The organism is Microbispora rosea, assembly GCF_900156315.1.
GTDB classification, from domain to species: domain Bacteria; phylum Actinomycetota; class Actinomycetes; order Streptosporangiales; family Streptosporangiaceae; genus Microbispora; species Microbispora rosea.
This window is the reverse complement of sequence record NZ_FTNI01000003.1, coordinates 57672-284553: the sequence shown is the minus strand read 5'-3', so window position 1 is coordinate 284553 and position 226882 is coordinate 57672. Positions and strand designations below refer to the sequence as shown.

At 72.0% G+C, this 226882-nt stretch carries 200 protein-coding genes, 8 tRNA genes, 3 pseudogenes and 2 riboswitches (2 of these 213 only partly in view); of the genes and pseudogenes, 115 read left to right on the top strand and 96 right to left on the bottom strand.

All coding sequences use genetic code 11. From position 1 onward, the window contains the following. The 3 genes from BXA11_RS06510 to BXA11_RS06500 form a co-directional block, all read right to left on the bottom strand. Positions 1-569, bottom strand: partial view of an FAD-dependent oxidoreductase gene (locus BXA11_RS06510; protein WP_076433557.1) — the 5' end (the start) only. It extends 1987 nt beyond the left edge of the window; 569 of the gene's 2556 nt are visible here — the first part of the coding sequence; its start codon is at positions 567-569; its stop codon lies off the left edge, out of view. A 20-nt stretch (positions 570-589) separates the two neighbouring features. After that, positions 590-1711 carry an alpha/beta fold hydrolase gene (locus BXA11_RS06505; RefSeq protein WP_076433555.1) on the bottom strand — a complete coding sequence of 374 codons (1122 nt, stop codon included), beginning with the start codon at positions 1709-1711 and terminating at the stop codon, positions 590-592. 80 nt (positions 1712-1791) lie between these two features. Then, positions 1792-4770 carry a helix-turn-helix transcriptional regulator gene (locus BXA11_RS06500; protein WP_076433553.1) on the bottom strand — a complete coding sequence of 993 codons (2979 nt, stop codon included), beginning with the start codon at positions 4768-4770 and terminating at the stop codon, positions 1792-1794. Positions 4771-4998: 228 nt separating this feature from the next. On the opposite strand from BXA11_RS06500, the gene BXA11_RS06495 reads away from it, so the two are divergent. Further along, on the top strand, positions 4999-7515 hold the full coding sequence (locus BXA11_RS06495; protein WP_076433551.1) for a molybdopterin oxidoreductase family protein: 2517 nt from the start codon (positions 4999-5001) through the stop codon (positions 7513-7515). Between the two features lie 115 nt (positions 7516-7630). Continuing rightward, complete coding sequence (locus tag BXA11_RS06490; RefSeq protein WP_076433549.1) at positions 7631-8560, top strand: hypothetical protein; 930 nt, start codon at positions 7631-7633, stop codon at positions 8558-8560. 478 nt (positions 8561-9038) lie between these two features. Here the strand turns inward: BXA11_RS06490 and BXA11_RS06485 are convergent. Both BXA11_RS06485 and BXA11_RS06480 read right to left on the bottom strand, forming a co-directional pair. Further along, positions 9039-9113 (bottom strand) — tRNA-Val (locus BXA11_RS06485). Between the two features lie 25 nt (positions 9114-9138). Next, positions 9139-9210, bottom strand: a tRNA-Gly gene (locus BXA11_RS06480). 188 nt (positions 9211-9398) lie between these two features. On the opposite strand from BXA11_RS06480, the gene BXA11_RS06475 reads away from it, so the two are divergent. The 5 genes from BXA11_RS06475 (at position 9399) to BXA11_RS06455 (ending at position 13320) form a co-directional block, all read left to right on the top strand. Beyond that, the gene (locus BXA11_RS06475; RefSeq protein WP_076433547.1) at positions 9399-9962 is read left to right on the top strand and encodes a DJ-1/PfpI family protein; all 564 of its coding nucleotides are present in this window, start codon (positions 9399-9401) and stop codon (positions 9960-9962) included. Between the two features lie 120 nt (positions 9963-10082). Continuing rightward, positions 10083-10733, top strand: coding sequence for a class I SAM-dependent methyltransferase (locus BXA11_RS06470; RefSeq protein WP_076433545.1), 651 nt, complete (start codon positions 10083-10085; stop codon positions 10731-10733). Positions 10734-10846: 113 nt separating this feature from the next. After that, positions 10847-11122, top strand: a complete 276-nt coding sequence (locus tag BXA11_RS06465; RefSeq protein WP_030505148.1) for a hypothetical protein — start codon at positions 10847-10849, stop codon at positions 11120-11122. Positions 11123-11130: 8 nt separating this feature from the next. After that, complete coding sequence (gene glmS / locus BXA11_RS06460; RefSeq protein ID WP_030505147.1) at positions 11131-12948, top strand: glutamine--fructose-6-phosphate transaminase (isomerizing); 1818 nt, start codon at positions 11131-11133, stop codon at positions 12946-12948. A 96-nt stretch (positions 12949-13044) separates the two neighbouring features. Beyond that, entirely contained in the window at positions 13045-13320 is a 276-nt protein-coding gene (locus tag BXA11_RS06455) for a hypothetical protein (RefSeq protein ID WP_030505146.1), read from the top strand. A 125-nt stretch (positions 13321-13445) separates the two neighbouring features. On the opposite strand, the gene BXA11_RS06450 is transcribed toward BXA11_RS06455, so the two are convergent. After that, positions 13446-13688, bottom strand: coding sequence for a hypothetical protein (locus tag BXA11_RS06450; protein ID WP_143734115.1), 243 nt, complete (start codon positions 13686-13688; stop codon positions 13446-13448). A 165-nt stretch (positions 13689-13853) separates the two neighbouring features. On the opposite strand from BXA11_RS06450, the gene BXA11_RS06445 reads away from it, so the two are divergent. From BXA11_RS06445 to BXA11_RS06430, 4 genes are all read left to right on the top strand, one after another. After that, entirely contained in the window at positions 13854-14792 is a 939-nt protein-coding gene (locus BXA11_RS06445; RefSeq protein WP_076433541.1) for a Bug family tripartite tricarboxylate transporter substrate binding protein, read from the top strand. A gap of 45 nt (positions 14793-14837) precedes the next feature. Further along, positions 14838-15073: riboswitch (cobalamin riboswitch) on the top strand. A gap of 136 nt (positions 15074-15209) precedes the next feature. Further along, positions 15210-17552 carry a ribonucleoside-diphosphate reductase subunit alpha gene (locus BXA11_RS06440; protein ID WP_076433539.1) on the top strand — a complete coding sequence of 781 codons (2343 nt, stop codon included), beginning with the start codon at positions 15210-15212 and terminating at the stop codon, positions 17550-17552. Next, positions 17549-18553, top strand: coding sequence for a ribonucleotide-diphosphate reductase subunit beta (locus tag BXA11_RS06435; RefSeq protein ID WP_231513675.1), 1005 nt, complete (start codon positions 17549-17551; stop codon positions 18551-18553). Before BXA11_RS06440 ends, BXA11_RS06435 begins: the two co-directional genes overlap by 4 nt. A gap of 43 nt (positions 18554-18596) precedes the next feature. Continuing rightward, complete coding sequence (locus BXA11_RS06430) at positions 18597-19652, top strand: mechanosensitive ion channel family protein (protein ID WP_081903159.1); 1056 nt, start codon at positions 18597-18599, stop codon at positions 19650-19652. A 51-nt stretch (positions 19653-19703) separates the two neighbouring features. On the opposite strand, the gene BXA11_RS06425 is transcribed toward BXA11_RS06430, so the two are convergent. From BXA11_RS06425 to BXA11_RS06415, 3 genes are all read right to left on the bottom strand, one after another. Continuing rightward, complete coding sequence (locus BXA11_RS06425) at positions 19704-21272, bottom strand: pentapeptide repeat-containing protein (protein WP_076433819.1); 1569 nt, start codon at positions 21270-21272, stop codon at positions 19704-19706. Positions 21273-21434: 162 nt separating this feature from the next. After that, the gene (locus BXA11_RS06420) at positions 21435-23804 is read right to left on the bottom strand and encodes a WD40/YVTN/BNR-like repeat-containing protein (RefSeq protein WP_076433536.1); all 2370 of its coding nucleotides are present in this window, start codon (positions 23802-23804) and stop codon (positions 21435-21437) included. Between the two features lie 266 nt (positions 23805-24070). Continuing rightward, complete coding sequence (locus BXA11_RS06415; protein WP_030505138.1) at positions 24071-24553, bottom strand: hypothetical protein; 483 nt, start codon at positions 24551-24553, stop codon at positions 24071-24073. A gap of 133 nt (positions 24554-24686) precedes the next feature. Here BXA11_RS06415 and BXA11_RS06410 point away from each other — a divergent pair, with 133 nt between their 5' ends. Continuing rightward, a complete protein-coding gene (locus BXA11_RS06410) occupies positions 24687-25901 on the top strand; it encodes an ABC transporter substrate-binding protein (protein ID WP_076433534.1) in 1215 nt (404 codons plus the stop codon). Between the two features lie 82 nt (positions 25902-25983). On the opposite strand, the gene BXA11_RS06405 is transcribed toward BXA11_RS06410, so the two are convergent. Genes BXA11_RS06405 through BXA11_RS06390 form a run of 4 tightly spaced genes read right to left on the bottom strand, consistent with a single transcriptional unit; the run spans position 25984 to position 30768 of the window. Beyond that, entirely contained in the window at positions 25984-26754 is a 771-nt protein-coding gene (locus tag BXA11_RS06405; protein WP_051761094.1) for an ABC transporter ATP-binding protein, read from the bottom strand. A 19-nt stretch (positions 26755-26773) separates the two neighbouring features. Beyond that, the gene (locus BXA11_RS06400) at positions 26774-28507 is read right to left on the bottom strand and encodes a branched-chain amino acid ABC transporter ATP-binding protein/permease (protein WP_083744004.1); all 1734 of its coding nucleotides are present in this window, start codon (positions 28505-28507) and stop codon (positions 26774-26776) included. Then, positions 28504-29460, bottom strand: coding sequence for an ABC transporter permease subunit (locus tag BXA11_RS06395; protein ID WP_143734114.1), 957 nt, complete (start codon positions 29458-29460; stop codon positions 28504-28506). The genes BXA11_RS06400 and BXA11_RS06395 overlap by 4 nt, the downstream gene beginning before the upstream one ends. A 42-nt stretch (positions 29461-29502) precedes the next feature. Further along, entirely contained in the window at positions 29503-30768 is a 1266-nt protein-coding gene (locus BXA11_RS06390; protein ID WP_076433530.1) for a DUF5685 family protein, read from the bottom strand. A 21-nt stretch (positions 30769-30789) separates the two neighbouring features. On the opposite strand from BXA11_RS06390, the gene BXA11_RS06385 reads away from it, so the two are divergent. The 3 genes from BXA11_RS06385 (at position 30790) to BXA11_RS06370 (ending at position 38050) form a co-directional block, all read left to right on the top strand. Beyond that, positions 30790-31647 carry an enoyl-CoA hydratase/isomerase family protein gene (locus BXA11_RS06385; RefSeq protein WP_239104906.1) on the top strand — a complete coding sequence of 286 codons (858 nt, stop codon included), beginning with the start codon at positions 30790-30792 and terminating at the stop codon, positions 31645-31647. A 44-nt stretch (positions 31648-31691) separates the two neighbouring features. Beyond that, a complete protein-coding gene (locus tag BXA11_RS06380) occupies positions 31692-32282 on the top strand; it encodes an Rv1733c family protein (RefSeq protein ID WP_425293409.1) in 591 nt (196 codons plus the stop codon). Between the two features lie 557 nt (positions 32283-32839). Continuing rightward, on the top strand, positions 32840-38050 hold the full coding sequence (locus tag BXA11_RS06370) for a non-ribosomal peptide synthetase/MFS transporter (protein WP_239104905.1): 5211 nt from the start codon (positions 32840-32842) through the stop codon (positions 38048-38050). Here the strand turns inward: BXA11_RS06370 and BXA11_RS06365 are convergent. Together BXA11_RS06365 and glgC are read right to left on the bottom strand one after the other, a co-directional pair. Continuing rightward, positions 38047-38898: a phosphotransferase enzyme family protein gene (locus BXA11_RS06365; RefSeq protein WP_083744003.1), complete on the bottom strand. Its 852-nt coding sequence runs from the start codon at positions 38896-38898 to the stop codon at positions 38047-38049. The genes BXA11_RS06370 and BXA11_RS06365 overlap by 4 nt on opposite strands. Before the next feature lie 93 nt (positions 38899-38991). Beyond that, entirely contained in the window at positions 38992-40299 is a 1308-nt protein-coding gene (gene glgC, locus BXA11_RS06360; RefSeq protein ID WP_269321749.1) for a glucose-1-phosphate adenylyltransferase, read from the bottom strand. 4 nt (positions 40300-40303) lie between these two features. Here glgC and glgA point away from each other — a divergent pair, with 4 nt between their 5' ends. Next, positions 40304-41500 carry a glycogen synthase gene (gene glgA / locus BXA11_RS06355; protein ID WP_076433518.1) on the top strand — a complete coding sequence of 399 codons (1197 nt, stop codon included), beginning with the start codon at positions 40304-40306 and terminating at the stop codon, positions 41498-41500. On the opposite strand, the gene BXA11_RS06350 is transcribed toward glgA, so the two are convergent. Beyond that, a complete protein-coding gene (locus tag BXA11_RS06350; protein ID WP_076433516.1) occupies positions 41472-42527 on the bottom strand; it encodes a zinc-dependent alcohol dehydrogenase family protein in 1056 nt (351 codons plus the stop codon). The genes glgA and BXA11_RS06350 overlap by 29 nt on opposite strands. A 58-nt stretch (positions 42528-42585) precedes the next feature. Between BXA11_RS06350 and pgeF the strand changes: the two genes are divergently transcribed. Continuing rightward, complete coding sequence (gene pgeF, locus BXA11_RS06345; protein ID WP_076433514.1) at positions 42586-43275, top strand: peptidoglycan editing factor PgeF; 690 nt, start codon at positions 42586-42588, stop codon at positions 43273-43275. Between the two features lie 29 nt (positions 43276-43304). On the opposite strand, the gene BXA11_RS06340 is transcribed toward pgeF, so the two are convergent. Continuing rightward, on the bottom strand, positions 43305-43763 hold the full coding sequence (locus BXA11_RS06340) for a MarR family transcriptional regulator (RefSeq protein ID WP_204053555.1): 459 nt from the start codon (positions 43761-43763) through the stop codon (positions 43305-43307). A 51-nt stretch (positions 43764-43814) separates the two neighbouring features. Between BXA11_RS06340 and BXA11_RS45625 the strand changes: the two genes are divergently transcribed. The 5 genes from BXA11_RS45625 to BXA11_RS06315 all read left to right on the top strand — a co-directional run bounded on the left by BXA11_RS45625 (position 43815) and on the right by BXA11_RS06315 (position 47881). Beyond that, positions 43815-44207, top strand: a complete 393-nt coding sequence (locus BXA11_RS45625) for a VOC family protein (protein WP_030505123.1) — start codon at positions 43815-43817, stop codon at positions 44205-44207. A gap of 186 nt (positions 44208-44393) precedes the next feature. Beyond that, positions 44394-45116, top strand: a complete 723-nt coding sequence (locus tag BXA11_RS06330) for a hypothetical protein (protein ID WP_076433512.1) — start codon at positions 44394-44396, stop codon at positions 45114-45116. Between the two features lie 242 nt (positions 45117-45358). Further along, the gene (locus BXA11_RS06325; RefSeq protein WP_076433510.1) at positions 45359-46357 is read left to right on the top strand and encodes a YihY/virulence factor BrkB family protein; all 999 of its coding nucleotides are present in this window, start codon (positions 45359-45361) and stop codon (positions 46355-46357) included. Continuing rightward, on the top strand, positions 46354-47127 hold the full coding sequence (locus BXA11_RS06320; RefSeq protein ID WP_076433508.1) for a phosphatase PAP2 family protein: 774 nt from the start codon (positions 46354-46356) through the stop codon (positions 47125-47127). The genes BXA11_RS06325 and BXA11_RS06320 overlap by 4 nt, the downstream gene beginning before the upstream one ends. 52 nt (positions 47128-47179) lie before the next feature. Continuing rightward, a complete protein-coding gene (locus BXA11_RS06315) occupies positions 47180-47881 on the top strand; it encodes a phosphatase PAP2 family protein (RefSeq protein ID WP_083744002.1) in 702 nt (233 codons plus the stop codon). Positions 47882-48013: 132 nt separating this feature from the next. Here BXA11_RS06315 and BXA11_RS06310 read toward each other — a convergent pair whose 3' ends face one another. The 4 genes from BXA11_RS06310 to BXA11_RS06295 all read right to left on the bottom strand — a co-directional run bounded on the left by BXA11_RS06310 (position 48014) and on the right by BXA11_RS06295 (position 49991). Continuing rightward, the gene (locus BXA11_RS06310) at positions 48014-48751 is read right to left on the bottom strand and encodes a hypothetical protein (RefSeq protein ID WP_076433506.1); all 738 of its coding nucleotides are present in this window, start codon (positions 48749-48751) and stop codon (positions 48014-48016) included. Between the two features lie 325 nt (positions 48752-49076). Then, a tRNA-Cys gene (locus tag BXA11_RS06305) sits at positions 49077-49147 on the bottom strand. Positions 49148-49177: 30 nt separating this feature from the next. Beyond that, positions 49178-49249, bottom strand: a tRNA-Gly gene (locus BXA11_RS06300). 79 nt (positions 49250-49328) lie between these two features. Next, entirely contained in the window at positions 49329-49991 is a 663-nt protein-coding gene (locus BXA11_RS06295; protein ID WP_143734110.1) for an ACT domain-containing protein, read from the bottom strand. A gap of 102 nt (positions 49992-50093) precedes the next feature. Here BXA11_RS06295 and dusB point away from each other — a divergent pair, with 102 nt between their 5' ends. After that, positions 50094-51206: a tRNA dihydrouridine synthase DusB gene (gene dusB, locus BXA11_RS06290; protein WP_076433504.1), complete on the top strand. Its 1113-nt coding sequence runs from the start codon at positions 50094-50096 to the stop codon at positions 51204-51206. 248 nt (positions 51207-51454) lie between these two features. Here the strand turns inward: dusB and BXA11_RS06285 are convergent, their stop codons facing one another. Beyond that, positions 51455-52024: a CGNR zinc finger domain-containing protein gene (locus tag BXA11_RS06285; RefSeq protein ID WP_076433502.1), complete on the bottom strand. Its 570-nt coding sequence runs from the start codon at positions 52022-52024 to the stop codon at positions 51455-51457. Positions 52025-52144: 120 nt separating this feature from the next. Here BXA11_RS06285 and BXA11_RS06280 point away from each other — a divergent pair, with 120 nt between their 5' ends. The 5 genes from BXA11_RS06280 (at position 52145) to BXA11_RS06260 (ending at position 58879) form a co-directional block, all read left to right on the top strand. Continuing rightward, positions 52145-53152: a zinc-dependent alcohol dehydrogenase family protein gene (locus BXA11_RS06280; RefSeq protein WP_076433499.1), complete on the top strand. Its 1008-nt coding sequence runs from the start codon at positions 52145-52147 to the stop codon at positions 53150-53152. Between the two features lie 499 nt (positions 53153-53651). Then, the gene (gene ccmA / locus BXA11_RS06275) at positions 53652-54278 is read left to right on the top strand and encodes a heme ABC exporter ATP-binding protein CcmA (RefSeq protein ID WP_076433496.1); all 627 of its coding nucleotides are present in this window, start codon (positions 53652-53654) and stop codon (positions 54276-54278) included. After that, entirely contained in the window at positions 54275-55795 is a 1521-nt protein-coding gene (locus BXA11_RS06270; protein ID WP_239104904.1) for a DUF6297 family protein, read from the top strand. Before ccmA ends, BXA11_RS06270 begins: the two co-directional genes overlap by 4 nt. A gap of 166 nt (positions 55796-55961) precedes the next feature. Next, positions 55962-57920, top strand: a complete 1959-nt coding sequence (locus tag BXA11_RS06265; protein ID WP_076433493.1) for a TRAP transporter permease — start codon at positions 55962-55964, stop codon at positions 57918-57920. Beyond that, positions 57917-58879, top strand: a complete 963-nt coding sequence (locus tag BXA11_RS06260; protein WP_204053554.1) for a TAXI family TRAP transporter solute-binding subunit — start codon at positions 57917-57919, stop codon at positions 58877-58879. The genes BXA11_RS06265 and BXA11_RS06260 overlap by 4 nt, the downstream gene beginning before the upstream one ends. Positions 58880-58894: 15 nt before the next feature. Here the strand turns inward: BXA11_RS06260 and BXA11_RS06255 are convergent, their stop codons facing one another. Further along, entirely contained in the window at positions 58895-61396 is a 2502-nt protein-coding gene (locus BXA11_RS06255; RefSeq protein WP_076433491.1) for a DEAD/DEAH box helicase, read from the bottom strand. A gap of 138 nt (positions 61397-61534) precedes the next feature. Between BXA11_RS06255 and BXA11_RS06250 the strand changes: the two genes are divergently transcribed. After that, positions 61535-62683, top strand: coding sequence for a sensor histidine kinase (locus tag BXA11_RS06250; protein ID WP_076433489.1), 1149 nt, complete (start codon positions 61535-61537; stop codon positions 62681-62683). Between the two features lie 10 nt (positions 62684-62693). Here BXA11_RS06250 and BXA11_RS06245 read toward each other — a convergent pair whose 3' ends face one another. The 3 genes from BXA11_RS06245 to BXA11_RS06235 form a co-directional block, all read right to left on the bottom strand. Beyond that, positions 62694-63389 (bottom strand): rhomboid family intramembrane serine protease, encoded by a 696-nt coding sequence (locus BXA11_RS06245; protein ID WP_204053553.1) that lies wholly within the window; start codon positions 63387-63389, stop codon positions 62694-62696. A 255-nt stretch (positions 63390-63644) separates the two neighbouring features. After that, positions 63645-64046: a nitroreductase family deazaflavin-dependent oxidoreductase gene (locus BXA11_RS06240; RefSeq protein WP_076433487.1), complete on the bottom strand. Its 402-nt coding sequence runs from the start codon at positions 64044-64046 to the stop codon at positions 63645-63647. Positions 64047-64074: 28 nt separating this feature from the next. Then, a complete protein-coding gene (locus BXA11_RS06235) occupies positions 64075-64635 on the bottom strand; it encodes a TetR/AcrR family transcriptional regulator (RefSeq protein WP_030505107.1) in 561 nt (186 codons plus the stop codon). Positions 64636-64739: 104 nt separating this feature from the next. On the opposite strand from BXA11_RS06235, the gene BXA11_RS06230 reads away from it, so the two are divergent. Further along, positions 64740-66335 carry an MDR family MFS transporter gene (locus BXA11_RS06230; RefSeq protein WP_076433485.1) on the top strand — a complete coding sequence of 532 codons (1596 nt, stop codon included), beginning with the start codon at positions 64740-64742 and terminating at the stop codon, positions 66333-66335. Between the two features lie 68 nt (positions 66336-66403). Here the strand turns inward: BXA11_RS06230 and gndA are convergent, their stop codons facing one another. Continuing rightward, positions 66404-67825 (bottom strand): NADP-dependent phosphogluconate dehydrogenase, encoded by a 1422-nt coding sequence (gndA, locus tag BXA11_RS06225; protein ID WP_143734109.1) that lies wholly within the window; start codon positions 67823-67825, stop codon positions 66404-66406. A gap of 377 nt (positions 67826-68202) precedes the next feature. Between gndA and BXA11_RS06220 the strand changes: the two genes are divergently transcribed. Beyond that, positions 68203-69078 (top strand): hypothetical protein, encoded by an 876-nt coding sequence (locus BXA11_RS06220; protein ID WP_076433483.1) that lies wholly within the window; start codon positions 68203-68205, stop codon positions 69076-69078. An 85-nt stretch (positions 69079-69163) separates the two neighbouring features. On the opposite strand, the gene BXA11_RS06215 is transcribed toward BXA11_RS06220, so the two are convergent. The 3 genes from BXA11_RS06215 to BXA11_RS06205 form a co-directional block, all read right to left on the bottom strand. Beyond that, a complete protein-coding gene (locus tag BXA11_RS06215; RefSeq protein ID WP_083744000.1) occupies positions 69164-70207 on the bottom strand; it encodes a sulfotransferase family protein in 1044 nt (347 codons plus the stop codon). 175 nt (positions 70208-70382) lie between these two features. Beyond that, positions 70383-70877: an ATP-binding protein gene (locus tag BXA11_RS06210; protein ID WP_076433481.1), complete on the bottom strand. Its 495-nt coding sequence runs from the start codon at positions 70875-70877 to the stop codon at positions 70383-70385. Between the two features lie 242 nt (positions 70878-71119). Then, positions 71120-71770 (bottom strand): dihydrofolate reductase family protein, encoded by a 651-nt coding sequence (locus BXA11_RS06205; RefSeq protein WP_204053552.1) that lies wholly within the window; start codon positions 71768-71770, stop codon positions 71120-71122. Between the two features lie 195 nt (positions 71771-71965). Between BXA11_RS06205 and BXA11_RS06200 the strand changes: the two genes are divergently transcribed. Beyond that, positions 71966-72487, top strand: a complete 522-nt coding sequence (locus tag BXA11_RS06200; protein ID WP_076433479.1) for a GNAT family N-acetyltransferase — start codon at positions 71966-71968, stop codon at positions 72485-72487. Between the two features lie 48 nt (positions 72488-72535). On the opposite strand, the gene BXA11_RS06195 is transcribed toward BXA11_RS06200, so the two are convergent. The 3 genes from BXA11_RS06195 to BXA11_RS06185 form a co-directional block, all read right to left on the bottom strand. After that, complete coding sequence (locus BXA11_RS06195) at positions 72536-73159, bottom strand: MFS transporter (RefSeq protein ID WP_076433477.1); 624 nt, start codon at positions 73157-73159, stop codon at positions 72536-72538. Continuing rightward, positions 73156-73866 carry an MFS transporter gene (locus BXA11_RS06190; protein WP_083743999.1) on the bottom strand — a complete coding sequence of 237 codons (711 nt, stop codon included), beginning with the start codon at positions 73864-73866 and terminating at the stop codon, positions 73156-73158. Before BXA11_RS06190 ends, BXA11_RS06195 begins: the two co-directional genes overlap by 4 nt. Before the next feature lie 351 nt (positions 73867-74217). After that, positions 74218-75474, bottom strand: coding sequence for a hypothetical protein (locus tag BXA11_RS06185; protein WP_076433473.1), 1257 nt, complete (start codon positions 75472-75474; stop codon positions 74218-74220). A 203-nt stretch (positions 75475-75677) separates the two neighbouring features. On the opposite strand from BXA11_RS06185, the gene BXA11_RS06180 reads away from it, so the two are divergent. Next, entirely contained in the window at positions 75678-76853 is a 1176-nt protein-coding gene (locus BXA11_RS06180; protein WP_143734108.1) for a cytochrome P450, read from the top strand. Between the two features lie 153 nt (positions 76854-77006). Here the strand turns inward: BXA11_RS06180 and BXA11_RS06175 are convergent, their stop codons facing one another. Further along, positions 77007-78500, bottom strand: coding sequence for an LLM class flavin-dependent oxidoreductase (locus BXA11_RS06175; protein WP_076433469.1), 1494 nt, complete (start codon positions 78498-78500; stop codon positions 77007-77009). A 43-nt stretch (positions 78501-78543) separates the two neighbouring features. Here BXA11_RS06175 and BXA11_RS06170 point away from each other — a divergent pair, with 43 nt between their 5' ends. The 3 genes from BXA11_RS06170 (at position 78544) to BXA11_RS06160 (ending at position 80396) form a co-directional block, all read left to right on the top strand. Further along, a complete protein-coding gene (locus BXA11_RS06170; RefSeq protein ID WP_076433467.1) occupies positions 78544-79239 on the top strand; it encodes a nucleotidyltransferase domain-containing protein in 696 nt (231 codons plus the stop codon). 52 nt (positions 79240-79291) lie between these two features. Further along, positions 79292-80059: a nucleotidyltransferase domain-containing protein gene (locus BXA11_RS06165; RefSeq protein ID WP_076433465.1), complete on the top strand. Its 768-nt coding sequence runs from the start codon at positions 79292-79294 to the stop codon at positions 80057-80059. Between the two features lie 103 nt (positions 80060-80162). After that, complete coding sequence (locus BXA11_RS06160; RefSeq protein ID WP_076433463.1) at positions 80163-80396, top strand: hypothetical protein; 234 nt, start codon at positions 80163-80165, stop codon at positions 80394-80396. 103 nt (positions 80397-80499) lie between these two features. On the opposite strand, the gene BXA11_RS06155 is transcribed toward BXA11_RS06160, so the two are convergent. The 4 genes from BXA11_RS06155 to BXA11_RS06140 all read right to left on the bottom strand — a co-directional run bounded on the left by BXA11_RS06155 (position 80500) and on the right by BXA11_RS06140 (position 81392). Further along, a complete protein-coding gene (locus BXA11_RS06155; RefSeq protein ID WP_030505092.1) occupies positions 80500-80958 on the bottom strand; it encodes a DUF5990 family protein in 459 nt (152 codons plus the stop codon). A 174-nt stretch (positions 80959-81132) separates the two neighbouring features. Next, a tRNA-Val gene (locus BXA11_RS06150) sits at positions 81133-81207 on the bottom strand. Between the two features lie 14 nt (positions 81208-81221). Further along, positions 81222-81292 (bottom strand) — tRNA-Cys (locus BXA11_RS06145). A 28-nt stretch (positions 81293-81320) separates the two neighbouring features. Then, a tRNA-Gly gene (locus tag BXA11_RS06140) sits at positions 81321-81392 on the bottom strand. Positions 81393-81542: 150 nt separating this feature from the next. Between BXA11_RS06140 and BXA11_RS06135 the strand changes: the two genes are divergently transcribed. Beyond that, positions 81543-82349: an ArsR/SmtB family transcription factor gene (locus BXA11_RS06135; RefSeq protein ID WP_083743997.1), complete on the top strand. Its 807-nt coding sequence runs from the start codon at positions 81543-81545 to the stop codon at positions 82347-82349. A gap of 62 nt (positions 82350-82411) precedes the next feature. Further along, a complete protein-coding gene (gene hutH, locus BXA11_RS06130) occupies positions 82412-83959 on the top strand; it encodes a histidine ammonia-lyase (protein WP_076433461.1) in 1548 nt (515 codons plus the stop codon). A 92-nt stretch (positions 83960-84051) separates the two neighbouring features. On the opposite strand, the gene BXA11_RS06125 is transcribed toward hutH, so the two are convergent. Then, complete coding sequence (locus BXA11_RS06125) at positions 84052-84954, bottom strand: NAD(P)-dependent oxidoreductase (RefSeq protein WP_083743996.1); 903 nt, start codon at positions 84952-84954, stop codon at positions 84052-84054. Positions 84955-85038: 84 nt separating this feature from the next. Here BXA11_RS06125 and BXA11_RS06120 point away from each other — a divergent pair, with 84 nt between their 5' ends. The 3 genes from BXA11_RS06120 to BXA11_RS06110 are packed head-to-tail and all read left to right on the top strand — an operon-like array spanning position 85039 to position 87848. Next, positions 85039-85926 carry a LysR family transcriptional regulator gene (locus tag BXA11_RS06120; RefSeq protein WP_076433459.1) on the top strand — a complete coding sequence of 296 codons (888 nt, stop codon included), beginning with the start codon at positions 85039-85041 and terminating at the stop codon, positions 85924-85926. 50 nt (positions 85927-85976) lie between these two features. Beyond that, positions 85977-87002, top strand: a complete 1026-nt coding sequence (locus tag BXA11_RS06115) for a chorismate-binding protein (RefSeq protein ID WP_076433457.1) — start codon at positions 85977-85979, stop codon at positions 87000-87002. Positions 87003-87017: 15 nt separating this feature from the next. After that, positions 87018-87848 (top strand): aminotransferase class IV, encoded by an 831-nt coding sequence (locus BXA11_RS06110; protein ID WP_076433455.1) that lies wholly within the window; start codon positions 87018-87020, stop codon positions 87846-87848. Positions 87849-87852: 4 nt separating this feature from the next. Here BXA11_RS06110 and BXA11_RS06105 read toward each other — a convergent pair whose 3' ends face one another. After that, the gene (locus BXA11_RS06105; RefSeq protein ID WP_204053551.1) at positions 87853-89232 is read right to left on the bottom strand and encodes an LVIVD repeat-containing protein; all 1380 of its coding nucleotides are present in this window, start codon (positions 89230-89232) and stop codon (positions 87853-87855) included. Positions 89233-89456: 224 nt separating this feature from the next. Between BXA11_RS06105 and BXA11_RS06100 the strand changes: the two genes are divergently transcribed. After that, positions 89457-89924 (top strand): DUF305 domain-containing protein, encoded by a 468-nt coding sequence (locus BXA11_RS06100; RefSeq protein WP_239104902.1) that lies wholly within the window; start codon positions 89457-89459, stop codon positions 89922-89924. A gap of 5 nt (positions 89925-89929) precedes the next feature. Here BXA11_RS06100 and BXA11_RS06095 read toward each other — a convergent pair whose 3' ends face one another. Beyond that, positions 89930-90346 carry an SsgA family sporulation/cell division regulator gene (locus BXA11_RS06095; RefSeq protein WP_030505083.1) on the bottom strand — a complete coding sequence of 139 codons (417 nt, stop codon included), beginning with the start codon at positions 90344-90346 and terminating at the stop codon, positions 89930-89932. 466 nt (positions 90347-90812) lie between these two features. Between BXA11_RS06095 and BXA11_RS06090 the strand changes: the two genes are divergently transcribed. After that, positions 90813-90887, top strand: a tRNA-Val gene (locus tag BXA11_RS06090). 107 nt (positions 90888-90994) lie between these two features. Here BXA11_RS06090 and BXA11_RS41925 read toward each other — a convergent pair. Further along, complete coding sequence (locus BXA11_RS41925; protein WP_076433449.1) at positions 90995-91606, bottom strand: hypothetical protein; 612 nt, start codon at positions 91604-91606, stop codon at positions 90995-90997. 167 nt (positions 91607-91773) lie between these two features. Here BXA11_RS41925 and BXA11_RS06080 point away from each other — a divergent pair, with 167 nt between their 5' ends. Next, positions 91774-91995: a type II toxin-antitoxin system HicB family antitoxin gene (locus BXA11_RS06080; protein WP_076433812.1), complete on the top strand. Its 222-nt coding sequence runs from the start codon at positions 91774-91776 to the stop codon at positions 91993-91995. Then, on the top strand, positions 91992-92225 hold the full coding sequence (locus tag BXA11_RS06075) for a type II toxin-antitoxin system HicA family toxin (protein ID WP_076433446.1): 234 nt from the start codon (positions 91992-91994) through the stop codon (positions 92223-92225). Before BXA11_RS06080 ends, BXA11_RS06075 begins: the two co-directional genes overlap by 4 nt. Before the next feature lie 282 nt (positions 92226-92507). Here the strand turns inward: BXA11_RS06075 and BXA11_RS06070 are convergent, their stop codons facing one another. Next, the gene (locus BXA11_RS06070) at positions 92508-93848 is read right to left on the bottom strand and encodes an MFS transporter (protein ID WP_204053550.1); all 1341 of its coding nucleotides are present in this window, start codon (positions 93846-93848) and stop codon (positions 92508-92510) included. 398 nt (positions 93849-94246) lie between these two features. On the opposite strand from BXA11_RS06070, the gene BXA11_RS06065 reads away from it, so the two are divergent. The 3 genes from BXA11_RS06065 (at position 94247) to BXA11_RS06055 (ending at position 99637) form a co-directional block, all read left to right on the top strand. Then, a complete protein-coding gene (locus tag BXA11_RS06065) occupies positions 94247-95107 on the top strand; it encodes a class I SAM-dependent methyltransferase (protein WP_204053549.1) in 861 nt (286 codons plus the stop codon). Positions 95108-95353: 246 nt separating this feature from the next. Further along, entirely contained in the window at positions 95354-97735 is a 2382-nt protein-coding gene (locus BXA11_RS06060) for a CehA/McbA family metallohydrolase (RefSeq protein WP_076433441.1), read from the top strand. Positions 97736-98089: 354 nt separating this feature from the next. Beyond that, positions 98090-99637, top strand: a complete 1548-nt coding sequence (locus BXA11_RS06055) for an amino acid permease (RefSeq protein ID WP_051761084.1) — start codon at positions 98090-98092, stop codon at positions 99635-99637. On the opposite strand, the gene BXA11_RS06050 is transcribed toward BXA11_RS06055, so the two are convergent. Beyond that, a complete protein-coding gene (locus BXA11_RS06050) occupies positions 99569-100249 on the bottom strand; it encodes a TetR/AcrR family transcriptional regulator (RefSeq protein ID WP_076433439.1) in 681 nt (226 codons plus the stop codon). The two genes, BXA11_RS06055 and BXA11_RS06050, sit on opposite strands and share 69 nt — an antisense overlap. A gap of 144 nt (positions 100250-100393) precedes the next feature. Between BXA11_RS06050 and BXA11_RS06045 the strand changes: the two genes are divergently transcribed. Genes BXA11_RS06045 through atzF form a run of 4 tightly spaced genes read left to right on the top strand, consistent with a single transcriptional unit; the run spans position 100394 to position 107142 of the window. Continuing rightward, positions 100394-101209 (top strand): urea amidolyase associated protein UAAP1, encoded by an 816-nt coding sequence (locus tag BXA11_RS06045; RefSeq protein ID WP_076433437.1) that lies wholly within the window; start codon positions 100394-100396, stop codon positions 101207-101209. Positions 101210-101211: 2 nt separating this feature from the next. Beyond that, positions 101212-101847: an urea amidolyase associated protein UAAP2 gene (locus BXA11_RS06040; RefSeq protein ID WP_204053548.1), complete on the top strand. Its 636-nt coding sequence runs from the start codon at positions 101212-101214 to the stop codon at positions 101845-101847. Continuing rightward, positions 101844-105482 carry a 5-oxoprolinase/urea amidolyase family protein gene (locus BXA11_RS06035; RefSeq protein ID WP_076433433.1) on the top strand — a complete coding sequence of 1213 codons (3639 nt, stop codon included), beginning with the start codon at positions 101844-101846 and terminating at the stop codon, positions 105480-105482. Before BXA11_RS06040 ends, BXA11_RS06035 begins: the two co-directional genes overlap by 4 nt. Then, positions 105475-107142 carry an allophanate hydrolase gene (gene atzF / locus BXA11_RS06030; protein ID WP_143734107.1) on the top strand — a complete coding sequence of 556 codons (1668 nt, stop codon included), beginning with the start codon at positions 105475-105477 and terminating at the stop codon, positions 107140-107142. The genes BXA11_RS06035 and atzF overlap by 8 nt, the downstream gene beginning before the upstream one ends. A gap of 48 nt (positions 107143-107190) precedes the next feature. Here atzF and BXA11_RS06025 read toward each other — a convergent pair whose 3' ends face one another. Next, complete coding sequence (locus BXA11_RS06025) at positions 107191-107577, bottom strand: winged helix-turn-helix transcriptional regulator (RefSeq protein ID WP_076433431.1); 387 nt, start codon at positions 107575-107577, stop codon at positions 107191-107193. 106 nt (positions 107578-107683) lie between these two features. Between BXA11_RS06025 and BXA11_RS06020 the strand changes: the two genes are divergently transcribed. Then, a complete protein-coding gene (locus BXA11_RS06020; protein ID WP_076433428.1) occupies positions 107684-108319 on the top strand; it encodes an NAD(P)-dependent oxidoreductase in 636 nt (211 codons plus the stop codon). Between the two features lie 34 nt (positions 108320-108353). On the opposite strand, the gene BXA11_RS06015 is transcribed toward BXA11_RS06020, so the two are convergent. Beyond that, positions 108354-109325 (bottom strand): alpha/beta hydrolase fold domain-containing protein, encoded by a 972-nt coding sequence (locus BXA11_RS06015; RefSeq protein WP_076433426.1) that lies wholly within the window; start codon positions 109323-109325, stop codon positions 108354-108356. Between the two features lie 11 nt (positions 109326-109336). Next, positions 109337-110098 (bottom strand): meso-2,3-butanediol dehydrogenase, encoded by a 762-nt coding sequence (gene budC / locus BXA11_RS06010; protein ID WP_076433423.1) that lies wholly within the window; start codon positions 110096-110098, stop codon positions 109337-109339. Between the two features lie 116 nt (positions 110099-110214). Between budC and BXA11_RS06005 the strand changes: the two genes are divergently transcribed. Next, positions 110215-110781, top strand: a complete 567-nt coding sequence (locus BXA11_RS06005) for a TetR/AcrR family transcriptional regulator (protein WP_076433420.1) — start codon at positions 110215-110217, stop codon at positions 110779-110781. Between the two features lie 212 nt (positions 110782-110993). Continuing rightward, complete coding sequence (locus BXA11_RS06000) at positions 110994-113255, top strand: catalase (RefSeq protein WP_076433418.1); 2262 nt, start codon at positions 110994-110996, stop codon at positions 113253-113255. A 52-nt stretch (positions 113256-113307) separates the two neighbouring features. On the opposite strand, the gene BXA11_RS43025 is transcribed toward BXA11_RS06000, so the two are convergent. Then, complete coding sequence (locus BXA11_RS43025; protein ID WP_159454738.1) at positions 113308-113847, bottom strand: MmyB family transcriptional regulator; 540 nt, start codon at positions 113845-113847, stop codon at positions 113308-113310. Here BXA11_RS43025 and BXA11_RS45620 point away from each other — a divergent pair. Beyond that, positions 113791-114150, top strand: a pseudogene (locus tag BXA11_RS45620) (transposase); the annotation flags it as partial. The gene BXA11_RS43025 and the pseudogene BXA11_RS45620 overlap by 57 nt on opposite strands. Positions 114151-114187: 37 nt before the next feature. On the opposite strand, the gene BXA11_RS05990 reads toward BXA11_RS45620, so the two are convergent. The 13 genes and pseudogenes from BXA11_RS05990 to BXA11_RS05935 form a co-directional block, all read right to left on the bottom strand. Then, positions 114188-114385 carry a DUF7167 family protein gene (locus tag BXA11_RS05990; protein ID WP_076433416.1) on the bottom strand — a complete coding sequence of 66 codons (198 nt, stop codon included), beginning with the start codon at positions 114383-114385 and terminating at the stop codon, positions 114188-114190. A 3-nt stretch (positions 114386-114388) separates the two neighbouring features. Then, positions 114389-114775, bottom strand: a complete 387-nt coding sequence (locus BXA11_RS05985) for an ester cyclase (RefSeq protein ID WP_239104901.1) — start codon at positions 114773-114775, stop codon at positions 114389-114391. Then, positions 114730-114855: pseudogene (locus BXA11_RS44355) on the bottom strand (ester cyclase); the annotation flags it as partial. The pseudogene BXA11_RS44355 and the gene BXA11_RS05985, both read right to left, overlap by 46 nt. Before the next feature lie 59 nt (positions 114856-114914). Then, entirely contained in the window at positions 114915-116066 is a 1152-nt protein-coding gene (locus tag BXA11_RS05980; RefSeq protein ID WP_076433414.1) for a glutathione-independent formaldehyde dehydrogenase, read from the bottom strand. Between the two features lie 13 nt (positions 116067-116079). Then, complete coding sequence (locus BXA11_RS05975) at positions 116080-116532, bottom strand: DUF1931 family protein (protein ID WP_076433412.1); 453 nt, start codon at positions 116530-116532, stop codon at positions 116080-116082. A 38-nt stretch (positions 116533-116570) separates the two neighbouring features. Next, positions 116571-117434 carry a cyclic nucleotide-binding domain-containing protein gene (locus tag BXA11_RS05970; RefSeq protein ID WP_076433410.1) on the bottom strand — a complete coding sequence of 288 codons (864 nt, stop codon included), beginning with the start codon at positions 117432-117434 and terminating at the stop codon, positions 116571-116573. Beyond that, positions 117418-117870 (bottom strand): thioredoxin, encoded by a 453-nt coding sequence (gene trxA, locus BXA11_RS05965; RefSeq protein WP_208865550.1) that lies wholly within the window; start codon positions 117868-117870, stop codon positions 117418-117420. The genes BXA11_RS05970 and trxA overlap by 17 nt, the downstream gene beginning before the upstream one ends. A gap of 3 nt (positions 117871-117873) precedes the next feature. Beyond that, entirely contained in the window at positions 117874-120492 is a 2619-nt protein-coding gene (clpB, locus tag BXA11_RS05960; protein WP_076433408.1) for an ATP-dependent chaperone ClpB, read from the bottom strand. Then, on the bottom strand, positions 120483-120809 hold the full coding sequence (locus BXA11_RS05955) for a chaperone modulator CbpM (RefSeq protein WP_076433406.1): 327 nt from the start codon (positions 120807-120809) through the stop codon (positions 120483-120485). The genes clpB and BXA11_RS05955 overlap by 10 nt, the downstream gene beginning before the upstream one ends. Beyond that, complete coding sequence (locus BXA11_RS05950; RefSeq protein WP_076433404.1) at positions 120806-121795, bottom strand: DnaJ C-terminal domain-containing protein; 990 nt, start codon at positions 121793-121795, stop codon at positions 120806-120808. Before BXA11_RS05950 ends, BXA11_RS05955 begins: the two co-directional genes overlap by 4 nt. After that, positions 121795-122289 carry a nucleotide exchange factor GrpE gene (locus tag BXA11_RS05945; protein ID WP_076433402.1) on the bottom strand — a complete coding sequence of 165 codons (495 nt, stop codon included), beginning with the start codon at positions 122287-122289 and terminating at the stop codon, positions 121795-121797. The genes BXA11_RS05950 and BXA11_RS05945 overlap by 1 nt, the downstream gene beginning before the upstream one ends. A gap of 6 nt (positions 122290-122295) precedes the next feature. Next, positions 122296-124194, bottom strand: a complete 1899-nt coding sequence (dnaK, locus tag BXA11_RS05940; RefSeq protein ID WP_076433400.1) for a molecular chaperone DnaK — start codon at positions 124192-124194, stop codon at positions 122296-122298. Positions 124195-124216: 22 nt separating this feature from the next. Beyond that, complete coding sequence (locus BXA11_RS05935) at positions 124217-124684, bottom strand: general stress protein (RefSeq protein ID WP_076433398.1); 468 nt, start codon at positions 124682-124684, stop codon at positions 124217-124219. A gap of 712 nt (positions 124685-125396) precedes the next feature. On the opposite strand from BXA11_RS05935, the gene BXA11_RS45265 reads away from it, so the two are divergent. The 3 genes and pseudogenes from BXA11_RS45265 to BXA11_RS05910 all read left to right on the top strand — a co-directional run bounded on the left by BXA11_RS45265 (position 125397) and on the right by BXA11_RS05910 (position 127555). Next, positions 125397-125627 (top strand): dienelactone hydrolase family protein, encoded by a 231-nt coding sequence (locus tag BXA11_RS45265; RefSeq protein WP_076433394.1) that lies wholly within the window; start codon positions 125397-125399, stop codon positions 125625-125627. Between the two features lie 13 nt (positions 125628-125640). Then, positions 125641-126123, top strand: a pseudogene (locus BXA11_RS44350) (dienelactone hydrolase family protein). A gap of 127 nt (positions 126124-126250) precedes the next feature. Further along, positions 126251-127555 carry an ammonium transporter gene (locus BXA11_RS05910; RefSeq protein WP_076433388.1) on the top strand — a complete coding sequence of 435 codons (1305 nt, stop codon included), beginning with the start codon at positions 126251-126253 and terminating at the stop codon, positions 127553-127555. Between the two features lie 105 nt (positions 127556-127660). On the opposite strand, the gene BXA11_RS05905 is transcribed toward BXA11_RS05910, so the two are convergent. From BXA11_RS05905 to BXA11_RS05895, 3 genes are all read right to left on the bottom strand, one after another. Beyond that, the gene (locus BXA11_RS05905) at positions 127661-128842 is read right to left on the bottom strand and encodes a cytochrome P450 (RefSeq protein ID WP_076433808.1); all 1182 of its coding nucleotides are present in this window, start codon (positions 128840-128842) and stop codon (positions 127661-127663) included. A gap of 74 nt (positions 128843-128916) precedes the next feature. After that, a complete protein-coding gene (locus BXA11_RS05900; protein WP_076433386.1) occupies positions 128917-130005 on the bottom strand; it encodes a M20 family metallopeptidase in 1089 nt (362 codons plus the stop codon). 18 nt (positions 130006-130023) lie between these two features. Next, positions 130024-131040, bottom strand: coding sequence for a LacI family DNA-binding transcriptional regulator (locus BXA11_RS05895; protein WP_030505062.1), 1017 nt, complete (start codon positions 131038-131040; stop codon positions 130024-130026). Positions 131041-131246: 206 nt separating this feature from the next. Here BXA11_RS05895 and BXA11_RS05890 point away from each other — a divergent pair, with 206 nt between their 5' ends. The 12 genes from BXA11_RS05890 (at position 131247) to BXA11_RS05835 (ending at position 142297) form a co-directional block, all read left to right on the top strand. Further along, a complete protein-coding gene (locus BXA11_RS05890; protein ID WP_083743988.1) occupies positions 131247-132227 on the top strand; it encodes a substrate-binding domain-containing protein in 981 nt (326 codons plus the stop codon). 17 nt (positions 132228-132244) lie between these two features. Then, complete coding sequence (locus tag BXA11_RS05885; RefSeq protein ID WP_036404367.1) at positions 132245-133024, top strand: ATP-binding cassette domain-containing protein; 780 nt, start codon at positions 132245-132247, stop codon at positions 133022-133024. Next, complete coding sequence (locus BXA11_RS05880) at positions 133021-134034, top strand: ABC transporter permease (protein WP_083743987.1); 1014 nt, start codon at positions 133021-133023, stop codon at positions 134032-134034. Before BXA11_RS05885 ends, BXA11_RS05880 begins: the two co-directional genes overlap by 4 nt. A gap of 23 nt (positions 134035-134057) precedes the next feature. Beyond that, entirely contained in the window at positions 134058-135116 is a 1059-nt protein-coding gene (locus tag BXA11_RS05875) for a phosphotriesterase family protein (protein ID WP_239104900.1), read from the top strand. Between the two features lie 31 nt (positions 135117-135147). After that, a complete protein-coding gene (locus BXA11_RS05870; protein WP_076433382.1) occupies positions 135148-135897 on the top strand; it encodes a glutamine amidotransferase in 750 nt (249 codons plus the stop codon). A gap of 1 nt (position 135898) precedes the next feature. Then, positions 135899-136843, top strand: a complete 945-nt coding sequence (locus BXA11_RS05865) for a nucleoside hydrolase (RefSeq protein ID WP_076433380.1) — start codon at positions 135899-135901, stop codon at positions 136841-136843. A 34-nt stretch (positions 136844-136877) separates the two neighbouring features. Further along, on the top strand, positions 136878-137819 hold the full coding sequence (locus BXA11_RS05860; RefSeq protein WP_076433378.1) for a ribokinase: 942 nt from the start codon (positions 136878-136880) through the stop codon (positions 137817-137819). A gap of 543 nt (positions 137820-138362) precedes the next feature. After that, on the top strand, positions 138363-138818 hold the full coding sequence (locus BXA11_RS05855) for a hypothetical protein (protein ID WP_076433376.1): 456 nt from the start codon (positions 138363-138365) through the stop codon (positions 138816-138818). A gap of 234 nt (positions 138819-139052) precedes the next feature. Then, positions 139053-139466, top strand: a complete 414-nt coding sequence (locus BXA11_RS05850) for a YchJ family protein (protein ID WP_076433374.1) — start codon at positions 139053-139055, stop codon at positions 139464-139466. 338 nt (positions 139467-139804) lie between these two features. Continuing rightward, a complete protein-coding gene (locus tag BXA11_RS05845; protein ID WP_143734105.1) occupies positions 139805-140125 on the top strand; it encodes a hypothetical protein in 321 nt (106 codons plus the stop codon). Between the two features lie 186 nt (positions 140126-140311). Beyond that, complete coding sequence (locus tag BXA11_RS41915) at positions 140312-140926, top strand: hypothetical protein (RefSeq protein ID WP_143734104.1); 615 nt, start codon at positions 140312-140314, stop codon at positions 140924-140926. A 123-nt stretch (positions 140927-141049) separates the two neighbouring features. Then, positions 141050-142297, top strand: a complete 1248-nt coding sequence (locus BXA11_RS05835) for an ROK family transcriptional regulator (RefSeq protein WP_051761081.1) — start codon at positions 141050-141052, stop codon at positions 142295-142297. A 64-nt stretch (positions 142298-142361) separates the two neighbouring features. Here the strand turns inward: BXA11_RS05835 and BXA11_RS05830 are convergent, their stop codons facing one another. The 3 genes from BXA11_RS05830 to BXA11_RS05820 form a co-directional block, all read right to left on the bottom strand. Further along, positions 142362-143180, bottom strand: a complete 819-nt coding sequence (locus tag BXA11_RS05830; protein WP_076433370.1) for an SAM-dependent methyltransferase — start codon at positions 143178-143180, stop codon at positions 142362-142364. A gap of 151 nt (positions 143181-143331) precedes the next feature. After that, a complete protein-coding gene (locus BXA11_RS05825; protein ID WP_239104899.1) occupies positions 143332-144825 on the bottom strand; it encodes a sugar ABC transporter ATP-binding protein in 1494 nt (497 codons plus the stop codon). Positions 144826-144891: 66 nt separating this feature from the next. Beyond that, a complete protein-coding gene (locus tag BXA11_RS05820) occupies positions 144892-145692 on the bottom strand; it encodes a DeoR/GlpR family DNA-binding transcription regulator (protein ID WP_239104898.1) in 801 nt (266 codons plus the stop codon). Between the two features lie 331 nt (positions 145693-146023). On the opposite strand from BXA11_RS05820, the gene BXA11_RS05815 reads away from it, so the two are divergent. The 5 genes from BXA11_RS05815 to BXA11_RS05795 all read left to right on the top strand — a co-directional run bounded on the left by BXA11_RS05815 (position 146024) and on the right by BXA11_RS05795 (position 153344). After that, positions 146024-148573, top strand: coding sequence for a PA14 domain-containing protein (locus tag BXA11_RS05815; protein ID WP_204053546.1), 2550 nt, complete (start codon positions 146024-146026; stop codon positions 148571-148573). A 149-nt stretch (positions 148574-148722) separates the two neighbouring features. Then, complete coding sequence (locus tag BXA11_RS05810) at positions 148723-149793, top strand: ABC transporter substrate-binding protein (RefSeq protein ID WP_076433366.1); 1071 nt, start codon at positions 148723-148725, stop codon at positions 149791-149793. A gap of 116 nt (positions 149794-149909) precedes the next feature. Continuing rightward, positions 149910-151439 carry a sugar ABC transporter ATP-binding protein gene (locus BXA11_RS05805; protein WP_239104897.1) on the top strand — a complete coding sequence of 510 codons (1530 nt, stop codon included), beginning with the start codon at positions 149910-149912 and terminating at the stop codon, positions 151437-151439. Further along, the gene (locus BXA11_RS05800; RefSeq protein WP_030505041.1) at positions 151432-152382 is read left to right on the top strand and encodes an ABC transporter permease; all 951 of its coding nucleotides are present in this window, start codon (positions 151432-151434) and stop codon (positions 152380-152382) included. The genes BXA11_RS05805 and BXA11_RS05800 overlap by 8 nt, the downstream gene beginning before the upstream one ends. Continuing rightward, on the top strand, positions 152379-153344 hold the full coding sequence (locus BXA11_RS05795; protein WP_036404357.1) for an ABC transporter permease: 966 nt from the start codon (positions 152379-152381) through the stop codon (positions 153342-153344). The genes BXA11_RS05800 and BXA11_RS05795 overlap by 4 nt, the downstream gene beginning before the upstream one ends. 103 nt (positions 153345-153447) lie before the next feature. Here the strand turns inward: BXA11_RS05795 and BXA11_RS05790 are convergent, their stop codons facing one another. Continuing rightward, complete coding sequence (locus BXA11_RS05790) at positions 153448-153900, bottom strand: winged helix-turn-helix transcriptional regulator (RefSeq protein WP_030505039.1); 453 nt, start codon at positions 153898-153900, stop codon at positions 153448-153450. A gap of 92 nt (positions 153901-153992) precedes the next feature. Here BXA11_RS05790 and BXA11_RS05785 point away from each other — a divergent pair, with 92 nt between their 5' ends. Next, positions 153993-154586: a dihydrofolate reductase family protein gene (locus tag BXA11_RS05785; protein WP_076433362.1), complete on the top strand. Its 594-nt coding sequence runs from the start codon at positions 153993-153995 to the stop codon at positions 154584-154586. 72 nt (positions 154587-154658) lie between these two features. Further along, positions 154659-155042, top strand: a complete 384-nt coding sequence (locus BXA11_RS05780; RefSeq protein ID WP_076433360.1) for a PPOX class F420-dependent oxidoreductase — start codon at positions 154659-154661, stop codon at positions 155040-155042. 36 nt (positions 155043-155078) lie between these two features. Here the strand turns inward: BXA11_RS05780 and BXA11_RS05775 are convergent, their stop codons facing one another. Both BXA11_RS05775 and BXA11_RS05770 read right to left on the bottom strand, forming a co-directional pair. Further along, complete coding sequence (locus tag BXA11_RS05775) at positions 155079-157325, bottom strand: glycoside hydrolase family 3 C-terminal domain-containing protein (RefSeq protein ID WP_076433358.1); 2247 nt, start codon at positions 157323-157325, stop codon at positions 155079-155081. Between the two features lie 176 nt (positions 157326-157501). Further along, on the bottom strand, positions 157502-159859 hold the full coding sequence (locus tag BXA11_RS05770) for a beta-xylosidase/alpha-l-arabinosidase (RefSeq protein WP_076433356.1): 2358 nt from the start codon (positions 159857-159859) through the stop codon (positions 157502-157504). 306 nt (positions 159860-160165) lie between these two features. Between BXA11_RS05770 and BXA11_RS05765 the strand changes: the two genes are divergently transcribed. From BXA11_RS05765 to BXA11_RS05755, 3 genes are all read left to right on the top strand, one after another. Further along, positions 160166-161209: a LacI family DNA-binding transcriptional regulator gene (locus tag BXA11_RS05765; protein ID WP_076433354.1), complete on the top strand. Its 1044-nt coding sequence runs from the start codon at positions 160166-160168 to the stop codon at positions 161207-161209. 447 nt (positions 161210-161656) lie between these two features. Then, entirely contained in the window at positions 161657-164941 is a 3285-nt protein-coding gene (locus tag BXA11_RS05760; RefSeq protein WP_143734103.1) for an amidase family protein, read from the top strand. A gap of 167 nt (positions 164942-165108) precedes the next feature. Further along, a complete protein-coding gene (locus BXA11_RS05755; protein ID WP_076433350.1) occupies positions 165109-166368 on the top strand; it encodes an MFS transporter in 1260 nt (419 codons plus the stop codon). 7 nt (positions 166369-166375) lie between these two features. On the opposite strand, the gene BXA11_RS05750 is transcribed toward BXA11_RS05755, so the two are convergent. Then, positions 166376-167011 carry a class I SAM-dependent methyltransferase gene (locus BXA11_RS05750; RefSeq protein WP_076433348.1) on the bottom strand — a complete coding sequence of 212 codons (636 nt, stop codon included), beginning with the start codon at positions 167009-167011 and terminating at the stop codon, positions 166376-166378. A gap of 162 nt (positions 167012-167173) precedes the next feature. Between BXA11_RS05750 and BXA11_RS05745 the strand changes: the two genes are divergently transcribed. The 6 genes from BXA11_RS05745 to BXA11_RS05720 all read left to right on the top strand — a co-directional run bounded on the left by BXA11_RS05745 (position 167174) and on the right by BXA11_RS05720 (position 175755). Next, a complete protein-coding gene (locus BXA11_RS05745; RefSeq protein ID WP_076433346.1) occupies positions 167174-167887 on the top strand; it encodes a peroxiredoxin in 714 nt (237 codons plus the stop codon). 90 nt (positions 167888-167977) lie between these two features. Continuing rightward, entirely contained in the window at positions 167978-169330 is a 1353-nt protein-coding gene (locus BXA11_RS45260; protein WP_275409685.1) for a D-arabinono-1,4-lactone oxidase, read from the top strand. Between the two features lie 57 nt (positions 169331-169387). After that, positions 169388-171163 (top strand): glycoside hydrolase family 15 protein, encoded by a 1776-nt coding sequence (locus BXA11_RS05735; protein WP_076433340.1) that lies wholly within the window; start codon positions 169388-169390, stop codon positions 171161-171163. 125 nt (positions 171164-171288) lie between these two features. Then, a complete protein-coding gene (locus BXA11_RS05730; RefSeq protein WP_081903146.1) occupies positions 171289-171759 on the top strand; it encodes an SPW repeat protein in 471 nt (156 codons plus the stop codon). A 354-nt stretch (positions 171760-172113) separates the two neighbouring features. After that, the gene (locus tag BXA11_RS05725) at positions 172114-174753 is read left to right on the top strand and encodes an MXAN_6230/SCO0854 family RING domain-containing protein (protein ID WP_239104916.1); all 2640 of its coding nucleotides are present in this window, start codon (positions 172114-172116) and stop codon (positions 174751-174753) included. Between the two features lie 252 nt (positions 174754-175005). Continuing rightward, on the top strand, positions 175006-175755 hold the full coding sequence (locus BXA11_RS05720) for a GNAT family N-acetyltransferase (protein WP_076433803.1): 750 nt from the start codon (positions 175006-175008) through the stop codon (positions 175753-175755). A gap of 103 nt (positions 175756-175858) precedes the next feature. Here the strand turns inward: BXA11_RS05720 and BXA11_RS05715 are convergent, their stop codons facing one another. Both BXA11_RS05715 and BXA11_RS05710 read right to left on the bottom strand, forming a co-directional pair. Beyond that, positions 175859-176140, bottom strand: coding sequence for a DUF6295 family protein (locus BXA11_RS05715; protein ID WP_076433336.1), 282 nt, complete (start codon positions 176138-176140; stop codon positions 175859-175861). Positions 176141-176151: 11 nt separating this feature from the next. Then, positions 176152-176895 carry a dienelactone hydrolase family protein gene (locus BXA11_RS05710; protein WP_076433334.1) on the bottom strand — a complete coding sequence of 248 codons (744 nt, stop codon included), beginning with the start codon at positions 176893-176895 and terminating at the stop codon, positions 176152-176154. 381 nt (positions 176896-177276) lie between these two features. Continuing rightward, positions 177277-177419, top strand: a riboswitch (cyclic di-AMP (ydaO/yuaA leader). Positions 177420-177593: 174 nt separating this feature from the next. On the opposite strand from BXA11_RS05710, the gene BXA11_RS05705 reads away from it, so the two are divergent. Further along, a complete protein-coding gene (locus tag BXA11_RS05705; protein WP_076433332.1) occupies positions 177594-178367 on the top strand; it encodes a CHAP domain-containing protein in 774 nt (257 codons plus the stop codon). A 6-nt stretch (positions 178368-178373) separates the two neighbouring features. On the opposite strand, the gene BXA11_RS05700 is transcribed toward BXA11_RS05705, so the two are convergent. From BXA11_RS05700 to BXA11_RS05690, 3 genes are all read right to left on the bottom strand, one after another. Next, on the bottom strand, positions 178374-178985 hold the full coding sequence (locus tag BXA11_RS05700) for a DUF305 domain-containing protein (RefSeq protein WP_076433330.1): 612 nt from the start codon (positions 178983-178985) through the stop codon (positions 178374-178376). A gap of 202 nt (positions 178986-179187) precedes the next feature. Next, complete coding sequence (locus BXA11_RS05695; RefSeq protein WP_143734102.1) at positions 179188-179847, bottom strand: hypothetical protein; 660 nt, start codon at positions 179845-179847, stop codon at positions 179188-179190. A gap of 90 nt (positions 179848-179937) precedes the next feature. After that, positions 179938-181755 carry a M48 family metalloprotease gene (locus tag BXA11_RS05690; RefSeq protein ID WP_076433326.1) on the bottom strand — a complete coding sequence of 606 codons (1818 nt, stop codon included), beginning with the start codon at positions 181753-181755 and terminating at the stop codon, positions 179938-179940. Between the two features lie 313 nt (positions 181756-182068). Here BXA11_RS05690 and BXA11_RS05685 point away from each other — a divergent pair, with 313 nt between their 5' ends. Continuing rightward, a complete protein-coding gene (locus BXA11_RS05685) occupies positions 182069-182881 on the top strand; it encodes an ArsR/SmtB family transcription factor (RefSeq protein ID WP_239104896.1) in 813 nt (270 codons plus the stop codon). A 69-nt stretch (positions 182882-182950) separates the two neighbouring features. Here the strand turns inward: BXA11_RS05685 and BXA11_RS05680 are convergent, their stop codons facing one another. Then, positions 182951-184210: an extracellular catalytic domain type 1 short-chain-length polyhydroxyalkanoate depolymerase gene (locus BXA11_RS05680; RefSeq protein WP_076433322.1), complete on the bottom strand. Its 1260-nt coding sequence runs from the start codon at positions 184208-184210 to the stop codon at positions 182951-182953. A 297-nt stretch (positions 184211-184507) separates the two neighbouring features. On the opposite strand from BXA11_RS05680, the gene BXA11_RS05675 reads away from it, so the two are divergent. Further along, positions 184508-185308, top strand: coding sequence for an IclR family transcriptional regulator domain-containing protein (locus BXA11_RS05675; RefSeq protein ID WP_030505017.1), 801 nt, complete (start codon positions 184508-184510; stop codon positions 185306-185308). Positions 185309-185319: 11 nt separating this feature from the next. Here BXA11_RS05675 and BXA11_RS05670 read toward each other — a convergent pair whose 3' ends face one another. Continuing rightward, complete coding sequence (locus BXA11_RS05670) at positions 185320-186147, bottom strand: class I SAM-dependent methyltransferase (RefSeq protein WP_159454735.1); 828 nt, start codon at positions 186145-186147, stop codon at positions 185320-185322. A gap of 477 nt (positions 186148-186624) precedes the next feature. Continuing rightward, complete coding sequence (locus BXA11_RS05665; protein WP_076433318.1) at positions 186625-187512, bottom strand: LysR family transcriptional regulator; 888 nt, start codon at positions 187510-187512, stop codon at positions 186625-186627. 118 nt (positions 187513-187630) lie between these two features. On the opposite strand from BXA11_RS05665, the gene BXA11_RS05660 reads away from it, so the two are divergent. The 3 genes from BXA11_RS05660 to BXA11_RS05650 all read left to right on the top strand — a co-directional run bounded on the left by BXA11_RS05660 (position 187631) and on the right by BXA11_RS05650 (position 190326). Beyond that, positions 187631-188401: an SDR family oxidoreductase gene (locus BXA11_RS05660; protein WP_076433801.1), complete on the top strand. Its 771-nt coding sequence runs from the start codon at positions 187631-187633 to the stop codon at positions 188399-188401. A 217-nt stretch (positions 188402-188618) separates the two neighbouring features. After that, on the top strand, positions 188619-189848 hold the full coding sequence (locus tag BXA11_RS05655) for a serine hydrolase domain-containing protein (RefSeq protein WP_076433316.1): 1230 nt from the start codon (positions 188619-188621) through the stop codon (positions 189846-189848). A 70-nt stretch (positions 189849-189918) separates the two neighbouring features. After that, positions 189919-190326 (top strand): hypothetical protein, encoded by a 408-nt coding sequence (locus BXA11_RS05650; RefSeq protein WP_076433314.1) that lies wholly within the window; start codon positions 189919-189921, stop codon positions 190324-190326. A 1-nt stretch (position 190327) separates the two neighbouring features. Here the strand turns inward: BXA11_RS05650 and BXA11_RS05645 are convergent, their stop codons facing one another. The 5 genes from BXA11_RS05645 to BXA11_RS05625 form a co-directional block, all read right to left on the bottom strand. Next, on the bottom strand, positions 190328-191293 hold the full coding sequence (locus BXA11_RS05645; RefSeq protein WP_143734101.1) for a quinone oxidoreductase family protein: 966 nt from the start codon (positions 191291-191293) through the stop codon (positions 190328-190330). A 120-nt stretch (positions 191294-191413) separates the two neighbouring features. Beyond that, positions 191414-191773: a hypothetical protein gene (locus BXA11_RS05640; RefSeq protein WP_076433312.1), complete on the bottom strand. Its 360-nt coding sequence runs from the start codon at positions 191771-191773 to the stop codon at positions 191414-191416. Next, positions 191770-192633, bottom strand: a complete 864-nt coding sequence (locus tag BXA11_RS05635) for a DODA-type extradiol aromatic ring-opening family dioxygenase (protein ID WP_076433310.1) — start codon at positions 192631-192633, stop codon at positions 191770-191772. Before BXA11_RS05635 ends, BXA11_RS05640 begins: the two co-directional genes overlap by 4 nt. Continuing rightward, positions 192626-193471, bottom strand: coding sequence for a citryl-CoA lyase (locus tag BXA11_RS05630; protein ID WP_030505011.1), 846 nt, complete (start codon positions 193469-193471; stop codon positions 192626-192628). The genes BXA11_RS05635 and BXA11_RS05630 overlap by 8 nt, the downstream gene beginning before the upstream one ends. Then, positions 193464-194645 (bottom strand): CaiB/BaiF CoA transferase family protein, encoded by a 1182-nt coding sequence (locus BXA11_RS05625; RefSeq protein ID WP_030505010.1) that lies wholly within the window; start codon positions 194643-194645, stop codon positions 193464-193466. Before BXA11_RS05625 ends, BXA11_RS05630 begins: the two co-directional genes overlap by 8 nt. 253 nt (positions 194646-194898) lie before the next feature. Between BXA11_RS05625 and BXA11_RS05620 the strand changes: the two genes are divergently transcribed. Both BXA11_RS05620 and BXA11_RS05615 read left to right on the top strand, forming a co-directional pair. Next, on the top strand, positions 194899-196347 hold the full coding sequence (locus BXA11_RS05620) for an amidohydrolase family protein (RefSeq protein WP_030505009.1): 1449 nt from the start codon (positions 194899-194901) through the stop codon (positions 196345-196347). A gap of 242 nt (positions 196348-196589) precedes the next feature. Next, entirely contained in the window at positions 196590-197195 is a 606-nt protein-coding gene (locus tag BXA11_RS05615) for a hypothetical protein (protein WP_076433308.1), read from the top strand. A 192-nt stretch (positions 197196-197387) separates the two neighbouring features. Here the strand turns inward: BXA11_RS05615 and BXA11_RS05610 are convergent, their stop codons facing one another. Beyond that, positions 197388-197891 (bottom strand): MarR family winged helix-turn-helix transcriptional regulator, encoded by a 504-nt coding sequence (locus BXA11_RS05610; protein ID WP_030505007.1) that lies wholly within the window; start codon positions 197889-197891, stop codon positions 197388-197390. A 140-nt stretch (positions 197892-198031) separates the two neighbouring features. After that, a complete protein-coding gene (locus tag BXA11_RS05605) occupies positions 198032-198439 on the bottom strand; it encodes a four-helix bundle copper-binding protein (RefSeq protein WP_076433306.1) in 408 nt (135 codons plus the stop codon). Between the two features lie 227 nt (positions 198440-198666). Between BXA11_RS05605 and BXA11_RS05600 the strand changes: the two genes are divergently transcribed. Beyond that, complete coding sequence (locus tag BXA11_RS05600; protein WP_030505005.1) at positions 198667-198846, top strand: DUF4236 domain-containing protein; 180 nt, start codon at positions 198667-198669, stop codon at positions 198844-198846. Positions 198847-198915: 69 nt separating this feature from the next. On the opposite strand, the gene BXA11_RS05595 is transcribed toward BXA11_RS05600, so the two are convergent. Beyond that, positions 198916-199245, bottom strand: coding sequence for a DUF3140 domain-containing protein (locus tag BXA11_RS05595; protein ID WP_076433303.1), 330 nt, complete (start codon positions 199243-199245; stop codon positions 198916-198918). A gap of 1 nt (position 199246) precedes the next feature. After that, positions 199247-199480, bottom strand: coding sequence for a hypervirulence associated TUDOR domain-containing protein (locus tag BXA11_RS05590; protein WP_030505003.1), 234 nt, complete (start codon positions 199478-199480; stop codon positions 199247-199249). Between the two features lie 176 nt (positions 199481-199656). Between BXA11_RS05590 and BXA11_RS05585 the strand changes: the two genes are divergently transcribed. The 4 genes from BXA11_RS05585 (at position 199657) to BXA11_RS05570 (ending at position 202808) form a co-directional block, all read left to right on the top strand. Beyond that, entirely contained in the window at positions 199657-199881 is a 225-nt protein-coding gene (locus BXA11_RS05585; protein ID WP_083743982.1) for a type II toxin-antitoxin system HicB family antitoxin, read from the top strand. 235 nt (positions 199882-200116) lie between these two features. After that, positions 200117-200743: a hypothetical protein gene (locus tag BXA11_RS05580; RefSeq protein WP_143734100.1), complete on the top strand. Its 627-nt coding sequence runs from the start codon at positions 200117-200119 to the stop codon at positions 200741-200743. Between the two features lie 270 nt (positions 200744-201013). Continuing rightward, complete coding sequence (locus BXA11_RS05575; protein ID WP_076433295.1) at positions 201014-201673, top strand: fasciclin domain-containing protein; 660 nt, start codon at positions 201014-201016, stop codon at positions 201671-201673. A gap of 493 nt (positions 201674-202166) precedes the next feature. Further along, positions 202167-202808: a hypothetical protein gene (locus tag BXA11_RS05570; protein ID WP_076433293.1), complete on the top strand. Its 642-nt coding sequence runs from the start codon at positions 202167-202169 to the stop codon at positions 202806-202808. Positions 202809-202873: 65 nt separating this feature from the next. Here the strand turns inward: BXA11_RS05570 and BXA11_RS05565 are convergent, their stop codons facing one another. Next, a complete protein-coding gene (locus tag BXA11_RS05565; RefSeq protein ID WP_076433290.1) occupies positions 202874-203074 on the bottom strand; it encodes a hypothetical protein in 201 nt (66 codons plus the stop codon). 152 nt (positions 203075-203226) lie between these two features. Here BXA11_RS05565 and BXA11_RS05560 point away from each other — a divergent pair, with 152 nt between their 5' ends. The 7 genes from BXA11_RS05560 to BXA11_RS05530 all read left to right on the top strand — a co-directional run bounded on the left by BXA11_RS05560 (position 203227) and on the right by BXA11_RS05530 (position 211789). Continuing rightward, positions 203227-205404 carry an amylo-alpha-1,6-glucosidase gene (locus BXA11_RS05560; protein WP_076433797.1) on the top strand — a complete coding sequence of 726 codons (2178 nt, stop codon included), beginning with the start codon at positions 203227-203229 and terminating at the stop codon, positions 205402-205404. 30 nt (positions 205405-205434) lie between these two features. Further along, complete coding sequence (locus tag BXA11_RS05555; protein WP_076433288.1) at positions 205435-205878, top strand: DUF6157 family protein; 444 nt, start codon at positions 205435-205437, stop codon at positions 205876-205878. A 208-nt stretch (positions 205879-206086) separates the two neighbouring features. Beyond that, a complete protein-coding gene (locus BXA11_RS05550) occupies positions 206087-206755 on the top strand; it encodes a dienelactone hydrolase family protein (protein ID WP_076433795.1) in 669 nt (222 codons plus the stop codon). Positions 206756-206779: 24 nt separating this feature from the next. Further along, the gene (locus BXA11_RS05545; RefSeq protein ID WP_076433285.1) at positions 206780-207757 is read left to right on the top strand and encodes an aldo/keto reductase; all 978 of its coding nucleotides are present in this window, start codon (positions 206780-206782) and stop codon (positions 207755-207757) included. 122 nt (positions 207758-207879) lie between these two features. Continuing rightward, entirely contained in the window at positions 207880-208731 is an 852-nt protein-coding gene (locus tag BXA11_RS05540) for a carotenoid biosynthesis protein (RefSeq protein ID WP_083744030.1), read from the top strand. Beyond that, positions 208719-210311: a phytoene desaturase family protein gene (locus BXA11_RS05535; protein WP_076433283.1), complete on the top strand. Its 1593-nt coding sequence runs from the start codon at positions 208719-208721 to the stop codon at positions 210309-210311. Before BXA11_RS05540 ends, BXA11_RS05535 begins: the two co-directional genes overlap by 13 nt. Next, on the top strand, positions 210311-211789 hold the full coding sequence (locus tag BXA11_RS05530; protein ID WP_239104895.1) for a glycosyltransferase family 2 protein: 1479 nt from the start codon (positions 210311-210313) through the stop codon (positions 211787-211789). The genes BXA11_RS05535 and BXA11_RS05530 overlap by 1 nt, the downstream gene beginning before the upstream one ends. On the opposite strand, the gene BXA11_RS05525 is transcribed toward BXA11_RS05530, so the two are convergent. After that, on the bottom strand, positions 211740-212354 hold the full coding sequence (locus BXA11_RS05525; protein WP_239104894.1) for a glycerol-3-phosphate acyltransferase: 615 nt from the start codon (positions 212352-212354) through the stop codon (positions 211740-211742). The genes BXA11_RS05530 and BXA11_RS05525 overlap by 50 nt on opposite strands. On the opposite strand from BXA11_RS05525, the gene BXA11_RS05520 reads away from it, so the two are divergent. Then, a complete protein-coding gene (locus BXA11_RS05520; protein WP_239104893.1) occupies positions 212311-213063 on the top strand; it encodes a spheroidene monooxygenase in 753 nt (250 codons plus the stop codon). The two genes, BXA11_RS05525 and BXA11_RS05520, sit on opposite strands and share 44 nt — an antisense overlap. Positions 213064-213176: 113 nt before the next feature. On the opposite strand, the gene plsX is transcribed toward BXA11_RS05520, so the two are convergent. The 4 genes from plsX to BXA11_RS05500 are packed head-to-tail and all read right to left on the bottom strand — an operon-like array spanning position 213177 to position 217948. Further along, positions 213177-214241 carry a phosphate acyltransferase PlsX gene (gene plsX, locus BXA11_RS05515; RefSeq protein ID WP_373320541.1) on the bottom strand — a complete coding sequence of 355 codons (1065 nt, stop codon included), beginning with the start codon at positions 214239-214241 and terminating at the stop codon, positions 213177-213179. Position 214242: 1 nt separating this feature from the next. Beyond that, complete coding sequence (locus BXA11_RS05510; RefSeq protein WP_076433279.1) at positions 214243-215172, bottom strand: phytoene/squalene synthase family protein; 930 nt, start codon at positions 215170-215172, stop codon at positions 214243-214245. Then, on the bottom strand, positions 215169-216725 hold the full coding sequence (locus tag BXA11_RS05505) for a phytoene desaturase family protein (protein WP_076433277.1): 1557 nt from the start codon (positions 216723-216725) through the stop codon (positions 215169-215171). The genes BXA11_RS05510 and BXA11_RS05505 overlap by 4 nt, the downstream gene beginning before the upstream one ends. Further along, entirely contained in the window at positions 216725-217948 is a 1224-nt protein-coding gene (locus BXA11_RS05500; RefSeq protein ID WP_076433275.1) for a polyprenyl synthetase family protein, read from the bottom strand. Before BXA11_RS05500 ends, BXA11_RS05505 begins: the two co-directional genes overlap by 1 nt. A gap of 175 nt (positions 217949-218123) precedes the next feature. On the opposite strand from BXA11_RS05500, the gene BXA11_RS05495 reads away from it, so the two are divergent. From BXA11_RS05495 to BXA11_RS05480, 4 genes are all read left to right on the top strand, one after another. Further along, positions 218124-219215: a MerR family transcriptional regulator gene (locus tag BXA11_RS05495; RefSeq protein WP_239104892.1), complete on the top strand. Its 1092-nt coding sequence runs from the start codon at positions 218124-218126 to the stop codon at positions 219213-219215. Positions 219216-219325: 110 nt separating this feature from the next. Next, entirely contained in the window at positions 219326-219847 is a 522-nt protein-coding gene (locus BXA11_RS05490) for an RNA polymerase sigma factor (protein WP_076433273.1), read from the top strand. Positions 219848-219849: 2 nt separating this feature from the next. After that, positions 219850-220827 (top strand): YbgA family protein, encoded by a 978-nt coding sequence (locus BXA11_RS05485; protein ID WP_076433271.1) that lies wholly within the window; start codon positions 219850-219852, stop codon positions 220825-220827. 29 nt (positions 220828-220856) lie between these two features. After that, positions 220857-221330, top strand: coding sequence for a TspO/MBR family protein (locus tag BXA11_RS05480; RefSeq protein WP_143734099.1), 474 nt, complete (start codon positions 220857-220859; stop codon positions 221328-221330). A 56-nt stretch (positions 221331-221386) separates the two neighbouring features. Here the strand turns inward: BXA11_RS05480 and BXA11_RS05475 are convergent, their stop codons facing one another. Continuing rightward, entirely contained in the window at positions 221387-222358 is a 972-nt protein-coding gene (locus tag BXA11_RS05475; RefSeq protein ID WP_076433267.1) for an SDR family NAD(P)-dependent oxidoreductase, read from the bottom strand. A gap of 63 nt (positions 222359-222421) precedes the next feature. Here BXA11_RS05475 and BXA11_RS05470 point away from each other — a divergent pair, with 63 nt between their 5' ends. Then, positions 222422-222994, top strand: a complete 573-nt coding sequence (locus BXA11_RS05470; protein WP_076433265.1) for a TetR/AcrR family transcriptional regulator — start codon at positions 222422-222424, stop codon at positions 222992-222994. A gap of 57 nt (positions 222995-223051) precedes the next feature. Here BXA11_RS05470 and BXA11_RS05465 read toward each other — a convergent pair whose 3' ends face one another. Further along, on the bottom strand, positions 223052-223558 hold the full coding sequence (locus BXA11_RS05465; RefSeq protein WP_051761068.1) for a MarR family winged helix-turn-helix transcriptional regulator: 507 nt from the start codon (positions 223556-223558) through the stop codon (positions 223052-223054). A gap of 87 nt (positions 223559-223645) precedes the next feature. Here BXA11_RS05465 and BXA11_RS05460 point away from each other — a divergent pair, with 87 nt between their 5' ends. Together BXA11_RS05460 and thrS are read left to right on the top strand one after the other, a co-directional pair. Next, positions 223646-225946 carry a phosphoketolase family protein gene (locus tag BXA11_RS05460; protein ID WP_076433263.1) on the top strand — a complete coding sequence of 767 codons (2301 nt, stop codon included), beginning with the start codon at positions 223646-223648 and terminating at the stop codon, positions 225944-225946. Between the two features lie 165 nt (positions 225947-226111). Next, positions 226112-226882 carry the beginning of a threonine--tRNA ligase gene (gene thrS / locus BXA11_RS05455; RefSeq protein WP_030504976.1) on the top strand. It continues 1206 nt past the right edge of the window, so only the first 771 of its 1977 coding nucleotides appear in the window; the start codon lies at positions 226112-226114; the stop codon falls past the right edge of the window.

Sequence of the window (226882 nt, the reverse complement as noted above, 5' to 3'; positions counted from 1 at the left end):
GGACCGGCGATCGGCACGTCCTGGCAGGGCTGCGCCCCGGGCGACGGCGCGAAGCTGACCGCCAGCGGCGGAAGCCGCCAGTCGAGCCCCAGCTCGGCCGCCGCGTCCCGCATGGCGAGCGTCTTCAGCGTGTCGTCGAAGCCGGCATGGCTCAGCGGGTAGGGCGAGACACCGATCATGCGCTCGACCGCGTCGTAGTGCGGCTCGAGATCGGCCCTGGTCACCGGCCACGACTCGTAGCCGCCGCCGGGCAGCGCCTGCTCGTGGACGAACCAGTCCTCGTCCTTGCGCAGCATCACGTTGGCGTAGACGAGCGAGCCGCCGCCGAGCCCGCTGGCGACCACCGAGTCGCAGTCGGAGAAGCTCCAGATGTCGAACATCCCGTACAGGCCCTCGGCGGGGTCCCAGAAGGCGCGGCCGAGCTGGGCCGGGCCGCGCGGGAAGTCCCCCGGCGCGTACGCCCTGCCGCGCTCGAGCACCACCACCGACAGCCCCGCCTCGGCGAGGCGGTAGGCGGCGACCGCTCCGCCGAAACCCGAACCGACCACGACCGCGTCGACGTGTTCCATAGTTTCTCTCAGTGACGCGGTCAGCGACCGCTGTGCCGCTTCAGGAAGTCGAGGATGTGCGGGAAGACGTCCCGGTGCGCGTTCTTGCCGATCAGGGGGTCGATGTGCCCGTAGCCGGGCAGGACCCGCAGCTCGTGCCGCCCCGGCGCCTCCCTCGACAGGAGGCGGTGGCAGACGATGTTGGAGTCGGTGAAGACGTCGTTGTGGTCGCCCGTCAGGAACAGGATGGGCGTGTCGACGTCGGCCGCGTTGACGAGGTAGTCGTCCGGCAGCGCGGTGAACCTCGGGTCGCCCGGGTCGTGCTTCACCGCGCGCCCGGCGGCCACCATCTTCCGCACGTGCCGGTAGTAGTGCAGGTCGCTGGCGCCGTTGAGGTCGGCGAGCCGCTCGTGGAGGTGCGTGCTCGGCGTGAGGTTGCCGTGACGGTACATCGCGGGCCTGCCGCTGCCCCACATGAAACTCTGCATGTGGCAGGCGGCCTCCCGGCACTCGGGATGGAAGAAGGAGACGGCGCGGGCCAGCAGCCACCGCCGCGTCAGCGGGGGCGCGTCCCTGAACCGCGGGTCCAGGTAGGACAGGCCCGTGCCGTACTCCAGCAGCGCCGGGCCGAGGGTGAGCTTGAGGCGGGCCCAGGGGTGCACCCGGGGCGTCAGCGCGACGCTGTTGGCGACCACACTGGCGATCCCGCTCACGGCGCCGGAGAACAGGCTCATGTGGAAGCTCACCGACCCCAGGCAGTGGGCCACCACGTGGATCCGCCGCGCCCCCACGTGGCGGCGGATCTCGCGCAGTGCTGCCGGGTGGTCGTACTGGGCGATGTCGTCCAGCGTGTGCCTGCGGGTCTCCATGGTGTACGGAAACCTGTTGCTCATCCGGAAGTCCAGCGCCCACACGTCGCCGAACCCGTTGTCGTGCAGGAACCCGACCAGGTTCGTGTGCTCCGGCATGATGAACATGTCGCTCGACGAGGTCAGTCCGTGCACGAGCAGCACGACGTCGTCCTGCGCCCCCTGCGCCGGCGTGTCGTGGCTGCGGAACCGGGTGAGCTGTAACCCCAGCTCGTCCTCGGTGGCGAACGGATGAACCGTCACCTCGGCGTCCCGCACGCCGTCAAGCGTGAACCGGGGTATGCGGTGTTCCATCCGATCGCCTTTCTGCCGGGGCTACGATCTCAAGACCAGCCATAGCGGCGACATCGTGGAAAACCCGTACTTGCCGGCACTCACCGCGTGAGGGCGGTCGCCACGCCGACCCGGGAGGTCACCTCCAGCTTGGCGAAGATCCGCGACAGGTGCGTCTCCACCGTGCGGACGCTGAGGAAGAGCCGCTGGGCGACCTGCTGGTTGGTCAGCCCCTCGGCGACCAGCAGCGCCACCTCCAGCTCCCGGGGCGACAGCCCGAACCTGGCCGCCTCCCCGCCCGCGGCCGTGGTCGCGCCGCCGCCCACCCGTACGCCGAGGCGGCGCAGCTCACGCTCGGTACGCGCCTTGAGCGCGCGGGCGCCGCAGGAGTCGAAGACCTCGGCCGCGGCGCGCAGGTTCTCCCTGGCGCGGCTCCGGCCGCCGGGCACTCCGAGATGCGCGAGCCCGGCGGTGAGCAGGGCCCGGCCCGCGTCGAGCCGCCGTTCGCCCGCCGCCAGCAGGCGGGCCGCCTCCTCCGCGGCCTGGGCTGCGGCGGACGGGTCCTGACGCGCCAGCGCGTGGGCGCGGGCGAGCGCGGCGAAGCCGCAGTAGGCCGGCAGGCGCGGTTCCTCCAGCCGCACGGCGAGCGCCGCCCACTGCGCCGCCCGCGCGGCCGCCTCCGTGCCGGCCCCAGCGTCGACCCCAGTGCCGACCCCAGTGCCGGCCCCAGCGTCGACCCCAGTGCTCGTCTCGCGGGAGGCGTCCGCGTAGGCGAGCGTCTCGCACGCCTGGAGCAGCGTTCCCGGGTCCACCCGCGGCGAATCGAACCGGTTGCACGCGTCCAGCACCGCCTCGACGCCGTCGGCGAACCGGCCCGCGTTGACCAGGGCCTGTCCCCGCGCGTAGCGGGCCGTGGCCTCCCAGGTCTCGCCCGCACCGACGCCGCAGCGCACGGCCTCCTCGCCGGCGCGGACGGCCGCCTCGTCGTCGCCGCTCCACGACTCGGCCAGGCAGAGCTGGGTGAGCGCGAAGACGAGCTGCTGGCCGGAGTCGAGCAGCCTGGCCCCCTCGACGGACTCCTCGGCGGTGGCTCTGGCCTCCGCCAGGCGGCCCGTCGCCACCAGCGTCTTGGCCCGGCCCGCAAGCAGGTTGGTCAGGATGTAGGTCTGCCCGGTCGACCGCGCGACGGCCGCCGCCCGGTCGAAGTGCCGCAGCGCCTCACCGTAACGGCCCAGGTAGGACTCGGCCCAGCAGAGCCAGGCGATGGCGTCCAGCCACTCGGACAGGTGCTCGTCCGGCGCGTCCGCGAGCAGCTTGCCGGCGATCTCGGCGTAGCGCATCGCGTCGTCCGTACGGCGGGCCGCCAGGGCGGGCATCGGGCGCAGCGCCGCCACCGCGACCGCGAGGCCGGGCTCCCAGTCGTCGGCGTTGTCGGGCATCAGGTCGAGCACGGCCTGGGCGGCCCGGAAGTCCACCCGCATCATGCTCTCGGCGACCAGGCGCATCCGCATCGGCACCGCGGCGGCCGCCCGCGGGTTGGGCATCCGGCTGAGCTCGTCGAGCAGCAGCGCCCTGGCCTCCTGCGGGCGGTCGAGCTGGCGCTCCATCAGCGCGCAGACCCGGGCCGCGCGGCCCCTGCGGGGGTAGTCGTCCTCGGGCAGCATGCGCAGCAGCTCGCGGGCGGTGTCGCGGCCCTCGGCCAGCCTGCCGCTGATCCCCTGGGCCCAGCTCAGCTCCAGCATCAGGGCGAGCCGGTCCTCCCTGGCCGCGGCGTCGTCCGGCATGAGCCGCAGCGCCGCCTGCAGCCAGTGCGCCGAGGTGGCCGGCGCGTGCGCGGTCACCGCGCGGGCCGCGTCCACCAGCACCTCCACCGCCCGCCGGTCGCCGAATGACCCCGAATGCTCCACATGGTGGGCCTGTACGGTCGCCGGGGCGCCCAGCTCGGCCAGGTGGGCGGCGATCCTGGCGTGCGCGCCCAGACGCCAGCCCGCGGCCGCCGACTCGTAGACGGCCCGCCGCACGAGGGGGTGGCGGAAGCGGAACCGCCCGCCCGTGCTGCGGACGATGTCGCGCTCGACCAGCTCGTCCAGCGCGGCCAGCGTGGCGGCCGGCGGCACCTCGGCGGCCACGGCGGCGACGGCCGGCTCGAACTCGTCGGCGGCGACCGCGGCGGCCTGGGCCACCAGCAGCGCGCCGGGGGACAGGTCGCCCAGCTCGACCTGGAGCGCGGCGAGCACGGTCGGCGGCAGCTCGGTCACGTCCGTGCCGCCCATCCGGGCCAGCGCCTCCAGATAGAACGGGTTGCCGCCGCTGGCCTCGTACAGGGCCGTGCCGCGTCCCCGGCTCACGTCGGGGCCGAGGAACTGCCGGACCTCGGCCGCGCTGAGCGGGCCGACCGCGACCTCGTGGCCGCGCGGCCCGGCCGCCGCGGCCAGCCTGGCCACGCGCGGGGCGGCCTGGGCCGGGCGGTAGGCCACGGCCATCAGCACCGGGCCGGCGGGCGGGTGCCGCACGACGTGGTCGAGGAACTCGAGCGTGCCGTCGTCGGACCAGTGGACGTCGTCGAGCACCAGCAGCAGGCCGGCGGTCCCGGCCAGCCCGCCCACCAGGTGCCGTACGGCCCGGTAGAGCCGATATCGGGCCAGGCCGCTGCGGTCGTCGGCCAGCGCGGGCTCGTCGCCGGGCAGTGCGCCGCCGATCGGGGCGTCGTCGGCCGCGAGCCCGGGGAAGACGCCGGACAGCAGCGCGGCCTGCCCGGATCCCACGGTCCTGACGACCTCCTCCCGGCGGGCGTCGAGATGGTCGTCGAGCGCGTCCACGAGTGCGCTGTAGGGGAGCATCTGCTCGTATTCGGCGGCGCGTCCCCACAAAGGGGTGAAGCCGTCCCCTCCGGCCATCGCCGCGAGCTCGCCGAGCAGCCGCGTCTTCCCCGCACCCGGCTCGCCGGCCAGCGCGAGGAACTGGAACCCGTCGCGGCGGCTCGCGGCAAGCGCGCCCCGCAGCGCGGCCAGCGCGTCCCGCCGTCCGACGAGTGGCGCGGACGTGCCCGTGACGACCGGACCGGTCGTGCGTCCGTCCATTCGCACCCCACACGCGAACACGCGGGCCGCACCCGCCGGCCGCGCCGACAACACCCAGTAAATGCACTTTACAGATCACGGGACCCGCACAGGGGGCAGGTCCGGCATTGACACCCTATGGAAAGTATTCGAAAAGGAACCGGTCAGTTCGGGCGATTCCGGGATCAGAGCCGCATGGCACCGGGTACGGGACGCCTCGTTCACACGTCGTCACCGCGGAGGTGCCAGGTGCTGGACCGGATCGCCGATCCCAGGGGGCGGCGCACGCCGTACGGACCTCCCGACGCGGTGGAACGGCTGGCCGCGGCCCTGCCGAGCCACATGCGCGACGCGCTTCCCCCGGTCATCCGCCTCGGCAGCCCCTGGCCGGTGCGTGTGGACATCTTCTCTGAGGACGGCGTCGCAGAGCCGGACGCCGAGCGCTGGGTGCCCGCCGTGTCCGCGTCGGGTTCCAACGGCGACGCCCTCGACCTGGCGGTGCGCGGCGGCCGGGTCGTGGGCGTGCGCGGCCGGGCCGGCGACCGCGTCAACCACGGCAGGCTCGACCCCCGGGAGTGGCACGCCTGGCAACCCCACGCGGGCCGGCTGACCCGCCCTCTGGTCCGTGAAGGCGGGGTCCGTGACGGCGGGGTCCGCGGGGACGGGCGGCTGGTGGAGGCGACGTGGGACGTCGCGATGGACCGCGTCGTCGCGCGATCGCGGGAACTGCTCGCCCGCCCCGGCGGCTGGGGCCGTCTCGCCTTCCACACCGGCACGCGGCTCTTCCTCGAGGAGCACTACACCCTCGCCGTCGTCGGCAAGGCGGGGATCGGCACCCCGCACATGGACGGCGACACCCGCTGGGGCGCGGCGGCGGCCGCGGCCGCGCTCGCGGCGAGCTTCGGCACCGACGGCCAGCCCGGCTCGTACACCGACGTGGACCACTGTGACGCGCTCGCGCTGTGGGGACACGACTGCGCCGTCACCCACCCCGTGCTGTGGGACCGCATGCTCGACAGGCGGCTCGGATCCCGGCCGCCCGCCATGATCGCGGTGGGCCCGGAGGGGACGGCGGCGGCCCTGGAGGCCGACGTCCACCTCGACGTGCGTCCCGGCACCAACGTGGCCCTCCTCAACGGCCTGCTGCACGAACTGATCGCGGGCGGCTGGCACGACGGCGCCTACGTCGCCGCGCACACCGTGGGGTTCGAACGGCTGTGGCGGATCGTCGAGGCGTACCCCGCCAAGCGGGCGGCGGAGATCTGCGCGGTGCCGGTCGCGCGGATCGAGCAGGCCGCCGAGATCCTGGGCGCGGCCGAACGGCTGGTGTCGACCGTGGGCCCGGCCTTCCTCGGGTCCAACCAGGCGACCGCCGCCGCCTGCCAGGTCAACAACGTCCACCTCCTGCGCGGCATGCTCGGCCGGCCGGGGGCCGGGCTGTTCCAGCTCGGCGGACCCGGATGCGACGCGCTGGAGGCGGGCTCGGCCGCGGACCTGCCCGGACTGCGCAACTGGGCCGACCCCGGGCACGTGCGCGAGCTGGCGGACCTGTGGAACGTCGACCCCGCCGTCATCCCGCACTGGGGGCCGGCCACGCACGCGACCCAGATCCTCAGGTACGCCGAGCAGGGCTCGATCGGGCTGCTGTGGATCACGGCCTCCGACCCGGCGGCCACGATGCCCGGCCTCGACCGGATCCTCGCAAGGGATGACCTGTTCGTCGTCGTCCAGGGTTCCTACCTGACCGAGACCGCGCGGCTGGCCGACGTGGTGCTCCCGGCGGCGGTCTGGGGCGAGAAGACCGGCACCGTCACCGGCGCCGACCGCACGGTGCACCTGTGCGAGAAGGCCGTCGAGCCGCCGGGGGAGGCCAGGGCGGACCTCGACATCCTGCTCGACTACGCGCGGCGGATGGACCTGCGCGACCGGGACGGCCGGCCGCTCGTGCACTGGACGGACGCCGAGTCGGCGTTCGAGGCGTGGAAGGCGTGCACCAGGGGCCGTCCGTGCGACCACACCGGGATCAGCTACGACCGGCTGCGGGCCGGCGGCGTCCAGTGGCCCTGCACGCCGGCCGGCTCCCACGGCGTCGAACGGCTGTACGCCGGGGGGCGCTTCCCCACCGCGCCGGGGGACTGCCAGACGTTCGGGGCCGACCTCGCCACGGGGGCCGAGTACGGCGAGGAGCGATACCGCGCGGACAACCCCGGCGGACGGGCCTTTCTCCACGCCGCCGATTTCGAGCCGTCTCCCGAGGTGACCGACGACGATCACCCCCTGGTCCTCGCCGCCCGCCCGGGGCCGCGCGGCTGCCCGGCCCGGCCGGCCGGTCTCGGCGACGCCGTGCCCGAGCCGTTCCCCGCCGGGCCGTGCCTGGAGGTCCACCCCGGTGACGCCGCGGCGCTCGGCATCGAGGACGGCGACCTCGTCAGGGCCGAGTCGCCCCTCGGCGTGCTGGAGGCCGTCGCGCGCCTGTCGGGCGTACGCCGGGGAGTCGTGGTGCTGCCGCTCGACGGGCAGGACGAGGCCCTGACGCGGGCGGCGGCGGAGCTGACGCTCACCGCGTGGGACCCGGTGTCCCGCCGGCCGCTGCGCACGGCCGCGGCGGTCCGGCTCGTGAAGGCCGGGCGGCGCGGTGAGGCCGCCGTGGGGGAGGGCCTCTACTCGGCCGCCGCCACGCGCCTCGGCTGCGCCGCGACCGCGCGGCCCGAGGTGACGGCCGCAGCGGGGGGAGGGGAGGCGCCGGAGCGATACGAGGAGGTCTGACGTCCGCGATCGCCGGAGATGAGGTGGGTCGGCCTACCGGAAGGAAGCGACGACATATGGCCCTTGCAGGCACACGCACCGCTTGGGGGGACGCCGCCCGCGGATGGGATGAGCCGTGAGCGAGCATCTGGCGCGCTATCTGGAGACGCTGTCCCGCACGCAGCACGCGCTGTCGTCGGGATTCCGCGCGCTGCGGCGCGGCCATCCCCGCGAGTACGACCTGTGCGGCGTCTGCGAGCGCCTGGCCGCGCAGTGCCGCGATCACACCGAGCGGCTGGAGCCCTTCCTCCGGAGGTATCGATCCGGGGGCCTTCGCGATCCGCGTCCCGCGCAGTCGCAGGCGCCCGGGGTGAGGCCTCAGGGGCTGGAGGCGCCGGGCCTCGCGGCCTCCGGGTTCGACTCCGGCGGGTTCGACGTCCCAGGGTTCACCACCGGTTTCGACGCCGGTTTCGACACGGGTTTCGACGCCGGTTTCGACGCGGGTGGGTTCGATTCCGGTTTCGATGCCGGGCGCTTTGATACGGGTGCTTTCGACGCCGGCCGTTTCGACGCCGCGGGCTTTGATAGGGGCCGCCTCGATACGGGTGGCCTTGACGCGGGGGGTTTCGACGCGGGGGCTTTCGACGCCGCGAGTATCGACGGCGGGGGATTCGAGGCCGCGGGCCTGGAGACGGCGGACCTTCCGCGGGCGGTTCGCAGGGCCGTGGAACGGGAGAGGGAGGTTTCCGAGGGCTCGGAGGCCGGGACGGCACGGCGCCCCCGCGTGACGCCGGGCCCGGGCGGCGGGGACGGCGGCGGCCTCGCGCTGCTGCGGGACCTGCACGGGTTGTATCTCCTCGCCACCGGGTGCGACCTGTCGTGGAGCGTCGTCGCGCAGGCCGCCCGCGGGCTCAGGGACGACGACCTGCTCGGCCTCGCCCGCGACTGCGCCCCCGAAACGGCCGTCCAGTTGCTGTGGCTGCGCACCCGGATGCACCAGGCCGCGCCGCAGGTTCTCGTCGTGCCGTCTCGTAGTCAGGGAAACGGCGACAAAGGCCGTCATTAAGAGGAAATCTAGACAAGCATCGGGTGATTTCCGGTTTAATGGATTGTGCCCTCCGGGGAGTAATTGATAGAAGATTATCTCGGCGCCGGCGACCGGCAGGGAGCGGCCGTGCCCATCGTGATACCGGTGCTCTTGGCGGGGGCGTGCCGGTGGCGGTGGGAATGCCTCTCGCCGGAAAAGTGGAGTGCCGTGCCGCGATTTCTCGGCGGCGCCGGCCGCATTCGGTCGGCCGGCGCCGTCGACGATCATCCGACGCGGTGAGGACACGCGGGCGTTGGCGTTTCACCGCGATGACTCCCATTCCGGCATGCCGCCGGAGCGGAGCAGTCGTACGCGGCCCGCGCGGCGACCGGCGCGATCGATTGGGCGACCGACTCCCTGACGATCCGGGGGTGGCCCCGTGGCCGACGCCTCCGCTGCCGGATGCGATCGGGTGGGAAGACGACGAAACCCCGGCCTGGGCCGGGGTTTCTGTGGCTGGTGGACGATACTGGGATTGAACCAGTGACCTCTTCCGTGTCAGGGAAGCGCTCTCCCGCTGAGCTAATCGTCCGTGCCCGGATCTTGTCCGGACTCCGAGCGGAAGACGGGATTCGAACCCGCGACCCTCACCTTGGCAAGGTGATGCTCTACCACTGAGCCACTTCCGCAGCCATCGCCCGCGTTTTTCCCGGCGACGCGTGAACAACTCTAGCGGATCCCGGAGGGTGCCGGTGCCAACCGACTCCAATCTCCAGGCGCGCACGCGCCACCTGACCGAAGCGAGGCGAGACGTTGACCGGCCGGGGAGGCCACGCGCAGGATGAGGCGGCAACCGTACGCACGAGGGGGTTACGCCATGGCGAAGGTGCTCATCCTCACCGGTGACGCGGCCGAGGACCTGGAGGTGATGTACCCGTACCAGCGACTTCTCGAGGAGGGCTACGAGGCGCACATCGCGGCGCCGTCCGCCAAGAGGCTGCAGTTCGTGGTGCACGACTTCGTGGAGGGCTTCGACACCTACACCGAGAAGCCGGGCCACACCTGGGCGGCCGACGTCGCCTTCTCCGACGTGAACCCGGACGAGTACGTAGCGCTGGTGATCCCCGGCGGCCGCGCCCCCGAGTACATCCGCGGCGACCGGGACGTCCAGGAGATCGCCCGCCACTTCGCGGAAGCCGGCAAACCGATCGCCGCGCTCTGCCACGGGCCGCTGGTGCTCGCGGCCGCCGGGGTGCTGAAGGGCAGGGAGAGCAGCGCCTACCCCGCCTGCGCGCTCGACGTCGAGAACGGCGGCGGCACGTGGGTCGACAGCGAGGCGCACGTCGACCAGAACCTCGTGACCGGTCGGGCCTGGCCGGACCACCCGGCGTGGATGCGCGCGTTCATGAAAGTGCTGCGCGCCGCCGCCCCGGCGACCTGATCGCCCAGGCCGGCCCGCGGGGGCGGCTCTGCCCTGATCCGCCCCCGAACGCCGGCGGCCCCGCGCGCCACTCGTCCGGCGGTCCGCGCGGCGTGGGCCCAGGCACTAGAGTCATCCGCCATGACCGAATCCGCCCCCTATCTCACCGCGACGGCCGACGCGTACGACGCCGTCGCCGTCCTCTACGCCGATCTCTTCCGGGACTCGCTCGACCGTCTGCCGCTGGACCGCGCGGCGCTGGCCGCGTTCGCCGACTCCGTGCGGGCCGACGGCGCGGGCCCCCACGCCGGGCCCGTCGCCGAACTCGGCTGCGGCCCCGGCTATGTGACGGCGCACCTCCAGGGGCTCGGGCTGGACGTCTTCGGCATCGACCTGTCACCCCGGATGATCGAGCTCGCCCGTGAGGCGTACCCCGGGCTGCGCTTCGAGGTCGGGTCCATGCACGCGCTGGACCTCGCCGACGGCGAGCTGAGCGGCATCGTGTCGTGGTACTCCCTCATCCACACGCCACCGCGGGAACTGCCGCCGTACTTCGCCGAGTTCCGCCGCGTCCTGGCTCCGGGCGGTCACCTCTTGCTCGGTTTCTTCGAATCCGGGGGCGACGCGGTGACGGAGTTCGACCACAAGGTGACGCCCGCGTACCGATGGCCGATCGACGACCTCGCCGAGCTGGCGCGCGAGGCGGGCTTCACCGAGGTGGGACGGATGCTGCGCGAGCCTCTCGAAGGTGAGCGGTTCCGCCAGGGCCGTCTGCTGATGCGCGGACGGTAGGAGCCGGCGGGGGAAGTCCGGGCCGCGCCGAGGACTGTTTCGGGACTGATCCTGCCCGAAAACGGGCAGGAAACTTGATAGTCGGTATCAGCGCTGCGTTAGGGTCCTGCTCTGTGTCCACGGCACGGCATCCCTTCGAGGATCTGATCGGCCACCTCACCCGGACCACCTCACTGGGGCCGGGGGAGGCGGCCCGCGTGGTGGCCGACGTCCTGGCGTACTTCGGCGAGCCCGCGGAAGAGTACGTGCGGCGCCGCCACGGCGAACTCAAGTCGAGGGGGCTGACCAACGACCAGATCTTCCCCAGAATCTCCGCCGAGCTCGCGGGAAGACGTGTCGCGGCACCGGAGCTGACCCTGCGCCAGCTCCGGCGGATCGTTTACGGATAGGAGCGGTTATGTGCGGAATCGTCGCTTATGTCGGGCCGAAGGACGCGGCGCCCATCCTGCTCGAAGGTCTCCAGCGGCTGGAGTACCGCGGCTACGACTCGGCCGGCCTCGCCGTCGTGAACGCCAAGAGCCTCAAGACGCGCAAGGTCAAGGGCCGGGTCGCCGACCTGGCGGCGGCGGTTCCCGCGAAGTTCAAGGGCACGATCGGCATCGGGCACACCCGCTGGGCCACCCACGGCGCGCCGAGTGACGTGAACGCGCACCCGCACCTCGACCAGGAGCAGCGGATCGCCGTCGTGCACAACGGCATCATCGAGAACGCCGACGAGCTGCGCCGCCGCCTTGAGGGCGAGGGCGTGAAGTTCGAGAGCGAGACCGACAGCGAGGTGCTCTCGCAGCTCATCGGGCGGATGGTCAAGGAGACCGAGTCGCTGCGGGAGGCCGTGCTGCGGGCGCTGAAGAGCGTGGTCGGCACGTACGGCATCGCCGTCATCGACGAGCAGCGCCCCGGCGAGATCGTGGTGGCCCGCAACGGCAGCCCGATCGTGCTCGGCCTCGGCGAGAAGGAGATGTTCGCCGCCTCCGACGTCGCCGCGCTCATCCGCTACACCCGGCAGGTCGTCCACCTGGAGGACGGCGAGCTGGCGGTCATCAAGGCCGACGGGTTCAACACGTTCACCAGCGACGCCAGGGAGACGGCCAAGGAGCCGTTCACGGTCGACTGGGACGCCGGGCACTACGACAACGGCGGTTACGAGCACTACCTGCTCAAGGAGATCTCCGAGCAGCCCGACACGGTCGCCCGCACGCTGCGCGGCCGCATCGACGACCGGTTCCACATCGCCCACCTCGGCGGCCTCAACATGGACGCCCGCGAGATCCGTTCCTTCCGCCGCGTGAAGATCATCGGCTGTGGGTCCGCGTACTACTCCGGGCAGATGGGCGCGCAGCTCATCGAGGAACTGGCCCGCATCCCCGCCGACGCCGAGCCCGCCTCCGAGTTCCGCTACCGCAGCCCCGTCGTGGAGCCCGACACGCTGTACGTCGCGATCAGCCAGTCGGGTGAGACGTACGACACGCTCGTGGCGGTGCAGGAGCTCAAGCGCAAGGGCGGCCGGGTGCTCGGCATCGTCAACACCGTCGGCAGCGCCATCGCCAGGGAGACCGACGGCGGCATCTACCTGCACGCCGGTCCCGAGGTCTCGGTGGCCTCGACCAAGGCGTTCATCTCCACGGCCGTGGCGTTCGCGCTGCTCGCCCTGCACCTCGGCCGCGTACGCGACCTGTCGCCGGCCGACGGCCGCAGGATCTGCGAGGGCCTGCGCCGGCTGCCCGAGCAGATCAAGGAGATCCTCACGCTGGAGGACCGGATCAAGGAGCTGGCGAAGAAGTACGCCGACGCGCCGGGCATGATGTTCGTCGGCCGGGTGCGCGGCTACCCGGTGGCCCGCGAGGGCGCCCAGAAGCTCAAGGAGATCTCCTACGTCCACGCCGAGGCGTACCCGGCGAGCGAGCTCAAGCACGGCCCGCTCGCGCTGATCAGCCCCGAGCTGCCGACGGTCGCGATCGTCCCGGACGACGAGCTGCTGGACAAGAACCTCACCACGCTGGGCGAGATCCGGGCCAGGCACGGGCGCATCCTCATGGTCGGCCACCGCACCTCCGAGGCGGCCGACGACTGCATCGTGGTGCCCAAGAACGAGGTCGAGCTCGACCCCATCCTGCTCACGATCCCGCTGCAGCTGTTCGCCTACCACGCCGCCGTCGCCTTGGACCGCGACGTCGACCGTCCGCGCAACCTCGCCAAGAGTGTGACGGTCGAATAGCCCCTCCGCTCCCCGTACGGCCCGCGCCCGCCCGGTGCGGGCCGTACGGTCCGGGGTTCCGCGCAATGCCGCGCGGCCCGGCGCCGATGTACGGGTATGCATGTGACCTACTTCGTGATGGCGCTGCCCGTCATCGCCGTACTCGTGTTCATCCTGGTGCGGGCCGCACGCCGGAGCCGTGAGCAGTTCGGGCGCGTACGGCAGATCGCCCGGCAGCAGTTGCCCGAGTCGGCGCCGCAGCGGACCGAGCTGGAGGAGCTGGTGAACCTTCTCCAGGCGCGTCTCAATCGGACGCAGTGGGCCCAGTTGCTCCTCGGCGCGGTGGTCGGATATGCCGTCCAACTCGTGGGCGACGCCCTGCTCGGGAAGTGAGGCGAGGGGGAGGACCGGCGGAGTCCGGCGCGGCGTGACGAGCCGGTGAAGGGGTCGCCGCGGTCCTGTACGGGTGCCGAGTCTGACGGATCTGACGTGCCGGAAGCAGCGAGCTCGGGGGCGTCTCAGTCGAACCAGACGACCAGGCGCACGCCTTCGGGCCCGAACCGCTGCGCCAGCGCCCGCATCACCGCGAAGACGTGCTCCCACCCGGTGCCCGGTCCCAGCACGTCCAGCCGCGTCACCGGGTCGTACTCGAGGGTCTGTCCCGAAACCTCCCAGCGGCCCGCGGGGGCCCCGACGGGCGAGGCGCCCAGGGGCGGCATGCCGTATCGCTCGACGACCTCATCGGGCCCGCCCTCCCGCATGTCCACGTCCTCCGGCGGCAAGCGGCATGGCGCTCGTGCTCCCGCAGGCCACCGCCGCGGGACGCCCACCGATCACCGCAGTCGTAACGTCCGTTATGTGGTGACATGGTGTAGTTACTCATAGTCTGTGCGTGTAAGGGACTCTTCGGGTAGGAGGGTGCCGGAATGCGACGCCGTACGGTCCTCGCACTGGGAGTCCTGGCCCTGGCGGGCGCGTGCGGCGTCCAGGCGCCCCCGCGCCGCGGGGAGCTCTCCCTGGCCGTCCCGGGCCCGCCCGGAGGGTGCGGGGACGGCGTCGCCGCCGGGTTCAAGTCGCTCGTCGAGGGGCGCGGCTGGGCCCGGGCGGTACGGATCAGGCGGGAGGCGGGCGACGGCGGGAGGGCTCTCGCCCGCCCGGGCGGGTCGGGGACCGATCTGGTGGTCGCCGACTCCGCGCTGCTCGCCGCCTGCGCGCTGGCCCGCGACCCGCTCCTGGTGGCCAGGGCCGTGCCGCTCGCACGGCTGGCGGGGGAGTGGGAGGTGCTGGTCGCCTCGCCCGACTCGGGCTACCGCACGTTCGACCAGTTCGCCGCCGCGCTGCTGCGCGACCCCGGGGGGCCCAGGGTCGCGGGCGGCGCCGACCGCGGCCCCGAGCACCTGCTGCTCGGCATGACCGCACGGGGCCTGGGAGCCGACCCCCGCCTGCTCGACTACGTCGCGTTCGGCAGCAGGGCGCAGGCTGTCGCCGCGGTCCTCGACGGGCGGCTCGCGCTCGGGTTCGGCAGCAGGCGGGAGGTCGCCCCCCATGTGCGCGCCGGACGGCTGCGGCCGCTCGCCGTCTCCTCCGCGGAGCGGCTGCCCGGGGTGGACGCGCCGACGCTGTCGGAGTCGGGCGTACGCGTCGTGTTCGCCGACTGGACGGGGCTGATCGCCCCGCGCGGCACGCCCGAGCAGGACGCCCTGCTCGATCTGTGCCGGGCCGTCGCCGACACTCCGGGCTGGCAGAGCCTGTGCGACCGCAACGACTGGACGCCGATGTGGCTCGACGGCGACGACTTCCGCCAATGGCTCGTCGGCGAGGCGCGCCGTACGGCCCTGCTGCTCAATGATCTCGGACTCCGCTGAAAAACACAACTTGTGGGGGCGCTTGCGGGAAGGGCCACAAGATGTAGGATCCATCGCGTTGCTGGTTCACCTTGGTGAGGCAAGAGGGAACCCGGTGCGAACCCGGGACTGCCCCGCAGCGGTGAGCGGGAACGACCGCCGTCACGGCACGGCGCCTCAGGCGCCGTGTCGTAAGCACTGGGCGCGAGCGCGCCCGGGAAGCGACGGCCAGTAGGACCGGCGGGCGCGAGCCCGGCCGGATGCCCGCGAGTCCGAAGACCTGCCGGCGATGCGCGCGCATGGGCGCGCGCCCCGCGCCGGGCCCCGCGGGTGGGCTCGCCGTACCGTCACGGCACGAGTTCCCTCTCGTGCGCGTGCGCCGCGGCATGCCTCCCTCCGGTCCGGCCGGGACACGAGACGACGAGGAGAGGGCATCTGATGACGATCACCGACCCGGCCTCCGCGTCCGCGGACCCCGCGTCAGCGGAGCGCGGCGGGCCGCGGGCCTCGGCGGGGAACCCCGGACCCGGCACCCCGCCCGGCTCGGTCCCCGCCCCCGTACGGCGGGCCCCGGCCGGCCCGGACGGCGCGGGGGACACGGGGGACGCGGCGGGGGTCTGGCAGGCCATCGAGGAGGCGGCCGCCGGAGTCATCGCCGACCCGGAGAACTCGCGCCGGGCGGCCAGGCTGCTGAGCGGGCTGATCGCGGAGGAGGCGGCGGCCGAAGGGGTGCGCACGTTCTCCGAGTCGGTCGCCGCCGCCCACGCCGCCGGGCTGCTGGGCGACGCCGTCGCCGCGTTCGTGGCCGACGAGGCCGAGGCGCTCGACGCGCTGATCGATTCGGCGGCCGACGACCGGTTCGAGTACTTCGGGCTGCGCACGGTCTATGACCGCTACCTGCTGCGCCACCCGGTCACCCGGCGCGTGCTCGAACGCCCGCAGCACTTCCTGCTGCGGGTCGCCTGCGGCCTGTCGGCCACGGTGGCGGAGGCCGCCGAGCTGTACCGCCTGATGTCCGCGCTGGCCTACCTGCCCAGCTCGCCGACGCTGTTCAACTCGGGCGCGCGCCGGCCGCAGCTGTCGTCGTGCTTCCTGCTCGACTCGCCCCGCGACGAGCTGGAGAGCATTTACGAGCGGTACGGCCAGGTGGCGCGGCTGTCGAAGTATTCCGGCGGCATCGGCATCGCCTGGACGCGGGTGCGCTCGCGCGGCTCGCTGATCCGGGGCACCAACGGCCTGTCCAACGGCATCGTGCCGTGGCTGCGCACGCTCGACGCGTCGGTCGCGGCCGTGAACCAGGGCGGCAGGCGCAAGGGTGCGGCCTGCGTCTACCTGGAGACCTGGCACGCCGACATCGAGGAGTTCCTGGAGCTTCGCGACAACACGGGCGAGGAGTCGCGCCGCACACACAACCTCAACCTGGCCAACTGGGTGCCCGACGAGTTCATGCGCCGGGTCGAGGCGGACGGAACGTGGTCGCTGTTCGACCCCAAGGACGTCCCCGAGCTGACCGACCTGTGGGGCGAGGCGTTCGACGCCCGCTATCGCGAGCTGGAGGCCGCCGGGCGATACGTACGGCAGGTGCCGGCCCGTGCCCTGTACGCCCGGATGATGCGCACGCTCGCCCAGACCGGCAACGGCTGGATGACGTTCAAGGACGCCTCCAACCGCGCCTCCAACCAGACCGCGCGGCCCGGCAACGTCATCCACCTGTCCAACCTGTGCACCGAGATCCTGGAGGTCACCGGCGACGGCGAGACGGCCGTGTGCAACCTCGGCTCGGTCAACCTCGCCGCGCACCTGACCGCCGAGGGCGACGGCGTCGACTTCGGCAGGCTCCGCGCCACCGTCCGCACCGCCGTAGGGTTCCTGGACCGGACGATCGACCTCGGCTTCTACCCGACGCCCGAGGCGGAGACGGCCAACCGCAGGTGGCGGCCCGTGGGGCTCGGCGTCATGGGCCTCGCCGACGTGTTCTTCGCGCTGCGCCTGCCGTTCGACTCGCCGGAGGCGCTCGCCCTGTCCAGCCGCATCGCCGAGGAGATCGCGCTCGCGGCGTACGGCACCTCGGCCGACCTGGCCGTGGAACGCGGGCGCCACCCGGCGTACGAGGAGACGCGGGCGGCGGACGGCGTCCTGCACCTCGACCACTATCCGTGCGCCCCGGTCCACCCCGGGGAGTGGGCCGCGCTGCGGGCCAGGATCGCGGAGACCGGGCTGCGCAACTCCCTGCTGATCGCGATCGCGCCGACGGCCACGATCGCCTCGATCGCGGGCTGCTACGAGTGCGTCGAGCCGCAGGTGTCCAACGTCTTCAAGCGGGAGACGCTGTCGGGGGAGTTCCTCCAGGTCAACCGGTATCTCGTGCGGGACCTCCAGGCCCTCGGCCTGTGGACGCGGTCGATGCGCGACGCGATCAAGCTCAACGACGGCTCGATCCAGGACATCGCCGCCGTCCCGGACGAGCTCAAGACGCTCTACCGCACCGCCTGGGAGCTGCCGCAGAAGGCGCTCATCGACCTGGCCGCCGCGCGGCAGCCGTACGTGGACCAGTCGCAGTCGCTCAACCTCTTCATGGCCGCCCCCACCATCGGCAAGCTCTCCTCGATGTACGCCTACGCCTGGCGGTCGGGCCTGAAGACCACCTACTACCTGCGCTCCCGCCCGGCGACGCGGATCGCCCAGACGACCGTGCCGGCCATGGCGCCGGTCGAGGCGGTCGCCTGCTCCCTCGAAAACCGCTCCCTTGAGAACCCGGAGATCTGCGAGGCATGCCAATGAGAACGATGCTGCTCGACCCCGGTATGGACCTGACCCTGCGCCCGATGCGCTACCCGGGGTTCTACGAGAGGTATCGCGCGGCGATCAGGAACACCTGGACGGTCGAGGAGGTCGATCTCGCCTCCGACCTCGCCGACCTCGCGACCCTCGACGAGGGAGAGCGGCACCTGATCAACCGGCTCGTGGCGTTCTTCGCGACCGGCGACTCGATCGTGGCCAACAACCTGGTGCTCAACCTCTACCAGCACGTCAACGCCCCCGAAGCGCGGCTCTACCTGAGCCGTCAGCTGTTCGAGGAGGCGGTGCACGTCCAGTTCTACCTGACCCTGCTGGACACCTACCTGCCCGACCACGACGAGCGGGTCAAGGCGTTCGCCGCCGTCGAGCACATCCCGTCGATCCGCGACAAGGCCGAGTTCTGCTTCCGCTGGATCGACTCGATCAGCGCCTTGAACCGGCTGGAGACCCGGGAGGACCGGCGGGCCTTCCTGCTCAACCTCGTCTGCTTCGCCGCCTGCATCGAGGGACTGTTCTTCTACGGCGCCTTCGCCTACGTCTACTGGTTCCGCTCGCGGGGCCTGCTCGGCGGCCTCGCGACCGGCACCAACTGGGTGTTCCGCGACGAGTCGATGCACATGGAGTTCGCCTTCGAGGTGGTGGACACCGTGCGCCGCGAGGAGCCGGACCTGTTCGACGACGAGCTGGCGGCCCAGGTGACGCGGATGATGGAGGAGGCGGTCGCCGCCGAGCTCGCCTTCGCCCGCGACCTGTGCGGCGACGGGCACGGCGTCATGAGCGCCGGCAACATGCGGCGCTACCTGGAGTACGTCGCCGACCGCAGGCTCACCCGGCTCGGCCTGCCCGTGCGGTACGGCACGGACAACCCCTTCCCGTTCATGGAGTTCCAGGACGTGCAGGAGCTGGCGAACTTCTTCGAGCGCCGCGTCTCGGCCTACCAGGTGGCCGTCGAGGGCGACGTCAGCTTCGACGAAACCTTCTGATCTGTCGGTTTTCGGCGCTGCCATAAAGGGCAAAGGGAACGCCATGACGACGACAGGGGGCGCCGTCACAACGGCAGCGTGGAACTGGGCGACCTTGGCGATCGCCGTGGCCGCCGCGATCGTCGCGGTGGAACTGGTCCGGCGGGTGCTGAAATCGCGCCTGATAGGGGAGCGGTGGGCGCTCGCCGGGCCGTTCGTGCGCCGGTGCACCTGGCCGGGCTTCGCCTCGGCCGTGACGGGCACCGTCAAGGCGGCCTACGACCCCGGCATGCCCGGATCGGGCTCCCACGGCTTCCAGCGGGTGCTCGCGCTGCTGCTGATCGCGTGCGTGACCTGGCTGCTGATCCAGGCGGCGTACGCGGTGACCGACGTCGTCCTCGACCGGCTCACGCGGGTCGAGGGCGAGCGCAACCGCCGCGCCCGGCGCATCCGCACCCAGATCGCGCTGGTGCGCCGGGTGTCGGCGGCGGTCGTGGTGGTGCTCGCGCTGGGGGCGATGCTGTTCACCTTCCCGCAGGTGCGGGCGCTCGGCGCGGGACTGCTCGCCTCCGCCGGGATCGCGGGCGTGGTGGGCGGCATCGCGGCCCAGTCCACGCTCGGCAACCTGCTGGCCGGGCTGCAACTCGCCTTCAGCGACGCGCTGCGGCTCGACGACGTGGTCGTGGTGGAGGACGAGTGGGGCCGCATCGAGGAGCTGACCCTCACCTACGTGGCGCTGCGCCTGTGGGACGAGCGGCGGCTCATCCTGCCCGTGTCCTACTTCACCGGCAACCCCTTCGAGAACTGGACGCGCCACGAGAGCCGCATCCTCGGCAGCGTGTACCTCCGGGTGGACTGGTCGATCCCGGTCGACGAGGTGCGCACCGAGCTCTACCGGGCGCTGCGCGAGAACCCGCTGTGGGACCAGAAGGACTGGACGCTGCAGGTCACCGACATCACCCCGGAGGGGCTGGTCGAGCTGCGCGCCCTGATGAGCGCGGCCGACTCCGCGAGCGCCTTCGACCTGCGCTGCGATATCCGCGAGCACCTGGTGAAGTTCGTCCGGGAGAAGTACCCCGAGAGCCTTCCGCGCCTGCGCGTCGACACTCCCGCGCGCTGAGCCGTCTCCTCGGCCCTCTCCTCGAACCGGGCCGTAAGAGCGGTGACGGTGTCAGGAGGCGTTGGACGGCCGCAGGAGCCTGCTCGCGCCGGCGATGAGCGCGGTGGCGAGGATCCAGCCCGCGGCGATCAGGCCGTTCGCCAGCCACTGGGTCCATCCGGCCGGCTCCCAGGCGCCTCGCTGCTCGAACACGCTCACCGGCACGAGCAGGTCGAGCGTGTAGACGAAGGCGTTGAAGTGGCGCGACTCGTCCAGCCCGATCTGGTGCGGCGGCCACTGCGTGAAGATCGCCGTGCCCGTCGCGAGGAGCAGCGCGGCCCACAGTCCGGCGAGCCAGGGCCGGTATCCGTACCCGACGAGCCCGTCGAGCAGCCGCCCCCACAGCCGCCCGGGCAGCCGTAGCGTCCGCCGCCGCGCCCGCTGCCTGGCCAGCAGCACCCGGCGCGCGTCCGGCTCGTGGCCGATGCGCCGGTAGTAGGCGGCGAGCTGCTCGTACGGCTGGGGGTAGTAGCCTCCGGGGTCGCGCCGCAGCCAGGAGAGCCGGTCGGCCAGGGTCGCGGGGCCGCGCAGCGACTCGTACGTCAGCCCGTTGAGCCGCACGTCGCCCAGGTAGCTCTCCGGACGGTCGAACAGCACGCCGAATCGGGAGTAGCCGAGGTTGACCTCGCCCTCGATCGACTCGGGCAGCAGGATGAGTTCGTCGGCCTGCATGTGGCTCAGGTGCAGCACCCGGCGAGGCGCCCGCAGCACCGCCCCGTGGAACGACAGGACCCCGCCGATCCGGGCGCCGCGCAGCCGTACGGTGCCCTGCGCGGTGAAGCCCGCGCCGAGTTCGGCCGCGGCGGCCTGCAGGTGGTCGGCGTGCAGGGCGGGGATGCCGTCCGCGGTGACGACGGCGCCCTGGAGGTAGAGCCCGCTGGAGAAGCGGGCGCCGATCAGCCGCAGGCCGCCCGTGGCCCGCATGTCGCGTAAGAAGGCGCTGCCGTCCACGACCAGCCCGCCGGCCCACAGCGCGACCGACTCCCAGGTGCGCGGCTCCTCCGATCCCTCGGGGCCGTTCCAGGAGCCCGCCTCCGACGGGTCCGCCCCCGGTTCCCGGTACGGCGCCTCACCGGGGGTGCCGACCCGTGTGCCGGAGAGCCGGAGCTGTCCGGTCACATGGGCGTTGTCCAGGCGCACCCCCGCATGGACGGTCGATCCGTCGACGTCGAGCAGCCCGTCGATCGTGGCCCGGCTGGCCCGGAAGCGGAGGATGTCGCAGCGCCGCAGTCGTACGCCCCTGGTCCTGGCGTCGTTGAACGAGACCGTTCCGGCGATGTGGCAGTCGAGCAGGTGGACCTTCGCCTCGATCGTGGCGTCGGAGAGGTTGAGATCGCCGATGATCCTGGCCCCGGCGAGCCGGACGCCCGGCACCCGGGCCGACCCGCCGGCGCCCCGGTCGAGCACCAGGGCGGAGATCACCTCCGCCCGGACCACGCGGGAACGGCCCCAGGAACCGCCGGAGGAAGGGTCCGCCTCGTGGCCCTCGCGCAGGTCGACCCAGGCGCCGGTGGGATAGGCCTCCCACAGCCGTCGCTCGGCGGAGGTGAGCCGGTGGAAAGGAGGCCGCGATCTTGCCATGGGGCCGACCATATATGTGCGCGATCTTCGGACGCGATCGAATCGGGCGCGATCGAATCGGCTGCGGCACCGGGCCGCTTCCGGAGATGACCCTGCCCGGAAACGCAGGGAGGGCGGGCCCGTTGTGGGCCCGCCCTCCTCGACCGTCAGGGGTGTGACCGGTTACTGCTGCGGAAGCGCGATCTTCCAGACGCTGCGGCCGAACGTCGCCGCGTACAGCGTCTTGCGGTCACCGGTGATCGTGATGTCGAGCACCGGCGTGTTGGGCAGGCCGGCGCCGACCCGCTTCCAGTTCTTCTTGCCGTTCTTGTCGTAGAAGACGCCGAAGTCGGTCGCCGCGTAGAGCTGGTCGCTCGGCTGGTCGTACGCGAGCATCTCGACCGGCGCGTTGGGCAGGTTGCCGCTGATGTTCTTCCAGCTGTTTCCGCCGTCGGTCGTCTCCCAGATGTTCGCCGCGTTGTCGCCCTCGCGGTAGCCCGAGTAGGCCACGTACACGTGGTCGGCGTTGGAGGGGTCGACCACGATCGAGTTGACCCACCGGACGGGCAGGCCCTTGCCGGTGAACTCGGTCCAGGTGGCGCCGAGGTCGGTCGTCTTCCAGAGCCGGCCGGTGTCGGTGCCGACGTAGATCGTGTTGCCGTCGGTCTTCGCCGGGCCGATCGCGGTGATCGTGGAGTACATGCCTCCGTACGACCCCGGGTCGTCCTGTTCCGCCGGCACCGGTCCGGTGAGGAAGTCTCCGGGCGGGCTGATCTGCGTGAAGGTCGTGCCGCGGTCGGTCGACCGGTCGAGCACGTTGCCGCCGAAGTACACGACCGACGGGTTGCTCGGGTCGAGGACGACCGGGGCGTCCGTCGTGATCCGCGAGGAGTGCCGCGTCCCGAAACGGATGTTGCGGGTGGTGCCGTTCGCGTCCTCGTGCCGCGTGCAGCTTCCGCCCTGGGAGCACTCGTAGTAGATGTTGTGGTCGCTCGGGTCGATCACGACGTAGTGGCCGTCACCGCCGCCGTAGGAGTTCCACTGCGTGAGGTCCGAAGGCGCGGCGGTGGCGGTCCAGGTGCGGTGGCTTCCGTTGTCCTGCAGGCCGGAGGCGAGCCGGGTCGGGTCGTCGCTGGCCACCGCGAGGTGGTACGACTGGTTGAACGGCTGGTACGTCCCGTGGATCCACGAGCGGGTCGCGCCATTGGTGTCGGAGCGGTAGACACCGCCATCGTTCCCGAGGTAGACGCGGCTCGGGACGTTCGGGTCCCACTGCACCATGTGCTGGTCGGAGTGCGGTCCGCTGGAGGTGGCCCACGTCGCGCCGCCGTCCTTGGACTCGCGCAGGTTCACGTCGGCGTTGAACAGGTGGTTCTCGTCCTTCGGGTCGACCCACAGCCGCCCGAACCACCACTCGTAGCCGCTCGAGCCGCCCGCGCGGCCGCTCGGCGCGAACGAGTCGCCGCCGTCGTCCGAGACGTAGAAGCCCTTGTCGGCACCGTACGTGTTGCCGGAGATCACGTAGACCCGGTTCGGGTCGCTCGGGGCGATCGCGACTCCGATGCGGCCGAGGCTCGCGTCGCTCGTCAGGCCGGTGCCCGTGGCGTCCGAGGCATGCCGGCCGGTCACGTTCTCCAGCCGCTTCCACGTCTGTCCGCCGTCGTCCGAGCGGAACAGGCCGGAGCCGACGCCGCCGTAGAGGCGGCGGCCGCTGTTGCGCTGGTGGTCCCACAACGTCGCGAAGATGCGCTTGGGGTTCGTCGGGTCGATCGCCAGGTCGACGCCGCCCGTGGTGGCGTTCGGCGTCGGCAGGACGAGCTTCCAGTCCTTGCCGCCGTTCGTCAGCCGGTAGATGCCGCGCTCACTCGCGGACCCGGACAGGTTCCCGGCGGCCGCGACGAAGACCGTCTGCGGGTCCGTGGGATCGACGACGATCTTGCCGATCGCCGCGCTCTCGGTGAGACCCCACTGCTGCCAGTGCCGGCCGCCGTCGGTCGACTTGTAGACGCCGTCGCCGAAGTAGGTCAGACCGCCGCCGGACGGGTTCGCCTCGCCGGTGCCGGCCCACAACGTGCCGTCGGGGCCCATCGTGAGCGCGCCCACCGTCTGCGTGTTGTCGTTCGGCCAGGCCGGCTCGAAGGTGTCGCCGGCGTCCGTGCTCTTCCAGACGCCGCCGCCGGAGGCCGCGACGTACAAGGTGTCGGGGTGGGCGGGGTCGACGGCCAGGTCGGTGACGCGGCCTCCGATGTTCGAGGGGCCGAGGAGGTCCCAGGTGCCGCTGCCCGGCTTGAGCGCCTTGGACCGCTGGACCGCCTGCTTGATCTGCGCGGGCGTCACGTCCTGGCCGGAGGTGAACTTCTGGGTGAGGTAGTCCGCCGGCTCGGTGGGGCCGCCGTCCTCCTCCTCACCGGGAATTTGCAGGGAGGCGCTCGTCTGGCTCCCCGCGGACAGGGCGGCCTGACCCGAGAACGCGGGCCCCTGGAATGTCAAAGCCGACACGGCGAAGGCAAGCAACCCCGCCGCGCCGATCGCGGGCAGCGCATGCCGCCTCATTGGGACCTTACGTCGCATACCAACGCCTCCTCGTACCCGTCCCCAGCGGACAGCAGGGGACAAAAGGTAAAGAGAGCGGCAGTATTTGGTCAATGCGACATCTGTCGAAGGTAGATACTTCTTGACCGTAATCGGCCGTACCGTGCGGCCGCGTCGTACGGACAGGCCGGCCCGTGCACCGCCTCCAGCAGCACGTTCTCGCCGGCGGAGCCGACTGGATCAATGCGACAAATGTAGGAAGCGGCCACGGGCCGTGGGTCCGTCCGTTACGAGAGTGTGTACTTGACCCGGACCTTTCCTTCGCACAGCTGGATCACCTGGATGGCCACCTCGTGCGGTCCGGACAGGTGGGCCTCGGCCTCCGAGCCCTCTTCCTGGTCCTTGCGCTCGATCTTGTATCCGGCCTTGGCGAGCACGTCGGCGGCCTCGTCACGAACGCCGTCGAGGTTGGTGGGGTCCGCGTCCTTCGCGACGAAGAACAGCTCGGTCTTGCCGAAGGGGCCCTTGGACATGTAGAGCTGCCCGCCGGGCGGCAACGGCAGGTCCGCGGGCGGCTTCCGCTCAGGCGTGCCGCTCAGGTCGCCGGCCTGTGAGCAGGGGATGCCGTTGCCCGCGGGCGCGGCGCTCCCCGTCGAAGCGGTGGCCGGGCTCTCCTGGGCGGCGTCGTTCGACGTTTCCCCGCAGGCGGCGAGCGACGCGACGGCGGCGACGGCGATGCTCGCCGTAGCGATCAGTCGTGCGAAGTTCATGAAACGGATTCCTCAGACGTAAGATAAGGTCCTGCGCATGATCGGGCAGGAATCCCTCGAAACGGGCGGACTCGCCCGTGGGCGGCGACGCTATCAGGTTTGCCGACGTGGCCACACGCCACGAATGGTGACGATGTGGCTCGCTTCGCTCCTCGTGCTGGTCTCGGCCTGCGCGGGCGGTGGATCACAGGGGACGTCTGCCGACGAGTTCCAGGTGGTCGTCAGCGCGCCGATGTCCACCGAGCCGTGGATCGGCGCCTTCATCGAACGCGGGGCCCGGCTCGCGGTCGACGAGCTCAACGCACACGGCGGGGTCACCACCCCGTCGGGCGCCCGCAAGGTCAGGCTGACCGTGCTCGACAACGCCGGCTCGCCGGCCAAGGCCGCCGCGAACGCCCGTAAGGCGGTCGACGACCACGCGGCCGTCCTGCTCACCGACGGGACCGGGGCGGCCTCCGTCGCGCCGATCACCGACCCCGTGCACCTGCCGGTCTTCATCTGCTTCGAAGGCGGCGACGAGCTGATCGACCCGGTCCACCGGCCGAGCCTCTTCCGGATGGCGCCGGCCAACAAGCCTATGGCGCGCAGGCTCGCCGACTACATCGCCAACAGCCACCCCAAGGTGGGCCTGATCAGCGACGACTCCACCTACGGGGAACAGGGCCGGGCCGCGCTGCTGGCGGCCTTCAAGATCGACGAGGTGAAGGTGGTGGCGGATCAGAAGGCGCCGGCCCGCTCGTCCGACCTGACCACCCAGGTGCTCGCCGCGCGGCAGGCGGGCGCCGACAGGCTAGTGGTGTGGGCGAGCGCGAGCGACGTGGTCGCCGTCATCCAGGCCGTCCACGCGCTGGGCTGGGAGGTGCCCGTCTACACCGGGCCCACCGGTGAGGACCCGCTGGTCCGCCGGCGCCTGGCCGAGCATCCGGACTGGCTCGACCAGGTCACCTTCGCCTCGTTCCGGATGACCAGCGAGGTCGGCCCGGCGCCGTTCGAGCAGTTCCGCGCCGGCTATGAGGCGAAGATGGGCGTCGATCTGGTCGGCGTCCGCCAGGACGGCAAGCAGGTCGTGCAGCCGCCGGACTGGGCGATGTTCTCCTACGACTCGGTGCGCCTGGTCGCCGCGTCGCTCAGCGAGGCCGGCGCGCCGGGCGAGCCGCTCATGGACGCTCTGAACAAGATCAGCGTCACCGGTGCCAACGGCGACTACCGCGGCTACGCGGCCGACCAGCACGAGGGGGTCAACCCCAGCGACATGTACTTCGCCCGCTTCCACGGCTTCGTCTTCGAACCCGTCGGCGACGACCCGCTCTCCGACACCCTCCCCTCCGTGAACCAGCTGCAGGACTGACGGCGTCACCCACGGGGAGTCGCGCCGGTACCTCCCGGAAAGCCCGGGCGGCTCACCGCGACCACCGGAGCAGGCCCGGTCCTCAGGAGGGGGAGGAGTGCGCCTGGCGCGTCTCCGGCACGACTCGATCCGGGGAGTCGCCGTCGCCGAAGTACATCCTGCCGATTCGCGGATCGGCCGCCACCTCCTCGGTGGACCCGCTGAGGATCACGTGACCGTCCCGCAGCACGACGAGCCGATCGGCGAGTCGCAGAGCCAGCTGCAGGTGCTGCTCGATGAGCAGAACGGCCGTGCCCCCGGCTCGAATGGCGGCGATGTCCTCGCCGAGCGCGGCGACCGAGGCCGGAGCCAGACCGGCCGACGGTTCGTCGAGGACCAGCAGCGCGGGTGCGGACATGAGGCCGCGGCCGATGACGAGCATCTGCTGCTCTCCGCCGGACATGCTGCCGGCGCGCTGCGTGCGCCGCTCGGCCAGGCGCGGAAAAGTCCGGTAGACGCCCTCTCGGCGCTCGGCGACGACGTGCGTGCGGCGGCCGTCGAGGTAGGCGCCGAGAGTGAGGTTCTCCTCCACTGTGAGACTGGGGAAGACGCGTCTGCCCTCGGACACGTGACTCAGTCCCCATCGCACGATCCGCCGGGGATCGCACCGGGTGATGTCCCGGCCGTCCAACGTCACCTCGCCCGAGCTCGGCCGGTGCAGCCCCGACACGCAACGGGCGACGGTCGTCTTGCCCGCGCCGTTGCCACCGAGCAACGCGACGATCTCGCCGCGCCCGACATGGAAGGACACATCGTGCAGCACCGGTACGGCGCCGTGGCGGGCGCACAGCCCGCGGACCTCTAGCAGGGCCACGCAGTCTCCTCTCAGCGCGTCAGCCGCGCGCGGACGACGGGTCGGTGTCACCGAGGTAGACCCGGCGTACGGCGGGGTCGGCGGCGGTCGACTCGGGGGTTCCGGTCGCCAGCACCCGGCCGCGATCCAGGACGGTGATCCTGTCTGCGACGCCGTGCACCAGCGCCAGGTCGTGTTCGACCAGCAGAATGGCCGCGCCGCCTGCCGCGAGGCGGCGCAGGACACGGGCCAGGACGACGCGTTCAGGCCCGGTCATGCCGACGGCCGGCTCGTCGAGCAGGAGCACGCGCGCCCCGGTCGCCACGGCGCGGGCCACCTGCAGGAGGCGCTGCTCGCTGGCGCCGAGATCCCCCGGGCGGTCGGACGCGCGCCCGGCGAGCTCCGTCAGTCGCAGCACCCTCCACGCCTCGCGGTCGGCGGCGGCCGCGTGGTCCCGCATCGACTCACTCGCGAAAAGGTGCCGGACGGCGGCGAACGGCACAGGTGACCCGCCGCGCACGCCGAGCAGCAGCTGACGGTAGGGACTGAGCCGCTCAAGACCGACGGTGCGCTGGAACGTCCGGGTCACCCCCCGCCTGACCATTTCGAGCTGGCCGGCCCCGGTGACGTCGGTCTCCTCCAGCAGGATCCGGCCACCCTTGGGCCGCAGGGCGCCGGCGAGGGCGCGCAGGGCCGTCGTCTTGCCGCTGCCATTGGGCCCGATGAGCGCGTGGACCTGTCCGGCCCGCACCTCCAGGTCCACCCCCGTGAGGATGTCCGTCTCCCCGATGCCGACATCCAGCCCTCGGGCGGTCAGCACCACCGCCTCCCGGGAGGCTGCGGTGCGGGGGGCGAGGTCCTCGGTGTCCTCCACCCGCTCACCCGGGCGCCGCGTGCGCTCCGGCCACCGGCCCGCGAACCGTTCGACCGGCACGCGGAGGAGCGGAACCGCGACCAGCGCCACGGCGGTGAGCACGCCGCCGGACGCCTCGGCCGGAAGACCGGCCGCGCCGGCGAGCCCGTCGGCCAGCGGCGGGATCACGGCGATCACGAGCAGGCCGAGCACCGGTCCCCACAGCCGCGCCGTACCCCCGATCAGCGCCGCCACGAACAGCTGGAGAGACAGCAGCGGCGAGACGTCGGACGGGGCGGCGACCCCGAGCAGCACGGTGATGCCCGCGCCGGACACCGCCGCGACGGCCGCGGTCGTGGCGAAGAGGGCGGCTCTGCGGCGAAGCACCGGCACCCCGAGGGACGTGGCGAGCGCGGGGGCCTCGCGCAGGGCCGCCCACTCCAGTCCGGCCGGCCCGCGGGTCAGCCGGGCCACCATGGCCAGCGTCAGCAGGCACATCGATCCCGCCACGACGACGTGGGCCAGCGGGGTGAGAGTGACGGTCACATCGAAGACCGGTGAGTGCAGGCGGGCCGGCGACGGGCGGACCAGCCCCTGGCTGCCGCCGGACACGGTGGGAAACGCATCGAGGACCGCGTACACGAGCCAGGCGAACGCCCACGTCGACAGCGCGACCGCCGCGCCGCGCAGCCGAGCCGTGAGCAGGCCGACCAGGTAGCCGGCGCACGCCGCGAGCACGGCGCCGACGAGCACGGCGCCGGCGAGCGGCAATCCCGCGCGTTCCAGATGTGCGACGCCGAAGCCGCCCACGGCCAGGAACGCGCCCTGGCACAGGACGGGTTGCCCTCCGTACGAGACGGACAGGGCGAGCCCGAGCACCGCGACCAGCAGATACAGGTGGTGTGCCAGCTCGACCATCATTCCGGGTCCTCACGCAGCGGTGATCGCAGGCCCTGCCGCCCGAGGGCGAGCACGATCAGCAGGATGGCCAGCGGCGCCACGTCGGCGAAGCGCGGGCCGAGAACGTCCGATGCGACGATCAACGACTCGATCACGCCGAGCGCCAGCCCTCCGGCCAGCGCGCCGCGCACCGATCCAAGGCCGCCCAGCAGCGCGGCCGCCATCGCCTTGAGGCCGAGGACGACGCCGTCGTCGACGCCGAGCGACCGGTCCGGCGCGATCAAAAGCCCCGCCAGACCGGCCAGCGCGCCGGCCACCACGAAGGCGACGAGCACCAGCCGCCGTACCGGAAGGCCGAGCAGCGCGGCAGCGGTGGGATCGTCACTGACCGCCGTCATCGCCGTGCCGACCGGGGTGAGCACGAGCAGCCGCTCGACCAGGATCCCCACGGCCAAGCCGATCCCGATGACACCGAGCGTGCGAACCGCCACCGTGCCTCCCCCGGGCAGTTGCAGCACCCCCGAAGGCGTCAACCGGCCGAGGCGCAACGGATCCGGCACCGCGTAGGCGTCCTGCGTGAGCACCAGCCCGAGAACCTCCCGGATCAGCAGCCCGGCGGCCAGGCCACCCGCCACCCAGCCCAGGACGTCCCCGCCGGTGGACCGGTGCCCGGCTCCCGGCAGGAAGGGCCTCACGGCGATGAAATAGACACCTGCCGACAGTGCCGCTCCGGCGGCGACGACCAGCACCGCCAGTCCGGCGGAGCGCGCCAGGCCCGGGGCCGCCGCCACCGGCGTGGTCCCGAGCACCGCCAGCACACCGACGAAGACGCCGCCGACCACGAGATCGCCGTGCGCGAAGGCGATCACCCTGGTGAGCCGGTAGACGAGGGTGAAGCCCATCGCGATCAAGCCGTAGGCCGCACCCAGAGCCAACCCGCTCAGGATCGCCTGCAGGGCCACTCCTCCACTCACCGGACACCGTCCTCCCGTCCTCGATCACATGACCCGGCGCCACTAGGAACCGCAGTCGCAGCAGCAGCCGTCCCCACAGCAGCAGCCGTCGCCCGAGCAGCAGCCGTCTTCCGAGCAGCAGTCGGAGCACGACGAGCAGCAGTCGCACCAGTCGCAACAACCCGAGCAGTCGGGGCAGTCGCAGCTGTCACAGCAGCAGCGCTCGGTCCACGGCGCGTTCCGATGCTCACTCCACGGCGGGCGGTAGAGCCCGCAGGTCAGGAAGATCGCCGCCCCGGCCAGCGCCGTCAGCGCGATCCCCGGGCGGTCGCCGGGGCCCTCGGGGGAGCCGCCCGGCGCGGCGTCGGGTGCGGCGTCGGGCGGCACCGGAGAGGTGTTCCCGGCGGGCGCGCGGTGCGCCGCGCAGGCGGCGCCGTGGGCGCGCGGCCCGAACGCCCGGTCGACGGCGCGGCGGGTCTCGCCGCACAGCAGCGCCTCGACCAGGTGCCGCTCCTCCAGGTCGAGGTCGCGTACGGCCAGGCGCAGCCCGTGCAGCGCCTCCTCGCACACGCGCCGCGCCTCGGCGGGCGAGGTGCCGGTCGCGTCCAGCGGGTTGTACGCCCCGCGGGCCCGGTCCTCGGCGAGGTCCTCGACCGCGTCGATCAGGTGCGCGATCCGGCCGAAGAAGCGGCCGGCCTCGCGCAGGCTCTCGGCGTTGCCCGGCCGGTCGGCGAGCACGGCGGTGTGGGCGAAGGCCGCGGCCACGGCGGTCTCGGTGGGCTCGGTGACATCGAGCAGCCCTCGCCCGGGGGACGCCTCCAGCAGCGCCTGGCGGGCGGAGACCTCCGTCAGGACGGCCGTGTCGAAGCCGATCGACTCCGCGCCGCGGCGGGCGGCCGAGGCCCAGGCGGCGGCCGTGGCGCGCAGGGGGACTCCGGCCACGCGCCGGGCCGCGACGCCGTCGCCGTCGGACGCGTGGTCGCGGATCTTGCCCGAGGCGAGGGCCAGCGAGACCGCGGCGGCCAGGCGGGCGCCCCGGTCGTCCGACGGCACCACCTCCGCCCGCTGGAAGCCCCGCAGCGCGCAGGGCCCGGCGGTGCGCCGGTTCGGCCCGGCCCCGGCCCCGTCCCGCGACCGGTCCTGGGCCTGGGCCCGTGCCTGGGCCTCGGTCAGGACCGACAGGATGAGGCCGTCGTAGTTGGTGGCCATGCGGGCCAGATGCCCGTGCCGGTCCCGCAACGTCAGGCACAGCCCGCACAGGTGCGCGCGCCAGGCCTCGTGGACGGACGGGCAGGAGTGGCGGGCACACGGCCGGAGGATCCCGAACACCCAGAGACTCCTTGGGGGGTCATGCGTACGGGATCGTCCCGTTGCGCGGCGATTATGCCATCAGGGGCCGGGGCCCTGTGGCCGCAGCCGGGCAGCGGTCTGCACAATCGAGGAATGGAAGTTACCGACGGGTTCGAACTGACCCTCGCCGAGCACGTCGCCACCCTCACCCTCAACCGGCCCGCCAAGCGGAACGCCGTGACCGCGGCCATGTGGCGGGCGCTGCCGGGCATCCTCGCGGACCTCGCCGCCGATCCGAAGGTGCGCGTGCTCATCCTCACCGGAGCGGGTGGAACTTTCTGTTCCGGGGCTGATATTTCGGAAATTCATGAGCTTGGCGATAACGACGATGACACCGGTATTACCGTTGTCGCAGAGCACGCACTCATGACCTTTCCCAAACCCGTGATCGCGATGATCGAGGGATACTGCGTCGGCGGCGGATGCCAGCTCGCGCTCGCCTGCGATCTGCGCGTCGCGGCGGACGGGGCCCGCTTCGGCGTCACCCCGGCCAAGCTCGGGATCGTCTACCCGCTCAGCTCCACGCGGCGGCTCGCGGAGATCGCCGGACCCGCCACCGCGAAGCTTCTGCTCTTCTCCGCGGAGCTCATCGACGCAGATCACGCCCTACGTACCGGCCTCGTCGACGAGGTCCGCCGCCCGGAGGACCTCCGCGACCGCGTGTACGGCCTGGCGGCCACGATGGCCGGCAGATCCCGGCTGACGCTGACGGCGGCCAAGCAGATCGTCGACGGCCGGGCCGGGGAGGCCGAGGTGCGCGCCTGGCAGCGGGAGGCCAGGGAGAGCGGGGAAATGGCCGAAGGTGTCCGGGCATATCGGGAGGGGCGTTCCCCTGGATTCTCTTGGCATGCAAAATAGGCATAAACGGGACTCGCAGTGGTAATGACCCTGTGAGGTGTGAGATGTCGCAGAATCTATTCGCCAGGTTCGCCCGCTGGCTGGGCCTTGACAGGAATCCGCTTCGGCGCCGGTGTGACCGGGTCGAAGCGGTGGTTCGGCTTGCCGCAGTGCTGGGAGTCGTGGCCGCGATCGTGTTCGGCGTGATGCTCGGCTTGCGCGAGTACGGCAACGGCCTGAGGACCGAGGCCCAGCAGGCGCACGCCCGGCATCAGGTCGTCGCCACGCTGACCGGCGACGTGACGACGCCCCGGTTGTCGGTGGCCGGAGCGGCGGTCGGGCATGCCCAGGCGACCTGGGTGGCCCCCGACGGCACGATGAGGGCCGGTGTCATCGAGGTCCCGCCCAGCCAGCACGCGGGCGAGACCGTGCGCATCTGGACCGACGACAAAGGCGTGATCGCGCCCCGGCCGCAGGACCGGGAGACCACGGTGGTCGCCGCGCTGACTGTCGGCACGGGCGTCCCGCTGGCCGCCGCCGCGATTCTCGCGCTGCTGGTGACCTGCACCCGCCTGCTCAACCAGCGCAGGGCCCGCCGGGTATGGGAGGCCCAGTGGACCGTGGTCGAGCCCATGTGGCGGATCAACGGCCGCTGACCGGGCTCACGACACGAGGCACGCGACCGCAGGGCCCCCTGACGCGGGATGAGCCCTTGGGGGCTCAGCGGTTGCCGTGGAGGCGCCGACGGGCCCGGTTCCACGTGTCGTCGAACTCGGCCGAGGTCAGGGTGTGGGGCTCGTATCCCTCCCACTCCTGCACGGGGGTCTCAGCGGTCAGGCCGTAGGTCGCCTCGTACCGGCCGAGCCGGACGACGGACTCACCGGATGAAAGTTTCAGTGACGATATGTGCGGCGAGCGCCGATCGTCACCCGAAACCACCCCGACCGCCATTACCAGCGTCCGGACACGGTGCCGTGGCCGTACAGTGACGGATAAACGTCTAGATCACTAAATCTGGCTGTATGTGATTCAAAGCCGACAAAAGATCGTTTCGCTGCGTGCGTGATCTGTCCGCGTGTACGCCATCGAAGGGCCGTGTCACATGTCTGTGGCTGACCTGTCAGACGCCAAGCGAGAACTGCTCCGACGCAGGTTGCGGGCCCGCTCCGCAAGCGATCCCATTCCCCGGCGCCCGGAGGGCGTCGAACCGCCGATGTCCCCGGCCCAGGAGCCGCTGTGGTTCATGGAGCAGTTCACGCCGGGCACCACCACCTACACCCTGGTGCTCGCCGTACGGCTACGTGAGCCGCTGGACGAGGACCGGCTGGCTCGCGCGCTCGCCGCGCTGCCGGACCGGCACGAGGGACTGCGCCAGCGGTTCCCCGCGACCGAGGAGGGCAGGCCCGCCGTCCACGTCGTGGACACGACGGAGGTGCCGCTGAACCGCACCACGGCGGTCACGGACGAGGAGGCGATCGCGCTCATCGGCGCCGAGACCGCCATCCCGCTGGACCTCGCCCGGGGCCCGCTGCTCAAGTGCGTCGTCGTGAGCAAGGGCGAGGACGAGCACATCGTCGCCCTGCTGGTGCACCACATCGTGGCCGACGGCCAGGCGCTGCACCTGCTCATGCGCGACCTGCTCGCGCTCTGCCGCGGCGAGGAGCCGCCCGCGCCCGCCGTACGCTTCGGCGACATCGCCGTGTGGCAGCGTGAGCGGTCCCTCGACCGCGAGCTGACCTACTGGTGCGGGGAGCTGGCCGGGCTGCCGCGCCTCGAACTCCTGACGGACCGGCCCCGCCCGGCGCTTCAGACACTCGACGGCACGACCCACGTGCGCTCCCTCGCGCCGGATCTGATGGACGGCGTCGCCGCGTTGGGCCGGGACCACGGCGCGAGCGCGTTCATGACCCTGCTGGCCGCGTACCAGGTCCTGCTCTCCCGGCTGACCGGCCAGGACGACTTCGCCGTCGGCGTGCCGGTGGCCGGGCGGAACAGACCGGAGTTCGAGGACGTCGTGGGCATGTTCGTCAACATGCTGGCGATACGGGCCCGGCTGGACGGCGAGCCCACGTTCGCCGAGCTGCTCGCCCGGACCAGGGACACGGTCCTCGCCGCGCTCGATCACGAGGAACTGCCCTTCGCCCAGCTCGTCGACGCCCTCGGCGTGCCGCGGGACACCAGCAGGCCGCCCCTGATCGACACGATCTGTTCGATGAACGAGTTCGCCCCCGGCGACGGCATCGAGGTCCTCGGGCTGGCCCCCACGTCGACCAGGCACGACGTGGAGCTGTACGCCGTGCCCACCGGCGACGGGGGCCTGCAGTGCGCGTTCACCTACCGGCCCGAGCTGTTCCGCGAGAGCACGATCGCCCGGATGGCCGGGCAGTTCGAGGACCTGCTGCGCGCGATCGTGCGCGACCCGCACGTCCCGATCAGCCGGCTGCCGCTGACGGGCGACGACGCGCTGATCGCCGGATGGAACGCGACCGGCGCGGACTACCCGGACACGGCCACCCTGCACGGCCTGATCGAGGAGCAGGTCGCCCGCACCCCCGAGGCCGTCGCGGTGACCTTCGACGGGCGGTCGTGGACCTACCGGCAGCTCGACGAGCGGGCCAACCGGATCGCGCACCGCCTCGTGGGGCTCGGCGTGGAGCCGGGCGGTCTGGTCGCGGTCTGCGCCGAACGCTCGCTCGACCTGGTGGCCGCGCTGCTCGGCGTGCTCAAGAGCGGCGCGGCGTACGTGCCGCTCGACCCCGGCTACCCCGCCGACCGGCTGGCGTTCATGCTGTCGGACTCGGGCGCGCCCGTCGTGCTGACCCAGCAGGACCTGGCCGAGCGGCTGGCCACCGGCGGCGCCGTCATCCTGCCGCTCGATCTGGACGCGGTATGGGACGGCCTGCCGGCGACCGCACCCGAGGTGAGGGGCGGGCCCGGCACGGCCGCGTACATGATCTACACCTCCGGCTCCACCGGCCGGCCGAAGGGCGTGCCCAACAGCCATCGCGGCATCGTCAACCGGCTCGACTGGATGCAGAAGCGGTTCCGGCTCACCGGCGCCGACGTGGTGCTGCAGAAGACACCGGCCGGGTTCGACGTCTCGGTGTGGGAGTTCTTCTGGCCGCTGCTCACCGGCGCGCGGCTCGTGCTGGCCGAGCCCGGAGGCCACCGCGACCCCGCGTACCTGCGTGACCTGATCAACGCCGAGCGGGTGACCGTCCTGCACTTCGTGCCGTCCATGCTCGGCGCGTTCCTCGCCGAAGAGGGCGTGGAGACCTGCACCTCCCCGCGCGTCATCGTGTGCAGCGGGGAGGAACTGCCCATCGACCTGGCCGAGCGCTGCCTGCGAATGCTCCCGGCCGAACTGCACAACCTGTACGGCCCCACCGAGGCGGCCGTCGACGTCTCCGCCTGGCAGTGCACGCCGTCCGCGCTGGCGGGCCGCGCGAGGGTGCCGATCGGCTCGCCCATCCAGAACATCACGCTGCACGTGCTCGACCGCCACGGCGAGCCCGTGCCCGTGGGGGTGCCCGGCGAGCTCTACATCGGCGGCGTGGGCGTCGCACTCGGCTACCACGCCCGCCCGGAGCTGACCGCCGAGCGGTTCGCCGGAGGCCGCTACCGCACCGGCGACGCGGCCCGCTGGCTGCCGGACGGCACGATCGAGTTCCTGGGCCGCCTCGACGGCCAGGTCAAGCTGCGCGGCCTGCGCATCGAGCTCGGCGAGATCGAGGCCGTGCTCCGCGAGAAGGCCGGTGTGCGGGACGCCGCGGTGATCGTACGCGAGGACGTGCCCGGCGACCCCCGGCTGGTCGCCTACCTCACGGGTGACGACGTGCCCGAGCCGGCCCAGGTGCGGGCGGCGATCAGGGGCACGCTGCCGGAGTACATGCTGCCGTCGATGTTCGTCGCGCTCGACGCCCTTCCGCTCACGCCGAACGGCAAGCTCGACCGCGCCGCCCTGCCCGTCCCGCAGGTGCAGGCCGACGTGCCGTACGCCGAGCCGCAGACCGAGACCGAGCGGGCCGTCGCGGCCGTCTGGGCCGACGTGCTGGGGGCCGAGCGGATCGGGGCCGACGACGACTTCTTCGATCTCGGCGGCCACTCGCTGCTCGCCGTCCAGGTCGTCGCGAAGCTCCGCAGGGCGCTCCCCGCCGGATCCGCGCAGGTGGGGCTGATGGACGTCTTCACCTACCGGACCGTGCGCGAACTGGCGGCCTACGCCGCTTCCGGCGAGGACGGCCCCCGCCCGCTGCTCCAGCGGCTCACCCCGGCATGTACGGCGAGCGTCACCTACGTGTGCGTGCCGTACGGGTCGGGCAGCGCCGTGGTCTACCAGCCGCTGGCCGACGCCCTGCCGGCCGGCCAGGCACTGTACGCGCTCGCGATCCCCGGCCACGACGTGGGCCTGGACGAGGAGCCGATGGAGTTCGCCGAGCTGGCCGCCCGCGCCACCGAGGAGATCCTCGCCATCGAGGGGCCCCTGGTGATCTACGGCCACTGCGGGGTCGGCGCCGCGCTCGCGGTCGAGCTGGCCACCAGGGTCGAGGCGGCGGGCCGTGCCGTGGACGCCGTCTACGTCGGGGCGATCTTCCCGTTCGCCCGGCCGCGCGGGCTCATGCGCGCACTGTCGAGAATCGGGGAGTTCGACCGCCTCCGAAGCAGCCAGACCGACATCAACCGTCTCAAGGCCCGTGGGGTGGACCTCGAGGAGCTCGATCCCGGCGTGGCCGACCGCATCATCCGCACGATGCGCCATGATTCCAAGGCCGCGGAGAAGTACTTCACCGGGCTGTTCGACGCGCCGGACCGGCCACGATTACGCGCTCCGATCATCTCGGTGATCGGCGAGCGCGACCCCGCCACCGACTTCTACGCGGAGCGCTACCGCGAGTGGGGCTTCCTCACCGAGGTCACGGCGCTCGTCGTGCTGGACGAGGGCGGCCACTACTTCCTGCGCTACCGCGCGGAGGAACTGGCCGCCGCCCTGCGCACCCACACCCACCTGGAGGTCTCCGACCGCTCGGGCAACCCCTCGTGGTGGGTGCACGCGGTCTCGCGCGGGTCCGCCCCGCCCGGGTCCGATAAGCAGGGCGTGCGGCCCAGCATGGGCCGCTTCCTCACGATCTCCGCCGGGCAGCAGCTCTCGATGATCGGCTCGGCCCTCACCGGGTGGGCCCTGCCCCTGACCGTCCTCATGGACTCCGGCTCGATCGGGCAGTTCTCCACGCTGGCCGTGCTCAACCTGGCCGGGCTGCTGATCTCCCCGCTGGCCGGGGCGATCGTGGACCGGGCGGACCGGCGGCGCGTGATGCTGTTCGCCGACTGCGCCTCGGCCGGGATCCAGGCCGTGCTGGCCGGGCTGCTCCTGTTCGGCGACATACGGATCTGGCAGATCTACCTGCTGATCGTCAGCCTGTCGGTGGCGGCGGCCTTCCAGCGGCTTGCCTACCAGTCGGCGGTGCCGCAACTCGTCCCCAAGCACTATCTCGGTCACGCCATCGGCGTCACCCAGATGACCAACGGCGTCGCGCAGCTCGTCGTCCCCCTCGTCGCGGCCGGGTTGCTGGCGTGGATCGGGCTCGGCGGCATCGTGGCGATCGACGTGGCGAGTTACGCGTTCGCCATCGTCACGGTGCTGCTGGTCCGCTTCCCCGACACGCTTCCCTGGCGGCCGCGCGAGCCGCTGGGCACGGAGATCGCCAAGGGCTTCACGTACACGTGGCACGACCGGGGCCTGCGCTCGACGCTGGTGTTCTTCGCCGTGCTCAACGTGTTCCTGTCCCCGCTGCTCCTGCTGGTCTCGCCGCTGGTGCTCTCCTTCGCCACGCTCAAGGACGTCAGCGTCATCTCGCTGGTGTCGGGGCTCGGCGTCCTGCTCGGCGGGCTGACCATGTCGCTGTGGGGCGGCCCGCGCCGCGGGCGGTTCCGCGGTGTGCTGGCCTTCGCCGCGGCCATCGCGGCGGGCGCCGTCGTCACCGGCCTCGCTCCGTCGCTCGCCGTGGTCGGCGTGGGGGCGTTCGCGCTCAGCTACTTCCTCACGCTGATGAACGGCATCTACGTCACGATCGTGCAGATCAAGGTGCCCGCGCGGTTCCACGGACGGGTCTTCGCGCTCAACACGCTGGTCGCCTGGTCGACGCTGCCCGTCGGCATCGGCCTGGTCGCCCCGCTCGGCACCGCGCTGTTCGACCCGATGCTGGCCCCGGGAGGGGCGCTCGCCTCCACCGTGGGCGCCCTGATCGGGGTGGGCCCCGGCCGTGGGATCGCCTTCCTCTATCTGGTGTGCGCACTGGGCATGGTCCTCGTGGCGGCCGGCGCCCTGCGGGTGAGGCGGCTGGCCCGCCTCGACACCGAGATGCCGGACGCGCTGCCCGACGACCTCGTCGGGGTCGAGGCCATCAAGCGTCGCGCCGCTAGCTAGAGGCGCCGGGTCAGCGCGTCGAGGTTGGCCTCGACCCAGTGGAGCCGGGCGAGCGTGCCGGTGGGTTCGTTCCGCCCAGCTCCGTCGAGGAAGGCCAGATAACCGCGCACCCAGCCGCCGAAGACCCAGGGCTCCGCCGGGATGTCGCCGCCGGCTTTGCGGTAGCCGTACACGGCGGCGTCGAATCGGTCGAGGTCGGCGCTCCCGTCGAGGCGGGCCGCCCAGTCGAGGGCCATGCCCGCGGCCTCCTGCTCGGCGACGTACGGACCGGCGGTGTCCCAGTCGATGATCGCCAGGCTGCCGTCGAACCGGAGCAGGGCGTTCTTCGGGTGCAGGTCGCCGTGGGACATGGTGGGGGTGCCCACGCCGGCCGGTCGCGCGGTCGCGGCCGCGAGGCCGGCCAGTCCGTACGCCGGATCCGTGGCCGGGTGGCCGGAAGGGTCCGCCCGCGGCGGTTCCTGAGGGGCGATGTCACGACCGGCCGTGTGTACGGCGGCCACCAGTTCGCCCATCGCGGCCGACAGCTCGGGGCTGAGATCGCCGAGGGCGGGCGCCTTCCCGTCGAGCCAGCGGTGCACCCGGACGCAGCCGTCCCCGACAGGGACCACGTACGCTCCTGTCGCGGGCGACGGGACCGGCTCGGGCACCGGGATGCCCGCCCGCCAGGCGGAGATCTCGATCTCCACGGCGGGCGCGGCCGACGGCGGCAGCCGCTTCACGGCGTACGCGCCGGTGATCGTGTCGAGCCGCCACACCTCGTTGTGGTAGTAGCCGGCCATCCGCAGTCCTCGCGTCACCGCAAGGCCGAGGCCGAACACGTCACACACCCCGCTGATATCGAGATCCATCCGCACATTCTCCGCGCTCGGGGAGGATGCGGGAAGGTCCTGGCCGCCCGCCCACGGCTGATGACCGGCGCAGGGCCCGCGCGCCCGCTGGGCTCAGCGCTCGACGATCTCGTTCTTCCCGATCACGACGACACCGCTGCGGGTCACCGCGAAACGCTGGCGGTCGTACTCCGGGTCGAAGCCGATCCGGGCGCCGTCGGGGATGACCACGTTCTTGTCGATGATGGCCTTGCGGACGATCGCGCCCCTGCCGATCTTGACCGAGCCCATCAGCACCGAGTCCTCGACGTGTGAATGGGAGTGCAGCACCACGCCGGGGGACAGGATCGAGCGCAGCGCGGTGCCGCCCGACACGATCACGCCGGGCGACACGAGCGAGTCCAGCGCGTGCCCCACCCGGTCGCCCTCGTTGTGCACGAACTTCGCCGGCGGCAGGGGATCGTTGCCGGTGTAGATCGGCCACCGGTCGTTGTAGAGGTTGAAGACCGGCTGCACCGAGATGAGGTCCATGTTGGCCTCGTAGTAGGCGTCGAGCGTCCCCACGTCGCGCCAGTAGCCGCGGTCGCGCTCGGTGGAGCCGGGCACCACGTTGTTCGCGAAGTCGTACACCTCGGCGCCGCCGCTCTTGACGAACATCGGGATGATGTTGCCGCCGAGGTCGTGCCTGCTGCTGGGGTCGAGGGCGTCCTCGCGCACGGCCTCGATGAGGGCCTGGGTCTTGAAGACGTAGTTGCCCATCGAGGCGAAGATCTGGTCGGGCGCGTCGGGCAGGCCCACCGCGTCCTTCGGCTTCTCGCGGAACGCGACGATCCTGCGGCCCGAGGGGTCCGCCTCGATGACCCCGAACTGGTCGGCCAGTTCGAGCGGCTGGCGGATCGCGGCGACGGTCACGTCCGCGCCCGAGTCGATGTGCTGGTCGACCATCTGGCGGGGATCCATCCGGTAGATGTGGTCCGCGCCGAAGACGATCACGTGGTCGGGCATCTCGTCGTAGATCAGGTTGAGGTTCTGGAACAGCGCGTCGGCCGATCCGGCGAACCAGTGCGGCCCGAGCCGCTGCTGCGCGGGCACGGGGGTCACGTAGTTGCCGAGCATCGACGACAGCCGCCACGTCCGGGAGATGTGCCGGTCCAGGCTGTGGTTCTTGTACTGCGTCAGCACCACGATCTGCCAGTAGTGCGCGTTCGCCAGGTTCGACAGTACGAAGTCGATGAGCCGGTAGATGCCGCCGAAGGGCACGGCGGGCTTGGCCCGGTCCGCGGTGAGCGGCATCAGCCGCTTGCCCTCTCCACCCGCAAGCACGATCGCCAGGACCTTCATAGGCAGGACCTTAACCCGCGAAATGGCTAACAAACACCAGGGACACCGGCAAACAGTGCGGATCGGGGACTCTAAGCTCACTCGTATGCGTGTCGATCTGCTGAGCCGCGAGTATCCGCCCGAGGTGTACGGCGGCGCCGGAGTCCATGTCGAGTACCTCGCGCGGGAGCTTCGCGGGCTGGCCGACGTGCGGGTCCGCTGTTTCGGCGCCCCGCGCGAGGAGCCCGGCGTGCGGGCCTACCCGGTCCCCGGGGGCCTGTCCGGCGCGAACGCCGCCCTGCAGGTGCTCGGGGTCGACGTCGAGATGGCGGCCGGCTGCGAGGGCGCCGACGTCGTGCACAGCCACACCTGGTACGCGAACTTCGCCGGTCACGTCGCGAAGATGCTGTACGGCGTGCCGCACGTGATGACCACGCACAGCCTGGAGCCGCTGCGCCCGTGGAAGGCCGAGCAGCTCGGCGGCGGCTACACGCTCTCGTCGTGGGCGGAGCGGACCGCGCTCCACGCGGCCGACGCGATCATCGCGGTGTCGGAGGGCATGCGGCGCGACGTGCTCACGGCCTACCCGGAGGTCCCCGCCGAGCGCGTGCGGGTGATCCACAACGGCATCGACACCGAGGAGTACGCGCCCTCCCGGGGCACCGAGGCCCTGGTGAAGCACGGCATCGACCCGGCCGCGCCGTACGTCGTCTTCGTGGGGCGGATCACCCGGCAGAAGGGCCTGGTGCACCTGCTCCACGCGGCCCGGTCGTTCGACCCGGCGGCGCAGCTCGTGCTGTGCGCGGGCGCGCCCGACACGCCGGAGATCGCCGAGGAGGTCACGGCGCTCGTGCGCGAGCTGTCGGCCTCCCGTAAGGGCGTGGTGTGGATCTCCGAGATGCTGCCCAGGCCCGAGGTGATCCAGATCCTCACGCACGCCACCGTGTTCGTGTGCCCCTCGGTCTACGAGCCGATGGGCATCGTGAACCTGGAGGCGATGGCGTGCGAGACCGCCGTCGTCGCGACCGCGACCGGAGGCATCCCCGAGGTCGTCGCCGACGGCGAGACGGGCCTGCTCGTACCGATCGACCAGGGCGCGGACGGCGAGCCGCACGACCCGGAGGCGTTCGCCGCGGCGCTGGCCGAGCGGGTGAACGCGGTGCTCGGCGATCCGGGCCTCGCGGCCGCGATGGGCGAGGCCGGGCGCGTGCGCGCGATCGACCACTTCTCCTGGCGGCGGATCGCCGAGCGCACCCACGAGCTCTACGCGTCGCTCACCCGACCGGGGACGAGCTCGGGATGATCATGGTGACGCCCGGGTGCGCGCCCGGTCGGGTCAGCGCGTCCGGCGCGTCGTCCAGGCCGACGGTGCGGGTGACCAGCAGATCGGGGCGGAGCACGCCCGCCGCGATCAGCTCAAGCATCGGCGGGTAGGCGTGGGCGGCCATGCCGTGGCTGCCCGCGATCTCCAGCTCGTGCGCGATGACCCGGCCCATCGGCAGGGCCGTCCGCCCGGGGAGCAGGCCCACCTGCACGTGGCGGCCCCGCCTGCGCAGGCTGCCGATCGACGCGGCGCAGGTGGCGGGGTCGCCCAGCGCGTCGAGGGAGACGTCGGCGCCGCCGCCCCCGGTGGCCGCCCTGACCCGCGCGGCCGCCTCCTCGGGTGAACCGTCCTCGCCGGCCAGGACGCACTCGGCCGCGCCGAACCGCCGGGCCAGGTCGAGCGCCGCGGGCGACACGTCCACCGCGACGACCCGCGCCCCGATGGCGGCGCCGATCATCACGGCCGACAGGCCGACCCCGCCGCAGCCGTGCACGGCGAGCCACTGGCCCGCCCGCACCCGCCCCTGCTCGACGACCGCGCGGAACGCGGTGGCGAAGCGGCAGCCCAGGCTCGCCGCCGTGGCGAACGCCATGCCGTCCGGCAGCCGCACGAGGTTCACGTCGGCGTGGTCGATCGCCACCAATTCGGCGAACGATCCCCAGTGGGTGAAGCCGGGCTGCGTCTGGCGCTCGCACACCTGCTGGTTGCCGGTCGTGCACTCGCGGCAGCTCCCGCAGGCGCAGATGAACGGCACCATCACCCGGTCGCCCGGCCGCCAGTCGCGCACCCCCGGGCCGGCCGAGTCGACCACACCCGCCAGCTCGTGCCCGGGCACGTGGGGCAGCACGGTGATGTCCGCGTCGTGGCCCATCCACCCGTGCCAGTCGCTGCGGCACGCCCCGGTCGCCTCGACCCTGATCACGACGCCGTCCGGCGGCGCCACCGGATCCGCCACCTCGCGCACCTCGGCCCGCCCGCCGAACTCCTCGTACACAACCGCGCGCATGTCACGCTCCTTTCCCAGGCCGTACGCTAATCGGGTGATTGCGATCGATCGGGTGCGGATGGCCTTCACCGACCGGCACGGCGGCGTGAGCGCCGAGCCCTACGGCAGCCGCAACCTCGGCGGGGCGGTGGGGGACGACCCGGCGGCGGTCGCCGAGAACCGGGCGAAGACGGCCGCGGAGTTCGGGCTCGACCGGGTGGTCTTCATGCGCCAGGTCCACGGGACCGACGTCGCCTACGTGGAGGAGCCGTTCGGGGAGGAACCGCCCGCGCTGGACGGGGTGTTCACCGGCCGCCCCGGGCTCGGCCTGGCGGTCCTGGTCGCCGACTGCGCGCCCGTGCTGGTGGCCGATCCGGTGGCCGGCCTGGTCGGCGGCGCGCACTCGGGGCGGCCGGGCACGGAGGCGGGCGTGGTCCCCGCCCTGGTCGAGGCGATGGCCGCGCGGGGCGCACGGCCGGAGCGGATGACGGCCGTGATCGGGCCGTCGGCCTGCGGTCTGTGCTACGAGGTGCCGGAGGACCTGTGTGAGCGCGTCGCGGCCCGCGTGCCCGAGGCCCGGTCGCGTACCCGGCACGGCACGCCCGCGCTCGACATCCGGGCCGGGATCGCGGCCCAGCTCGCCCGGGCCGGCGTCGCCGACGTCCGGCACGACGACCGCTGCACGATCGAGACGGCCGACCTCTACTCCTACCGGCGGGAGCAGCGCACCGGCCGCTTCGCCGGCTACGTCTGGCTCACCGGCGCCTGACACCGCTCCGCCTCCGGAGGGGAGGCGTCTCAGGCCCGGGCCCGCGGCTCCAGGCCGGCGTACGCCTTGCGGAGCAGCGCGTGCAGGGTCGCCCGCTCGTCCTCGTCCAGCGCGGCCAGCAGGTCGTCGCGCACCTCGCCGGCCTCGCGCAGGGCCGCCTCCAGCGTGGCCCGGCCCTCGGGGCTGACGGCGACCCGGTATCGCCGCCGGTCCTCGGAGTCGCGCTCGCGCTCCACGAGGCCGAGCGGCACGAGCGTGTCCATCACCGTCACGAGGTCGCTGGGGTCGATGCCCAGCCGGGCGCCGAGCTCGCGCTGGGACGCCGGGCCGAAGTCGCGCAGCGCGGCCAGCACGGCCATGTCCCACAGGCCGATGCCGTGCCCGCGCAGCCGGTCGCCCATGCGGCGTCGCCCGGCGACGCCGACCTTCGAGAGCAGGAACGCGGTGATCCCGAGCAGGGACGGGGGAAGTTGCGGCACGTCGCTCACGAGGAGCAGGATAGGGCACAACCAATCGTTGGTTACCACCAAGGGATTTCCATGGACGCTCTCTATCCTCGCGTGCTCGCCTCCCGGTTCGCCGAGTGCTTCCGCTTCTACGACGGCCTGCTCACCGCGGTGGCGGGCGCGCACCTCGTCAAGGGCGCGGAGACGGGGCCGTACGCCAACTGGGACCGGGACGCGGAGGCGGTGCTGGCCCTGCTCGACCGCGAGATGCTCGCGAAGGTCGCCGGCGTGGACCTCGACGGCGGACGCGACGGGACGATGCTGGTCCTGACCGTGGACGACGTCGACCGCGCGGCCGCCGTGGGGGCCGCCCACGGCGGCCGGGTCGTGGCGCCGCCGAGCGCCCGGCCCGAATGGGGGCCGACCTGCCGCACCGCCCACCTGCGCGACCCCGACGGCAACCTGCTGGAGCTCCAGTCCTACTAGACCTGTTGCCGGGCGCGACTTCTGCGTGTCCGCGCCTTGCGGGGGGCTTGCGGCGGTTGCGGAAAGCCTGCGGCAAGGGAGGTGCAGGCGAGCGGGCCTATCACTGAGGTGCACGGCCCCGGCGGCGACGGCCGGACCGGGACCGCCGACCAGCACCCTCATCCCGCAGCAGCACAGGAGACTGTCATGAAGCGCACCCTGCTCGGTCTGGCCGCCGCCGCGATCGCCGGTCTGGCCGTCACCGTCCCCGCCACGCTCATGGCCGGCCCGGCCTCCGCCGGCGGCGACTTCGGCCCCGACACCTGCCAGGAGGGCTACGTCTGGCGCGAGGCCCGCTCCGGCGACGTCGTCTGCGTGACGCCCGCGACCCGCACGCAGACCAAGGCCGACAACGCCGCCAGGGCCTCGCGCTGGACCTCCGGCCCGTTCGGCCCCCACACCTGCGTCAACGGGTACGTCTGGCGCGAGGCGTTCGCCGGCGACGACGTGTGCGTCACCCCCGCCGTACGCGGGCAGGCCAAGGCCGACAACGCCAAGGCGGCCGACCGCAGGGTCTCGGCCCGGCTGTGGATCAGCCGTTACACCGTGCCGCCCGTGGACAACGGCGACGGCACCGCGACCAGCACCTCGGTCGACGACATCCCGCGCCTCAAGCTCAACGGCGACCACTACAACGTCGGCCAGGTCAGGCTCTACATCCGCTTCAACACCGGCAGGCTCTACTGGAGCGGCACGGTGAGCGCGAGCGCGCACAGCGGCTACGCCGGCGGCAGCTTCGGCAAGAAGACCGGCGTGTTCGACTGCTCCGGAGGCGGCAAGGCGGCCAACGCCTACGCGCAGGCCCAGGACGTCGTGTCCGGCCGGTGGTCGCCCCGCCTTCCCGTACGCGTCGGCTGCGCCGTCCTCTGACGGCCGGCCCGCGACGACGGCACGGAGGACCAGCACGGAGGACCAGCACGGAGGACCGGCCCGGTCGGGCCGGTCCTCCGGCGCGTCACCGGGAAGTCTCCGCGCAGGTCAGTGGATCTTTTGACAGGCCTGGCGTTCCAAGCATCGTGATCGGGGTAGTCGGTGGGCCTGCGGGGATCGCCGGAGGCCCGCCCGCGACCCGGCCCCGGCGGTCCCCACCCCCTGACGACGTGAGGACTGACATGGGAACCGCGACCCCGGTGCCGGAGACCAGGAGCATGAGCGGCGACGAACTGTCGGCCGACGACGCCTACGCCGCCATGCGACGGTACGGCGGTTGGCACCTCATCCGTGACGCGTACGTCCGGTTCAGATACGGCGACGGCACGAGCAACGCCCGCTCCCTCGCCTTCCAGACCTGCCTCGCGATCATTCCGGGCGCGATCGCCATCGTGGGCCTGAGCTCGGTGCTGCACCAGGAACGCTTCGGCCGGCTCCTCGAGCTCACCCTGCGGCAGTTGACCCCCGGTGCGGGCTCACAGGTGATCCAGGAGACGCTCGACCAGAGCCACCACGCCTCGGGCGCGGGAGGGAAGCTGGCCCTGTGGCTCGGCCTGCTGACCGCGCTGGTGTCGCTGACCACCGCCATGGGCCAGTTCGAACGCGGGGCCAACCGCATCTACGGGATCGAGCGCGACCGCCCCTTCGCGGCCAAGTACGGCAGGGCGCTGCTGATGGCCGTCACGGCGGGCCTGTTCATGAGCGTCGGCTTCGTCATCCTGGTCGGCGGAGGCGCTGTCGGCGAGGCCGCGGCGCACGCCTACGGCTGGAGCGACACGACCCAGCGGCTGTGGGGCTGGCTGCGCTGGCCGATCGGCTTCCTGCTCGCCGTCCTGTCGATCTCGGTGCTGTTCCGCGCCTCGCCCCGGCGCAGGCAGCCGGGCCACACCTGGCTCGCCGTCGGGGCCACGGTCGCCGTGCTGCTGTGGACGCTGCTCACCTGGCTGCTCGCGCTCTACACCGCCAGCAGCCACACCTTCGGCGCGACGTACGGCCCGCTGACGGCGGTCATGGCGCTGCTGCTGTGGTCGTTCCTCAGCTCGATGGCGCTCTTCCTCGGGCTCTCCTTCTCGGCGCAGCTGGAGGCCTGCCGGGCGGGCCGCGGCGAGCCGGCCGCACCCGACCCCGGCCCCGCGCCGGCCTCGCCGCGGGAGCGGCAGCCGATCGGGAGCGGCCGATGAGCTGGTGGCGCAGGCGGCTCGACCCCGGACACGGACTGGGCCTGCGGCTCACGGTGGCGACGGCGGCACTGGCGCTGATCGTGGTGCCGTTCACGGTGCTGCTGGTCTTCGTCAAGACCTCCTTCGGCCCGCTCACCGAGATCGACCAGGGCGCGGCGTGGGACCTGCACGCCTATGCGATCGGCGATCCCGGCTTCGCCCGGATCATGGAACTGATCAGCGACGTCTTCGCACCGCTGACCTGGCGGATCGCGGTCGGCGCCGCGGTCGCCTGGCTGGTCTGGCGCCGCGCCTATCACCTCGCCCTGTGGGCGGCCACCACGATCGCGGTCGGCGGCCTGCTCGGCCTGGCCCTGAAAGTCATCGTCGCGCGGGCCCGGCCCAGCCTGCCGGACCCCGTCGCCATCGCGCCCGGCGCGTCGTTCCCCTCGGGACACACGGTCAACGCCGTGCTCGGCGCCGGGATCCTGCTGCTGCTCGTCCTGCCCCTCGTGCGGGGACGCGGGCGGGTGCTCGCCTGGACGCTCGCCGTGCTGATCCCGCTCGCGGTCGGCTTCAGCCGGATCGCGCTCGGCGTGCACTGGTTCAGCGACGTAGTGGGCGGGCTGGTGTTCGGCGTGGCCGTGGTGGCCGCCACGGCCGCCGCCTTCGAGACCTGGCGCCGCCGCGACGTGGGCCGCCGGCCCGCCCAGCCGTTACGCGAGGGCGTCGGGCCCGAGACGAAGAGGGAGATCACCCCCCAAGGAGGACGAATTGGACGCCGTTCGTAGTCGTGGCACGGCCCGGAGCGCCCCGACGTCCCCGAGGCCCACTCGACGAGCAGTGGCCGCGGAGACGGCGCGGAGGATCCTGCTCCCGCTCGCGCTCATGGCCCTGGTGACACTCGGGCTCGGCCTGTTGCTCACGAAGGTCCTGGAGCACTCGACGCTCGTCGCGCAGGACGAGGCGGTCAGCCGCGAGATCGCCCAGGAGCGCACGCCGTTCTGGAACGAGGTGACCCACTACGGCTCGATGCTGTCCGACACTCCTGTGATCATCGTGGTGACGACGATCATGGCGATTCTCTTCCGGGTCGTCTACAGGCGCTGGCGGGAGTCGGTCTTCCTGGTGGCCGCCGTCTGCGCCCAGTCGGCGATCTTCCTGCTGGCGACCGTGTTCGCGCAGCGGGCCCGCCCGCACGTGCCGCACCTCGACCCCGCGCCGCCCACGTCCAGCTATCCGTCGGGGCACACCAGTGCCGCCGTGGCCTTCTACTGCGGCACCGCGCTCGTGCTCACGCTGCACACGCACCGCCACACGATCCTCAAGGCGTTGTGGTGGCTGCTCGGCGCGGGCGCGGCCCTGGCGGTCGGCCTGGCCAGGCTCTACCGAGGCATGCACCATCTGACCGACGTGAGCTGGGGCTACGTGCTCGGGATCTTCTGCGTGGTCGTGCTCGCCCAGGCCCTGCTGCTGCGGCCGATCATGGCGACGCGACGCGGCACGCCGAAGAAGCGGGCCGCACGCGGGGCCGCGCTGACCTGACCAGGCTCACGCGATCACCCGGCTCACGGGGCCACCCCGACTCACGCGGCCCCAGAGGCTCACACGGCCCCCGGCCCATCGGCCACGCCTCATCGGCCGCCGGCTCGAAGGCGAGCCGGCGGCCGATGGTGGTCAGGCGGAAAGGCCGGTGAGACGGCAGGCGTCCGCCCAGCGCGCGGGATCGACCGCGGCGGGGGCGGGCCCGGCGGCGGTCACCGTCGCGGGCTCCGCGGCGCTCCCGGCGCCGGGTCGTGCGCCGGTTCCCGAGACGGGACGAAGCAGAGCCCAGCACTCGTCGATCGCGTCGGCCAGCAAATCGCGCAGCAGCGGATCGGGGTCGGACACGCACGCCTGAGCGATGCCCCGCACCGCGAGCTGCACCGTGTTGGGCGCGGCGTACCTGCGGAAGCCCTTGGGTGAGATCCGCACGCCGCGCCCGAAGGTGTAGGCCCAGCGGGCGGCGTCCGGCACCTGGTCCAGCGCCTGCCTGCTGCGCTCGTCGAGGTAGCCGGCGCGGCGGCCCTCCAGCTCGGCGAGCACGTGCTCGCCCGACAGGATCGAGACCGCCATCGCGAGCTGGCGCTCGTGCGCGACGACCGGCAGCGCGGCCCTGGCCGCGCACAGGGCGATCCGCGCGTCGAGGCGCGGATCGTCGCCCGTCAGGCCGATCACCGACGGGATCAGCTCGGCCAGTCGGGGCCGGGCGGCGTCGGAGGTGTGGTCGTTGACGAGGCGGGCGAGCCCGGCGAGCAGCGGGTGTGTGCACGACGGATGGTCGCTCCACCGCTCACCTGCGAGGTAGGACGCGAACTCCATGAAGCAGGCGCCCTTGCTGGGATTGCGATGCTTGCCACGAGAGAGCATGGGCATCGCTGGAGGCATCTGACCGTGCACGAGCTACTCCACGCTGAATCGCCTGTTGTGTCCCTTTCAGTGTGCGCCCGTTATCGGACGTTGAGAAGAAGGCTTACCTCGACTTGCCCAACGCATGCCGGGACGCGTCAGCGACGGCCACGCGACGGCCATGCGGCCGTCACAGGAACGCGGCGGTAATCGGGAGCAGAACGTCTGCCTGTGGTCGTCCGGGTCGCGGAGCCGAGCCGGAGGCCGGCCGAGACCGGGAACCAAGCCGTCGGCGCCTCGGCCGCCGGAAAACGGCGCACCGAGCGCGACGGCGTCCGGATTGGAAAAACAGAGGTGGAGACGGGATTTGAACCCGTGTACGCGGCTTTGCAGGCCGCTGCCTCGCCTCTCGGCCACTCCACCAGAGCGAGGCCCGCAGTTGTGACCTCTCGGAGCGGAAGACGGGATTCGAACCCGCGACCCTCACCTTGGCAAGGTGATGCTCTACCACTGAGCCACTTCCGCGTCCGCCTTGCGGCGACGTGGCTACTGTACCGGGTTTTCGGCTGCGGTGTGTACTCGGAACGACGCTGCGGTCGTGTGATCAGAACGGCCGGGCGGTCGGTCTGCGGAACACGCGGTCGGCTCCCCGCTCGATCGCGGGCAGGGTCAGGAAGATCTCCAGGATGCGCGTGAGCCGGTGCACCTCGTTGCGATGGAAGTCCGGCCCCTCCGCCCTGGCCAGCATCAGCGACAGCGCCAGCGGCGGCAGCGGCGCGACGATCACGTGCAGGCCGGACGGCAGCGTGGCGGCCGTCGGCCGGGGCGGGGTCTCCTCCGGGAACGGGATGTCCTCGGGCGCCCGCCAGCTCGCGTACACGGCCACGCGCGGGTCCTTCTCGGTCGCCGCCGCCGCCCAGTCGGCGCTGAACAGCACCGGCATGGAGTCGATCAGCGTGCCGAGCGCGCGGTCGCCCGCCGTGGTGAGGAACTTCAGTATCTCCAGCTCCGGATAGGTGCCGGGTGCCTCCCTGGTGCCCCAGATGCCCTCGATCCTGACCTCGTCCACGCCTTCCAGGGCCCGTACGAGGTCCTCGCGGGGGGCGGCATCGGGCCAGTAGACGGTGAAGTCGTCGAGGGCGCGGCCGTCGCCCCGATCGAGCACCGTCACCTGCGTGATGTCGGCGCCCGCGGACCCCAGGATCCCGGTCACCTGGCTCAGCGAGCCCGGACGATCCGGCAAGGCGATTCTCAGCCGTAGCAGCATGACGACCTCCCCCACCGTTGGTCCAGGTCAGATTAACCGGGGCAAAACCCTCACGTCCATGATCTTGTACGGCTCACCGCCCGCAGCGGGGAGAATGAACACGTGAAAGTCGGCGCGCTCGAGGTCTGGCCCCCGGTGGTGCTCGCTCCCATGGCGGGCATCACGAACATCGGTTTCCGCAGGTTGTGCCGGGAGCAGGGCGGCGGCCTGTTCGTGTCCGAGATGATCACTTCGCGCGCCCTGGTCGAGCGGGTGCCGCTGACGTTCCAGATGATCCGGTTCGGCGCGGACGAGTCCCCGCGCAGCATTCAGCTGTACGGAGTCGATCCGGCCGTCATCGGCAAGGCCGCGCGGATGATCGCCGAGGAGGACCTGGCCGACCACATCGACCTGAACTTCGGCTGTCCCGTACCCAAGGTCACCCGCAGGGGCGGCGGGTCGGCCCTGCCGTACAAGCGCAACCTGCTGCGCGCCATCCTGCGCGAGGCGGTGGCCGGCGCCGGGCCGCTGCCGGTCACGATGAAGATGCGGATGGGCATCGACGAGGACCACCTGACCTACGTCGAGGCGGGCCGCATCGCCGTGGAGGAGGGCCTGGCCGCCGTCGCCCTGCACGCCCGCACGGCCCGTCAGCACTACGGCGGCACCGCGCGCTGGGACGCGATCAAGCGGCTGAAGGACGCGGTGCCGGAGATCCCGGTGCTCGGCAACGGCGACATCTGGAGCGCCGACGACGCGCTGCGCATGGTCGCGGAGACCGGCTGCGACGGAGTGGTGATCGGGCGGGGCTGCCTGGGGCGGCCGTGGCTGTTCCGCGACCTCGACCTGGCGTTCCGGGGCTCGGCCGAGCGGGTCCGGCCCCGCCTGGGGGAGGTCGGCGCGATGATGCTGCGCCACGCGGAGCTGTTGTGCGAGGTCATCGGCAGCGAGCCGCACGGGCTCGCCGACTTCCGCAAGCACGTCGGCTGGTATCTCAAGGGCTTCGTCGTCGGAGCCGAGACCCGCCGCGCCCTCACCTCGGTCGCCCGGCTGTCGGAGATGGCCGAGCGGGTGGCCGAGCTCGACGCGGAGCAGCCGTGGCCGGAGGAGGCCGACGGCCCGCGCGGCAAGAGCGGCGAGAGGTCGAAGGTGTCGCTGCCGCACGGCTGGCTCGACGACCCCGACGACATGACGATCCCCGGCGCCGGAGCCGAGGACCCCACCTCCGGCGGCTGACCGCGTCCACGGCGCCCGCGCGTCGACGGGGGGACGGCCTCGCCGCGCTCGAACACGACACCACCTGCGCGAAGGCCGCACAAGAACTTCTGCCGCTCTCGGCGCTGTCCGGCTCGCCCGCATGTCGCGTGGCTCAGCCATGACCTGCTCACGCTGTACTTCATCGGCTCCCAGCCCGAGCATCGGCACCGCCATGACCAGCTTCGAAGAGCCGCTGTCACAGAGCTTCTCAGCGGCCTGACGCGGTCTCACATCGAGCGGCGGGCCCGTGCCCGGTACGCGGCCACGTTGGCCCGATTCCCGCACACCTCGTAGGAGTGCCACCGCTGGGTGCGACTGCGCGTGGTGTCGTAGAAGGCATGCGAGCACTCCGCGTTGGCGCAGATGCGGACACGTGAGAACTGTCCCTGCGCGACCAGTTCCGCGACGGCCCGGATGACGGCGCCCACGACCGGCGGACCCGACACCTGCAGCAGGGCGACGCGGCCGTCGCCGTCGAAGACGTGTCGGAATGCCGATGTGGCGGCCCACTGGTTCACTTCGGCCCACGCCTCCTGCGCCGCTTCGGTGCCGGGCTGGGAAACGACATCGACCAAGCTGTCCCGCAGGTCGCGCAGCCGGCCGAGGTCGCCCTGCGACAGGGCGGGCTGATCCGGTCCACGGAACGGGCGCAATATCCGTTCTGCGATCTCGGGGTCCGCGAGCGTGTCCGGGGTCAGCGGGGTGGCATGCGGACGTGAGTTCACCAGTTCCACGACCGCGTCCGCAAGAGGGGGTGCCTGCCGCCGCACCGCGTCCGTCGTCTCCTGGCTCACCATACCCCCAGCATAGATCGACATGGTCATTCGCGAAAGACCTTTACACATCCCGGACGGTCATGCTAGAACCGACATCGTCAAACCAGTAAAGACCATTACCTGAGTGAAGGGTTACCTGTTATGAGCCGGCTCGTTCTCACCGCCGTCGGCGGCGATCTCCAGGACACCGTCACCCTCGCCGAAAACCCGGACCTTCACCTCGCCCCGGGCGACGTTCTGGTCGAAGTCGACGCGGCGCCTGTCAACAACGCGGACCTGTTGTTCACCATGGGCTGGTTCTCCGCCCAACCGCGGCTGCCGCAACCCCTGGGCGCCGAGGGCGTCGGGCGCGTCATGCAGGCCGGCGAAGACGTGGACCAGACGCTGGTCGGCCGGCGCGTCATCATCCTGCCCACCTTCGTCCAGGGCACGTGGACCGACCAGGTCGTGGTTCCGGCAAGCACCGTCGTCCCACTCTCCGTCACGAACCAGGCGGATGCCTTGCAGCTCGCGATGCTGCCCGTCAATCCCGCGACGGCCTACGCGCTGCTCCACGACTACGCGACGCTGCGGCCCGGCGACTGGATCGGCCTGAACCTGGCCAACTCCGCGGTCGGCAACTACGTCATCGCCCTCGCCAAGCGGGCCGGGATCAGGACCCTGGCCGTTGTGAGGCGGGAGTCGGCAGCCGAGCAGGTCCGCGCCCTCGGCGCGGACGCCGTCGTCGTCGACGGTGCCGACCTGGGCGAGCGCATCTCCGCCGCATTGGGAGGCGAGCGGTTGCGGCTGGCGCTGGAAGGCACCACCGACCCAGCACAGACCGCCGCACTGGTGCAGTCGCTGGAGGACGGCGGCACGGTGGTCACCTTCGCGGCGGCCACCGGACAGGCGCCCTCCGTCCCCGTGGGTGACCTGATCTACCGCGGCATCGTCCTGCGTGCCTTCTTCATCCTCAACTGGATTCGCGACACCCCGCGCAAGGAACTGGAGATCGTGTACACCGAGTTGGCGGACCTGGTCGAGCAGGGCGTGCTTACGGCGCCGGTCGAGGCCACATATCCCCTGGAGGACCACCGCGCCGCCCTGGCCCACGCAGCCAAGGCCGAGCGCTCCGGCAAGATCCTTTTTGTGCCGCGCGATCGAAGCTGACCCCGCACAACCAGTCCAGGCGAACGGCTCCCGGCCGGCATGGTCACGCCGAGTACTCCGATGAGTGGTACGTGGATGATGTCTACTTCGCCTGGTCGAGGATCACCCGGGCGAGTGCGCCGGCGGCATCGGGCGCGGCCGAGGGCTCTGGCGGCTCTGGTCATTCCCGCCCGGAGGGTCGCGTGGAGGAGAAGTTCGTCGAGTTCGGCGAGGAGTTAGTAGCGCACGCCGATCTCGGCGGGGATGTCGGCGGCGACCTCGGCAAAGCGGCTGATCCAGTCCCGGCAGGCGGATCGGCGCGATCGTCGCAGCCGCGCTCGTTATCCTCCGTCTCGAGCGCGGCAGGCACACCTGACCGAAGATCACACTCCGCGGTGATCCGTTACGCGGAAGGCTCACTGATCCTCCGGAAGTTCCACGCTATGCACTCTCGCGTGGCGGCGGGCGGCCCCGGAAACGGGCAGGCCGGGAGTGCGACACCGGCGCGTAGGCTCGGGGCATGGCGAACGCGATCATCACGGCCCGGGGGGTCGGGCTGGACCTGGGCGGAGTGCCCGTGCTGCGCGACGTCGATCTCACCGCCGCTCCGGGCGAGATCGTCGCGGTCATGGGGGAGAACGGCGCCGGGAAGTCGACGCTGCTGCGCTGCCTGGCCGGTCTGCACCCCTCGCCGCGCGGTGAGATCGACGTATTCGGCGGGCCGCCGGCGGACCTGCCGGACTTCTGGCGGCGGGTCGTGCAGGCCGGCGACGAGCCCGCCTGGTATCCGGGCCTGAGCGTCCGCGAACACCTGGAGCTGATGAGGGCCGTCCAGCAGGACGCCCGCCTGACGGTCGACGAGGCGCTGGAGACCTTCGAGCTGACCACCCGGGCCGATCTCGCCCCGTTGTCGCTGTCCACCGGTCAGCGGCAGCGGCTGTCGCTGGCGATGGCGCTGCTCAGGCCCAGCCGCCTGCTCCTGCTCGACGAGCCGGAGCGCGGCCTGGACTCCGGGTTCAGGCAGCGCCTCGCGGAGATCCTGCGCGGCTACGCCGCTGAGGGGGGCACGGTCGTGATGGCCACCCACGACGCGGGGCTGGCGCGGGGCGCGGGAGCCCGTGTGATCACGCTGAGGACGGCGTCGTGATCTCCGCGAGCGCCCGGACGCACCCCGCTTTCGCCTACCTCCGCGCCCGCCGGGCGCGGCCCGCGACCTGGTCGGACCGCTACACCAGTGTCTTCGGTCTGCTCGTCGCCGCCGCGGTGCTCGGCCGCCCGGTCGCGGAGGCGCTGGCCGGGCTGGCCCATGACGCCGACCCCGCGCGGCTCGGCCCCGGTGTCGCGCTGGTCGCCGCGGCCTACGCGGGCTTCCTCGCCCTGGCGCGGGCGCTCGGGCCCGTCGTGCTGCCCGCCGCCGACGCCGCGTGGCTGGTGACGTCGCCGCTGCCCCGCAGGGCCGTGCTCGGCCGTACGGCGCTGCTCCTGCTGGCGGTGGCGGTGCTGGCCGGGGCGGCGCTCGGGCTGACCGCGCTGTCGGTGTTCGGAGCTCCCGGCCAGCTCGGTCTGCGTCTCGCGGCGGCGCTGGTGCTCGGCGTCGCGGCGGGCGTGGGCGGCATGGCGGCCGCGGTGCTCGGCCAGCAGTCCCCGGCGTCGGACGCCCGGCTGCAACTCCTGATCGCCGGGGCCCTTTCCGCGGCCGTGCTCGCGGCCGTCCTCGGCGCGGGCCCCGCCCGCCGGATCCTCGCCGCCGTCGCCGAGGCGCCCGCGTCCCTGGGCGCGGCGGTCGCGGGCGTCGCCTCCGTCGTGGCCGCCTTCCTCGTACGGCAGGCCTGGGTGGCGCTCGACCGCATTCCCGCCCGCAGGATCCTGGCCTCCTCGACCAGGACGGCGCGGGTGACCTCGGCGGCCACCACCCTGGATCCCGGGATGCTCACCTGGGTCGCGGAGGAGTCCCACTGGCGCGGCCGTGCCCTGCGGTCCCGCCCCTGGCCCCGTCTCGTGTCGCGGCTCGGCGCCGCGCCCGCGCTGGCCTGGCAGGAGTGGCTGCGGGTGGGCCGGCGGCCGGGCCGCCTGGCGGCGCTGCTCGGTGCGGCGGCCCTGCCCGCCGTCTGCGCGAACGCCACCGGAGGCGGGTCCGGGCCGGTCGCCGTGATGCTGCTGTGCGGGGCGCTGACCGCGGCCGCGATGTGCACCGGAGGGGTCCGGCGCGACGGCGGAGACCCGGCCCTCGCGCGGATGCTGGCCGTGGACGGCAGGGCCGCGACGGCCGCCCGCGCGGTGCTGCCCGCGCTGCTGGCCGCCTCCTGGTCGGCGCTCGCCCTCGCTGGCCTGCAGGCCGCCGGAACGCTGTCGGCGGGGGCCTGGTGGGCGCTCGGTCCGGCCGCCGCTCCGGCGCTCGCCGCGGGCGCGCTGCGGATGGCCCGGCGGCGGCCCGTCGACCACTCCATGCCGGTCATCGACACCCCGAGCGGAGCGGTGCCGACGGGACCGCTGATCTGGGCGTTGACCGGCGTGGACCTCGCGCTGCTCGGGTCCCTGCCCGCGCTCGCGGCGCTGGTGTCGCGGCCCGCCTCGGTGGCGCCGTACGTCGTGGCGCAGGCCGTCGCCGGCGCCGCGGTGCTCGCCGCCTACATCCTGCGGAGGAGCCGCGAGAACCGCCCATGAAGGGGGCCGGGGTCGCCCTCGGGCCCGCCGTGCCCCCAGGCGATCCCGGCGGGAGAGTAGGAGTGGGACTACGGACTGTGACCGGACTGTGATCCTGATGATGACTCCGTGAAGTCAACTTCGGCGTACCTTGCGGTCAAGGCTTGCCGCACCGCAGGGGAGGCGCGTGACCGAGACCCGGCCCCAGACGCCGGCGGAGGACCTCGTCGCCGAGTTCGACGCCGAGCGTCCCGCCCGGCGCCTGTCCGGCCGCCCGGCGGCGCTCGTCACGATCCTCGCACTGGCCCTGTCGCTCTACGCGCTCTACCAGACCTTCCGGCCGGGGGCGGTACTGCCCTACCGGATGGCGTTCCTGGCCGTGGTGCTGCCGCTGGCCTTCGTCTGCTACAAGGCGCGGCGCGGGGGCCGGGACCGGCCCCGTGGTGATCGAATCAGCGTGCTCGACTGGGCGTTGTCGGCGCTGTCCCTGGCCGTCTGCGTGTATCCGATCGTCGTGTTCGACGACCTCATCCGCCGGGCGTACGCGCCGACGCCGCTCGACGTGGCGGCGGGCGCGCTGCTCACGCTGCTGCTCCTCGAGGCGTGCCGCCGGACCGTGGGCTGGATCCTGCCCGTCGTGTGCGCGGTCTTCTTCGCCTACGCCTACTACGGCGGCTACCTGCCCGCCGACTGGGCGCTGGGCCACCGGGGCTACGACCTGGACCGGATCGTGGCGGCGTTCACGATGGGCACCGAGGGCGTGTACGGCGTGCCCCTCGACGTCGCGGCGACCTACATCATCCTGTTCACGATCTACGGCGCGGTGCTCGACCACTCGGGGGCGGGGCGGTTCTTCGTCGACGTCTCCTTCGCCGCGTTCCGCCGCTCGCGCTCCGCGCCGGGGCGGACCGTCACGCTCGCGGGGTTCCTGCTCGGCACGGTGAGCGGCTCCGGCGTGGCGACGACGGTGAGCGTGGGCAGCGTGGCCTGGCCGATCCTGCGCCGGGCCGGCTATCCGCGTGAGCAGGCCGGGGGAGTGCTGGCGGCGGCCGGCATCGGCGCGATCCTTTCGCCTCCCACGCTGGGCGCGGCGGCGTTCATCATCGCCGAATACCTGCGGGTGAGCTACCTGACCGTGCTCGTCTACGCCACGATCCCGACCGTCCTGTACTACCTGGGCGTCTTCCTCGCGATCGAGATGGACGCGCGCAGGTTCGGCACCAGGGCGGTCCCGGTGGACACGGGCGGCCCCTGGCCGTTGATCAGGCGCTTCGGCTACCACTTCAGCTCGCTGTTCGTGATCATCATCCTGATGGCCCTCGGCCAGTCGCCGTTCCGCGCGGTCGTGTACGCCACGCTGCTGGCCTTCGCGCTCTCGTTCCTCGACCGCACTCCCGGCGGCGAGAACCGGCTGACCCCGCGCCGTGCCGTACGGGCCCTGGCCGCGGGCGCCACCGGCGTGCTGCCGGTCGCGGTCACCTGCGCGGCGGCGGGCACGATCGTCGGCGTGGTCACGCTCACCGGGCTCGGGCTCAAGGCCGGCTCGCTGATCGTCGGCCTGTCCGGGGGGAACCTGGCGGCCACCGCGGTGGCCTGCGCGCTGGCCGTGCTGCTGCTCGGGCTGGCCGTGCCGGTCACGGCGTCCTTCGTCATCGCCGCCGTGATCATCGGCCCCGCGTTGCTGAACCTCGGCGTCACCCCCGCCGAGGCGTACATGTTCATCTTCTATTACGCCGTGCTGTCCGAGGTGAGCCCGCCGACGGCGCTGTCGGCCTTCGCCGCCTCGGCGATCACGGGCGGCAACGCGCACCGCACGATGTGGGCCACCTGGAAGTACACGCTTCCGGCGTTCCTCGTGCCGTTCGCCTTTGTGCTCACGCCGTCCGGCGCCGGCCTGCTGGCCCAGGGCCCGATCGGCGAGATCCTGCTCGCCGCGGCCGTGTCCGCGCTGGCCGTGGCCGTCCTCGCGGCGGCCACCGGAGGCTGGATCACCGGCCCCGCCGGTCCGGTCGAGCGAGGCCTGTGCGCGCTGGCGGCGGTCCTGCTGCTCGTCCTGTCGCCCTGGCCCGTGCTGGCCGGGCTGGGCGTCGCGGCCCTGGCGCTCGCCATCCATTTCTTCCGCAGACATAGGGAGGCGCATCCGTGAGGTTCAGGCTCGTGACGGCGCTGGCCGTCACCGCGGCGCTGCTGGCCGCCGGTTGCGGAGGCGACCGGTCGGCCGCGAACGGCGGCACGGGCGGCGGGACCCGCCTGTCGATCGCCACCGGCAACACCACCGGCGTCTACTACGTGCTGGGCGGCGGGCTCGCCGAGCTGATCGACAAGCACCTGCCGGGCCACCGGGCGACCGCGGAGGCCACCGGCGCCTCGGTGGAGAACATCCAGCGGGTGGTCAGGGGACAGTCGGACGTCGCCTTCACGCTCGCGGACACGGCGGCCGACGCGGTCGAGGGCACCGGCGCCTTCAGCGCCCCGCAGCCGATCCGCGCGCTCGCCCGGCTGTACGCCAACTACACGCACGTGATCGCACGGGCCGACGCCGGGATCACCTCCGTCGCCGGGCTGCGCGGCAAGCGCGTGTCCACGGGCTCGCCGAACTCGGGAACGGAGGTGATCGCGCAGCGGCTGCTCGCCGCCGCCGGGCTCGACCCCGACAAGGACGTGAGACGTCAGGCGCTGTCGCTGCCCGAGACCGTGCAGGGGCTCAAGGACGGCACCCTCGACGCGCTGGTGTGGTCGGGCGGGCTGCCCACCTCGGGCATCACCGACCTGATGACGAGCATGGGCGACGAGGTGACCTTCGTGCCGCTGGACGACGTGCTGCCCGCCATGCGCGCCGCCCACGGCCCCGTCTACGCGGAGGGCGTGATCCCCAAGGCGGCGTACGGCACCCCGTCCGACGTGCCGGTCATCGTCGTGCCGAACCTCCTCGTGGTGAACACGGCGATGGACGCGAAGCTCGCGGAGGACCTCACCCGGCTGATCTTCGACCACAAGGCCGACCTGGAGAAGGTGCACGTGTCGGCCAGGGACATCACCCTGGCCGACGCGCCGAAGACCGACCCCGTGCCGCTCCACGAGGGCGCCAGGAGGTTCTACGGCTGACCCGCCGCACGCGGCTCAGAGGCGGGTGAGACCGGTGACGTGCAGAACGGCGTGGCCCTCCTCGTCGGAGGCGGCCAGGTCGACCTCGGCGCCGACGCCCCAGTCGTGGTTGCCGGCCGGGTCGTCGATGATCTGACGCACCCGCCACAGCTCCTTCTCCTCCTCGATGAGCAGGAGGGCCGGGCCGCGGGCGGCCGGACCGGTGAGGATCTCGTCGTGCTCCTCGTAGTAGGCGTCGAGGCCCGCGCCCCAGTCGACGTCCGGGTAGAGCTCGAGCAGATCCTCCTCGCGGTCCAGCGCGGCGAGCTCCACCAGCCGGAACATCGCGTTGCGGACCAGCACCCGGAAGGCGCGCGCGTTGGCGGTGACCGGGCGGATCTTGGTCTCCAGCTCCTGCCCGGCCGCCAGCGCCTCGGCGGGGTTGGCCAGCTTCTCCCACTCGTCGATCAGGCTGGAGTCGACCTGACGCACCAGCTCGCCGAGCCATTCGATGAGGTCCACCAGGTCGTCGGTCTTCAGGTGCTCGGGCACCGTCTTCGACAGCGTCCGGTAGGCGTCGGCCAGGTAGCGCAGCACCGTGCCCTCCGAGCGGGCCAGCTCGTAGAACTGGATGTACTCGGTGAAGGTCATGGCCCGCTCGTACATGTCGCGCACGATCGTCTTGGGGCTGACGACGTGGTCGCCGACCCAGGGGTGGCCGCGCCGGTAGGTCTCGTACGCGCCGAAGAGCAGGTCGGCCAGCGGCATCGGGTGGGTGATCTCGGCGAGGCGCTCCATCCGCTCCTCGTACTCGATGCCGTCGGCCTTCATCTGGGCGACCGCCTCGGCCCTGGCCTTGTTGAGCTGGGCGTGCAGGATCTGGCGGGGGTCGTCCAGCGTGGACTCGATGATCGAGACCATGTCCAGCGCGTACGTCGGGGAGCCGCGGTCGAGCAGCTCGAAGGAGGCCAGCGCGAAGGTGGACAGCGCCTGGTTGAGGGCGAAGTCCTCCTGCAGGTCCACGGTGAGCCGGGCCATCCGGCCGTGCTCGTCGGGCGCGGCGAGCTTCTCCACGATGCCGCCGGCCAGCAGCGAGCGGTAGATCGCGATGGCGTGGCTGATGTGGCGGCGCTGCGCCTTGCGGTCCTCGTGGTTGTCGGTGAGCAGCCGCTTCATCGCCTGGAAGCAGTCGCCGGGCCGGTTGATGATCGACAGCAGCATGGCGTTGCTGACCTTGAAGCGGGAGGTCAGCGGCTCGGGCTCGGCCGTCTGGAGCTTCTCGAACGTGTCCTCGCTCCAGCCGACGAACCCCTCCGGGGGCTTCTTGCGCGCGTAGCCGCGGCGCCGCTTGGGGTCGTCGCCGATCTTCGCCAGCGCCCGCTCGTTCTCGATCACGTGGTCGGGCGCCTGGCAGACGACGTATCCGACCGTGTCGAAACCGGCCCGGCCGGCCCGCCCCGCGATCTGGTGGAACTCCCGCGCCCGCAGCCGCCGCACCTTGGTGCCGTCGAACTTCGACAGCGCCGTGAACAGCACGGTGCGGATCGGGACGTTCACCCCCACGCCGAGCGTGTCGGTGCCGCAGATGACCTTCAGCAGGCCCGCTTGGGCCAGCCGCTCCACGAGCCGGCGGTACTTCGGCAGCATGCCCGCGTGGTGCACGCCGATGCCGTGCCGTACGAGCCGGGACAGGGCCCGGCCGAAGCGGGTGGTGAAGCGGAAGTTGCCGATGAGGGCGGCGATGGCCTCCTTCTCGGCCTTGGTGCACATGTTGATGCTCATCAGCGCCTGGGCGCGCTCCATCGCCGCGGCCTGCGTGAAGTGCACGACGTAGACGGGAGCCTGCTGGGTGGACAGCAGCTCCTCCAGCGTCTCGTGCAACGGGGTGGTCCGGTAGGAGTAGATGAGCGGCACCGGCCGCTCGGCGTGCTTCACGACGGCGGTGTCGCGCCCCGTGCGGCGGGTGAGGTCGGTCTGGAAGCGCTCGACGTCGCCCAGCGTGGCCGACATCAGCACGAACTGCGCCTGTGGCAGCTCCAGCAGCGGCACCTGCCAGGCCCAGCCGCGGTCGGGCTCGGCGTAGAAGTGGAACTCGTCCATGATCACGGTGCCGACGTCGGCGTCCGCGCCGTCGCGCAGCGCGATCTGGGCGAGGATCTCAGCGGTGCAGCAGATGACCGGCGCGTCGGCGTTCACGGTGGCGTCGCCGGTCATCATGCCGACGTTCTCGGTGCCGAACAGGGCGCACAGGTCGAAGAACTTCTCCGACACCAGCGCCTTGATCGGCGCGGTGTAGAAGCTGATCTCGTCCCTGGCCAGCGCCGCGAAGTGCGCCCCGGCGGCGATCAGGCTCTTGCCCGAGCCCGTGGGCGTGGACACGATCACGTTGTTGCCGGAGACGACCTCGATCAGGGCCTCCTCCTGCGCGGGATAGAGCGTGAGCCCCCGATCGGCGTTCCATGATGCGAACGCGTCGAACAACGCGTCCGGGTCGGTGCCGGACTGTGGGCCGGACGGGAGACGGCGGAGGAGGCTCATGCTTTCGCTCACGCCTCTTATCCTGCCCAAGACGCATGACTGTTTCGACCGGCCCGACGTACGGCAAGGTGTGGCACAGCTACGTCAAAGGGGTGTGGCGCTGCACGAAGCCGCAGGTCAAACCCACAAACTAGCGGTGTGGGGGAGAAGTGGGCCGGGCTGGCCGCACGCCGGGAGACGGCGGCCGACGTGCTGCTCGCCGTCGCGGTGCTCGCCTTCGGGCTGCCGGCGGTGTTGTTCGGCCGCTCCTTCCCCGACCTGCCGTTCCTCGCCGTGCCCGGGTGGGCGCAGATCGCCGCCGTGTGCGCGGCGGCCGCGTCCATGCTGGTGCGGCGCAGCGCGGCCTGGCCGATGATCGCGGCCACCGTCGCCTGCGGACTGCTCTCCGGCCAGACCATGCCGCTGATGCTGGCGGCGTACTCGATGACGTCGCAGAACACGGTGCGCCGATGGCCGTGGGTGGCCGTCGTGCTCGCGGGGGTCTACGCGCTGGCCGACTGGGCGAGTCCCTACACCGACCGGCTGCCCGTCGCCGTGGTGGTGCGGGCGATCACGCTGGTCCTCCTGCCCGCGCTGGTGGGCACCTGGGTGTGGCGCTACCGCTCGATGATCCGGGAGCTGCGCGCGGGCGTGCGGGCGCGCGAGGAGCGCGCCGCCGCCCAGGAACGCCGCCGCATCGCCGGTGAGCTGCACGACACGGTGACGCATGCGGTGACCGTGATGGTCCTGAACGCCGGTCTCATCCAGGACGCCGACGAGCTGGACGAGATCCGCAAGCTGGCCAGGAACATCGAGGACAAGGGCGTGCGGGCGCTGACCGAGCTGCGCGAGCTGCTCACGGCGCTGCGGCGCAGGGACCTGCCGCCCTCGGCGGAGAGCGTCGAGGGGATACCGCGCCTGGTCGAGGAGAGCAGGGCCACCGGCCTGCGCGTCGCCCTGCACTACGACGTGCCGGAGGAGACGCTGTCGCGGCAGGCCGGCCACGCCTGCTACCGCGTCGTCCAGGAGGGCCTCAACAACGTGCGCAAACACGCGCCGGGGGCCGACGTGCAGGTGGTCTGCGAGGCCCACGGCGGCGTGCTGAACGTGTCGGTGGTCAACAGCGGCAAGAGCCGGGCCGTGCCGGTCCGGGTGCCCGCCGACGCGGGAGGCGGCTACGGACTGCCGGGCCTGCGCGAGCGCGTCGCCCAGCTGGGCGGGCGGCTCACGTACGGCCCGACCGCCGAGGGCGGGTTCGCGCTCACCGCCACCGTCCCCTTCCACCCGCCCGACCAGTGCGAGGCCTGACCCGTACGCGTCACAGGCCGAGGTCTTCGATCTCCTTGAGCAGGGCCGCCCTGGAGCCGGGCGGAGCGGGCGTGCCGGGGTCCGCGCTCCCGCCCGCGCTCCCGCCCGCGCTCCCGGTCGCGCCCTTGGCCCGCCGGTCGCGGAACAGGTAGCCGCCGAGGATACCGCCCGCGAAGCCGAAGACGTGCGCCTGCCAGCCGATGCCCTCGGCCGGCAGCAGGCCGGCGAACTGGTAGGCGAAGCACAGGCCCATGACCAGGCCGATGACGATGTCGATCAGGTGCCGGTCGAAGGCTCCGCGCACGAGCACGTACCCGAAGTAGCCGAACACCAGCCCGCTCGCGCCGGCGCCGACCGTGGCGGAGTCGGCGGTGAACCACGAGCCGAGCCCGCTGGCGACGGCGATCAGCCCGGTCACGCCGAGGAAGCGCCGCACGCCCCGGTAGGCGGCGAGGAACCCGAAGATGAACAGCGGCCCGGAGTTGCCCTCGATGTGGGCCCAGCTCCAGTGGAGGAGCGGCGCAGAGACGATCCCGGGGAGCGCGTCGAGGTCCCAGGGCCTGATGCCGTAGCTGTAGCTGAGCGAGTAGTCCGCGGCCCAGTTGACGAGCTGCACGACCCAGATCAACCCCAGGAAACCGACCATGACCCATAAGGCCTTGCGGGCCTCGGCGATCATGATCTCGGCGGTGCGGCCGTCGCTCACGGGACCTCCCTGTGCCTGAAGGCCACGCGGTCCGCCGAAGACGGCGCGGCTCTTGAGGATCACCTGGAAAGATACCGCCGACGGGCGCACGCGTCACTGAGCGCCGGCGCCAGGAGCGCGGCACCGCCCCCCGGGGTCTGCCCGGGGCGGCATCGGGGTTAAGGGGCGGCGGGCCGCCCGGACGGTCCGATGACGAGGTGAGCCGGGGGCCCGGCGGGTTCCCGGCCTCCGGTGCCCGGCTCGCCCCCCGGCCGGCTACACGCGTTCGATGACGACGATCGGGATCTCCCGGTCGGTCTTCGTCGCGTACTCGTCGTACGCGGGCCAGGTGGCGGTCATCGTCCGCCACATGTCCGGCCGTTCCCCGGGGGTCGCCGTACGGGCGTGCGCCTTGAACCTGTCCCCCTTGATCTGGAACTCCACCTCGGGCTCGGCCTCGAGGTTGCGGTACCACAGCGGGTGCTCGGCGGCCCCGCCGTGGGAGGCGACCACCAGGTAGGCGTCACCGTACGGCTGATAGATCAGCGGGGTGCTGCGCGGCAGGCCCGACTTGCGGCCCTTGGTGGTGAGGATGGCCACGGTGGTGCCCTGCCAGTCGTGGCCCTCCTCGCCGTCGGTCTCGATGTAGCGCGTGACGTGTTCCTGTCCGAAGAGCATGGTCGATCTCCTTCCCATCAGAGGGGGATCAACTACCCGTGCCGTCGGCCAATTCCAGGGCCACCTGCAGCCCCGCCGCGATCCGCTCCTCCTCGGTCGACGACTCGTCGCGGATGAAGAACCAGGCCGCGTGCATTGCGAACAGCGCCATCGAGCGCCTCAGCCTGACCGGCAGCGGGTCGTCCGGGCCGCACAGCGCCTGCATCAGCTCGCCCATGCGCTCGCGCATCAGGTCGACCTTGGCATGGCCCTGCAGCGCCGTCTTGTTGCGGTCCATGAACTGCATGACCTCGTGGTGGCGTCCGCGGGTCATGTGCGCGGAGTAGCGGCGGATGAGCTCCCCCCGGGTCTCCGGCGTGCGAGGGTGCCCGTTCGCCCACGCGATCAGCTCGTCCAGCGCCTTGACGCGGTCTTCGATGAGGCTGGCGACGATGTCCTCTTTGGTCCGGAAGTGGTAGTAGAGTGCCGCCTTGGTCACGCCGAGGGCCTCGGCTATCTCCCGGAGCGACGTCGCCTCGTACCCCTGCTCGGTGAAGAGCCTGATCGCGACCTCCTGGATGCGGCTGCGCGTATCGGTTTGAGCACCCATTCCCACGGTTCCTATTTAACTTGACGGCCGGCAAGTAAGCACAATACCGTGCCTCGGGCACTAGCCTGTCGGCTAGTAAGTAATTTTCTCTCAAGGGGGCACCCATGACTACGGAGACCGCGGCCGCGCCCGGCCGGTCCCGGGAAGTGATGATCGTCTTACCCGGTCTGATGCTGGCGATGATGCTGGCGATGCTGGACAACATGATCGTCGGTACGGCTATGCCGAGGATCGTCGGGGAGCTTCAGGGCCTGGACTACTTCACCTGGGTCACCACCGCCTACGTGCTCGGCACCACGGTCTCCACGCCGATCTGGGGCAAGCTCGGCGACCTCTACGGTCGTAAGAACGTCTTCCTGAGCTCGATCGTCATCTTCCTGGTCGGTTCCGCGCTCTGTGGCATGGCGGGCTCGTCGCTGTTCGGCGGCACCGGCGACGGCATGATCGAGCTGATCGCCTTCCGCGCGCTGCAGGGCCTCGGCGCCGGCGGGCTCATCGTCGGCGTGATGTCGATCATCGGGGACCTGGTCCCGCCCCGTGAGCGGGGTCAGTACCAGGGCATCATGGCGGCGATCATGTCGCTCGCCATGATCGCGGGGCCTCTCGTCGGCGGTTTCATCACCGACAACCTCAACTGGCGCTGGGCCTTCTACGTGAACCTCCCGCTCGGCGGCGTGGCGCTGATCTGGCTGATCCTCAAGCTGCACCTGCCCAGGCACCGCACCGAGCACCGCATCGACTGGCTCGGCGCGGCCATCCTCACCGTGGCGATCACCGCGATCGTGCTGATCACCTCGTGGGGCGGCCAGAAGCACGGATACCCGTGGGGCTCGTGGCAGATCCTGGGGCTGGCCGCCCTGGCGGTCGTCGCGATGGCTGTGTTCATCCCCGTCGAGCGGCGGGCGGCCGAGCCGATCCTGCCGCTGCACGTGTTCGCCAACCGCAACTTCACGCTGATCAACGTGCTCGGCTTCCTGCTCGGCTTCGCGATGTTCGGCGCGATCACCTTCCTGCCGATCTTCCAGCAGATCGTCCAGGGCGCCTCGGCCACCAACTCCGGTCTGCTCCTGCTGCCGATGATGGCCTCGTCCATGGTCGTGTCGCTGTTCGTCGGCAGGGCGATCACCAAGACGGGGAAGTACAAGAGCTTCCCGGTGATCGGCGGCGTGGTCATGGCCATCGCCGTGTGGCTGCTGTCGACGCAGGACGTCCACACCCCGTCCTGGAAGACCGGCGTCTACATCGCCGTCCTCGGCCTCGGCATGGGCTTCCTGATGCAGACGACCATGCTGATCGCGCAGAACAGCGTCGAGCAGAAGGACATCGGCGTCGCCAGCAGCGCCTCGACGTTCTTCCGCTCCATCGGCGGTTCGTTCGGCATCTCGCTGTTCGGCGCCATCTTCAACAGCCGCCTCGCCGACGAGATCGCCGCCAAGTTCGGCGCGCAGGGGTCCGCCCTGGCGGCCGGCGGCCCTCAGGTCGACCCGAAGATGCTCGAGCAGATGCCACCGGCGGTCAAGGCGGGGTTCCTGGAGGCGCTCGCCAACGCGATCGGCTCGGTCTTCCTGTGGGCGGTCGTGTTCGCCGCGCTGGTCCCGGTGATCGCCGCCTTCATCAAGCACGTCCCGCTGCGCAGCGGCGCTCCCGGCGCCGGCGACGGCGAGAAGGCGGAGCCGCTGGCGGCCGCCGCCTTCGAATGACCTGATCCGAAGCCGATACGGCGCACGCCCCCGCTCGGGCGTGCGCCGTATTGCGTTTACCGGGCTGGTCAGGCGGGCCGCTCGGCCCGGTCCGCCGACCAGTCGGTGTGGAAGGAGCCCTCCCGGTCGACCCTTCGGTAGGTGTGCGCGCCGAAGAAGTCACGCAGCCCCTGCAGCAGCGCCGCGGGGAGCCGGTCGCGGCGCAGCCCGTCGTAGTAGGCGAGCGCCGAGGAGAAGCCCGGCGTGGGCACCCCGATCGTCGCCGCCGTCGCCACGACCCGCCGCCACGACTCCTGGGCCTCGTCCAGGGCCTGCGCGAACGTCGGGTCCACCAGCAGCGTCGGCAGGTTCGGGTCCGCGTCGTACGCCGCGCGGATCCGGTCGAGGAAGCGCGCCCTGATGATGCAGCCGCCGCGCCAGATCGTGGCCATCGCGCCCAGGTTCAGGTTCCAGCCGTACTCCGCGCTCGCGGCGGCCATCTGGTCGAACCCCTGGGCGTACGCCACGATCTTGGAGGCGTACAGCGCCCGCCGCACGTCTTCGACGAGGCCGGAGTCGCCGGCCGTCCCCGAGGGGCCGGTGAGCGAGCGGGCGGCGGCCCGCTGCTCGGGGTGGCCCGACAGCGCCCGGGCGAACACCGCCTCGGCGATGCCGGTGACCGGGACGCCGAGGTCGAGCGCGCTCTGCACGGTCCAGCGGCCGGTGCCCTTCTGCTCGGCCTGGTCCTGCACGACGTCCACGAACGGCTTGCCCGTCGCGGGGTCGGTGTGGCCGAGCACCTCGGCGGTGATCTCGATCAGGTACGACTCCAGGTCGCCCCGGTTCCACTCGCGGAAGACGTCGGACAGCTCCTTCGGGGTCAGCCCGAGAGCCTGCCGGAGCAGGTCGTAGGACTCCGCGATGAGCTGCATGTCGGCGTACTCGATGCCGTTGTGCACCATCTTGACGAAGTGGCCGGCGCCGTCGGGACCCACGTGCACGCAGCACGGCACCCCGTCGACCTTCGCCGCGATGTCCTCGAGCAGAGGGCCGAGCGTCTCGTACGCCTCGGCGTCGCCGCCGGGCATGATGCTCGGGCCGTTGAGCGCGCCCTCCTCGCCGCCCGAGATGCCGGTGCCGACGAAGTGGATGCCCCGCTCGCGCAGCGCGGCCTCCCGCCGGCGGGTGTCCAGATAATGGGCGTTGCCGCCGTCGATGATCATGTCGCCCGGCTCCATGACGGCGGCGAGCTCCTCGATCACGGCGTCGGTGGGCGCCCCGGCCTTGACCATGATGATCGCCTTACGGGGCCGCTGGAGGGAGGCCACGAACTCCTCGATCGTGCCCGCCGGCAGGAACGCGCCCTCGTCGTGGTGCTCCTCCATGAACCGGGTCGTACGGCTTTCCGTGCGGTTGTGCACCGCGACCACGTGACCGTGGTGGGCGAAGTTCCGGGCGAGGTTGCGGCCCATGGTCGCCAGGCCCGTCACTCCGATGTCTGCCTTGTCCATGCCTACAGTCATACCGCTCCCAGGTGGGGGCGACGGGCCTCGGGTGGGCGTGTCCGGCGGCCGGTCGCGGTGAGCTGCGGATTCGGTAGCCGATCAGTAGCCGTATGCGCCGGACGGGTGGGAGTGCGACGGAGCCGGTCTGGCCGAGGTCGTGGGCGCGGGTGCCGGCTTTTCCGCAGGTGGAAGGCGCGGACAGTGGCAGGTCTGCCTTATCCTGACAAAACCCGCAAAGCAAGCGGGTTTTGTATAGACATGGTCGTCCGATGGCGAGGACACTTGGCCTCGCGCCTGGCCGCTGGTAATTCACTACAGCCAAGAAGGGCCGGTTCCCCCGAGCCGGCCTCGTCCACCGTCGTCGCTCACTACGGAGAAGAGACGTGTTCGCACCGAAGCCGGAACGGTCAGTCGTCGCGGTCCCTCCGCCCGGAGACGGGCCCGGATTCTGGGCGGGCGCGCCCAGCGCCGTGAGCCGGGACGGATGGATCTACCTGGCCTACCGGCTGCGCCGGCCGCTGGGTGACGGCCGGGGGTACGCCGTGGAGATCGCCCGCTCGGCGGACGGCGAGCGGTTCGAGAAGATCCTCACGATCACCAAGGAGGAGATGAAGACCGAGTCGCTGGAGCGCCCGACGCTCGTGGTGACGCCGGAGGGCAGGTGGCGTCTGTACCTGAGCTGCGCCACGTACGGCACCAAGCACTGGCGGGTCGAGATGATCGAGGCCGCCGCGCCGGCGGAGTTCGACCCCGCCGACGCGCAGGTGGTGCTGCCCGGCGACCTCAAGACCGGTGTCAAGGACCCCGTGATCCTCCACCACGGCGGCGTGTGGCACCTGTGGGCGTCCTGCCACCCCCTGGAGGACCCCGACGAGGCCGACCAGATGGTGACCGACTACGCCACCAGCATCGACGGCGTCGAGTGGACCTGGCAGGGGACCGCGCTCGACCGGCGGCCCGGCGAGTGGGACTCGCGCGGCGTGCGGGTGAGCGCGGTCACGTTCAGCGGCGAGACCGTCATCGCGTACTACGACGGCCGCGCGTCGGCGGAGGAGAACTACGAGGAGCGCACCGGCGTGGCCATCGGCCCCGGCCCGTCCACGCTCACCGCCACCGGAACCGCCCCCGTCGCCCAGTCGGAGCACGCCGGGGGAGGACTGCGCTACCTGTCGATCGTGCCCGTGGCGGGGGGCCACCGCCTGTACTACGAGCTCACCCGCGCCGACGGGGGTCACGAGCTGCGCACCGAGCTGCGCTGACGGCTCTGGAGAGGGTCACGGGTCCGGCGGGCGGGGTGGACACCGCCGTGCGCCTCCACGGTGGCGGAGCGGGAGCCGAGGGCGGTCACGCCCCGATGGGATCGCCTCCCGGCGGGCCGCCCATGCGCGGCGGCCGGGCGGCCCGGTCGGAGGCACTCCTCACGCGGCCGTTGCGGGCCTGCCGCTGGCCGGACGGCCGGGCTCCGACCAGGCCGCCCGACCGATCCCGGGGGCGCAGCCAGTCGCCGAAGTCGTCGCCGGAGTCGCCGCCCAGCAGGTCGCGCAGCAGCGCGATGTCGGCGGCGAAGTAGGCGAGCAACTCCTGCCGCTGCGCCCAGGTGAGCGGCCGCCGGGGCTGGCCGTCGCGCTGCAGCATCCGTTCCAGCGGCGCCGTGAGACGCTGGCCCAGCACCGGATCGCCGAGCCGGGCGAGCCGGGCCAGGATCCGGTGCCTGCGGCTGTGCCGCGGATGGGCCGTGACGTTCTCCCTGGGCACCTCGCCGACCAGCCCCTGCTCCACCCCGAGGAACGCGCAGATGCGATCGAGGGTGGCGGCGGGGCGGTCGACCATGTCCCGGTAGCGGAAGACCAGCACCTGCTCGCGGGGGAACAGCGTGAACAGGTGCGCGAGCTGCTCGCCGTACCGGCCGAGACCGACGTAGTGCCAGAACGGCGACCAGCCGTCGGCGACCCGCTGCTTCTCGGCCGCGCACGCCTCGATGACATCGCCGATCGGCTCCAGGCCGGCCGACCACAGGTGGGTCCAGTTCGAATGGGCGCGCTCCACGGGGTCGCGCAGCGAGACGATGAGTCTCGCGCCCGGGATCGCCTCCCGTATTCGCCGCTGGGCCGCGCGGTCGTAGAGGTAGAAGGGAGTGGACTCGCCGCGCAGCGCTCCGGGCGCCGCGTCCGCGAACAGCGCCTCGTAGTCGGCGCGCCGCCACACGTGCTCGCGGTAGGTCTCCGCGTCCCCCGGCCCGCCCTTCGCCGGAGGCGGGCCGTCGGTGAGGAAGAACTTCGGCTCCTTGACGGGAGACATGAACAACTGCGGATGGCGGGCCAGCGCCGCGTGCAGGGCCGTGGTGCCGGCCTTCGGCACCCCGATGACCAGGAAGTCGGGCAGGGCCATGGGAGTCCTCCTACTTTCCCGATTGATTAAGTTGGTTTTGCCCCTTCCTTGCCCGGAAAAATCACCCGACTTTGGTGTAGTACCACCGAAACGGACGCCGATGCCGTCTCCCGGCCCGTATCTGCCCCGCCTCGTACGTCCGGCAGGACCGCGGCCGGGAAGCGGCGGGGCCGGGTCAGCCGGAGGTCGCGCCGCGCGCCGCGACGGTAGGCCGCACCCACGCGGCCGGCCGGCGGTGGGTGAGCGCGGCGGCGCGCCGGTCCCCGTCGGACCAGACCTCGAACCACACCTCGTTGCGGCCCGCCTCCCGGACCAGCCCCCACCGGTCGGCCAGCAGGTCCAGCAGCGGCAGGCCGCGACCGCCCTGGCTCGACCCGTTGGGGAGCGGATGACCGGCGCACGGCGGCTCGGCCGAGCCGTCGTCCTCCACGCAGACCCGCACGCGGTCGGGCAGGCACGAGACGGTGACGGTGAAGGTGCCGCCGTCTCCCGATCGGGAGTGGACGACCGCGTTCGTCGCGATCTCGCTGGTCAGCAGCACACAGTCGTCGTGGCGGGGATGGCCGCGCCCGAGCGCGGCGGACACGAGCCTGCGCGCTCGCCCCACCTGGTCCCGCCCACCCGCGAGCCGGGCCACGCGGTTCCCCGCGCCGTCCCCCGAGATCTCCATGAGCTCCTCCCAACGCGTGGCCGTGTGGCCGCCGCAGGAGAGGACGTCCGCCCCCGCGTCCGCGATGTCACGGGAAAGTAGGAGTGTCCTTGCCCCGCTATGCCGGGAAAGTGCCCCCGCTCCCTCGTCTCACGTGCTGCGGCCGGGGAGCCGGCCGCAGCGGAACCGGGGGAGGCCTCGTACCACCGGCCTCGTACCGCACAGGGGTGGACGGCCTTTCTGAACGGGGTCGTGGGAGTGTCTCAGCGGCTGTAGTCCAGGAACAGCGTGCCGTTCTTGCCCCGTCCGACTTCGAGCAGCGTCCACGACTGGACGTCGTCGCTCTCGAACACCCGCCTGCCGTGGCCGACCACCGATGGTGCGACGACCAGCCGGAGTTCGTCGACGAGCCCGGCCCGCAGCAGTGAGCGGGCCAATTCGATGCTGCCGTGGACGCCGATGTCGCCGCCGGATCCCTGCTTCAGGGCGGTCACGTAGTCGTGTGCGGGGGTGGTGATCAGGGTGGAGTTCGCCCATTCCTGCGTGGGCACGCTGGAGGTGACGACGTGCTTGCGGGTGCCGTTGATGAAACCGGCGAACGGCTGGAAGTCCGACGTGGGCCAGTATCCGGCCCAGTAGTCGTAGGTTCCGCGTCCCAGCAGGACGTCGTCCTGGGTGGCGATGACCCGGTCGAGGTAGGCGACCAGCTGGGGGCCGTCGTCGGCGAGCCAGTCGCCGTCCTCGTAGGCGACGCCGTCGAGCGACATCAGGTGGTAGAGCACGACCTTGCGCATGGTGGTCTCCTGGTGGTCGGTCCAGTGGTCGATCGCGTACGTGGCGGAGACGGTGCCGCACCGGCCGTGCCGCCGGTCCAGTGACGGACGACGCCGTCGTCCGGTCGTCGCGGGTCCCATAGTGTCGCTTGATCGCCGGCCCCGGCGATACGAATTCGGCGGCAGCCGAATCCGAGGAGTCGCCGGCCGGGCCATGCTCTACGTCCGCACGCCCCGCGCCAACGCCCTGCTGGGCGATTGATTCGGCGCAGGCCGAATCTGTCCGGGCGAAAGTGAATTGTCCGGAAGAGCGACCTGACGGTAACTTCGCGGCTTATGGCCCCGACTCTGCGTACCGAGCGCCTGCTGCTTGAGCCGTACGTCCTCGAAGACGAGGACGACTTCGTCACCCTGTTCCGGGACGGGCAGGTCTCGCAGTGGATGGGCAATGGTCCCGCCAGCGAGGCGGAGTATCGTGCCCTGTTCGGACGGATCTTCACCAAGGTCTACGCCCAGGATCTGTTCGACGTCTGGGCCGTCCGCCGGAACGGCCGCTTCGCCGGGCACGCCGAGATCAAGCCGGCGGACGTGGCGGAAGGCCACGAGATCATCTACGCGCTCACCCCCGACCTGTGGGGATCGGGCCTGGGGAGAGAACTGGCCGAGGCGATCGTCGCCCACGGCTTCGACACCCTGGGGCTCGGGGAGGTGTACGCCACCGTGGCGGCGCCCAACGGCGCCTCGCTGGCCGTGCTGGACAGGATCGGATTCGAGCACGTCCGGGACATGGCCGAAGACGACGGAAGCATCACCCGGGTGCTGCGCCGCCGGGCCGCGGGGCCCACTCGCCAAGGGTGAGCAGGCCGGCCGTTCCCGGCGGGATGCCGGCTCTCCCGCCGGGACGGGTCACCGCACGCGAGGCCTCTCGGAGGCGGTCGCCGTGGCGACGTCGCGAGGGTAGGAGCGCCTGCCGTGGAGCAGGATGATCGCGTTCGCCATCAGGGGAGCGAGCATGATCAGAAATGCGTACTGCAGGCCCTGCGCGCCCCCGGCGCCGCCCGAGCCGAGGAGGTCGGCCAGGAATCCGAAGGTCACGGGGGCGGCCGCCTCCGCGCCCATCCGTAGGAACGTACGTATGCTTTCCGCGCGTCCCCAGAGCCGGAAGTGGACGACGTCGAGGCGCGCGGCGTCCAGCGGGGGATTGGCGGCGGCGAGGGACGCGGCGGCGACGAGGAAGAAAGGCAACGCCGTCGCCGTCGACGTCGTCAGCAGAGCCGGGACGAAGAACACGGCGGTGGTGAGGTAGGCGACCGCGGGAACGGTCATCCGTGCGCTGAGACGACCACGTCGAATCAGGTGGTCGGCGATCCGCCCACCGCTGAGGACACCCGCCAGGGCGCCGAGACCGACGAGCACGGCCGGGCCCGTGACCGCCGCCGCGGCGAGACCGTACTGCCGGTCGAGGAAGAGCACGCCGAAGCTTCGCAAGCCGGCGAAGAAGAAGTATCCGACCGCGGACGCGCTGATCAACACGACGTTCGTGCGCCGCCGCCCCGCCCCACCGGGCGCGGCCGCCCCACCGGGCGCGGCCGCCCCTGGCCGCCGCGCGCCGGCTCGGGAAGCTTACGCGCGATCACGAAAGTGAGGAGCGTCCCGAACAGCGCGAGCAGGAAGAACGCGGCACGCCATGACAGCAGGTGCGCCAGATTGCCGCCCACGAGCAGGCCGAATCCGACGCCGAGCATCTCTCCGCTGAGGATGAACCCGTAGACCCGGGCTCGTTCGCCCGGGGGGAAGAAGTCGCCGATGAGGGAGCTGAGCGTGGGTCCGGCCGTGGCCGACACGGCGCCGAGCGCCAGCCGCGACAGCAGGAGCCACTGGTAGGAATCCGCCAGGCCGCCCGCGAGCATCGCCAGCACCCACAGCACGACGCCGGCGGTCAGGAGCCTGACCCGCCGCACCCGGTCGGTCAGCACGCCCACGGGTATGACGGCCAAGGCGGCCGAGGCCGACGACACCGCGGTCAGGGAACCGAGCTCGGTGTTGCTGACGCCCAGACTCTCCTTGAGCTCCACCGCCACCGCTCCCACGGTTCCCTTGTCCGCCGCGTCGAGCGCCAGCACGCAGGCGAGGACGGCGATGATCTGGAAGCGCGCCGGGCCTCCCACGGCACCGGTCAGCCACCGCGCGGCCCAGGCGACCGCCGCACGCACCAGACCTCCGGGTTGTCCGGACATGCTGCTCCCTACCGGGTGCGGAAACGCGGGCAGTCGCAGGAAAGGAAGCAGGCCGAGCTCGGCGAGAGGACGGATCGCCTCGCCTCTCCTCGTCCACTCCCCGGCCCGCACGATGCGTCGCACCAGCGCGGGAACTCTGGTCGCAACCTTTGCCGACGCTTGTGGAGCGGCATCGCGGAACCCGGGTACGCGCGGCGGCAGGCGGCGGGCAGCCGGGTGCCGCGCGGGACGATGGGGAAACGGCGGCCGGGGGTGACCGCCGGGGCGAGGGCGGGAAAGCGACGGGGCGGCGGGACCGGTTCGTCCGGTCCCGCCGCCCCGTCGCCGTGAATGGAGCCGGGCAGGCTTCCGTCAGGAGTCGTGCGCGGACGCCCCCGTGGCGGAGCCGTTCACGACGAGCACGCGCTCGCGCTCGGGCACCTCGATGGCAGGGAAGGTGCCGGTGTCGACGATCCCGTGCTCCCGGAACGCCGCCTCGATCAGCGCGTACGCCTGGGGTTCGAGCTTCCACAGCGCCCGCCACTCCTTCGCCACGAGGAGCGGGATGCCCACCTCCTGGGCGATGTCGGCGGCCCGGGGGACGTACTTGCGTGCGATCTGCTGGTCCCAGTACTGCCGGGCCGCACGGAGCTGGGCCGCGCGCTGCGCGGTGTCGACGACGGGCGGCGCCGGCTCGGCCGGGACGTCCTCCTCCTCGTCGTCGATCAGTTCGGCGATGGTGGGGGCGGGCAGCGCCGCGGGAGCGGGCTGCTCGGGCTCGGGCGCCCAGGGGACCGGCGGGGCGAGGTCGATCAGCGCGGAGGTGTTGTAGAGCGCGCCGATCTGGGACAGCAGGGCCTCCTGCCGCTTCTCGTCCACGGCCAGGCCGGTGAACTCCACGGCCTGGTCCATCGCCTTGTCGAGCTTGGCCATCGCGACGCGCAGCTTGCGCCCGGACACCCCGGCCTCGCGCAGCGCGCGGACCCGCTTGGCGGCCAGCGCCACCCTGGTCAGCCTGCGGTGGGCGTCCACCTCGCTCGCCGTACGGTCGCTCGCCTCGGCGAGGCCGATCCGGACCAGCACGCGCTCCGGGGTGAGCCGCCAGTTGATGCGGCCCCGGCCGGTGATGCGGACCCGTTCGATGGCCATGCCGCGCTCCCACAGCCAGGCGGCCACGAGCGGGGCGGCGAGACGGAAGACGGCCTCGGCGACGCTGCGGGCGTCCATGCTCGACAGGACGGCCGACAGGGACGTCAGCACCCACACGGCCAGGCCGTCGATGCCGGCCGAGTAGTTCTCCCGCATGTTGCGGCGCGCCCGTACGGCGCTGGTGATGACGGCGACCTCGATGAAGGCGAACAGCAGGAGCCGCAGCGGCCCGTCGAACCCGAGGACGTCGCCGGAGAAGCGCCACATGCCCTGGGCGGAGACGCCCGTGGCGATGCTGGCGGCGACGATGGTGAGAACGTCCTCGGTGGGCCGGCCGGTCGCCCAGCGGCGGAAGAGGCGGATCAGGGCGCGCAGGGCGAAGAAGGCAAGGACCAGTAAGACCAGGGCGATGACACTGATGATGATCGTCTCGACCGGATTGGCCGATACGAAGGCGGTGATTTGGTCAATGGGGGGCATCAGTCACGGTCTCTCGACGTCCGATGGTTTTCCTCGAGATCATCCCAGAACCGTGTCGGCCTTTGGTGCGAAACACGCCTCTCCGTGAACACGCCGTCGCCCCGGGTCCAACGAGAGTGTGGCCGCGGCGGGACATTGACCGGCCGGGGACCGGTGCGTACGTTCCAGGCAGCGTGGAGGACAGGCATCGCCGGGAGGCGACGATGGCAGAGCAGTCCGGCACCACATGGCCCTGGCCCGATCTTCCGCCCGGCCCCTTGGGAACCCCCTCGCCCGATCTCGCCCGCAGGTGCGCGCAAGCCCCCATGGAGCCGGTCACGATGCCGAGCGGGGACCGGGCCCCGATGATCGTCAGGTATGAGGACGTCAGGACCGTGCTCACGTCCCCGGCGGGCAGCCGCAACCTGCGCGCGGCGAACCTGCCCAGGATGGTCAGCGGCACCGGCCTGGACGACGACCCGGCGGCTCTGATCAACCAGGATCCGCCCGAGCACACCCGCTATCGCCGCATCCTGCAGAGCACGTTCACTCCCCGGCACATCGAGCGCTGGCGCCCCCGCGCGGCGGCCATCGCGGCCGAGCTGCTCGACGCGGCGGGGGAGGAGTTCGACGTGGTCGCCGACTTCGCGCTGCCGCTGCCCGCCCGGGTGATCTGCGAGGTGCTCGGCGTGCCGATGGACCGCTTCGAGCAGTTCCGCGGCTGGACGGAGATGTTCCTGTCCTCCTCCGAGCTGAGCGCGGAAGCCAGGGCGGAGGGGTTCGCCGCGTTCATGGCGTACGCCCGGGACCTGATCGCGGAGCACCGGACCAGGCCGGGTGACGACCTCATCGACCTGCTCGTCGCGGCGCGCGACGGAGAGGACGCGCTGAGCGAGGACGAGCTGACCCACATGGTGTTCACGCTGATCATGGCGGGGCACGAGACGACCGCCTCGATGATCATCCGGGGCGCGTTCCGCCTGCTGTGTCACCCCCGGCAGTACGCGGAGCTGACCGCGAGCCCCGAGCTGATCGAGGCCGCCGTGGAGGAGATCCTTCGGCACGAGGGGCCGGGAGGGAACGGCCTGCTCCGGCGGGTGACGGAGGACGTCGAGCTGTCTGCCGGCACCGTGCCCGCGGGGACCGTCGTGCTGCCCAACCCGGCGGCGGCCAACCACGATCCCTCGGTCTTCGACGATCCGTGGCGCTTCGACATCCGGAGATTCGCCGGGCCCGCCCCCGACCCGCACCTGGCGTTCGGCCACGGCCCCCACTATTGCCTGGGGGCGAACCTGGCCAGGATGGAACTGCAGGAGGCGTTCCGCGCCCTGGTCACGCGGCTGCCGCGGCTGCGCCCGCGGGAGGATCCGGGAGCGTGCGGTGGACCGACGACGGCTTGATCCACCGGCCGCGCCGGCTGCTGGTCAAGGCCGGCTGAACCACACCCAACCCCGGGCCGGACCTTGCGCCGGACCCTGGCCGGGCCGGCGACACACCCGTGTCGAGCCCGGCCGGCACCGGCCAAGGACCAGAGGTTCCAGATGTCCGGGTTCTCAGATGTCGAGGTTGAGGCGGGCGATGGGCTCGACGAGCTCCTCCTCCTCGTAGCGCAGGTGCGACAGCAGCACGTCGGACAGCAGCTCCACCTGGTCGCGCACGCCGTCAAGCCGGTCCGGGTCGTCGATCATCGCGACGAGGGCGGCGTCCAGCTGCGTCAGCACCCCGGCGATGACCTCGTGCTCCTGCTCCAGGCGGGCCACGACCGGCGCCAGCGACTCCTGCGCCGCCGCCAGCATCGGGAACATGTGCTCGTCCTCGATCGTGTGGTGGGTGGTCAGCAGACGGCAGTACGACGCGCAGAACGTGCCGAGCGTCCAGTAGTTCTGCCGCATGGTGAGCTCGTTGATCATCGAGCGGAGCGCGGCGGCGTCGGAGCGTCCCGCGGCGACCTGCTCCAGGGCGTCCCTGATCTGGGTCAGCTCCCGGCGCAGGTGGTCGTGGATGAGCACGAGCCGCCGGCCGTTCGCCTGCTGGCGCGGCGGGAGCGCGGCGATGTCCCGCTTGGGCAGCCGCGGCCGGGTGGCCTCGTCGAGCACCGCCTTGGCCGGTGCCGCTTGCGCGATCCCGGCCGGGCCCTCTGCGTCCGGCAGCGGCCCCCGGGCGCGCTCCCGCGCCACGGCCTCGCGTACGGCGGGGGCGACCTCCTCGGCGAAGACCTTGAGGTCCCTGTCGTCGTCCACGGCCAGCACGAACACGCTCATGCCGTGGCCGAGCGCGAGCTCGGCGAGCTGCTCGGCCCACACGGCGGGCGGCCCGTCCAGGAACCCCTTTCCGGCGGCGCCGGAGAACCGGCCCTCGATGTTGTAGACGCGGCGGATCTCGGCGGGGTCGCGCCCGGCCCGCTCGGCCGCGGCGTTCAGGATCTCGCTCATCGCGCCCAGCTCGCCGGGCGCGGCGTACCCGGAGGAGGGCACCCACCCGTCGCCGAGCCGCCCGGTCAGTTCGAGCATGCGCCGCTTGTACGCGCCCAGCCACAGCCCGATGGGGTGCGGGGGAAACGGCCCCGGCCGCGCGCCTTCCAACCGGTAGTGCCTGCCGTCGAGCCGTACGCCCTCGTCGCCCGGCGTCCACAGCGCGCGGAGGACCGCGATGGCCTCCTCCAGCGCGTCCACGGCCTCGCCGGGGCTGTGGCGGGGGCCGCCCATGGCCGCGATGCCGTCCCAGAACGCCCCGGCGCCGAGGCCCAGCTCGACCCGGCCCCCGCTCAGGATGTCGAGGGACGCGGCGGCCCTGGCGAGCACCGCCGGCGGCCGCAGCGGCAGGTTCACCACGTCGGGGAACAGCCGCACCCGCTCGGTGCGCCCCGCGAGCGTGGACAGCAGCGTCCAGGTGTCGAGGAACGCCGGCAGGTAGGGGTGGTCCTGGATGCCGACGATGTCGAGTCCGATATCGTCGGCCAGCACGGCCTGCCGGACGATCCGGTGGTGCCCCGCCGCGTCGGGCGTGAGAAACGCCCCGAACCACAGCTCATGTCCGAAGTCGGCCATTAAATCGCTACCTTTCCGCGTCTCGGACCGGGAGCCTACCTTCGTGACAAGATCCGGCGACACGACCCTCACGGCCCCCGGCGGCACCGTCCTGTCGGTCGTGATCGGCTCGCGCGCGTACGGGCTGGACACCGAGGAGTCGGACGTCGACAGGCGAGGCGTGTTCGTGACGCCCACCCCGATGTTCTGGCGGCTCGACAAGCCGCCCGATCACGTGGAGGGGCCGCTGCCCGAGCAGTTCTCGTGGGAGGTCGAGCGGTTCTGCGTGCTCGCGCTCGAGGGCAATCCGTCCGTGCTGGAGTGCCTGTGGTCGCCGCTGGTGGAGCTCGTCACCCCGGTGGGCGAGCGGCTGCTGGCGCTGCGCCCCGCGTTCCTGTCCGCGAAGGCGGAGCGGGCGTTCGCGGGCTCGGCCGAACGGCAGTTCCGCCGTCTCGGGCCGCAGGACCCGCCCCGGCCGGGCGGCGACGGCAGGCGGTGGAAGATGGCCATGCACATGATCCGGCTGCTGCTGGGCGCCGTTCACCTGGCCGGGCACGGGGAGCCGCTCATCGAGGTGGGCGCCCACCGCGATCGGCTGCTCGCCGTACGGCGGGGGGAGACGCCCTGGCCCGAGGTGCTGGCGTGGCGTGCGCGGCTGCTCGCGGAGCTCGACGAGCGGGCCGGGCGCGCGCTGCCCGCACGGCCGGACCGGGCGGCCGTCGAGGAGTTCCTGACCGACGTGCGGAGGTGGGCTCTGTGACCGATCGAGGTGCGCGGGCCGGCTCGACGACCGTGATCGAAGGAGAGGCGCCGTGACCGCCGTCCTGCCGTCCTGGCTGCCCGAGGTGGCCGCGGGTGAGCGGCACCCGCTCGCGTTCGCCACCGTGAGCGGCGCGCATCTCTACGGGTTCCCCTCCGTGGACTCGGACGTGGACCTGCGGGGCGTGCACGTGCTGCCGGTCGAGGAGGTCGTCGGCCTGCGTGCGGGTGAGGAAACCGTGACCCGCTCGTGGATCCGCGAGGGGGTGGAGGTCGACCTCGTGACCCACGACCTCGCCAAGTTCTGCCGGCTGCTGCTGAGCCGCAACGGCTATGTGCTGGAGCAGCTCCTGTCGCCGCTGGTCGTGACCACCTCTGCGCTGCACGAGGAGATGCGCGCCCTCGCGCGGGGCTGCCTGACCCGGCACCACGCCCACCACTACCTCGGTTTCGCGCGCACCCAGCGGCGGCTGTTCGACCGTACGAGGGAGCTGAAGCCGCTGCTCTACGCGTTCCGGGTGCTGCTGACGGGCGTCCACCTCATGCGTACGGGCGAGCTCGTCGCCGACCTCACCCTGCTCCTCGCCGGCGGGCCGCCGTACCTGCCCGGCCTGGTGGAGGCCAAGCGGGCGGCCGAGCACGGCGGGCTGCCGGACGGCGCGCCCGGCGGGGAACGGCTCGCGGCCGACCTCGACGCGCTCACCGCCCGCCTGGCGGACGCCCGGGACTCCTCCGCGCTGCCGGACGCCCCGTCGGCCCACGACGCCCTGCACGACCTCGTCGTACGGACCCGGCTCGCCGGGCGTCCATCGGGGGACTGAACGGTGAAACAGGACGGGGACACGCGAACAACGCGGGGTGCCGCCCCACAGACGGGGGCTATCGCGGATAATGGGCCAACCGCCACCATCCCAGGAGAACGCTTTGACCACTCAGTTCGGCAAAGACAACCTCGACCTGGCCGCGAGCGCGGAGGCACTGGCCGACAGCGCGCCCACCGGATCTCTGCGCCACGCCGCCGCCAAGTCCGTCGCGATCACCTTCGCCACCACCCGTGACGCCGATCAGGCCCGCAACACCTTGAACGGCATCTCGCCCGCAGACGTCCGGCAGGCCGCGCTGGAGATCTTCGACGAGCTCTCCGCCCGGGCCGACTGATCGGGCCGACTGATCGGGCCGCCACCGCCGATCCCCGGCGGCGGCGCGGGGACTTCCCCGTGGGATCGGCGCACCGGCCTCGCCCCGCACCGGCCTCGCCCCGCTACGGCCCGGGCGACCAGGCGATGACGGGGGGTCTGACGGCCGCGCACAGGGGACGCCCCTGCGCGTCGGTGAGCCCGAGCCGCCCGACCAGCGTGCCGGAGCCGATCGCCGCCGCGAGCAGATCCGGTTCGAGCCGGTCGAGCATGAGCTTGGCCCGGCGGAACACCGTGAAGCCGCCGGCCACGTCGAGCGTGCCCCAGCACAGGTAGACGAATCGGCCGCCCGGCCTGCCCTGGACATACGGCCCGCGGATGTCCGCGGCACCGCCGGCGGTGGTGGACACCGTGCAGTCGAGCGTCCACTGCGCCGTCGCGGCGTCACCGGGGTGGAGATCGATGATCTCGCCGGGGCGGTCCCGCCGCTGCACGCCCACGTGGATGCCGGAGTATCCCGGGAACCCGTCGCCGGGCGGGCATGTGCGGCCGGGCAGATCGCCGGCCTCGATGCGGATGCGCATGCCGGCATCCTCACAGACGGTCCCGACAGAATCCGCCGGCCCCGCCGGACGCCGTCCGATCCGTGATCGTGCCCGGCTGTGTGAACGGAGGCCCCCGCCTTTCGGCAGGGGGTTACCGCGACGCGAAGAAGGCCGGTCCCGGGGTTCCGGGTCCGGCCTTCGGATGCTGCTTGGTGGTGGGCGATACTGGGATTGAACCAGTGACCTCTTCCGTGTCAGGGAAGCGCTCTCCCGCTGAGCTAATCGCCCTTGGACAAACCAAGAGGTGGAGACGGGATTTGAACCCGTGTACGCGGCTTTGCAGGCCGCTGCCTCGCCTCTCGGCCACTCCACCGTGACAAGCTGCACAGTGTCAAGCTCCGAGCGGAAGACGGGATTCGAACCCGCGACCCTCACCTTGGCAAGGTGATGCTCTACCACTGAGCCACTTCCGCGTTCCCCGGCTCTGTCCGGCCGGGCTCACGGGAAGACTTTATCCAATCTCCCGCCGACTCCCCAAATCAAAGGCGTTCCCCCTGCTCACGCCGCGAGTTCCGGCCGATGCTTCCATCCCCGTCGAACCGTCCCCGCGTTAGCGTCGAGGCATGTCCGTCACACATGACCGCACACACGCCGCCCTCCCCGGCGCCGCCGGGAACGCGCCAGAGCCCGGCACGGCCGAGATCGGAGGAACCGCCGAGGGTGCGCGGAACACCGAGGTCGCGGGAGACGCCGACATCGCCCCCGTCGCGGCCCTGATCGCGGACGCCGCCCGCGCCGCCATGCTCACCGCGCTGCTCGACGGCAGGGCGCTGGCGGCGGGGGAGCTGGCCGCTATCGCTGGTGTGAGCGCCCCCACCGCGAGCTCCCATCTGGCCCGGCTCCTCGACGGCGGCCTGGTGACCGTGGTCAAGCAGGGGCGGCATCGCTACTACCGCCTCGCCGGCCCCGACGTCGCCCGCACGCTGGAGGTGCTGGCGCGGATCAGCGGGCGCGTCGCCGTACGGTCCCTGCGGCAGTCGCGGCAGGCCCGGCTGCTGCGGGAGGCCCGCAGCTGCTACGACCACCTGGCCGGCCGGGTGGGGGTCGAACTGTACGACTCGCTGGTGCGCGAGGGGCGTCTGGTCGAGGCCGACGGCGGCTGCCTGCTGACCGCGAGCGGAGCGGAGGCGCTGGCGGAGCTGGGCGTGGACGTGGAGCAGGTGCGCCGCGCCCGCCGCAGGTTCGCCCCCGACTGCCTCGACTGGCTGGAGCGCCGCCCGCACCTGGGCGGGGCGCTCGGCGCCGCGGTGCTGGACCGGCTCCTGGCGCGGGAGTGGCTGGTCCGGGGCACCGTGCCCCGCGCCCTGCGGCTGACCGGCGCGGGACGGGAGGGACTGGGAAGGATCTTTGGATGTAAGGAGCTAACCTGAGATACGCTGGTTACCCGCCACGCGCGCAGGGCGCGAGCAGCACGACGTGAAAGAGTGGGACGATGCACGACAACGAGGTCGTGGGCGTCGGCCCTGGACCGCTCGCCTTCGACGACGTGGTCCGGGTCGCGAGGTACGGCGCACAGGTCCGCCTGACGGACGACGCGATCGCCGAGATGGCCGCCTCGCGGGGGCGGGTGGAGGAGCTCGCGGAGGCCGACACCCCGGCCTACGGCGTCTCCACCGGTTTCGGCGCCCTGGCCACCCGGCACATCGACCCTTCGTTGCGCGCCCAGCTCCAGCGCAGCCTCGTCCGCTCCCACGCGGCCGGCTCGGGGCCCGAGGTGGAGACCGAGGTCGTGCGGGCCATGATGCTGCTGCGCCTGCGCACGCTCGCCACCGGGCACACCGGCGTACGCCCGGCCACGGCCCGGGTGCTGGAATCCCTGCTGAACGCCCGGCTCACCCCGGTCGTCCACGAGTACGGCAGCCTCGGCTGCTCGGGCGACCTCGCCCCGCTCTCCCACGTCGCCCTGACGATCATGGGTGAGGGCGTCGTACGGGACGCCGAGGGGCGTCTGCGGCCCACCGCGGAGGCGCTCAAGGAATACGGCGTCGAGCCCGTCGAGCTGGCGGCCAAGGAGGGGCTCGCGCTGATCAACGGCACCGACGGCATGCTCGGCATGCTGGTGCTCGCGCTGCACGACCTGTCGCGGCTCCTCACGACCGCCGACATCAGCGCCGCGATGAGCGTGGAGGCGCTGCTCGGCACCGACTACGTCTTCGCGGCCGACCTGCAGGCGCTGCGGCCCCATCCCGGTCAGGCCCTGGCGGCGGCCAACATGCGGACGCTGCTCGCCGGCTCGGGCGTGATGGCCTCCCACCGCGACGGCTCCTGCACCCGGGTCCAGGACGCCTACTCCCTGCGCTGCGCCCCCCAGGTCGCCGGCGCCGCCAGGGACACCCTCGCGCACGCGTCCGCCGTCGCGGCCCGCGAGATCGCCAGTGCCATCGACAATCCCGTCGTGCTCGCCGACGGCCGGGTGGAGTCCAACGGGAACTTCCACGGCGCCCCGGTGGCGTACGTCCTGGACTTCCTGGCCATCGCGGTGGCCGACCTCGCGTCGATCGCCGAGCGGCGCACCGACCGCATGCTGGACGTGGCGCGCAGCCACGGCCTCCCGGCGTTCCTCGCCGACGACCCGGGGGTGGACTCCGGGCACATGATCGCGCAGTACACCCAGGCGGCGATCGTGTCCGAGCTCAAGCGGCTGGCGGTGCCGGCCAGCGTGGACTCGATCCCGAGCTCCGCGATGCAGGAGGACCACGTCTCGATGGGCTGGTCGGCGGGCCGCAAGCTGCGCCGCGCCGTCGACGGCCTCACCCGTGTGCTCGCGATCGAGCTGCTGACCGCCGCCAGGGCGCTCGACCTGCGCAGGCCGCACGCGCCCGCGCCCGGGACGGGCGCGGTGGTCGAGGCGCTGCGCGAGCCGGTGGCGGGGCCGGGGCCCGACCGCTTCCTCGCACCGGAGATCGAGGCGGTCGTCCGCCTCGTCGAAAGCGGCGTCGTGGTCGCCGCCGCCGAGTCCGCCGTCGGCCCCCTGGGCTGAGACTCTGGGCTGAGACCCTGGGCTTGGACCCCCCCGAGCTGGGACCCCCGGGCTGACACCTCAGAGGGCGGCGACCACCTCGACCTCGATCATCAGTCCCGGTCGGAACGGCCGTCGGCCGCCGGGGCGGAGGGCGGGTTGACCGCCCGCACCTCCTTCGCCGTGGGGGCTTCGGCCGCCCGGGACGCCGCGAACGGGACGACGGCGGTGAGGTCGTGCCCCGCCAGCCCGGCCGCGACCGCATCCGCGAGCAGGTCGCGCGCGGCGGCGGTCACCGTCTGACGGCTCCCCGGCCCCTCGGTGGCCAGCCGCAGGTCCTTGGCGGCCAGTCCGAGGGCGTACCTCGTCTCGAACGGGCCCGACTCGGCTACCGGCCGCAGGCGCTCCGCGAGCCCGGCCAGCGGCGTCGCCCCGAGGACGTCCAGGAGCGCGGCGCGGCCGACTCCGAGGCCGTCCGCGTAGGCCAGCGTCTCCGCCAGTCCCACCTGGGCGGTCACCAGCGCGCTCATCACGGCGAGCTTGGTAGCGGCGCCCGACTCCGGCCCGCCCGCCTCGTGCACCGTCCCGAAGACGCGCAGCACGTCCGACACCCGGTCGAGGTCCTCGCGGCGGCCCCCGGCGAGCACGACCAGCGTTCCATCGGCGGCCGGGCCCACGCTGCCGAGCACGGGGGCGTCGACCAGGCCCACGCCCTCGGGAAGCAGGTCCCGCAGGCTCCGCACCGCGCCGGGGCCGATCGTGGACATCTCCACCAGCACCGATCCCGGCCGCAGCCCCGGCAGCGCCGCCCGCACCACATCGGACACCGCGTCGGGATCGCTCAGCATCGTGATCACGACGTCCGCTCCGGCCGCGGCCTCCGCGGCGGAGGGGGCCGCCTCCGCCCCCGGCACGTCCCGTGGCGTACGGTTCCACACGGTCACCTGGTGACCGGCCGCGACGAGGCGGCCGGCCATCGGGATCCCCATACGCCCCAAACCAAGAAAAGCAATCATGTCTTGGACATTATTGGAGGCAAAAGCCGTTCCACCAGCGACTAGATTGCATGGCGTTCATCCCCCTCCCTCATGGATCGGAGCATGTTCGACACCGACGCGCTTGTGCTGCTCGACGTCGTGGCCCGTACGGGATCGTTCACGGCCGCCGCGATACAGCTCAACTACACCCAGTCAGCCGTGTCCCGGCGCATCGCGTCCCTGGAGGCCCAGGCGGGCGGCCCGCTGTTCGCGCGGCTGCCGCGGGGGGTGCGGCTGACGCCCGCGGGCCGGACGCTGCACCGCTACGCCCGCGAGGTGCTGGAGCGGCTCGGCCGGGCGGGGGAGGAGCTCGCCGCCATCCACCAGGGCAGCGGCGGGCGGCTGCGGGTCGGCGCGTTCGCCACGGCCAACGCCGTGCTGGTCCCCGCCGCGCTGCGCGAGCTGCGGGCCTCCCGCCCGGAGGTGGCGGTCAGCATGGTGGAGGGCCTGAGCACCGCGCTCATGGACGGCCTCGGCCGCGCGGAGATCGACATCGCGGTCGTGAGCGACTACCCCTCCGGGCTGGGGGCGGGTCCCGAGGTGGAGGTCACCCGCCTGATGGAGGACGAGCTGCTCGTCGCCCTCCCCGGCGACCACCCACTGGCCGGGAGCGAGCAGGTGGACCTGCGCGACCTGCGCGAGGAGAGCTGGATCGAGGGTGCCCCTCCCGGCACCGTGACCATGCTCGGCGCCGCCTGTGCCCGGGCCGGCTTCGCCCCCAGGGTCGACCTGCGGATCGGGGAGTGGACCGGCAAGCTCGGCTACGTGGCCGCCGGGCTCGGGGTGACGCTGGTGCCCGCCATGGCCGCGCCCGCCGTACGCGCGGACGTGGCGCTGCGGTCGCTCGGCGAGTTCGCGCCGCGCCGCACCGTGTACGCCGCCCTCCCACGCACGGCTCCGCTCCCCGCCGCCCGCGCGCTGCTCGGCCTGCTGGCCCGCCGGGCCGTCTGATTCGCGGCTCCGGGAGCCACCCGGCCGCCCGGGGACGCGAGAATGGACACGTGTACGACGCCTTCGCCCATATTGGGGGATACCTGGCCACCGGCCTGCGGGAGGTGACCACCGACCTGGCCGCCCTCGACGGCTCCGGCTGGTGGGCGGTGGTCGTGTCATACGAGGGGAAGGTCGTCTGCGCGCGGTTCGACGACGTGCGGCGCGCTCCGTTGCCCCCGCCGCGTGGCCGGTGGGGGGGACCCGGCCGGGACGCCTGGGCCACGTCCCTCGACCGGGAGGGATACGAGCGGGGCGTCCGGCGGATCAGGGACTACATCGAGCGGGGAGAGGTCTACCAGGCCAACCTCTGCCGCGTCCTGTCCGCGCCGCTGCCCTCGCCGGACGTGGACCCCCTCGCCCTCGCCGCACGGCTGGCCGAGGGCAACCCCGCGCCGTACGCGGCCGTCGTGGACGTGCCGGGGCTGACGGTCGTGTCGGCCTCGCCGGAGCTGTACCTGTCCAGGCGCGGCGCGGTGGTCGAGTCCCGGCCGATCAAGGGCACCGGCGTGACGGCGGACGATCTCCTCCACAAGGACTACGCGGAGAACCTCATGATCGTCGACCTGGTTCGCAACGACCTCGGTCGCGTGGCGGAGGTAGGCTCTGTGACCGTGCCCTCGCTGTTCGCGGTCGAGGAGCACCCCGGGCTCGTGCACCTGGTGTCCACGGTGCGGGCGCGGCTGGACGGCGACGCCGGCTGGCCGGAGCTGTTCGCCGCCACCTTCCCCCCGGGTTCGGTGACCGGGGCGCCGAAGTCGTCGGCGCTGCGGATCATCAACGAGCTCGAACCGGAGCCCCGCGGGCCGTACTGTGGGGCCGTGGGCTGGGTCGACGCCGACCGGCGCGAGGGGGCGCTGGCGGTCGGCATCCGCACCTTCTGGATCGAGCACGACGCGATCCGGTTCGGTACGGGAGCGGGCATCACCTGGGGGTCCGACCCCGGGAGGGAATGGCACGAGACCGAGCTCAAGGCCGCCCGGCTCATCGGCCTCGCCTCCGCGGGACGGGCCGGGGACGGGCCGCGACATCGGTAACGAACGGAGCAGGAGATGTCTGTACCCATCTGGGTGAACGGAGAGCTGTACGAGCCCGGCAAGGCCGTGGTCTCGGTGTACGACCACGGGCTCATGGTCGGCGACGGCGTGTTCGAGACGATCAAGGCGGTGAACGGGGAGTCCTTCGCGCTGACCCGCCACCTCGACCGGCTGGCGCTGTCGGCCAAGCGGATGGACCTGCCCGAGCCCGACGTCGCCGCGATCGCCGACGGTGTGCGCCGCTGCCTGGCGGCCGCGCCGAAGTGGCCGCTGGCCCGCATCAGGATCACCTACACCAGCGGCCCGGGCCCGCTCGGCTCCGACCGGGGGTCGGCCGGCACGAACGCCATCGTCATCGTGGGCGAGCAGGCGCCGTTCCCCGCCACGGCCGACGTCACCGTGGTGCCCTGGCCCCGCAACGAGCGCGGCGCGCTGGCCGGCGTCAAGAGCACCTCCTACGGCGACAACGCCAAGGCCCTGGCGTACGCCAAGGAGCGCGGCGGCGCCGAGGCGATCTTCGAGAACCTCGCCGACAACCTGTGCGAGGGCACCGGGAGCAACATCTTCATCGTCACCGGCGGGCGCCTGATCACCCCGACGCTCTCCTCCGGCTGCCTGGCCGGCGTCACCCGCGCGCTCACCCTCGAGTGGTGCGGCGGCGAAGAGGTGGACGTGCCGATCTCGGCGCTGTACGAGGCCGAGGAGGCCTTCCTCACCTCCACCACCCGCGACATCCAGCCGATCAGGGCCGTGGACGGGAAGGTGCTGCCGCAGGCGCCCGGACCGATCACGCTGGAGGCCATGAAGGTCTTCGCCGAGCGTTCCGCGGCCGACCTCGACCCGTGATCCTTCAGTAGGAGCGCTGGCTCTGGGCGTTGAGCTCGTCACGGCGTACGGCCTTGGCGGGATCGGTGCGGGGATCGTCCAGACGCAGCACGTCGAGGCCCTTGGTGATGTCGCTGGAGTAGATGTAGCCGTTGTAGTAGTAGGCCGACCAGGAGCCGCCGAGATGGAGCTCCGGCGCCAGCGGCCCGCGCTCGAAGTAGGCGATCTCCTGCGGGTGGGCGGAGTCGGTGAAGTCCCAGACCGAGACTCCGCCCATGTACCAGCCCTGCACCATGACGTCGCGGCCCGGGACGGGAATCAGCGCGCCGTTGTGGGCCACGCAGTTCTCCTCGGCGCTCTGCGCTCGGGGGATCTTGAAGTAGCCCTGCCGGACGAGCGTGCGCTCCGGCGTCAGCGCGTAGATCGCGTCCGCGCCCTTGGTCGCGCTGATGGAGGGCAGGCAGGTGGCGGCCATCCCGCCGCCCAGCTCGTCGCTGAAGACGACCTTGGTGCCCTCGTTGTCGAACGTGGCCGAGTGCCAGATGGAGAAGTTCTTCTCGTCGCGCACGGTCTGCAGCAGCTTCGGACGCACCGGGTCGGAGATGTCCAGCAGGACGCCGTCACCGAAGCACGCGCCCGCGGCCAGGTGCTTCTCCGGGTAGACGGTGATGTCGTGGCAGCCGCCCGTCTCCTCCTCGCCCGCCGGCCTGCCCGCGAACAGTTCGGGCTTGGCCACGACCCGTGCGCTCCCGGGATCGGCGACGGGGACCTCCACGATCGAGATGTTCTGGTGGGGCGGCGCGCAGTTCGTCGTGTCCGGCTCCGGGCCGGGGGAGGAGACGTACAGGTAGACCGTCCCCGCGTCCTTCCCCGGCACGACGGCGTGCGTGTGGGAGCCGCACTCGGTACGTACGGACTTCAGGTACCGCGGGTGGGTCTTGTCGGAGATGTCGAAGACACGGATGCCCTCCCACGCTCCCGCGGCCGCCGGGTCGCCGGCCTGGCTCGCGCAGGTGTCGTCCGTGCGGGGTTCGTCCACCGACAGGAACAGCAGGTCGCCGGAGACCGAGATGTCGTTCTGCCCGCCGGGGCACGCGACCCGGGCGACGGCCTTGGGGTGCTCGGGGTCGCCGATGTCGTGCACCGTGAAGCCCCCGTAGTTGCCCACGAACGCGTAGCGGCCCTGGAAGGCCATGTCGGTGCCCCAGTCGTCCGGGCCGTCGAACGGCGCCGCCAGGGGGACGTTGGCGACCAGCGTCATGTTGGGGCTGTGCCGGATCTCGTCCTGGCCCGGGATGCCGGTCGGAGCGGCCGCCGGGGACGGCGCGGGTTCGCCGGAGGCGCAGGCGGGGGCCAGGAGGAGGGCGGACGCCACCAGTGCGGCCTTCAGCCTCGGTCTGCTCACGTCGCCCCCATGTCCGCGGATCATCACCCACTATGGAAGTTATGTCGAGCCCGCGGCCGGTGCGGACCGGATTGGTAACGGTTGCGCTGGCAGTTGCGCCGATGCTGGCCGCCTGCTCGTCCGGAGCCGCTCCGCCGGCGCACGCCGACGCCCCGGTGGTCGTCCCCGGGGCCCCGGGGCACTCCGGCTCCGCGCCTGCCCGCTCACCGGCGGAGGCGGGGCCCGTGGCGGCGGACGTATGGTTCGCCGAGGCGATGATCCCGCATCACCGGCAGGCGCTGGAGATGGCCGGGCTGGCCGCGGCGCGGACCGGAGACCCGCTGGTGACGGCGGTGGCCGAACGCGTGCTGGACGGGCAGCGCCCGGAGATCGCCGTGATGGAGTCGTGGCTGCGGGGACTGGGCCGCACCCCGCCGCCCGCGCACGACCACGGCACGAATGACCGCGGGATGAGCGGCTACGGCATGGCGAGCGAGGAGGAGCTCACCCGGCTGCGTACGGCGCGAGGGCGCGACTTCGACACGCTGTTCCTCACGCTGATGATCCGGCACCACGAGGGCGCGGTGGGCATGGCGGCACAGGAGCTGCGCCGGGGACGGGACCGGGCCATGCGGACCATGGCCCAGGACGTCGTCTCCGGCCAGCAGATCGAGATCGCCCGGATGCGAGGGATCCAGCGGAGGCTGGGCTAGCTGTTCTAGGAGCTCCAGAGCATGTTGGTGAGCTCCTCGTCCAGGTCCATGAAGTCGGTCTCACGACCGGCGGGGACGAGCTCGTAGGTCCGATGCAGGAACTCGGTGAGGGGGGCCAGGGGCACCTCGAACAGGGCCTGGCCGAAGGGCGAGGTGAGGCTGATGTTGAGCGTCCGCTCGCCGTCCGAGCGGGCCGGCCACACCTGGACGTCGCCTTCACCCACGCGTCGCACGATGCCCACGGTCAGCAGCTCGCGGGCGAAGATCCACTCGACCGGCTCGTCATTCCCCACGTGGAAGGCCATCCGGATGGCGTACGGATCCTCGGCCGTGTAACTCAGGCCGGCGAGCAGGGGGACGGTCGTACGGTCGGGGACCACAAGCCGAAGGCCTAGCTCGGCAGAGACGGTGGTGCTGTTCATCGTCAGCCAAACCTTTTCGTCGTCGGGTCCCCTGTCAGGGGCTTTCACTGCGTCTTCACTGTGCGGTCGGGGCTCGCCGGGCGCTCGTGCTACGAGACGAACGAAGAGACCCGTAGGAAAGATTCCGCCTCCAGGCCCTTCTGTAACGCACATCACAGCTTGACATTCGGTCATCTACCAGCTCAAACATCACCAACAGGCTTGTCCTTACCTCTGCTTTGCGTGTCGGCGGGGGCCGCGTCGGCAATGCCATTGCGGGCGAATGATCTCAGGTCGTGCGTATAGGTCGAGCATGGAGCATCACGATGCTATGACACCACACCCCCACGCCGGGGATGGTCTGGCGAACCTTTCGAAGGTGTTGACGAAGGCGGGACGATCGAGCCGACCGAGCCGCGCTTTCGCCATCACCCCCTCGAGTGCGGTATGGTTTTCCCCGTCGGCGCCGCGAGGCGCGGACGATCCCGGGCGATTAGCTCAGCGGGAGAGCGCTTCGTTCACACCGAAGAGGTCACTGGTTCGATCCCAGTATCGCCCACCACGTTCGTGCAGCTAGGGAGGCCGGGCCGCGTCCAGCGGGCCGGCCTTTCGTCTTGTCTGAGTGACTACCGTTCTGGGGACCCAGCATTCCTGGATCGGGTCGCGGCGTCAGTCCATCCAGTGGAACCAGACGTCGAAGATCGAATAGTGCGGCCCGTCGCCGAGGTTCGTGTCGATCTTCAGGTGGGGCAAGGTCGGCCGGCTGAGCAGGCGAGGGCCGACGAGAGTGATGCGGTGCCGATCCAGGACCTGGGAGATCTGTTCGCAGCCTTCCTCCCATCCGGGGATCGGCATGTCGGCGACGGCATCGAGCCATGGCATGGAGTGGCATCCGTGACCGTCGGGGTGATGGGAGCGCTCGCCGGGCGACAGGATGCAGGCGATCGGGGCGAGGCGGCACAACGCCACTGACAATCCTTCAACCGTCGTATAGCCGTCTGGATCGACGCGGCGGGCGGATCCGTCTCGCCGGGTCAAGAGGACGTCCACAAATGAGGCGTAGCCGGAGCCGTAGTGTCCGAACTCCGCGTGCTCAACCACCAGTCCGCGGACTCGATTGAGATCGGCGACCACCTGGCGCAGGTAGCCCTCCACGGCCTCGGCCCCACTCGCCCAGGCGCCCTCACCGCATGCCGACTCGTCCCGGGAGGCGCGGATCTGCGAATCGCGATCGAGGAGGAGGGCCTCGACGTCCGCAGGTACGTGATCGTCCTTGCGCATGCCGACAGTCTGCCCGACGACGGGAGCCGACCCATGGGCCGGACATTCGGTATGCCCAGGCAACGGCGGTGGGTGTCTTTCGTGTCGGTGGAGAACCTGGGAGATCGCGATGGGTGGCTTGTTTCTACCGGCGGGTCCGGCGAAGCGCGCTGGCGTACGCTAGCGGCATGAGCCAGACCGTCTCCTTGACCGCGACTGTCACCCCCGACGAAGAGGGTTGGTATGTCGCGCGCTGCGTCCAGGTTGAGGTGGCCAGTCAGGGCCGGACGGTTGACGAGGCCCTGGCCAGCCTCCGCGACGCCCTGGAGCTCTACTTCGAGGACGAGCCCCTTCCCCAGACCCCGCAGCAGCCGATCGTGGCGCCGATCGAGATTCGTCGCTCGGCATGAGCCCGCGCCAGTTTCCGGTCTGCTCCGGCACTGATGTCGTGCGCGCGCTGGAGAAGTGCGGCTTTGAGGTGGTGGCCACCAGGGGCAGCCATTGCAAGCTGCGCCAGTTCGCAGAAGACGAGACTCGCACAGTGATCGTGCCATTGCACGACACCCTGGCCGTCGGCACGCTTGCCTCAATCGTGCGGCAGGCCGGCCGCACTTCCGAGCGCCTACGCGATCTGCTCTGATCATGCGGCCGCCGCCGCGTTCCGTCGGCAGTCCCTGTCACCTGTGCACGACGGACCATTGGGTGACGAACTGAGTGACAACAACCACGGACGCCCGTAGAACCGTACGGACGTCCGTGGACGGTATGCACAGGTCAAGACCGTTTTCATGGCACGTCGGCTATGCGATCGATCTGCTTCGCACCGAAGAGGTCACTGGTTCGATCCCAGTATCGCCCACACAGCCCAGAGGCCATCCACCACCACGCGGGTGGGGGTGGCCTCTTTTGATCTTCTGAGTGACTAGGCATCGAACGGGCCGGCACCGGACGCCACACCGGCGGGGACACGCTGCTGGGCGGGCTCCCGGCCGGGCGGCTCAGGCGCGGGCGGCAACTGGAGGGGAGCCGCATGCGCGAGTGCGGGCCGGGCCGGCGCGCGCCCGCGCAGCCGGGCCAGGGCGAGCCCGGCGGCCACGGTGGCCAGGACCACGACGACACCGGTGACCTGCAAAGTCACGCGGGGGCCCACGATGTCGCAGAGCAGGCCGAGAAGCGGCCCGCCGATGGCCCCCGCGCCCGCGCTGACCACGCCCTGGACGGCGATGACCCGGCCGCGCATGTGGTCGGGGCTGTCCAGCTGGACGCGGGTCGCGAGGGTGGTGTCGATGATCACAGCGCCGGCGGCGATCGGCAGCATGAGCACGCCGAAGGCGGCCAGGCCGGGCATGAAGCCGCTGACGCTCTGGCCCACGCCGGTCAGCAGCGCGGTGACGAGCAGCAGGGCCACCGTGAGGCGGGGACGTCCGGCAGCGATCACCCCGCCGATCACCGTGCCGATCGCGAAGATCGTCGACAGCAGCCCGTATCCTCCGGCGCCGGCGGCCAGCGGTCCAGAGCTCATCGCCGCCATGGTGACCTGGTAGTTGCGGCCCAGGCTGCCCAGAATCAGCGCGAGCACCAGCAGCACTACGAGCCAGGGCGTGCGAAGCACGTAGGACAGGCCGGCGCGCACCCCGCCCCGGTCCGTCTCGGAGCGCAGGAGCCGGTGCATCTCGGAGGCGCGCATGGCGAGGACGGCCACGATGACGGCGGCGAAGCTCAGGGCGTTGACGAGGAACAGGCCGGCCGTGCCGGTGAGTGGGAGAAGGGCCCCGGCCAGGCTCATGCCGAGGATACGACCGGCCGAATTGATGATCGATCCCAGCGCGAAGGTGTTCGGCAGGTCCCGTGCGGGGACCACCTCGGCGCCGAATCTGCCGAGGGCCGGGCCGCCGATGGCGTTCACGACGCCGCTCGCGAACACGAGGGCGTACACCGGTGCCACCGAGCCGGGGGCGCCCGCGGCGGCGAGCGCGAGGAGAGCGGCGAGTGCCGCCTGAGCCACCTGCGTGGCGAGCACGACCGGGCGGGCGGGGAGCCGGTCGGCCAGGGAGCCGCCCCACAGCCCCAGCAGGAGCGTGGGTACGGCCTGGAGGACCAGGCTGAGGCCCACGCTGGTCGCCGATCCGGTGGCCGAGAGGATCAGCCAGTTGACCCCCAGCACCTGCATCCAGGTGCCAGTGACCGAGACCAGGTCTGCTCCTGCCCAGAGGCGGTAGTTGTGATGGCGAAGAGAGCGCAGCGTCGCCGCGGGCAAGGGCACGTCTTTGTCCTTCTTTGGGGCAATTGTCCGGAATGGCAACATCCCGAACCGAGAGAAGGATTCCGGTCAGACCGAAATATGGCGCGGATCACACCTGGAGAAGGTTTGACCAGGCTTCCTCTGGAGGTGGCCCGCCGCCGGCTGGAGAGGGGGACAGTGGCCCCGGCGCCCCCGGCGTCCCCGACACAAGCACCCCCGGCGCCCGCGGCCCCGCGTCTGCGGAGAGGTCCTCGGACGGGACCTTGCCTCAGGAGAGGACGCAGTGGGTGCCGGTGTAGATCATCGGCATGCACTTCTTGCACGTCGGGTGAGCGTATCGATCTTGAAGGGATGCGGCGTGTTCATGCCGCCGCATCGCTGATCTACGCTCGGGTCTTAGTGCTAGCTAGGCTGAACGCGTGACTGATGCGGCGGGACGGGCCGAGCCGTCTGGGGTGTGGGCCACAGCCTTGGGCGCGGCCCGGGTGAGGGCGATGGAGACGGCACGCGAGCAGCCGCTGTTCCGGGACCCGCTGGCGCAGGCCTTCGCCATAGCCGGCGGGAGAGACCCTGGGGCGCCGCCGTCCCCGCGCGCGGACGAGGCGGCGCGGCGCCGCTGGCTCGGTGTAGCCTTCTCGATCGTCATCCGGACGAAGTTCCTCGACGACCTGCTGGAGCGGGCGGTCGCGTCCGGCGTCCGGCAGGTCGTGCTGCTCGGAGCCGGGATGGACAGCAGGGCCTTCCGGACGGACTGGCCTGAGGGGACCCGGCTGTTCGAGGTCGACACGGCCGAACCGCTGGACTTCAAGGCGTCGGTGCTGCGTCAGGAGCGGGCCGTTCCGCGCTGCGAGCGGATCACCGTCCCGGTCGACCTGCATGAGGACTGGCCCGGCGCCTTGGCCGCGGCCGGACACGATCCGGCGCAGCCGACGGTGTGGATCGCCGAGGGACTGCTGATCTATCTGCCCGAGGACGCGGTGCAGTCGCTGCTCGAACGGGTCGGCGCGCTGTCCGCCGCAGGCAGCAGGATGGGCCTGACACTGGGCTCGCGCGGTGTGCTCGAACGCTTCCGTGGGGACGCCACTCCGGGATCGGCGGCGTCTATGTGGGTCTGGGAGATGCCGGAAGACCCGGTCGGCTGGCTGGACGGCCTCGGCTGGGAGGCGGAGACCTTCACCCTGCGTGAGCGCGCCGAGGTCTACGGGCGTCCGATGCTCACCCCGTCGCAGCTTGACGAGGGCGCCGGCGGACTGGTCTCGGCGGTGCGCGCGGCGCACTGAGCACGATGAAGGCCGGCCCCCACATGTGGCGTCGGTAGAGCCTGTGGCGCATGCTGTCCGGCTCCGCGCGCTCCAGCACTTCCTGACCACGCCGAGTCAGCCGCCACCGGCGCAACTCCGTGAGACAAGGCCTCGCCCGACGTTCAGGTCCAGGCCACCCGGCGGTCATCGCCCGCATGAAGGGTGGAACGTGTCCGCCTCTCCTCCGAGGCGGGCCCCCCTACCCAACAGACGGAGAAGCACGAAATGCGCATCCGCGCGCTGTTCGCCACCGCTGCGGCGGGCACGCTCGTCCTCATAGGCGCCGCGAGCCCCGCTCTCGCAACGTCCGGCGTGGCAGACGACGCTCAGACCGAGAAGGCCTCGGTCGTCACGACACCTCAGGCCGTCACGACGCCCCCAATCAAGGCACCCCACGAGCGCGAGCTCATCGGCGCGTTGCACGAGCACAGCGGCTACTCCGACGGATGGCCCGGCTCGCGACCCGCCGACTACTTCGCGTCTGGGCGCGACAAGCACGACCTGAACTTCGTCGGATCGAGCGAGCACACCTCGAACGTGAATTCGCCGATGGTCTTCAACGAGGAGTGCCTGGACCCGAAGGTCGCACCGAGCTGCCAGAACGCCGATCAGGTCAACCCGCTCGACTCGCTACGCAAGTGGGACGCGGAGCTCGAGCAGGCGAACACTGCGACCGACCCCGCGAAAGACTTCGTCGGCTTCCGCGGGTTCGAGTGGACCTCGGACCGCATGGGCCACATCAACGTCTACTTCTCGCGCGAGAACTCGCTGCCCGAGACCGACGGCGGCACCATCGCGATGGACCGCTTCTACGACTGGCTGACCACCACCGGCAAGGACGGCCTGGCGACGTTCAACCACCCCGGCGAAAAGACGCTGTGCGGCCCGCTGCACTGCGACGTCCGCAGCGACCTCGGCTTCGGCTGGGAGGACTTCAAGTACTTCCCGAAGGCCGACGACCAGATGGTCGGCATCGAGGTCTTCAACCGCGACAGAGACTTCGACACGCCGCCCGCGCACAACGCCCCGCCCGAGGGCTGGTACGCCCACGCGCTCGACAAGGGCTGGCACGTCGGCGCGATCGGCGCGGAGGACGAAGGGCACAACCGCACGGACGACTGGGGCGGCTCGCAGTACGCCAAGACCGTCGTCCTGGCCAAGGCCAACACCGAGAAGGACATCAAGCGCGCGATGGCCGACCGCCGCTTCTACGCGGTGCTCGACAACGCGCTGCGACTGGACTTCACGGTCGACGGGCACGGCATGGGCGAGCGGATCCACACCAACGGCAAGCGCCCGCTGGCGATCGACGCGCACGTCCGCGGCTCGAGCACGCCGCTGCAGCTGGAGCTCGTCAGCAACGGCGGCCAGGTGGTCGCCGGCGCGACCGGCGACCAGCTCAACGCCTCGCTGAAGGCGGCCGACGACACCTGGTACTTCCTCAGGGTCCGCCGCGACGGGCGTTCGGTCGCGTACTCCAGCCCGATCTGGGTCAACGACGGCAAGCAGGTGGGCGCGCCGAAGGCGCCCGAGAGCGATCTGAGCACCACGGACGGCCGCTGGCTGGCGGGCGACCTGAACGTCCACAGCTGCTTCTCCAGCGACGTCTACTGCGCCGGGACCGACGACGTGAGCGAGGCCGACCCGTTCCGCCAGGGCGTCGACGTCCGCTCACGCTTCGCCGAGGCGGGCAGCCGCGGGCTCGACTACCTCGCGGTCACCGACGACGGCGACGTCCGCTCGGCGAACGCGCCGGGCTCCGGCAGCCACGGCGTGCTCGCGATCCCCGGCTACGAGGACAAGGTCAAGGGCGACGCCCACGTGCTCGGCGTGGACAAGCTGCTCGACAATGGCGACGGTTCCGCCGCCGCGATCAACAAGCTCGCGGACGACGCGCGTGCGAAGGGCGGCGTCTTCCAGATCGACCACCCCGGCTCTAAGATCACCAAGAAGTTCGCCGGCTGCGACGCCTCCACGCTCACCTGGGGCTACGGGTTCGACGTGCGGCCGGACACGATCGAAGTCTGGAATCCGAGCTCGAGCATCCGGGCCGCCGAGGACTACCTCGACTGCTGGCTGCAGCGCGGCGCGCGCGTCGCGCTGACCGGCGGCAGCGACGCCCAGACGAAGGTCGCGCAGCCTCAGGGCGCCGGCTATCCCACCACCTGGGTGCTCGCGCGCAACCGCTCGGCGGGCGCCGTGCTCGAGGCGCTGCGCGCCGGCCGCACCAGCGTGTCCTCGCTGCCGCCGGCCGTCGGCGGGCGCCCGCTCGTGATCGAGGCCAAGCGGGGCGGACACTTCGTGTCCGTCATCGGCGACGACGTCCGTCCGGGTGAGACGCTACGCGTGCGCTCGCTCGACGCGCTCACCGACGGCTCGCTGCGCGTCGTCGCCAACGGCCAGACGCTGCTCGACCAGCACCTCACGCGCGACGGGGCGATCGAGTTCACCGCCCCGGCCCAGCCGGGCTGGGTGCGCGCCGAGCTGCGCCTCGGCAACGACCTGCTCGAGCAGACCCCGCTGTGCGGACCGATCGACGTCGGCGCGAACCTGTGCCCGTACGACGCGGCGATGGTCGCGATGACCTCGCCCGTCTACGTCCGCTGATCCCTCGATCTCAGTCGCGACGAGGCCCCGGTCCGTTGGACCGGGGCCTTCGTGCTGTATGGGAGTCGTATGAAGAAGTGGGGGCACGCTCCGCTCGGGGAGGTCGTGCAGGACTCGCTCAGGCGGCGCGTGGATCTCGGACGTGATGGTCGGGAGAGCGGCACGGCCTGCGTCTTGAGGGTCCGCCGGCGGTCTCACCCGCCGGCAAGGGGATGCCCGCAGCGGGCGGGGCGGCTCGCCGCTGAGCGGTGAGGGATGCGTTACGGCGGATGAACGTGCGCGTGACGCCGGGGAAACGACGGCCCCGTACATATCTGTCAATCGACAGAAATCCCCCCAGCGCCCGGAGCCCCGATGGCCGTCACCGTTCCTTCCGCTCCCCCCACCGACGAGAGCGCCCTGCAGACGTTCGGCTACCGCCAGGAGCTGCACCGCAGCATGGGCAGGTACGCCTCCTTCGCCGCCGGATTCTCCTTCATCTCCGTGCTGACCACGGTCTTCCAGTTTTTCGCGTTCGGGTACGCCTTCGGGGGCCCCGCCTTCTTCTGGACCTGGCCCGTGGTGCTGGCCGGGCAGATCCTGGTCGCCCTCAACTTCGCCGAACTGGCCGCCCGCTATCCGATCTCCGGCTCCATCTACCAGTGGTCCACCCGGCTCAGCACGGCGACGTTCGGCTGGTTCGCCGGATGGATCATGATTCTCGGGCAGATCGTCGTGATCGCCGCCGCGGCGCTCGCCCTCCAGGTCGTGCTGCCCGCGATCTGGCCGGGATTCCAGCTCGTCGGCGGCGACCCCGCGCCCACCACCGCCACGGGAGCGGCCAACGCCGCGATCCTCGGCCTGGTCCTGCTCGCGCTCACCACGATCGTGAACGTCGTGGACAACCGCGTGCTCTCCCGGGTCAACGGCATCGGCGTCACCGCCGAGATCGTCGGCGCGGTGCTCATCGTGGTGCTGCTGCTCACCCACGCCGAGCACGGTCCCGGCATCACGCTCAGCACCGGCGGGCAGGGCGGGGCCATCGGCGCGCTGCTGGTCGGCTCGTTCACCGCCGCCTACGTCCTCATCGGGTTCGACAGCGCGGGGGAGCTGAGCGAGGAGACCCGCAACCCCCGGCGGGTCGCCCCGCGCACGATCCTGACCGCGCTCACGGCGGCCGGGCTGCTCGGGGGGCTCATCCTGTTCGCCGGTCTGCTCGCCGCTCCCAGCCTGACCGACGGGAGGCTGGCCACCGAGGGTCTGTCCTACGTGCTCACCAGCAGGCTGGGCGACTGGGTGGGCAAGCTGCTGCTGGCGGACGTGGTGCTCGCGATCACCGTGGCGACCCTCGCGATCCAGACCGCCGCCACCAGGATGCTGTTCTCCATGGCGCGCGACGGGGCGATGCCGTTGTCGGGCGTGCTGTCCAGGGTCTCGCCCCGCACCGGCATGCCGACCGGGCCCGCGCTGGTCACCGGGGTGGCCGCGGCGGCCATCCTGCTGCTCAACTTCGCCTCTCCCGAGGCGTTCCTGGCCATCGGCACCACCTGCATCGTGCTGCTCTACCTGGCGTACGCGATGGTGACGGGCCCCCTGCTGCTCCAGCGCCTGCGCGGCGGCTGGCGGGGCGGGGCGCCGGCGGGGTTCGCCGAGGACGGCAGCCCGCTGTTCAGCATGGGCCGCTGGGGCCTGCCGGTCAACGCGCTGGCCTTCTGCTACGGCCTGGCTATGGCGGTCAACCTGGCGTGGCCGAGAGCCGAGGTGTACGCCCCGATCACCGGCCACTGGTTCTTCCAGTGGTTCACCCTGCTCTTCCTGGCGGCGGTCGTGGCTCTGGGCGCGCTCTACCGGCGGCTACGCCGGCCCGTGGCCCGTCTTGCGCAGGCCGGGCAGATCCCGGTCGGGAACGCCGGCCAGGCGTAGCGCCGCGTCGGCGGTGGCGGCCGCCAGCGTCTCCAGGACGTCGGCGGCCATCTCGGCCGGAGCGTCCCTGCGGATCAGGATGACGCCCTCGATCAGCGCGAACAGCAGATCGGTGCGCAGCGCCCGCTCGTCGGGCGTCAGCGCCGCACCGGCGGAGGTGGCCGCCAGCAGCCGCGCGTAGGTGTCCTTGAGCTCGTCGCGCATACGCCGGAAGGCGGCGAACCGCTCGGTGCGCACCTCGGGCAGGAGGTAGAGCGCGCCCAGGTTGTGGGGGCCCGAGCACAGCAGCCTGGCGTCGCAGTGGCACAGCTCCCACAGCCGCTGTTCCGGCGTGCCGCCGGTCAGGGCGCGGGCGGTCTCCAGGGAGGGCCGCACCGTGCTCTCCAGCAGCTCGGCGAGGATGTCCTCCTTGCCGTCGAAGTAGTGGTAGATCGACGCCTGCCTGATCCCGGCCCGCTCGGCCATCGCCCTCGTCGAGGTCGCGGCGTAGCCGTGCGCCGTGAACAACTCCGCCGCCGCCGTCAGGATCTCCTCCCGCGGGCTCAGCTCACTTCGGGGCCGTTCGACGGCTCGCGGCCTGCCGACTCTTCTGACGGTGGAACGGGCGCTCACCGGACGATCGTCGCACACCTTCGGCGGGGCGCTGCGGCTGTGCGCTTCCGGTAACGGGCGGGAAACGTCGCGACGCGTGAGAGGAAACATGCGCCGCCTAATTTCTGTCGCACGACAGAAATACACCCCCTGAGGAGAACGCGCATGGCGACCAGCACGACGTACGGCGCGCGCGAGCACGCCCGAGCACAGGAAGGCACCACGAGCGACACCATGCCGGTGCTCCCGGCCTCGGACTGGCCCACCCCGCCCGACGGCGTCGACCCCGCCGACCTCGTGTGGGCCGAAACCGTCGCCGGGGGCGGCTACACCCACAAGGCGCTGGCCCGGGGCACCGAACTGCGCCTCACCGACCTGGCCGGCGACGCCTGCGCGCACCTGCTGCTGTACGTCGAGGGCCGCCCCTGGGAACGCCTCAACGTCGCCGACACCGTCAAGGTGTTGTGGAACGCCTACCTCGGCGAAGGCCACCTGCTGCTGTCGGACCAGGGCCGCGTGCTGGCCTCCGTGGTCGCCGACACCTCCGGCCGCCACGACACCGTGTGCGGGACATCCACCCTGCGGCGCAACACCGAGCGGTACGGCGACGGCTCCCCGCACGGCCCCGCCCCCGCCGGGCGAGAGCTCTTCACGCTGGCCGCCGCCAAGCACGGGCTCGGGCGACGGGACCTGCCCCCCTCGATCTCCTTCTTCCAGGGCGTCGAGGTCGAACCCGACGGCGGCCTGACCTTCACCGGCTCCGCCGGGCCCGGCGCGTCCGTCACCCTGCGCGCCGAGATGCCGCTGGTCGTGCTCATCGCCAACACCGCTCACCCCGTCGACCCGCGCCCCGCCTACACCTGCACCCCGCTGGAGGTCCTGGCCTGGCGCGCCCGGCCCACCGGGCCTGACGACCCCCTGTGGCAGGCGAGCCCCGAAGGCCGCCGCGCCTTCCTCAACACCGCCGAGGTGACCCGATGACCGTGTCCGACGTACCTGTGTCCGACGCGCCCGCGCCGGGCGCCACCGTGCTCGATGTGATCGTGCCCGCCCGCGCCCCCTGGTCGGCGATCATCCGCGCCGGGCAGGAGCTGACCATCACCGACCTCGGCGGCAACCAGGCGGTCGACTGCCTGCTGTACGACGCGAACGACACGGCCGTGCGCTACAGCGCCCCCGACACCATCCACGCCCAGGGCAGCATCTTCCTCACCACCGGCAGCGTGCTGCTGTCCAACGAGCACACCCCGCTGATGACCGTCGTCGGCGACACCTGCGGCCGCCACGACACCGTCGGCGGCGCGTGCTCCAAGGAGTCCAACACGCTGCGCTACGGACACCACACCTACTCCCAGCACGCCTGCGTCGAGAACTTCCTCATCGAGGGCAGCCGCCACGGGCTCGGCAAACGCGACCTGGTCAGCAACATCAACTGGTTCATGAACGTCCCGGTCGAGGCCGACGGCACGCTCGGCATCGTGGACGGCATCTCCGCTCCCGGCCTCGCGGTCACCCTGCGCGCCGAGACCGACGTGCTGGTCCTGGTCTCCAACTGCCCGCAGATCAACAACCCGTGCAACGGCTTCGACCCCACGCCCGTGCGGATGACGGTCCGATGAACACACTCCTCGTCGCCAACCGAGGCGAGATCGCCGTCCGCGTCATCGCCACAGCCCGCCGCCTCGGGCTCCGTACGGTCGCCGTCTACTCCGACGCCGACCGGGGCGCGGCCCACGTCCGCCTGGCCGACCACACCGTACGGCTCGGCCCCGCTCCCGCCCGGGAGAGCTACCTTGACGCCGGCCGGGTGCTGCGGGCCGCCCTGGACAGCGGCGCGGACGCCGTCCACCCCGGCTACGGCTTCCTGTCGGAGGACGCCGCCTTCGCGCGCGGGGTCGAAGCCGCCGGGCTGGCCTTCGTCGGTCCCACCCCCGAGCAGCTCGACCTGTTCGGGGCCAAGCACACCGCCCGCGCCGCCGCCGAGGCGGCCGGGGTGCCCCTGCTCCCCGGCACCGGCCTGCTTCCCGACCTGGACGCGGCCCTGAGCGCCGCGCGGGACATCGGCTACCCGGTCATGCTCAAGGCCACCGGCGGAGGCGGCGGCATCGGCATGCGCGCCTGCCGCGACGCCGGCGAGCTGGCCCAGGCGTGGCAGAGCGTCGAGCGCACGGCCGCCGCGAGCTTCGCCTCGGCCGGGCTGTTCCTGGAACGCCTGGTCGAGGGCGGCCGGCATGTCGAGGTCCAGGTTTTCGGCGACGGCATGGGCAACGTCGTCACGCTCGGCGACCGCGACTGCTCGCTGCAGCGACGCCACCAGAAGGTGCTGGAGGAGGCCCCCGCACCCGGCCTGCCGCCGCTGGTGCGGGCCAGGCTCGCCGACAGCGCCGCAGGCCTGTGCGCCTCCGTGGGCTACCGGTCGGCGGGCACCGTCGAGTTCATCTACGACCCGGCGCGCGCCGAGCCGTACTTCCTGGAGGTCAACACCCGCCTGCAGGTGGAGCATCCGGTCACCGAGGCGATCTACGGCGTCGACCTGGTCGAGTGGATGCTGCGCCTGGCCCAGGGCGACGCCGGTCACGTGCACGCCGCGCTGCGCAACCCGCCCGCGGCCGTGGGCCACGCCGTCGAGGCCCGGGTCTACGCCGAGGACCCGAGCCGCGACCACCGGCCCAGCGCGGGCCTGCTCACCAACGTCGCCTTCCCCGCGGGCGTGCGGGTCGACGGCTGGGTGGAGACGGGCACCCAGGTGAGCAGCGCCTACGACCCGCTGCTCGCCAAGGTCGTCGCACACGGCGCCGACCGGGAACAGGCCCTGGACCGGCTGGCCGAGGCGCTGGCCGAGACCAGGATCGACGGCGTCGAGACCAACCTCGGGCTGCTGCGCGCCGCCGCCGGCGATCCTTCCGTACGGGCGGCCACGCACGGCACCGCCACCCTGGCCGGGCTCGCCGACGGCTCCCGGCGCATCGAGGTGGTGCGGCCCGGCACCCTGACGACCGTCCAGGACTGGCCGGGACGGACCGGCTACTGGCAGGTGGGCGTGCCGCCGTCGGGACCGATGGACGACCGCTCCTTCAGGTACGGCAACGCCGCACTGGGCAACGACCCCGGCGCACCCGGCCTGGAGTGCACGTTGCGCGGCCCGGCACTGCGCTTCAGCCACGCCGCCACCGTCTGCGTCACCGGCGCGCCCGCGCCCGTGACCGTGGACGGCGCGCCCGTTCCGCAGTGGGAGCCGGTCACCGTGCCCGCCGGCGGCGTGCTGGACATCGGTGCCGCAGAAGGGCCGGGACTGCGGGTCTACCTGCTCATCGCGGGCGGATTCGACGTTCCCGCCTATCTGGGGAGCGCCGCGACGTTCACACTCGGCGGGTTCGGCGGCCACGGCGGCCGGGCCCTGCGCGCCGGTGACGTCCTGCACGGTGGTTGCCTCAAAGACGGTGGTTGCCTCAAAGACGGTGGTTGCCTCAAAGACGGTGGTTGCATCAAAGACGGGGGATGCCTCGCACACGGCGGCAGGGAGACGGGCACGGAGACAGGTACGGGGACGGGTGCCGAGACGGGGGAGCGGCCCGAGTTCGGGCACGCCTGGCGGATCGGCGTGGTCGAGGGTCCGCACGCCAACCCCGAGTTCTTCACCGACGACGACATCCGCGACTTCTACGCCGCCCAGTGGAAGGTCCACCACAACTCCGCGCGCACCGGCGTCCGCCTGATCGGCCCCAAGCCGCGCTGGGCCCGCCTCGACGGGGGAGAGGCGGGACTGCACCCCTCCAACATCCACGACACCCCCTACTCGGTGGGCGCCGTGGACTACACCGGTGACATGCCGGTCGTGCTCGGCCCCGACGGCCCCTCGCTCGGCGGGTTCGTCTGCCCGGCCACCGTCGTCACCTCGGAACGCTGGAAACTCGGCCAGCTCCGGCCGGGAGACACCGTCACCTTCGTCCCCGTACCGCCCGCGATCGGCGCCCCCGGTGACGGCGGCGTGCTGTACCGTCTCCCCGAGACCGGCGAGCGGCCCGCCGTCACCTACCGGCGCAGCGGGGACGACAACATCCTCGTCGAGTACGGGCCGATGGAGCTCGACCTGGGCCTGCGCATGCGCGTGCACGCCCTGTCCGAGGCGCTGTCCCAGGCACTCGCCGCCCGGGACCTGCTCGGCGTCGCCGACCTCACCCCCGGCATCCGGTCGCTTCAGATCCATCTCGACCCGGCCGTGCTGTCGCAGCGCGACCTGCTGGCCGAGCTGCTCCGCATCGAGGACGGCCTGCCGCCGACCGGAGAACTGGAGGTGCCCAGCCGCGTCGTCCACCTCCCGCTGTCCTGGGACGACCCCGCCACCCGGGAGGCCATCGCCCGCTACATGGCGGGAGTGCGCGACGACGCGCCCTGGTGCCCGTCGAACATCGAGTTCATCCGGCGGGTGAACGGCCTGGAGGACGTGGCCGAGGTCCATCGCATCGTCTTCGACGCCGAGTATCTCGTCCTCGGGCTCGGCGACGTCTATCTCGGCGCTCCCGTGGCCACCCCGCTCGATCCCCGGCATCGCCTGGTCACGACCAAGTACAACCCCGCCCGAACCTGGACCGCAGAGAACTCCGTCGGCATCGGCGGCGCGTACCTGTGCGTCTACGGGATGGAGGGACCGGGCGGGTACCAGTTCGTCGGCCGCACCACGCAGGTGTGGTCGAGCTGGCAGCAACGCGGCGCGTTCCAGCCCGGCTCCCCCTGGCTGCTGCGCTTCTTCGACCGGATCCGCTGGTATCCGGTGACGGCGGAAGAGCTGCTCGAACTCCGCGCCGACCTGGCGGCGGGGCGCCTCGAACCCAAGATCGAGGAGGGCGTGTTCCGGCTCGCCGACTACCGTCGCTTCCTGGCCGAGCACGCCGATTCCATCGCGGCCTTCCGCGAACGGCAGGCCGCCGCCTTCGCGGCCGAACGTGGGGCCTGGCAGGCGTCGGGCGAGTTCGACCGCGCGGAACAGCCGGCAAGCCCGGCCGAGACCGAGCTGGAACTTCCACCGGGCTGCCGCCTGGTGGAGGCGGAGTTCGCCGCGAGCGTGTGGCAGATCGGCGTCACGCCCGGCCGGCGGGTCGCCGCAGGGGAGCCGCTGATCGTGCTGGAGGCCATGAAGATGGAGTCCGCCGTCCTGGCTCCGGCGGACGGCGTGGTCGAACGCGTCCTGGTCAGGGCCGGTGAGCAGGTGGAGGCGGGCGCCCCGATGGTGGTGCTGAGGAGTGATCGTGGCTGAGACGGCACTGGAACGGGTCCGCAGGGCCTACACCCGGATCGCCGAGACCGGCCGTCCGGAGATCTGGATCGACCTGCGGCCACAGGCCGACGTGGAGGACGAGGCCGCCGCCGTGGACGCCCGGGTGGCGGGCGGCGAGCACCTCCCCCTCGCGGGGCGCCTGCTGGCGGTGAAGGGCAACATCGACGTGGCCGGGCTGCCGACCACCGCCGGCTGCCCCTCCTACGCCTACCTGCCGGACGCCGACGCCCCCGCCGTGGCCGCCCTCCGCGCGGCCGGGGCGATCGTGCTCGGCACCACCAACCTGGACCAGTTCGCCACCGGGCTCGTCGGCACCCGGAGCCCGTACGGCGCGGTGCGCGCCGCCACGGACCCGGCCCGGATCTCCGGGGGATCCAGCTCAGGCTCGGCGGTCGCCGTCGCGCTCGGCCTGGCCGACCTCGCGCTGGGCACCGACACCGCGGGCTCTGGCCGGGTCCCCGCCGCCTTCAACGGCATCGTGGGGCTCAAGCCCACCTACGGCCTGATTCCCGCGGAAGGCGTGGTCCCGGCCTGCCGGAGCCTCGACTGCGTCAGCGTCTTCGCCCGTACGCTCCCCGAGGCCCAGCGGGCCCTGGCCCTCATGACCCGCTCGTCCGCCCGGCCCGAGTCCCGTCCGGCCCGCCGTCCCGGACCGTGGCGGGTGGCCGTTCCCGGCACCGCCGACCTGGGCCCGCTGGCTGCGGGCTGGGCCGAGGCGTTCGAGGCGACGGCGGGCCGGCTGGCCTCGACGGGGGTGGAGATCGGCCCGATCGACCCCGCCCCCTTCCTGGAGGCCGCCGCGCTGCTCTACCAGGGGGCGTTCGTCGCCGAGCGTTACACCGCCGTCGGCGCTTTCGTAGAGAAGGGCGGCCCCGACCTGGATCCCGTCGTCGCCTCCATCGTCACCGCGGCGCGTGACCTGCCCGCCCACCGCCTGTTCGCCGACCGGGAACGGCTCGCGGAGCTGCGGGAACGGGCCATGAGCCTGCTCGGCGACCGCGACGCCCTGCTCCTGCCGGTCACCCCGCGCCATCCCACCCTGGCGGAGGTCGCGGCCGACCCCGTCGGCGTCAACAGCGATCTGGGCCGCTTCACCAACTTCGTCAACCTCTTCGACATGTGCGCACTGGCCGTACCCGCCGGACAGGTGGACGGACTGCCGTACGGAGTCATGCTCGTCGGCCGGGCCCACGTGGACGACGACCTGGCGGCCATCGCCCGGCTGCTCCAGCCGGCCGTACGCCTGGCGGTGGTCGGCGCGCACCTGTCGGGACAACCGCTCAACCACGAGCTCACCGCACGCGGCGCGCGCCTGCTGGCCACCACCAGGACCGCCGAGCGCTACCGGCTGCACGCCCTGACCACCGACCCGCCCAAACCCGGGCTCGTACGGGTCGCCGAGGGCGGCGCGGCCGTCGAGTGCGAGGTGTGGGAGCTTCCCGCCGAAGGGCTGGGCGACCTGCTCGCGGCCCTTCCCCGCCCGATGACGCTGGGCCAGGTCGAAATGGCCGACGGCGCGAACGTGCCGGGCTTCCTCTGCGCTCCGGAAGGGCTGCGGGACGCGGCCGACATCACATCGCACGGGGGGTGGCGCGCCTACCTCCGATCACTGGCGGTTCCTGGCCGCTCCGCTCCCTGACGCCGCCGGTGGTCATGTGCCTGACGGCGGTCACGGTGATGGCCGCCGTCAGCCGGCGCGGTCGAGGCGGGCGGCGGCGTCGTACGACTCGCGGGCGTCGAGCAGTTCGTCCCAGTGCTCCGCCGCCCAGGCGCAGGCGACCTCCAGCGGTTTGAGCAGGCTGCGGCCGAGCGGGGTCAGTTCGTACTCGACGCGCGGGGTGGCCTCGGCGTAGACGGTGCGCGTGACCAGGCCGTCCCGTTCGAGGGACCGCAGCGACTGGGTGAGGACCTTGGGCGTGACGCGGCTCAGCGGTACGCGCAGCTCGGAGAACCGGCGCGGCCCGTGTTCGAGGCACCGGATGACGAGCGGCGCCCACTTGTCGCCGAAGCGGATCGGATTGAGCGAGGACGGACACAGCTCGTCGAACATGTCGGCGGGCAGGGGTTCCCTCATGGCCTCACGATAACCGGTATCCCGGCGGTAACCAGGGGCCCGGATAGCGTCCGGGGGCATCGGCCGGGCGCACGGGCTCCGGCCATGGTGAGAGAGGTGGTTCGCCGTGAACATCGTGATCTTCGGAGCGGGTGGCCGGGCCGGGCGGCAGGCGGTGGCGGAGGCGCGCCGGCGCGGTCACCGGGTCACCGCCGTGGTGCGCGACCCCGCGGGCCACGGCGACCTGGGCGACGTGCGGGTGGTGGCGGGCGACGTCACCGACCCGGTGAGCGTCGAGCGCGCGGCCGCCGGGCACGACGCCGCCATCAGCGCGGCCGCGGACCTGTCCGCGTCGCCGCACGACTTCTTCACCGCGTCGGCCCGCGCGCTGTCCACCGGCCTGGCGAAGGCGGGCGTATCCCGCCTGGTGGTGGTCGGTCTCGCGTCGGTCATGCCGGGGGCTTCCGGTGCTCCTCTGATGGACGAGCCCGGCTACCCGAACGAGTATCGCGCCTTCTCCCTCGGCCACGCCGCGGGCCTCGACGAGCTCCGGGCCTGCGACCTCGACTGGGCGTACGTGGCGCCCGCGGGCGACTTCGACCACGACGGCACGGGCACCGGCGGCTACCTGCTCGCCGAGCACGGTGACATGGCCAGCCGGATCACGTACGCGGACTTCGCGATCGCGCTGCTCGACGAGGCCGAGGCACCCCGCCACCACCGCGCCGCCGTCAGCGTCCGGGAGGCGCCGTCGTCCCGCTGAACGGCTACGTGAAGGGTTTCAGCGACACTGACGCTCAGCCGTGCAGGTTGCGGCGGAGGAAGGCGTGCCAGGTCTGCTCGAACGAGCGGGCCAGGGCCGACGTGGCCGCGAAGCGGTCCCAGGCGTGGAACGCGCGGGCGTAGAGGTGCAGATCGACCGGCACACCGGCGGCGGTCAGCCGGCGGGCGAAGTCGATGCCCTCGTCCCGCAGCACATCGAACTGGGCGACGGCGACGAAGGTGTCCGGCAGACCGGCGAGGTCTGTGGCCCGGCCGGGCGCGGAGTACGGGTGCACGTCGCCCGTGTCCAGCCGGTCGCCCAGGACCGCGGCCCAGGCGAGCCGGATGTCCGGACGGGCGAAGACCACCTCGGAGACGGCCTCGAAGCTCGACGGCGTCTCCAGGCGGTCGTCGAGCATCGGGTAGAGCAGGGACAGCGAGCACGGCCGCACGGCCTGCCGATCGCGCGCCATGAGCGCGGTGGCCGCGGCGGGGGCTCCGCCGCCGCTGGCACCGGCGAGCCCGATCCGGTGCGGGTCGATCCGGTGCTCGGCGGCGTGTTCGGCGAGGTGGGTGTAGGCGAGGTAACCGTCCTCGGCGGCACCGGGAGCCGGGGTCTCCGGGGCGAGCCGGTAGACGACGGCGGCCACGACGCAGTCGAGGCCCAGGGTCAGAGCGGTGTGGTAGGCGTCGTCGTCGCGGGCGTCGTCGCCGAGGACCTGGGCGCCGGCGTGGAACCAGACCAGGGCCGGGAGGGGGTGTTCGGCCCCGGCGGGGCGATACAGGACCACCTCGAGCTCGGTCCGATCGGCTCGGGGGATGCGCAGCGTCTCGATCGTGACCCGCGGGTCGGCCGGGGCCGGGGCCAGCCGGGCGCGGGCCTCGCGGAGTCGCGCACGCAGGCCGGGGATGTCGGAGAGTTCGAGCAGGGTGCCGTTCGCGGCCTTGGGCATCGCGGCGAACGCGGCGGCGAGTTCCGGGTCGAGCGCGTCGACGGTTCCAGGCATGGGAGGTCCTTTCAGAACAGGGAGGGCTGGCCGCTGCCGGCGGTGATGCCGCCGTCGACGGGCAGGATGACGCCGGTGATGAAACGGGCGTCGTCCGAGGCCAGGAAGCAGACCGCGGCGGCGACGTCGGCCGGGGTGCTGAAGCCGGCGAGCGCCCGGCGCTGGTTGAAGCGTTCGATCAGGTCGGCGTGCTTCGCCGCCAGTTCTTCCGGCCCGGTCAGCGACGGGGCGACGGCGTTCACCCGGATGCCGAACTGGCCGAGGTCGAAGGCGAGCCCGCGGGTGAGGTTCACGACCGCGCCCTTGGCCGCGTTGTAGGCGGTGAGCCGGCGGTCGCCGCCGAGGCCGGAGGCCGAGGCGATCTGGACGATGCTGCCGCGGCTGTCCTTCAGGTACGGCAGCGCCGCCTGCGCGCCGAAGAAGCAACTGTCGACGTCGGTGCCCATGACGAGCCGCCAGTCCGCCGGCGTCGTCTCCGCGAACTCCCTGCCGAGGCCGACGCCGGCGTTGGAAACCAGGACGTCGATGCGGCCGAACCGGGCGGCGCCGGCGTCGATCATCGCCTGCACCTCGTCCTGGCTGGTGACGTCGGTGGCGACCGGGAGCGCACGGTGGGTGCCTAACTCGGCCGCGAGGGCCTCCAACCGGTCCTTGCGGCGTGCGGCGAGGACGACGTTGGCTCCTTCGGCGGCGAACCGCCGCGCGATGCCCTCCCCGATGCCGGAACTGGCTCCGGTGACCACGACCGTCCTGCCGGTGAAACGCTGTTCCACGGTGACCTACTTCATGTCAGTAGCTGACGCACTTTCGTCAGCGACTGACTGTACGATGCGTCAGTGACTGACGCAAATCTATGTCAGTCACTGACGCTCGTGGTAGGGTTCCGAACGTGCCACGGAACGGGGATGAAGTGCGGCTGCGCCTCCAGGAGGCCGCGCTCGAGCTGTATTTGGAGCGTGGCTACGACAAGACCACGACCGGGGACATCGCCGCCCGCGCCGGAGTCACCGAGCGGACCTTCTTCCGCCACTTCGCCGACAAGCGTGAGGTCTTCTTCGACGGCGAGGCGCAGCTACGGGACCTGCTGACCGGCGCGGTCGCGGCGGTGCCGGCCGGCACCAAACCACTGCCCACCCTGCGGGCCGCGTTCCACCAGACCGTGCCGCTGATCGAACGCAACCTCCCGATCACCCAGCGGCGGGCGCCGGTCATCGCCGCCACGCCTGCCCTGAAGGAACGGGCGCTGGCCAAGAGCGCGGCCCTCGTCGCCGCGCTCACCGACGCCCTCCGGGCCCGCGGCGTCGCCGAGCCGATCGCGGCCCTGTGCGCCCAGGTGGGCATGGACACCTACTCGATCGCCGTCCGCCGGTGGGGAGCCGACCGCACCGACGACCTGCACACCCACCTCGACCGGGCCTTCACCGATCTACGGCTCGCCGCGAACGCCCTGAAGTGACCGGCCCGGCGTGATTTCTCGCCCTTGATGGCGGCGCGGTCCCGGCGCCGCGTCGTCGGCGGACACGGGCCGTCCGGACGAGGGCGGGCCGGACGAGGGCGCTCGGGCCGGAGCGGTGGCCGATTCCCGGGCGTACCGGCGTGTTTGGCTCTCCTACCTGCGGGTAATCCGGCGCGGACGTGCCCGAACCGCTCCATGGAGGATTTCGCCGAATGGATGCCAGCAAGCCCGCCAAGGCCGTCAAGGGCGTCGTGGAGAACGCCGCGGAGAAGGTGGCCGGCGCCCTGACGCCGGACGTTCCCGGCGCGCCGGGCAGCGCCCCGGCGACCGTCGAGGAGCCGTCGACGCCGCGCGACCCGCTGCCGCCGAAGAAGGAGCAGGGCGCTCCCGCGACCGTCACGCCGACCGGAGCGGAGACCGGCGCGCCCGCCCCGTCGAAGGGCCAGCAGGGCGCCTACCTCACCACCGCGCAGGGGGCGCGGCTGCGCGACACCGACCACTCGCTGAAGGCGGGTGAGCGCGGCCCGACCCTGCTGCAGGACCACCACCTGCGCGAGAAGATCACGCACTTCGACCACGAGCGCATCCCCGAGCGCGTCGTCCACGCCCGGGGCGCGGGCGCGCACGGCGTGTTCGAGGCGTACGGCACCGCCTTGGCGGTGACCAAGGCCGGCTTCCTCAAGAAAGGGAAGAAGACCGACGTCTTCGTGCGGTTCTCCACCGTCCTCGGTTCGCGCGGCTCGGCCGACACGGTCCGCGACACCCGCGGCTTCGCGACGAAGTTCTACACCGACGAGGGCACCTTCGATCTCGTCGCGAACAACATCCCGGTGTTCTTCATCCAGGACGGCATCAAGTTCCCCGACGTGATCCACGCGGGCAAGCCGCACCCCGACAGGGAGATCCCCCAGGCGCAGAGCGCGCACGACACGTTCTGGGACTTCGTCTCCCTGCACACCGAGGCGCAGCACCACACCATGTGGAACATGTCCGACCGGGGAATCCCGCGATCCTTCCGGATGATGGAAGGCTTCGGCGTCCACACCTTCCGGCTCGTCGACGAGGCGGGGGAGACGGTGCTGGTCAAGTTCCACTGGAAGCCCAAGCTCGGCGTGCACTCCCTGACCTGGGAAGAGGCGCAGATGCTCAGCGGCATGGATCCCGACTTCCACCGTCGCGACCTCTACGACGCGATCGAGGCCGGCGCCCACCCCGAGTGGGAGCTCGGCATCCAGGTGTTCCCCGACACCCCGGACCAGACCTTCGAGGGCATCGACCTGCTCGACCCGACCAAGATCGTGCCCGAGGAGCTCGCGCCGGTGCAGCCCGTCGGACGGATGACGCTCAACCGGACGCCGACGAACTTCTTCGCCGAGGTCGAGCAGGTCGCCTTCCACGTCGGCCACCTGCCTCCGGGGATCGACGTCACCGACGACCCGCTGCTGCAGACGCGGCTGTTCTCGTACCTCGACACGCAGATCACGCGGCTGGGCGGCCCGAACTTCGCGCAGATCCCGATCAACCGTCCGCACTGCCCGGTCAACGACATGCTCCGGGACGGCTTCCACCAGCACGCCGTGCACTCCGGGGTCGCGCCGTACCGGCCGAACTCGCTGGACGGCGGCAATCCGTTCGTCGCCGGGGACGCCGAGAACGCGTTCGTCGACACTCCGGTCGAGGTCGCCAGGGGGAGGAAGGTCCGCGCCAACCCCGTGTCCTTCGACGACCACTTCAGCCAGGCCCGCCTGTTCTGGCTGAGCATGTCGCCGGTGGAGAAGGAGCACATCATCCGCGCCTACACCTTCGAGCTGGGCAAGTGCTACGAGCAGGCGATCAAGGAGCGTCAGCTCCGGTGCCTGGCGAACATCGACCCGGTCCTCTGCCGGGAGGTCGCCACCGGGCTGGGCCTGCCCGCGCCGGAGCCGGCCCTGCCGCTCGCCGACCCCGCACCGAGCCCCGCGCTCTCGCAGGTGGGCAAGGAGTGGCCGGGTGACGGCCGCGTGATCGGCATCGTCGTGGACGACGGCGCCGACCTCGACGGCGTACGCGACCTGCGCAGGGACGTGTTCGCCGCCGGCATGGTGCCGCTGCTGATCGCCCCGCACGGCGGGATGCTGGGCGACCTGCCCGTGCAGCGGACCTTCGCCACCGCCCGGTCGATCGAGTTCGACGCCCTGCTGGTGGCGGCCGCGCCGGCGCCGGCCCCCGACGCCCTGCCGGCACGCGACGCCAAGGCGGGCGCCGATGACTCCCTCACGGTCGACCCGCGGGTGACGCTCATGATCGAGGAGTGCTGGCGGCACGCCAAGGCCATCGGCGCCTGGGGCGCGGGCGCGAAGCTGCTCGCCCAGTCGGGACTCTCCGGCGCGCCGGGCGTGGTCTCCGGCGACTCGGCCACGGAGGTCTTCACCGCCGTGCAGCGGCTGATGGCCGCCCACCGGGTCTGGGAGCGGTTCCCCGCCTCGGTGGCGTGACGCTCCACATCGGGCGTGCCCAGGGCCTCCTCCCTCGGCTCAGGGGAGGGGACTACCCGGCGGCGACGAGTTCGGCGATCCGCGCCTGGTCGGCGTCGGCGGCGCGGAAGGCGACGAGCTTCTGCTCGACGTCGTCGGCGGTGAGGAGGACCACGTGCCGTAGTTCTTGTTCGCCGAGGAGCGGATGCCGCAGCCTCTTGATGCCCGAGCCCAACGGCGCGATGTCGTGCCGCGGCCACCACGCGCGTATCTCCGGGCTGGCGGCCTTGAGCCGGGCGGTCAGCTCCTCGAACCCGTGGTCGCCGGGGTGGCGGGCGGCGGCGGAACGGAAGCGCGCGAGCAGCGCGGACGCCTCCTGCTCCCACTCGACGAAGACCATGCGCGCGGCCGGGTCGGTGAACATCCACCAGAGCACGTTGCGGGCCTCGGGCGCCAGCAGGAGCCAGTCGGTCCACAGCGCACGCGCCGCCGACGAGGCGCAGAGCGCCGGCCAGCGCGTCGAGGACCTGACGCGAGGGGCGCGCGTCCCGGCCCTGCTGCCCGCCCCGACGGCGCTTCCATCTACGTCATCTCGGACAACCTGTCGGCCCACAAGAACTGGCGCATCCTGGCTTGGGCGAAGAAGAACAAGGTCGAGCTGTTTTTCACCCCGACCTACGCCTCCTGGGCCAACCCGATCGAGGCGCACTTCGGACCCTTGAGGAAGTTCACCATCGCCAACTCCGACCATGCCAACCACACGGTGCAGACCCCGGCCCTGCACGTCTACCTGCGCTGGCGCAACGCCAACGCCCGCCACCCCGACGTCCTGGCCGCCCAGCGACGAGATCGCGCCCGCATCCGCAGCGAGAAAGGCATCCGCTGGGGCGGCCGACCACTCTCAGCCGTGGCCTGACGACCACCCAACCCGTTGATCGTTTCCAGTCACAGCACTAGATCTCCCTCCAGCCGGCGCTGGAGTTCGCGCACACGAGCGCGTCGACGCGGTCAGCCAGGTACGCGTCGCGCTGGTCCGCGCTCATCGCATCCCAGTCGGCCCGTGGAACCCGGATCTCCTCGCTGGCGACGTCGTGCCTGCACTGGAAGAACAGCTCGACCGTCACCATGTCGTCCATGTCCTCTGCCGGCATCGCTCAGTCCTCCGCCCGCCGCTCACACGGCGACAGCTGCTCGTCGAAGGCGAGGCGCCCGCCGAGCTGCGTGTAAAGCTCCAGCTGGTCGAAGTACATCCGGTGACTGATGATCTTGTCGTTGCCCACCGAACAGGTACTGGTGCCCCGGACTGCGACATGGCGGCCGGTTCGTTCCAGCACCTGGCCCCCGGGCAGCAGGAAGGGCCCGGTGTGGGTGCCGGTGAGCAGCCATTCGGTCACCGCCGGATCGGTGCACAGGACGGTGTGCCAGACCGTCATGCGCATGCCGGGAAAGCCCTGAACAGATCGTCGTAGTAGGAGGCGATCTGCTCGTGCCCCTCCGCTACGCCCGCCGGGGTCACCAGGACCGCGTCCTGACTGTGACACTGGATCACCTCGTCCGGATCGTGCCTGTTGAAGGCGTCGTGCAGCCTGTGCTTGAGCAAGCGCGCGTCCGGCAGGCGCATGGCGCGTCCCCCTCACTGCCAACGGTCGGACCGCGGGGCCCGCGGCCGCCACACGAGGGTCAGCCGGTGCCGGCGGGATGTAGGACGACCTTGGTCCAGCCGGGATCACGCCGGTCGAAGTGCTCGTAGCCGCCGGGCGCGTCGTCCAGATCCAGCTCGTGTGAGACGACCCACGACGGCCGGGCCTTCCCCTCGTGGATGAGGGTGCAGAGCTGCCGGTTGTAGTTCTTGACGTTGCACTGGCCGTTGCCCATGGTCTGGCCCTTGAACCAGAACATCCCGTAGTCGAATGCGATCTCGCCCTGCTTGTAGAGGTCGTCGGGGCTGCCGGGATCCATGGCGACGAACACGCCCACGACCCCGATCGTCCCGGCGAACCTCACGGACTTGACGAGGTTGTTCAGCGTCATGTTGGGATGCTCGTGCCCCTGGGGGTCGTGCGCCTGGTAGCCCACGCACTCACAGCCCCGATCGGCGCCCCTGCCGTGCGTGAGCTCCATGACCTGGTCGACCGGCGACGTCTTGGAGTCGTCGATCGGGATCGCCCCGATCTCCTCGGCCTTGGCCAGCCGGTCCGGGTGGCGGTCCACGACCATCACCATGCCCGCGCTCTTGAACGTCGCGGAGTAGGCGGCCATAAGGCCGACCGGCCCCGCCCCGTAGATCACCACCGAGTCGCCGGCCTGCACACAGGCGAGCTGGGTCGCGTGCCAGCCGGTGGGCCAGATGTCGGCCAGCATGACGTAGTCGGTCTGCCTCTCCCGCGCGTCCTCGGGCAGGACGAGGCAGTTGTAGTCGCCGAACGGCACGCGCAGCAGCTCGGCCTGGCCGCCGTTGTACGGGCCCATGTCCGCGAAGCCGTAAGCGGCCCCGTCCACCCCCGGCTCCGGGTTGGTGGTGAGGCAGAAGGCGGTCAGCCCGCTCTCGCAGTTGGCGCAGAAGCCGCACGCGACGTTGAACGGCACGCAGACCATGTCGCCGACGCGGACGCGTACCACTCCCGGCCCCACTTCGACCACCTCGCCGAGGTTCTCGTGGCCGAGGACACGACCCGGCTCCAGGTCGGTCCGGCCTTCGTACATGTGCAGGTCCGACCCGCAGATGTTGGTCGTGGTGACACGGACCAGGACGTCGGTGGGCACCTCTATCCGCGCGTCCGGCACGTTCTCGACGCCGACCTGCCGGGGTCCCTCGTATACGACTGCCTTCATAATGTCCTCACTTCTAGAGCAGCAGCCGGAAGGCGCGGATCACGCGATCCCACTGCTCCGTCCTCGGGTTCTTCAGGCCGGGATCGAGGATGGTGAACGTGCGCGCCAGCGCCAGCGACAGCCCGCCGACGATCTCGGGCAGCCGTTCCCTCACCTCCTCGCCAATGGACAGGTCGAGCGGAGGCAACGCCGCGAGCTGCTCCAGGATGGGCTTCAGCTCGATGTCCTCGTCGAGGTCGCGGAACCGGTGGATGCTCTCCTGGAGGCCCTTGGTGATGGGCAGGTCCCAGGTCTCGACGACGTCCCGGACGTTCGCCTTCGCGTGGGCCTGGCCGATCACCAGCAGGTCGTACAGCTTCTGGTTCACGAAGTCGCTGTAGCGCCGGAGATCCTCCTTGTCGACGTCGAGGCCCGCCGCCGTCCTGAAGAACCGCTCGAACCTCGGCACCGCCATCACTTCTGCCATCGCCAGTCCCCTTCCTCCCCGCGTGGGCGGCCCAGCCCCTACCCGGCCAGCCGCCGGACCTGGGTGTTCGGCATCACCTGAATGCCGGGGTGTTGTTCGATCTCGACCGTCAGGTAGCGGGACATGTTCCTGGTCAGCTCGCCTTCGCGTACGAGCAGGCGGACAGAGGCGACGTGGCGGGCGAGGAACAGCGCGGCCTGGCCGGCCGAGCACATCGCCTCCCGCGTGCTCGGCGCCGGGAGGCCGATGGCCCTGGCCAGCTCCGCGTTGGTGGGGTTGCGCAGCACCAGCTCGCCGCGCCAGATCACGACCGGCGTCTCCGCCGGGGTGACGTCCGTCCGTCGCAGGAAGCGCTCGACCTCGGCGTCCTGTTCCAGGTCGATCCACTGGTGCGGCAGCCGGTTGCGCGCCGCGAACTCCCGCAGCCGGCGGCAGGCCGGCGAGTAGCGGGAGCCCATGATCCGGAAACCGGCCCCCAGTCCGATGAGCATCGAGCGGCGGATGAGGTAGGCGCGCAGGACGAGGTCGCCCAGGATCTCGTCGCCGGCGACAAGCCGGCGGAGCTCGTCCACGGGCACGGCGAGCACCTCGCCGTCCTCCGCCTCCACGGCGGTTATGAAGCTGGCCTGGCCGGTGAGCACGTTGAGCTCGCCCAGGAACCGGCCCGCGCCGTGGACCCTGATCACGTGATCGTCTGCTCCGTACCCCTTCACGGTCGCCACCTTGCCGCTCAGCACGACGAAGAAGGCGGCGCACGGGTCGCCCTCCGCGAACAGCACGTCGTCCCGGTGAGCCGGGCGACGCTCGCCGTGGGCGGCCAGCGTCCGCATCCGCACATCGCTCAGCCGGGGGTAGGCGCCCTGCAGATCGGGCGACTCGGTCAGCTCATCCGGCCAGCGCATCGCCGACCCACTCCCGCAGCACGGGCGCCGGCGCCGCACCGGCCCGCTGGGCCACGACCTGCCCCAGCCGCAGGACGACGAGCGTCGGCACGGCCTGCACGCCGAAGCGCCGCGACGTCTCGGGCGCCTCGTCGATGTTCACCTTCACCAGCTTGATCCGCCCGGCCAGCTCGGTGGCGACCTGCTGGAGCGCCGGGCTCACCATGCGGCAGGGCCCGCACCAGGACGCCCAGAAGTCGACGACGACCGGAATCCGCGCCGCCTCGGCGACCTCGGCGACCTCGGCGAAGTCCTCGTCCCCCGCGTCCACCACCCACGGCAGCGGCTCGCGGCACTCGCCGCAGCGCGGCGCTCCCGCCCCCGCCTTGGGCACGCGGTTGTTCCGGCCGCAGTGCGGGCACCGGACGACGCTCGACTCCACGACCTTCGGCGGCATCGATCAGCCCTCCGGGTTCTCGTACGTGACCACGATCTCGCCGCCGTACAGTTCCACCCGGATGGTCGCGCCGTCGCGGACGTCGCCGGCGACCAGCGCCCGCGCGACCCGGGTCTCCACCTCGCGGGCGATGTAACGCCGCAGCGGGCGGGCTCCGTAGATCGGGTCGAACCCGCGCTCGGCGATGTGGCGGACCGCCTCCGGGCTGATCTCGAGTGTCATCCTGCGCTCGGCGAGCCGCGCTCTGATGTCGTTGAACATCAGCGTGACGATCTGCTCGATCTCGGCCTCGGTGAGCGGCTTGAACAACACGATGTCGTCGATGCGGTTGAGGAACTCGGGGCGGAAGCGGGCGCGCAGCTCCGCCATGACCATCTCGCGCACCTCCGGGTCGATCTCGCCCGACGGCGCCGCCTTCTCGCTGAGGTAGTGCGAGCCGATGTTGGACGTCATGATGATCACGGTGTTGCGGAAGTCGACCGTGCGCCCCTGGGCGTCGGTGAGCCGCCCGTCGTCCAGCACCTGCAGCAGGGTGTTGAACACGTCCGTGTGCGCCTTCTCGATCTCGTCGAAGAGCACCACGGAGTAGGGCTTGCGCCGCACGGCCTCGGTGAGCTGGCCGCCCTCCTCGTAGCCGACATACCCGGGCGGGGCGCCGACGAGGCGGCTGACGGTGTGGCGCTCCTGGTATTCGCTCATGTCGACGCGGACGATGTTCTCCTCGGTGTCGAACAATGCCTCGGCCAGCGTCTTGGCCAGCTCGGTCTTGCCGACTCCGGTCGGCCCGAGGAAGATGAACGACCCGATCGGGCGGCGGGGGTCCTTGATCCCCGAGCGCGCCCTGATGATGGCGTCGGCGACCGCCCGCACGGCCTCGTCCTGGCCGATCACCCGCTGGTGCAGGATCTCGTCGAGCCGTAGCAGCTTCTCCCGCTCGCCCTCCTGCAGGCGGCTGATCGGGATGCCGGTCCACCGCGACACGATGCCGGCGATCTCCTCCTCGGTCACCACCTCACGCAGCAGCCGCTGCCCGCCCTGCTTGCTCTCCAGTTGCTCCTCCGCGGCACGCAGCTTCCGCTCCAGCTCCGGAAGCCTGCCGTGTCGCAGCTCGGCCGCGCGGTTCAGGTCGTACATGCGCTCGGCCTGCTCGGCCTCCCGGCGTACGCTCTCGATCTCCTCGCGCAGCTGCTGCACCTTGCGCAGGGCGTGCCGCTCGGCCTCCCACTGGGCCCGCATGGCGTCGGCCTCGGCCCGCAGGTCGGCCAGCTCCTTGCGTAGCGTCTCCAGGCGCTCCCGGCTCGCCGGGTCGTCCTCCTTGGCGAGCGCCGCCTCCTCGATCTCCAGCCGCGTCACCCGGCGGGTCAGCTCGTCCAGCTCTGCGGGCATCGAGTCGATCTCCGTACGGAGCATGGCGCACGCCTCGTCGACAAGGTCGATCGCCTTGTCGGGGAGGAAGCGGTCGGAGATGTAGCGGTGGCTCAGCACGACCGCGGCGACGATCGCGCCGTCCTGGATCTTCACGCCGTGGAAGACCTCGAGCCGCTCGCGCAGCCCGCGCAGGATGGAGATGGAGTCCTCGACCGACGGCTCCTCGACGAAGACGGGCTGGAAGCGGCGCTCCAGCGCGGCGTCCTTCTCGATGTGCTTGCGATACTCCGCCACGGTCGTCGCGCCGATCATGTGCAGCTCGCCGCGGGCCAGCATCGGCTTGAGCATGTTGCCGGCGTCCATCGCCCCCTCGGCGGCGCCCGCGCCGACCACCGTGTGCACCTCGTCGACGAACAGCAGGATGCGCCCCTCGGACGCCGTCACCTCCGTGAGCACGGCCTTCAGCCGCTCCTCGAACTCGCCGCGGTACTTCGCCCCGGCGACCAGCGCGCCCATGTCCAGGCTGAAGATCGTCTTGTTCTTCAGGCCCTCCGGCACGTCGCCGCGCGCGATGCGCTGCGCGAGGCCCTCCACGATCGCCGTCTTGCCCACGCCCGGGTCGCCGATCAGGACCGGGTTGTTCTTGCTCTTGCGGGACAGGATCTGGACGACCCGGCGAATCTCGCCGTCCCGCCCGATGACCGGGTCGAGCTTGTCCGCCCGCGCCGCGGCGACGAGGTCGCGCCCGTACTTCTCCAGCGCCTCGTACGCGACCTCCGGATTGGCGGAGGTCACCCGCTGATTCCCGCGTGCCTGCGTCAGGACCTCTAGGAAGCGCTCACGGGTCAGCCCGTGTCCCTTGAGCAGCCGGCCCGCCGCGCTGTCGACGCCCTCGTCCAGCAGCGCCATCAGCAGGTGCTCGACCGACACGTACTCGTCCTTCAGCCGGCCGGCCTCCCGCTCGGCGGCGTCGAGCAGCCGCGACAGCCGTTGGGTGACGTAGACCTGGCCGGGAGCGGCGCCGGGACCGGTGACGCGGGGCCGCCGCTCCAGCTCGTGCTCCAGTTCGAGCCGGAGTTTGTCCGGGTCGGCGCCGGCGGCGGACAGCAGGCGCGGGACGAGCCCGTCGGGCTGCCGGACCAGCGCCAGCAGCAGGTGCTCCCCGTCGACCTCGGTGTGTCCGAAGCGGATCGCCGCAGTCTGGGCGTCGTGCAGGGCCTCCTGCGACTTCTGCGTGAGGCGGTTCAGGTCCACGATCTGTCTCCGGTCCTTCTCGTACGGGTACGCAGAGCCGCTTCCAGCTCCGCGATGCGGTCCAGGAGGTCCGTCACGAGGCCGAGGGAGGCGTAGTTGACGGCGAGCCCCGCGTGCAGGCGTTGGAGGCGGCCCGTGGCGACGACCTGGGCGGGCGGGAAGCGTAGACGGCCCGAAGAGTCCCTCCAGGCGTCGATCAGCCCGAGCGCCACCAGGCGGCGCACCAGCTCGGGGTGCAGTCCCGTGGCCCGGGAGAAGGACTCCAGGTCCAGATGCCCGACGCCCACCTGGGCGAGCCGGACGAGCGGATAGGTCATGACGGACTCCTCGGGTCGAACGCCGAGATCCTGGCCAGTTGCTCGTACAGTCGGCGCTCCTCGTCGCCGAGCGTGGGCGGCACCATGATCCGGGCCTCGGCCAGCAGGTCTCCGGGCCGGCCGCGCGGGTTCGGCATGCCCTGTCCGCGCAGGCGCAGGCGGCGCCCGGACGAGGTGCCCGGCGGCACCTTGACCTTCGCCTCCCCACCCGGCGTCTCCACTGCGACGGTCGCCCCCAGCGCGGCCTCCGACGGCGTCAGCGGGAGGCGGACATGGATGTCGCGCCCCTCAACGCGGTAGCGGGGGTGGTCGGCGATCCGCGCGATCAGATAGAGGTCGCCCACCCTGGCGCCGTCGCTGCCCGCGCCGCCCTGGCCCGCGAGCCGGATCCGCTGGCCGTCGGTCACCCCGGGAGGGATGTTCACCTGGAGGGTCCGCCCGCCTCCCGGGCCGGGGATCGTGATGGTCCGCCGGCCGCCGCGGTAGGCCTCCTCGACCGTGAGCGGCAGCTCGGCCTCCTGATCGGCGCCGGGCACCGGGCCCCAGCCGCGGCCGGTCGCGCCGCGCCTGCGCCCGCCGAAGACGCCGCCGAGCAGGTCTTCGAGGTCGATGCCCTCGAAGCCCTCGCCAGTGGTGAAGTGAATCTCCTCCCCGCCCGGTCCGCGCGCCCAGCCGGGCCCCTGTCCCGCCCAGCCTGGTCTCGCGCCCGCTCCTGCTCCGGCGCGGGCGCGCGCGTACGCCGCCGGGTCCACGCCCTCAGGAACCCGGCGAAAGTCCGGCCCGAACGCGTCGTATCGCCGCCGCGTCCCGGGGTCCGACAGCACCTCGTACGCCTCCGAGACCTCTTTGAAGCGGTCCTCGGCGTCCGGGGCCTTGTTGACGTCGGGATGGTAGGTGCGGGCCAGCTTCCGGTAGGCCCGCTGGATCTCGTCCTGGTCCGCCGTTCTCGGCACGCCCAGGATCTCGTAGAAGTCGCGCTCCGCCATCACTCGTCGGCCTTCGTGGAGACGACGACGGAGGCCGGGCGCAGTTGCAGCCCATCCTCGCCGTAGCCGGGCCGTACGACCTCGACGACGGTGCCGGGGTCGGCGTCCGGGACGGCGACCGTGCTGACCGCCTCGTGCCTGGCGGGGTCGAACCGCGTGCCCACGTCGTCCCTGCGCGGGAAGCCTAGGCGCGCGAGCACGCCGACCGCCTGGTCGCGGACGGCCCGGACCCCTTCGATCACCGCGTCGGCGTCGGCATCCGCGTGTTTGAGCGCGAGTTCGAGGTTGTCGACCACCGGCAGCCACTCCGCCGCGACGCGCGTGCGCTCGTCGATCCGCTGCCGGTCCATGTCGCGCGCGACACGCTTGCGGAGGTTGTCGAGCTCGGCGACGGCGCGCAGCCACCGGTCCTCCAGCTCGGCGAGCTGCTCCGCAGCGGATTCCTCGACGGCCTGCCGGGGCTCCGGAGGTGGTGTCTCGTTCTGCTCGGTCATGTCACGTCACGGGCTGTTGGGGCTGGTGAACTCGGCGTCGATGACGTCCTCGTCCGACCCACTCGCGGCGGACTGCGCAGACTGCGCCTGTCCCTGCGTCTGGCCGGAAGCGGCGGACGCCGTCATGCCGAGGCCGTGGTAAACCTGCTGCAGCTCCGCTGTCAGGCTGCGCAGCCGGTCGACGGGCACCTCCTCCTTGATCGCCTGGCGCGCTTCCATGATCAGCTGCTCGGCCCGTGCCTTCTCGTGCACCGGGACCGCCTCGCCCAGCTCCGACAGCCGGCGCTCGACCTGGTAGGCGGCAGAGTCCAGCTCGTTACGGGCGTCGGTCGCGGCACGAAGCTGCGCGTCCTCGTTGCGGTGCCGCTCCGCGTCGGCGATCATCCGGTCGATCTCGCTCTTGTCCAGGTTGGAGCTCTCGCTGATCGTGATGCGCTGCTCGGCGCCGGTGTCCTTGTCCTTGGCGGAGACGTTCAATATGCCGTTGGCGTCGATGTCGAAGGTGACCTCGATCTGCGGCACCCCGCGCGGGGCGGGCCGGATGTTCTCCAGCCGGAACCGGCCGAGCACCCGGTTGTCCGCGGCGCGCTCGCGCTCGCCCTGCAGGATGACGATGTCCACGGCCGACTGGTTGTCCTCCGCGGTGCTGAACGTCTCCGTGCGGCGGGCCGGGATCGTGGTGTTCCGCTCGATGATCTTCGTCATCACGCCGCCGAGCGTCTCGACGCCGAGCGACAGCGGCGTGACGTCCAGCAGCACGACGTCCTTCAGTTCGCCCTTGATGATGGCCGCCTGGACGGCCGCGCCGACGGCCACGACCTCGTCCGGGTTGACCGTCATGTTCGGGTCCTTGCCCGTCAGCCGCCGCACGAGTTGCTGCACGGCCGGCATGCGGGTGGAGCCGCCGACGAGGATCACCTCGTCGAGGTCGTTCGTCGTCAGCTTCGCGTCGGCCATGGCCTGCTCCACCGGCCCCCGGCAGCGTTCGAGCAGGTCGTGAGTGATCTGCTCGAAGGTCGAGCGCATGAGCGTGGTGTTCAGGTGCTTGGGGCCGGTCGCGTCGGCCGTGATGAACGGCAGGCTGACCTGCGTCTGGGTGACCGCCGACAGCTCCACCTTGGCCTTCTCCGCGGCCTCGAACAACCGCTGGAGGGCCTGCGGATCGCGCCGCAGGTCGATGCCCTGCTCCTTGTGGAACTCGTCGGCCAGGTGGTCGACGACGCGCCGGTCGAAGTCGTCGCCGCCCAGGTGAGTGTCGCCCGAGGTGGCGCGGACCTCGATGACGCCCTCGCCGATGTCGAGGACGCTGACGTCGAACGTGCCCCCGCCCAGGTCGAACACGAGAACGGTCTCGTTGCCCTTCTTGTCCAGGCCGTATGCCAGGGCCGCCGCGGTCGGCTCGTTGATGATCCGCAGGACCTCCAGGCCGGCGATCTTGCCGGCGTCCTTGGTGGCTTGCCGCTGCGCGTCGTTGAAGTACGCGGGCACCGTGATGACGGCCTCGTTTACCTTCTCCCCCAGGAACTTCCCGGCGTCCGAGGCCAGTTTGCGCAGCACGAAGGCGGAGATCTCCTCCGGCGCGTACAGTTTGTCGCGCACCTTGAACCGCACGGCGTCGTCCGGGCCAGGCACGACGTCGAACGAGACCGCCTTGATCTCGCTCTGCACCTCGTCGAACTTGCGCCCGATGAAGCGCTTGGCCGAATAGATCGTGCCCTTCGGGTTGAGGATCGCCTGGCGTCTGGCCATCTGGCCCACCAGCACCTCGCCCTGGTCCGTGAAGGCCACCACCGAGGGAGTCGTGCGCGACCCCTCCGCGTTCGGGACGACCGTCGGATGCGCGTCCTCGGTGGTCGCGATGACCGAGTTCGTCGTGCCGAGGTCGATGCCCACCGCCTTGGCCATGTCCTCATCCCCCTCCTGGCGCTCACCTGAGCGCAGCGGCCTCACGAGCGTCGGTGAGCACGCGCCGGGCCTCGTCGGCGAACTCGGGATCCACGAGGATGTCGTAGTGGTCGGCGACGACCGCAGGCATCGAGGTGAACGCCCGGTGCTGCACCACGTGACTGATCGCACCCCAGACGAGGCCGAAGATCAGCCCGAGCACGATCGAGGAGCCGATGGCCCATCCGGCCCACGGGCTGAAGATCGCGAATATCAAGCCGATGAGAAGACCGATCCAGCCGCCGGTGCCCGCGCCGGTGACGAGCGCCCTGCCGAGGCCCCATCGCCCGAGCACCTTCTCCTCCCATCGCAGATCGCAGCCCACGATGGTGACGTGTGCGATCGGGAAGTCGTGGCGAGCCAGGACGTCCACCGCGTGCTGGGCCGCGTCGTAGCCGCTGTAGGTGGCCAGCACCACCTTGTGGGGCCCTGCTGTTCTCGGGACGCTCACGGGACCAACCCCCTCGGCTATTCCAGCTCGTGAAGACAACTCGCTCCGACGCCGCTGCATATCGGCCCGAGCGGGAGAACCGGAATCCACGCCACCTTCGACATTGGCGGTGTCAGGGCTCTATCAGCGAGAACAATCCCTGTGACGCGTGTCCCCCGTCGGCTTGTGGAACGCCTCGACGGAATTTTCGTCTCCCATACCAGGATCCCCCCTGCCGTTCCCTCGCACCACCCTTCCCGCCCCTCATCTGCCTCTCATGAGCCGTCGCAAGTCGCCCAGCGGGAGCACCAGATGAGAAGCATTTCCGTACCGGGCTCGTTGCCTGGTGTTCCCGGTGTAGTGGGAGGAGCCCTTCGGCATGGTCATGATCGACCGGTGGTGGGACCAGGTGCGCGCCCTTGTCGGGATGCAGGCGGCCCACCCAAAGGACCCATTCCTCCTTGCGCGCGCGGAACGGGAATGTGGCGAAATCTACGGCATGCGCACCTGCGCGACTCAATTGAGGCCAGGGGCGCTCGCCCGCTGCGACCAAGAAATAGAGACGAGGTTGACGGCGGTGCCGAGGGCCCGGTAGTAGCCGCCGAGTTCGCCCCGGACGTCGCCATGGCAGGTGACCACGGTGGGAGCCGTACGTGCCGATGCGCACAACGGCCCGGCGAGCGAATAGTCGTGGACCACGTCGGGCGCCAGCCCGCACAGGAAGCGCTCCGCAGTGGCAGCATGCACGACTTCCGGAAACGCCTCTCCGATTCTCGCCGACGGCGGCATCTTCCCCGGCGTGGTCGTGGCGATGGAGCTCTTCGGCGTCAGCGCCCACGTCCGCGACGTCTGCGAGCGGCTCGCCGCGGACGGATACCTCGCGCTGGCGCCGGACCTCTATCACCGCGACGCCCCCGGGATCGAACTCCCGCACGACGCGGCGGGCCGTGAGCGCGGCTTCTAGCTCCCTGCACCGGATGACGCGGGATCAGGCGGTGGACGACGTGCGGGCCGCCATGGACCACCTGCGTGCGCGGGGCTGCGCGCGCGTCGGCATGGTCGGCCTCAGCGTCGGCGGCCACGTGGCCTACCTCGCGGCCGCCCGCCTGGACCTCGCGGCGGTGGCCGTCGCCTACGGCGGCTGAATCCCGGCCGCCGGCATCCTCCTCGGCGGCCCGGAGCCGACGCTCGCGCTGACCCCCGGCATCACCGGGCGCGTGCTGGTCCTCGTGGGCGCCGAGGACCACGTCGTTCCGCCGGACCACCGCCGGATGATCGCGGACGCGCTGCGGGCCGCCGCCGTACGCCACGAGATCGTCGAATATCCCGGCGCGGGTCACGGGTTCCTCTGCGACCGCCGTGACACGTTCGACGCCGCGGCGGCCGGCGACGCCTGGCGGCGCGTACGGGAACTGCTGGCCGAAGAACTGGTCGAGAGTGGTCCGGTGAGGAGGCGGTAACGTCCCCGCAATAAGAAACATCGCAGTAACACTCCCGAATACGCCGTGAAACGGCCAGCGGTGAGTCTCATGGTGCGCCGGTGGTGGAACCGCCGGACGACCACCCTGAGGAGTGTGAGGCGATGACATGCCGGTGAAGGTAGATGGCGGCGCCACCGCCTGGCTCCTGGCCTGTACCGCGCTCGTCCTGCTGATGACGCCGGGCCTGGCCTTCTTCTACGGCGGGATGGTCAGGGCCAAGAGCGTGCTCAACATGATCATGATGAGCTTCGTCTCGATCGCCCTGGTCACCCTGGTCTGGCTGGCCATCGGCTACAGCCTGGTGTTCGGCCCCGACATCGGGGGGCTGATCGGCGGCCTGACCCACGTGGGGCTGCACGACATCACCGTCGGGTCGGTCACCGGGCAGGTGCCGACGCTGCTGTTCGCGACGTTCCAGCTCACCTTCGCCGTCATCACGGCGGCCCTGATCAGCGGCGCCATCGCCGACCGGGCCCGCTTCTCGGCCTGGATGGTCTTCGTCCCGGTGTGGGCGCTCGTGGTCTACGCGCCCATCGCTCACTGGGTGTGGGGCACGGGCGGCTGGATCCACGCCATGGGCACGCTCGACTACGCGGGCGGCCTCGTCGTGGAGATCACCTCGGGGGCCTCCGGGCTCGCCATGGCCCTGGTGCTCGGGCCGCGGATCGGGTTCAAGGCGGAGGCCATGCGACCGCACAACCTGCCGCTGGTGCTGCTCGGCGCCGGGCTGCTGTGGTTCGGCTGGTTCGGATTCAACGCCGGTTCCGCGATGGCCGCGGACGGCACCGCCGCCGCCGTCTTCCTCAACACCCTGGCCGCTGGGTGCACCGGCCTGCTGGGCTGGCTGCTGGTGGAGCAGCGCCGCGACGGCCACCCCACCACGTTCGGGGTCGCCTCCGGCGTCGTGGCCGGGCTGGTGGCGATCACGCCGTCGTGCGGCTCGGTCGACGTGCTGGGCGCCCTGGTGATCGGCCTGGCCGCGGGCATGATCTGCTCGCAGGCGGTCGGCTGGAAGTTCCGGCACGGCTACGACGACTCCCTCGACGTGGTCGGCGTGCATCTGGTCGGGGGCGTCGTCGGCACCCTGCTCATCGGGCTGCTGGCCACCCGTTCGCTCACCGGCGCCGACGGCCCCCAGGGCCTGCTCTACGGTGGCGGGCTGGCCCAGCTGGGCAAGCAGGCGCTGGCGGTCCCGGTGGTCGCGCTGTACGCCTTCGCGGTCACCTACGGGATCGGCAAGCTGATCCACCGGCTGATGGGCTTCCGGGTGAGCGAGGAGGACGAGGTGTCCGGCGTCGATCTGGCGCTGCACGCGGAGACCGCCTACGACCACGGCGTGCTGGACCACGCCGTGCGGCTGCGCACCCACCGCCCCATGCCGGCGCAGCCGGATCCGCGTCCCACGACCTGATCGCCAAGGTCCGTGATCGCGACTGGTGCCGGCGAGAGCCGGCCCTCGGCGTCGCACGCCGGAGGGCCGGCCGCTCGGCGGTGAGCGGAACGCCCGCCAGGACGCCTACCAGGTGACCGGCATCGTGGTCAGGCCGTGTACGACGGTCATGGAGCGGAACAGCGGCTCGCCCGCCGGCCGCAGGCCGGGGAACCTGCTCAGCAGGGCGGGGAACGCGATTCGCATCTCCATGCGGGCCAGGGGAGCCCCTAGGCAGTGGTGAATGCCGTGCCCGAACGCGACGTGGCCGACGGCATCCCGGCGGATGTCCAGGTCGTCCGGGTTCGAGAAGAGTCCCGGATCGCGGTTGGCGGCGGGAAGTGAGCAGATGACGGTCTCACCGGGGCCGATGGTCCGATCGCCCAGCCGGACCTCGGTCGTGGTGAGCTTGACCGTGCCGGAATGCACGATGCTCAGCCACCGCAGCAGCTCCTCGACGGCGGCGTCCACGCGGTCCGGCTCGTCGCGCAGCAGCGCGAGCTGGCCGGGGTGCCGCAGCAGGGCGAGCGTGCCCAAAGACAGCATGTTGGCCGTGGTCTCGTGCCCGGCGAGCAGCAGCAGGCTGCCGATGCCGGAGAGCTCGGTGTCGCTCAGCTCGTCGCCGTGCTCGCGTACGAGCATCCCGAGCAGGTCCTCACCGGGATCCTTCCGGAACGTCTTGATCAGGCCGGCGATGTACGCCCGGGACTCCGCTGCCGCCGCCGCGCGTTCGTCCGGCGACAGGGACACGTCGAGGATCCGCTTGGACGTGTCCTGGAAGCCGGCCCGGTCGGCGTACGGCACGCCCAGCAGCTCGCAGATCACCAGCGAGGGAACCGGGAGGGCGAAGTCCGTCACCAGATCGGCGGGCGGCCCGCCACGCTCCATGGCGTCCAGATGGTCGTCGACGATCTGCTGGACTCTGGGCTCAAGCCGGCGCATCCGGCGGACGGTGAACTGGGCCGTGAGCATCCGGCGCAGCCGGGTGTGCTCGGGAGGGTCGGAGCCGAGCAGGTTGCCGGCGCGCATCGCGGCGACCTCCTCCGGGCTGGGCGGCGGCGCGCCGGGCGGCCGGAGCGGCGGCACGAGCGCGTTGCTGTACAGCTCGGGATGGCTCAGCACCGTACGGACGTCCTCGAATCTGGTGACCAGCCAGGCGTCGGTGCCGAAAACGGTGCGGATCCGGGCCACCCCCTCGTCGTTTCGCAGCGCGGAGAGCTCCGGGGCGGGATGGAAGCCGTCCCGTCGCATGTGCAGGGGCGGGGACATGTCGCGCACGCGACCTCCTCGGGGTCACCGGAAGTTTGATGATCACCTTGCCACAATCCGACCCGCTCACGCGATCAGGCGAGGTGCCCGAGGGCGGCTGTGTAGATTTCGACGGCGTCCTCGATCCGGTGGACCAGGCAGTACTCGTCGGTGACGTGCGCCTGCTCGGGCTCGCCCGGGCCGCATACGACCGTGGGCCCCCCGCCGCAGGCGGCGGCGAGGACCGAGGCGTCGGTGAAGTAGCTGGCCGCGGGATGGTCGCCGGGCGCGCCCGCCCCCGCCTCGACCAGGGCCAGTACGAAGGGGTCGTCTGGCTCCGTCCAGATCGCGGGCAGGTCCACGAGCACGTCGAGGGTCGCCTCGTCACCGAGCGCGGCCTGCAGCCGCTCACGGAGACTGCCGTGGTCCTGGCCGGCGACGGTGCGCAGGTCGATGGTCGCGGCGGCCAGGTCGGGCACGGAGTTCACGTTGATCCCGCCGCGCACCGTTCCCACGTTCACCGTGGACGGGCCGAGCCACGGGTGCTCCGGCACCCCGGGGTCGAACGTCTCGACGGCGCCGATGACGCGGGCGAGCTTGTAGATCGCGTTGTCGCCCAGGTGCGGCATCGAGCCGTGCGCCGTCGTGCCTCGCGTCGTGGCCTCCAGCCAGAGCGCGCCCTTGTGCCCGAGCAGCACCCGGTTGGCGGTCGGCTCGGCCACCAGCAGCGCGCGCGACCTGCTCACCAGGCCCGCGGCCACCATGTCGGCCGCGCCCTCGCAGCCGGTCTCCTCGCCCACGGTGAAGACCATCTCAAGTGCGGCCTTGGGCCCGGTACGGCGCACGTGCCGTTCGGCGGCGACCACCAGCGCGGCGACGCCGGCCTTCATGTCGCTCGAACCGCGCCCGTACAGACGGTCGCCGTCGATCTCCGCGCCGTGCGGCGCGTGCCGCCACGCCTGCCCGCCCAGCGGCACCGTGTCGAGGTGCCCGGTCAGCGTCACCGGTTCGCCCGTCCCCCAGCGCGCGATCAGCCCGGTGCGGCCGGGCGCGTGCGCATGCGTGCGCACCGCGAAACCGGCGTCCGACAGCCGTCTCGCGAGGGGTTCGGCCACCGCGGCCTCGCCTCCGCCCACCGAGTCGATCCTGATCAGCTCGCGTGCCAGCTCGACCGCCTCGTCCACGCGGCCTCCTTTCCTCGCTTACCCTTCGACGCCGGCCGCCACCGGTCGGCTGGTCTGCCGTACGACAAGCCTGGGAGCGATGGCGATGCGCTGCGCGGGCCGGGGGTCGCCGGCCTTGAGCTGGCCGAGCAGGCGCACGGCCTCGGCCGCCATCTCCTCCACCGGCTGGCGCACGGTGCTGAGCGGAGGGTCGCACATGGTCGCGTGCCCCACGTCATCGAACCCCACCACGGCCACGTCCTCGGGGACCCGCGCGCCGCCGAACCGCAGCGACCGCACCAGGCCCACGGCGATCTCGTCGTTCGCGCAGACGACGGCGTCCGGCAGCCGACCTGCGTCGAGCAGCCCGCGCCCGGCCTCGATGCCCCATTCGAGGGTGAACTCGCCCAGCAGCGGCGGCAGAACCTCCACACCGGCCCGCGCGGCAGCGCGTTCGAACCCGCTGAGCCGCAGGCGGGCGGAGGAGCTCACCAGCCGGCTACCGGCGAAGACCACCGAGCGGGCCCCGCCCGCGATCACGTGATCGACCGCGAGGGCCAGCCCGGCCTCGTCGTCCACGCCCACCCAGTCGGCCCCGCCGCCCTCGATGTAGCGGTCGAGCTGCACCAGCGGCACCCGGCGGGCCGCGTCGAGCACCGCGGGGACGCTGGCCTCGATGTCGCACGGGCTGATGATCAGTCCGTCCACGCGCCGGGCCAGCAGGGTCTCCAGCCTGCGCGCCTCGACCTGCGGGCTGTACTGGGACGCGCACAGCAGCAGGTCGGTGCCGGAGTTCTGCAGCTCGCGCTCCACAGCCTCGACGATCGTCGTGAAGAACGGGTTGCCGATGCCCGGCACGACCATACCGATGGTGCCGGTGGTCTGGTCGCGCAGCGCCTTGGCGACCGCGTTCGGCTGGTAGCCGAGTTCGGCGGCGGCGCGCGCCACCCGCTCGGCGATCTCGGGCGTGACCTTGCGCCGCCCGGAGAGGGCACGGGAGGCCGAGGCCACGGAGACGCCGGCCGCTCGTGCCACGTCGTGAATCGTCACGCCCATCGTGTAATCGATTTCCCTTGATCTTTGCCAACGATCGACCTTTTGCCGTCCCGGGCTGCTGGGATCACAAGGAACGATAGGGGTTTAGTGAGGAAACTGCACCTTGACGGTGCTTTTTTGGTCCCACTAGCATGCCCGAAACTCGGGTAATCGATTACCCGATCGATGCCCCATCCCTGCCCGGCCCCCCGAAAGGCTCATCTCTCATGGCGCGATCCACGAGGCTCATCCGCCTGACAGCGGCGACGACGATCCTGGCCACCGGCCTGCTGGCGGCGGCCTGTGGCGGCTCAGACGACTCCGGCTCTTCCGGGGGCTCCGGCGGAGACCGGCCGCGGGTCGGGCTCGTCCAGATCAACCAGCAGGCGATCTTCTTCAACGAGATGAATGCCGGCGCACAGCAGGCGGCGAAGGAGGCGAACGTCGACCTCACGATCTTCAACGCCAACGACGACCCGGCCAAGCAGAACGAGGCCGTCGACAACTTCGTCCAGCAGCAGTTCGACGCGGTCATCGTGGTCGCCATCGACGTCGAGGGCATCAAGCCCGCCGTGAAGATCGCCAAGGACGCCGGGCTGAAGGTCGTCGCGGTGGACGCGATCGTCGACTCGCCCGCCGTCGACACCCAGGTGGGCGTGGACAACGCGGCGGCGGCCCAGCAGGCGGGCGACTTCGTCAACAAGTGGGCCCAGGCGCAGGGCCTGACCGCGCCGAAGATCGGCGTCGTGGGCGCACTGAACTCCTTCATCCAGAACATCCGCAAGGACGACTTCAACAAGACCGTCGAGGGCGCCGGCGCCAAGATCGTGCAGACGGTCGACGGGCAGAACAAGCAGGAGGCCGCGATGACGGCCGCGGAGAACCTGCTCACCTCCCGGTCCGACATGAACATCGTGTACGCCACCGGCGAGCCGGCCCTGCTCGGCACGGTCGCCGCGGTGAAGTCGCAGAACGCGGGCGACCAGGTCAAGGTCTTCGGCTGGGACCTGACCAAGGAGGCCATCAACGGCATCGACGAGGGGTTCGTCGCCGGTGTGGTCCAGCAGGATCCGAAGACCGAGGGCTACGAGGCCGTCAAGGAGGCCAAGGCCCTGATCGGCGGAGCCCAGGCGAAGAAGAAGATCGACGTGCCCGTGACGATCGTGACCAAGGACAACGTCGACCCGTACCGCGCCACCTTCAAGTGAGCGGCGAAGGGACTCACATGACGGACCAAGAGGCGGGTCGCGTTGATCGAGTGGTCATGCGCGACATCCGCAAGCGTTACGGAATGGTGGACGCGCTGCGCGGCCCGACGCTGCGCGTCGGCCCGGGAGAGGTGGTGGGGCTCGTCGGCGACAACGCGGCCGGCAAGTCCACCCTTATGAAGGTGCTGGCCGGCGCGGTCGTGCCGGACTCCGGCGAGATCGTCTTCGACGGCCGGCCGGTCGCCTTCGCCAGCCCGAAGGACGCCCGCGAGCTGGGCATCGAGATGGTCTACCAGGACCTCGCGCTCTGCGACGACATCGACGTCGCCGGGAACCTGTTCCTCGGCAGGGAGCCGCGCAAGGCCGGCGGGATGATGCTCGACCTGAGCAAGATGCACGCGGACGCCCGGCGCCACCTGGACGCACTCAACATCCGGATCCCGCTGACGGACATCCCCGTCGGAGGGCTGTCCGGCGGCCAGCGGCAGGCGGTCGCCATCGCCCGGGCGGTGACCTTCGGGCCCAAGCTGCTCATCCTCGACGAGCCGACGGCGGCGCTCGCCGTCGCCGAGGTCGAAACCGTCCTCGAACTGATCAAGACCGTCTCGGCCCAGGACGTCTCGGTCATCCTCATCACGCACCGTCTGCAGGACCTCTTCCGGGTCTGCGACCGGCTGTGCGTCATGTATGAGGGCACGGTCAGGGCCGACTTGGACGCCCGGAACACGAGTCTCGAACGGCTCGTGTCCGAGATCGTCGCCCACGACGAGGGAGAGAAGGAGGGGGAGCGACGGTGACCGCCACCAGGACCGGGACCAGCCAGCGGGTCGTCACCACCAGGTCGGCCCGGGCCAACGCCCACATCGGCCGGCACGCGCAGACGATCGCGATCGCGGTCGTGCTGGTGGTCCTACTGATCTTCTTCGCGTTCTCCGCCGACCGGTTCGCCACGACGGGCAACATACTCAACCTGTTGCGGCAGATCGCCCCCACGCTGGTCGTCGCGACGGCGATGACGTTCGTGATCAGCACCTCGGGCATCGATCTGTCGGTCGGCTCCACGGTGGCGCTGTCCGGGTCGCTGCTCGCGATCGTGCTGCAGCACGGGTGGAACCCCACCCTCGCCCTGGTCGCGATCCTCGCGCTCGGCGCGCTGATCGGGTTCGTGAACGGGTGGTTCTCCTCCTACCAGAACATCCCGCCGTTCATCGTCACGCTCGCGATGCTGTCGATCATGCGGGGCACGGCGCTGCGCGCCACCGAGGGCTACTCGACCCCTATCGACGGCGAGCTCTGGATCGTCCAGATCGGCCAGGGCCGCATCGCCGGGGTCCCTGTCCCGGCCATCCTCGCCGTGATCATCGCGCTCGTCGGCTGGCTCGTCCTCACCCGGACGCCGTTCGGCCGTTACGTCATCGGCCTCGGCTCCAACGGCGAGTCGCTGCGCCGCGCCGGCGTGAACACGCGGAAGGTCGGGCTGACCGTCTACGTGCTCACCGGCCTGGCGGCGGCGGTCGCGGGCGTGCTGATCGCCACCCGCCTCAGCTCCGGCTCGTCCAACGCCGGCTCCGGCTTCGAACTGGAGGTCATCACGGCCGTCGTGCTCGGCGGCACCAGTCTCTTCGGCGGCCGGGCGAGCATGCTCGGCACGATCCTCGGCGCGCTCACGCTCGGCGTGATCGCCAACGGCCTGGTGCTGCTGCACGTCTCGCCGTTCTACGTGCAGATCGTCCAGGGCGGCATCCTGCTGCTGGCCATCTTCGCCAACAGCAAGGTGTGGGCGAAGTTCGGAGCGATCCGGAAATGACGTCCGCAACCCCACCTGCGGCCGTGACGACGGCGCTTGTGAACACCGTGCTCGGCCCGGTGTCCCCCGACGACCTCGGGATCACGCTCTGCCACGAGCACCTGCGCAACGACGGCGCCCGCGCCTGGCACCCCGCGCCCGAGGGTGACGCCGAGGGCGAGCTGATCGCCCGCGACCGCCTGCGGATGGAGTTCCTCGGCAGGCTCCGCAACGATCCGTACCTCTCGCGCGACAACGTGTCGCTGGACGACACCTCGGCCGCGATCGAGGAGGTGCGCCGCTTCGCCGAGCGCGGCGGGCGCACGGTGCTGGAGGTGACCCCCGAGGGGATCGGGCGGGCGCCCGGCGAGCTGGTCGCGATCGCCCGTGCCACCGGGCTGAACATCGTCATGGGGTGCGGCTTCTACCTGGAGATGACCCATCCCGCGCGGGTCCGCTCGATGACGGCGGCGGACGTCGCCGACGAGATCGAGCGCGACCTGACCGAAGGCGTCGGCGGGGGCGTGGACGGCGTCCGCGCGGGAGTGATCGGCGAGATCGGCGTCTCGCCGGACTTCACCGCCGAGGAGGAGAAGGTGCTGCGCGGCGCGGCCAGAGCGCAGGCCCGCACCGGGGTGCCGCTCTCGGTCCACCTCCCCGGCTGGGTGCGGCACGGCCACCGCGTGCTCGACGTCGTCGCCGAGGAGGGCGGCCTGCTCGCCGGTACCGTGCTCTCGCACCTGAACCCCAGCGGGGTGGACCGCGACTACCAGGTGTCCCTCGCACTGCGCGGCGCCTACCTCGGCTACGACATGTGCGGCATGGACTACCTCTATCCGGGCGAGGGCCAGTCCCCGTGCGACGAGGAGAACGCCGCCGCGGTGGCCTGGCTGGTCCGCGCCGGGCTCGGGGACCACGTCCTGCTCTCGCAGGACGTCTTCCTGAAGACCATGCTCGTCCGCTACGGCGGCACCGGCTACGCCCACATCCTCACCCACTTCGTGCCGCGTCTGCACCGGCACGGGCTGACCGCCGACGACACCACCCGGCTGCTCGCGGCCAACCCGCGAGAGCTCTTCCTCGCCGCCGCGCGCGGCCACTGATCACACACACGAACAGAAGGAGACGATTTCCATGACCCGCGTGCTGGTCGCCGGCGAATCGTGGGTGAGCCAGTCGACCCACTTCAAGGGCTTCGACTCGTTCACCACGACGACCTACCACACCGGAATCGATCCGCTGCGGGACGTCCTGGTCGCCGACGGCATCGAGGTCGACCACCTGCCCGCGCACGACGTGCCCGCGCTGTTCCCCGGCACGCCCGAGGCGCTGGCCGTCTACGACGTGATCGTGCTCTCCGACATCGGGGCCAACAGCATCCTGCTGCACCCCGCCACCTGGCTGGCCAGCGAGAAGACCGTCAACCGGATCGACCTGCTGGCCGACTGGGTGGAGCAGGGCGGTGGCCTCGCCATGGCCGGCGGCTACCTGAGCTTCCAGGGCTTCGAGGCGAAGGCCGCCTTCGCCGGTACGGCGGTCGAGCGGGTGCTGCCCGCCCGGATCTCCCGCTACGACGACCGCGTCGAGGCCCCGCAGGGCGTGCCCGGCCTGCTCGCCGGCGACGCGCACCCCATCGTGGCCGGGCTTCCCGTCCAGTGGCCCGACCTGCTCGGTTACAACCGCTTCGCGCTGCCCGAGGACGCCACGCTGCTCGCGACCGTCGGCGGCGACCCCCTGCTCGCCGTACGGCAGGCCGGGGCGGGCCGCACGCTCGCCTGGGCCTCCGATATCGCGCCGCACTGGTGCCCCGACGAGTTCGTCTCCTGGGACGGCTACCGCACCCTGTTCACGCGGGCGGTCCGCTGGCTCGCGAAGGAGATCTGACATGCCGGCGATCCCGGTGATCCTCGACTGCGACCCCGGGCACGACGACGCCATGGCCATCCTGCTCGCGGTGGCCCACCCGGCGATCGACCTGCGCGCGATCGCGACGGTCGCGGGCAACCAGACGGTGGAGAAGACCGCGCTCAACGCGCGACGGATGCTGAGCCTGGCCGGCGTCACCGATGTGCCGGTCGCCGCCGGCTGCGACCGCCCGCTCGCGGCGCCACTCGAAATCGGCGACTACGTGCACGGGGAGAGCGGCCTGGACGGCCCGGCGTTCGGGGAGCCGAGCGTCCCGCTCGACCCCCGCCACGGCGTGGACCTCATCCACGACACGCTGGCGGACGCCGCCGAGCCGGTGACCGTGGTGGCCATCGGCCCCCTGACGAACATCGCCACACTGCTGCGCCGTCACCCGGAGGACCGCGAGCGGGTCAGGGAAATCGTGATCATGGGTGGCTCCACGGATCGCGGCAACCACACGCCGTACGCGGAGTTCAACGTCTACGCCGACCCGGAGGCGGCGGCGGAGGTGCTCGGCAGCGGCGTGCCGACCACGTGGGTCGGGCTCAACGTCAGCCACCAGGCGCTGGTGACCGCCGACGTGCTCGCCAGGATCCAGGCGCTCGGCACCCCGCTCGCGCGCGTCTGCGTGGAACTGCTCACCTTCTTCGGCTCCACCTATCACGAGACCTGGGGGTTCCCCGCGCCGCCGCTGCACGACCCGATCACGGTGGCGTACCTGATCGATCCCACGGTCATGACGTACGAGCGGGTGGGCCTGCGCATCGAGCTGGACGGCCGGCACACCCGGGGAGCGACCGTGGCCGACCTGCACCGCCGGATGGACTGGGAGCCCAACGCGAACGTCGGGATCGGGCTGGACCGCGACCGGTTCTGGGATCTCATGATCGACGCGATCGAGACGCTCGGCCGAGTCTCCTGACATCCCTGAAGCAGCCCGAAACAGGAGGAACGCCATGGAACCGAAAGGTGTCGTCGTCGTCGGGAGCATCTCCGCGGATGTCACCGCCTTCACCCGCCGCCTCCCGCGCCGGGGAGAGACCGTCCTCGGCGACGACGTCACCGTGGTCCTCGGGGGGAAAGGCGCGAACCAGGCGGTCGCCGCCGCTCGTGCGGGAGCGCCCACCTGGCTGGTCGGCTGCGTCGGCACGGATCCGTTCGGCGAGATCGTCTCGTCGGCGCTGCGCTCCTGCGGCGTGGCGCTGACGGAGGTACGCTCCGTTGGCAACCGCACGGGCGTCGCGCACATCAGGGTGGACGCGTCAGGCGAGAACGACATCGTCATGACTCCTCTCGCCAACGCGGACCTCAGCGCCGAGATGGTGGACGAGAGCATCCGGGCCGTGCGCGACAGGGCGGGCGTGCTGCTCCTCCAGCTCGAGATCCCGGCCGAGGTCGCCTGTCACGCGGCCGAGGCGGGTGCACGGGCCGGGCTGACCGTGGTGCTCGATCCCGCGCCCGCGCAGCCGCTGCCCGACCGGGTGTGGCCGTACGTCGCCGTCGTGACCCCCAACGAGAGCGAGGCCGCCGCGCTTACCGGAGTGGAGGTCACCGACGTCGAGTCCGCCGAGCGGGCCGGGGCCTGGTTCCTCGACCGCGGTGTGCGGCACGCCCTCATCACGCTCGGGTCGGCCGGCGCGCTGTCGGTCACCCCCGGGCGCACCCGGCACTTTCCGGCCTACCCCGTCACGCCCGTGGACACCACCGCCGCGGGCGACGCCTTCACCGGCTCCCTGGGCGCGGCCCTCGCGGCGGGCCTCGACACCGCCGCGGCGATCCGCCGGGGGATGGCCGCCGGAGCCCTGGCGACCACGCTGCCCGGCGCCAGCCCCTCGCTGCCCGACCGGAAGGCGGTGGACGAACTGCTCGACGCCGTGGCCGAGGGACCCGCTCGCTGAGGCGTGCACTCTCGGAGCCGGGAAGACGCTCACCCTGCGGACCGGCAGGGGAAAGAACACCTCCACCACCCTCTACTGGGGCGGGAGCGGGGGGACGCCGGCCTACATCTGGAACCAGGCCAAGGACAAGGCGTACCTGCGGAAGGCCTCCGGCGCGCCGGCCGACTCCTGTGCGTACAACTCGTCGCGGCAGGACTACAAGATCTGCTGACCGCGACCGGAGCTGTGACCGGAGTTGTGACCGGAGTTGTGACATGGCCCCCGGCGGGATAACGCCGGGGGCCGCTTTGTCCTCTCTAGCGCCGTATGAAACATTCAGCGGTCATAGCGGGATTTTGACCGGGTTTGTCGCCCCTCTCTGTCCTGGTCGGGGCGGAACGGCGTTCCCAAGGTCCCCGGGAGTGCGGTGTTTAACGCCCGACCGGATCGAGCCCCGCGATCGCCGCGCTGGATCGGCCCGTCCATGTCGAAATACCCTCCGGGCACTCGGCACTCCTGCAACGGATGAGGTGCGAATTGATCCCACGCTCGCGAGGACGTCGGTTGACGACGTCGATCGCCATGGCCGTCGCGGCGACGGCCGCTGCGCTCGTGCCGCTCAGCCCCGCGCACGCGGCGTACGGCGCGGACCAGCCGGTCTACCTGCAATTGGTGAGCAACGACGGCTACGCGACGCAGCTGGCCCTCCTGGACGGCACGGTGGCGTTCGACGACGGGAACACGAAGTACCGCTACTCGCTGCGGCTGTGCTGGCAGCACGCCTACCCGCAGCCCTACTTCACGATCAACGTCAACGGCACGAGCACGGCCTCGCCGACGCAGACCGGCCCGACGTCGATGTCCGGATGCCAGCAGGCGTACCTGTACAGCGGCGAGGTGAACTTCGGCGGCACCGTCCGCAACGTCCGGTTCGACGTGACCGGAGGATGGTTCGGCAGCAACGGCCAGTACCAGATGCGGACCAAGAGCACCTACACCTACGACAACCCCTACAACTGAGCCGCTTCGGCGCGGCGCTCCGCCCGATGAGGCGGGCTGAGGCTCGCCCTGTCGGGGGTGCGGACGGCTGAACGGCGAGGTCTCCGGCAGGCGGTTCACCAAGGACCGTCTGCCGGAGGCGGGCAGGCCGTTCACCAAGGCCGACCTGCCGGAGGCGGAGCGGGCGACGGGGGACTCCTCGCCCTCGGCCCGGCTGAACCGCGAGCGCCTCGCCGGGGACGATAGCCTCGCGGGGTGAGCCGCACCTCTCGTCACCGCCGTGCGCCGCGCGCCGGCGAGCCCTGTCCCTGTGGCCTGCCGGCCGTCTACGGCGACTGCTGCGGCCGGTTCCACGCGGGACGGCCCGCGCCGACGGCCGAGGCGCTGATGCGCTCGCGCTTCTCCGCGTTCGCGATCGAGGACGAGGCGTACCTGCTGCGGACCTGGCATCCCTCCACCCGTCCGGCGCGGGTCGATTTCGACCCGGGCATGCGGTGGACCGGGCTGGAGATCGAGGCGTTCACGGGCGGGAGCCCGATCCACGCCGACGGCACCGTCACCTTCCGCGCCCGCTACGCCTATGGGGGACAGCCCGGCGAGATGCGGGAGCAGAGTCGCTTCGTCCGCCATGAAGGCGCCTGGGTCTATCTCGACGCCGTCGGAGAATGAGCCCCGCGAAGGCCGGACCGAGGTCCGAATACGGCAAATTCCTATATTTCCGGATTTATGCGAAGAGGGGTATTTGAGGCCCTGGGCGTGTGATGTCCGGTCGGACGGCATAGCGACAAAAAATGCGTCATCATCCATGCCGCGCTTGGCATCGGCGGGGCCGAGGCCATGACGCGGGGTATGAGGTCGACGTTGCTTATGTCCGCGACGAAAGCCCATTGCCGCATGGCCTTGGTAGGTAGGTGCGTTCCACGATGTCTCGCCGCTGCACGTCCCGCTCCCGAACATCTCGGGCTCTGACGGCCCGTCGCCTGACGCTGGCCACTCTCGTGGCCGCGATGGCGTGGAGCGTCGCGGTCCAGGGGGCGAGCGCGTTCGCGCAGTCCACGCGCCGCACTCCCATGAGGCCAACCGGTCACGGGGACGGCGGGGGCCAGGTGGCGGCGGGCGGGACGGCCACGGCGCGGCAGCTCAAGTCGGGCAACGGCAAGTTCAACCAGAATCTCAACGGCGTCTTCGCCCCGACCTTCATGATCGGCCAGCAGCAGACCGGCATCACGAACGGCGGGCGCATCAGCACCCAGGGCGCCTTCTGCGGTCCCGGCCCGAGGAAGTGCAAGATCTGGCAGAACATGCCCATCAATTCCAATGGCTGGTGATCGCGTTCGAATACGCGCCGGTCGTCGATTCCACGAATATGGGGGCAGCGCTGACTGATATGGCAATGATGCCGTAAGTCGCCGCGCGGGCCGGGCGCGGGAATCCACCGCGTCACTAGCCTGACAACGCCCGGGTGAAAAGGGGGCCGCCCGGAGCGTTGCGGCGGTGACTGGCGGGAGCGCGCGATGAAGTGTCAGCGGTACGGCGGGACGGCCATGAGGAAGATCGGTCGTGGTCTCCTCGCCTGTGCGTCGGTCGTGGCGGCGCTCACCGCCGCGGGCCCTGCCGCCGAGGCCACGCGCACCCCCGGACGGGAGACGCCCCGCCACCATGAGTCCGGGCTCCGGCCCACGCGGACCGAGAGGGACACCGAGGGGGACGCGGCCCCGCCCGCGCTCACCGCCTCGAGTTCGACGACCAACCGCGGTACGCAGCAGATCACGATCAACCTCGCGAACGGCGGGACCGGCATCCAGAACGCGATGTGCAGGGGCAACCGGGCGTGCGACATCGCGCAGGCGCTCGGCACGCCCTACGCGGGGGCCTCACCCGCGCCGCCCCCGGCCCCGGCCTCGCAGGCGCCGCCCACAACGAGAGCGGCGACACGTGCGGCGGCGGCGAGCCGTGGACGTACGGCGACCCGTGCGGCGGCGGCGAGCCGGGGAGGTGCGGCGACACGTGCGGGAGCGGCGTCCCGGCATGCGGCGGCCACCGCGGACCGGCGGGGGACCGGCCCGCAGGCGGCACCGAGCCGGGGGCGCGCGGGATCGGAGGACCAGGGCGAGCGGGGGCGCCGGTAGACGGGGACTCCGCCGCAGACGACTCCGTTGGTAACCTCAAGACGAGGACGGGGTCACGGCCCTGTCCTCCTGTCCACGGCCCGCCAACGAGGAACCCCTCCGAGTCGTCAGGATCTGCGCACCATGTCGAAAGCCGGTCGGTCCCAAGAGGAGATGCGCCGGCGCAACCTGGGCGATCTGCTGCGGCACGTGCACCTGGGCGGGGCCCTCTCCCGTTCCGAACTGGCCGACCGGATGGGCCTGAACCGCAGCACGATCATGGCGCTGACCGCCGAACTGTCCGCGGCCGGCCTGGTCGGCGAGGAACTTCCCGGAGACACCGGCAGGGCGGGCCGGCCGTCGCTGGTGGTCCGCCCGGAGCGCGACCGGGCGCACGTGCTGGCCTTCGACGTCCGGGTCGACCGCCTGGTCGCGGCCCGCGTGGGACTGGGCGGCGAGATCCTCGACCGCCGGGAGGCCGTCAGGCACCGCGCGGGCGCGGACCTGGAGGACGTCGTCGGCGTGCTCGCGGGCTTCGGCCGCGAGCTGCGGCGGGGCGCCCGGCCGGGCTCGGTGTGCGTCGGAGTCGGCGCGGCCTACTGCGGCATGATCCGGCCCGACGACGGGACGGTGCGATACGGGCCGTACGTCGGGTGGGTGGACCAGGCGTTCGGCGTCGAGCTCGGCTCCCGGCTGAACCTGCCGGTGCTCGTCGGCAACGAGGCCCACCTGGGCGCGCTGGCAGAGCGCGACCGCGGCGTCGGCCGCGGCTTCGACAACCTGATCTACCTGCACGGCGACGTCGGCGTGGGCGGCGGGATCATCGTCGGCGGCAGGCTGCTCGGCGGCGACGGCGGCTACGGGTGCGAGCTCGGGCACATGATGGTGAACCCGTACGACGGGCGGCCCTGCATGTGCGGCTCGCGCGGCTGCCTGGAGGCGGAGGTCGGCGAGCACGCCCTGATCGAGGCCGCGGGCCGTTCGGGCGAGCTGAGCGGCCGCGAGGGCGTACGCGCCGTGGTGGAGGCCGCCGGACGGGGGGACGCTGCGGCCGAGGAGGCGCTGCACCGGATCGGCGACTGGCTGGGCATCGGCGTGGCCAACCTGATCAATCTCTTCAACCCCGGGATAGTGATCTTCGGGGGGATGCTGCGGGACGTGTACCCGGGCTCGGCCGCACAGGTCGGCCGCAGGGTGGAGGCGAACGCCATGGTCATCTCCCGCGAGCAGGTGCGGCTGCGGGTGTCGGCGCTCGGCGACGACGTCACGCTGGTCGGCGCGGCGGAGCTGGCCTTCTCCAGGCTCCTGGCCAGCCCTCTTGAGGTGCTCGCGGAGATGCGGCGCCGTACGGCGCACCGCTCGGCGCCCCGGAAGCGCGCGCTGGCGCTCTGATCGCGCGGCGCCGCACGGGGTTCACACCGCGGTCGTTGCGCTCACGGACGGAAGGCGACGCAGGTCAGGCACCGGGTACGAGGCCGACCCCGCCGATGATGTCGCCTCCCGGCTTGCCGTTCCATGCGGGCTCCACGGTCTCGGGCCGCCACAGGTGGAGCGGAACGACGCCGGGCTCCAGCACGTGGAGGCCGTCGAGGAAGCCGCGGACCTGGGCCGCGGTGCGCGGCACGATGCCGCCCGCGGTGGTCCCGGTGTAGACGTCCCGGCCCCGCCTGACCGCGTCCTCGTCCAGGTCGCCCCGGGTGATGTGGGAGACCACGAGATGGCTGCCCGGGGCGAGCGGCTCGCGGAACGCGCCGACGAGCCGCGCCGCCTCCGCGTCGTCGGTCACGAAGTGGAGGACGGCCAGCATGATCAAGGCGACCGGCCGGGTGAAGTCGAGGTGGGTCAGGACGCCGGGGTGGCCGAGGACCGACTCCGGGTTCCGCATGTCCCCGTGGATCACGATCGACCGGGGGTTGTCGGCGAGCAGGGCGCGTGCGTGGGCGAGCACGATCGGGTCGTTGTCGACGTAGACGACCCGGGACCCCGGCGCCTCGGCCTGCGCCACCTGGTGGACGTTCTCCTGCGTCGGCAGCCCGGTGCCGATGTCGAGGAACTGCCGGATGCCCGAGCGCGCCAGGTGCCGTACGGCCCGCATGAGGAAGGCGCGGTTGGTCCGGGCGACGTCGCGGGCGTTGGGCAGGATGGAGATGATCTTCTCGGCGGCCTGGCGGTCGGCCGCGAAGTTGTCCTTGCCGCCCAGGTAGTAGTCGTACATCCGGGCGACGCTCGGCGTGCCGGGGTCCACCACCCACGCGGGGGCCTGCTCCTCGTGCACGCTGTGCCCTCCACTGCTCGGTCGGTGCGCGGCTTGGAACGACGTCCATCCTAAAGACACGAGTGCCGTTTTTGACCATCCGATCCGACAATCAGCAATGTCGGATGTCCCCGCGCGCGCCCGCGGCGGACACCGGGCCGGCGGCGGGGGTTCAGCCGGCGGCGAGGGCGCCCATGATGCGGTCCTCGCTGACCTCGGGCCCGGATAGCTCGCCCACGACCGCGCCGTCACGCAGGACCACCACGCTGTCGCAGTTCTCCACCAGTTCCGACACGTCAGAAGAGATCAGCAGGATCGCCAGCCCGTCCACCGCCAGGTCGTCGAGGAGTGACCGCATGGCCAGCTTGGTCGCGATGTCGACACCCCGGCTGGGTTCGTCGAGCAGCAGCACCTTCGGGTGCATCGCGAGCCAGCGGGCCAGCAGCACCTTCTGCTGGTTGCCCCCGGACAGCTCCCCGGCCGCCTGCCGGGGCGAGACGGCCTGGATGTCCAGCCGCCGCATGAACGTGGCGACGATCCGGTCCAGGTGCGCGTCGGAGACGATCCCCGCCCGCGACAGGCGGGGGAGCGCGGCCAGCGCGATGTTGTCGCGGACCGACAGGGCCGGCACGATGCCCTCGACCCGGCGGTTCTCCGGCACGAGCCCGACGCCGGCGCGGATCGCGTTCCTGATCGACCACTTGCCCGCGGGCGCGCCCGCGATCGTCACCTGGCCGGCGTCCACCCGCAGCGCGCCCGCGATCGCCTTCGCGGTCTCACTGCGCCCCGCGCCCCGCAGGCCGCCGAGGCCGACCACCTCCCCCGTACGCAGGGCCAGGGAGACGTCGCGGAGCACGTGGCGGCGGGTCAGCCCCCGGGCTTGGAGCAGGGGCTCGTCCGCGGGCGGGCCGGCGGGCTCGCCGGCGGCGGCGTCCACCCCCTCGGCGTGGAAGGGCCGGCCGAGCAGGAGCGAGACCAGCCTGCGGCGGTCGAGGCCGGCGAGCGGTCCGGTGTGTACCACCCGCCCCTCACGCAGCACGGTCACCCGGTCGCAGATCTCGTAGAGCTCGTCGAGCCGGTGGGTGACGTACAGCACCGCCCGGCCCTCGTCGCGGAGCCGGGAGATCGCGCCGAACAGGACGTCCAGCTCGTCACGCTCCAGGGCGGAGGCGGGCTCGTCCATCACGACCAGCCGCGCGTCCGCGGACGCGGCCCGGGCGAGGGCCACGAGCTGACGCGCGCCGTCGCCGAGCGAGCCGAGCGGCCGGCGAGGGTCGGCGCGCAGGCCGTAGGAGGACAGCAGCTCGGCGGCCCGCGCGTGCATGGCCGCGAAGTCGATCAGGCCGAAGCGCCCGCGCGGCTCCCGGCCGAGGAACAGGTTGGCGGCGATGCTCATCGTGGGGACGAGCCCGGCGTCCTGGTGGATCGTGGCGATCCCGAGCCGGGCCGCCTCGGCGGGGGAGGAGAGGGCGATCTCCTCTCCGAGGAGGCGCAGCCGGCCGGCGTCCGGCCTGCACACCCCGGAAAGCACCTTGACCAGAGTGGACTTGCCCGCGCCGTTGCCGCCGACGAGCGCGTGGACCTCCCCGGCCCGCAGGGCCAGGGTGACGTGGTCGAGCGCGGGCGCGCCTTGAAAGCTCTTGCAAATACCTGCGGCCTGCAGCACGGTTGCCTCCGCCTCGAATGGTGAGCCTGGTAGGAAACAAACCCGTAACGAGGCCGTCACATTCGATCAAATCTGAGCAACGTGCAGGCGGACGCCCTTGCCTCCCAGCTCGTCGAGCACGTCGCGCGGCGCGGCGTCGTCGGTGACCAGGTGGTCGATCTGCTCGGCCGACACGGTCTGCACCATCGCGTCGATGCCGATCTTGGTGTGGTCGGCCAGCACGACCACCTCCTCCGCGGCTGCGGCCAGTGCCTGGTCGACGCAGGCGACCTGCATGTTCGGGGTCGACAGGCCGCGGTCGGCGGTGAGCCCGTTGCCGGAGATGAAGGCCCGGCGCACGCGCAGCCCCGCGAGGGACCGCTCGGCCGCGCTGCCGACGAGGGCGAGGATCGGCCCGCGCAGCGTGCCGCCCGTCAGCATCACCTCGATGCGCGGGAAGCCGGCGAGGGCCTGGGCGACCAGCAGCGAGTTGGTCACCACGGCCAGCTCGGTGTGCCTGCTCAGCCTGCGGGCGAACTCCTGCGTGGTGGTCCCGGGGCCGACGACGATCGCGTCCCCGTCCTCCACCAGCGACGCGGCCAGGTCCGCGATGGCCGACTTCTCCGCCGAGGAGAGCGTCGCCTTCTGGACGTAGCTGGCCTCCCTGTTCAGGTCGCCGGGCAGGGTGGCGCCGCCGTGGTGCCGGTTGAGCAGGCCCTCCGACTCCAGTGCGCGCAGGTCGCGGCGCACGGTGACCTCCGACGACTGCACCGCATGGGCGAGCTCGCGCAGCGAGACGGCCCCGTTGGCCCGCACCAACTCCAGAATGCGCTGGCGGCGCTCGGCCGCGAACACGGGCCGACGCCCGTCGCTGTCCGTGTCGACCACGGCCCCCACCCTCCGCTGTGACCGGATCCGATCATAGTCGACCAGCCAAAGTGCCGCAGGACTGACCGGAAATGAACGAATTTGATCCGATCCCTTGACCGCTTGTCCTCCGCAGTGCTTATTTGAGGGCCATAGCCGACTCGATCCTGTCCGAGTCTGATCGGTCCCGCTCGGAATGCGCTCCCAGCGTCCGCGGCGCCGATCTCGACCCTCCCCCCACGTCATGGCAGGTGGTCACCGGCGCGCCGTGCGGAGCGCACAGTGTCGCCGGCCGGACGCGGCCACGCCGTACGGCGCGTCCGCCCGCCCCTGCCCGCAGGAAAGGATCCCTGTGAGAAAGCCCATCCTCTTACTGCTGGCCGTCGTTCTCGGCGCCGTCTGGCAGGTCGCGGGGCAGGGGCCCGCGACCGCCGCAGGCGCCGAGCGCCACGGCCTGCGCGGCGACTACTACCTGTCCTCGGCGGCCGGCAAGTTCGACTTCGCCCAGCTCAAGGCCACCGTGATCGATCCGGATCTCGAGCTGCCCGACCTCAACCCGGTCTTCACCTCGCTGACCGGGCGGGAGGACGACGTCACCGTGCGGTGGACGGGCCGCATCCAGCCCGCGTACTCCGAGGCGTACACCTTCTCGATCACCGGAGACAACGGCTTCCGGCTCTGGGTGGACGACACCCTCGTCATCGACCACTGGGTGGACGACTGGGACAAGGAGCAGACCGGCGCCCCGATCACCCTGGAGGCGGGCCGGAAGTACGACGTCAAGGTCGAGTACTTCGAGCACTACGGCGGCGCGAACCTCCACCTGCGCTGGCAGAGCGCCAGCCAGCCCAAGCAGGCCGTGCCCGCGGAGGCGTTCTACCTGCCCGAGGGCTTCGACCCGCCGGGGCCTGACAGCGCCGCCCTCGACGCGGCGGGGGACACCGCCACCCTCGACTTCGGCGACACCGCGCTCGCGGCGCTGCCCGCCGGCGCCGCCGAGCACTTCGGCCTGACGGTCGCCGGCACGAAGTGGACGATCCAGTCGGCCACCCTCGACGGCACCAGCAAGATCAAGCTGAAGCTCGCCTTCCCGATCCCGCGCCTCGCCGCCGACATCCGGGCCTCCTACGACGGCAAGGGCGGCCTCACCGAGGCGGACGGCAGCGCGATCGAGGCGTTCACGTGGGTCCCGGTGACCAACGCGTCCACCTATGTGCTGAAGACCCGCTGGTCCGACAAGGTGGACGGGAACCACCCGCTGCCCGAATACCCCCGCCCGCAGCTCGTCCGCGACCGCTGGCAGAACCTCAACGGCACCTGGCAGTTCGCCGCCGCCGAGGAGGGTGAGGCGCCGCCCTTCGGCCGCGACCTCGCCGAGCGGATCGTCGTGCCCTACCCGGTGGAATCGAGCCTGTCCGGCATCGGCCGCCACGAGGACCGCATGTGGTATCGCCGCACCTTCGAGGTGCCGGCCCCCTGGAAGAAGGACCGCGTCCTGCTCCACCTCGACGCCGTGGACTACGAGTCGGTCGTCTACGTGAACGGCAAGCAGGTCGGCACGCACAAGGGCGGTTACGACAGATTCACCGTCGACGTGACCGACGCGCTGACCGGGAAGGGCCGGCAGGAGCTGGTCGTGGGCGTGAGCGACGCGACCGGCGCCGGCGGCCAGCCCAAGGGCAAGCAGACCCTGACTCCGGGCGGCATCTGGTACACCCCGGCCTCCGGCATCTGGCAGACGGTCTGGATGGAGCCCGTCGGCAGGACCCACATCGAGGCCGTGGACACGATCCCCGAGGTGCTCGGCCAGTCCCTGCGGGTGAAGGTCAGAGCGAGCGGCGACGCCACCGCCGTCGTCACCGCCCGCGCCGGCGAACGCGTCATCGGCAAGGTCAGCGGCCCCGCCGGCAAGGAACTGGCCGTGCCGATCCCGGACCCGCACCTCTGGACGCCCGACGACCCCTACCTGTACGACCTCACGGTCGAGCTCAAGGGCGGCGACAGGGTGGAGAGCTACTTCGGCATGCGCTCTATCTCGGTCGGCCGGGTGAACGGCACGACCCGGGTCCTGCTCAACGGCGCGCCGGTCTTCCAGTTCGGCCCGCTCGACCAGGGCTACTGGCCGGACGGCATCTACACCGCGCCCACCGACGAGGCCCTGCGCTACGACCTGGAGCAGACCAAGGCACTCGGCTTCAACATGGTGCGCAAGCACATGAAGGTCGAGTCCGACCGCTGGTACGCGTACGCCGACAAGCTGGGCCTGCTCGTCTGGCAGGACATGCCGTCGACGAACGGCTCGCCGAGCGCGGCCGACAAGCAGCAGTTCGAGAGCGAGCTGCGGGAGATGGTGGACCAGCACCGCAGCAGCCCGTCGATCGTGATGTGGGTGCCGTTCAACGAGAGCTGGGGCCAGTACGACGTCTCCAGGATCGCCGACTACGTGGAGAGCCTCGACCCCTCCCGGCTCGTGGACAACATGAGCGGCATCAACTGCTGCGGCTCCCAGGACGGCGGCAACGGCGACGTGATGGACTACCACATCTATCCCGGGCCCGGCAGCCCCGGCCAGCCGGGCTTCTTCCGGGCGTCGGTGCTCGGCGAGTACGGCGGGCTCGCCCTGCCGGTGGTCGGCCACACCTGGACCGGCGGCGGCTGGGGCTACGCGGTCGAGGCCGACTCCGAGGCGCTGACCAAGCGCTTCCTGGAGATGGACGACGCCCTGCGCAGGCTGCACGCCTGCAACGGCCTGAGCGCGGCCGTCTACACCCAGACGACCGACGTGGAGACCGAGATCAACGGCCTGATGACCTACGACAGAGCCGTGACCAAGCCGGACGTCAAGCGCGTCCACGACGCCAACACGGCGCTCACCGCGGAGATCCTCCCTTCCTGCGCCTGATTCCCTCCGGCCTGGGCCCGATGACCCCCGGCCCGGCCGCCACGGCGGCCCGGACGACACGTCCGGGCCGCCACCCCCACCCCCCACGGCGTGTCATCCTCCGGACCGCAGGACCCGCCGCGGGACCCCCGACCGCAAGAAGGACCATCATGAAGGCACATCCCCGCACGGCCCTCGTCGCCCTCGCCGTGCTGCTCGGCGCGGCCGGCTGCGCCAAGTCGGAGACCCAGGCCACCGCGGGCCCCGGCGAGGCGGCGTCCGCGCAGCAGCAGGTGGTGCAGACCCCGGCGGGCTCGGCCGGCCCGACCTGCACGCTCGACCAGTTCGGCGGCACGAAGTTCGACCTGAAGACCGCAACGGTCGGCTTCTCCCAGTCGGAGAAGGAGGCCAACCCGTTCCGCATCGCGGAGACCAAGTCCATCAAGGACGAGGCGGCCAAGCTCGGCATCGCCGCCCTCAAGGTCACCAACGCGCAGTCGCAGTTCTCCAAGCAGATCACCGACGTGCAGCAGCTCATCGCCCAGGGCGTGAAGCTGCTCGTCATCGCGCCGCTGAACTCCGACGGCTGGGAGCCGGTGCTCCAGCAGGCCGCCGCCAAGAAGATCCCGATCATCACGGTCGACCGCAAGATCAACGCCAAGCCGTGCAGCGACTACCTGACGTTCATCGGCTCCGACTTCTATGAGCAGGGCAAGCGGGCCGCCGACCAGATGATCAACGCGCTGAGCGGCAAGGGCAAGGTGGCGATCCTGCTCGGCGCCCCCGGCAACAACGTCACCACCGAGCGCACCAACGGCTTCAAGGACCGGATCAAGGAGAAGGCGTCCGACATCCAGATCTCCTTCGAGCAGACCGGTGAGTTCGCCCGGGAGAAGGGTCAGCAGGTCACCGAACAGCTCATCCAGTCCAACCCGGACATCAACGGCATCTACGCCGAGAACGACGAGATGGCGCTGGGCGCGGTGACCGCGCTGAAGGGTGCGGGCAAGGACCCGGGCGCCATAAAGATCGTCTCGGTCGACGGCACCCGCAGCGCCGTCCAGGCCATCGCCGACGGCTGGCTGCACGCGGTCGTCGAGTCCAACCCCAGGTTCGGGCCGCTCGCCTTCGAGACCGCGCGGAAGTTCCTCGACGGCGAGCCGATCCCGGACAAGGTCATCATCTCCGACCGCGAATACGACGGATCCAACGCCGAGGCGTCCCTCGGCGAGGCCTACTGACCTGCCACAGCCCGTAACGGACGCCGCGAAAGCCCGCGTGCGTCCCGGGCCTGCGCGCGCGGGCGCGCGCAGGCCCGTCCGAGGAAGGGAACTCATTGAGCCAGTCCGCTGCACCGGTGCTCGAGGCCAGGCGGATCAGCAAGCGCTTTCCCGGCGTGGTGGCCCTCGACGGCGTGTCCCTCGCCCTCCTCCCCGGCGAGGTGCACGCCCTCGTGGGAGAGAACGGCGCGGGCAAGTCCACGCTGATCAAGGTCTTCACCGGCGTCCACCGCCCGGACGGCGGTGATCTGATCTACAACGGTTCGCCGGTGGCCTTCGGGACGCCGCTCGACGCGCAGCGCGCCGGGATCTCGACCATCTACCAGGAGGTCAACCTCGTCCCGATGATGAGCGTGGCCCGCAACCTCATGCTGGGGCGCGAGCCGCGCGGACGCCTGGGCGTCATCGACACCGCCAGGATGTACGGCGAGGCGGAGCGGATCCTCGCCGGATACGGCGTCGTCACCGACGTACGCCGCCCGCTGCGCACCTTCGGAATGGGCGTCCAGCAGATGGTCGCCCTGGCCAGGGCCGTGGCGATCGACGCCCGCGTGGTCATCATGGACGAGCCCACCTCGTCCCTGGAGCCGCGCGAGGTCGAGACGCTGTTCTCGGTGATCAGGAGGCTGAGGGACGACGGCATCGCCGTCGTCTACGTCAGCCACCGGCTCGACGAGCTGTACGAGGTGTGCGACCGGGTGACGGTGCTGCGTGACGGCAGGGTCGCGCACACGGGCCCGCTCGCCGAGCTCGAACGGCTGAAGCTCATCGCCCTGATGCTCGGCCGCGACCTCGACGAGGTCAGGACCGGCGGCCTGACCCGGTTCTCCCGCGACCGCCGCCATGCCCGTGAACGGGACGGCGCCCAGCCCGCCGTACGGGCCGAGGGACTGACCCGGCGGCAGGTCCTGCGCGGGGTGGACGTCTCGGTGTGGCCGGGGGAGGTCGTCGGCCTCGGCGGGCTGCTGGGAGCGGGCCGCAGCGAGACGGCCAAGGGGATCGTCGGCGCGCTTCCGCTGGACGCGGGCCGGGTGGTCGTGGCCGGCCTGCCGCTGCGCACCGGCTCGACCACGGCGGCGATCAGGGCCGGGGTCGGCCTGCTGCCAGAGGACCGCAAGGCCGAAGGCATCATCCCGGCGCTGTCGGTCAGGGAGAACATCGCGCTCGCGGCCCTGCCGTCGCTGTCGCGGGCCGGCGTCGTCTCCGACGCCAAGATCGACAAGGTCGTCGAGGTGTTCATGCGCCGGCTCAGGATCAAGGCGGCCTCGCCGCACCAGCCGGTGCAGGAACTGTCCGGCGGCAACCAGCAGAAGGTCCTGCTCGCGCGGTGGCTCGCCATCCGGCCGAAGATCCTCCTGCTGGACGAGCCCACCCGCGGCATCGACGTCGGCGCGAAGGCCGAAGTGCAGGCCCTCGTGGACGAGCTGGCCGAAGAGGGCCTGGGCGTGTTACTGATCTCGTCTGACCTGGAGGAACTGGTGGAGGGCGCCGACCGGATCCTGGTGCTGCGCGAGGGCGCCGTCGTCGGCGAGCTGTCCGGCGACGACGTCACGGAGGACACGATCATGACGTCCATCGCCGAACGAGGAGCGGAGTCCGATGGCTGAAGCGGTCGCACCGCCCGGACGGCGGGTGCTCGCCTGGGCGCAGGAGTACGGCGTCTACGCGGCGGTCGGCGTCCTGCTGCTGTTCAACGTGCTGTTCACCCCCCACTTCCTCGACGTGGCGAACTTCCGCACGCAGCTCGTGCAGGTCGCCCCGATCGTGATCGTGTCGCTCGGCATGGCGCTGGTCATCGGCACCCAGGGCATCGATCTGTCGGTCGGCTCGGTAATGTCGCTGGCCGCCGCGCTCGTCGCGCTCTACCTGGGGTACGGCGCGTGGCCGGCGCTGCTGGTCGCCCTCGCCGGCGGCGCGGTGGCCGGGACGGCGGGCGGCGCGCTGGTCGCCTACGTGGGCGTGCAGCCGATCGTGGCCACGCTCGCGCTGCTGGTCGGCGTCCGGGGCCTGGCCAACGTGCTCGTGCCGCAGCTCGTCGAGTTCCGCAACCCCGACCTGATCGCGCTCGGCAGCAGCTCGCTGTCCGGCGTGCCGGTCATCGTGGTCATCGCGGCCGTGCTGACGCTGCTGACGGCGTTCCTGGTCCGCAGGACGACGTTCGGCAGGCAGGTGGTCGCGATCGGCGGCAACCGCGCGGCCAGCGAGCTGTCCGGGCTGCCCGTCCGCCGGGTGCTGCTGCTGGTCTACGTGATCTCCGGGGTGCTGGCCGCGCTGGCCGGGGTGCTCGCGACCGCGCGGCTGCAGGCGAGCGATCCGACCTCGCTCGGCCTGTTCATCGAGCTGTCGGCCATCACGGCGGTGGTGGTGGGCGGCACGCCGCTGAGCGGCGGACGGATCCGGGTGCTCAGCACGGTCATGGGCGCGCTGCTCATGCAGCTGCTGTCGGCCACCCTCATCAAGCACAACCTGCCGCAGTCGTGGACGCAGATCGTGCAGGCGGTCATCATTCTGGCCGCCGTTTACGCCACCAGGGAGCGAGGAACCCGATGACCGGATCGCCCGGACGCGAGCAGGTGAGCCGCGTCCTCCAGCAGCACGGCGCGCTGATGGTGCTGGCGGCGCTGGTCATCGTCGGCAGCGTCGCCTTCGACTCCTTCGCCACCGCGGGCAACGCCGCCAGTGTCCTCGTCTCCTCCTCCTTCACCGCGATCATCGCGATCGGCATGACCTTCGTGATCATCAGTGGCGGCATCGACCTGTCGGTGGGGTCGCTGTTCGTGTTCGGCGGGGTCCTCGCGGCGTACGGCTCGCAGTATGGGCTGTTCGTCGCACTGGCGCTGCCGCTCGCCGCGTGCGGACTGGTCGGGCTCCTCCAGGGGCTGCTCATCGCAAGGACGGGCATGGCGCCGTTCATCGTCACCCTGGCCGGGCTGCTGGGCGTGCGCGGGCTGATGCTGGCGATCTCCGATGAGGGTGCCACCACCTACCTGGTGAAGGACTCCGCGTTCGCGCGGCTCGGGCAGGGCGGTCTCTTCGGCCTTACCTGGCCGGTGTACATAACGGCGCTCCTGGCGGTGGTCGCCATGGTCCTGCTCCAGAGGACGGCCTTCGGCCAGAACGTCTACGCGGTCGGGGGCAACGAGCCGGGGGCCGCGCTGATGGGCGTGCCGGTGGCGCGGACGAAGGTCTACGTCTACCTGATGTCGGGCCTGCTCGCGGGCCTCGCCGGGGTGCTGAACGCGGCCCGGCTCTCCTCCGGCGTCACGATCCTCGGCATCGGCCTGGAACTCGACGTGATCGCCGCGGTGGTGATCGGCGGCACGCTGCTTACCGGGGGAGCGGGCGGCATCACCGGCACCATCGCCGGTGTGCTGCTGCTCGGGGTGATCCAGAGCCTGATCAACCAGGTGGGCAACCTGACGTCGGCCTTCCAGCAGGTGGTCAGCGGCCTGTTCCTCGCCCTGGTCGTGGTGGCCCAGCGGCTGCTCGGCAGGGCCCAACGGCTCGGCTGACCGGCCGCCGGGGGCAGGCCGGGTTCGCCGCTTGCTTCGCCGGTCACATCCGCGCCGGGCGCGAGCGGCCGGGTGACGACCTGCTCGGTGGGAACCGCCTCGGTCAGGCGGCCGCGCCCGGGCCCGGCAGCGGATCGACGTCACCGCCGTGCATCGGCTCGCCGCAGTGGGCGCAGCGCAGCTCGGCATGGCTGATCTCACCGCACGCGTGGTGGCGGTAGAGCACCGGCGGCCCGGCCTCGCCCGCGAGCCAGCGGTCCCCCCAGCCGGCCATGACCATGAGCAGGTCGACCAGCTCGGCGCCCTTGGCGGTCAGGTGGTACTCGTAGCGCGGCCGCCGGTCGTAGGGGCGGCGCTCGAGCACGCCCTGGTCGACGAGGTGGGCGAGCCGCTCGGTCAGCACCTTGCGCGAGATCCCGAGGTCGGCCTGGAGCTGGTCGAACCGAGTCATGCCTACCCACACATCACGCAGGATCAGCGGCGACCACGGCTCTCCGATCACGTCGAGGGTGCGCGCGATGGAACAGGCCATCTCCCCGAACTTCGTGCGTTGCATGAACCCAGTCTAGCAATTGGGGTTCCCTTAAGGAACTTTGGCTGTTACGGTCATGGAGTCTCTTCAAGGAACTCGAAAAGGGAGTCGGCGAGATGAGCAAGGTCTTCAGCGCCCACGCGGTGTCGGTCGACGGGTACATCACCGGACGCGACCCGGGCGCCGGACGCGGGCTGGGCGACGCGCCGATGCTGTTCGACTGGTACTTCGACGGCGACACGCCCAGCGGCGTGTTCGACGGGTTCAAGCTGAGCGGGCCCAGCGCCCGGATCTTCGACACCCTCGCCGGGCGCGTCGGTGCGGTCGTGGCAGGGCGCAACACCTACGAGGACTCCGACCGCTTCGGCGGCGGCAGCCCGCACCCGGCGGCCCGGCTGTTCGTCCTCAGCCGTCGGGCGGCGCCCGAGATCAGCGAGAGGCAGACCCTGGTCACCACCGGCATCGAGGACGCGATCGCGGCGGCACGCGAGGCGGCCGAGGGCAGGGACGTCGCGCTCATGGGCGGCGGCGTGCTGACGGCCGCGCTGGAAGCGGACCTGGTCGACGAGGTGATCCTCCACCAGGTGCCCGTTCTGCTGGGCTCCGGGCGCCGCTTCTTCCAGGAGCTCCCGAAGCACGTGCGTCTCTGTCTGGTGGAGGCCGTCCCGGCGCCCGGCGTGACCCACCTCCACTACGAAGTGGCCCGCTGACCCTCGTCATCACCGCTCGTCGCCGGCCACGTCGTGTGGCGCGCCGAAAACAACCCCCGAAGGAGTGCACCCATGCTCGACCCCGACGTGCGCCGCGTGCTCGACGGCGCTTCGATCGCGCATCTCGCCACCGTCCTCCCGGACGGCTCGCCCCACACCGCTCCCGTCTACGTCGGCACCCAGGGCGACCGGATCGTCTTGTTCACCGGCCCGGGCACGCGTAAGGCGCGCAACCTCCGCCGCGACCCCCGCATGGCGCTGTCCGTCGCGCCTGCGGACAACCCGTTCGAGCCCGTCGTCGTCCGGGGCAGGGCCGTCGAATGGCTCGAGGGCGACGCGGCGTGGGAGATCGTCGACCGGCTGGCCACGAAGTACACCGGTGCGCCCTACCCTCGGGGGCAGGAGCGCGTCGTGGTCGTGATCGAGCCCGAGCGGCAGACCGTCGGCATCGGCTGACCGGCCGCTTCCCGTTCCCCGCCGACGCCCGGTGGCTCAGGCCGCCGCGCCGTCCGACCCGCCCAGTGCCACCAGTTCCCGCAGGGTCGCGTGGGGGATGTCGATGCCGGCGAAGGTCAGGAACCGTCCCATCGGCATCGACGAGGCCATCCGCAGCCCGTTCTCGTCGTCCTCCTCGGGCCGCTTGCTCTTCCCGCCGGTGAGGACGCGCAGGAGAGCGGGCCCGGCGAGCGGATGGGAGAGCCACTCGCCGAGCGTGGAGTCGAGCGACACCACGGGGACGACGGAGTCGCCGCCGAGACCGATCGTCGTCTCGGCCACGACGGACGAGGCGTTCTCGCCGATCTGGATCGTGTAGTCGCCCGGCGCGACGACCCACCGGCCGAGCTGGACGTCGTAGTACGCGAACGCCCGCCGGTCGAGCCGGAGGGTGACCGTGCGCGACTCGCCGGGGGCGAGGGAGACCTTCGTGAAGGCCCGCAGCTCCCGCGCGGGCCGCCGTACGGGGCCGGCGGCGGTGGACACGTAGACCTGCACCACGTGCTTGCCCGCCCGATCGCCGGTGTTGGTCACCCTCACCGTGACGGCCGCCCTGTCGTCGCCCGTACGGGTGACGGTGAGGCCCTCGACCGCGAACGTCGTGTAGCTCAGGCCGTGGCCGAAGGGGTAGCGCACGGGCAGCTCGACCGTCTCGTAGTAGCGGTAGCCGACCATGACGCCCTCGCCGTAGCGCACGTGCCCGGCCTCGCCGGGGAAGTTGAGGTAGCTCGGGGTGTCCTTCAGCCGCATCGGGATGCTCTCGGCGAGGCGCCCTGAGGGGTTCACGACGCCGAAGAGAAGGTCGGCGACGGCGGAGCCGCCCGCCTGGCCGAGCAGCCAGCCCTCCAGCACGGCGTCCACGTCGTCGTGCCAGCCCTCCAGGGAGACGACGCCGCCGTTGGACAGGACGACCACCGTACGGCGGGCCGCGGCGGCGACGGCGCGGATCAGCTCGACCTGGACGGCGGGCAGGTCGATCGTGTCCCGGTCGAAGCCCTCCGACTCCTCCCGCTCGCCCAGGCCGGCGAAGACGACCGCGACGTCGGCGGACGCCGCGGCCTCGGCCGCCGCCTCGCGCAGCTCCCGCGCGTCGCCCGATCCGTCCAGAGAGAACCCCTGGGCGTAGGCGACGTCCGGGGCGAGGGCGCGGATCGCGTCGAGCGCCGCGTCGACCCGGGTGGCGTTGATGTGGGAACTGCCGCCGCCCTGGAACCGGGGCCTGGCGGCGAACTCGCCGATCACGGCGATGCGGGCCTCCGCCGAGAGGGGGAGCGTGCCGTCCTCGTTCTTGAGCAGCACGGCGCATTCTGCGGCGAGCTCGCGGGCGAGCGCGTGATGGGCGTCGGCGTCGAACGCGCCGGAGACGCCGCTGTGGCGCTCGGTGAGGGCGACGACGCGGCGCACGCTCGCGTTCACCACGGCCTCGTCGAGGTCGCCCGCGCGGACGGCGTCCACGATGCGCCGGTCGCTCGCGCCGCCGGTCCCGGGCATCTCGAGGTCCAGGCCCGCGGCCAGCGCGGCGACCCGGTCCTGGACCGCGCCCCAGTCGGAGACGACCACGCCGTTGAAGCCCCACTCGCGGCGCAGGACGTCGGTGAGCAGCCACCGGTTCTGCGAGGCGTGGACGCCGTTGACGCGATTGTAGGAGCACATCACCGTGGCGGGCCGCGCCTGGGTGACCACCCGCTCGAACGCGGGGAAGTAGATCTCACGCAGCGTGCGCTCGTCCACGTCGGCGCTGACCCGCATGCGGTCGGTCTCCTGGTTGTTGGCCGCGAAGTGCTTGACCGACGCGCCGGGTCCCTCGGCCTGCAGCGCGGCGACGTGCGCCGCCGCCAGCACGCCCGAGAGCAGGGGATCTTCCGAGTAGTACTCGAAGTTGCGCCCGCACAGCGGCGAGCGCTTGATGTTCACGCCGGGGCCGAGCACGACCGCCACGCCGAGGGCCCGGCCCTCCCGGCCGACCGCGGCGCCGATCCGGGCGGCCACTTCGGGGTCCCAGCTCGACCCGACCGCGGCCGCGGGCGGGAAGCAGGTGGCGGGAATGCTCTCGTTCAGGCCGAGGTGGTCGGAGCCGCCGGCCTCGCGGCGTACGCCGTGCGGCCCGTCGCACAGCGTGATGGACGGAATCCCGGCCTCATCGAGCGGTTTGGTCGTCCAGAAATCCCGGCCCGACAGCAGCGAGGCCTTCTGCTCCAGGGTGAGCGCGTTCAGCGTGAGCGCGTCGAGGTCGGTCCGGGCCATCGGTGCGGCTCCTTTCACGGGGAGAGTTCACAGAGGTTCCTGCCCCGGAAGGGAGCAGCGGCGGACAGGAGCGGCGGCGGTGCGCCGATCCTTCCCCCGGCAGGTGGACGCGGGGGCCGCCGAGCGCGACGGCGTCGCGGCGGGCGGCCCGGCCGCCCGCCGCACGCGTGTCACGCTCAGGAGGCCGGTTCCGGCACCTGCGCGTGGGTGGTGAGCCGCCGGGCCCGGCCGAGTACGACGGTGTCACCGGTCAGCAGGATCTCGGACCGCAGCGGGCGATCGGCGGCGGACGGGCCGGCGGTGAGCGCGATGACGCCCGGTTCGACGATCCTGCGCAGGCCGGGATCGGTGTAGGAGAAGGCGTCGGTGGGGATCTCGAAGACCACGTCGCGGGTCTGTCCCGGCGCGAGCGGCACCCGGGCGAAGCCGACGAGCTGCGCGACGGGCCGGGCCACCTGGGCCAGCGGGTCGGAGGCGTACAGCTGCACGACCTCCTCCGCCGTCCTGGAGCCGGTGTTGGTGACGCTCACCCGCGCCTCGACCGTGCCGTCCGTGGGGCACCGCTCCGTCGAGGTCGTCAGCGCGTCGTAGGTGACGGTCGTGTACGACAGCCCGTGGCCGAAGGGGAAGGCCGGGGTCGGGTCGGACACGGAGATCCCGTCGGTGCGCAGTCCCAGAGGCGGCTGCAGATACGTGGAGGGGTTGACGAAGGGGGAGCCGGGAATCTGGACGGGCAGGCGGCCCGAGGGCTCGACCCGGCCGCTGAGCACCCCCGCGATCGCCGTTCCTCCCTCCACGCCCGGCAGGAACGCCTGGAGCGCGGCGGCGGCACGGCCGGCGTAGGCGCCGATCGCGTACGGCCGGCCGGACACCACGACCAGCACGGTCGGCGTGCCGGTGGCCAGGACCGCCTCGACCAGCTCCGGCTGGACCCCGGGCAGGGCGAGGTGGGCGGCGTCGCAGCCCTCGCCGGAGGTGCCGTTGCCGAACAGCCCGGCCCGGTCGCCGACGAACAGCAGGGCGAGGTCGGACCGCCCGGCCAGGGCGGCGGCCTCGGCGATGCCCGAGGTGTCGTCGCCCGACACGTCGGTGCCCCGGGCGAACTGCAGGCCGGAGTCGGGGAACTCGGTCCGCAGGAGGTCCAGGACGGGCGAGATGGGCAGGCCCATGCCGTGGTCGGGGAAGCGGTCGAGGACGTGGTTGGGGAAGGCGTAGCAGCCGAGCAGGGTCTGCGGGTCGTCGGCGCACGGGCCGATGACGGCGATGCGGGCGGTCGTGCCGGAGGCCAGCGGCAGCACGCCGGTGGGGTTGCTCAGCAGCACGACGGAGCGTTCGGCCACCGCGCGGGCCAGGTCGCGGTTGCGGGGGCTGTCCAGGTCGGCCTCGCCGGCGTCCTCGGGCACGAGGGGGCCGTCGTCGAGCAGGCCGAGCTCGATCTTCTGCCGCAGCACCCGGCGCGCGGCCTCGTCGACCAGCGCCTCCTCCACGTGGCCGGCCCGCACCTGCTCGACCAGGCGGGTGCCGTAGCCGACCGTGTCGGGCAGCTCGACGTCGATGCCCGCGCGCAGCGCGACCACGCCGGCGTGCGCCTCGTCGGCGGCGACGTTGTGGTTCATGGCCAGGAACGGCACCGCCCAGTAGTCGGCCACGACCGTGCCGTCGAATCCCCACTGGTCGCGCAGCACCCCGCGCAGCAGGGCGGCGTTGGCGCCGACGGGTACGCCGTCGATGTCGGTGTAGGAGTTCATGATCGAGCGGGCGCCGCCCTCGCGGATGGCGGTCTCGAACGGCGGGAGGATGACGTCGGCCATCTCGCGGGGGCCGATGCTGACCGGGGCGTGGTTGCGGCCCGCCCGGGAGGCGGCGTATCCGGCGAAGTGCTTGAGCGTCGCGACGATCCCGGCGTTCTCCAGGCCGCGCACGTAGGCCGCGCCGATCTGCCCCACCAGGTAGGGGTCCTCGCCGAGCGTCTCCTCGACCCGGCCCCAGCGGTAGTCGCGGACCACGTCGAGAACCGGAGACAGGCCCTGGTGGACGCCGACGGCGCGCAGGTCGTCGCCGATGGCCCGCGCCATCCGCTCCACCAGTCCGGGGTCGAAGGTCGCGGCCCAGGCCAGCGGGGTGGGGTAGGCGGTCGCGCCGTAGGTGGCGAACCCGGTCAGGCACTCCTCGTGCGCGATGGCGGGGATGCCGAACCGGTTTGCTGCGACCACCTGCTCCTGCAGCTTGCGCAGCCCCGCCGCCCCCTCCGCGGGGCTCACCGGCGCGGTGCCGTACACGCGGGTCAGATGACCGACCCCGTCACGCATCCGGTCGGCGAGATCCGCGCCGTCCTTCATGAACAGGTCCTGCAACGGCGCGACGTTGCCGCCCGCCGCCTCCGAGCCGGCGGGCGAGATGTCGGCCCATACCGATCCGAGCTGGGCGACCTTCTCCTCCAGCGTCATCTCGGCCAGCAGCGCCTCCACACGCTCGTCGAGAGGCCGGTCGCCGTCCCGCCAGGGCGCGAGCCCCGGCGCGTCTACGAATGTCATGACATCCCTTGCTTGTCGATCCATCGCGTGGGGCTCGGCCCCGGAAGACGCCGTACGGGGTTCAGGTGGCGATCGGCCCGGCCGTCCCCGCGCGGCGGCGGCGGCAGGCGGCGGTACGCGAGCAACCGCATCGAGCGCCCCCTGCTCATCCGGACTGTCGTCTGAACTGCGGTCCGAAAGTTTCCGAATCAGGACCGATAGTTTATGGGGACTCTAGGCCGGTGCGCTGGAGGCCGTCAAGGATCGAGCGGTGAGACATCCGAAACATTCGGCTTGGTGTCCGAAAGTTCGGGCTAAACTGCGGCCATGACGACGACCAGGGAGCCGACACCGCCGGAACGAACCCCCTCCCGGCCGCTGACCATCGCCCAGATCGCCGAGCTGGCGGGGGTGTCGCCCGCGACCGTCTCCAAAGTCGTCAACGGCAGGTCCGAGGTCGCCCCCGAGACCCGCGCCCTGGTCGAGGACCTGATCCGCGAGCACGGCTACCGCCGGCAGAAGAAGCGCCCCACCGCGGCTCCGCTCATCGAGCTGGTCTTCCACGAGCTGGAGGGCGGGTACGCGATGGAGGTCATCAAGGGCGTCGAGCAGGTGGCGCGCGAGCACGGCCTCGCGGTGGTCGTCTCCGAGCTGCCCGACCACCACCCGCCGGCCAGGGGCTGGATCGAGGGGGTGATCGGCCGCCGTCCCCACGGCGTGATCGTGGTCTTCTCCGGCCTCACCCGGGCCCAGCACGAGCAGTTCAGGACCCGGGACATCCCCGTGGTGCTGGTCGATCCCACCGGCGACCCCGGGCACGAGCTGCCCTCGGTGGGCGCGGGCAACTGGAGCGGCGGCCTGTCGGCCGCGCGCCACCTGCTGGAACTGGGACATCGGCGCATCGCGCTCATCACCGGTCCCGCCCACGCCCTGTCCAGCCGCGCGCGGCTCGACGGGTTCCGCGCCGCCATGGACGCCGCGGGCGTGCCGACGGATCCGGAGCTCGTCCGGCAGGGCGACTTCAGCGCGGAGGACGGCCTTGCCCACGCCCGCTCCCTGCTCGCGTTGCCCCGGCCGCCGACCGCCGTGTTCGCCTTCAACGACGCACAGGCCATGGGCGTGTACCAGGCGGCCCACGAGATGGGGCTGCGCATCCCCGACGAGCTGAGCGTGGTCGGCTTCGACGACCTGCCGATGGCGCAGTGGCTCATCCCCGCGCTGACGACGGTCCGCCAGCCGCTGACCGAAATGGCCGCCGCCGCGACGACCATGGTGGTCGCCCTCGCCCGGGGGGAAACCCCGCGGCAGAACCGCCTCGAACTCACCACAGGCCTCGTCGTGCGCGGCAGCACCGCCGCCCTCGCCGCCTGAATTTTCGGATCTCGGGAAGAAATTTCGGAGCCCCGGCCGATCCGGTGACGCTCTCCGCACCGGAGTCGCGGGAAGCGTACGGCGGATCGGAATGCGGATAATCGGGTCCGGCCGTGGCGAGACCGGTGCAATCGGACGGAGTGGCCGCCGGTTGACCTGCACCTCCTCGCTGGAGGCATACTCCGCCGCGCAGAAATATTCGATATTTATCCGAAAATTTCGGTGCCACCCCACGCCACCATGGCTGAGTGCGCATCGAGAAGCGCCTGCTCTCGTTGCCCGGCCGGCCCACGATCAGGGCCTTGCGCCGCACTGCGTCACCCTATTGGTGCCGCGGCGAAATTTGTCGGGATGATCCCTGTTTCAGGGCGGGAACGTTTCGGACATCCAGCCGTAACTGATCATTTATAGCGTCTCGCGCATCACCGGGTTCCCAAGGAGCACCTCGTGCGCAAGGCTCGTCCCGTCCTCTGTTCTCTCCTCACCCTTTCCCTCGTCATCCCGCTCACGGCGGCGCCGGCGTCCGCCAAAGCGCCGCCTGAAGAGCCCGTGAAGGGCCACCGGCCACCCGTACTCGATCTGGAGACGCTCACCGGCGCGCAGGCCGAGGCCATGATGGAGCAGGGTCGGCTCACCTCTGTCGAGCTCACCCAGATGTACATCGACCGGATCGACGCGCTGAACAAGCGCGGACCGGGCCTGAACGCCGTCACGCAACTCAACGCGGACGCCCTCAAGGAGGCCGCCGAGGCCGACAGGCAACGGGCGAAGGGGTATGTCCTCGGGCCCGCGCACGGACTGCCGATCCTGCTGAAGGACCTCATCGACGTCAAGGGCATGTACACCTCGGCCGGCAACTACTCGCTGCGTAACTCGTTCCCGGCGACCGACGCGGGCATCACCAAGAAGCTGCGCGAGCACGGGGTGGTCGTCCTCGGCAAGGTCGGCCTGTCGGAGTTCGCCAACAGCTTCGGCAACCAGCCGTCCGGGTTCGCGAACCTCACCGGGCAGGTCATCAACGGCATCGACGCCGACCAGAACCCCAGCGGCTCCTCCTCCGGCACGGGCGCGGCGATGGCCGCCGCGATGTCCACGCTGGGCATCGGCACCGAGACCTCCGGCTCGATCATCAGCCCGTCGAGCACGCAGAGCCTCGTCGGGCTGCGGCCGACCGTCGGGCTCGTCCCCGGGTACGGCATCGCGCCGATCAGCGCCTCGCAGGACACCGCGGGGCCGATGGCCCGCAGCGTGTCGGACGCCGCGATGACCCTCCAGTCGATCGCCGGGCCCGACCCGGACAGCGACGCCGAATACCGCGCCGTCTTCGGCGACGACTACCTGAAGACCGGTGTCATCCCCACCCCGCCCGCCCAGGTGCCGGACTACATGAAGGCCCTGGACCTCGGCTTCGTCAAGGGCAAGAAGATCGGCTACAACGGCACGCTCACCGAGGGCAGCCCGCTCAAGATCGCGTACGACGCGCTGGTCGCCGCCGGCGCGATCATGGTGCCGCGGCCGACCGTGTCGATCCCGGCGATCCCCAACCTGCCCAGCGGGTACGAGCAGCACAAGACCATCGACGAGTACTACAAGCGCCTCGGCTCGCAGGCGCCGATCAAGTCGCTGGCCGAAGAGGTGGCCGACAACCAGGCCAACGCCCACCAGGCCCTGAAGTACGGCAACAGCAGCCACCTCAGCGCGCTGAACGCCGACGTCACCCCCGGCGGGGCCAACGAGACCGCCTACCGGGAGAACCTGCCCGTACGCAAGGCGGCCTGGCACAAGGCCATCGACGACATGATGACCTACCCCGGCTCCGACCCCTCCCAGCCCGCCGACCCCGTGATCGCGATCCTCGGCAGCGTGCCGAACGGGCCGCAGGCCGGGTTCCCGTCGATGACGATCCCGATGGGGTACAACGCCACCACCCGCCGTGCGGTCAACGTGCAGATCCACGGCAACGCGTACGACGAGTACAACCTGATCGGCGTCGGCTACGTCATCGAGCAGGCCACGAAGCTGCGCCAGACGGCCGGCAACGTGAACCCCAGCATGTACCGGTGCGCGCCCACCGTCCCGGCGGAGCCGTACGCCTCGCGCGGGCACTGCAACCCCGCCTACGACACGATCATGAAGATGCTCGGCGCCGCGCCGGCGCCGCTGCCGTTCTCGCTGGAGACCGAGTCGGCGCAGAGCCTGTCCGCGCGGCTCGCCGCGGGCACGCTCACCTCGGAGGCCCTGGTCAAGGCGTACCTCTACCGGATCGCGCTCACCAACGCCGAGGGCCCGGCCATCCAGGCGGTACGTTCCATCAACACCGATGCGATCAAGGAGGCCCGCAGGGCCGACAAGGAGCGGGAGAAGGCGGCCAAGGACAAGAAAGGCAAGCGTGACCCGCTCGGGCCGCTGGCAGGCCTTCCCGTGCTGGTCAACGACGGGTTCGACGTGGACTCGCTGCCGACGACGGGCGGCTCGATCGCCCTGCAGGACCTGCGGCCGGCGAAGGACTCCACGGTGGTCGCCAAGCTCAAGGCCGCCGGGGCGATCATCCTCGGCAAGACGAACATCACCGAGTTGAACGGTGTGTTCGACGCGAACCTGCCGGAGGGGTACTCCTCCCTCGCCGGTCAGGTGCTGCTTCCGTCGGACACCGACAAGACTCCGGCCGGGTCGTCCGCGGGATCGGCGGCGGCGACGGCCTCCGGGCTGGCGGCATTCACCGTCGGCATGGAGACCTCGCCCGACTCCGCCCAGCTCGTGGCCCCCGCCGACGCGGCCGGCGTCGTCGGGCTGAAGCCGACCGTCGGGCTGGTCAGCCGCACCGGCACGCTGCCGGTCGCCAAGTCGCAGGACGCCCCCGGGCCGATCACCCGTACCGTGTACGACGCGGCGGCGGCGCTGACGGCGATGGCCGGGGCCGATCCGGCCGACCCGGCGACGAAGGACGCGCCCGTGAAGGACTACACGGCGGGCCTGTCGAAGACCGCCCTGCAGGGCGAGCGGATCGCCGTCATATCGAGCACGTCCGGGCCGTACCCGGCGGTGGTGAGCGCCCTGCAGTCGCTCGGGGCCACGACGACCACGGTGACCGTCGGCACCCCGAGCCCCGACCCGGCGAGCATCGTGAGCCGGGAGTTCAAGCGCGACCTGAACGCCTACCTGTCCGGCGCCGGGCGCGGGCCCGGGGCGAGGTCCCTGCAGGACGTCATCGACTACAACGACGCCAACCCGGTCGAGGGGCTGAAGTACCAGCAGGGTCAGCTGCTCGACGCGCAGGCCGTGGACCTGTCAGACCCGGCCACCGGCGCGGCGTACACCTCCGATCTGCAGGCGGGGCAGGCGTCCGCCCGCGCGCTGATCGACGGCATCCTCGCCAACGGGACCCCCGGCGACCCGTCGGACGACTTCGACGCGGTGCTGGTGCCGTCCGGCAACGCGCTCGTCGGTCACGCCGACCGCGCGGGCTACCCGGTGCTGACCCTGCCCGCGGGGTACGGCGCCACCAACAGCTCGGCCGGCCGCAACCCGATCGGCGTCGCGCTCGTCGGCACGGCCTTCAGCGAGGCGACCCTGCTCGCCGACGGCTACGCCCTGGAGCAGGCGACCGCCGTCCGGCTCGCGCCCAGCGACACCAACCCGAGCATGTGGCGGTGCGTGCCCGGCAGCACGTTCTTCACGGGAGAGCTGTGCAACCCGGGTGACCGCCTCCTGCAGCCCGGCCCGCGCCGCTGACCGCTCCGATTCGAAGGTCCTTGAGGTCTGTCCCGAAGGCCCGCGCCGCCCGGCGCGGGCCTTCGGCCTTCCCGTGATCGCCTGGAGGGCACCGGTCGCCGGACCTTGACCGCGATCAGGGTAAAGTACCCCAAATGTTGCATATGTCCAGATCGGCGAGGTAGCGGGTGGCGGGGGTACAGGCAGTTCTGAAGCGTGTCGCCCTCGACACCAGGCCCCTGAGCATTCCCGCGTACCGGCGGCTGCTGGTGGGGCAGGGCGTCTCCTTCATCGGCTTCCAGCTCACCTCGGTGGCCGTCAGCGGGCAGGTGTACAACATCACGGGCTCGTCCCTGTGGGTGGGCATGCTCGGGCCGGTGAGCCTCGTCCCGCTGGTCGTCTTCGGCCTGTGGGGCGGCGCGGTCGCCGACGCGATGGACCGTCGCAGGCTCCTGCTGGCCGGCTCGGTGGTGGCCTGGCTGTCCACCGTCGCCCTGCTGCTGCACGCCTGGTCGGGACTGGGCAACGTCTATCTCATCCTCGCCGTCATCGCCCTGCAGTCGATCGGCTTCGCCGTCACCTCGGCCACGCGCGGGGCGATCATTCCCCGCATCGTGCCCACCGAGCGGGTCCCCGCGGCCAACACCCTCAACTTCCTCGTCAGCAGCATCGGCACGGTGGTCGGGCCGCTGCTGGCCGGGGTGGTGCTCGCCAAGGGCGGCTACGCCACCGCGTACCTCATCGACGCGATCCTGTTCGGCGCCGGTTTCTACGCGGCCGTACGGCTGCCGACGCTGGCGCCCGTCGGCGAGATCTCCCGGCCCGGCCTGCGCTCGGTGGTCGACGGGCTCAGCTATGTGGTGAGCAAACCCGTCGTGCTCATGTCGTTCGTGGTGGACATCATCGCGATGGCGTTCGCGATGCCGAGGGCGCTGTTTCCGGAGATGGCGGCCGAACGTTTCGGCGGGTCGACGGTGGCGTTCGGCTGGCTGTCGGCGAGCATCGCCATCGGCGCGGTCGTCGCCGGCGTCTTCTCCGGCTGGGTCGGGCGCGTACGCCGCCAGGGGGTGGCGCTCACGCTCGTGATCGCCCTGTGGGGCGTGACCGTGGCCGCCGCGGCGCTGGCGCAGCCGTTGTGGCTGGTCGTGGCGCTGCTGGCGATCGGCGGAGCGACCGACCTCGCCTCCGCCGTCTGGCGGCAGACGATCCTGCAGACCTACGCGCCCGACGAGATGCGCGGGCGTCTGCAGGGGGTGTTCATGGTCGTCGTCGCGGGCGGTCCCCGGCTGGGCGACCTGCGGGCGGGCGCCACCGCGGACGCCTTCGGGCTCGTGCCCTCGTGGGCGGGCGGCGGCCTGGTGTGCGCCCTGCTGGTCCTGGTGACCGGTTTCGGCGTGGCCGCCTTCCGCCGCTACGACGCCATGGCGAGCCGCCCCGACACCCGCTGAGGCCGGGTCAGGGCCGGGCCTCGCCGCGTACGCAGAAGGAGATGGGGCTGCGGACGCGGGCGGGGAAGACGAAGCGCTCCAGCGACTCGACGGTGAAGCCCGCCGCCTGGACGGCCGTCACGCTGTCGCGGCCCGTGTGGCAGCCGCCGGTCAGGCAAGGCCAGACGGTCGCGTCCAGCAGGTCCTGGGCCCTGGCCCAGCCCGTGGACCCGGCGCGGACGTGTTCGAGGAAGCGCAGCCGCCCGCCGGGGGCCAGCACGCGGCGGATCTCCCGCAGCCCGGCGACGGGATCGGGCAGCGAGCACAGCACGAACGACACCACCGCCGCGTCGAACTCGCCGTCGGCGGCCGGGAGCCGGTCGGCCAGGCCGCCGACGACCTCGATCGGCGCCCGCGCTTCACGGGCCGCGTGACGGGCGATCGCCCGCAGCCGCGGCTCGGGCTCGACGGCCAGCACACCGACGACGGACGGCGGATAGTGGGCGAAGTTCAGCCCGTTGCCCGCGCCGACCTCGATCACCCGGCCCGACAGCCCTGAGACCAGCGCCTCGCGCTGCCCGAGCATGCCCTGCCGGTCGAGCACCTGGCTGAACCACGTGTAGAAGCGGGCGAAGAGCGGATGGCTGACCCCGGTCGTCGGCATGGCGTCCCCCTGTTCGTTCCCTGTTCATTCCCCGCCCGGCAGGGGTCCTCATGACCTGCGGCATTACCGAATCGGGGCGAAACGGCCGTGGTCGCCGCCGGTCTTCGCGGGTACGGGCCCAAGGGAACGCTCCCGGCGGCATGACGCGGAAAGGAAGCGACCATGACCTCTGCGACCTCTGCCGTGACCTCTGCGGCGCCCGCGGCGACACCCGCGGCGACGTCCGAAGCGCAGCCCACCCGGCTGCCGCTCATCGGCGACAGGGCGCCGGACTTCGAGGCCGAGAGCACCCACGGACCGGTGCGGCTCGCCGACTACGCGGGGCGGTGGCTGGTGCTGTTCAGCCATCCGGCCGACTTCACCCCGGTGTGCACCACCGAGTTCGTCGCGTTCGCCGACCTGGCGGAGGCGTTCGCCGCCCGGGGCATCGCCCTGCTCGGCAACTCCGTCGACTCGGTGCACAGCCATCTCGCCTGGACGCGGGCGATCGAGGACAGGCTCGGCGTGAAGATCCCCTTCCCGATCGTCGCCGACCTCGACACGCGGGTGTCCCGGGCGTACGGCATGCTCCACCCGAACGCGTCGGCGACTGCGGCGGTCCGCGCGGTGTTCGTGATCGACCCGGAGTCGGTCGTCCGCGCGATCCTCTACTACCCGATGAACGCGGGGCGGATGGTCCCGGAGATCCTCAGGCTCGTGGAGGCGCTGCAGACGGCCGACCGCGACGGCGTCTCCTGCCCGGCCAACTGGCGCCCCGGCGACGACGTGCTGCTGGGCGCGCCGAAGACCGAGGCCGAGGTGGAGGCCAGGCTGGCCGACGAGCGGCTCAAGCTCGTCGACTGGTATCTCGCCAGCCTCCCCGGCCGCGGCGCCTGACCGCCGGCGTCCCGCGGCAGGGAAGGTGAACCGCATGCAGATGAGCACCTGAGCGCGATGTTCCGGTAGAACTCCTGTGTGACTCATTTGGTGACAAACTGGGCGGGCAACATCACCTTCCGGGCCGCGGAGGTCGAGCGGCCCTCCTCGGTGGAGGAGGTGCGCGCCCTGGTGGCGCGCAGCGAGAAGGCTCGCGTGCTGGGCAGCGGACACTCCTTCAACCACATCGCCGACTCCCCGGGCGCGCTGATCTCGCTCGACGGGCTGCCGGCGGAGATCGAGATCGACGGCGGGTCGTCCACGGTGCGGGTCGCCGCCAACGTCCGGTACGGCGAGCTCGGCCGCCGTCTGCACGACAAGGGCTACGCCCTGCCCAACCTCGCGTCGCTGCCGCACATCTCGGTCGCGGGCTCCTGCGCGACCGGCACCCACGGCTCGGGTGACGCCAACGGCGGTCTCGCCACGTCCGTGCGCGCGATCGAGATGGTGACCGCGGACGGCGACCTCGTCACGCTGAGCCGCGACGCGGACGGCGACCGGTTCGCCGGGGCCGTCGTCGCGCTGGGCGCCCTCGGCGCCGTCGTCGCCATGACGCTCGACGTCGTCCCGTCGTTCGACGTCCGCCAGCGCGTGTTCGAGGGCCTGCCGGCCGAGGTGCTGGACGACCAGTTCGACGCCGTCATGTCCGCCGCGTACAGCGTCAGCCTGTTCACCGACTGGCGGACCTCCCGGATCAACCAGGCCTGGGTGAAGGAGCGCGTCGGCGCGGCCGGCGCGGACCCCGCGGAGGCGGCGGCGGTGAGCGGGCTCGTGGGAGACGCGGCCGCGGGCGGCCTGGAGGGGGCCACGGCCGCCGGGGGGCTCTACGGCGGCGAGCCGGGCGACGGCTTCTTCGGCGCGACGCCCGCCGACGGCCCGAGGCACCCCGTGCCCGGCGTGTCGGCGGTGCACTGCACGGCCCAGATGGGCGTCCCCGGCCCCTGGTTCGAGCGCCTGCCGCACTTCCGGCCCGACTTCACCCCCAGCAGCGGTGAGGAGCTCCAGTCGGAGTACATGGTGCCCAGGCGGCACGCCGCCGCGGCGTTCCGCGCCCTCGACGCGATCCGCGACCGCATCGCCCCGGTCCTGCAGATCTCGGAGATCCGCACGATCGCGGCGGACGACCTGTGGCTGAGCCCGAGCCAGGGCCGCGACACCGTCGCCTTCCACTTCACCTGGATCAAGGACACCGCCGCCGTGACGCCCGTGCTCACCGCGATCGAGGAGTGCCTGGCGCCGTTCGGCGCGCGGCCCCACTGGGGGAAGCTCTTCACCCTTCCCGCCGACGTCCTGCGCACCCGCTACGAGCGCCTGGACGAGTTCGCGGCGCTGGCGCGGCACTACGACCCGCGCGGTGTCTTCGCCAACGAGTTCGTCGAGCGGTACGTCCTCGGCCTCGGTTGATCGCCTGGTTCGACCCCCGATGACCGGGTAAGTCCCCGGGGATCACGGGGGAAGACGATGCGCATCGAGGACTACGCGCTCATCGGTGACATGCACACGGCCGCCCTGGTCGGCCGCGACGGCTCCGTGGACTGGCTGTGCCTGCCGCGCTTCGACTCCGGAGCCTGTTTCGCGGCGCTCCTGGGCGGCCGCCCGGCGGGCCGCTGGCTGCTGGCTCCGGCGGGCGAGGGGACGTGCACCGGACGCCGCTACCGCGACGGCACGCTGGTCCTGGAGACGACCTGGGACAGGCCCGGCGGCTGCGTGCGGGTCCTCGACTTCATGCCGCCGCGCGGGGAGGCGCCCGACCTCGTACGGATCGTGGAGGGCGTGCGGGGCCGGGTGGAGATGCGCACGGAACTGCTGCTGCGCTTCGAATACGGCGCAGTGATCCCCTGGGTGCGGCACCGCGAGGGGGAGATGGCCGTCGTCGCCGGCCCCAACGCCGCCTGGCTCCAGTCGCCCGTCGAGCTCGCCCACGACTCCCGCCTCCGCGCGACGACCGCCTCGTTCGCCGTCTCCGCGGGCGACCGGGTGCCGTTCGTGCTCACGTGGCAGCAGTCGTGGCAGGGCAGGCCGCGGCGGCTGGACGCGGGCGAGGAGCTGGCCGCCACCGACCGGCTGTGGAGGCAGTGGCTAGGCCGGTGCCGCTACCAGGGGGAGTACGGCGAGGCGGTCGGCAGCAGCCTCCTCGCGCTCAAGGCCCTCACGTACGCCCCCACGGGCGGCATCGTCGCGGCGCCCACGACCTCGCTGCCCGAGCAGGTCGGCGGCCCGCGCAACTGGGACTACCGCTACAGCTGGCTGCGGGACGCGTCGTTCACCCTCCGGGCGCTGATACGCGCGGGATACGCGGCCGAGGCGACGGCCTGGCGCGACTGGCTGCTGCGGGCGGTCGCCGGGGATCCCGCCGACCTGCAGATCATGTACACGGTCGACGGCAGCAGGCACATGCCCGAGTGGACCGTCGACTGGCTGCCGGGATACGAGGGGTCGCGGCCGGTGCGGATCGGCAACGCCGCCTCGGGGCAGTTCCAGCTCGACGTGTACGGAGAGGTGATCGACTGCCTCTACCAGGCCAGAGAGGCGGGCCTGCGGCCGGACGAGGAGGTGTGGGACCTGCAGCGCGCGCTCATGGAGTATCTGGAGGGGGCGTGGCGGGAGCCCGACAACGGGCTGTGGGAGGTGCGCGGCCCGCGCCGCGACTTCGTCCACTCCAAGGTCTTCGCCTGGGTGGCGGCGGATCGCATGGTCCGCTCGGTCGAGAACCAGGGCCTCGACGGTCCCGTCCGCCGGTGGCGCGCCCTGCGCGAGGAGATCCACCGGGACGTGTGCGCGCACGGCTACGACGCCTACCGGAACACCTTCACCCAGTTCTACGGGTCGAAGGGGCTCGACGCCGCTCTGCTGCTCATTCCCCGGCTCGGCTTCCTGCCCCTGGACGACCCTCGTGTGGCGGGCACCGTCGACGCCGTGTGCCGCGAGCTGACGGAGGACGGACTCGTCCTGCGCTACCGGCCCGAGGCCGACGACGTGGACGAACTGCCGGGCGGGGAGGGCGTCTTCATCGCCTGCTCCTTCTGGCTCGCCCACGCGCTCGCCCTGATCGGCCGCCGTGAACGGTCGCGGCGCCTGTTCGAGCGCCTGCTGTCCCTGCGCAACGACGTCGGCCTGCTGTCGGAGGAATACGACGTCCGCACGGGACGTCAGACCGGAAACTTCCCCCAGGCGTACAGCCACGTCTCCATCGTGAACGCCGCCCAGGCACTGGCCGCGCCGGGGACATCTGACTGACAGATATCGTCCATCTGTTTCCTGCGCATCTCGCGACCTCCCCTTCACCACCTGCGGCGTTGCATGATGCAAGCGAGGGGTCCGGGTCCTCGGCCCGGCCCGTCTGGGAGAAGAGGTGACGCGACATGGTGCGACCAGGTCTGGCACGCCGCCCTGACGTGACGGAGCTGCGCCAGACGTACGACCGCGCGGGATCGACCGCTCCCGCGCAGGTCATGGACGGAGTGACGTTCCTCGCCGGGGTCTATCTCGCGATCTCGCCGTGGATCGTGGGCTTCAGCGGTCTCGGCGGTCTGGCGATCAACAACCTGATCGTCGGGCTGACGGTCGCCGCGCTCGCGATGGGCTGCGCGTCCGCCTTCGGCCGCACGTACGGCATGAGCTGGGTGGTGCCGGTGCTCGGCGTCTGGACGATCATCGCTCCGTGGGTGATCCGCGGCCAGCCGGCGACAACGGCGACGATCTGGGACAACGTGGTCACCGGGGCGATCATCTTTGTGTTCGGCCTCGGCGCGCTGGCGTTCGCCGCCAACTACCGGCAGCACGAGCACGGAGGCACGCGAGGGGGGGTCGGCACACCGGGCGGCGAGTGGTAGCCGCCGCGCCCTCACAGCGCGCGGCGGCGGCGCAGGCGTGCGGCAGGGCCGCACCACCCCCGCCGTCATCCGGAGTGAGACAAACGCACGCACGGCAGGCAGACCGGGTCAGGCCCGGTACGCCTGCCGTCCTGCATGTACGTGCGCGTCGTATCGCGAAGATCGCTTGGTGGCGGGGAAACCGGGACGACACAAGATCGGGCGGCGGGCTAGGGTGGCAGGCCAAGGGGCGGCTCCTGGACGTGCTTCCTTCTCGATCTGTAAATCGCTTTAGTGCGTCCGTTCTCCGCCCCTTCTCGCTTTCCCGGTGCCTGTCCGATCGCTCTTCACTCAGGGAGGATGCCCGTGGACCGGATGGCGGAACTGCTGCTGCGGCAGCGGCTGGTCACCCCCGACCTCCTCGTTCCCGCCGCCGAGCGGGAAGCCCCCGTCCCGGGCCGTGCGGGCCGGGGCCGTTCCTCCCGCCGGAGCCGGCCTCTCGCCGCCGTGGCCGACGGGGTGGTCGCGCTGGAGGCCGACCTGCTCCAGTTGGGGCACGTGCTGAGCGCGCCGCTGCGCGCCCGGCTGGCCGAGCTGGACGCGGGGGATCTCGGGCAGGCGGGCCGCGCGCTCGTCTCCGCCCTGTCGGCCCAGCTGGGCGGGCTTGTCGTGCACACGCCGCTGTTCCGCCGCTTCCCGGAGTCGGTCCCCGCCGACACGGTGGAGGTGTACGTCCGCAGGGTGTTCTCCGTGCTGCTCCAGCGGCCGGAGCAGCCGTGCGTGCTGTGCGGGGAGGCCGCCGCCGTCCATCCGGTGTCCCCGTGCGCGCACCTCGTCTGCCGCGCGTGCTGGGACGGCGCGGACTACAGCGCCTGCCCGATCTGCCATCGCCGGATCGACCCCGGCGATCCCTTCCTGCGCCCGGCCGACGACGTCTACGCCCCGGCCGTCGGGTGGCACGGCCGGGTGCCGGAGACGCTGACCCTGCTCGGGCTGTGCGCCGACCCCGCCGCCTGGGCCCGCGACCTGCTGGGTCCGCTGCTGTCCCGGCAGGCGGCGCCGCGCGCCGAGGACAGGGAGATCGTCGCCGAGATCGTCGATCGCTTCTGGCCCGAGTCGGCCGGCTGGCTGCCCGAGCGGATCCCGGCCCGCGAGACCCGCGCCGTCGTCCTGGCCACGGCCGTACGGCACGGCGACCTGGCCCTGCTCACGCGGCACGCCGACACGGCGACCGACGTGCTGCGGCTGCTCCACGCCCTCATGGGCGGCGACCCCGGGTTGCGCGCCCGCCTCCCGCGCCGCACGAACCTGTCCCGGCCGGTGCGCCGCGCGCTCCTCGCCGCGCTGGACCGGCAGGCGCTGCCGTACCTGATCGAGGACCTGCACCGCTACGCCGCGCAGTGGCGGCACATGGCGGAGGTGCTGCACCCGTACGAGTTCCACCGGCGTCATCCGGACGCGGCCCTGGCGTTCGCCGTGCTGCGCGGCACTCCGCTGCGGAAGGGCACGCCGATGGCGGACGTCCTGCTGGAGCGCGCGGCGGCCCACGGGGACCTGCTGTCGTTCGACGGCGTACGGCTGCGCGCCCGCACCTTCGCGGGCCGGTTCGAGGCCGCGCTGCGGACCGATCCCCGCGAGGCTCTCGCCCTGCTCTCACGCCGGCCGGGCGAGCTGCTGCGGCGCACCGCCGATCTCGCCCGCCGCCTGCCCGCGGCCGATCTCGCCGAGGCCCTGCGCGCCGCCGCGCCGCATGTCTCCCCGGCCGTGCTGATCGCCACCCTGGGCCAGTTGCGCACGCCGCCGGGCGGGACGCGGATGTTCCTGCCGCGCGGGGGAGCGGCGCGGATCTGGGCCGAACCCGACGTCCGCGAGGAGCTCGCCCCCGAGACCGTGGCCGCCCTGACCGCCGTGCTGACCGGCGAGATGCTGCGCCGGGCCGCCGCGCTGCCGTCCGTCGAGACCGCGCTGCTGGACGAGGAGCTGAGTGACCTGCTCGCGCCGGAGGCCGAGCGGTCCGCCTCGGCCTCGCTGGTGCGGCTGCCACGGGGGAGCGTGCGGCCGCTGCCGCGCGGCGAGCGCATCCGGCTGTTCCTGCACTGGGCGGAGCCCGCGGGCCACCGGGTCGATCTGGACCTGTCGGTGGCGGTGTTCGACGCGCGGTGGGAGTTCGCCGGGCTGTGCGACTACACGAACCTGCGGCTCGGCGCGAACGCCGCCGTCCACTCCGGGGACCTGACCTCCGCGCCCGAGCCGCAGGGCGCGTCGGAGTTCGTGGACCTCGACGTGGCCGCGCTGCGCGCGACCGGCGGCCGGTACGTCGTGCCCGTCGTGTTCAGTTACAACGACGTGCCGTTCGACGACCTGGTCCGCGGTTTCGCCGGATTCATGGACGACCCGGGCGGCCTGTTCGACCCGCTCGCCGTACGGCAGCGCTTCGACCTGACCGGCCCGGCCAAGATCCTCGTCCCACTCGTCGCCGACCTCTGGTCGCGCACCATGCGCTGGGTGGACCTCAACGTGTCCGCGTTCGCCGGGATCCACGACGTGTACGAACACGAGGGCCGGCTCGCCCGGCTGGGAGCGGCGGCCGAGGACGCCTATGGTCTCGGCGAGCGCGTCACTTTGTGGGAGGTCGCCTGCTGGCACGCCGCCGCCCGCGCCCGCGAGGTCGTCGTACGGCACCGGGACGGCGCCGTGAGCCGGCACGCGCGTCGTCCCGGCGAGGACGCCGCCGCCTTCGCGTCCCGCCTCGGGGCACGACGGGTGGCGGCCTGCGGGCCGGACGCCGGCACGACGGAGGCGGATCTCGCCGTGGTGCTGCGGGACGACGTGCGGGTGAGCGAGGGGGCGCAGGTCTACGCCCTGCACCCGGCCCACCTCGACCCCGCCGTGATCCGCTCTCTCGACGCCGCCGACCTCGTCGGCATGCTCGCCCCGCGGCGCGGCGACCCCGCAGGTGACAAATGGGCAGGTGACAAATGGTTTGTGCACCCGGAGGCGTGCGTGGGACAGTGAGCGCGCTTCAGCACACGCACACAGAAGGAACGAAGCCTATGTTCTCGGCGTCCCGCAGCGGCCGCCGCCGGCACTGACCGGAACGCTCCCGCGTCACCGGTTCACTGCCCTCGTCTCACGGCGGCCCCACGCGACGGTGCGACTCGCGCACCTTCTCCATCCCTGTCCGGGATGGTTCTCGCCTGCGCGTTCACCCTCCGCTCCGCGGCGGGCGAACCGCTCCACCTTGTCATCCGTGAGGTCGATATCACCGTGGGCATCGATGTCCAGAGTTTCGCCGTGGCCAACCTGCGCCGCCGTCCCGAAGTCGTCGAGATCGGGGGCTTCGTCCTCGGCGTTGACCCCGGCACCACCAGTCCGTACGTCAATTACGCGACACCCCTGCCCGGCGCCCGGCCGGGCGCGCGGGACGTCGCGGCGCTGATCGCAGCGTTCGGCGAGCGCGGGCTCAAGCCCCGTCTCGAGTTCGCCCCGGGCGCCGCGCCCGACGTGCAGCCCGCTCTTCACGAGGCCGGGTTCACCGTCGAAGCGGTGCACGAATACCTCGTCTGCGTCCCGGCCACGCTGACGATGCCGCGGGCCGCTCTCCCGGTGGAGACGCCGTCCACGGACGAGGACTACGCGGCGATCGACGCCGCGCTGTCCAAGGCGTTCGGCGGCGAGTTCGCCTCGTCACCGGAGGGCGCGGCCCGGCTGCGCCGTACGGAGGAGAGCGGCGGCGCGGTCCGGTTCGTCCGGGCGCCCGGCGGCGGCTGCGCCGGAGCGGCCATGTGCTCCGCTCCGGCCGTGGAGACGTCGGAGCTCGCCGGCGTCGGCACCTGTCCCGAGTTCCGCGGGCGGGGCATCGCCGGCGCGGTCACCGCCACGCTCGCCGAGACGATGCTCGCCAGGGGAGCGCGGTCGGTGTGGCTGGAGTACGGCGGTGAGGGATCGCGCCGGGTCTACGAACGCGTGGGCTTCCGGCCGGGCGGCACCCGCCTCTACATGTCGCTCGAAGCCTGACGCAGGCCGCCCGCCGGCCGTGCTTCACCCTCTCGGGGGCGTCGCGCGGCCGGCGGGCGGGCTGGGCAGGACGAGGCGGAGGCCGATCGGCGGGAGGGCGGGATCAGGCGGATCGGCGGGCGGCCGCCGCGAGCCCGGGCGGCGCCGCGGCCAGGGCCTTGTGGATGGCCTCAACGAGGGCGAGCGCCGCCTCCTCGGTGAGCTCGATCGCGACCCGGGCCGACGGGCCCTCCGCCGGGTTGGTGATGTCGATGTTCACCGTGTGCTCCTGGCACGCGTGGTAGGGATGGTCGATGTAGACCATGCCGTCGGTGACGGTGAACCAGCCCGACGCCCCCTTGGCGGCGCCGTCGACGCGGATCTTCTCGGTGAGATAGGTGCACATTGCTGTTCTCCTCAGGCGGCGAGGTGGCGGCCGAAGAAATCGAAGACCTTCTTCCAGCCCTCCACCGCCGCGGCGGGCCGGTAGGCCGGCCGGTCCATGGAGAAGAACCCGTGGCCGGCGTCGGGGAAGACGTGGAACTCGTGGTCCTTGCCGAGCTTGTCCAGCTCCGTGGAGAGCACCCCCACCTCCTCCGGCGAGGGGAACTGGTCGTCCGCGCCGAAGAGCCCGAGCAGCGGGCAGGACAGGTCGGCGGCCCGGGAGATCAGCGGCGTGGCCGCCAGCGGGAATTCGGCGGGCGGTGAGTTGACCACGAAGGCCCCGTAGCAGTCGACGGCCGCGTCGATCTGCAGCGAGCAGGCGGCCAGGAACGTCTGCCGCCCACCGGAGCAGTAGCCGATGACGCCGATCTTGCCGTTGGCGTGCTCCAGGCCGTTGAGGTAGGCCGCGCCGCCGGCGACGTCGCCGACGAGCTGCTCGTCCGGGACGCCGCCCTTGGCACGGGCGGCGGCGGCCTGGTCGTCCGGGCTGACGCCCGCGCCCTCCCTGGAGTACAGGTTCGGGCAGATCGCCGCGTAGCCGTGCGCGGCGAACCTGCGGACGATCTCCTTGGTGGCCGCGTCGTAGCCGGGCATGTGGTGGATCACCACGACCCCGCCGTGGGGAGCGGAGTCGAGCGGCCGCGCCGCGTACGCTTCGAGTTCGGCGCCTTCGTGCCCGGTCACGGCGACCGTGCCGGCCCACATCGCGTCCGTCATTGAGATTCCCTTTCCTCTGACCACAGCGCTGCCCGTGAGATGGCGGTGCAGGAGCCCACCTTAGTCGTTAGCTGAGCTAACCAAGTCGCCCGTCCACCGCCGGGCCGGATGGCGGCGGGCGGGGTCGTCCCGGCCCGTCCGCCGGGCGCGTGCTCGTGCCCTACGGTGGCTGTGTGGCGGCTGTGTGGCGGCTGTGCGGCGGCTGCGTGGCAGCTGTGTGGCGCATCTCACCGCCGGTGGCCGGAGACCGCGAGGACCTGCGGAAGCAGGGCAGGGTGGTGGCCGGAATGATGCCCTTTGCCGGGTTTTTCGTCGTGTCTTACTTGTTATCTACTAAACTTCCCGTGTGTCTCGCCGGTGCGCGGTCCTCAACCCGAGGACGACCGGCGACCGCCGAATCCCGGAAGTCATCGATCCCGGGAACCGGGGACCCACGTCTCCTGGGGTGAATCCGGACCATCCGGTAGGGCTACTCCTGGCCCGAACCCGTCAGCTAACCCGGTAGGCGGCCAAGGAGAGGAGAGCGTGTGGAGTGTCGGCTCCACCTGCCCACCCGGTCCGCGCCGCGTCGCCGGACCGCATGCCCGCCCTGGAACGTCTCCAGGCTTCCGGGGTGATGGCGCGCCCGTGACGGGCTGCCGCATCTCCCGTTTCTGATTCCGCCCCGCCGTGGCGTGTCCCCGGACGGTCATGCCGTCATGCCGCCACGCCCCGCGGGCCGTTCGTCATGTCTCGAAGCGCGCCATGAGGAGCCTCCGATTTCCACCGATCCGATAGCTCGACAGCTGCTCGACGCCGTACGCCCCGAACTGGGCTACCGCGAGCGAGCCGGGAAACACACGAAGTTCGGCGAGTGGTACGCCGACAACGTCGCCAAGGACCCCGACTTCAAGGCCGCCCCCTGGTGCGACATGTTCGTCTCCTGGGCGGCCGACCGGGCCGGGGTGCAGGACCACGTCGGGGAGTTCGCGCTGACCACGCGGCACGCCAAGTGGTTCGAGAAGCACCACGCCTGGAGCGACAACCCCGAGCCGGGCGCCGTGGTGTTCTTCGCCTGGTCGGGGTCCAAGAAGATCCGCGACATCGACCACGTCGGCATCGTCGAGAAGGTCGTCGGCCGCAAGGTCCACACGATCGAGGGCAATGTCGACGGCGTGTGGCTGAAGCGCAAGGTGCGCGACACAAGCAAGATCGTCGGGTACGGCCTGCCGCGCAAGGTCAAGGTGGCGCAGAAGGCGCCGGTGACGATCCAGCCGGCGGCGGCCGTGAACGCGAGCGTCCAGAGCGCCGGGGCGCCCGCCACCAGGAACATGGCGGCCACGCAGGGGAAGGCCCTCGACGTCGTGTGGTCGCCGGGCGACGCCGTCCTGCCGGCGGGCCTGCTGTTCGCGGTGGTCTCCACCGCCGTGACCGGGATCCGGGTCAAGGCCGCGGCGGCGACGTCCGGCGGACGGCACCGCAAGCGCGGGTGAGGCAGATCAACCCGGCAGGCTGTCCAGCATGCTCTTCATCTCCTTGATCTCGGCCGACTGGCTGGAGACGATGGACTCCGCCATCCGCCGGGCCGGCTCGTAGGTGCCGCCGCGCAGCTCGTCGCGCGCCATGGCGACCGCTCCCTCGTGGTGGCGGATCATCATCGTGAGGAAGGCCCGGTCGAAGGCCCGTCCGGACAGCCCTTCGAGACGCCGCATGTCCTCGGGGGACATCATCCCGGGCATGGCGTGGTGCGCCGGCGCCGGGCTCTCACCGGGCACCCGCTCGCCCCAGGTTGTGAGCCAGCCGCTCATCGTCCGGATCTCCGGAGCCTGCGCGGCCTCGATCCGCCGGGCGAGCCGCGCGACCCGGGCGTCCGCCGCGCGGTCCGCGGCCAGCCTCCCCATCTCCACCGCCTGACGATGATGCGGGATCATCATCCGGGCGAACATGACGTCCCGGTCGTTGTGGTCGGCCGTCGGCGTCGGGGCCCCGGGCGCGGTGAGCACGGCGGGTGAGGAAGGCGTGGCGGCCGTGGCGGCTGTGGCGGCCGGGCCGCCCGCGCCGACCAGCAGATCGGCCGTCAGCAGGGCCACCGGCAGAACGCGTCCCTTCATCGGCCAGCACCTCCGTACGTCCGGGCGGCGGACCAACGGCCTTCCCGTCGCCCTGCCTGCGGTGCCGACGGCGGCGCCACCCCCCGGTGCGCCGTCGCCGTGTGAACCGTGTGAAGGCGAACACAGTCCTCGAGCAGCACCGTGTCCTCGAACAGCATTCGTGTTCTCTGGCTGTCGTACCCCGCCGCGTGGAACGTTCCCGTCAGCCGCTGAACGTGATCCGGAACCGGTAGTTGTCACCGTAGGTCGAGCCGCGGATGGTGAACGCCGCGCTGCCCGAGCTCACCCGGCCCGACACCGTCGCCCCGGCGTTGACGGCGTAGAGGAAACGAGACGTGCCGAGATCGCGGCAGGGGACGGTGGTCTTCTCTCCGTAGAAGTGGTTGAACGTGGCCCCCTCGGCGCGGTGGCTGTCGACCAGCTTCCCGGACCAGGAGGTGCCCGATCGGCTGGTGACCCAGTAGCCCAGCAGGAGTTTCGGGTCGCGTGCGTTCCCGCCGAGATCGCGGGCCGACGCGGTGACGACGTGGGCGGAGCCGAGCTGGAAGGAACCGACGGCTCCGATGTCGCCGACGTAGAACTCCCAGTAAAAGGGGTTGCGCTCGACCCGGCCTGCGGCGGACTTGCGTGGACCGGTGACGAATTTCGCGGCCGCCTTGTATCGGCTGGTGCCGACGAACCGGTGCTCGCCCCAGAGGGGGCCTCCGCAGTAGTCGTAGACGTCGACCACCACCGTGGCGGTGCCGCGATAGATCCGTAGGGCGGATTGCGTGCCGGACGCCGCGCCGGACGGGACCGCCGTGCCGAGCACCGCGGTCACGGAAACCGCCGCGGCCGCTAATCCGAATTTCCGTTTTCTCATGAGAAATCCCCTCCCTGTCGTACGGTCGGTCGAAGGTCGCTTCGGGTCCGCTGTGCGTTTTCCCGGTGTCCGTTCGCCCGGTGTCCGGAATCAGCCGGTCGGCACGTTGCCCAGGAAACTCGCCGAATAGAGCGCCAGCGGAAGGACGGCCGCCAGCGCATAGGGGATGAACTGGGCATTTCGCCGGTCGTCGTGGCGCGTCCGGACAATCCACGGCCAGACGACCAGCAGCACCGTGCTCCCGGCGAGGATGAGCCGGTCGAAGGCGAGCCCGTCGGCGATGCTCTGGAACACGTGGGCGATCGCGGCGCCGGCGTCCTCGCCGATGAGCATGAACGCGGGCAGGGCGACGGCCGACACCAGCACGAGCCGGACGACGAGGGTCGCGGGCCAGGCCACGGCGAGCCCGGTGAGGCCGTGGAAGCGTCCCTCGGCGACCTTCCTGCGCAGCCCGAGCGGCGGGTGGGTGAGCAGCCCGCCGGCACGCCTCAGCCGGCCGCGGGGAAGGGCCCGTTCGCGGTCGAGTGCCCGGATGAGCACGTCGGCGCCACGCTCCCGGACCGCCAGCCGATCCGCGCTGAGCTCGGCCAGCCACAGCGCCATGACCGGCATGAGCAGCATCCTCGGGACGGCGACGGCGAGGACGAGAAGCTGCCCGATCAGCAGGCGCCCGGCCACGCCTCCGAACGTGGCGTACAGGGTGATCGGCAGCAGCCCGGCCAGCACGAAGATCGGGCCCCAGACGCGTACCAGCCAGGTGAAAGGGCTGGCGAGACCGACGACGTGCTGGTCGCGCTGGCGGCGGTGGGCGATCTCGTGCAGCAGCACGGCCTCGGCCGCCTCGCGGTCGGCCCGCCACAGGACGGTCAGCGGGAGGAACACGGCGATCCGCGCCTTCCTCCAGCCCACGGGATAGACGCGCGCCAGCATGCGGCTGCTCTCGCTGAACCTGATCGCGATGGAAGGGTCCTGCCGCCGGACGAACGCGGCGATCTCCCCGATGACCGGGTTGTCGCTGACTCTCAGATCGTGCCGCCGCTCCACGCGTCGTCCGCGAGACGCCGGCAGCAGCAGGCTCGCCATCGCCCCGAGCAGAACCAGGACGGGAAAGAGCTGGGTGATGCTCGCGACACCGAGCACGATTCCCGCCGTGCGGGCGACCCCCACGGAGCTGTCCGTCATCAGGCCCCAGTAGTCGGTCGCCTGGCGGATCCAGTCGCCGATCAGCCCGGGCACGCCCACCGGAAGGCAGGCGATCAGGTAGAACCAGAGCCACGGCGGCAGCATCCAGGAACGCGACCGCCCGCCGAGCCGGGGTTCCGGAAGAGGCGCCGCGGGTGGCGTGGCCAGGAGGGCGGTGAGCAGCGCCTCGATCTCCTCCAGGGTGTTGCCCGGTGCGAAGACCGTCTCCAGGAGCCGGTAGGTCTGTTGCTCGGCCCTCTCCCTGCTGATGCCGTACGCGACGAGGCGCTCCGTCAGGAGGTCGATCGCCTGATCGAGCAGGCGCCCCTGGCCGGGGTCCGTCCGGCCGGGGTCGGTCCGGCTGGGCGACGAGGGCCCGGGCGACGATGGGCCGCGGACGGCGGCTCGCTCGGGCGAGGAGGTCTCGGTGCCGCGCCGCGCCTGGATGAGGGCGTACACGGCGAGCGTGTTCCCGATCATTCCGTCCGCGAGAAACGTGTGCAGGTGACCGGCGACGGCACGCAGCGCGTCGAGAATGACCGGCAGTTCGCCGATTCCCGCGCCGGGCGCGAATCCCCCGGTTTCACCGCCGTCTCCGGGATCGAAAAGACGGCGGCGGCGTTCTCCTCCTTCGGCATACGCGGCGCCGACCTCTGCGGCGAAATCGATCTCATGAGGCGTGAGACGCTCGGCGAGGCGCCGGGACCACGCGCCGACGAGTTCCACGAAATGCCTCCACGGGACGGTGGGAGCCCCACCGTAAAAGACCTCTGCCGTCTTACCCAATGACGTGCGCATAGACGGTTGGTCACGCGGTGTGTCGATTCGGAGTGGTGGCGACAATAATGGCGTAGGAGAGTAATGACCGACTAATTCCAAAACACGGCATACACATAGAACGTCCGCTTGATGCCGTATTTCGCCCCCTTCTGGCGGTGGAGTGCGCGTTCCTGTCGCCTGGGCCTCCGGCGGGCGGTCGGTGGGACGGGTTGACATGCAGCCGTGCGGTTGCCTATGGTTCATGCAGCCAAATGGCTGCATGTTCGGGATGGGGAAGATGGACGAGGTGTTCAAGGCGCTGGCCGACGTCAGCCGCCGCAGGTTGCTGGACAGCCTGAACGCCCGCAACGGCCAGACGCTGCGTGAACTCTGCGCGGAGCTGGACATGACGCGGCAGTCGGTCAGCAAGCACCTGGCGGTGCTGGAGGTGGCGAACCTCGTGGTCACGGTGTGGCGTGGCCGGGAGAAGCTGCACTACCTCAACGCCGTGCCCATCAACGCCATCGCGGACCGCTGGATGAGCAGGTTCGACCGCGAGCGGGCCCGTGCTCTCGCCGATCTCAAGAACGCATTGGAGCAGGAGCCGATGGGCAACCCCGAGTTCGTCTACACCACCTACATCAAGACCACGCCCGAGCGGTTGTGGCAGGCACTCACCGACCCCGGCTTCACCCGGCGCTACTGGGGCCTGTCGTTCGACACCGACTGGCGAGCGGGGGCGCCGATGACCTGGCACCAGGGCGCCGTGGCGATCGCCGATCCCGAGCAGGTGGTCGTCGAGTCGGAATCCGGCCGCCGTCTCTCCTACACCTGGCACTCCTTCACGCCCGAGTGGGCCGAGGCGGTCGGTCTGGGGGAGGACGTGCTCGCCAGGCTGAAGGCGGAGCGCAGGTCACGGGTGACGTTCGAGATCGAGCAGGTGGGGGAGACGGTCAAACTGACCGTCGTCCACGACGGCTTCGATCCCGGCAGCACCGTTCGGGAGATGGTCGGCGAGGGCTGGCCCCAGGTCCTGTCCGCGCTCAAGACCCTGCTGGAGACGGGCGAGCCCCTCCCGGCCGGGAGTGCGTGACGCGTGGCCCGCGCCCCGGGGCCAGGCCGGCCAGGCCGGACGGGGCGCGGCCGGAGGGGACGCGAAGGGTCAGCACTGGCCGTCGGCGAGCACCCAGTAGTCCGGGCCGGTCTGGCGCAGCGCGTGCGTGGTGAAGGTGTTCCACAGGCCCATCGCGTCGTTCGACCCCTTGGCATAGGTGTAGCCGCCGGACTGGTACGCCCGCCCGGCGGTGGTGTGGGCGTAGTTGCCGGCCCGCACGCACGTGCCCGTCGGCGTGGCGCTCGGCGTGGCGCGGGGTGAGGGGCTGGGTGAGGGACTTGGCGTGGTGGTGGGCGTGGGGCTGGGACTGGGCTGCGCGCCGCCGTCGAGGCCGAAGAAGCGGGCGTCGTGGTAGGCCGAGCAGATCGCGTCGAGGAAGTACGCCGCGGTGGCGCCGCATTGGTCGGCGGCTCCGCCCGGATCGACCGGCAGGCCGTGGCCCATACCGCTGATCTCGTAGAGGCGCACGTCGTCGTCGCCGTACACCTTGAGGGTCGTGCCGCCGGTGAGCGACCGGGTGGAGGAGGGAGTCTGGGAGACGCCCCGCACGTTCGTCCACTGGTCGCGGGACTGGGCGCCGTTGGCGGGGACGACCGTGTAGTCGGACTGGCCCTGCCAGACGGCCACCCGCGGGTACGGCCCGGTGTAGCCGGGGTAGGCGTTACGCACCAGGTCACCCCACTGCTGCGGGGTCCTGCTCGTCGGGCCGTACTGGCAGCCGGACGCCTCGGTCAGGCTGCTCGCGCAGCGGTAGGCCAGGCCGGCGGCGATCGACCCGGCGGCGAACACGTCCGGGTACGTCGCCAGCATGACGGCGGACATGGCCCCGCCCGCCGACAATCCGGACACGTAGACCCGTGAGGGGTCGGTCCCGTAGTCGGCGACCGCGTACGCCACCATGGCGCGGATGGACGCGGCCTCACCCTGCCCCCTCGTGGTGTCACCGGTCTGGAACCAGTTGAAGCAGCTGGACGAGTTGTTGGCGCTGGAGGTCTGCGGCAGCACCAGGGCGAAGCCCCACTGGTCGGCGTACTTGCGCCACCCCGAATCGGCGAAGTAGCCGCTCGCGTTCTGCGTGCAGCCGTGCAGGAGCACCACGAGCGGCCGGCCGCCGGGCAGGCCGTCGGGACGGTAGGCGTACATCGCCAGGTTGCCCGGGTTGGCTCCGAAGGAGCCGACCTGCACCAGCGAGGCGGCCCGCGCGGGCGGGGTGATCAGCCCCGTGCCGAGCAGGCCGGCCAGGACGAGCAGGAGGGTCGTGAGGGCGAGGGCCGCTCGCGGCGGCCGTGCGGGCAAGGACGTGACCATGGGGGCTCCTCGGGTGACCTGGCGCACCGATCCTTTCCGCGCACGGTAGGACTCCGGCCATCCTCCCGACATGGGCGCCGGACACACTTCTCACCGTCCTGTCATGGCGTTGTCAGCACGCCGATCCAGCGGACAGGGGTCCGTGTGACGGTCATACGAGAGCGTGTCACCGCCGACCGGCACGTTACGGTGATGTGACGCTGGGCATCTCGGGCCACGCAGACCGCCGTCAGGCGGACAGTCAATCGCGGACAGGGTCTAAGGTTGACTCGGCGAGTTCGAGCGGAAGAGGCGTTCATGGCACGAGGCGACACCGGACCTGACTTCATCGAGGCGCTCGCGCGCGGCCTCGATGTCATCAGAGCCTTCCAGCCGGGGCGCCCGGTGATGTCCCTGACCGAGGTGGCGGCGGCGACCGGCCTGGCCCGGCCCACCGCCCGGCGCATCCTGCTCACGCTGCAGGAGCTGGGATACGCCCGCTCGGCGCAGGGCGGCTTCGCGCTGACCCCGCGGGTGCTCGAACTCGGCGTCTCCTACGTCCGCTCGATGGGCCTGTGGGAGGTGGCGCGGCCGCACCTGGAGCGACTGGTCGCCCAGACGCGCGAGTCGTCGTCCATCGCCCAGCTCGACGGGTCCGACATCGTGTACGTCTCCCGCGTGGCCGTGCCGAAGATCGTCGCCCTCTCGGTGCAGATCGGGACGCGGTTCCCCGCGATGCAGACCTCCCTGGGCAAGGTGCTGCTGGCCGCGCTGCCGCCGGACGAGCTGGAGCGGGTGCTGGCGGAGCCGAGCAGGTCGGGCATCGAGCCGCGCTGGCGGCCCGGTCCGCAGGAGCGCGACGCCCTGCTGCGCGAGGTGCGGGCGAAGGGCTGGGCGCTGACCGACGAGCAGCTCGCGCTCGGCATCCGGTCGGTGGCCGCGCCGCTGCGCGACGGCTCCGGCAACGTCATCGCGGCCGTGAACGTCAACAGCCACGCCGCCGAGACCTCCCTGGAGAAACTGACCGAGGAGCACCTGCCACTGCTGCTGAAGACCGCCGGCGCGATCAGCGCCGACTGGGCGCTCTACGAGTCCGTCCCGCAGGTCACCGCCTCCTAGGAAACCGCAGGTCACGTCCTGGCCGCCGCGTCGCGGCGGCCCGCCCGCCCAGGCTTGCGGGCGTAGACGTACATGACCGGTAGATCGAAGGCGTCCGGCTCGTTCGACAGCTCGGAGACCTGAGCGCGGTAGCGCGCCTCGAAGGCGGCCGTTTCCTCCGGGGAGAGCGACGCGACTTCGAAGTAGTTCGGGTTCACCATGTGGCCCCGCCACAGGTCCGCCGCGTTTCTGGGTGGGAGCGCGATCACATCCGGTACGGCCCGTTCGTAGACGAAGCCGGCCTTGGCCACCGCCACGCGGCTGCTCTCCTCCGTGCCCACCTCGGCCATCGGATCGGTGAGGGCGAGGCCGAAGTCCCTGGCGCATTCACGGAACACGCGAGCCGCGCGGGGGAAGCCGGCCCGCATCGCGGAGAAGCAGACAAGCCCGCCCGGCCTCAGCACCCGATGCCAGGCGGCGAACGCCGCCGAGGCCTGCAGGTAGAGCGTCCCCGCACAGCACAGGACGACGTCGAACGCCTCGTCGTCGAACCCGGCGAGAGCGGTGGCGTCCGCCTTCACATAGCTCACGTTGGTCAGACCGGACGCGGCGAGCAACCGGCCGGCCTCCCGCAGCATCCCGGCCGAGATGTCCACGCCGACCACCTGACCGGAGGGACCGACCGCGCGTGCCGCGGCCAGCGCCGCCAGCCCCGTGCCGGTGGCGGCGTCCAGCACGCGCATGCCGGGCGTCAGGCCCGCGAGCTCCACCAGCCGCTCGGCGTAGCCGGCGTGCCAGCTCAGCTGCCCGTAACCGGCCGCTCGCCCGTCGAAGTACGACTCCATTCGCGTGTGATCCATATGCCCATCATGTCCGGCCGGAGAAGGGCACGGCCCTTGCCGTCGCCTACGGCCGTCCCGTCGAGGCCGTAGAGGCATTTCAGAGATGAATCGCTGTGTGAAGCGACCTACTTCAATGCGCCGAGCCCTCGCAGACCCGGGCGACCGCTTGCACGGCCCTTTCTCCTGGCGATTCCGGCACAGGAATCTCCCGATAATTCTGGCGGGGACGAGGCTTCCTGATTATCCAGGGAGGGTCCGGCGCCGGTGCCACCTTCCCGTACGGCCTCCAGCGGCTCGTCTAGGGCATCGGTGACCTTGGCGATGGCTTCGGCGCCGGGTTTGCCGTAGCGGAGGGCGGTATCAGCACCATCCAGGCGAGGCGCCGATGGCCGATGTGCCCGTCTCGAAAGCGATACAGCGCAGGTGCTGGTGATGGTCTTCACGCGGAGCTCCTTACCTGCGCGGCTAAACACGGCGTGCTCAAGGATGCTCGGCTCAGGTGGCAAGGGGGCCGAGGTCGGTGGCGATTCGGGCGAGGGCCCGGATGGGGTCGTTCTCGGTCTCGGTACGCCACACCAGGGCATACCGCAGGGTGTCGATGTCGCTGACGGGCAGGTAGGCGATGTCAGGCCGGCTCCAATAGCGCCTCATGTGGGCGGGAAAGAGGCTGACGGCCTCCCCCATGCTGGTCAGGGTGAGGATCTCTTCGGTGTTGCGTACCACGGGGCCGCGTTCGATCCGGCGCCCCGCGCGGGTGTGAGTTGGGATGTAGCCGTCCATCCAGTAGTCCGGCCGGGACAGGGCGTCGCAGTGCTGGAAGTCGGCGAGCATCTCCAGCGAGACGGAGGTGCGCCGGGTGAGTTCGTGCTCGGCGGCCACGGCAACCACCCGCGGATCGGCGAACAGGACCGGGCCCACCGTCAGGTCGGGTTCTTCGACCGGTAGAAAGCAGATCAGGACGTCGATGTCGCCACGGCGTAGCCCGGCGAACGGGTCGACGAAGGAGGCGTGCTGGATCTGCAGCTTCCACTGCGGGTGGTGGGTACGGAAGGTGTCCCAGTAAGGGCGCAGGTCCCGGAGGTTGATGGGAAGCGTGCCGACGCGCAGCACGGCGGTGACGCCTTGGGCGGCCAGTTTGGCCCGATGCATGCCGTCCTGCAGGCCGGTGTAGACGGGCCACAGGTCGTCGCGGAGCTGGCGGCCGAGCGGGGTCAGCCGGACCGTGCGGTTGGTGCGCTCGAACAGCGGGGCGCCGATCTGGCGTTCCTGCTTCTTGATGGCCTGGGTGATGCGGGCGGGGCTCACGCACAGCCGTTCGGCGGTCCGGCCGAAATGCAGCTCTTCGGCCAGGGTCAGGAAGATCTCGATGTCGCGAAGTTCCACGGTCCCCTCACATTAACCCGTGAGTTAATGCCATCTTGCGCAGATTGTCATTGTTTCAGGTGCTTGTCGCCGTTGATCCTATTCACCGAGAGATTTGGATCACTTCTGGAGCGACGAGATGACGCCTCTGCTGGGCAGCACAGCGTTGGTAACCGGGGCCTCCCGAGGGATCGGCCGGGCCATCGCGAGGCGCCTGGCGGCCGACGGGGTGCTGGTGGCCGTGCACTACGGCAGCAACGAGGCGGCAGCCCGGGAGACTGTGCACCTGATCGAGGCCGACGGTGGCCGGGCCTTTCCGGTGCGGGCCGAGTTGGGCGTGGCCGGGGATGTGGACACCCTGTTCGCCGCCCTGGAGGCGGGCCTGCTCGCGCAGACCGGCCAGGTGCGGCTGGACATCCTCGTCAACAACGCCGCCATCACCGCCGACTCGATCGACACGATCACCCCGGAGGCGTTCGACCACCTGATCGCGGTCAACACCAAGGCGCCGCTGTTCATCATCCAGCGGGCCCTGCCGCTGCTGAACGACAATGGTCGCGTCATCAACCTGTCCACGGCGGCGACCAGGATCGGGATGCCCGAGCAGCCGTACGCGATGAGCAAGGCCGCCATCGAGGTACTCAGCCGCTCCCTCGCCCAGCTGGTCGGCGGGCGCGGCATCACGGTCAACGCCGTGGCGCCCGGCCCGACCGTCACCGACATGAACCCGTGGATGCTCGACAACCCCGAGGTCCAGCGGGCGGTGGGCAGCGGCAACGCCATCCCGCGGGCCGGTCAGCCTGCCGACATCGCCGACGTGGTGGCCTTTCTGGCCTCCGAGTCGGGCCGCTGGGTGACCGGGCAGATCATCGACGCCTCCGGCGGCTGCTTTCTCGGCCCCCGGATGTGAGCGACCTGCTTCCGTCGCGTGTCAGCGGATGCGTCAGGACGGCGACGGCGCGGTGTCAGAGCGTTCGGCGATGGTGGATGCCATGAACGGTTCGGCGGTCGCGCACCAGGCCACGCCATAAGTACCCCGACCCCTCGCGCGCCGCTCATGGATGCTCATGAGCGGCGCACTGGGACGGGTTTCGCAAGATTGAACACTATAGGTGAGGAAATTCTTCATGGGACATAACAACGACGGCTTCTCCGCGGTCGGACTGCGCAGGCTGCGCGAGGTGCTGGCGCGGCATGTCGAGTCCGGGAAGATCCCCGGCGTGGTCGCGCTGGTCAGCCGGGGCGGTCACACGCACGTCGAGGCGCTGGGCACGATGCAGCATGACGGTGGCGCGCCGATGCGCCGGGACACGATCTTCCGGATGGCCTCCACCTCCAAGCCGGTCTCGATCGCGGCGGCGATGGTGCTGCTGGACGAGTGCCGGCTGCGGCTGGACGACGTGGTGGACCCGTGGCTGCCCGAGCTGGCCGACCGGCGGGTGCTGACGCGGCCCGACGCCGAGCTGGACGACACCGTGCCGGCCCGCCGCCCGATCACCGTGCGGGACGTGCTGACCTGCACCTTCGGGCTCGGCCTGGACTTCACCTCGCTGGGCAAGCCGATCATGAACGCGGTCTTCGAGCAGGGCCTCACCCCCAACCTGCCGGTCGAGGTGCCCGAGCCCGACGAGTGGATGCGCCGCCTGGGCACACTGCCGCTGCAGTACCAGCCCGGCGAGCAGTGGCAGTACCAGATCGGTAGCGACCTGGTCGGAGTGCTGGTCTCCCGGGTCACCGGCCAGTCGTTCGAGGAGTTCCTGCGCGAGCGCATCTTCGAGCCCCTCGGTATGAACGACACCGGCTTCCACGTGCCCGCAGACCAGCTCGACCGGCTGCCCACCCTGTACGCCCCCGACCCGGCCACCGGGGAGTTCTTCGCCTGGGACGAGCCCAAGAACGGCCGCTGGAGCGCACCCCCGGCCTTCCAAGGTGGCGGTGGCGGGCTGGTCTCCACCGCCGACGACTACCACGCCTACTTCCAGATGCTGCTCAACGGCGGCACCCACCAGGGCAAGCGCATCCTGTCCCGGCCCGCCGTCGAGCTGATGACCACCAACCGGCTCACCCCAGAGCAGAACGCCGCCCGCACCGCTCTGGCCGTCAACAACGTGCACATCTCCTTCGGCCAGGGCCAGCAGGGCGGCTGGGGCATGGGCATGGCGGTACGCACCTACCGCGGCGACTACGCCCCCGTCGGCCAGTTCGGCTGGGACGGCGGCAGCGGCACCTCCGCCTACGCCGACCCGGCCAACCAGCTCACCGGCATCCTGCTCTGCCAGCTCGGCTACTCCGTGCCGAGCCCGGCGCACCTGATGAACGACTTCTGGACCACCCTCTACCAGGCCATCGACGCCTGACACCAAGCCCGCCCCAGTAGAGCCGTCCTCAGCGATCAACTTTCACGACAGATCCAAGGAGTACTTCGCCATGCCCCTCACCCTGACCGAGCAGGACCAGCTCACCCTGCGCACTGCTGCCTACGGCGCCGTCACACTGATGTCGGCCGCCGATGCCGCCGGCAAGCCCCACAAGAGCGCCACCGAAGGCTCCATCGCCCTGGCCTCCGCCACCGGCCCGATCGGGCACGTGCTCGCCACGTACCCGAAGGAGCTGAAGCTGGACCACAAGTCCGTAGCCGCCATCGCCGACCAGGTGCTGCCAGCCCTGACCGCGGCCATGCGCCTGCTCAAGCAGCAGGCTCCGGCCGAGGCCGACAACTTCCGCAACACCGTCCTCGTCGCCACCGAAGCCGCCGCCCGGACCCACCAGGGCCAGCCCAGCCCTACCCTGGCGGACATGAGCCGCAAGATCACCGAAGCGCTCGACGCGGCCTAGTCTAGGACGCCGGGCCGGGGATCAGGACGATCCTGCCGGAGGCGGTGCCGTCCGCCTGACGGAGCCAGGCGGCGCCGGCGTCCTCCAGTGGGACAGTCTCGCGGGCGACTTCCAGCCGCCCCAGCGCCGCCTGCTCGGCGACGAAGACGATCGAGGCGGCCCGCTGCTCGGGGGTCAGCTCGTTGTTGGTGTATCCCAGCAGCCGCAGCGACCTGCTGCGCAGCGTGGAGGAGTCGATGGGGCAGGTCTCGTCCGCGGAGGAGCCGAGGTTGACCCACCGGCCTCCCTGACGCAGGGTACGGGCCGCGGCGGCCGCCGCCGGGCCGAAGAGCGGGTCGAGCACCAGGTCGGCCGGCCCGTCGCAGGCCTCGGCGAAGCGGGCGGCCAGCGTGGCGACGTCGCCGGTGTCGAGCGCCACCACGGCGTCCGCGCCCGCCCGCCGGGCGCGTTCGACGGCGGCGGGGGAGCGGGCCCCGGCGACCACCCTGCGGGCGCCGGCGATGCGCGCGATCCGTACGGCGGCCTGCCCGACGACGCCGCCCGCGCCGAGCACCACGACCTGATCGCCGGCGGCGAGCTCGCCCCGCCACGTCAGCGCCATGTGCGCGGCGACGGCCGAGAGCCCGAGCGCGGCCACCGCGACCGGGTCGGCCCCGGCGGGCAGCGCGACGAGGTCGTCCGCCGGCACCACCGCGAACTGCGCCATGCTCCCGTCGCCCGGGGCCATTCCGGCCGTGGTCGCGAACCACACCGGCCGCCCGCCGGCGACGCCCGCCCCCTGCACCCCCGGCACGTACGGCGTGCGCGGCCTGCCGAAGTAGGACGTGCCGCTCGCGCACAGCAGGTCGAGCGGCGTGATCGGCGCGGCCCCCACCTCGACCAGGGTCTCGCCGGGCCCGGCGACGGGCACGGGCAGGTCGGCCACCAGCGGCGGCCTGCCGGGTTCCACGATCTGTGCCGCCCGCATGTTCCACCTCTCCCTCGAACACAGCGCAAGGTCATCGGCGAGAGCCGCCGGGCCCGCCCCGCACGGCGTGCCCGGCGCCTCGCCGCCCGGCCCGTCTCGGCGGCGGGCAGGTCCGTCCGATCAGGTCGCGATGTCGGGGTACGGCAACGTCATGTGGGCCAGCCGCCGGGCGTACTCGGTCTGGAAGCCCAGCGGCTCGTGGTCGCGCTCGAACATCGCGATGAACAACGTGAGTGTGAGGAACGGGTGCGCGCCCAGCTCGAACAGCCGGGGGTAGTCGTGGGCGGCCAGGGCCTCGCGCTCGGCGTCCTCGAAGCGCAGCCAGGTCGACGCCTCCCCGCCGTGACAGCTCAGCAGCCGGTTGGCCTGCTCGGCCTCCCACCACTCCACCGTGCCCCGGGGGTCCTCGCGGTAGCGCTCGACCAGTTCCGGATCGCGGTCGACGGTGAACAGGAACTTGTTCAGCAGGTACTTGCTCACGCCACGCCTCCGTTGGGGTACCAGGTGAAGTAGGCCTCCATGGTGTGGAACAGGTCGTAGGTGTCGACGTAGTCGGCCTTGGCGCCCTCGCCGGCCACGCCCATCATCAGCATGAAGTCCATGAAGCCGTGGGTGGCGTTGCCGGGCAGGTGGAGGCTGTCGAGGGTGACCTCCGACAGGCAGCCCTCGATGTCGCCGGAGGAGATCCACTCGACCGCCCTGCGGTCGAACTCGGGGTCGGGCCCGTGCGGGCCGAACTGGCGCGGCCCGCCGAGCTCCAGCGACAGGTGCCCGGTGCCGATCACCGCCACCCGCTTGTCCGCCGGCCACGACTCCACCAGCTCCCGGATCGTACGGCCGAGCTGCACGAACCGCTTCGGCCGCGGCAGCGGCGGCGCGAAGATGTTGGTGTAGATCGGCACGATCGGCAGGTCGTTCTGCGGCCGCAGCGTGATGATCGGGCACGTGATCGAGTGGTCGATCCGCAGCTCGTTGGAGAAGGCCAGGTCGAAGCCCGCGTCCAGGCCCTCCCGCAGGATGTACGCCGACAGGTCCTCCTGGCCGGTGAAGAGCATCCGGGGCAGGCCGAACTCGCGCTCCTCGTTGTACCAGTTGGCGTCGTAGAAGGGCGCCTTGCCGACGAGGAACTGCGGCATGTTGTCGAGCCAGAGCTGGTGGAAGTGGTCGGAGCCGACCATGACCAGCACGTCGGGCCGTGCCTTCGTCAGCGTCTCCCGGAACGCCTCGACCTTGCGCACCCACTCGTCGGCGAACGGCGGGCGGTCCTCGCCGGTGGCCGTGCTGGCGCGGTAGTAGAACGGATGATGGGTGGACGCGATCACCGCGACCAGTTCAGCCATGCGGACCTCCAGTGGCGTCAGGGGCGTAGGGCTCGGGGTCGACGGACCGGTTGTTGAGGTCCACCGACAGGAAGATCTCGTTCGCCACCGGGCGGCGCAGCTCCTCGGCGAGCTGCCCGATCAGGCCCGCCGTACGGGCGAGCAGGGCGAAGCCGCGCAGCAGTTCGAGCGGCAGGCCGAGGTCGGCGAGCGCAGCGCCGCAGACGCCCGCGCCGTTGAGCGGCAGGGTCCTGCCCAGCACCTCGGGATGCACGCGGCCGATCGCGGCGAACAGCGACAGGTGCGGCCCGACCAGGTTCTCCTCGGCGGCGATCTCCAGCAGCCGGGGAGTGCGGGGGTCGCCCTCCTTGTGCACGTGGTGGCCGAGGCCGGGGATGAACCGCCGCGCCTGCCGCCTGGCCCGCACGGTCTCCAGGGCGAGGGCGTCCCAGCCGGCGTCGTCCGACGGCAGCGGCCCGTCGTGGGCCGCCAGCACGTCGTGCAGGAACCGGCCGCAGTCCTCGGTCACGCCGAGGAAGCGTGAGCCGCCGCCGAGCAGTCCGGCCGCGAGCGCGCCCTGGATCGAGTCGGGCGCCGACAGGTACGTCAGCCGGGTGACGATCGCGGTCGGGGTGAACCCGTGGTCGGCCAGCGCGGCGAGCACGGCCTCGAACACCCGGGTCTCGCCCGGCGTGGGCCGCCGCTGGGCGGCGAGCCAGAACGCGAGCTCGCCGAACCCGACCTTCCCCATGACGTCCTCGGCGAGGTCGGAGCCGAGCAGGGTGATCGACTTCAGTGAGGACGCCCCCAACGCCGTGGGGTACGACGGCCGCTCGATCATCTCGGGCCGGTCAGACATCGTCGTCCTCCTCCTCAGTCAGCCACTTACGCAGCTCGTCCCCGTGCTCGTCCAGCTCCGGGGGCGGCAGCCGATAGGCGGCGGGGGTCGCGGAGAACCGGATCGGGTGGCGGGTGGTCGGGACCGCCCGGTCGCCCTCGCCGACCTCCACGACCGGGTCGAGCCCGAAGCGCTCGGCCATGGCGAACCCGCCGTCGATGGTGTTGATCGGCCCGCACGGCACCCCGGCCGCGACCAGCAGTTCGAACCACTCCAGCGCTCCGCGCGTGGCGAGCCGCCCGACCAGGATGGGCCGCAGTTCCTCGCGGCGCGCGGTCCTGTCGGCGTTGCGCGCGAAGCGCGGGTCGTCGGCGATCTCCGGGATGCCGAGCACCTCGCACAGCTTGCGGAACTGGCCGTCGTTGCCGGCCGCGACGATGATGTCGTTGTCGGCGGTGGGCAGCGGCTCGTAGGGGAACACGCTCGGGTGGGCGTTGCCCATGCGGTAGGGGACGACGCCGCCGGCGACGTACGCGGAGCTGTGATTGACCAGGCCGGTCAGCGCCGAGGACAGCAGGTTGACCTCGACGTGCTGGCCCTGCCCGGTCGCGTCGCGGTGGCGCAGGGCGGCGAGGACGCCGATGGCGGCGTGGTTGCCCGCCATGACGTCGAAGACCGAGATCCCCGCGCGGTACGGCGGCCCCTCGGGGTCGCCGGTGAGGCTCATCAGCCCCGACATGGCCTGCACCATGAGGTCGTAGCCGGGTACGTCCCGGCCCGCGCCGGAGCCGAACCCGCTGATCGAGGCGTACACCACGCCGGGGTTGGCCGCGCTGACCGAGGCGTAGTCGAGGCCGTACTTGGCGAGCCCGCCCGGCTTGAAGTTCTCCACCAGCACGTCGGCGCGGCGGGCCAGCTCCCGGGCCACCCGGGCGTCGCCGGAGTCCCGCAGGTCGAGCGCGATCGACCGCTTGCCCCGGTTGACCCCCAGGTAGTACGTCGACACGTCGCCGCGCACCGGCGGCATCCAGGTGCGGGTGTCGTCCCCCTTGGGGCCTTCGACCTTGACGACCTCGGCGCCCATGTCGGCCAGCAGCATCGTGGCGTACGGCCCGGCCAGGACCCGCGAGAAGTCGGCCACCAGCACGCCGGACAGCGGCCCGCCTCCCCGCTCGGGCGCGGTGTCGTCTGTCATCCGGCTCCCCTTCCTTGACTGTCACAGCACTGTCCGCTCAACGGACATGAGTCCGTGGAGCCGATTCTGGCATAGGCGGTTCCTTCGTCAAATGCGTGACCGGTTCTTTGTCGCCGGACGACGCGGGAAACCGATGGTTGACAGCGGGGGCGGTGCTCGGGAAAGTAACAGCGGAAGCAGCGCTGACCGTATAGCGGACAAGTGTTCGTCATCGCTGGGCGCGCTCGGCCAGTGGAAGGTGAGGGGTTCGACGATGAACGAGCCGACCGATTTCGGGCCGGACCGGCCCGTCCTGCTGCGCGGCGGCACGGTGCTGCCGATGGACGACGCGCACAGCGTGCTGCCCCGCACCGATGTCCTCGTCGTCGGCGACCGGATCGCCGAGGTGGGTCAGGACCTGCCCGCGCCGGACGGCGCCGTGGTCGTCGACGCCACCGACGGCATCGTCATGCCCGGCATGATCGACACTCACCGGCACATGTGGCAGACGGCGATGCGCGGCTACGGCGCCGACTGGACGCTGACGCAGTATTTCGTCTGGTACTACCTGGAGTACGGCAAGCTGTGGCGGCCCGAGGACGTGCACGCCGGCAACCTGCTGGCCGCGATCGAGGCGATCGACGCCGGCGTCACCACGGTGGTGGACTGGTCGCACGGGCTGCGGACCGTGGACCACGCCGACGCGGCCGTGGACGCGCTGCAGGCGGTGCCCGGCCGGTTCGTGCTGGCCTACGGGAACATCCAGGCGCCGCCGGCCGAGTGGACCGGCGCGCCGGAGTTCCGCGACTTCGTCCGGCGCCGCATCACGGGCGACGACATGCTGGGCTTCCAGATCGCCTTCGACGTCACCGGCGACCCCGCCTTCCCCGAGAAGCCGGCCTTCGAAGTGGCCCGCGACCTCGGCGTCCCGGTCACGACCCACGCGGGCGTGTGGGGCGCGACCAGCGACGACGGCATCCGCCTCATGTACGAGCACGGCTTCATGACGCCCGAGACGGTCTACGTCCACGCCGCCTCGCTGTCGGCGGACTCCTACCACCGCATCGCCGCCACCGGCGGCTCGATCTCGGTCTCCACCGAGAGCGAGCAGAGCGCGGGCCAGGGCTACCCGCCCACCTGGGCCATCCGCGCCCACGACATCCCGGTCTCGCTCTCGATGGACACCAGCGTCTGGTGGAGCGGCGACCTGTTCTCGGCGATGCGCACCACCCTCGGCGCCGACCGCTCCCGCGAGCACATGGAGGCGCACGTCAAGGGCGAGACGGTCACCCACTGCAGCCTGCGGGCCGACCAGGTGGTGGACTGGGCGACACGCGGCGGCGCCCGCGCCATCGGCCGCGGCGACGACCTCGGCAGCATCGAAGCGGGCAGGAAGGCCGACATCGTGCTCATCAAGAACGACGCGTCGCCCGTGTCGTTCCCGCTGCTGAACCCGTACGGGCACGTCGCGTTCCAGGCGCAGCGCGGCGACGTGCACACGGTCCTCGTGAACGGCCGCGTGGTGAAGCACGAGCACCGCCTGGTGGGCGTGGACCTCGCCGCGGCGCGTCGCGAGGTGGAGCGGACCGTCGAGTACCTGCGCTCGACGCTGGGCGAGGAGGCATGGCAGAAGGGGATGAACCCCGACATCCCCGAGACGAAGATCCTCGACAACCCCTACACGTACACCGACTACCACAGCGCCTCGACGCACAGCCGCTGATTCTTCGTCGCTTCTGAGCGGGGATCGCCGAGCACTGCCCGCACGTCCTGGCGCCGGGTGAGCAGCCACGTCCATGGGCGTGCTCGGCCGGCTCGTCGCGGCACCGCAGGTCCGGCGGTCGGGGACATTCATGATTGTTTAGTCGTCTATGTGAAATTCGGTCATCCGTGGCGTTAAGGTGGGCAGCCACCCGCGGAAGCCGTGGAGGTTTCCCCCGAAACGACCGCTGGGAGTTGTCTCGCATGCAAGGGCGCGTCCCGTCACAGACGAGCCAGGATGACCGGTTCCGGCAGGAGATCCTCTCCAGCCAGGAGGAGCCGCCCCGCACGACCAAGAACAGGAAGCCCGTCGTCATCGCCGCCGCGGCGCTGGTGGCCGTGCTGGCCGCCGGGGGAGCGGGCTTCGCGCTGCGCGGCGGCTCCGGTCCCGCGGACCCGCCCGCCGGGGCAGGCGCGGGGCAGTCGGCCCCCGCCCAGGACGCCGGTTCCGCCGCAGACGGCGGACAGGACGCGGAAGGCCCGGCGGATCAGGATTCGGCCGATCAGGGCGCGAAGGACCAGGGCCCGGGGAACCAGGGTTCGGGGGACCAGGGCGCCATCGGGTCCGGCGGGGACGGCTCCGGCGGAGCGCAGGCGCCCGGCGGGGGCGGCGCGGACACCGCCTCCGGCTCCTCGGGCGGCGGCTCCGCCTCCGGTGGGAAGAGCACGGGCCGGGCCGGGACCGGCTCGTCGGGCAAGACGGGCGGCGCCTCGAAGGGCGGCGGCAGCCAGGACCAGGGTGAGGTGCCGTCGGGCGCCGACGGAGCCCCCGGCCTCATCCCCGGTGCCTGCGCCGCCTCCGGCTGCTGAGTCCCCGGCGGCTTCCGCCGCCTCCGGCCGCCGGGTCCACGCTGCGGAAGCCGCCTCTGGCCGCCGGGTCCTCGCTGCGGAAGCCGCCTCTGGCCGCTGAACGCGGCGTGCGGAAGCCGGATGCGGCGTGCGGAAGCCGGATGCGGCGTGCGGAAGCTGGACGCAGGATGCGGAAGCCGCCTCGGGCGGTGGTCAGGCGGAGGGGCCGGGCCAGCCGAGCGGAAAGGCGATGCGGGCGGGCGGCTCGCCCGCCGCGTCGTTGAACTCCCGCATGGCGGTGATGAGGGCCTGCCGCCGGGACGCCGGCATCCGCGTGAGGATCGCGGCGATCTCCTCCTTGCGCCGGGCGGTGACCTCCTCCACGATCCGCCGCCCGTTGTCGGTCAGCCGCAGCAGCGTCTCCCGCCGGTTCTGCGGATTCACCTCGCGCTTCAGCAGACCGGCGACGGCGAGGCGGCCCGCCATGCGCATGGCGGTCGACGGATTGACGCCGAGCCTGTCCGCCAGCGTCACCAGCTTGGTCTCGCCCTGTCCGACCACCAGCAGCATGCGGAACTGCGGCAGGGTGACCCTGTCCTCCGCGGCGGCCAGGGACCGCGCGGATATCGCGACGAGCACACGCGAGGCGGTGAGCACGGCGGCGGTGACGGCCTCCAGGTCGTCGCCGGTCGGCTCCTCGTCCGCTTCCTTTGCCATAGGAACCGTTTTTACACGGTCCACGCCGCGGCCACGCCATCGCATGGGCGAACGCACGGCGGGCGAGGCCGCGCCGCAGGAGTCGCCGCGGGAGTCGCCGCGGGAGTCGCCGTGGGTGAGAAGCCGCGGGGCGGGTGTGCTCAGCCGAGCGCGGCCAGCAGCTCGTTGCAGGACTGGGCGCAGCGACGGCACGCCTCGGCGCAGACCCGGCAGTGCTCGTGCATGTGGGCGTGCAGGCCGCACTCGTCGCCGCAGCTGCGGCACGCCTGCGCACACGCCTCAAGCTGGGCGCGCGTCAGGTTCGCGTCGTAGCCCGTGTGCCGCGACAGCACCCGGCCCGTCGTCGCGCAGATGTCCGCGCAGTCGAGGTTGGTGCGGACGCAGCGCACGAGTTCCGCCACCGCGTGCTCGCTCAGGCAGGCGTCGGCGCAGGCCGTACAGGTCTGCGCGCAGTCGAAGCAGGCCTCGATGCAGTTGGCGAGCACCTGCCTGTCCACGCCGCCGAGGTCGGCGGGATAGGTGTTCAACATCACTCCGGCGTGTCCCATTGCCGGCTCCTTCCGCTCTCGGGTGGGCGTCCCCCGCGAGGAGGTGGAGACCCGCCGATGAGGTCGGGTCCGTGAGCCCCGGCGCCCGGCCGGCGATCCGATCGCGTTCCTGACGGCCGAGAAGCTTGTCGGTGGCCATACCCGGCAGCACGGTCGTAAACGGACGGCTGGTGTGCTGATCGTCTTCCGGGGTAGTCGCGAGGGCACGGAAAAGTAAGGAGGAACCCATGGGCTGGAGCTACCGAAAATCGATCAAGATGGGACCGTTCAGGCTCAACCTCTCGCGCGGCGGCGTCGGGCACAGCTACGGCGGACGCGCCTTCCGCGTCACGAAGACGGCGGACGGGCGCCGCACCCTCACCGTGAACCTTCCCGGCGGCTTCCACTGGAAGAAGACGCTCAGCTGACGGTGGGAGACGGTGACACGGCGGGCGCGACCCCCGGCGCGCGCCCGCGGACCCGTCCCTTCGAGCGCCCTACTTCAGCGGGTCGTGGCCCCAGTTCATCAGCGAGTACCGCCAGCGGGTGTCCCGTACGTCCCCGGAGGGACGCTGGGCCAGGTGCCGGTGGACATACCCGACGACCTTGCGCATGTGGGCGTAGTCCTCGTCGTCCAGTTCGCTCTGGTGCTTGCGCAGAATGGCCACGATGTGCCGGCCGGACTCGTGACCCGTCGACTCGCCGCCGTCCGGCTTGTCGCCGACCTCCTTCGACCGCTCCTCGCGCAGCCATCGCTCCAGTTCGGCCGCGGACATGTTGACCGCCTGGCCGAACTCGGCGGCGGTCTGCCCTCTGCCGGCGGTCACGTCACTCCTTCGGATGCAGCGCCGACGGCTTGTGCACCGCCGTCCCGCCGCTCTTCTCACTGCGCACGAGGAACTGCGGGTCCTCGGGTGAGGCGGCCACCGTGCGGCCCGCCTCCTCCGTACGCTCGGTGATCTTCTTCTCGACCTTGCCGGCCGCCTCGCCGCCGTGGCTCTTCCAGGTGACCTCGTCGCCCACCGACGGCTCTTGCTTCTTGTCCTTGTCTCTCTTGCCCATGCGCGCGGCCCTACCCGAGGAAACCCGCCGTCCTCGCGGAGGGACCTCGAAATGCCTCCCTATCAGGCAAAATCCGGTGCGAAGCGGATGCGGCCCGGAGCCGGTGGACCGCGAATCTCCCAACTGTTGCCCGGACACCGGGATTACCCCGGTCCGCTGCCGCGCACGGTGGGAGCATGGGACGGACCGTACGGCTGACCGCGACCGTCACCGCCGATGACGGTGGCATGTACTGCGCGCGGTGCGTCCAGGTCGAGGTGGCCTGCGAAGGGCACACGGTCGACGAGGCGCTCGACCGGCTGCGGCAGGCACTGGAGCACTACTTCAAGCGCCGGGCGATCCCGCATCCGCACCTGCATCCGCCGATCGTGGTGCCGATCGAGGTCAGGCTGCCCGACTGAGCCCGGCGCGCCCTCCCGCCCGGGGGGCCCGCCGTCCGTTCCGCTCCGGCCCGCTCCGTCCCGCTCCGTCCCGCTCCGCGGGCGTGCCGAGGCCGCTTGCGGGCGCGACGGGATCTTTGCGGGTGAAGTGCCCGATCGCCATGCTTGACCGGACATTGGTCGTCGGATGCGTGATCACTCCCCGGTGCGGCGCTTACCGTCGTGCTCGTACCATCCATGACCTCGGGGGAGTCTCATGCCTCTCTGCACAGCCGTGCTGGCCGCCGCCCTGTTCACCGGGCCGGCCGCCGTGCCGCCGGACCCGGCCCCGCCCGGGACGAGGGCAACCACGGACAACAACAACGCCGCGCAGCCGTCCACGGGCCGGCCGCAACTCCCGTCGCCGCCCGGCATGGCGCCGCAGGCCGGGGGATATCCGTTCACCCTCCCCCAGGCGCCGCCATGGATGGCTCCCAGCGGGATGGACGGCGGGCGCGACGACAGCGCCGCCGCTCCGCGGTCGCCGGCCGGCGCGAGCGGGCCCGAAGCCTCCGGCACGTCCACCAGGCCGGGCGCGGACGGCACACGGCCCGCCGCGACGGCGGGAGGCAGCGCGGACGACCGGGCGGTGGGGGGAAACACCGCGCCCAAGTACGTCCCGGTGATCGATCCCAAGACACGCGACGTCTTCATCCAGCCCGTCTACTCTTCCGGCTCGTCTGGACAGGCGCCGCAGCCGTTCACCTTCCGTCCGGTGCAGGGGATCCAGTCGACCAGGACCTATCCGCTGCCGCGGGGGGAGCAGAAGGCGGCGCAGCCGAAGACGGCGCGCCAGAAGACGATCACACGGCCCCGCAAGCATCTGCGGTCGCACGACCAGTGAGCCCGCTCCTGACGGCCTGATGGAAGAGGCCCGTGTGACCGGCCCGTCAGAACGGCCCGCCACACCGGCCCTGCGCCGGTGTGGCGGGCTCTTCCGGTGTCGCCGTCCACAGGGGTCGCGAAGCGCGGACGGTCGTGCGGGGTGGCACGCCGGGCACCGCGTCCGGTCCCAGGACCGATCGGTGCGCCCGTTCCGTGTCTCATCACGCACCCGACCCACCACCCGGCAACGACCTTTCCACGACCTTTCCACGACGAAGGAAACACGATCATGAATACCCGTCTGCTCGCCCTCGCCGCCCTGACCGCGGCGCTTTCGATGTCCGCGGCGTGCGGTAGCCAGGGCGGCGGCAGCCCCGCGGCCCCGGTCGCGGCCAACGAGACCGCGACCGACATGGCCAGCGAGACTCCCAGCGAGGCAGCGAGCGAGACCCCCTCCGCGTCCGCGTCGCCGACGGCCACCGGGACGCCCGTCGGGGCGGGCTGCTCTTCGCTGCCCGCCTCGGGCAAGGGCAGCCCCGCCGAGCTGGCCAAGGTGCCGGTCGGCACCGCGCTCTCCGACATCCCGTCGCTGTCCACGCTGGCGCGCGTGGTGAAGAAGGCCGGTCTGGCCGAGACGCTCAACTCCGCCCAGGACATCACGGTGTTCGCGCCGACGAACGAGGCGTTCAACAAGATTCCGAAGAGCCAGCTCGACCAGCTGATGTCGAACCGCAAGTCGCTCAGGGGACTGCTGGCCTACCACGTGGTCAAGGGACGCAAGGCGCCGGCGGACATGCACGGCCAGCTGACCTCCCTTGAGGGGCGCAAGCTCACCGTCTCGGGGTCCGACTCCACCCTCAAGGTCAACGACGCCACTGTGACCTGCGGGAACATCGCGACGAGCAATGCGACCGTCTACGCGGTCGACAAGGTCCTCATGCCGAGGTAACCAGCCGTCGCCCTGACACAGCCTGCACGGGGGTGAGCCGCTCGCGGCTCACCCCCGTGCCGTTCCCGCCTCCTCTTCGCCTCTTCCCCGCCTCGGGCGCGTCCCGGATCGCCCGGCCGCGCCGAGGCGGTCATGGCCGCGTGTCCTGGGCCACCGCCTCCCGGAGCGACCTGACGGCGGATCGAAGGCAGGACGCGAAGTCCGTCCGCCCGCTCGCGTCGGCCCACTGGTCGAAGGCGTGGCCCGTGTCGTGTGGCGCGGTCGAGCCCGTGATGGGCGAAGCGGAGGGTGACCTGGGGGTCTATGTCCTGAAGCGGCTGATCCTCTTATTTGACCGGACACTGAGCATCGGGTCCGTGATGGCCCGGCATCGTGCGCTTACCTTCGTTCTTGTACCGTCCGCAAGATTTCGGGGGAAATTCTCATGCCTCTTTGCACTGCCGTACTCGCGGCTGCTCTTCTGTCGGGTCCCGCTCCCGCGGACCCGGCTCCGATGTCCGCCAAGGAGCCGATGTCGCCCGGCAAGCAGATTGCCGCGATGGCGATGAACAACCCGGAGGAGCCTGACTTCGTCGCCTCCAAGGCCCTGGACATCCTGGACAAGGGTGCGAAGGTCGGCCCGTACCTCTCGGCGGACGACGAGGCCGAGGACCGGGCGAACGGCCAGAGCCCCAAGGGCCAGATGACCGGCAGGCAGGCGCCCAGCGGTGCCACGGCGGGCGGCCGGCAGGCCGGCGCGCAGCCGGCCGGAGGTCCCTCCGGAGGCAACTCGCTGGCCGGCATGCCGATGAACGGGAACCAGGCGAACGGATCGCAGCCGGGCTCCATGTTCACGATGCCCGCCACCGGCAGGAACAACAGCCAGGGCTCGCCGCAGGACGTGTTCCTTCACCCCACGTCCAACCAGCCGACGTACACCAAGATGTCCGGCAACGACTTCGCGGGTAAGCCGTCGAGCGCGAAGACCGACGACGAGGCCGCCGACGCCTGGGTGCGGGAGATCCCGGGCTGGGGGATGCCGAACGCCGGCATGGCGAAGCCCGCCAAGGCCAAGGCCAAGCCCAAGACCCAGGTCAAGGCGCAGCCCAAGGCGGCCGCCGGCGACTTGTGGAACATGCCGGGCTGGGAGGACTGAGCGTCCACGCCGCGGTGAGGCGACGCGGCGGCCAGAGGGAGGGGTGAGCCGGTCCGGCTCACCCCTCATCCTTGTCTCCGGGCTCTGGACGCGTGAGGCAGGTCGACGACCTCCACCAGGTCGGCGAGATCGACGTGGGCCGCCACCTCCGCGACGGAGGCGCAGTAGCCGATGTGGTAGCCCAGGTGCCGTACGCGCAGCAGGCCGCGGCCCTCGATGACGACGGGGTCCACCTCGTGCCCCTCAGAGCTCACCCACCTGCGCATGCCGGAAGAGTAGGAAACGCCAGGTCATAGCCCGGTAAAGACCTTGAGATCGCTCATTGGGGACATAAGGCTACAAATGAGGCGAAAATTCGCGTGGCCTCCGGGTATGAGGGCAACCGTCGGAACCAGGGACCGGGGCCGGGGTGATCGGCATGACGAGCGGGTGGACGTTCGAGGGACAGCCCACCGCCATCGGCGGGGGCGCCATGACACTCGTGGCCGGGGGATCGTTCTGCGTGTCGGGTCGCAACGGCGACGTCCTGCCCGGGTCGGCGCACGGGATCTACTACGCCGACACCCGGCTGCTGTCCCACTGGGAGCTGCGCATCGACGACAGCCGGATCGAGGAGCTCCAGGTCCTCGCGGGCGAGCCGTTCCACGCGACCTTCGTCGGCCGTACGGCGCCGCGGCCGGGGCAGGCGGAGAGCACGCTGCTGGTCGTGCGCGAACGCTACGTCGGCGGCGGGCTGTCGGAGGAGGTCACCATCCGCAACATGTCCCACGAGCCGGCCGGCTGCATGGTGACCCTGCACATCGGCTCCGACGTGTGCGACCTCTTCGAGGTGAAGACCCACCGAGTGCACTGGGTGGCCGACGTGACCACCGTGGCGGACGAGCGGTCGCTGCGCATGTTCTCGGTCAGCAAGGCCAGGGGGGTGCGGGTGGCCGCCAAGGCCGACGGCACCCCCGTGCTGCCGATGGTCAATCCGCGCCTGCTCGTCTTCCGCGTGGTGGTGCCGCCGCGCGGCGAGTGGAAGGGCTGCGTGCAGGCCAACCCGATCATCGACGGCATCGAGACCGAGCCGTGGTACACCGAGAGGCAGCTGTCGCCCGCGCTGGCCCGGCGGGCCGGCCAGCTGTTCGAGTGGGACAAGCGCCTGCCCAAGGTGACGACGACCAACACCGCTCTGGCGGGGATTCTGCGCCAGTCGCAGAACGATCTCGGCGCGCTGCGGCTGTTCGATCCCGAGCATCCCGAGCTGCCGCCCACCGTCGCGGCCGGGGCGCCCTGGTTCATGACGCTGTTCGGCCGCGACTCGCTGCTCACCTCCTGGATGGCCCTGCCGCTCGACCCCGAGCTGGCACACGGCACGCTGGGCCGGCTGGCCACTCTGCAGGGCGTGAAGGTCGACCCGTTGACCGAGGAGGAGCCCGGCAAGATCATGCACGAGCTGCGCTACGGCGCCCGGCAGGACGACACGTCGGGCGACGGGCACGCCTACTACGGCTCGGTCGACGCCAGCCCGCTGTTCGTCATCCTCCTCGGCGAGCTGCGCCGCTGGGGCCTGCACCGGGCGGCGGTGGAGCGGCTGCTCCCGCACGCGGACGCCGCGCTGGAGTGGATCGAGCGGTACGGCATGCGCGACGGGTTCCTGTGGTACCAGCGGAAGACCGACCAGGGCCTGCTCAACCAGGGCTGGAAGGACTCCTTCGACGGCATCAACTTCGCCGACGGCACCATCGCCCGGCCGCCCATCGCCCTGGCCGAGGTGCAGGGATATGTCTACGCGGCCTACATCGCCCGCCACTACTTCGCCAAGGAGGCGCGCGACACCGAGACCGAGCGGCGCTACCGGGAACGGGCCGCGGAGCTGCGCGCCCGGTTCAACGAACGGTTCTGGCTGCCCGACCGCGGCTACTTCGCCATCGGGCTTGACCACGAGGGCCGCCCGATCGACGCGCTCGCCTCCAACATGGGCCACTGCCTGTGGTCCGGAATCGTCAACCGCGACAAGGCCCCGGCCGTGGCCGAGCACCTGCTGTCGCCCAGGATGTTCTCCGGATTCGGCATCCGCACCCTCGCCTCCGACATGGGCGCGTACAACCCGATGAGCTATCACAACGGGTCCGTCTGGCCGCACGACAGCGCGCTCGTGGCGTCCGGGCTCATGCGCTACGGGTTCGTCGAGGAGGCCCAGCGCATCGCCACCGGCCTGCTCGACGCCGCCCGCACCTTCGGCGACCGGCTGCCCGAGCTCTTCTGCGGGTTCGACAGGGCGGAGTTCCCCGTGCCGGTGCCGTACCCGACCTCGTGCTCGCCGCAGGCCTGGGCCTCGGCCACGCCGATCCAGCTCCTGCGGCTCCTGCTCCGCGTCGACCCGTGGGTGCCGCACGGCAAGGTGTGGATCGCGCCGGTGCTGCCCAAGGGGTTCGGGGAGTTGCGCATCTCCGGCTTCCCGATCGCGGGTGCGCGGGTCGACCTGGAGGCCCGGGAGGACAGCGGCGAGGTGTACGTGAACGGCCTGCCCGATGAGGTGGGTCTCGTCCCGGAGACGCGCCCGTCCGCGGCCTTCGGCAGGCCTTCCGCTGGTGCGCCCGGAGCGACGTGAGCCGCCGATCTCCTCGGGCATAGTGGAGCCATGCCCGAGGACCTGAACTACTACTCGACGCTCATCGCGGTCGCCGACGACTGCCCGGTGACCGCCGCCGAGGTGCCCGGGGGCCGGGGCGGCAGGCCTACCGTCGCCGTCTTCCAGTACGAGCTGATCTCCGGCGCGCCGTACGGCCTGACGCAGGAGGACGTGCTGTTCGAGACGTGGCTGCGCCGCCAGGACCTGCCGGCGGACCTGACCGCCGAACGGCGCGCGGAGCTCAGGAAGGAGTTCTTCTCCCGTTCCCAGGCCTGCCTGCGGGCCTCGCCCCTGCCCAAGAAGCACGGCTGGGGGCTGCTGTTCGACCAGGACGGGCGCATCGCGCTGTGCCCGATGGAGTCGGAGGAATACCGGCGCCTGGTGGACGGCGCGCAGGCCGGGCAGGACGGTGGCGTGCGGGTGCTCAAGGCGCTGCGTTCACGCCGCTCCTGACCGTCGCGGTGCCCGTGTCGCTTCCGGCGTCGCTTCCGGCATCGCTCCCGGCGCCGCCCGGTCCGCACGCGGAGGCCGCGACGTCCCCGGTTTGCCTCGACCGGCCAGGGGTACGGCCCTCGATTGTCCAGCGCTGTCCCGGATGTGCAGCATCGTCCTGATCGTCCCTGTGCCGCTGGGCCGGGCGCGGCCGAGGGGGGCGGACGTCATGAGCGAGGTCGAACTCAGCGTGCGGATGCCGGTCGGCGATGTCGTGCTCGACGCCGACGTGGCGGTCCCCAGGGAGGCCCGGGGGGCCGTGCTGTTCGCCCACGGCAGCGGCAGCGGCCGGCACAGCCCGCGCAACCGGTACGTCGCGAGGGAGCTGCAGCGGGCCGGACTGGCCACCGTCCTGGCCGACCTGCTCACCGTGGAGGAGGAGCGCGTCGACGCGCTCACCGGCCACCTGCGCTTCGACATCGGCCTGCTCGCCGACCGGGTGGGGGCGCTGGCCGACCGGCTGCCCGAGGACGAGGTCGTCGGCGGGCTGCCCGTCGGCCTGTTCGGTGCGAGCACGGGCGCCGCCGCCGCGCTCGTCGCCGCGGCGACGCGGCCGGGCGGAGTCAGGGCGGTGGTGTCCAGGGGCGGCAGGCCCGACCTCGCCGCGGGCGCGCTCGGCTCCGTGCGCCAGCCGACGCTGCTGATCGTGGGGGAGCGCGACCCCGTCGTCCTCGACCTCAACAGGGAGGCGATGCGGGCGATGACCGCGCCGGTCCGGCTGGAGATCGTGCCCCGCGCCACGCACCTGTTCGAGGAGCCGGGCGCGCTGGAGACGGTCGCGCGGCTCGCCCGCGACTGGTTCCTGGACCATCTGGCGGGTGGAGCGGCCTCCGCCTGAGCCGCCCCGCTACGATCTGACCTCATGGAACAGCGCGTGTTGGGCAGGACGGGCAGGCAGGTCGGCGTCGTGGGGCTGGGAGCGTGGCAGCTCGGGGCCGACTGGGGCGAGGTGAGCGAGGCCGACGCGTTGGCCACGCTCAACGCCGCCGTCGACGCCGGGACCACCCTCATCGACACGGCGGACGTGTACGGCGACGGCCGCAGCGAGAAGATCATCGGGAAGCTGATCAAGGAGCGGCCCGGCCTGACCGTGGCCACCAAGATGGGCCGCAGGGTGCAGCAGACGCCCGACGCCTACACACTGGACAACTTCCGCGCCTGGACCGACCGTTCCCGCGCCAACCTGGGCGTCGACACGCTCGACCTGGTGCAGCTCCACTGCCCGCCGAGCGCCGTCTTCGAGACCGACGAGGTCTTCGACGCGCTCGACACGCTGGTCGCCGAGGGCCGCGTCGCGGCGTACGGCGTGAGCGTGGAGACGGTGGCCGAGGCGCTGACCGCGATCGCGCGTCCCGGCGTGGCGAGCGTGCAGATCATCCTCAACGCCTTCCGGCTGAAGCCGCTGGACGAGGTCCTGCCCGCCGCGGAGAAGGCCGGTGTCGGCATCATCGCCCGGGTCCCGCTGGCGAGCGGCCTGCTGTCGGGCAAGTACGGCCCGCAGACGGTCTTCACCGAGGACGACCACCGCAACTTCAACCGCCAGGGTGAGGCGTTCGACGTCGGCGAGACCTTCTCCGGCGTCGAGTACGGCGTGGGCCTCCAGGCGGTCGAGCGGCTGCGCGGTCTCGTGCCGGAGGGCATGACGTTGGCGCAGTTCGCGCTGCGCTGGATCATCGACCAGCCCGGGGTCAGCGTCGTGATCCCCGGAGCCCGCAATGCCGGGCAGGCCGAGGCCAACGCCGCGGCGGCGCAGTTCCCGCCTCTGCCGGCCGAGACCCACGACGCGGTCCGCCAGGTCTACGACGACCTGATCCGCCCGCAGGTCCACCACCGCTGGTGACGACCCGGCCGGTGCGCCGGGGACGGTGCCGGCGGCCGGCGTAGCCGAACTCCGCCTGGCGCGCCCGCATGGGCCGGAGCGCATCCGATCGGGGGGACGCGCTCGAATCACCGTACGTGGAGATGTGGCAGACCACGCGGAAGAGCGCGGCGCGGAGGGCGGGCGAGGCTGACGGCACGCCACCGGAGCGGCGCGGGTCGCGCCCGGCGGGGGCGTGGCTGAACGCGGCCGGTGTGGCGGCGCTGGCGGTGATGGTGGCAGCCCAGATCGCGACGGGGCTGCGGCCTCAGGACCTTCGCCTCACCGCCGCGGTCGTGGTCCTGCTCGCGGTGGGCGCACTCGCCTTCGCGGCGGTGGCGCACACCCCGCGCAGGGCGGCGGGCGCGTTCGCGGCGGCGGTGGCGGCCGGTTACGCCGCCGAGTGGATCGGCACCAGGACGGGCCTGCCCTTCGGCGACTACCGCTACACCGACGTCCTGTGGCCGCGGCCGGGCGGCGTCCCTCTGATCGTCGCCCTCGCGTGGGGAGGCATGGGCCTGGCCGCCCACGCCGTCGCGCGCCGCGTGGCGCCGCGCGGCCGGCTGACGCCGATCCTCGTCGGGGCCCTGGCGCTCACCGCGTGGGACCTGTTCCTCGACCCGCAGATGCTCAGGCTCGGGCTGTGGGTCTGGGCGGAGCCCGGACCCTACCGCGGCGTGCCGCTCACCAACTTCGCCGGCTGGCTGCTGGTCTCCTTCCTGGTCATGGCGATCATCGACCGCGTCACGGGCCATCCCGCCGCCGACCGGCCGGTGATCGGCGTCGAGGCGGCGGGGACGACCGGGCTCGTCGCGCTCTACACGGTCATGGCGCTGATGGAGACCGTCGGCTTCGCCGCGGTCTTCCGGCCACCCGATCCGCTCGTGGCCTCCGCCGGAGGGCTCGCGATGGGCGTCTTCGCCCTGCTCGCCTGGGGGCGCGCATGGCGGAGGTGATCGTGGTCGGGGGTGGCGTCGGCGGCATGGTGACCGCCCTGCTGCTCGCGCGGGACGGGCACGACGTGCGGATCTACGAGCGGCTGCCCCGGCTCGGCGGCAAGCTGGCCGAGCACAGGCGGGACGGCTTCACGTTCTCGATCGGACCCTCGCTCCTCACGCTGCCCGGCCTCTTCCTGGACCTCGGCGTGCCGCTCGACCTGCTCGAACTCGACGAGCTGTGCCGGTATCGCTTCGCGGACGGCTCGACGCTGTCCACCTACCGCGACCCGGAGCGTACGGCGGAGGCGGTGGACCGGCTCGCGCCGGGCGAGGGACGCGGCTGGCGGGCCTTCCACCGCTGGGCCGAGCGCTGTCTGGACGCCTCCACGCGCACCTTCTTCGCGGGCCCGCCGTCCGGGCCCGTCGTCGAGCCGCCGTTCCGGCCGAGGGGGCAGCGGCCCGGCGGACCGGCGGGCGGGGAACCGGGCCGATCCGCGGACGGACCGGTGGGCGGATCTGCGAGCCGACCGGGGGGCGGGGAACCGGGCGGCGATCTCCCACGCCCCCGGCCGGGCGACCTGCTCACGGTCGCGCCGGCCCGCACCCTGCACGGTCTGGCGAGCCGCTTCTTCCGGGACGCCCGCCTGCGCCAGTACGTCGGCCGGTACGCCACCTACGCCGGGTCGAACCCCTACCGGGCGCCCGCCGCCCTGGGCTGCGTCCCCGCCATCGAGCACGGCGACGGCGGGTGGTACGTGCGGGGCGGGCTGCCCCGCCTCGCCGACGCGCTGGCCGCGTCGCTCGACAAGGCGGGCGTCGAGATCCGCCTGGAGACCGAGATCACCGAGATCCTCGCCGACGGGGAGCGGGTCCGCGGTGTCCGCACGGCCCTCGGTGAGGTGGTCGGGGCCGACATCGTGGTCGTCAACGCCGACGCGGCCGCCCTGTACGGACGGCTCCTGCCCGACCGCGCCCGGCTGCGGCGGATCGCGCGGCTGGGCCTGTCGTCGTCCGCCTTCCTGATGCTCGCCGCCGTGGAGGGGCGGACCGAGGGCCTGCCGCATCACTCGGTCGTGTTCTCCGGCGACTACCGGCGCGAGTTCGGCGACATCTTCGACCGGCGGCGTCCGCCGGAGGACCCCACGGTCTACATCGGCTGCCCCGCGGTGGCCGACGACACCCAGGCTCCCGCCGGCGCGGAGAGCTGGAGCATGCTGGTGAACGTCCCGGCCGGCGACCCCGCGCGCTGGCCGACGCCGCCCGAGGCGTACGCGGAGCTGGTCCTCGACCGGCTGGCGAGCCGGGGGCACGACCTGTCGGGACGGCTGCGCTTCCTCGACCTGCTGACCCCGGCCGACCTGCGCGACCGGTACGGCGCGTGGGGCGGGGCGATTTACGGTGGTGCGTACGGCGGCCCGCTCGCCCCGTTCCGCCGTCCCGGCAACCGGGGGCCGCGGCGCGGGCTGTACCTCGTCGGCGGGTCCGCGCATCCGGGAGGCGGGCTGCCACTGGTGGCCATGGGCGGGCGGATCGTGGCGGCGCTGGTGCGCAGGGACTTCCCCCGTTCCGCGCCGCGCCCGGGGAGGGCGAGACGGTGATGGCGACCACGCCGGCCAGGGGGACCGACCCGGCCGGGAGGACCACGACGGCCAAGGGGACCACGACGGCCCGGGGGACTACGACGGCGCGGAGGACCACGACGGCGCCGGCGGTCAGGAGGGCCGGGCGGCGGCCACGGGGCGGGGCCGCCGCCCGGATGCTCGCCGCGGCCCAGGCCGTCGCCGCCGTCGTCGTGCTGGCGCGGCTCGCCCGCGGTCGCCGGCGCCTGCCGCCGCTCACCGCGCCCGCGCCGGAAAGGCCCCCCGGCACCGGTGACGGGGCGACGGGGGGCGGTGGTGGCGCGGCCCCGGACGGCGTCGCCGGCGCGTCCCCCGAAGGCCGCGGCCGGGCCGGAGGCGGTGAGTCCCCCGGAGTCGGCGGGTCCCCCGAAAGCAGCGGCCCGGCGGCGTGGATCGGCCGGGGCGGAACACAGGGTGGGGGAAGTCCGGAAATCTCTGTGGTCATTCCGGCCAGGGACGAGGAGCGGCGGCTCGGTCCCTGCCTGCGGGCGGTGCTGGCCGATCCCGCCGTCACCGAGGTGATCGTGGTGGACGACGAGTCCTCGGACGGCACCGCGCGGCTCGCCGCCGGATGCGGGGCGACGGTGGTGCGGGGACGCCCGCTGCCGGAGGGCTGGGTGGGCAAGCAGTGGGCGCTGCACCAGGGGCTGCGGGAGGCGCGCGGCGAGATCGTGGTCACCCTGGACGCCGACACCCGGCCCCGGCCCGGCCTGTTCGGCGCGCTCGCCGCCGCACTCGGGCACCACGACCTGGTCAGCGCGGGCCCGCGGTTCGTCTGCGACGGCCTCGCCGAGCAGGCGTTGCACGCGTCGTTCCTCGCCACGCTGGTCTACCGGTTCGGCCCCATCGGGCCTCCGGCCCCGCCGCCGCCCCACCGGGTGGTGGCCAACGGCCAGTGCCTGGCCTTCCGGCGGGAGGCGATGCGGCGGGCCGACGGCTTCGCCCGCGTGCGCGGTCACATGACCGACGACGTGGCCCTCGCCAGGGCCCTGGCCGCCGACGGCTGGAGGGTCGGCTTCCTCGACGCGGGCGGCCTGCTGGAGGTCGACATGCACGAGTCGGCGGCCGAGGTGTGGCGGGAGTGGGGGCGTTCGCTGCCGCTGCGCGACGTCACCCGCCCCGCCTGGCAGGCGGCCGATCTCGCCGTCGTCTGGCTCGCCGCCGCGTTGCCTGCGCTCCGCCTGGCCGCCGGGCGGCCGACCCGGCTCGACCTGGCCCTGCTCGCCGTACGGGTGCTGCTCGCCACCGCGCTGCGGCGCAGCTACACCCGGCCGGGCGCGGGCGTGATGCTGTCGCTCCTGCTCGATCCGGCCACGGCCGTACGGCTGACGCAGGCGACGCTGCGGCCCGTCAGGATCTGGCGGAGCCGCGCCTACGGCCTGGGCCGTCCGGGCTGCGCCGACGCCGTCACGTGCGGCGCGCGGCCAGGGCCGCCTGACCGAAACGCAGCCCGATGAGGCACATCAGCGCGCCGGTCGCGGCGACGTGGCCGATCGGCGCGAACGGCAGTTGCAGCAGCGGGATCGCGAAGACCCCGGCCCTGGCCCCGATCGCGAACGACCGCGTGAGCAGGAACGTCACCGCCAGGACGGCGAGCGCGAGCACGAACGCGGGCGGGCAGATCACCGCGATGCCGCCGGCGAAGGTCAGCACCGACCGCCCGCCGCGGAACCCGGCGAAGACCGGCCAGGCGTGCCCGATCATCGCGGCCGCCACCGCCAGGTACGCGGCCGGCGCGCTCGGGCCGGCGACCACCCCCGGCCCGGTCATGTGCGCGCCCCCGGCGAGCAGCCCGAGCAGCCCGGCGAGCACGCCCTTGGCCATGTCCCCGGCGAAGACCGGCACGGCCACCCGGCCGCCGAGCCGTTCGCGCACGTTCCAGAAGCCGGGGTTGCGGTCGCCCACCTCTCGGGGATCGACGCCCCGCCGCCCCGCGACCAGCACCGCCACCGGAACCGAGCCGAGAAGGTAGCCGCCGATGAGCGCCACCAGCATGGGGACGAGCGGCGGGAGCGTCGTCACGTTCCACCTCCAGAGATACGCCGGCCGGGGGGCGATGCGTCACATGGCCTTCGACCGCCCGGTGCTGCGCCGCACCGGGGGGCTGCTGTTCTGGCGGCTGCTCGGCACGGGCCGGGGGCCGTCGACGACCCTCGGCGCCGACCTGCGCCGCTGGGCGCTGCTCGCCGTCTGGCGGGACGAGCGGGCGCTCGAGGAGTTCCTGTCGCGCTCGCCGATTCCGGCACGGTGGCGGCGCGAGGCGACCGAGACCTGGCACGTACGGCTCGCGCCGACCGCCTCGCGCGGACGCTGGAACGGCGTCGAGCCGTTCGCCCCCGTGACCGCAGGTCCTGACGGCGAGCCGCACAGGGGTCCGGTGGCGGTGCTGACCCGGGCGTCGATCCGGCCGTCGCGGCTGGCGGCGTTCTACCGGTCCACACCCGCCGTCGACCGGTCGCTGCGGGCCCAGGAGGGCTGCCTCGCCTCCGTCGGGCTGGGGGAGTGGCCGGTGGCCAGGCAGGCCACCTTCTCCCTGTGGCGCGACGCCGCCGCCGTACGCGCGTTCGCCTACGCCGGGCGGGCGCACCGCGAGGTCGTCGAACGGGTTCGCGCCCACGACTGGTACTCCGAGGAGCTGTTCGCGCGGTTCATCCCCTGTGCGAGCGCAGGCACCTGGGACGGCGCCGACCCCCTGGCCGATCTCCTGGCCGACCCCCTGGCCGATCCCTGAGCGGCGGTCCGGCGGGGCGCCAGGACGTCCCCGCGAGACGGACCGTGAGGCAGCACGTGAGGCGGACCGTGTGCCGGACCGTGTGCCGGAGCCGGGCCCGGCCGTGCGGGAGGTCACCGCCCGGGGCGGATGGCGAGCCGGTCGCCGAGGCGGGCCACGACCTCGCCCTCGGCCAGGTCGCGCGCCACCACGCAGGCCCTGGCGATGGTCGCGGCCCGGGAGGAGCCGTGCGCCACGACGACGGTGCGGGTGAGCCCGAGCAGGGCCGCGCCGCCGTGCGTCTCGGGGGCATAGCGCCGCGCCACCAGGCCGAGCTCGGCGGACCCGGCCACGCCCTCCGCCGCCGCGAGGGCGACCGTGGCGCGCACGGTCCCCTCCACGTTCTTCAGCACGATGTTGCCGGTGAAGCCGTCGGTGACGACCACGTCGACGGCCCCGGTGAGCACGTCGCCGCCCTCGACGTTGCCGTGGAAACGCAGCGGCATGCCCCGCAGCAGGGTCTCGGCCCGGCGGGTCAGCCGGTTGCCCTTGCCGGGCTCCGCGCCGATCGACAGCAGCCCGACGCGGGGGTCGGCCACGCCCAGCACGAGCTGCGCGTACGACGCCCCGAGCAGCGCGAACTGGGCGATCATCTCGGGCGTCGGGTCCACGGTCGCGCCGGCGTCGACCAGCACCGTGGCGCCGCCCGCCGTCGTCGGCAGCGCCACGGCCAGCGCGGGGCGCAGCACGGCGGGCGCGGTGCCGAGCCGGTCGACCGCACAGGTGACCACGGCTCCCGTCGAGCCCGCCGACACGAAGGCCGCAGCCGCTCCGTCCCGCACGAGATCGAAGCCGACGGCCAGGCTGGAGCAGACCATGCGCACCGCGCCCGCGCCCCGCTCGGTCATCGGGACGACGTCGGCGGCGTGCTCGATGTCGATCTCACCCGCCGCCCCGCACCGGGCCAGTTCCTCCTGCACGACCCCGGTCCGACCGACGAGGACGACCGGCACGCCGTGCTCCCGCCGCGCCGCGACCGCCCCCCGCACGATCTCGGCGGGCCCGTGGTCCCCGCCCATGGCGTCCACCACGACCGGCCGCGACGTCACGTCCGGTTCGCGGGCGGGAATCCTCGGCCCCGGGACCGGACCGGCGCCCGCCGCGGGGTGGAGATCGGCGGCGTCCTGTCCGGGATCCACGTCAGGCCACCTCCCCGCGGCGCTCGGCCTGCGCGGCGGCCCGCGCGACGAGCAGGTGCCGGGCGAAGATCGTGATCCTGCGCCGCCGGGCGACCCTGGCCCGCCTCGCCAGCACGTCGTGCCCGGCCGCCTCGACCTCGTCCAGGATGCCGCCGTACAGCTCGTACGCGGCCCTGATGCACGGCCGCGACGACGGCGCGAGCAGCTCGATCCCCTCGCGGGCCCGCCGGTAGTGGTCGCGGGCGCGGTCGCACTCGTAGGCCACCAGCTCCCGCACCGCCGAAGTGGCGTACGGCGCGGCCAGGTCGGCCTCGGTCACGCCGAACTTGTCGAGGTCCGACAGCGGCAGGTAGATGCGGCCCCGCGCCAGGTCCTCGCGGACGTCGCGGATGAAGTTCGTGAGCTGGAAGGCCAGCCCGAGCTGGCGGGCGGGCTCGCGGGCCCGCGCCTCCTCGCCCGGCAGGGCCTCCAGCACCGGCAGCATCATCGTCCCGATGACCGCGGCCGACCCCTCCATGTAGCCCAGCAGGTCGTCGTAGGTCGCGTACCGGTCCACGGTGAGGTCGGCGCGCATGGACGTGAGGAACGCCCGCACGTCGGCCTGGTCGATCCCGAACGCCCGCACCGTGTGCGTGAACGCGGGGAGCACGGGATCGTGGACGCGGTCGCCGTCCAGCGCGGCGGCAAGCCGGGAGGACAGGCGTTCCAGCGCCGCGGCCCTGTCGCCGGTCAGCGCGAGTGAGTCGACGATCTCGTCGGCGTAGCGGGCGAAGCCGTACAGCGCGTGGACGTGCGGCCGTTTCCAGGCGGGCAGCAGGCGGGTGGCCAGGTAGTACGAGCGGCCGTAGCTTGCGTGCAGCCTGCGGCACCGCTCGTAGCCGGCCGTCAGCGTCGCGGCCGGCGCCGGGGACGGCGTGCTCAGCGTGCTCATGGGGCGCTCTCCAGGATGCGTTCGGCGGCCAGGCGGCCGGAGATCAGGACGGGCGGCACCCCGACCCCGGGAGCCGTGTACATGCCGGCGAAGTGGAGGCCGGGGACGCGCCGGGCCGCGCCGGACGGGCGGAACCACGCGGTCTGGGTGAACCGGGCGTCGAGTGCGAAGGGCGTGCCGGCCGAGTGGCCGCGCCGCCGCCAGGCCGGGGGATCGAACACCAGCCGGGGAGTGCCGGACAGATCGCCGTATCCGAGATCGGCGAGCCGGCTCAGCATGCGGTCCACGAGCCGGGGGGTGAGGGTGGTCCAGTCGGCGCCGCCCCGCGTGTTCGCGGTGGGTTCCAGCACGCTGAGCACGGCCTGCCCATGGTCGTGAGGCCCGTGGTCGTCACGCCCGTGGTCGTGAGGCCCGTGGTTGTGAGGCCCGTGGTCGTGAGGCCCGTGGTTGTGAGGCCCGTGGTTGTGAGGACAGGTCACCAGCAGGCTCGGGTCCGGCTGCGGCCTGCCCGCCTCCAGCGCCGCGAACGTCGTCTCCCACTCCCGCCCGAAGTGCAGCGTGTGATGGGCCTGGCCGTCCGGGCGCCGGTCGAGCGCGAAGTGCGCCACCAGGCAGGAGGGGGAGAAACGGGGCCGGCGCAGCCGCCAATCGGCCGCCTCCTCCGGGAGCAGGCCGTCGCCGCCCCGCCGGCCGTGCGCGCGGACCAGGTCGCAGGCGATCACGGCGTGCCGGGCGGCGAGCCGTTCGCCGGTGTCGAGGCGGACCGCGACGACCCCCGCGCCGTCGGTCTCGATCCGCGTGGCCCGCACGCCGTAGCGGAAGACCGCCCCGGCCTTCTCCGCGGCGGCGGCCATGGCCCGTGGGACGGCGTGCATGCCGCCCTCCCGGGGGAAGTAGACCCCGCCGACCGTGTCCATGTGGGCGATCACCGCGTACACGCCGAGGGCGCGGCGCGGTGACAGACCGACGTACAGCGCCTGGAAGGTGTGCGCCCTGATCAGCCGCTCGTCGGTGAGGTGACGCCGCACGAGCCCGTCGAGCCGGCGGAAGCCGCCGAGCGCGGCCAGTCGCGCCAGCGCGTACGGCCGGGCCAGGGTGCGCAGCCGGGTCATGTCCCGGTCGATGAACGCGCTCCACTCGGCCTCGAACATCTCTCCCAGCAGGTGCCGGAACCGCAGGTAGCGCCGGGCCTCTTCGGGCCCGCACAGTGCCCGCACCTGCTCGGCCATCGCGTCGGCCCCCGCCACCACGTCGAGCCGCGATCCGTCGTGGAAGGTCAGCCGGTAGTACGGGTCGAGCCGGCGCAGCGGCAGCCAGCGCTCCATGTCCTGCCCGGCGGCGGCGAAGGTGTCGGCCAGCACCCCCGGCATGGTCAGCACCGAGGGACCGGTGTCGAAGCGGTGTGAGCCCAGGGTCGCCGTGCCGCAGCAGCCGCCCGGCACGTCGGCGGCCTCCACGACCGTCACCTCGCGGCCCGCCCCGGCCAGGCGCATCGCGGCGGACAGGCCGCCAAGCCCGGCGCCGATCACCACCACCGGCCCGCCCGCGGTCATCAGCCCGCCCTGCCGGCAGCGGGATCGGCGGAGTCCGGCGAAGCCGCCGAACTGGGCGGGGAAGCGGGGCCGGGCGAGGAAGCGGAGTGGGACGAGGAAGTGGAGTGGGGCGAGGAAGCGGGGTGGGGCAGGGTGAGGCGGCGGGCGAGGCCGAGCAGGGCCGCCCGGGCGTCGGCGGGAATGTCCGCCCCGGACAGCGCCTCGCCCGCGCACTCGGTCAGGCCGCGGATGCGCCGCTCGACCTCCTCCAGCGCGCCGGTCGCGACGATCACGTCGCGGGCCGCGGCCAGCCGGTCCGGCCGCGCCTCGCCCGTCCCCGGCAGCGCGTCCAGCAGCGCCGCTCCCGGGCCGTCCGCCCGCTCGCGCGCCAGCGTCAGCAGGTAGGTCCGCTTGCCCTGGAGCAGGTCGGCCCCGGCGGGTTTGCCGGTCCGCGCCGGGTCGCCGAAGACGCCGAGGACGTCGTCGCGGAGCTGGAACGCCTCGCCCAGCGGGAGCGCGTACGCGCTGAGGACCCGGCGCAGCCCGGGCTCGCCTCCGGCGATGGCATGGCCGAGATGCAGTGGCCGCTCCACCGTGTATTTGCCCGATTTGTACGTCGAGATCAGCGACGCCTCCCGGCGGTCGCCGCCGCCCCGCGCGGCGCAGGTCAGGTCGAGGTACTGCCCGGCGACCAGCTCCACGCGCAGCTGGGTGAAGACCTCCAGGGCGTCGGCCAGCCTGCGGCGGTCGGCCAGCAGCGCGGAATCGGCCCAGGTGAAGGCGAGCACGCCGAGCAGGATGGCGGCCGACTCCCCGAACCGCCGCGACGACCCGGCCCAGCCGAGCTCCCGGTGACGCTCGGCGAGCGCCAGGTGGGCGGTCGTCCGGCCGCGCCGGAGGGGCGACTCGTCCATCACGTCGTCGAGGATCAGCGCGCACGCGTGGAGGAGCTCTATCGAGCAGCCGGCCGCCAGCACGGCCCCGAGGTCGTCGGGCGAGCCGCCGGACGCCCGGTGACCCCAGTAGACGAACGCCGGCCGCAGCCGCCTGCCGCCGCGCGCGACGAAGTCGGCGAGGTGCCGCCGCAGCACCTCCCGGTCGTCGGCGCCCAGGAAGGACAACCGGCCCAGCTCGCGCCGGAGCAGCTCGTGCAGGGCGTGGTCGAACAGGCTGGAAAGGCGACGATCGAACGGCTCCCGCGTGTCGTCCCGAACGCTGCCGGTCTCGCGGGTCAACGTCAGCATGCGCACTGCTCCTTCGAACGTTACGGTGATCGGCGACGTCGTCAGTAGAGTTTTCGCGCCCGCCCGCTCCTGCGGTTGCATCCGTGCCGGGCTCCGGTGCCGAAACAAGGTCAGGGGCGGCACGGGCGCCGCGGGCGGGGCGGCGGCGACGACCGGACGGACACGGGGTGAGCACGTGACGCGCGACGGCGGGCCGGGGGCCGGTGAGAACGCGGCCGCCGGGGAGGAGCCGGGCTACGGCATCGGGGCCGTCTCCCGGCGGCTCGGCGTGCCCGCCTCCACGCTGCGCACCTGGAACCTCAGGTACGGCATCGGCCCGAGCAGGCGCAGCCCCGGCGGGCACCGCCGCTACGACGACGCGGACCTGCGCCGCCTGGAGGAGATGAACCGGCTGATCCGGACCGGGATGCCGCCGGCCGACGCCGCCAGGCAGGCGCTGCGGCCGAGGCCCGCCTCCGGGGAGCGGCCGGCGCACGCGGCAGGGGAGGGGGCCGCCGCCCCGCCCGAGCCGGCCGGGCGGCCCGAGTCGTCCGGGTGGCCGCAGTCCCACGGGCCGTTCGACTCTCCAAGGCCGTTCGACTCTCCAAGGCCGTTCGATCGTCCCGGGTCGCCGGAGGGCACGGCGCCGCCGGCCCTCACCGTGCGGGCGGCCGGGGAGCCCGGACTGCCGTCGGCGGTCATGCTGGCCCGTGCGGCGTCGGCGCTGGACGTCGCGACCGTGAGCGCGGGACTGGACGCGGCGCTGGCCGGGCACGGCGTGGTGTGGACCTGGGAGCGGCTCGTGCTGCCGGTGTTCGCCGCCATCACGCGCAGGCAGCGGGACACCGGGGCCGGGATCGACGTCGAGCACCTGTTCTCAGACCGGCTCCAGGCCGCACTGGCGCGGTTCGCGGCACGTGCGCCCTCGCCCGTGCATCCCCGTCCCGTCCTGCTGGCCGGCGCGGAGGAGGAGCAGCACACGCTGCCGATCCACGCGCTGGCCGCCGCGCTCGGCACGCTCGGGGTGGACACCCGCGTGCTCGGGGCGCGCACGCCGTACACCGCCCTGGCGGACGCGATGCGCCGCCTCGGCCCCGCGGCGGTGTTCGTGTGGTCGCAGACCCGGGAGACGGGCGATCCGGCCCCGCTGGTGGGTCTGCCGGGGCTGCGCCCCGCCTGCCGTGTCGTGGCCGGCGGTCCCGGATGGCGGGACGACCTGCCTACGCAGGTCACGCGGGTGAACACGTTTCGTGACGCCATCTCGGCGGTAATGACCACTCTGCGGTGATTCTGCCTCTTTGATGCATTTTTGAGCCAGTGTTCGGCCCCCATGGTTGCCCGCTTCGAACGCGGGCAGCTATGAATAGGTTTTGAATAAGTTTCAGCCAAGGGGGCCCGATGGAGGAGACCCTGGAGTTCCGCCTCGCGGCGGGGGACACCGGAGCGCTCGGGGAGTGCTACCGGGTGCACTCGCCGGCCGTGCGGTCCTATCTGTACAAACTCGTGCCGCCCCAGGACGTGGAGGACGTCCTGCAGGTCGTCTTCACCGAGGTGTGGCGCTTCCGGCACCGCTTCGACCCGGCTCGCAGCCTGTCGGCCTGGCTGTTCGGCATCGCCCGCAATCGGGCGGTGGACCACCTGCGGGCGCGTACGCCGGCGACGGTGCCGCTGGAGGCGGTCCCCGACCCGGCGGGACACGACGGGCGGGTGGACGGCGACGAGCTCGCCGACCGCGACCGGATCCGCCGCGCGCTGAATTCGCTGCCGCAGGTGCAGCGGCAGGCGATCGAGCTGGCCTACTACGGAGACCTGACCCAGCGGGAGATCGCCGAGCACCTGCGGGTCCCGCTCGGCACGATCAAGGCCCGTACGGCGCGCGGCCTGCACCGCCTGTCCACCCTGCTGCGGCCGGCGGCCTGATCATGGAGCCTGTGGAGATCAGGCCCAGGGTCGCCGTGTCGAGCTGCCTGCTCGGCGCGCCCGTGCGGTTCAACGGCGGCCACAGCCGTGACCGGTTTCTCTCCGAGGAGCTCGCGGAGCACGTGGAATGGGTCCCGGTCTGCCCGGAGATCGAGATCGGTCTCGGCGCCCCGCGCGAGACGCTCCGCCTGGAGCGCTCCCCGGACGGACCCCGGCTCGTCACCCGCCGGACGCGCGAGGACCTGACCGCCCCGATGACGGCCCTCGCCGCCGGACGTGCGGCCGGTCTGGCGGACGTGGACGGGTACGTGTTCAAGTCGAGGAGCCCGAGCTGCGGGCTGCACGGCATCCCCGTGTACGCGGAGTCCGGCGCGGCCGCCGACCGGCGGGGGAAGGGTGTCTTCGCCGCCGCGGTCACCGCCGCCCGCCCGGAGCTGGCGGTCGAGGACGAGGGCCGGCTGCACGACGCCGTGCTGCGTGAGGCGTTCGTCGAGCGGATCTTCGCTTCGGCCCGCCTGCGAGCCCTGCTGTCCGGCGACTGGCGCCCACGCGACCTGGTCGCCTTCCACGCCCGGCACAAGATGCAGCTCCTCGCTCACGCGCCTGCGGCCTACCGGGAGATCGGGCGGCTCGTGGCCGCGGCGGGCGAGCGCCCACGGGAGTCGCTGGCCTGCGAGTACGGCCTGGCCTTCCGGGCGGCGCTCGCCGCCAAGACCACGGTCGGGCGTCACGTCAACGTCCTGCACCACTGCCTCGGCATGATCGGCCGCGAGCTCGACCCGGTCCGCCGGGCCGACCTGGCCGAAGTGATCGCGTCATACCGGGCCCGCAGGGTCGCCCTCGCGGTGCCGCTCGCTCTGCTCAGGCACCACGCGAAGGGCGCGGGGGCGCAGTACGTCCCGGCGGAGTACGTCCGCGACCAGACCTACCTGTCCCCGTATCCCGACGCGCTGCGCCTGCGTAACCACGTTCCCGCATGAGTGCGGACGAGGGGGAAGAAAGAGGACGCATGAGACGCACATCGAAGAAGACATTGGTGCGGACGGCCCTCGCGGTGACCGCGACCGCCGTGGTCGGCGGCCTGTCCACCGACGCCCGCTCCGGCTGGTACGCCCGCCTGCGCAAGCCCTCCTGGCAGCCGCCGCCGCAGGCGTTCGGCCTGGTCTGGACGCCGTTGTACGCGACGATCGCCTATGCCTCCGCCCGGGCGCTGTCGCACGGGGACGACGGCTCCCGGCCGGCCCTGCGGCGGGCGCTCGCCGCGAACCTGGCGCTCAACGCGGCCTGGCCGCCGCTGTTCTTCAAGGCCCGCAGCCCCCGGCTCGCGCTCGCGGAGATCCTCGCGCTCAACGTGTCGAACGCGCTGCTGACCCGCCGGCTCCTGCGTGAGGACCGCACCGCCGGGCTTCTGCTGCTGCCGTACGCCGGGTGGACGGTCTTCGCGACCGCGCTCAACGCCGCCATCGCCCGGCACAACCCGTAAGCGCGGCGCAACCCGAAGGTCTGAGGACCGGGAGGCGCTCATGTACGTCATCACGGTCAGACGCGGAGCAGGTCGGTCGAGACCGTCCAGAGGCGCTTGGCGGCAGTGGGGTCGAGCGCCCATTCCTTGACGCCGTGCGGGTGCTGCGCGAGGTCGGCGTCGTCCGGCACGGTGTAAGCCTCTTGTGAATCGTCGAGGTAGTGGCCTCCGGAGTGAGCGAACTCCGGCGCGACGGCCGCGACGATGCTGGTGGCGGCTCCCTGCTCGACCGTTTTGTAGGTGAAGATTCCGGCGGCCTCGGCCGCGTCGAGCGATGCCTTCTGCTGCGCTGTGAAGTTGCGCTGCAGTCCCGTCGCGACACCGCCGGGGTTCACCGCATTGGCGATGATGCCGTCGGAGGCCCAGAGGCTAGTCGCCTCGACGGCGAAGAGGGAGTTCGCCGTCTTCGACTGGGCGTAGGCGATCTGCGGGTCGTAGCTGCGACGCTCGAAGTGGAGGTCGTCGAAGTCGATGCCGGAACGCATGTGCGCGGTCGAACTTACCGAGACGATCCGTGCTCCGTCACGGTCGGCCGCTCCCAGGGCCAGGGCGTCGTGCAGGCCGGTGGCCAGGGCGAAGTGGCCGAGATGGTTCGTCGCGAACTGCAGCTCCCAGCCCTCACGCGTACGTTCGAGGCCACCGGTGACCACGCCCGCGTTGTTGATCAGCAGGTGGAGTGGACCGTTCCATGCGTCGATGAATCGCGTGACGGTGCTTCTGTCGGCGAGGTCGAGCCGGGCGACTCGGGGCCGGATCTCTCCGGTCGACTTCGCGATCGTCTCGGCGACGGCGTCACCCGCGGTCGTGTTCCGGACGGCGAGCGTTACCTCCGCTCCGGCAGAGGTCAGCGCACGAGCGGTCTCGGCGCCGATTCCGGACGAACCTCCGGTCACGATCGCGCGGACGCCGGTGAGGTCGACGCCTCGCAGCACCTCGTCCGCGGTGCTGGAGGAGGTGAAGGGCGTGGAGATGAGTTTGCGCGGGGTCATGGCGGCGACTATACACAATAGACTTGTTTTGTATAGTTCGCCGTTCGCTCGTATGCTCGTTTCATGAGCAGTCCCGAGGTCGGTCACCCGCCGTCGACAGTCGCCGATACCGATCGTCGGATCACGGTTCTGGACTCCGCGATGGTCACGTTCGCGCGATTCGGTTACCGGAAGACCTCGATGGAGGAGGTCGCGCGGGCGGCGCGCATCTCGCGGCCCGGGCTCTATTTCCTCTTCTCCTCGAAGGAGACTCTGTTCCGTGCGGCGGTCGCCCAGGCCTTGAACCGCGATATCACAGCGGTCGAACACGTCCTGGCCGACACCGGCCGACCCCTTTCGGAGCGTCTCCTCGAAGCGTTCGATCAGTGGGCAGGCCGCTACATCGGCCCGCTGACGAGCGATGTCGCGATGGTCATCGAGGGCAATCCCGACCTCCTCGGAGGGATCATCGAGGCTCCGCGTCGACGTTTCGAGGAACTGATCACAGACGCGGTCGCCACCATGTCGGGACGCGAGGCGGCCCCCCTTGTCGCGCAGACGATGATCAGCGCGTCGATCGGCCTCAAGCATCAGGTCGCATCGCGGGAGGTCTACCTCGAACGACTGGAGGTCGCCATCGATCTCCTGCTGCGCTGAACAGGCTTGACCATGTAGCGCCGCGAGACCGGCCGCCCCGTACGGCTGCGGCCGGATCTACTGGGCGGCGGCGTCGAGCGCGCGGGAACGCTCGGCCTCCTCGGCCCTCTGGTACTCGAAGGCGGAGAGGATCGTGCCGAGGATCTCGCCGAACTGCCGCGCCTGACGGGGGGTGAGGGGGTCGAACAGCACCCGGCGGACCTCCTCGACGTGGCCCGGCGCCGCCTCCACGAGAGCGGCGAAGCCCTCGTCGGTGAGCTCGGCGACGGTCGTGCGCCGGTCCTCCGGTTGCTTCAGCCGCCGCACCCAGCCCTTCTCCTCCAGCCGGGAGACGGCGTGCGACAGGCGGCTGACCGAATACTGGAGGAGGGCGGACAGCTTCGTCATCGTCATGGTCCGCCCGGGCGACTCGGAGAGGACCACGAGGATCATGTAGTAGGTGTGCGGCATGCCCGAGTCGCGCTGCAACTGCCGTTCGAGGGCCTCCTGAAGGAGCAGGCTCGTCCGCAGGTAGGCGCGCCAGGTGCGCTGCTCCTCCTCGTCGAGCCATCGGGTGCCGGACATGCGGCCAAGACTACCGGTCGGTCGGCACCCTGATTTGCGGGCGAAAGACCCTGGTTCGGCCGCCACCGCTGGGAAAGTGTCAGGGGCATGGACGCATACGGGAACATCGACGCCTACTGGCGGGCCGCGAACTATCTGTCCGTCGGCCAGATCTACCTGATGGACAACCCGCTGCTGACCGAGCCGCTCAGACCCGAGCACATCAAACCGCGGCTGCTCGGCCACTGGGGCACGACGCCCGGCATCAACTTCTGCTTCGCGCACCTCAACCGGATCATCCGCGAGCGCGGCCAGGACATGATCTACATCGCCGGCCCCGGTCACGGCGGCCCGGCGGCGGTCGCCCACGCGTGGCTCGAAGGCACCTACACCGAGCGCTACCCCCACGTCACCCGGGACGCCGAGGGCATGCGCAGGCTCTTCCGTCAGTTCTCCTTCCCCGGTGGCATCCCCAGCCACGTCGCCCCCGAGACTCCGGGCTCCATCCACGAGGGTGGCGAGCTCGGTTACGCCCTCTCCCACGCGTACGGCGCGGCCTTCGACAACCCCGGCCTGGCGGTGGCCTGCATCGTCGGCGACGGCGAGGCCGAGACCGGCCCGCTCGCCACCGGCTGGCATTCCAACAAGTTCCTCAACCGGGACACCGACGGGGTGGTCCTGCCGATCCTGCACCTGAACGGCTACAAGATCGCCAACCCCACCGTGCTGGCCAGGATCCCGGAGGACGAGCTGGTCAAGCTCTTCGAGGGGTACGGCTACCGCCCGCACATCGTCTCCGGCCAGGAACCGGCGGAGATGCACGAGCTCATGGCCGCGACCCTCGACACCGTCTTCGACGAGCTGGCCGACCGAGGCCCGCTGCCGATGATCATCCTGCGTACGCCGAAGGGCTGGACCGGGCCGCGCGAGGTCGACGGGCTCCCGGTCGAGGGCACCTGGCGCGCCCACCAGGTGCCGCTGACCGACGTGCGGGACCGGCCCGATCGGCTGGAGTACCTGGAGGAGTGGATGCGCTCCTACCGGCCGGAGGAGCTGTTCGACGCCGACGGCCGGCCGGTCGAGACGATCACGCGGACGGTCCCGGACGGGCCGTTGCGGATGAGCGCCAGCCCGCACGCCAACGGCGGGGAACTGCTGCGCCCGCTGGTGCTGCCCGACTTCCGCGACTACGCGGTCGAGGTCAAGACCCCGGCCACGGCCTCCAGCGAGCCGACCCGCGTCCTCGGGGCGTTCCTGCGCGACGTCATCGCGGCCAACCCCGAGAACTTCCGGCTGCTCGGCCCGGACGAGACCGCCTCCAACCGCCTGTCGGCCGTCTTCGAGGCGACCGGCAAGGAGTGGGAGGCCGCCCTGCTGCCGACCGACGAGAACCTCGGCCCCCGGGGCAGGGTCATGGAGGTGCTCAGTGAGCACCAGTGCCAGGGCTGGCTGGAGGGCTACCTGCTGACCGGCCGCCACGGGCTGTTCAACTGCTACGAGGCGTTCATCCACATCGTGGACGCGATGTTCAACCAGCACGCCAAATGGCTGGAGTCCTCCCGCAAGATCCCCTGGCGCCGGCCGGTCGCCTCGCTGAACTACCTGCTGTCGTCGCACGTCTGGCGCCAGGACCACAACGGCTTCAGCCACCAGGACCCCGGCTTCCTCGACGTCGTCGTCAACAAGAAGGCCGAGGTCGTCCGCGTCTACCTGCCGCCGGACGCCAACACCCTGCTGTCGGTCGCCGACCACTGCCTGCGCTCGCGCGACTATGTCAACGTCGTCGTGGCGGGCAAGCAGCCCGTGCTCGACCTGATGAGCATGGACGAGGCCGTCGTCCACTGCACCCGCGGGCTGGGCATCCTCGACTGGGCCTCCACCGATGAGGGCACCGACCCCGACGTCGTGCTCGCCTGCGCCGGCGACGTGCCCACGCTGGAGACCCTGGCCGCCGCCGCGCTGCTCCGCGAGCACCTGCCCGAGCTGCGGATCCGGGTGATCAATGTGGTCGACCTGATGCGGTTGCAGCCGGCCTCCGAGCACCCGCACGGCCTGCGCGACGCCGAGTTCGACGCGCTGTTCACCACGGACAAGCCGATCATCTTCAACTTCCACGGCTACCCGTGGCTGATCCACCGCCTGACCTACCGCCGCACCGGGCACGACAACCTGCACGTGCGCGGCTACAAGGAGGAGGGCACCACGACCACGCCGTTCGACATGGCGATGCTCAACGACATCGACCGCTTCCATCTGGTGATGGACGTGATCGACCGGGTGCCCGGCCTCGGCAGCAGGGCGGCCCACCTGCGCCAGCGCATGGCCGACGCCCGGCTGCGCGCCCGCGCCCACACCCGCGAGTTCGGCGAGGACCCCGCCGAGATCCGCGACTGGACGTGGCCGTACTGAACCCCCGGCGCCACCGGCTGCGGGGGCGGATTTCGGCGGCGGGCGCGGCGCATGCCCGCCATTCGGGGGCGGCGGCACCGGTAGCATCGGATGCGACCGGAGCCGCCGCCTCGCGTGCGCGCGGCCACCGAGATCCATGCGCCGAACCTGTCCTAAGGAGCCACCGTGTCCGCCGCCTTTGAGATACGCATCACCCTCGCCGGAGCCGAGCGCGTGGTGGCGGCGGGTACGACGGCCGGGGAGGCGCTCGGCGCCGACGGCAGGTCGGTGATCGCCGCCCGGATCAACGGCGAGCTGCGCGACCTGGCGGCCGAGGTCGCCGAGGGCGACGTGGTCGAGCCGGTCGCGATCGACAGCCCCGACGGGCGGGCCATCCTGCGCCACTCCACAGCGCACGTCATGGCCCAGGCCGTCCAGGAGATCTTCCCCGAGGCGAAGCTCGGCATCGGCCCGCCGGTCGAGAACGGCTTCTACTACGACTTCGACGTCCGCGAGCCGTTCACCCCGGACGACCTCAAGCGCATCGAGAAGCGCATGCGCGAGATCGTCAAGCAGGGGCAGACCTTCCGGCGCCGCCCGGTCGGCGACGACGAGGCCGCCGAGGAGCTCGCCGCCGAGCCGTACAAGCTGGAGCTGATCGGGCTCAAGGGCGGCGCGGCCGAGGCGGCCGACGGCGCGAACGTCGAGGTCGGCGGCGGCCAGCTCACCATCTACGACAACCTCGACCCCAAGTCGGGCGAGCTGTGCTGGAAGGACCTGTGCCGGGGGCCCCACCTGCCGAGCACCCGGGTCATCCCGGCCTTCAAGCTCATGCGGTCCGGCGGCGCCTACTGGCGGGGCAGCGAGAAGAACCCGCAGCTCCAGCGCATCTACGGCACGGCGTGGGAGTCCCGCGAGAAGCAGGACGAGTACCTCCACCTGCTGGAGGAGGCGGAG

Excerpts from the sequence above, each read along its gene's own strand:
- BXA11_RS06505 (WP_076433555.1), bottom strand. The coding sequence starts at position 1,711 with ATGGAACACCGCATACCCCGGTTCACGCTTGACGGCGTGCGGGACGCC.
- BXA11_RS06500 (WP_076433553.1), bottom strand. The coding sequence starts at position 4,770 with ATGGACGGACGCACGACCGGTCCGGTCGTCACGGGCACGTCCGCGCCA.
- BXA11_RS06475 (WP_076433547.1), top strand. The coding sequence starts at position 9,399 with ATGGCGAAGGTGCTCATCCTCACCGGTGACGCGGCCGAGGACCTGGAG.
- BXA11_RS06470 (WP_076433545.1), top strand. The coding sequence starts at position 10,083 with ATGACCGAATCCGCCCCCTATCTCACCGCGACGGCCGACGCGTACGAC.
- glmS (WP_030505147.1), top strand. The coding sequence starts at position 11,131 with ATGTGCGGAATCGTCGCTTATGTCGGGCCGAAGGACGCGGCGCCCATC.
- BXA11_RS06455 (WP_030505146.1), top strand. The coding sequence starts at position 13,045 with ATGCATGTGACCTACTTCGTGATGGCGCTGCCCGTCATCGCCGTACTC.
- BXA11_RS06450 (WP_143734115.1), bottom strand. The coding sequence starts at position 13,688 with ATGCGGGAGGGCGGGCCCGATGAGGTCGTCGAGCGATACGGCATGCCG.
- BXA11_RS06445 (WP_076433541.1), top strand. The coding sequence starts at position 13,854 with ATGCGACGCCGTACGGTCCTCGCACTGGGAGTCCTGGCCCTGGCGGGC.
- BXA11_RS06440 (WP_076433539.1), top strand. The coding sequence starts at position 15,210 with ATGACGATCACCGACCCGGCCTCCGCGTCCGCGGACCCCGCGTCAGCG.
- BXA11_RS06435 (WP_231513675.1), top strand. The coding sequence starts at position 17,549 with ATGAGAACGATGCTGCTCGACCCCGGTATGGACCTGACCCTGCGCCCG.
- BXA11_RS06430 (WP_081903159.1), top strand. The coding sequence starts at position 18,597 with ATGACGACGACAGGGGGCGCCGTCACAACGGCAGCGTGGAACTGGGCG.
- BXA11_RS06425 (WP_076433819.1), bottom strand. The coding sequence starts at position 21,272 with ATGGCAAGATCGCGGCCTCCTTTCCACCGGCTCACCTCCGCCGAGCGA.
- BXA11_RS06420 (WP_076433536.1), bottom strand. The coding sequence starts at position 23,804 with ATGAGGCGGCATGCGCTGCCCGCGATCGGCGCGGCGGGGTTGCTTGCC.
- BXA11_RS06415 (WP_030505138.1), bottom strand. The coding sequence starts at position 24,553 with ATGAACTTCGCACGACTGATCGCTACGGCGAGCATCGCCGTCGCCGCC.
- BXA11_RS06410 (WP_076433534.1), top strand. The coding sequence starts at position 24,687 with ATGTGGCTCGCTTCGCTCCTCGTGCTGGTCTCGGCCTGCGCGGGCGGT.
- BXA11_RS06400 (WP_083744004.1), bottom strand. The coding sequence starts at position 28,507 with ATGATGGTCGAGCTGGCACACCACCTGTATCTGCTGGTCGCGGTGCTC.
- BXA11_RS06385 (WP_239104906.1), top strand. The coding sequence starts at position 30,790 with ATGCGTACGGGATCGTCCCGTTGCGCGGCGATTATGCCATCAGGGGCC.
- BXA11_RS06380 (WP_425293409.1), top strand. The coding sequence starts at position 31,692 with ATGTCGCAGAATCTATTCGCCAGGTTCGCCCGCTGGCTGGGCCTTGAC.
- BXA11_RS06370 (WP_239104905.1), top strand. The coding sequence starts at position 32,840 with ATGTCCCCGGCCCAGGAGCCGCTGTGGTTCATGGAGCAGTTCACGCCG.
- BXA11_RS06365 (WP_083744003.1), bottom strand. The coding sequence starts at position 38,898 with ATGGATCTCGATATCAGCGGGGTGTGTGACGTGTTCGGCCTCGGCCTT.
- glgA (WP_076433518.1), top strand. The coding sequence starts at position 40,304 with ATGCGTGTCGATCTGCTGAGCCGCGAGTATCCGCCCGAGGTGTACGGC.
- BXA11_RS06350 (WP_076433516.1), bottom strand. The coding sequence starts at position 42,527 with ATGCGCGCGGTTGTGTACGAGGAGTTCGGCGGGCGGGCCGAGGTGCGC.
- pgeF (WP_076433514.1), top strand. The coding sequence starts at position 42,586 with ATGGCCTTCACCGACCGGCACGGCGGCGTGAGCGCCGAGCCCTACGGC.
- BXA11_RS45625 (WP_030505123.1), top strand. The coding sequence starts at position 43,815 with ATGGACGCTCTCTATCCTCGCGTGCTCGCCTCCCGGTTCGCCGAGTGC.
- BXA11_RS06330 (WP_076433512.1), top strand. The coding sequence starts at position 44,394 with ATGAAGCGCACCCTGCTCGGTCTGGCCGCCGCCGCGATCGCCGGTCTG.
- BXA11_RS06325 (WP_076433510.1), top strand. The coding sequence starts at position 45,359 with ATGGGAACCGCGACCCCGGTGCCGGAGACCAGGAGCATGAGCGGCGAC.
- BXA11_RS06320 (WP_076433508.1), top strand. The coding sequence starts at position 46,354 with ATGAGCTGGTGGCGCAGGCGGCTCGACCCCGGACACGGACTGGGCCTG.
- BXA11_RS06310 (WP_076433506.1), bottom strand. The coding sequence starts at position 48,751 with ATGCCCATGCTCTCTCGTGGCAAGCATCGCAATCCCAGCAAGGGCGCC.
- BXA11_RS06295 (WP_143734110.1), bottom strand. The coding sequence starts at position 49,991 with ATGCTGCTACGGCTGAGAATCGCCTTGCCGGATCGTCCGGGCTCGCTG.
- BXA11_RS06285 (WP_076433502.1), bottom strand. The coding sequence starts at position 52,024 with ATGGTGAGCCAGGAGACGACGGACGCGGTGCGGCGGCAGGCACCCCCT.
- BXA11_RS06280 (WP_076433499.1), top strand. The coding sequence starts at position 52,145 with ATGAGCCGGCTCGTTCTCACCGCCGTCGGCGGCGATCTCCAGGACACC.
- ccmA (WP_076433496.1), top strand. The coding sequence starts at position 53,652 with ATGGCGAACGCGATCATCACGGCCCGGGGGGTCGGGCTGGACCTGGGC.
- BXA11_RS06255 (WP_076433491.1), bottom strand. The coding sequence starts at position 61,396 with ATGAGCCTCCTCCGCCGTCTCCCGTCCGGCCCACAGTCCGGCACCGAC.
- BXA11_RS06240 (WP_076433487.1), bottom strand. The coding sequence starts at position 64,046 with ATGCTCTTCGGACAGGAACACGTCACGCGCTACATCGAGACCGACGGC.
- BXA11_RS06235 (WP_030505107.1), bottom strand. The coding sequence starts at position 64,635 with ATGGGTGCTCAAACCGATACGCGCAGCCGCATCCAGGAGGTCGCGATC.
- BXA11_RS06230 (WP_076433485.1), top strand. The coding sequence starts at position 64,740 with ATGACTACGGAGACCGCGGCCGCGCCCGGCCGGTCCCGGGAAGTGATG.
- gndA (WP_143734109.1), bottom strand. The coding sequence starts at position 67,825 with ATGGACAAGGCAGACATCGGAGTGACGGGCCTGGCGACCATGGGCCGC.
- BXA11_RS06215 (WP_083744000.1), bottom strand. The coding sequence starts at position 70,207 with ATGGCCCTGCCCGACTTCCTGGTCATCGGGGTGCCGAAGGCCGGCACC.
- BXA11_RS06210 (WP_076433481.1), bottom strand. The coding sequence starts at position 70,877 with ATGGAGATCTCGGGGGACGGCGCGGGGAACCGCGTGGCCCGGCTCGCG.
- BXA11_RS06205 (WP_204053552.1), bottom strand. The coding sequence starts at position 71,770 with ATGGGACCCGCGACGACCGGACGACGGCGTCGTCCGTCACTGGACCGG.
- BXA11_RS06200 (WP_076433479.1), top strand. The coding sequence starts at position 71,966 with ATGGCCCCGACTCTGCGTACCGAGCGCCTGCTGCTTGAGCCGTACGTC.
- BXA11_RS06190 (WP_083743999.1), bottom strand. The coding sequence starts at position 73,866 with ATGTCCGGACAACCCGGAGGTCTGGTGCGTGCGGCGGTCGCCTGGGCC.
- BXA11_RS06185 (WP_076433473.1), bottom strand. The coding sequence starts at position 75,474 with ATGCCCCCCATTGACCAAATCACCGCCTTCGTATCGGCCAATCCGGTC.
- BXA11_RS06180 (WP_143734108.1), top strand. The coding sequence starts at position 75,678 with ATGGCAGAGCAGTCCGGCACCACATGGCCCTGGCCCGATCTTCCGCCC.
- BXA11_RS06175 (WP_076433469.1), bottom strand. The coding sequence starts at position 78,500 with ATGGCCGACTTCGGACATGAGCTGTGGTTCGGGGCGTTTCTCACGCCC.
- BXA11_RS06155 (WP_030505092.1), bottom strand. The coding sequence starts at position 80,958 with ATGCGCATCCGCATCGAGGCCGGCGATCTGCCCGGCCGCACATGCCCG.
- BXA11_RS06135 (WP_083743997.1), top strand. The coding sequence starts at position 81,543 with ATGTCCGTCACACATGACCGCACACACGCCGCCCTCCCCGGCGCCGCC.
- hutH (WP_076433461.1), top strand. The coding sequence starts at position 82,412 with ATGCACGACAACGAGGTCGTGGGCGTCGGCCCTGGACCGCTCGCCTTC.
- BXA11_RS06125 (WP_083743996.1), bottom strand. The coding sequence starts at position 84,954 with ATGATTGCTTTTCTTGGTTTGGGGCGTATGGGGATCCCGATGGCCGGC.
- BXA11_RS06120 (WP_076433459.1), top strand. The coding sequence starts at position 85,039 with ATGTTCGACACCGACGCGCTTGTGCTGCTCGACGTCGTGGCCCGTACG.
- BXA11_RS06110 (WP_076433455.1), top strand. The coding sequence starts at position 87,018 with ATGTCTGTACCCATCTGGGTGAACGGAGAGCTGTACGAGCCCGGCAAG.
- BXA11_RS06095 (WP_030505083.1), bottom strand. The coding sequence starts at position 90,346 with ATGAACAGCACCACCGTCTCTGCCGAGCTAGGCCTTCGGCTTGTGGTC.
- BXA11_RS41925 (WP_076433449.1), bottom strand. The coding sequence starts at position 91,606 with ATGCGCAAGGACGATCACGTACCTGCGGACGTCGAGGCCCTCCTCCTC.
- BXA11_RS06080 (WP_076433812.1), top strand. The coding sequence starts at position 91,774 with ATGAGCCAGACCGTCTCCTTGACCGCGACTGTCACCCCCGACGAAGAG.
- BXA11_RS06075 (WP_076433446.1), top strand. The coding sequence starts at position 91,992 with ATGAGCCCGCGCCAGTTTCCGGTCTGCTCCGGCACTGATGTCGTGCGC.
- BXA11_RS06060 (WP_076433441.1), top strand. The coding sequence starts at position 95,354 with ATGCGCATCCGCGCGCTGTTCGCCACCGCTGCGGCGGGCACGCTCGTC.
- BXA11_RS06055 (WP_051761084.1), top strand. The coding sequence starts at position 98,090 with ATGGCCGTCACCGTTCCTTCCGCTCCCCCCACCGACGAGAGCGCCCTG.
- BXA11_RS06045 (WP_076433437.1), top strand. The coding sequence starts at position 100,394 with ATGGCGACCAGCACGACGTACGGCGCGCGCGAGCACGCCCGAGCACAG.
- BXA11_RS06035 (WP_076433433.1), top strand. The coding sequence starts at position 101,844 with ATGAACACACTCCTCGTCGCCAACCGAGGCGAGATCGCCGTCCGCGTC.
- BXA11_RS06025 (WP_076433431.1), bottom strand. The coding sequence starts at position 107,577 with ATGAGGGAACCCCTGCCCGCCGACATGTTCGACGAGCTGTGTCCGTCC.
- BXA11_RS06015 (WP_076433426.1), bottom strand. The coding sequence starts at position 109,325 with ATGCCTGGAACCGTCGACGCGCTCGACCCGGAACTCGCCGCCGCGTTC.
- BXA11_RS06000 (WP_076433418.1), top strand. The coding sequence starts at position 110,994 with ATGGATGCCAGCAAGCCCGCCAAGGCCGTCAAGGGCGTCGTGGAGAAC.
- BXA11_RS05990 (WP_076433416.1), bottom strand. The coding sequence starts at position 114,385 with ATGCCGGCAGAGGACATGGACGACATGGTGACGGTCGAGCTGTTCTTC.
- BXA11_RS05980 (WP_076433414.1), bottom strand. The coding sequence starts at position 116,066 with ATGAAGGCAGTCGTATACGAGGGACCCCGGCAGGTCGGCGTCGAGAAC.
- BXA11_RS05975 (WP_076433412.1), bottom strand. The coding sequence starts at position 116,532 with ATGGCAGAAGTGATGGCGGTGCCGAGGTTCGAGCGGTTCTTCAGGACG.
- BXA11_RS05970 (WP_076433410.1), bottom strand. The coding sequence starts at position 117,434 with ATGCGCTGGCCGGATGAGCTGACCGAGTCGCCCGATCTGCAGGGCGCC.
- trxA (WP_208865550.1), bottom strand. The coding sequence starts at position 117,870 with ATGCCGCCGAAGGTCGTGGAGTCGAGCGTCGTCCGGTGCCCGCACTGC.
- BXA11_RS05955 (WP_076433406.1), bottom strand. The coding sequence starts at position 120,809 with ATGACCTATCCGCTCGTCCGGCTCGCCCAGGTGGGCGTCGGGCATCTG.
- BXA11_RS05950 (WP_076433404.1), bottom strand. The coding sequence starts at position 121,795 with ATGGCGGAGCGCGACTTCTACGAGATCCTGGGCGTGCCGAGAACGGCG.
- BXA11_RS05945 (WP_076433402.1), bottom strand. The coding sequence starts at position 122,289 with ATGACCGAGCAGAACGAGACACCACCTCCGGAGCCCCGGCAGGCCGTC.
- dnaK (WP_076433400.1), bottom strand. The coding sequence starts at position 124,194 with ATGGCCAAGGCGGTGGGCATCGACCTCGGCACGACGAACTCGGTCATC.
- BXA11_RS05910 (WP_076433388.1), top strand. The coding sequence starts at position 126,251 with ATGCCGGTGAAGGTAGATGGCGGCGCCACCGCCTGGCTCCTGGCCTGT.
- BXA11_RS05905 (WP_076433808.1), bottom strand. The coding sequence starts at position 128,842 with ATGTCCCCGCCCCTGCACATGCGACGGGACGGCTTCCATCCCGCCCCG.
- BXA11_RS05895 (WP_030505062.1), bottom strand. The coding sequence starts at position 131,040 with ATGGGCGTGACGATTCACGACGTGGCACGAGCGGCCGGCGTCTCCGTG.
- BXA11_RS05890 (WP_083743988.1), top strand. The coding sequence starts at position 131,247 with ATGGCGCGATCCACGAGGCTCATCCGCCTGACAGCGGCGACGACGATC.
- BXA11_RS05885 (WP_036404367.1), top strand. The coding sequence starts at position 132,245 with ATGACGGACCAAGAGGCGGGTCGCGTTGATCGAGTGGTCATGCGCGAC.
- BXA11_RS05870 (WP_076433382.1), top strand. The coding sequence starts at position 135,148 with ATGACCCGCGTGCTGGTCGCCGGCGAATCGTGGGTGAGCCAGTCGACC.
- BXA11_RS05865 (WP_076433380.1), top strand. The coding sequence starts at position 135,899 with ATGCCGGCGATCCCGGTGATCCTCGACTGCGACCCCGGGCACGACGAC.
- BXA11_RS05860 (WP_076433378.1), top strand. The coding sequence starts at position 136,878 with ATGGAACCGAAAGGTGTCGTCGTCGTCGGGAGCATCTCCGCGGATGTC.
- BXA11_RS05845 (WP_143734105.1), top strand. The coding sequence starts at position 139,805 with ATGGCGTGGAGCGTCGCGGTCCAGGGGGCGAGCGCGTTCGCGCAGTCC.
- BXA11_RS41915 (WP_143734104.1), top strand. The coding sequence starts at position 140,312 with ATGAAGTGTCAGCGGTACGGCGGGACGGCCATGAGGAAGATCGGTCGT.
- BXA11_RS05835 (WP_051761081.1), top strand. The coding sequence starts at position 141,050 with ATGTCGAAAGCCGGTCGGTCCCAAGAGGAGATGCGCCGGCGCAACCTG.
- BXA11_RS05810 (WP_076433366.1), top strand. The coding sequence starts at position 148,723 with ATGAAGGCACATCCCCGCACGGCCCTCGTCGCCCTCGCCGTGCTGCTC.
- BXA11_RS05800 (WP_030505041.1), top strand. The coding sequence starts at position 151,432 with ATGGCTGAAGCGGTCGCACCGCCCGGACGGCGGGTGCTCGCCTGGGCG.
- BXA11_RS05795 (WP_036404357.1), top strand. The coding sequence starts at position 152,379 with ATGACCGGATCGCCCGGACGCGAGCAGGTGAGCCGCGTCCTCCAGCAG.
- BXA11_RS05790 (WP_030505039.1), bottom strand. The coding sequence starts at position 153,900 with ATGCAACGCACGAAGTTCGGGGAGATGGCCTGTTCCATCGCGCGCACC.
- BXA11_RS05785 (WP_076433362.1), top strand. The coding sequence starts at position 153,993 with ATGAGCAAGGTCTTCAGCGCCCACGCGGTGTCGGTCGACGGGTACATC.
- BXA11_RS05780 (WP_076433360.1), top strand. The coding sequence starts at position 154,659 with ATGCTCGACCCCGACGTGCGCCGCGTGCTCGACGGCGCTTCGATCGCG.
- BXA11_RS05775 (WP_076433358.1), bottom strand. The coding sequence starts at position 157,325 with ATGGCCCGGACCGACCTCGACGCGCTCACGCTGAACGCGCTCACCCTG.
- BXA11_RS05770 (WP_076433356.1), bottom strand. The coding sequence starts at position 159,859 with ATGACATTCGTAGACGCGCCGGGGCTCGCGCCCTGGCGGGACGGCGAC.
- BXA11_RS05765 (WP_076433354.1), top strand. The coding sequence starts at position 160,166 with ATGACGACGACCAGGGAGCCGACACCGCCGGAACGAACCCCCTCCCGG.
- BXA11_RS05750 (WP_076433348.1), bottom strand. The coding sequence starts at position 167,011 with ATGCCGACGACCGGGGTCAGCCATCCGCTCTTCGCCCGCTTCTACACG.
- BXA11_RS05745 (WP_076433346.1), top strand. The coding sequence starts at position 167,174 with ATGACCTCTGCGACCTCTGCCGTGACCTCTGCGGCGCCCGCGGCGACA.
- BXA11_RS05735 (WP_076433340.1), top strand. The coding sequence starts at position 169,388 with ATGCGCATCGAGGACTACGCGCTCATCGGTGACATGCACACGGCCGCC.
- BXA11_RS05730 (WP_081903146.1), top strand. The coding sequence starts at position 171,289 with ATGGTGCGACCAGGTCTGGCACGCCGCCCTGACGTGACGGAGCTGCGC.
- BXA11_RS05725 (WP_239104916.1), top strand. The coding sequence starts at position 172,114 with ATGGCGGAACTGCTGCTGCGGCAGCGGCTGGTCACCCCCGACCTCCTC.
- BXA11_RS05715 (WP_076433336.1), bottom strand. The coding sequence starts at position 176,140 with ATGTGCACCTATCTCACCGAGAAGATCCGCGTCGACGGCGCCGCCAAG.
- BXA11_RS05710 (WP_076433334.1), bottom strand. The coding sequence starts at position 176,895 with ATGACGGACGCGATGTGGGCCGGCACGGTCGCCGTGACCGGGCACGAA.
- BXA11_RS05705 (WP_076433332.1), top strand. The coding sequence starts at position 177,594 with ATGCCGCCACGCCCCGCGGGCCGTTCGTCATGTCTCGAAGCGCGCCAT.
- BXA11_RS05700 (WP_076433330.1), bottom strand. The coding sequence starts at position 178,985 with ATGAAGGGACGCGTTCTGCCGGTGGCCCTGCTGACGGCCGATCTGCTG.
- BXA11_RS05695 (WP_143734102.1), bottom strand. The coding sequence starts at position 179,847 with ATGAGAAAACGGAAATTCGGATTAGCGGCCGCGGCGGTTTCCGTGACC.
- BXA11_RS05685 (WP_239104896.1), top strand. The coding sequence starts at position 182,069 with ATGTTCGGGATGGGGAAGATGGACGAGGTGTTCAAGGCGCTGGCCGAC.
- BXA11_RS05680 (WP_076433322.1), bottom strand. The coding sequence starts at position 184,210 with ATGGTCACGTCCTTGCCCGCACGGCCGCCGCGAGCGGCCCTCGCCCTC.
- BXA11_RS05675 (WP_030505017.1), top strand. The coding sequence starts at position 184,508 with ATGGCACGAGGCGACACCGGACCTGACTTCATCGAGGCGCTCGCGCGC.
- BXA11_RS05670 (WP_159454735.1), bottom strand. The coding sequence starts at position 186,147 with ATGGATCACACGCGAATGGAGTCGTACTTCGACGGGCGAGCGGCCGGT.
- BXA11_RS05660 (WP_076433801.1), top strand. The coding sequence starts at position 187,631 with ATGACGCCTCTGCTGGGCAGCACAGCGTTGGTAACCGGGGCCTCCCGA.
- BXA11_RS05655 (WP_076433316.1), top strand. The coding sequence starts at position 188,619 with ATGGGACATAACAACGACGGCTTCTCCGCGGTCGGACTGCGCAGGCTG.
- BXA11_RS05650 (WP_076433314.1), top strand. The coding sequence starts at position 189,919 with ATGCCCCTCACCCTGACCGAGCAGGACCAGCTCACCCTGCGCACTGCT.
- BXA11_RS05645 (WP_143734101.1), bottom strand. The coding sequence starts at position 191,293 with ATGCGGGCGGCACAGATCGTGGAACCCGGCAGGCCGCCGCTGGTGGCC.
- BXA11_RS05635 (WP_076433310.1), bottom strand. The coding sequence starts at position 192,633 with ATGGCTGAACTGGTCGCGGTGATCGCGTCCACCCATCATCCGTTCTAC.
- BXA11_RS05630 (WP_030505011.1), bottom strand. The coding sequence starts at position 193,471 with ATGTCTGACCGGCCCGAGATGATCGAGCGGCCGTCGTACCCCACGGCG.
- BXA11_RS05625 (WP_030505010.1), bottom strand. The coding sequence starts at position 194,645 with ATGACAGACGACACCGCGCCCGAGCGGGGAGGCGGGCCGCTGTCCGGC.
- BXA11_RS05620 (WP_030505009.1), top strand. The coding sequence starts at position 194,899 with ATGAACGAGCCGACCGATTTCGGGCCGGACCGGCCCGTCCTGCTGCGC.
- BXA11_RS05615 (WP_076433308.1), top strand. The coding sequence starts at position 196,590 with ATGCAAGGGCGCGTCCCGTCACAGACGAGCCAGGATGACCGGTTCCGG.
- BXA11_RS05610 (WP_030505007.1), bottom strand. The coding sequence starts at position 197,891 with ATGGCAAAGGAAGCGGACGAGGAGCCGACCGGCGACGACCTGGAGGCC.
- BXA11_RS05605 (WP_076433306.1), bottom strand. The coding sequence starts at position 198,439 with ATGGGACACGCCGGAGTGATGTTGAACACCTATCCCGCCGACCTCGGC.
- BXA11_RS05600 (WP_030505005.1), top strand. The coding sequence starts at position 198,667 with ATGGGCTGGAGCTACCGAAAATCGATCAAGATGGGACCGTTCAGGCTC.
- BXA11_RS05590 (WP_030505003.1), bottom strand. The coding sequence starts at position 199,480 with ATGGGCAAGAGAGACAAGGACAAGAAGCAAGAGCCGTCGGTGGGCGAC.
- BXA11_RS05585 (WP_083743982.1), top strand. The coding sequence starts at position 199,657 with ATGGGACGGACCGTACGGCTGACCGCGACCGTCACCGCCGATGACGGT.
- BXA11_RS05580 (WP_143734100.1), top strand. The coding sequence starts at position 200,117 with ATGCCTCTCTGCACAGCCGTGCTGGCCGCCGCCCTGTTCACCGGGCCG.
- BXA11_RS05575 (WP_076433295.1), top strand. The coding sequence starts at position 201,014 with ATGAATACCCGTCTGCTCGCCCTCGCCGCCCTGACCGCGGCGCTTTCG.
- BXA11_RS05570 (WP_076433293.1), top strand. The coding sequence starts at position 202,167 with ATGTCCGCCAAGGAGCCGATGTCGCCCGGCAAGCAGATTGCCGCGATG.
- BXA11_RS05565 (WP_076433290.1), bottom strand. The coding sequence starts at position 203,074 with ATGCGCAGGTGGGTGAGCTCTGAGGGGCACGAGGTGGACCCCGTCGTC.
- BXA11_RS05560 (WP_076433797.1), top strand. The coding sequence starts at position 203,227 with ATGACGAGCGGGTGGACGTTCGAGGGACAGCCCACCGCCATCGGCGGG.
- BXA11_RS05555 (WP_076433288.1), top strand. The coding sequence starts at position 205,435 with ATGCCCGAGGACCTGAACTACTACTCGACGCTCATCGCGGTCGCCGAC.
- BXA11_RS05550 (WP_076433795.1), top strand. The coding sequence starts at position 206,087 with ATGAGCGAGGTCGAACTCAGCGTGCGGATGCCGGTCGGCGATGTCGTG.
- BXA11_RS05545 (WP_076433285.1), top strand. The coding sequence starts at position 206,780 with ATGGAACAGCGCGTGTTGGGCAGGACGGGCAGGCAGGTCGGCGTCGTG.
- BXA11_RS05540 (WP_083744030.1), top strand. The coding sequence starts at position 207,880 with ATGTGGCAGACCACGCGGAAGAGCGCGGCGCGGAGGGCGGGCGAGGCT.
- BXA11_RS05535 (WP_076433283.1), top strand. The coding sequence starts at position 208,719 with ATGGCGGAGGTGATCGTGGTCGGGGGTGGCGTCGGCGGCATGGTGACC.
- BXA11_RS05530 (WP_239104895.1), top strand. The coding sequence starts at position 210,311 with ATGGCGACCACGCCGGCCAGGGGGACCGACCCGGCCGGGAGGACCACG.
- BXA11_RS05520 (WP_239104893.1), top strand. The coding sequence starts at position 212,311 with ATGAGCGCCACCAGCATGGGGACGAGCGGCGGGAGCGTCGTCACGTTC.
- BXA11_RS05510 (WP_076433279.1), bottom strand. The coding sequence starts at position 215,172 with ATGAGCACGCTGAGCACGCCGTCCCCGGCGCCGGCCGCGACGCTGACG.
- BXA11_RS05505 (WP_076433277.1), bottom strand. The coding sequence starts at position 216,725 with ATGACCGCGGGCGGGCCGGTGGTGGTGATCGGCGCCGGGCTTGGCGGC.
- BXA11_RS05500 (WP_076433275.1), bottom strand. The coding sequence starts at position 217,948 with ATGCTGACGTTGACCCGCGAGACCGGCAGCGTTCGGGACGACACGCGG.
- BXA11_RS05490 (WP_076433273.1), top strand. The coding sequence starts at position 219,326 with ATGGAGGAGACCCTGGAGTTCCGCCTCGCGGCGGGGGACACCGGAGCG.
- BXA11_RS05485 (WP_076433271.1), top strand. The coding sequence starts at position 219,850 with ATGGAGCCTGTGGAGATCAGGCCCAGGGTCGCCGTGTCGAGCTGCCTG.
- BXA11_RS05480 (WP_143734099.1), top strand. The coding sequence starts at position 220,857 with ATGAGACGCACATCGAAGAAGACATTGGTGCGGACGGCCCTCGCGGTG.
- BXA11_RS05475 (WP_076433267.1), bottom strand. The coding sequence starts at position 222,358 with ATGACCCCGCGCAAACTCATCTCCACGCCCTTCACCTCCTCCAGCACC.
- BXA11_RS05470 (WP_076433265.1), top strand. The coding sequence starts at position 222,422 with ATGAGCAGTCCCGAGGTCGGTCACCCGCCGTCGACAGTCGCCGATACC.
- BXA11_RS05465 (WP_051761068.1), bottom strand. The coding sequence starts at position 223,558 with ATGTCCGGCACCCGATGGCTCGACGAGGAGGAGCAGCGCACCTGGCGC.
- BXA11_RS05460 (WP_076433263.1), top strand. The coding sequence starts at position 223,646 with ATGGACGCATACGGGAACATCGACGCCTACTGGCGGGCCGCGAACTAT.